Raw genomic sequence first — 195,343 nt, forward strand, 5'->3', positions numbered from 1 at the left:
GACATCGATATTTTGCTTGCGGATAAGGTACAGTAGCAAATCCAACGGCCCTTGGAAGCTGCTCAATACCACCTTCAACGCATCAGGCGGAATAAACAAATCCTGCGGCACATCGGTGACAGGCTGACCGAACACCCACGCAACGGTATGTTCAGACGGCGTTGCGGCAGTGGAAGAAATAAGGTGTTCTGAAGGCATGGTTAAAGGGTCTTTTTCTTTTTAAGTTTAGTAAGAAGTTTCATCAACAAAAGGCCGTCTGAAACGAGAACGACCCGTTTTTAATATAAAAATCAACGTTTTTTACGATTGATTTGCAAAGAAACAATAGCGACGGCAAAGGTCTGGGCCAAGGCCATCCCCAACAGTGGCAGGCTGGCAAAAACTGAACCCGTCAGTACCGAACCGATATCTCGGGACAACACAAAACCATCCCTCGCAAGCATCGCCACCATCAAAGCCAACAACAGCAAACTTTCGCAACCGACCAAAAACCAAATCATTTTGACCGAACGGCGTTTGCGCCATTTCATGATACCGGCGTGTAAAAGGCTGAATATCACGACAGACAGAAACGGATAAAGAAAAGTGGTGAATGGGCGGTTATAACCGCTTTGCACACACAAATAATCGCCCGGCAGCGTATTGCATTCCATCACATCGAGAAACATCGGATCGACAGCATACATCAATACGCCGAACCACACCGCATAAATCAGGCTGGCGATAAAGTAGGCTTTAAAAAATCGGCTTTTAACCATCTTCCCCTACCCCTCACTTCCGCCCCGCAATATGCTCCAGCGCAGCCTGTGCACAATACAATCCAAACGAAGCCGTTACCAGCATACTCGCGCCGTAGCCCGCGCAGGACAAACCTTGCGGCGCAGCATCGGTCGAACACGCTTCGCCGGATTGCGGCGGCGTAATATTCTCGGTTGAATAAACGCAAGGCACGCGCATTTTTTCTTTGATATTGCGGCTGAAGCCGTAGCGTTTGCGCAAGGTATAGCGCAAATTGGAAAGCAACGGGTCGTGGGTAACACGGCTCAAATCAGCGGTTTGAATCAACGCCGGATTTTTCTGTCCGCCCGCGCCGCCGCTGATAATAAACGGTTGTTTATGTTGCACGAAATACGCCGCCATCGCCGCTTTGACACGGATTTGGTCGATGGCGTCGATGACAAAGTCAAAAGGCCGTCTGAAAAGCTCGTCCAGATTGTCTTCGGTAACAAAATCTTCAATTTCCGTCACTTCGCATTGCGGATTGATTTGGGCAATGCGTTCGCGCAAAGCGGTAACTTTTGCCTTACCGAAATCATCGGTCAAAGCGTGCAACTGGCGGTTGACATTGGACTCGGCGACGTTGTCCAAATCAATCAGCGTTAAACGACCGATACCGCTCCTCGCCAAAGCCTCCACCGCCCACGAGCCGACGCCGCCGACACCGACCACGCACACATGCGCACGCGAAAAGCGCGCCAGTGCTTCGTCTCCGTAAAGTCTGGCAATGCCGCCAAAGCGGCGCGAAGAAAGAAAAGCGGCGTCCTGCATAAGTAACCTTGTGATATATCAATAAATTAATGAAAAACGCGACAGGCGATTCGGACAGACATTATACTTGAAAGCAGATGGGCTGTTGTACCTGCCCGAAAGAGTTTATAATCGTTTCACATTCAGACAAGTTCTGATTTCATATTAAACGAAAGTGCCGCTACTCGGCGCAAAAGGAGAATAAATATGTACAAACATCTGGTTGTAGCCGTTGACGGTAGCGAGACTTCCCTCAATGCATTGAAACACGCTGCCGAACTGGCAAGCCTCAACAAAGCCCAACTGACTTTGGTTCACGTTGCCAACCCTGCCGAATACATGGCTTTGGCTCCTGAATTCCTGCAACACGAAAGCTACGAAGCCGCCGCAGTGGCTCAAGGTAACGAAGTTTTGGATTTCGCAGAAAAAACAGCGCGTGAAAGCGGCGTTGAAAACATCGTGAAACACCTGTTGGTTGCCAACAAAGGCGCGCGCGAAATGGCGCAAGACTTGGTTGACTACGCCGACAACAACGGCGCAGACCTGCTGGTACTCGGCACACACGGCCGCACCGGCCTGATGCACCTGCTGATGGGCAGCTTCGCCGAGACCGTAATGCGTCAAAGCCACCTGCCTCTGCTGATTATCCGCAGCAAAGCTGAAGAAGCATAATCAAACATTTATTTAAAATAGCGAAAGGCCGTCTGAATATTTTTCAGACGGCCTTTTTTCACATGACAGCTTAAGCTTTTATTTTGCCATTTCTTTGAACACTTCGTGTGCCACAGCAATGGTTTCGTCAATCAGCTCAGGCGTATGCGCGGCGGAAACAAAACCGGCTTCGTAAGCTGACGGGCCGAATGCGACATTGCGGTCGAGCATACCGTGGAAAAAATGTTTGAAACCGTCGATATTGGAACGCGCCATGTCGGCGTAGTTTTGCGGCGTATGGCTGGCAAAATACAAACCAAACATACCGCCCACGCTGTCCGCCGTAAATTTAACGCCATGTGCTTTAGCCGCATCGGCAATACCGTTGGCAAGGCGTTGGGTCAGGGCAGTCAGGTTTTCATAGAATCCTTCGCGCTGAATGATTTCCAGCGTTTTCAAACCGGCGGCAACCGCAATCGGATTGCCGGACAATGTACCTGCCTGATACACGCCGCCCAACGGGGAAATACATTCCATAATGTCTTTACGGCCGCCGAACGCCGCCAAAGGCATACCGCCGCCGATCACTTTGCCTATGGTGGTCAAATCAGGCTTGATGCCGTGCAAAGATTGCGCTCCGCCCAACGCCACGCGGAAACCGGTCATCACTTCGTCGTAAATCAACACGGCACCGTGTTTTTCAGTCAATTCGCGCAAGGCTTTGACAAAGGCTTCAGACGGCCTAACCAGATTCATATTGCCGACAAAAGGCTCCAAAATCACACAGGCAATGTCATTGCCGCTTTGGGCAAAGGCTTCTTCCAGTTGGGCGATATTGTTGTACTCGAGTACCAAAGTATGTTTGGTAAAGTCGGCAGGCACACCGGCGGAAGAAGGATTGCCAAACGTCAGCAGACCGCTGCCTGCTTTAACCAACAGGCTGTCGGAATGGCCGTGGTAGCAGCCTTCAAACTTGATGATTTTGTCGCGTCCGGTAAAACCGCGTGCCAGACGGATGGCGGTCATCGTTGCTTCCGTGCCGGAGCTGACAAGGCGCAGCTGCTCGACGGACGGCATGATTTTAGCGATTTCTTCGGCAATGACAATTTCGCCTTCAGTCGGCGCACCAAACGACAAACCGCCCAATGCTGCTTCGCGCACGGCTTCAATGACTTCGGGATGGGCATGGCCGACAATCGCAGGGCCCCAAGAGCCGACATAGTCGGTATAACGCGTGCCGTTTTCGTCCCAAACATACGCGCCTTCTGCCTTTTTGATAAAGCGCGGTACGCCGCCAACGCTGCCGAATGCGCGCACAGGAGAGTTTACGCCGCCGGGAATAATGGCTTTGGCGCGGTTGAACAAGCTTTCATTACGGTTCATGGTCAATTCTTTCGTAAGAGGTCGTCTGAAAATCAAATCGGTGCCATTTTAACACCAAATCCTTTTCAGACGGCCCAAGCTTCAAAATAAGAATCGGGCGCAAAATCAAAATTATTCTTTAAAAACAAACACTCTATCCACATTTTTCCTGCTTGTGCTATAATCCGCGACCTATTGAAACAATAAAAGAAAAGCATCATGTTACGCGGATTCATACTCAGCCTCGCCCTTTTGGCGTCCTCCCTCGTCCATGCACAACGCAGCCTGCCTGACGATATGGACGTGGCCGTCTTAAAGACTGTCGATTTGCCTTATCTGAAAGTCAGCAAAGGCGGTTTTTCTTGGACGCGCCTGCTGACCTTGGGCATTGTGGACGGCAACGCGGCCAAACTGCAAATCACGCGCTTTACCAAAATCCACGATGAAAACGACCGTTTCATCCCTATGGGTCGCCTACTGAATCAAACCGGCAAAGCCGTTGCGTTCAAATACAACGAAGAGAGCCGCCTCGTCCGCGAAATCTGGATTTTGACCGACGCCGAAGCCGACAGGTTCATCGAACACGCCAAAAAGCAGAAAAAGGCGGAAGAATAATTTTTCAGACGGCCCGAGTATTTCACAGGCCGTCTGAACCCTTTTACAACAAGCAAATCAATCAAAACAAACCATGAAAAAAGTATTTATCCGCACCTTCGGGTGCCAAATGAACGAGTACGACAGCGAAAAAATGCTGTCTGTCCTCGCCGAAGAACACGGCGGCATCGAACAGGTTACCCAACCTGACGACGCCGACATCATCTTGTTCAACACCTGCTCCGTGCGTGAAAAAGCGCAAGAGAAAGTCTTCTCCGACTTAGGCCGCGTACGCCCGCTCAAAGAAAAAAATCCCGACCTCATCATCGGCGTTGCCGGCTGCGTTGCCTCTCAAGAAGGCGAAAACATCGTCAAACGCGCTCCGTATGTGGACGTGGTTTTCGGCCCGCAAACGCTGCACCGCCTGCCCAAACTCATCGTCGACAAAGAAACCACCGGCCTGTCTCAAATCGACATTTCCTTCCCCGAAATCGAAAAATTCGACCACCTGCCGCCTGCGCGCGTAGAAGGCGGTTCGGCGTTCATTTCCATCATGGAAGGCTGTTCCAAATACTGCTCTTATTGCGTCGTCCCTTATACCCGCGGCGAAGAATTCTCCCGACCGCTCAACGACGTATTGACCGAGATTGCCGGTTTGGCACAACAAGGCGTTAAAGAAATCAACCTCTTAGGCCAAAACGTCAATGCCTATCGCGGCGAAATGGAAAACGGCGAAATCTGCGACTTTGCCACTTTGTTGCGCATCGTCCACGAAATCCCCGGCATCGAACGCCTGCGCTTTACCACCAGCCATCCGCGCGAATTTACCGACGCGATTATCGAGTGCTACCGCGACCTGCCCAAGCTGGTTTCCCACCTGCACCTGCCGATTCAAAGCGGTTCCGACCGCGTATTGAGCGCGATGAAACGCGGCTACACCGCCTTGGAATACAAATCCATCATCCGCAAGCTGCGTGCCATCCGTCCTGATTTGTGCCTCAGCTCTGACTTTATCGTCGGCTTCCCGGGCGAGACCGAGCGCGAGTTCGAGCAAACCTTGAAACTGGTCAAAGACATCGCCTTCGACTTGAGCTTCGTCTTTATTTACAGTCCGCGCCCCGGCACGCCTGCCGCCAACCTGCACGACGACACGCCGCACGAAGAAAAAGTGCGCCGCCTCGAAGCTTTGAACGAAGTCATCGAAGCCGAAACCGCGCGCATCAACCAAACCATGGTCGGCACGGTTCAACGCTGCTTGGTTGAAGGTATCTCCAAAAAAGACCCTGACCAACTGCAAGCCCGTACCGCCAACAACCGCGTGGTCAACTTTACCGGCACACCCGATATGATCAACCAAATGATCGATTTGGAAATCACCGAAGCCTACACTTTCTCCCTGAAAGGCAAACCGGTATAAGCACACACAAACAAAGGCCGTCTGAAACTGTTCAGACGGCCTTTATCTTGGCTTGGCCCGGCATTATCTGATTCATGTATTTTTATTACCCGAACAAAAGGCTTTTCAGTATAATACCGCCCGAAAATTCCCTTATCTGTTGAGAAGTTAAGGCAAAAATCCGAGCTTCCGGCAGTTAAATCCGCTGATTCCGTCCTTGAACGGCTTTCCCAAAGGAATATCTCGAATGAGTTCTTCAAATCAAAGCGTTTTGGAAAGATTATTCAACCTCAACGCCAATCAGACCAACGTCCGCACGGAAATTATGGCCGGTGTGACAACCTTCCTCGCCATGTGCTATATCATTATCGTCAACCCTCTGATTTTGGGCGAAACCGGCATGGATATGGGCGCAGTATTTGTGGCCACCTGTATCGCCTCCGCCATCGGCTGTTTCGTGATGGGCTTTGTCGGCAACTACCCGATTGCCCTCGCTCCGGGCATGGGTTTGAACGCCTACTTCACCTTTGCCGTCGTCAAAGGCATGGGCGTGGACTGGCGTGTGGCTTTGGGTGCCGTTTTCATTTCAGGCATTATTTTCATCCTGTTCAGCTTCTTTAAAGTGCGTGAAATGCTGGTCAACGCCCTGCCTATGGGCTTGAAAATGTCGATTGCCGCAGGCATCGGCCTCTTCTTGGCATTGATTGCACTCAAAGGCGCAGGCGTGATTGTGGCCAATCCTGCAACATTGGTCGGCTTGGGCGACATCCACCAGCCTACCGCCCTACTGGCGATGGCAGGCTTTGTCATGGTGGTTGCACTTGGCCATTTTCGCGTTAAAGGCTCCATCATCATTACCATTTTGACGCTGACTGCCGTCTCCACCATCTTGGGCTTGAGCGAGTTCAAAGGCGTGGTCGGCGAAGTTCCGAGCATTGCGCCAACCTTTATGCAGATGGACTTCAAAGGCTTGTTCACCGTCAGCATGGTCAGCGTGATTTTTGTATTCTTCCTGGTTGACCTGTTTGACTCTACCGGTACATTGGTCGGCGTTTCCCACCGCGCAGGCCTGTTGCAAGACGGCAAACTGCCGCGTTTGAAACGCGCCCTACTTGCCGACTCAACCGCCATCGTTGCAGGCGCCGCCCTGGGTACTTCTTCCACTACCCCTTACGTTGAAAGCGCAGCAGGCGTTTCTGCCGGTGGCCGTACCGGCCTGACTGCCGTTACCGTCGGTGTACTGATGCTGGCCTGTCTGATTTTCTCACCGCTGGTTCAAAGCATTCCAGCATTCGCTACCGCTCCCGCCTTGCTCTATGTTGGCGCGCAAATGTTGCGCAGCGCGCGCGAAATCGATTGGGACGACATGACCGAAGCCGCACCAGCATTCCTAACCATCGTCTTCATGCCGTTTACCTACTCGATTGCCGACGGTATTGCGTTTGGCTTTATCAGCTACGCACTCATCAAACTCTTATGCAACCGCACCCAAGACGTACCGCCTATGGTATGGATTGTCGCCGTGTTGTGGGCATTGAAATTCTGGTTCTTGGGTTAAATCACTCAAAAGAACAGGCCGTCTAAAAAGTTTTCAGACGGCCTGTTTTATTTTACCCAGCGTTTAAAGCTGTTGGTAAAAGATTATTTTTTCGCTTTTTTAGCAGCAGGTTTAGCGACAGCTTTCGCGCCTTTGTCCAATGCGCAGAAGCGGGTAACGATTTGATCAACCACTTCTTGTTTGCCGTTTACTTCGGTAGTACCGCGGATAGTCAGCATGTTGCCGTCAACTTTGTCTACGTTGGCTGCAGTAGCTGCTTCAGCAACCCAAGCGACATTGCCGCCCCAGAATGCGTTTACATCTTTGCTGCTGTCAGTGATACGGAACAAGTTTTCAGTTACTTGGCCTTTGTATTTTACTTGTGCAGCAACAACTTCGTTGCCTTTGAAGCCGTACATTACGCTCAGAGGCTCTTTGCCGTCTTTACCGCATTTGTAGTGAACTTCTTTAGTACCGTCGATAGAGTCTACTTTCAAAGTATTAGGCACTGGAGCTTGAGCTTGTTGAGCCTGAGCTTGAGTTTGTTGTTGCGCAGTAGGCGCAGCTTTAGCTTCAGGTTTGGCTTTAGAACCGCTGCTACATGCAGTCAGGGCAACAGCCGCCAAAACGGCAGGAACGATTAATTTAACATTCATATTCATAATTGACTCCCAAATGGTTTCAATAAAAAACCGGCAAACGCCGGCTGACATTTACACATTAACAGAGATATTCCGTCTTGTCTTTATCTCAGACGGCATTTTTTAAGAAAAGTTCAAATAAATATTTTTATTTTCTAAAATCAATAAATTATAAATATGAAATCATGTAAATTCAGGTTTGGGAATTTTTAAGATGAATACTGTTGTCAATAAATTAGGTTTTGACAATGGTAAAATGAGATTGAAAAGCGCATATAGACAAAAAGCCTGAGCAATTTATTTTACACACTTCTGCCTCTGGATTTGCTGAGCGTTTCAGACGGCCTTAGAACACAAACAGTAAATGCAATAAAAAAACGCAATCTAAAATAGATTGCGTTTTTTTGAAAACTGGCACGCCCACGGGGAATCGAACCCCGGTTACCGCCGTGAAAGGGCGATGTCCTAACCGCTAGACGATGGGCGCAGATAAATCTTGTGGCGCACCCGGAGCGATTCGAACGCCCGACCCTCTGGTTCGTAGCCAGATACTCTATCCAACTGAGCTACGGGTGCATCCTCATCACTTCGCCAGTGCGTTGTGAATCAAGAAGACCGAATAATATAGGCTTTACTGAAACCTGTCTACTCTTTTCGCAGATATTTTTTATATTTTTAATTAACTAATTGAAATAAAATAATATAAAATTAACGCAAAATCCCTACTCCTGACAAATCCTGCGCCATTTTAGCGGCGGAGTTATCGGTCATGCCGCCGACAAAATCCAAAATTTTCATATAGGCCTGATACAGACTGTCTTCAGGAAGAATCGGATTGTGCTTTTTCAATAATTCCAACGCCAAAGACTGACGCGTTGCCAACTGTTTTTCAGCAATCAGGGCATAAGCGGCAGGGACGAGTAAATCCAAGATGGAGCCTAAACATGGGAACGTGGCGATCTCGGTCAAGAGCTTGGTGTGATGGCGGAAAATCCGTGTTTGCGCCAATTCTTTTGCTTTTGCTAAAGTGTTTTGCACTTGCGGGCTACACAGAGCAAGCAGGTCTTTGCCTTTGAATGTTCCGTCCAACAAGTCAGACTGATGCAGCATAAAGGTTTGCGCGACATCATCAATCGCCTTGCCGATCGCAATGCCGCGCAACATGGCGCAACGCTGACGGCTGGAGCTGGCGTGCCATGCGCTTTCAGCAAAGGTCAGCTCGGACAAGATACTCTCCACTTCCGTATCCGTGAGCAAATCCAATTCGACGGCATCTTCCAAGTCCAGCAAGGCATAGCAAATATCGTCGGCGGCCTCCATCAAATAAGACAAAGGATGGCGCGCCCAGCTGTCTGCTCCTGCGGAAACCAGCCCCAATTCATCGGCAACTTGACGGATAAACGGCAACTCGGTTTGATAAATATTGAATTTCTTTCTGCCGTTTGGATGTTGCGTTGTCCACGGATACTTCAGCAATGCGCCAATGGCTGCCGCAGTCAGGCGCATTCCGCCCGCCTCCGGATACATTTCAAGGCTGGCGACGATACGCAGGCTATGCGCATTGCCTTCATAGGTTTGAATATCGTTGCGTTCCGCTTCGTTCAATGTATTCAGATAAATTTGATGTTCAGGCCGTCTGAACCAATCGCGCAAAGCATCTTCGCCGGTATGACCAAATGGCGGATTGCCCAAATCATGCGCCAAACAGGCAACCTGCACCACGGCACCAATATCGCTGGGTGTATTGCCCTGCGGCAGAAAACCGCCGTTGTGCAACATCACGCCCACGCGGTTGCCCAAACTCCTGCCCACGCTGGCAACTTCAACGCTGTGCGTCAGGCGGTTGTGCGTCAAATCGTGTTGCGCCAGCGGATGCACCTGCGTTTTACGGCCAAGGCGGCGGAAGGCTCCGGAAAAAACGACTCGGTCGTAGTCGATGTGAAAATCCGTACGCAAGGCATCGGCGCCTTCCTGAGTCGAAGGGGTAACGGTCGGCACAATTTCGCCGTTTTTGGTACTGAAGCGTTGGGTGGACAATAAGTTTTGCCAATTCATTCGGATGGTCATAAAGATTCCTCAAGCAAAGTAAAGGCCGTCTGAAACATGTCCAGACGGCCTTATGCTTATTTACCGCGCATCAATTCAAAGAAATCGTCATTGTTTTTGGAGTCTTTGAGTTTGCCTACCAAAAACTCGGTCGCTTCGATTTCGTCCATAGGATGCAGGAATTTGCGCAAGAGCCACATGCGTTGCAACTGATCGTTCGGCACCAGCAATTCTTCGCGGCGCGTACCGGATTTATTGATGCTGATGGCCGGGAACAGGCGTTTTTCTGCCATGCGGCGGTCAAGGTGCAATTCCATATTGCCCGTACCTTTGAACTCTTCGTAAATCACGTCGTCCATGCGGCTGCCGGTTTCAACAAGTGCTGTCGCAATAATGGTAAGCGAACCGCCCTCTTCCACATTACGCGCTGCACCGAAGAAGCGTTTCGGACGGTGCAAAGCGTTGGCATCAACACCACCGGTCAGAATTTTGCCCGAAGTCGGCACGACGGTATTGTAGGCGCGCGCCAAACGGGTAATCGAATCCAGCAGGATGACCACGTCTTTTTTGTGTTCAACCATGCGTTTGGCTTTTTCAATCACCATCTCGGCCACTTGTACATGGCGTTGCGCAGGCTCGTCAAACGTAGAGGAAACCACTTCGCCGCGTACAGAACGGCTCATTTCGGTCACTTCTTCCGGACGCTCATCAATCAACAGGACAATCAGCTCGACATCGGGATAATTGGCGGTAATGGCGTGGGCAATGTTTTGCAACATCACGGTTTTACCGGTTTTAGGCGGCGCCACCAACAATGCACGTTGGCCTTTACCGATTGGGGAAACCAAGTCGATGGCGCGGCCGGTCAGATTCTCTTCAGCTTTGATGTCGCGCTCGAGTTTGAATTGTTCGGTTGGGAATAAAGGCGTGAGGTTTTCAAAGAGGATTTTGTGTTTGCAGACTTCGGGCTGATCGCCGTTGATGGTATCGAGACGGACAAGCGCAAAATAACGCTCGTTGTCTTTAGGTACGCGCACGCTGCCTTCGATGGTGTCGCCGGTGTGCAGATTGAAGCGGCGGATTTGTGTGGGCGAAACATAAATATCGTCAGGGCCGGCAAGGTAAGAAGTATCTGCGCTGCGCAGGAAACCGAAGCCGTCGGGCAGGATTTCGAGTGTACCGGAACAGGTAAAGCTGACATTTTGCTTCATCATCTGGCGGACGATGGCAAAAACGAGGTCTTGTTTGCGGAAACGGTTGGCGTTTTCAATGCCATGTTCTTCTGCCATTTCCAAGAGTTTGGAAATGTGGAGGGTTTGGAGTTCTGAAACGTGCATAGTATTGATATATTTTGAATGGTATCAGAGAGATGGCACAAAGGCCGTCTGAAAGGATGAAATCGTGCCGCAGGATACGGTAGATTTTTGAGAAAGTTGAATTTTAGGCAGTTGGAGGCAGGGTGTCAAATTTTTAAATCGAACACTAAAGCCGTGACTTGATTTTATCCTGCAATAAGATTATGGCCGGCAACAGCTTGGCAATCGCAACCCTATCGACCAAAATCCGAGTATTTACCCAACTTCAGACAGCCTTTTGCCCGTACCGCATCAGCGTCATGCCGCCGACCGCCGCCGCACAACCCGCAACCAGCGAAATATGCAACGGTTCGCCCAAAAACCACGCCGAAGACAGCACGCCAAAAATCGGCACGAGCGTAATATACGCCGCCGCGCTGCCTGCGCCCAAAGTCTTTACGCCTTCGAAATACCACGCATAGGCCAATACCGTCGCACCGATGACCAGCCACGCCAAGGCTGTCCAACCGCGTCCATCCATTGCCGCTATTGCCTCAAACGGCATTCCGTCCATCCACAACGCCACCACCGACAACATCAACGCACCAATGAACGACGTTGCCGTCGTTACCGTCAGCGCGTCTATCCCACGCAAAACCGCGCGACCAATTAAAGTATAAGCCGCCCAACAAACCACGCAGCCGAAAATCAGCCACTCTCCTGCCTTGATGCCGCCCGATAACACTGTCAACGGTTGCCCTTGCGTTACCACCATAATGGCACCGCCGACCGCCAGCAGCATGCCCGCCAAAATCTTCACATTTAAACGCTCGCCGAAAAACCAAGTTGCCAACAGCAGTGTCAATACCGGATTCACCGCCACGACCACCGCTGCCTTGCCTGCCGGCATAGTCTGCAAACCCAACATAAAAAACACCGCATAGCCGCACACGCCGACGGAAGCGGCTGCAGTCAAGCCCAGCCATTGCCGTGCCGACAAAGCCGCCAAAGTTACAAACCTGCTGCGCGCAAACAACCAGCCCAACAACAAAACCGAAGCCAGTACAAACCGAACCGCCCCGCCCGTCAGCGGCGGCAGCGACTGCCCGAGCATACGCCCCATCGGCCAGGATGCGCCCCACAACACTGCCATTCCCAGCAGTTTCAAATGTACAGAATAACGTTCCATCTCATCCCTTTATCGACAAAGGCCGTCTGAAAACCGGATTTCACGTTTTCAGACGGCCTTCAATATAGCGACTGCAAACAGATTACTTAGGCTGCCAAGAATCTTTCAGCGTTACCGTGCGGTTAAACACCGGCGTGTCTTTGCTGTGGTCTTTGCGGTCGGTGACGAAGTAGCCGATGCGTTCAAACTGCCAACGGCTCTCCGCCGGCAAATCTTTTGCGACAGGCTCGGCGTAGGCGGTGATTTCCTTGATGGATTCTGGATTGAGGAAATCGGTAAACGGTAGGTAGTTGCCGTCTTCGCCGCGCACGGCATCGGGACGCTCGACGGTAAAGAGGCGGTCGTAGAGGCGGACTTTGATTTCGGCGGCGTGTTCGGCAGACACCCAGTGAATCACGCCTTTGACTTTACGGCCTTCGGGATTTTTGCCCAAGGTATCGTGGTCGATGCTGCATTTGAGTTCAACCACATTGCCTGCCTCGTCTTTTACTACTTCATCGCACTTAATCACATAGCCGTGACGCAAGCGTACTTCGCCGCCGGGAATCAGGCGTTTAAAGCCTTTGGGCGGATTTTCGGCAAAGTCGTCGGCTTCGATGTAGATGGTTTGTGAAATAGGCACTTTACGATCGCCCATTTCTTCGTGGTTCGGATGGAACGCGGCACGTCGGCTTTGGGTTTTACCCGCTTCAAAGTTGGTCAGGGTCACCTTGAGCGGATTCAAAACCGCCATCAGGCGCGGAGCGGAGTTTTCCAACTCTTCGCGAATGGCACCTTCCAACACGCTCATATCGACGATGTTTTCAGATTTGGAAATACCGGCGCGTTTGGCAAACAGGCGCAGGCCTTCAGGCGTGTAGCCGCGGCGGCGCATACCGGAAATGGTCGGCATACGCGGATCATCCCAGCCGGCAACGTGGCCGTCTGAAACCAGTTGGTTCAGCTTGCGTTTGGACGTGATGGAATATAAAAGCTCCAAACGGGAAAACTCGTATTGGCGCGGACGCGTGGCGTGCGGCGCGGGGATGTTGTCCAACACCCAGTCGTACAGCGGGCGGTGTGCTTCAAATTCGAGTGTACACAAGGAATGCGTGATGCCTTCGATGGCATCGGAAATGCAATGCGTATAGTCGTACATCGGGTAGATGCACCATTTGTCGCCGGTGTTGTGGTGATGGGCGCGGCGGATGCGGTAGATGACGGGGTCGCGCATATTGATGTTGCCTGAAGCCATGTCGATTTTCAGACGCAGGGTTTTGCTGCCGTCTGGAAACTCGCCGTTCTTCATGCGTGTGAACAGGTCGAGGTTTTCTTCGATACTGCGGTCGCGGTAAGGGCTGTTTTTGCCTGCTTCGGTCAGCGTACCGCGGTATTCGCGCATTTCTTCGGGCGTCAAATCATCGACATACGCTTTGCCGTCTTTGATTAAACCGACGGCGTAGTCGTAAAGCTGGTCGAAATAGTTGGAGGCAAAACGCGGCTCGCCCGCCCAATGAAAGCCCAACCACTCAACGTCTTCTTTGATGGCGTTGACGTATTCGTCGTTTTCTTTTTCAGGATTGGTATCGTCAAAACGCAGGTTGCACAAGCCGTCATAAATATAAGCCAAACCGAAGTTCAAGCAGATAGATTTAGCGTGGCCGATGTGCAAATAGCCGTTCGGCTCGGGCGGGAAACGGGTTTGGATGGCTGTATGTTTACCGCTTTTGAGGTCTTCATCGATAATGGTGCGGATAAAGTGGTTGTCCGCGAATTGGTCTTTATTCAACATAGTATTTCTTTGATGGGAAAATGATTTTCTGTTTTCAGACGGCCTGAGCATTCAATCAGGCCGTCTGAAAGGAATGGAATGATGGCTCAATTGTACCCGACTTGGCTACTTTGATACAGGGTCGGCAACCTGCCACGCCACGCCGCGCTCGTTTAGGGTTTTCTGCATGGCGGCAGATGGTGTGCGATCGGTAAACAGCTTATCAAATGCGCCGATATCGCCCAATCTGACTAAGGCATTGCTGTTGAACTTGCTGTGGTCGACACCGAGATAGCGCACGCGGGCATTGTTCACCATCGCCTGCATGACGCTGACTTCCTTGTAATCGTCATCCAAAAGCGAGCCGTCGTTTTCTATGCCGTGGGTACTCATGATGGCATAGTCGACTTTGAATTGGTTGATGAAATCGACAGTCGCCACGCCGGTAATACCGCCGTCCAATGGGCGGACCACGCCGGAAGCGATGATGACCGTGTAGTCGGTACGCGCCGCAGTGATGGAGGCGGCGTAGATATTGTTGGTGATAATCCGCAGGTTTTTACGCTGTCTGACCAACTCGGCGGCGACGGCTTCCATGGTGGTGCCGATGCTGATAAATAGCGAGGCATTGTCGGGAATGGTGGAAGCAATCAGACGGGCAATGGCGTTTTTTTCCTGCTGCTGATGGTTGCGCCGCTCCTGCCCTGCCGTTACGACTGAAACGTCGCCCAAAGATGCGCCGCCGTGATAGCGTTTGAGCTGTCCGGTCTCGCTCAACTCCTGCACATCGCGGCGTATGGTTTGCGGCGTAACATCCAAATTCGCCGCCAATTCTTCTACCGTCATAAAGTTATGTTCGCGGACAAGGCTGAGGATATGTTCGTGTCTTTGGATTTTGGGTTTCATGGCGTTTCGTTTTGTAGGGATAAACCAATGGCCGTCTGAATATTTCAGACGGCCTTTTTATTGTCAAACCGATTACATCTCAAGTTTCTGTTCCAAGCGTTCCATGCACGCGCCCAAGTGGCGGCGCATGACTTTGGTCACACGGTTGCGCTTGCCTGCCAGCAACAAATCGAGGATTTCTCGGTGTTCATGGTGCGAATTAGAATCGATGTTGCGCTTTTCTTTGCGAAGCGGATCGGAAACGGCCACAATCAATGAAGAGCGCGCGCACAAGGTATTCATGATTTCAAACAGGACATCGTTGTCCAACAGCCGCGCCAATTCGACATGGAAAGCATTGGACAGGCGGTTCCAACCCACTCGGTCGCCGCTTTCAGAGGCTGCGCCCTCTTGCTCAATCATGGCATAAAGCGGTTGCAGACGCGTTTCCAAATCAGGCATATCGATAAGGACGCTCAAAATCATGCTTTCCATTTCGATACGCGTGTTGAACACGTCTTTCATTTCTTTCAAGTCCGGCACATGGACAAATGCGCCGCGGTTGGGCTGCAAATCGACGATTTTATCGTGCGCCAAAAGCGATAATGCGCCACGCACGGTATTGCGCGAACAAACCATTTGCCGGCACAGCTCGGACTCGGTCAGTTTTTTGCCCGGCAGCAGCAGATGGTCGGTAATCCCGTCCAAAATCAATGCGTACACGCGGAAAAGTTCGGAATCGTGACGCTCTTCCAAAATAAGCGATGAAGTTGCAGGCGCAACGTTGGTATTATTTTCGTAATCCATAATGTTTCCCCAGTATTTGTGTTGAGGCGCAATGGCTTGCAGACCTGCATATTTCAGGGTTGGTTAAAATATAATTAAAAATTGTTGACAATGTTAAACGAAACTTGCACAATGAGATCAACAAGCCAAGTTATAAAGGCTGATAGAGAGAGAGAAAAAGGAATAAAAAGCAAGCAGATATATTCATGTTAATGCGTGAATATATCTGCTTTTTTTGTGGGTAGCCGGTTCACGCTCCGGCTTTTTCCTTGAAAACCGCCCTATTCTGTTTCGACGATCTCGAAGCTGTGGCTCATTTTTGCCGCTTTGCCCAACATAATTGATGCGGAGCAATATTTTTCGGCAGACATCTGTACGGCGCGTTCGATCGCGCTTTCTTGCAAATCCCGACCATACACTTTGAAGTGGATATGGATTTCGGTAAACACGCGCGGCGCGGTGTCGGCGCGTTTGGCAGTCACTTCGGCACGGCAGTCGGTGATTTTTTGGCGTTGTTTCTCGGCAATCATCACGACATCGATGCTGGAACAGCCTGCTACACCCAACAACAGCATTTCCATCGGGCTGGGGCCGCGTTTGACTTCGCCTTCAGCCGCCGCGCCTTCCATCACAACGCTGTGTCCGTTTGCCGTTGTACCGACGAAGCACATTCCGTCTATCCATTTTGAGGTAACTTGCATGGTGTCTTTTTTATCCGTAAAAGCATTAATCCGATATTGTAAACAATTTCAAGTGATAAACCTAGTCAGGCCGTCTGAAAAATACAATCAATTACAATCGATCTGAACGCATTATTCGTCCCGATACGCCCAGTGGTTGACCGGCCCGTGCCCTGCCCCGATGCCCAAAGGATGGGAAATGGCGGCGGCAATATAGTTTTTTGCCGTTTGAACCGCCTCGGGCACGCTAAACCCTTTTGCCAACTCGGCAGTAATGCAGGCAGAAAACGTGCAGCCCGTGCCATGCGTATGCGGCGTTGGGAAACGTTTGCTGTTTAGCTCAATGGTTTCGTATGGCGTAAACAGCCAGTCGGTGCAATATTCGCTTTGGCTGTCGGCAAGATGGCCACCCTTAATTACCACATTTTTCACACCCCAATCCTGAAGAATTTTGGCGGCGCGTTCCGCATCTTGGCGGTTTTCAATATTGATACCCGTCAATGCCTGCGCTTCGGGCAGATTGGGGGTCAATACGTCCGTATGCGGCAACAGCAGGCGTTTCATGGCTTCAACGGCTGAATTTTCCAACAACGGCGCTCCGCCTTTGGCAATCATGACCGGATCCAACACGCGTTTGCCGAAGTCGCATTCGGCGGTTTGTTCCGCCACGCATTCGATGATTTCCGCCGTACCCAACATGCCGATTTTATAGGCACGGATTTGGAAATCCTCCTGAATCGCGGCAATTTGCGCAGCAATCATGTCGGTCGGTATCGGATGCACTGCCGATACGCCCAAAGTATTTTGTGCGGTAACCGCGGTCAGTACGCTGGTACCGAACACGCCGCGCATCTGAAATGTCTTCAAATCTGCCTGTATGCCCGCGCCGCCGCCGGAATCTGAGCCGGCAATCGTCAGCGTTTGAATAAAAAGTTCGTCCATCATATCCTCCTGTTTTTCAGACGGCCTTGTGTTTATCGTTGTTGAGAGCAGTTTGGTTTTATCCGCAAACAAAGGCATTCGCCGTCTATCTTTCCGAATGCCTTATTTGTTGTTTTACCAAAAACAAATGTACGTTCTCGGGCGGAATATCTTAACAAACAAAAGGCCATCTGAAAACTATTTTCATTTTCAGACGGCCTGTTCAATTTTAAACCTATTCAGGCTTAATCTTCGTATGCGTCAATCGGCAAGCAGGAGCAAACCAGATTGCGGTCGCCATACACTTCATCTACCCGTTTAACACTCGGCCAGAATTTGTGTTCGCGGACGAACGGCAATGGGAAGACGGCTTCTTCGCGGGAGTACGGATGCGCCCATTCGCCGGTTACATCTGCGGCGGTATGCGGAGCGTTGACCAGCGGATTGTCCTCTTTCGGCCATTCGCCGCGCTCGACTTTCAGTACTTCCTGTTTAATTTGTTTCAGGGCGGCGATGAAGCGGTCGAGTTCAGCTTTGCTTTCGCTCTCGGTCGGTTCGATCATCAGCGTGCCGGCAACAGGGAAGGAAACCGTCGGCGCGTGGAAGCCATAGTCCATCAGGCGTTTGGCGATGTCGGTTTCTGTGATGCCGCTTTCGGCTTTGAGCGGACGCAAATCGACGATACATTCGTGCGCGACGCGGCCGTTTTTGCCTGTATACAGAATCGGATATTCTTCACTCAGGCGTTTGGCAACGTAGTTGGCGTTGAGCAATGCCCAGCGTGTCGCCTGTTCCATGCCTTGTTTGCCCATCATGGTCAGGTACATCCAAGTAATCGGCAGGATGGACGCAGAACCGAAGGCCGCAGCAGCAACGGCGGTTTGATCGGCACTGGCGCTGTGGGTGTCGGTCAAAGCGTGTCCCGGTGCAAACGGGGCAAGGTGGGCTTTCAAACCGATAGGGCCGACGCCTGGACCGCCGCCGCCGTGAGGGATACAGAAGGTTTTGTGCAGGTTCATGTGCAATACGTCCGCACCGACTTCGGCAGGCTGCATGATGCCGATTTGGGCGTTGAGGTTGGCGCCGTCCATGTAAACCTGTCCGCCGTTTTCATGGATGATGCGGCAGATGTCGCGGATGCCTTCTTCGTACACGCCGTGGGTGGACGGGTAAGTAATCATGATGGCGGACAAAGCGTCGCGGTATTGCTCGGCTTTGGCTTTCAAATCGTCGATGTTGACGTTGCCGTGTTCGTCGGTATCGACAACGACGACTTTCAAACCCAGCATAGCGGCAGTCGCAGGGTTGGTGCCGTGGGCGGATTTGGGAATCAGGCAGATGTTGCGGTGTCCCTCGCCGTTGGCTTCTTGATAGCGGCGGATGGAGAGCATGCCGCTGTATTCGCCCTGCGCGCCGGAATTGGGCTGGAAGGAAATCGCGTCAAAGCCGGTGATGGCTTTCAGGCTGTTTTCCATATCAGCAAGCAATTCGCGGTAGCCGGCGGTTTGCGCTTCAGGAGCGTAAGGGTGGATGTCGGTGAACTCTGCCCAAGTAATCGGCAACATTTCCGCAGTCGCATTGAGCTTCATGGTACAGCTGCCCAATGAAATCATGCTGCGGTTCATCGCCAAGTCGCGGTCTTCGAGTTTTTTCAGGTAGCGCAACATTTCGTGTTCGGTGTGGTAACTGTTGAACACAGGATGTTGCAGAATGTCGTCTTGACGCAGCAATTCTGCATTCAGACGGCCTTTGACGTCATCGGCAAATGCGAACGTATCCTTGCCGGTAAACGCGCGGTACAAATCAACCAAATCTTCGTATGCCGATGTTTCATGGAATGCAGCCGCAACTTGAGTATCGTTGACGCGGCGCAGGTTGTAACCCGACGCCAAAGCAGCGGCAAACACTTGGTCTGCTTTCTCTTTGCTGCCGAAATCGACGGTAACGGTATCGAAGAAGACTTTGTGAACCACATTCAGGCCGTCTGAAACCAGCGCATCGGCAAAGGCAGAAGCCAACGCATGGATACGGTTGGCAATGCGTTTCACGCCTTCAGGACCGTGGTAAACGGCATACATACCGGCCAAGTTCGCCAGCAATGCCTGTGCGGTACAAATATTGGATGTCGCTTTTTCGCGGCGGATGTGTTGCTCGCGTGTGGACAAGGCCATGCGCAAGGCAGGTTTGCCCGATGCGTCTTTGGATACGCCGATGATACGCCCCGGGGCAGAACGTTTGAACTCATCTTTAAACGCGAAATAAGCAGCGTGCGGACCACCGAAGCCCATCGGCACACCGAAGCGTTGGGTATTGCCCAAGGCAATATCTGCACCCAATTCAGCCGGAGACTTCAGCAAAACCAAGCTCATGATGTCGGCGGCAACGGCCACAATTGTGCCTTTGGCTTTCAGACGGCCGATAACGTCCTGCAAGTCTTGCACGTCGCCGTCTTTACCAACGTATTGAAACAGCGCGCCGAAGTATTCGCCGTCATCAGCTTGGGCAAAATCGCCGACCACCAGTTCAAAACCGAAATATTTGGCGCGGGTTTTCATCACGTCCAAAGTTTGCGGATACACGCGCGCATCCACAAAGAAACGCTCAGATTTCACTTTGCCCACGCGGTGCGCCATTGCCATCGCTTCAGCGGCGGCAGTCGCCTCGTCCAACAAAGATGCGCCTGCCACAGGAAAACCGGTCAAATCGATACACACTTGTTGGAAGTTCAACAAAGCTTCCAAACGACCTTGGGCAATTTCCGCCTGATATGGGGTGTAGGCGGTATACCAACCCGGATTTTCCAATACGTTGCGCAAAATCACGTTCGGAACGCGGGTCGGATAATAACCCAAACCGATATAGGATTTGTTGATCACGTTTTTCGACGCAATGCCTTTCAATTTCGCCAACGCGTCCGCCTCGGTCAAAGCCTCAGGCAAATCGAGTTCGGACGGCATACGGATGCTTTGCGGCACGGTATTGCCGACAAAATCGTCCATGCTCTTCTCGCCGAGCGCTTCCAAAAGCGCAGCCTCGTCGCCAAAGCTCAAATGGCGCGCGGCAAATTCGTTCGGGTTGAACAATTCAGATAGTTTCATTTCTACTCCTTCGGTGTTATCGATATCAACACTGTTTTTTCTTGCAGATGTTGTTTCAGACGGCCTCCGCCCACTTTGGACGACATGCCAATATTTCCCTATAAACCGGACAGGTTTCCACATGCGCGCCGGGCAGGTAGCCGGTACTCATCAGAAATTCGCCGACTATTTCGCCGCCGACAAATTTGAAATGTTTTTTAAACAACTTCACCCATTCAGCCTTGTCGAGCGGATGGTGTGTATCCAACCAGTTTTTGAATGAGCCGTACTCTTGCTGTATTTGTTTGATTTGTCGCGCGTTATAAATGGCTGCGTTGATTTTCAGGCGGTTGCGGACGATGCCTGCATCGGCAAGCAGCCGCTCAATATCGGCTTCATCAAATGCGGCGACCGTATCGATGTCAAAACCTTTAAATGCCGTCTGAAATGCCTGCTGCTTCTTCAGCATCAGCGTCCAGCTCAATCCTGCCTGATTGATTTCCAACACCAGCCGCTCAAACAATTCATTGTCGTCCTCAATCGGAAAACCGTATTGCGTGTCGTGATAATGTTTGTTGGGGTTGTCCGTATCTTCAGGAAGCGTGTCGACAAATTCGCAGTAATTCATAATTATTGAGGGGAAATTGAAACAAAGGCCGTCTGAAAGCATTTTTCAGACGACCTAAGACCTGCAATATCAAACAGGCGCAAAACCTGTTTGGATGTTTGCAAAAATCAAGCTACTTCGCCTGCGTATTGTTCGGCAGTCAGCAGACCGTCGTAATCGGCAGGGTTGGCAGGTTTGATTTTGAAGAACCAGCCTGCGCCGTAAGGATCGCTGTTGGCAGTTTCCGGAGCGCTTGGCAAATCTTCGTTAACGGCAACGATTTCGCCTGCAATCGGAGCGTATACGTCAGATGCGGCTTTTACAGACTCAACCACACCGGCTTGCTCTTCGGCAGCCAGGTTTGCGCCGACTTCTGGCAGCTCGACAAACACGATGTCGCCCAACAGCTCTTGCGCGTGGTGGGTAATGCCGACGGTGATGGTACCGTCTTCTTCAAGGCGCAGCCATTCGTGGCTGGCAACGTATTTCAGTTCTGCTGGGATGTTGCTCATGGTTTGATACTCCATTGATAGGGGGTTATTTTCAGACGGCATCTGCTCAGCTTAGCGTGCGCAGATACCTCGTGCGATTAATTCTTCCAAGCGTCCGTAATGGACGGCAATCATATTGTTTTTATCTTGTTCCAATTTTTGCTTTTGGGCGGAAGGAAGTTTAGGGGATGCAGAATAATCCAAATATACTTCGTTTATCTTGCGCTTGTTACTTGCCATTACGCCGCTTGCGCGGAATACAACGATTCCTTGTTTGGAACTCATATTGTCTGCAACGGCAATCTTCAGGCCTTTGCTGCGGTAATCTGCACAAATGCCTGTAACTGCCGATACTTTATCCACTTCAACTGTGCCCGCATAACGGCTGAACGCAAACAGAGTAAATGATTTCGTTTGCGACAATGATTTCAGGTCGGAAGCACGGCTTCTACCCTTATTATCTTGCACGGCAATACTCAAATCATTATTCATGCGGATAATATCAAGAGCATATTCCCCGTCTATCATCACCTCGCCGGCAATTTTTCCATTGCCGCCAACGGTTTTCATAAATGTTGCAGTACGGGATTTTCCTTCTGTATCGAAAAACATCAATCCGCGCTCGCCGGCAGACGAAGCGCAAGCCGATAACATCAATAACAACAATAAACTGCCAAAGGTTGCTTTCATAGGAAATAACAATTCCTTAAAACCTGCTTTCAGACGGCCCTTAACAAATAAAGGCCGTCTGAACCGATATTAATCAAACTGTTTTTGACCGTTGCGGACAAACGGCAGCTTCAGTACGCGTACGTCTACTTCTTTGCCGCGAATCAGGACTTTGGCGGTATCGCCGTCAAAGTCTTTCGGTACGCGTGCGATGGCGATGGATTGTTTCAGACTTGGAGAGAATACGCCGCTGGTGGTTTCGCCTTGGCCTTTATCGGTCAACACTTCCATATGCGCGCGCAGGATGCCGCCTTTTTCGAGTAACAAGCCAACCTGTTTGACGGCAACGCCTTTTTCTTTCAATGCCAGCAATGCGGCTTTGCCGACGAAATCGCGGCTTTCGTCTTTCAAGTCAACGGTCCAACCCATGCCTGCTTCAAGCGGGCTGGTGTTGTCGTCCATATCGTTGCCGTAGAGGTTCATACCGGCTTCCATGCGCAAGGTATCGCGTGCGCCGAGGCCGCAAGGCTGTACGCCTGCTGCTTGCAGGGCTTTGAAGAATGCGACGGCTTCAGTGCCCGGCAGAATCACTTCAACGCCGTCTTCGCCGGTATAGCCGGTGCGTGCGACAAACCAGTCGTTGCCCAAATCCGCGCCTTGGAACGGTTTGAGGTTATGGACGACATCCGCCCATTCAGGTTTGACGGTCAGGAGTTTTTCGATGGCTTTCGGGCCTTGTACGGCAAGCATGCCGAGGTCGTAGCGCGGATTGAAGGCAACGCCGAACTCTTGTCCGACTTTGTGAAATTGCGCCGTGTCTTTTTCTCGGGTCGCGCCGTTGGACACGATGCGGTATTGGGTTTCGGCCTCGTTGGTGCGGTAAACGATTAAGTCGTCAATCACGCCGCCGTTGTCGTTGAGCAAAGCGGAATAAAGGGCTTTGCCGACAAAAGCGAGTTTGGCGACATCGTTGGCGATCAATTTGCGGAAAAAGGCTTTGGCATTTGCGCCTGCTACGTCGGTAACGAGCATATGGGATACGTCAAACATACCGGCGTCGGTGCGCACGGCTTCGTGTTCGGCGATTTGTGAACCATAATGGATGGGCAGCTCCCAGCCGGCAAAATCTACCAGCTTCGCGCCTGCATCTTGATGGGCTTGATGAAATGGGGTGGTTTTCAGAGCAGTCATTCTCAAGTTTCTCCGGATTTTTTGTTCAGATGCCGCCCGCGCACCTATGCGCGGATGACCCTATCTGTCCTTGAACCTGAGATTTTCGGCCGTATCCGCATGATGGCAAACCAGTCTGCTCACTGCTTTGCGCGGTTGTCTGAATGGTGGTTCAGACGGCCTTCTCCCCTTCGGTGGACGTTATTCCAACGCCGCTCTCCAGATTGTTTGTTTCAATGTGCAGTCCCTGATACCTGAGCGATTTAAGGGTGTCTGCGCCTTCGGTGGTTACATTGTAGTTGGGTGTAACACTCTCCTGCACATTTCCCGATTATGTCTTGAATCGGCGGTTTGGGCAAGTAGCCGACGAATATTTATGATGTGAATATTCATCTTTATTATTGGGGCGGCAAAATCTGAGCCTTTATAAAATTGTTAGCAATGCGGCAAATGTTTTTGCAAAAGTCTCAGGCCGTCTGAAGCCCTTACCCGTTTTTCCTATATAATTCTGTTTTTTCGATTTATCTGCGTCCATCATGAACCGCCTCAAACGCATTAAAACCATCCTCTGCACGCTCTACCGCTACCGCCTTGCCGAGCTGATTGCCTCGCTGGTCCGTCCGGGTTGGGCGCGGACTTTCCTCAATATGCTGCCGCAGTCGTCCAAGTTCAAACACGAGATGCCTGCCGTGCGCCTGCGTTTGGCTTTGGAAAGCCTGGGGCCGATTTTCATCAAATTCGGACAGGTATTGTCCACGCGCCCAGATTTGATTCCGCATGATTACGCGGTCGAACTGGCAAGGCTGCAAGACAAAGTGCCGCCGTTTGACGCGCAGCTTTCGCGTTCGCAAATCGAAAAATCACTGGGACAATCCATCGACACTTTATACGCGGAATTTGAAACAGAGCCTGTCGCCAGCGCATCCATCGCCCAGGTACACAAAGCCCGCCTGCATTCGGGCGAACAAGTCGCCGTGAAAGTCTTGCGCCCCAACCTTTTGCCCGTTATCGAACAGGATTTGTCGCTGATGCGCTTTGGTGCAGGCTGGGTGGAACGTTTGTTTTCAGACGGCAAGCGTTTGAAACCGCGCGAAGTGGTGGCCGAATTTGACAAATACCTGCACGACGAATTGGATTTGATGCGCGAAGCCGCCAATGCCAGCCAGCTCGGACGCAATTTCCAAAACAGCAATATGCTGATTGTGCCGAAGGTGTTTTACGACTACTGCACCAGCGACGTACTGACCATCGAATGGATGGACGGCACGCCGGTATCCGATATCGCCAAACTCAAAGCCGACGGCATTGATTTGCACAAACTTGCCGATTACGGCGTGGAAATCTTCTTCACGCAAGTCTTCCGCGACGGCTTTTTCCATGCGGATATGCACCCCGGCAATATCTTGGTCGCCGCCGACAACCGCTACATCGCCCTCGATTTCGGCATCGTCGGCACGTTGACCGACTACGACAAACGCTATCTCGCCATCAACTTCCTCGCCTTCTTCAACCGCGATTACCACCGCGTCGCTACCGCCCACATCGAATCGGGTTGGGTGCCTGCCGATACGCGTGCGGAAGAATTGGAAGCCGCCGTCCGCGCCGTGTGCGAGCCTGTGTTCAACAAACCGATTTCGCAGATTTCCTTCGGCTTGGTGCTGATGCGCCTGTTTGAAGTCAGCCGCCGCTTCAATGTCGAAATCCAACCGCAGTTGGTATTGCTGCAAAAAACGCTGCTCAACATCGAAGGCTTGGGCCGCCAGCTTGATCCCGATTTGGATTTGTGGAAAACCGCCAAACCGTTTTTGGTGCGTTGGATGAACGAACAGGTCGGCCCCAAAGCCCTTTGGCGCAACCTCAAAAACGAAGCCCCCGACTGGGCGCAAATCATTCCTTCCCTGCCGCGTAAAATCAGTGCGCTGGTTGACGAAAACCGTCAGCAGGAAATGCGCGATGCCTATGTACATTTGGTCAAAGTACAGCAACGCCAAAGCCTGTGGCTGGGTGTCATTGCGGTTGTTTTGTTGCTGATTTTGCTGTTTAAGTAAACCGTAACACAGCTTTAAACGACATAACAAAGGCCATCTGAAATTTAGTTTTCAGACGGCCTTTTATATGCCAATCTATTCTTTTTTCTCGTGCTGAACATATCCGCTTTCGGCTTCAATATGCCGTCTGAAGCGCAAACCTGCGGCATGGTAAAACGGATGCGGCGAGAATTGGCGCGAGACTTGCGAAGCGAAGATGCAAGTCAGCAGCATCCAAAACAATAAATTCTGTCCGCCCGTCATTTCCATTACCACCACGGCGGCGGTCAACGGCGATTGGGTCGCGGCGGCAAGAAATGCGGCCATGCAGAGCAAAACCGCGACATTGGACGCGTCGCCCAGTTGCGCGAAAGAAGCCATGTGTTCGCCTATCATCGCGCCGATGGTTAACGATGGCGTAAAGATACCGCCGGGAATGCCTGCCCAATAGCTGAACACAGTTGCCGCCCATTTTGCTGCGGCCAAGCCGAACGGCGCTTCATACGCGCCTTTAAGAGCGGCTGCGGCTTCGTGATAGCCCGTGCCATAGGTTTTGCCTTGATAAAACGTACCGAGCAGCGCCAGCAAAATACCCATTGCAAAGGCGACCACCAACAAATGACGGCGGATGAAACTGCGCCAGCGTACCGGCGCGAATGCCGCCGCACCGCGATACAAAAAGCTGCCGAACAATCCGCCTGCCACGCCGCAGACGATGCCCGACACCGCAGCCCACATCAGCATGTTCGGCAACTCGTGTCCTTGAAACCCTGAAAAATATGGGTTGTTGCCCTGTATCGCCACTTGAATGAAGCCGGCCGCCAACACGCCCATCAGGATTTGGCGTTCCCAACGCAAAATCACGCCGCGCCCCAATTCTTCGATGGCAAAGACCACGCCTGCCAAAGGCGCATTAAACGCCGCCGCCAAACCGCCGGCCGCGCCTGCGGCAATCAAATCGTTTTCCTGCATGCCCCTAAACGCCAGCCCGTGCTTTTTACACCACGCGCCCCAAGCGTTCATGACCGCCGCACCCACTTGTACAGACGGCCCTTCCCTGCCAATCGACGCCCCCAAAATCATGCCCAAAAACGTCAGCGGAATCTTAAAAAAGGTTTCACCCAGACGAATCAAACGGGTTTTCTGCGCACCATAAGGCAAAGACAAAGAAGCGATGACCTGCGGAATACCGCTGCCGGAAGTGTACGGCGCAAATTTACGCGTAAACCATGCCAAAATCGGCAAACCCAGCGGCAAAGCCACCCACGCAAACCACGGATATTTCCCCACCAGCAAAGCGTTCCATTCCAAAGCCAAATCTGCCAAGTACGCAAACAGCAAAGCCGTCAGGGCAACCAACGCCGAGCCTGCCAGCAAAAACAGAAAAGCCATGCTTTTTTTCGACAGGCGTTTGGTTTGGCGGATTTTGTGGGCGAGGCGCGCCGCCCAAGTCTGTGGAAATTTCATAATAGGCACGCAGTCAATGTGTTCAGACGGCCTTGATACTTTTCTCAAAGGCCGTCTGAAAACAAGGATAAAGGTTTTTAAGAACGGTAATCCGCGTTAATCGACACATACTCGTGCGACAAATCGCAGGTATAGACGGCTGCCGTCGTATCGCCGCGTTGCAAATCAATGCGGACGGTGATTTCCGGACGGTTCATCACAGCCTGTCCTGCTTCTTCGGTATAGCTTTCCGCGCGGCCGCCGTTTTCGGCCACCAACACGTCATCCAGCCACATTTTTAAAGCATCGACGTCCAAGTCTTCAATACCGGCGTAGCCGACGGCTGCCAACAGACGGCCCAAGTTCGGGTCGGAGGCAAAGAAAGCGGTTTTCACCAAAGGCGAATGGGCGACGGCATAAGCCACTTTGCGCGCCTCTTCGCGGGTTTTCGCGTTTTGCACTTCAACCGTGATGAACTTGGTCGCACCCTCGCCATCACGGACAATCGCCTGCGCCAGCTCCAAAGCCAGCGAACCGAGCAAGGCTTTGAGCTGCGCATAGCGCGGATCGGCGGTATTGTCGATTTCGCTCTGACCGCAACGGCCTGTCGCCATAATGACGAAGCTGTCGTTGGTACTGGTATCGCCGTCCACGGTAATCGTATTGAAGCTCTCATCTGCGATTTCTTGCGTCATCAGCTGCAAAATCGGTTGGGACACTTTGGCATCAGTGGCGATAAACGACAACATGGTCGCCATATTCGGATGAATCATGCCCGAACCTTTGGCGATGCCGGTAGCGCGGACTGTGTGTTTTTCGCCGACCAAGCCTGTGCGTGAAGCGGCTTTCGGTACAGTATCCGTCGTCATGATGGCACGAGCCGCATCCGACCAGAATGCAGGGCGCACTTGCGGCAAAGCGGCCACGATTTTATCCACAGGCAGCGGCTCCAAAATCACGCCGGTCGAAAACGGCATAATCTGATTGGATTGGCAGCCGACCTGTTCCGCCGCCGCCGCGCACACTTTAATCGCGTCCAGACGGCCTTGTGCGCCGGTACCCGCATTGGCATTGCCCGTATTGATAACTAAGGCACACACGCCGTCTTGGTCAAACAGATGCGACTTGGCGATATGCACCGGCGCGGCGCAGAAACGGTTTTGCGTAAACGCCGCGCCCACCGTATGTCCGCCGCCCAACACCATCAGCGTCAAATCGTCGCGGTCTTGTTGCTTGATGCCGGCACGACCTGTAAACAGACGGATGCCGTCGATTTCCAACAATTCGTCTGCACGTTTTTCAGTCAAATTTACAGCCATATCATTTTCTCCTGTTTACACTATTTTCAGACGGCCTAAACGCTATACGCCCAATAAGGGAATCAAGATAGGCACCAATACCGCCGTCAATACGCCGTTGAGCGTCAAGCCCAAGCCGGCATATGCGGCCATACGGCGGCCGTATTCCAAAGACGCCGCAATACCCATCGCATGTGAGGCCGTACCCAAAGACATTCCCACTGAAGAAGGCATATACAACGTCCCTTTCAACACTTTATATCCGGCCATCTGTCCAAAAAGTCCGGCAATAATCACCGTTGCCGCCGTAATCGCCGGAATACCGCCGATAGACGCCGTGATTTCGATCGCAATCGGGTTGGTCACAGATTTGGAAGCCAGCGACAAAATCACTTCGCGCGAAGCGCCCAGCCATTTGGCAAAATACACGCCCGTAACAATGCCTATCACGCTACCCGCCAACTGCGACAGCACCACCGGCAACCACTGGCTGCGGATACGGTCCCAATTTCGATAAAGCGGCACCGCCAGCAACACGACTGCCGGTTTCAACCAAAAATCAATAAAGTGCGAAGCAGAATGGTACAGCTCGTAATCGATGGCAAATACTTTCAAATAACCCATCAACACCAGCGTACTGATCAATACCGGATTACACAGCACATTCCCCGTGCGCGCCCGAATCTGCACCGCCAAAGCATATACGGCCAAAGTCAGGAACAGCATGACCGAGGGCATGCGCAACAGCCCGTCTATGTTCATCACATCCACCTCCTGACCCACTCATGCACTTTGCCGGTCACCAACAATACGCAGATCGTACTGCCGATTGTGGCCGTCAGAATCGAAAACCAGTCGTTTGCAATCACGTCCAAATAGCTGATGACGGCCACGCAAGGCGGCACCAAAAACAAAGTCAGGTTTGCCATCAAAATATCTGCCAGTTCTCCCACCCAAGACAATTTGACCCAGCCGGCCTGAAGCGCAGCAAACAGCAAAGCCATACCGACAATACTGCCCGGCAGTTTCAACCCCAAAATCCAAACGGCCGCCTCGCCCAAAGCCAGGCAACCCAATACCACCAATAAGGCACGAATAATATTCATTAAGCCGGTTTCTCCTTATCCTTTTTCAGACGGCCTCAAAAAATTTATTAATCATTGAATCATATCGTGCCACAGGCCGTCTGAAAAGGGAAGAAACGCCTTCCTTCAAGTTTAATGAAAGATAAGTATGATTACTCTAGTGGGTTGCTTAGGCAATGTCGAAACCCCTACCCTGCTTTTTGTCTTTAACGGCCGCCGCAAACCGAGCATTCGGGATTGTGTCTCACCCCGTATTGCTGCCATTTTCCGCTCAACGCGTTATAGGTAGAAAGTTTGCCGTGCGACGGCGCACCGATACCGATCAGTACTTTGAGCGCTTCGGCGGCTTGGGTCGTTCCGATAACGCCGACCAATGGCGAAAAAACGCCGAACAATGCACAAGCGCCGTCGCTGGCTTGTTCGCCGTCAAACAGGCAGGCATAGCAGGGCGTATCGGGAAGATCGGGACGGTACACGGCAATTTGTCCATCAAAGCCGACGGCTGCGGCGGAAACCAAAGGCGTGTGCGTGGCAACGGCGGCGCGGTTGACCGCCTGGCGTGTGGGATAATTGTCGGAACAATCGAGGATGATGTCGGCGGCGTTTGCCAATTCGACAAGCTTGGCCTCATCGAGAAATTCGGCAATGGCCGTAATGTGTGTTTGGCTGTTGATTTGTTTCAGACGGCCTTGCATGACCAAAGCTTTGTTTTTGCCGATGTCGGCTTCGGTAAACGTGATTTGGCGTTGAAGGTTGGTCTCGTCGATGGTATCGGCATCGGCAATCGTCAGGCGGCCGATACCGGCGGCGACAAGATACGGCAAGGCCGCCGCACCCAGCCCGCCGCAACCGACAACGAGCACATGGGCGGCCAAGAGTTTTTCTTGGCCTTCGATACCGATTTCATCAAGCAGGATATGGCGGCTGAACCGCAAGAGTTGTTGATCGTTCATCATAACAATAAGGCCGTCTGAAACCCAACGTTCAGACGGCCTGAGTGATTTAGAAATTAATATTTTCGTATGCGTTGTCAAACAGGAAAGGACGGCCTTCGCTGCTGGTTTCGGATTCGAGGCGGATGCCGCTGAGCATCATATTGCGGTCAACGTCTTTCATCATGTCGTAAACGCTCAAGAGCGCCAAATTGAGGCCGGTCAGGGCTTCGGTGGCAATGCTGCCATTGCTGTGCGCTTGGACGGTCAATGTGGCCTTCAGGCAGGCCAGCTCAACGTTAATATCGAAATCAACCTGCACGCCGATGATGCGGCCGGGCAGGTGCAGCGGAATCAGGTTGCCGCTTTGTTTGATATTTTGAATGGCGGCAACGCGGGCGATGGTCAGGATACTTGCCTTTTCGGTGGCATTCTCTATCAACACCCGTATCGCCTGCTGGCTCATGTTGATGGTGCCGACGGCGACGGCGGTGTGTTGCTCAGGAAAATCGGGCTGGTTGGGAAATTCGATCATGGGTTTCTCGCCTCTGTTTTGATGGGCAATATTTTACGGCATTTTACAGACACCGGCCACGCGGCAGATACGGACGGCTGTTTTCCGGTTTGAAATGTATCGGACGGCAGCATTGGCAGTTTACAAAAATTTGCTATACAATGGATTCGGGACAAACCCAAATTAACATTTAAATAAGAGAAAAATCATGCAACTGCATATCTTAAACAATCCCAAAGATGCCGCTTTGGCAGCGGATGCGGAATTTTTAAAACAGTCTCTTTTCAATCTGCTGCATGAGGAAGCGTCGCCCTTGGTGGTCGAAACCGTTAAGTTATTATCGACTTCAGACGACAGCGCTGCCTTGATTGAAAAGGTGTTGCCGCAATTAGATGAACAACAAACTCACGATTTAACCTTGGCCTGCGGCCTGTTCGCACAGATTTTGAACATCGCCGAAGACGTGCACCACGAACGCCGCCGCCAAATCCACGAAGAGGCCGGACACAACAGTGCCGAAGGCAGCCTGACGGAAACCGTGCGTAAACTCAAAGCCGGAAAAGTCAACGGCAAAGCAGTGCAACAACAACTGGACAATACAGTCGTTACCGCCGTTTTGACCGCGCACCCGACTGAAGTGCAACGCCAAACCGTCTTGAGCTTCAACCGCCGCATCCGCGCGCTGCTGCCGCAACGCGAACGCTGCACTAATCCTGATGCGCTGGCTCAGTTGCGCCGCGAAATCGACACAGTCCTTTTGGGCTTGTGGCAGACCAGCGAAACGCGCCGCCACAAACTCAGCGTCAACGACGAGATCAACAACGGCGTATCCATCTTCCCAATGAGCTTCTTTGAAGCCCTGCCCAAACTCTACCGCACAATGGAACGTGATTTTCAGACGGCCTATCCCGGCGTCCGCGTTCCAAATATCCTTAAAATCGGCGGCTGGATCGGCGGCGACCGCGACGGCAACCCGTTCGTTTCTGCCGAAACCTTGCGTTTTGCGTTCAGACGGCATGCCGACGCAGTGTTCCGTTTCTATCGCGGCGAACTCGACAAACTCTACCGCGAACTGCCGCTCTCCATCCGCCGCGTCAAAGTCAACGATGACGTGATGGCATTGGCCGCCCTCTCGCCTGACGAAGAAATCGCCCGTACCGAAGAACCCTACCGCCGCGCCATCGCCTACATCATGGCACGCGCCATGGGCAAGGCACGCTCACTCGGTTTGGGCATGGGCTGCAAATTCGGCTTCCTCGAGCCTTATGCCACGGTTGAAGAGTTCCTCAACGACCTGAAAAAACTGCAACGCTCGCTCCAGGAAAACGGCAGCCAACTGCTGGCAGAAGGCCGTCTGGCCAATATTATCCGCAGCGTGTCCGTGTTCGGCTTCCACATGATGCCACTCGACCTGCGCCAACACGCAGGCAAACACGCCGATGTGGTTGCCGAGCTTTTCCAACACGCAGGCTTGGAAGACTACAACAGCCTGAACGAAGAACAAAAACAAGCCGCCCTGTTGCGAGAATTGAGCCATCAACGTCCGCTGTACAGCCCGTTCATCACATACAGCGACCATACCCGCCACGAATTGGCAATTTTCAACGAAGCGCGCAAAATCAAAGACGAATTTGGCGAAGATGCCGTTACACAAAGCATTATTTCCAACTGCGAACAACCCAGCGACCTGCTCGCCTTGGCATTGCTGCTGAAAGAAAGCGGCCTGTTGGTGGTGGAAAACGGCAAACCGCACAGCCGCATCAACATCGTGCCTCTGTTTGAAACCATCGAAGCACTCGAAAACGCCTGTCCGGTCATGGAAACCATGTTCCGCCTCGACTGGTATGATGCCCTGCTCGAAAGCCGCGGCAACATCCAAGAAATCATGCTCGGCTACTCCGACTCCAACAAAGACGGCGGCTACGTTACCAGCTCATGGTGTCTGTATCAGGCAGAGTTGGGCTTGGTCGAACTCTTCAAAAAATACGATGTCCGTATGCGCTTGTTCCACGGCCGCGGCGGCAGCGTAGGTCGCGGCGGCGGCCCATCTTACCAAGCCATTTTGGCGCAACCTGCGGGCAGTGTTGCCGGACAAATCCGCATTACCGAGCAAGGCGAAGTCATTACCGCCAAATACGCCGACCCGGGCAATGCCCAACGCAACTTGGAAACCTTGGTTGCCGCGACTTTGGAAGCCAGCATCCTGCCGGATAAAAAAGACCCTGATGCCAAACTGATGCAGGATTTGTCGGACGTATCGTTCAAATACTACCGCGAACTGATTACCCACCCCGACTTCATCGACTACTTCCTGCAAACCAGCCCGATTCAGGAAATCGCCACCCTCAACCTCGGCAGCCGTCCCGCCAGCCGCAAAACCTTGGCGCGGATTCAGGACTTGCGTGCAATTCCGTGGGTATTCTCATGGATGCAAAACCGCCTCATGCTACCGGCTTGGTACGGTTTCGGCAGCGCAGTGGAAACCTTGTGCGAAGGCAAACCCGAAACGCTCGCCGCCCTGCGCGAACACGCCCAAAGCAACCCATTCTTCCAAGCCATGCTCTCCAATATGGAACAAGTGATGGCAAAAACCGACATCACCTTGGCGGAAAACTATGCCGGCTTGAGCGAATCGCCCGATAAAGCAAAAGTGATCTTCGGCATGATCAAAGAAGAATACCAACGCAGCCGCAAAGCACTGCTCGACCTGCTGCAAACCGAAGAGCTCCTGCGCGACAACCGCAGCCTCGCCCGTTCGCTTGCCTTGAGGATTCCATACCTGAACGCCCTCAACGGCCTGCAAGTCGCCATGCTCAAACGCCTGCGCAAAGAGCCCGACAATCCGCACGCCCTGCTGATGGTTCACCTGACCATCAACGGCGTGGCGCAAGGTTTGCGTAATACCGGTTAAGTCAGTACGGAAAAAAGGCCGTCTGAAACAGTTTTTCAGACGGCCTTTAAACTAACTGCGAACCGCGGCAAAGTATTTACCCAAAAACTCCATACTGTTTCTCAACCTGCTTGCCACTCTGACCCTATTCATTTAACTTACCCTGTATTTCAGACTATTTGGAGAAATAGCAGATAACCCTCTGCTAAATCAATATGTTCACTTAAGTATGGCAACTGCTTCAGCATGGTGGATGGTCGACCTACTGACACGCGGCACTACCCCATATCGCCGCACAATAAGCTTTCAGACAACCCTAAGGCCGTCTGAAAAACAAAAACATCTCACACCAAGGCAACTATCAATATGTTTGACATCGTATTTATCTTGTTATTCGGCAGGCTTCAGCCCCACAAAACACCCGACTCATCCGACACACCCGTCCCTTTTGGGAGCTCGGCGGCAGGCTCGGCTTTAATTTATTTATGCATACGCATAGGGACAATCATCCTTTATGGTTCGATTTTCAGAGCCATTGACAGTCTCCCCCTCATTCTGTTTCAAACAATCTGTATGTTTGGCTGTCTGGTTTTGTATTTCAAAATGTTACGTACCGCATCCAACCCGAAATACCGTCAGATGATTTATTGGGTACTGGGCATTCTTTTGGGTTTGATCTTAAGCCTCCTATCCGAAAAATTGTTTTATTTAATGGCTTTATTCATTTTCTCATTCTTCGGAAGCACAATAAGCTGAATGCCTACCCCTTCTTTTTTCAGACGGCCTTTTATTATAAGAACACACCAGCATTGCGGCTGTTTTGAGTACCTTCACAATATGCTATAATCCGCCGTTAAACTTTTATCTTTTCAGGAAAAACCATGAGCTTGAAATGCGGTATCGTCGGTTTGCCCAACGTCGGCAAATCCACCCTCTTTAACGCGCTGACCCAATCGGGTATCGAAGCGGCAAACTATCCTTTCTGTACCATCGAACCCAACGTCGGCATCGTTGAAGTCCCCGATCCGCGTATGGCCGAATTGGCAAAAATCGTCAATCCGCAAAAAATGCAGCCTGCCATCGTCGAATTTGTCGATATCGCCGGTTTGGTTGCAGGCGCGAGCAAAGGCGAAGGCTTAGGCAACCAGTTCCTCGCCAACATCCGCGAGACTGACGCGATTGTTAACGTTGTACGATGTTTTGACGACGACAACATCGTCCACGTTGCAGGCAAAGTCGATCCGATTGCCGACATCGAAACCATCGGCACCGAGTTGGCACTGGCTGACTTGGCCAGCGTCGAAAAAGCCATTGTCCGCGAAGAAAAACGCGCCCGCTCAGGCGACAAAGACGCGCAAAAACTGGTCGATCTGTGTAAAAAACTGCTGCCGCATTTGGACGAAGGCAAGCCTGTACGCTCCTTCGGTTTGGACTCAGAAGAACTCGCCATGCTCAAGCCGCTGTTCTTGCTGACTGCCAAACCCGCCATGTACGTCGGCAACGTTTCCGAAGACGGTTTTGAAAACAATCCGCACCTCGACCGCCTGAAAGAATTGGCTGCAAAAGAAAACGCGCCGGTTGTGGCAGTATGCGCTGCGATGGAAAGCGAAATCGCCGAATTGGAAGACGACGAAAAAGCCGAATTCCTCGCTGAAATGGGCTTGGAAGAACCGGGCCTGAACCGCCTGATTCGTGCCGGCTACGACCTCTTGGGCCTGCAAACCTACTTCACCGCCGGTGTCAAAGAAGTCCGCGCTTGGACCATCCACAAAGGCGACACTGCGCCACAAGCCGCCGGCGTGATTCACACCGACTTTGAACGCGGCTTCATCCGTGCCCAAGTTATCTCCTACGAAGACTTCATCGCTTTAGGCGGCGAAGCAAAAGCCAAAGAAGCCGGCAAAATGCGTGTGGAAGGCAAAGAATACGTTGTACAAGACGGCGATGTGATGCACTTCCTCTTTAACGTATAAACCCAGCGTAACGCTTTTTTCAGACGGCCTTTTCTAAGACTAAGGCCGTCTGAATTTATTTTCAGACGGTCTCATGTCTTGAAATATAGTGGATTAAATTTAAACCAGTACAGCGTTGCCTCGCCTTGCCGTACTATCTGTACTGTCTGCGGCTTCGTCGCCTTGTCCTGATTTAAATTTAATCCACTATATCAACAAAACAAGACATTATCTCCATAATAAATGCGGGCATGTCCCGTAATTTTTCTTTCTTAAAATCTCTCGCTCCTTACCGACGCCTTACCTAAAAATAGAGCAAGGTTACATCATCAATAACAATACCACTGATATGACAATAAATAATTAAACAATACCGCATCGTATTGATTCATTATAAAAACAACATATTAAATATTATGTTGAAACTATCAACTGTATTCCTACTCTAATCTAATCCTATTCAAACGCATATCATCAGCAATCATTCTAAGAAGGCAAACAAACTGCCCAGTACTGACAAACGATGGCTGACCTCCGAAATGCTGCCATTCTCGGCAGGAATCACTTTTCAGACGACGCCATTAAAATAAACTAATTAAAATCAAAATATTATGAGCAAAGTTTTATCTTACCGCCCAGATATTGATACATTGCGTGCCGTTGCTGTTCTATCCGTTGTCGTTTTCCATATTGAAAAAAACTGGCTGCCTGGCGGCTTTCTTGGTGTTGATATCTTTTTTGTCATTTCCGGCTTTCTGATCACGATGATTATCCATCGTGAAATGAGTAGCGGGATTTTCTCGTTCAAAAAATTTTACATCCGCCGTATCAAGCGGATACTGCCCGCATTTTTTACCGTATTGACGGTAACGCTGATATGCGGCTTTCTTTTATTCACCAAAGATGATTTCTTTCTTTTATGGAGGACAGCCCTGTCCACCTTGGGGTTCATCTCCAATATCTTTTTTGCAAAGGGTCAGGGCTATTTCGATCCCATACAAGAAGAAAAACCTTTGCTTCACATTTGGTCTTTATCGGTCGAAGAGCAATATTATTTCGTCTTCCCGATATTGCTGTTACTGGTTGTCCGCAAAAGCTGGCGCACCCAGTTTGCCTTCCTCATCACGCTATGCGTATTCAGCATTTTGGCTTCTTTTATGCCGACTGCACTGGATAAATATTATCTTCCCCATCTGCGTGCCTGCGAAATGCTGATCGGCTCGTTGACGGCAGTATGGATGCAATACCGGCAACAGCAAGCGCTGGATACCGGCAAACAATATGCGGCGGCAGGTGCATTACTTTCCATATGCGTACTGTTTGCCTGCCTGTTTACCTATACGGAAAAAACTGCCTATTTCCCGGGGCCTGCCGCCATGATTCCTTGTTTGGCCGCCGCCGCATTCATTTACTTCAATCAATTTGAACATCAGCTGAAAAAATTTTTCCAATGGAAGATTACTGTCGGCATAGGCTTGATTTCCTATTCACTGTATCTTTGGCATTGGCCTGTATTGGCTTTTATGAGATACATCGGTTCAAGCAATCTGCCTTCGTATTCGACTGCGGCTGCGATTGTCTTAATGTTCGCACTCTCTCTGCTTTCTTATTATTTTGTCGAGAAGCCGTTTAAAAACTGGAAAGGCTCTTTTGCCCAATCTGTGGCATGGGTTTATGCCGTCCCCATGCTTGTTTTGGCCATTACGCCTTTTCTTGCCATGAAGCTCCCGTTTATGGAGCAATACGACCGTATGGGATTGGCGCGTTCCTACACTTCTTGTCACAACAATACCGACAAACAGTGCATTTGGGGCGATACCGACAAACAGCCGGAATTACTGATTCTAGGCGATTCGCATGCCGACCAATATAAAACGTTTTTTGATACCGTCGGCAAAAAAGAAAACTGGTCGGCAGCGATGGTTTCTGCGGACAGTTGTGCCTATGTAGAAGATTATGCCGCGCCCGTATTCAAGCGAAATGCTTCCTGCCGTGCTATTTATGAGTACGCCAAAGAGCATCTGCCCCAATACTCAAAAGTACTTTTGGCCATGCGCTGGGGCAGCCAAATGCCTGAAAACAGCCATTCCCTTGCTTACGATGCCGATTTTTTCAAAAAATTCGACCTCATGTTGCAAAAACTTTCTTCGGAAAAACAAGCGATTTACCTGATGATAGACAACCCTAATCTGTCATACAACGGCTTGCGTGCCTATATTCTGTCTTACCGCATACCGGGATTTAGTCAAAATCTTGCCATTGATGAAACAGTCACTTCAAAAGGAAATGAACGCATCAAAGAATTGGCAGAAAAATATGCCAATGTACACATTATCGATGCCACTGCCTATATTCCGGAGAACTTCAAAATCAACGGATTGCCGGTTTATTCCGATAGAGACCACATCAACCCTTACGGCGGCAGAGAACTGGCCAAGCGTTTTTCTGAAAAACATACGCTTCTTCAGTAAGCCATAGCCATTCATCCGATGAAATTTGTTACAATTGGCAGTTTGTAAAACTGCTAATTTTTTTGGAAGATATCAATGAGCGTCATCAAAGACCTACAATCGCGTGGCTTAATCGCCCAAACTACCGACATCGAAGCCTTAGACGCTTTGCTAAACGAACAAAAAATTTCCCTCTATTGCGGTTTTGACCCGACAGCAGACAGCCTGCACATCGGCCATTTGCTGCCTGTATTGGCATTGCGCCGTTTCCAACAAGCCGGCCATACGCCGATTGCTTTGGTGGGCGGTGCGACCGGCATGATTGGGGACCCAAGCTTTAAAGCCACCGAACGCAGCTTGAATTCTGCCGAAACCGTTGCCGGCTGGGTAGAAAGCATCCGCAACCAATTGACCCCTTTCTTGAGCTTTGAAGGCGACAACGCAGCTATTATGGCCAACAATGCCGACTGGTTCGGAAGCATGAACTGCCTCGACTTCCTGCGCGACATCGGCAAGCATTTCTCCGTCAACTCCATGCTGAACAAAGAATCCGTCAAACAACGTATCGAGCGCGACGATGTGGGCATTTCCTTTACCGAATTCGCCTACTCCCTGCTGCAAGGCTACGACTTTGCCGAATTGAACAAACGCCATGGCGCAGTTTTGGAAATCGGCGGTTCCGACCAATGGGGCAACATCACTGCCGGTATCGACTTGACCCGCCGTCTGCACCAAAAACAAGTATTCGGCCTGACCCTGCCTTTGGTAACCAAATCCGACGGCACCAAATTCGGTAAAACCGAAGGCGGCGCGGTATGGTTGAACGCAAAGAAAACCTCTCCGTATCAGTTCTACCAATTCTGGCTGAAAGTGGCCGATGCCGATGTGTATAACTTCCTGAAATACTTTACCTTCCTGTCCATCGAAGAAATCGATGCCATCGAAGCGAAAGACAAAGCCAGCGGCACCAAGCCAGAAGCGCAACGCATTCTCGCCGAAGAAATGACCCGTCTGATTCACGGCGAAGAAGCCCTTGCAGCCGCCCAACGCATTTCTGAAAGCCTGTTTGCCGAAGACCAAAGCCATCTCACCGAAAACGACTTCGAGCAGCTGGCACTCGACGGCCTGCCGGCTTTTGAAGTTTCCGAGAGCCTCAACGTGGTGGAGACTTTGGTGAAAACCGGTTTGGCGTCTTCCAACAAAGAAGCACGCGGTTTTGTCAACAGCAAAGCAGTTTTGCTTAACGGCAAACCTGCCGAAGCCAACAATCCGAACCATACCGCTGAAAAGCCTGACGATGCCTACATGCTGACCGACGAGCACAAACGTTTCGGCAAATACACCATCGTCCGCCGCGGCAAACGCAACCACGCTTTGTTGGTTTGGAAATAATCTTTAAACATTAAACGCATCGTTTAAAACAATCATGCCGTCTGAAATCAGCCACGCTTTTTTTCAGACGGCATTTTCTATTGATGGTATTCAATTTCCCAAAAAGAAAGGACAGGTTTTACACCTGCCCTTCTACAAGGTATCCAATTTCTTTAAGAACCTTTTATCTTGTAATTACTGCAAACGCTCATTTTCTTGACGGACGGCATTCACCACATCCGCGCCAAACAAAGCGTTGACATCGGTTTCATCAAACACATACTTGCTATGGCAGAAATCGCAATCGATTTGAATGCTGCCTTGTTCTGCCACCACACCGCCGACTTCCTGACCGCCAAGCATCAACAGCATATCGCTGACTTTGCCGCGGGAGCAGGTGCAGGCAAATTCAATAGCCTCCGGTTCAAAAACGCGGGGCGGGGTTTCATGATAAAGACGGTAAAGGGCGTGATGAGCGTCCAAACCGGTCAATTCTTGCGGAGTAAGCGTTTGCGCAAGTGTAGTCACATGCTCCCACGCGGCATCATCCAATTCTTCTTCCGGCAGACGTTGTAGCAATAATGCGCCTGCGGCTTGGTCGTCGGCGGCAAGCGTAATATAGGTATCGAGCTGCTCGGAACGTTTCATATAGTTGACCAGCATTTGCGCAATGCTGTCGCCTTCCAGCGGTACAACACCTTGCCACGGGTCGGCATCTTTGGGCTGATGGGTCAAAACGAACACGCTGTTTTCTCCCAACAGCGCAGTCAGGCTTTCGTCATCACGGATTTCAGCAGTTTCGTCCCAACGCGCGGTAGCGCGGACAGTATTTTCAGAAGTCGCTTCCACCACCAACATTTTCAGACGGCCCTGACCTTGAACCTGAACAATCAGCGCGCCTTCATTTTTAAGGTTGGCAGACAATAAAGCACCGGCGGCCAACAATTCGCCCAATGCGCGACGGATGGCGGCAGGATAATGTTTTTGGTTGACGATGTGGTGCCAAACCTTTTCGAGGCGGATGTGCATGCCGCGGATAGGCATATCATCGAAGATAAAGCGTGTACGGATATCGCTGTGATTTTGTGTCATGTCAATCTCTGAAAATAAATCAATGAATGCCGCTTATATGGTTGCAGCGGCGGATAAATCAAGCGAAACCGCATTTAATGTTTTTCTAGTTTGTTTGGAAACAAGGGTTTAACGCAAAATAACAGCAGTTTTTTTGCCAAAAAGACGGTTTTTGAATACAATCAAGCAGATAACAAGAGAATGATACGGGATAACATCTCAGAAACCGGCAATGTGCCTGCAATCGGCAGGGAATGCCTTCTGAAACGGAAGTTTTTACAATGAATTTTTTACTCCGGCTCGCAGCAGTTTGGACTTCGGTCGCCATGCTCGCGAGCGTCAATTTTTCTTACGCCGATGATTTGGAAAACCTGATTACCACCCGTCAGCATGTTTTAAACCAATTCAACGACAACGCCAACGTTTACGGCAATACGCGTCAGGCAACCCCTGTCCACCCCGTCAATACACGTCCAGCCCCAAGCAACAATACGCGCGCACCTTCAGGTAATTCAGACGAATTGATCGGCAGCGCCATGGGCTTGCTCGGCGTGGCCTACCGCTACGGCGGCACATCGGCTTCTACCGGCTTTGACTGCAGCGGCTTCATGCAACACATCTTTAAACGCGCCATGGGCGTAAACCTGCCGCGCACCTCTGCCGAACAAGCACAAATGGGCGTTGCCGTGAGTCGTTCCGAATTGCAGCCGGGCGACATGGTCTTTTTCCGCACCATGGGTCGCGGCCGTATTTCCCACGTCGGCCTTTACATCGGCAACAACAATTTCATTCACGCGCCGAGAACGGGCAAACGTATCGAAATTACCAGCCTCGGCCACAAATATTGGAACGGAAAATACGCCTTTGCCCGCCGCGTGAAGAAAAACGACCCATCCCGTTTCTTGAATTGAGGTGCACGATGGCGATGCCGCAAATGCCCAAATGGTATGACGACGACGGTCAGATTGTTTCCTGCACCGAAAAAGTCAAAGTCATGACCGAAAACTTGAACGAACTCTACCAAATGGCTCAGGACGCATTTGAAGACGCGCTGCTGATGGGTTGCTCCGAAAAACAGTTGCGCGAATACTTCCGCGACTTAATGGCCGGGCTGGAAAACCCTTATCAAAAAAACGGTTAGTTATTCGATCCATACAAAAAAAGGCAGTCTGAAAGTTTTTCAGACGGCCTTTTTTATCGGGCAGATCCCCTACCCTATTGCTAACATTCCACCACGCGCACGGATACAGGTATGGCTTTTTTCTGCAAAGTAATGGCCAAGCCTGCGAGTGAGGTTTCTTTGTAGGTTGCCTTCATATCACGGCCGGTTTGCAACATGGTTTGAATCACTTCATCAAGCGAGACTTTTTTGTCTGTGCCGTCTTCCAAAAGCGCGAGGGTGGCGAGCTTGAGGGCTTTTTCGGCGGCGATGCCGTTGCGCTCGATGCAGGGGATTTGCACCAAGCCGCCGACAGGGTCACAGGTCAGGCCCAAGTGGTGTTCCATGGCCATTTCGGCGGCGTTTTCCACTTGTTTCGGTGTACCGCCGATAACTTCGGCGTATGCACCCGCCGCCATGGAACATGCTACGCCGACCTCTCCTTGGCAGCCGACGTCCGCGCCGGAAATCGATGCGTTGGTTTTGTACAAAATACCGATGGCGCCGGCAGTCAGCAGGAAGTCCTCAACACGCGATTGGTTGGCGTGCGGATTAAATTTGCGGAAATAGTGCAAGACGGCAGGAATAATGCCTGCCGCGCCGTTGGTTGGTGCGGTTACGACGCGGCCGCCGGCGGCATTTTCTTCATTGACCGCCATGGCGTACACCATCGGCCAAAGTTGGGTATTGACGATTTCGCTCTCGCGCAGGACTTTGAGTTTGGCTGCCAACTGCGGTGCGCGGCGGCGGACGTTCAAGCCGCCCGGCAATTGCCCTTCCGCACCCAAGCCTCGCTTGATGCAGTTTTCCATCACATCGGCCACGGCAGCCACACGGCGGCGCACTTCCGCCTCATCGCAACCTGCCAACGCCGCTTCATTGGCCAACACAACTTCGGAAATATTCAACTGGTTTTGACGGCATTGTGCCAGCAGCTCGTTACAGTTGTTGTAAGGATATGGCACGTCCGAATTTTCCTGCGCTTCTTGTGCAAACCCTTCATCTGTTACGATAAAACCGCCGCCAACCGAATAATAAATCTGCTCTTTCAGCTTCAGTCCGTCTGAATTGTAGGCGATAAAGTTCAAACCGTTCGGATGTTTGGGCAACACTTTGTCGCCGCGGATATCCAAATCTTTTTCAGGATTGAAGGTCATTTCGCGGCCGTTGAGTTTTAAAACGTGCTGCGTGCGGATGCGTTCCAAGCGTTGGGGGATGTCTGCAAGCGGAATATCGTGCGGCAGGCTGCCTTCCAAACCGAGCAATAATGCGTCGAATGTGCCGTGTCCGATTCCGGTCAAAGCAAGCGAGCCATACACTTCAATAACAATGCGCGCCACTTGTGTGTCCAAGTTCTCGGCATTCAGCAAATCGGCAAAAGCGGCCGCGGCCTTCATCGGGCCGACGGTGTGCGAGCTGGACGGGCCGATGCCGATTTTGAAAATATCAAAGATGCTGATCATAATTTTCCTATTATTGTGTGTGCAGGCTGTGTTTTTCAGACGGCGTTAAGGCCTAAAGAGGAATCTTGTGCGGCGCTTGCCAATGCAAGTACCAGATGTCCGACAGTCATCAAAGGATCGCCTGCTTCCGGCGAGGTGTATTTCAGCATCAGCGGTTTTTTACGCAAGGGTTCGTAACGACTGACTCTACAATGCATGTCTTCCAAACTTGTGGAACCGGCGCGGTATCTGTATGCCAACAGCCGTAAATCGTTCAAATCCATCTTCATGCCATTGTCCAACAATTCGCGCAACTGGTTTTCCCAGGCAATATCGTTGCTTCCGTCTTTAATGGCAATCAAGATGGACTTTTCGAGGATTTTTTTGATGTGCTGGTTCAAGGAGCGGATTGGGAAATGCCCCAGCCACAACAAATCGGTCTCTGCAAATTGTGCGGAAAACTGCTCGATAAACCAGGAATGTAAACCTCGATAATCCGGCGAATGAAACAGGGTTGATTTAACCTTGTTGCCATCTTTATCCAACATGTAATGGCAGCCGATAATCACGCTGCAAGATTCGGCAGCCCATCTGGGGATAATGACTTTGGGGGTAAAGAGCGTTTCGAGGCGTTGCTCGGTAAATTGTGTGGTGAAATCGGGGTTGTATTGCAACGATGTCGGCAAATAGCCGCGCCAAAGGTACATGCCGATCCTGTTTTCGCCGATGACATCCAAGAGTTGTTCCAGCATGGTACGGCTAGGACATGAAATAAATTCGTCCGCATCCAGCGGAAAAACGAAATCTATCGCTTCATCTTTTGCTACAAGCTGCTTCATCAACTGGTTGACCAATTGCTCATGATTGAATTTGAGCGCTTGATATTGATAGATAAATATCGGCAAACCTTCTTCTTTCAATTGAATCAGGATTTCCCTTGTGCCATCGCTGCTGCCATGATCGATAATGTGCATTTCATCCATCAGCTCGAGATTATGACGGACAAACGATTCGATCACGTCGTTTTCGTTGCGCACCATACTGATGCTGATTAGTTTTTTTCCCATAAATTATGCAATGTATTGAAATGTTTTAATATTTTTCAGACGACCTCTATCCAACCGGCAATGCGTTTTTCAACGGCTTCGGCATTCAATCCCAAATCGGCTAAGAGTTTTTTCGGGTCGCCGTGTTCGGTAACTTTGTCTTCTACACCCAGCAGCAATACCGGTTTGCAGATGCCGTGTTTCGCCAACACTTCCAACACCGAGCTGCCTGCGCCGCCTTGTTCTGCATTCTCTTCAGCGGTAACGATGTAGTCATGGCTTCGGGCAAGACGGACGATCAGCTCTTCATCTATCGGTTTGACAAAGCGCATATCGGCAACGGTCGCGTTCAGATTCTCAGCCGCGGTCAATGATGGGGCAACCATGCTGCCAAAGGCGATAACGGCAATTTTCTCGCCTTTGCGACGGATGATGCCTTTGCCGATTTCAACGGTTTCCAGGCCGTCTGAAATGGTTGCACCCGTGCCTGTACCGCGCGGATAACGGACGGCGGACGGAGAGTCTGCCTGATAGCAGGTTGAGAGCAGCAGGCGGCATTCGTTTTCGTCGCTGGGTGCGGCAATAATCATGTTCGGCACGCAACGCAAAAAGCTCAAGTCATATAAACCGGCATGGGTCGGGCCGTCTGCACCGACAATACCGGCGCGGTCGATAGCGAACAAAACAGGCAGGTTTTGCAAGGCAACGTCGTGTACCAACTGGTCGTAAGCGCGTTGCAGGAAAGTGGAGTAAATCGCCACGATAGGCTTAATGCCTTCGCATGCCAAACCGCCTGCAAAGGTAACGGCATGTTGCTCGGCGATTCCAACGTCGAAATAGCGGTCGGGGAATTGCTGTTCAAACTCAACCAAGCCGCTGCCCTCGCGCATGGCAGGTGTGATGGCAACCAAACGCTCGTCAGCCGCTGCTTGGTCACACAGCCATTGGCCGAACACTTGCGTATAAGTCGGTTTGGCCGCGGCAGGTTTGACTTCCGGTGCAGGCACTTCGCTCGGCAGCTTGGCAACAGCGTGATATTTGACAGGATCGTTTTCGGCGAATTTGTAGCCGTTGCCTTTTTTGGTGATGACGTGCAACAACTGAGGGCCTTTTCGGCCACGCAAGTCTTTTAATACGTCCACCAGATTTTCAACGTTGTGGCCATCCACCGGGCCGGTGTAACGGAAACCGAAGTTTTCAAACAAAGACAGCGACTGTTTGGCATGTTCCGCTTCGCCTGCCAAGGTTTTGATTTTGTTTTCGACTTTTTGGGCAAGCTCCATCGCTCCGGGCAATTTATCTAATACTTTGCTCGATTGGGCTTTGATGGTGCTCAATAGGCCGTGCATATCGCGCACGACGTTGCTGGCAAGATATTTCGGCAGCGCGCCGACATTGGGGGAAATCGACATTTCGTTGTCGTTGAGGATAACCAGCAAATCGACATCCATATCGCCTGCGCAGTTCAGGGCTTCAAACGCCTGACCCGCCGTCATGGCGCCGTCGCCGATGATGGCGACGCTGCGGCGGTTATTGCCCAACTGTTTGTCCGCAACGGCCATGCCCAAGGCCGCGCCGATGGATGTGGAAGAATGCCCTACGCCGAACGCGTCGTATTCCGACTCGCTGCGTTTCGGAAAACCCGCCAAACCGCCATATTGGCGCATGGTGTGCATTTGATTTTTACGGCCGGTGAGGATTTTGTGCGGATAGCTTTGATGGCCGACATCCCAGACCAAATGGTCTTCGGGCGTGTCGTACACATAATGCAGTGCCACCGTCAGCTCGACCGCGCCCAAGTTACTGGCGAAATGGCCGCCCGTCTTACCGACGGAATCCAACAGAAATTCGCGCAATTCGGCGGCGACTTGCGGCAGCTGTTTTTTCTCCAGACGGCGCAAATCCTGAGGCGTATCGATAATATCGAGCAAAGGGCTTGGGTTCATGATTTTTGGCGGTGATTTTTTGTGTAACGGACGATTATATCAAGAGATTGCACAACTTGTTACAAATGCTTTCAGACGGCCCGAACCTTTATCCTTTATAATACTGCCAACTGAAAACACAAGGCCGTCTGAAATGACCCAAAACGCAAACAATCTCTGCTGGCTCGATATGGAAATGACCGGCCTCAACCCGGAACACGACCGCATTATCGAAGTCGCCATGATCATTACCGATTCCGATTTGAACGTACTGGCACAATCGGACGTTTACGTCATCCATCAAAGCGACGAGTTGCTCGACGGCATGGACGAGTGGAACACCGCCACCCACGGCCGCACCGGCCTGACCCAACGCGTGCGCGAATCCAAACTGACCGAAGCCGAAGTCGAGCAAAACCTGTTGGACTTCATGTCCGCATGGATACCCGAGAAATCGACGCCCATGTGCGGCAACTCCATCCATCAAGACCGCCGCTTCATGGTCAAATACATGCCGCGTTTGGAAACTTATTTCCACTACCGCAACCTAGACGTATCCACGCTGAAAGAATTGGCCAAACGCTGGAATCCGGCCGTTGCCAAAAGCGTGGTCAAACGCGGTTCGCACAAGGCATTGGACGATATCCTCGAAAGCATCGAAGAAATGCGCCATTATCGCGAGCATTTCCTCAAACTCCCTTCCGAACAATAATCCCAAGGTCGTCTGAAACAGGTTTTACACCGTTCAGACGGCCTCATCGGCTTCCCTCATCTCATGAAAATCACCAAAATCTTTACCTTCGATTCCTCTCACATGCTCGACGGGCATGACGGCAAGTGCCAAAACCTGCACGGCCACACCTACAAACTCGAAATCACCGTCTCCGCACCCGTTATCCAAGGCGGCGCAAAAGACGGCATGGTGATGGACTTTACCGACCTGAAAGCCATCGTCAAACAACACATTACCGACCCGTTCGACCATGCCTTCATCTATCACGGCAACAACGAACGTGAAAGCCAAATCGCCGCACTTTTGGAAGGCTGGAACATGAAAACCCTGCGCCTGCCGTGCCGCACCACCGCCGAAAACATGAGCGTAGAAATGTACGGCCGTCTGAAAAACGCCGGTGTCAAAGTGTGCAGCGTGAAATTATGGGAAACGCCGACTTCGTGTGCGGAATATGAAGGGGAATAAACCGGCATTTTGTATTTTTCAGACGGCCTGCTCCCCAAACACACCCATCCGCTAAACATCAAAAGGAATCTTCATGAAAATCATCTCCACCCTCCTCGTCCTCTTCGTCGCTGTCGAACATTTCTACATCGCCTGGCTCGAAATGACGCAAATCCCAAGCGAAAAAGCGTCAGAGCTGTTCAACATGCCTTACGAATTCATGGAACAAAAACGCGTACAAACCCTGTTTTCCAACCAAGGCCTGTACAACGGCTTCCTCGCCATCGGCTTGGTATGGGCGCGCTTTGCCGCACCCGACAACGCGGTTTACGGCGCGACCATCCTGTTCCTCGGCTTCGTCCTCATCGCCGCCGCATGGGGCGCGTTTTCATCCGGCAACAAAAGCATTTTGCTCAAACAAGGCTTGCCGGCATTTTTAGCCGCCGCAGCCGTCATTGCCGCTTAAGTACACACCAGCCATTCTTTCCCATTGAACTGACAGAAAGAATGGCTGCCTCACATCACTTCTTCAAACGCTTCACGACAACAATTCAATCCCACACACCTAATATTCATGACCATTCACATCACGCCGAACAATCCCCAATACCGCATTGTCGAAATCTTTGAAAGCCTGCAAGGCGAAGGCTGGAACACAGGCATGCCCGCCGTTTTCATCCGCCTGGGCAAATGCAATCTCGCATGCAGCTGGTGCGATACCGACTACCTCAAATTCGGCATGATGAGCCTGTCCGATATTTTAGGCCGTCTGAAAACTTACACGGCGCGCAACATCATCATTACCGGCGGCGAACCCACCATCCAACCGCATTTAGACGCTCTGCTTAATGCACTCAAAGCCGAAGGCTATTTTCTGTGTATCGAAACCAACGGCCTCAACCCCGCTCCGCCGCAAATCGACTACGTTGCCACCAGCCCCAAAGCCTGTTACGCCGCCAAATATGAAAAAAGCTGCATCGAAAAAGCAGACGAAGTGCGCATTGTCGCCGACGGCGAAGTCATTGCGTTTTGTCAGGAAATGGAACGCAAAATCCGCGCCCGACATTACTATCTCTCGCCTTGCGAACAAGACGGCGCGATGAATATCTACGACACCATCCGCCAAATCGGCGTGTTAAACAGCCGAGCCGACGCCCCCGTCCATTGGCAACTGAGCGTACAGACGCATAAGTGGGCAGGAATAGAATAATTCGTTTGAAATCAATCAAAAATTAAACCTTTACAAAATATTGAATGTAAATACCATTCGATATTCGACCAAATGCACTACTGGCAAAGCGCTCAGGCCGTCTGAAACCCTATTTCAGACGGCCTTTTTTGTTATAAAACTCTTGACCGATTACATAAGATTACGTAAAGTGTGCAACAGTTTTCATAAATTGGTAAAACCAATTTACCTGATAACTGACCGCATCTAAGGATGCAAATATCTATTCGAAAAACATTTATTGCTCAACACATCGTATCAAACCGCCATTGCATTGACGGTTATGGTGCTTGTTGCCCCGAGGATATTCCTATGGCTCTCTTTCTCAGCATTTTCCCCATCATCCTGCTGATTTGGCTGATGGTTAAGAAAAACAGTATGCCGTCTTACATTGCGTTGCCGATTACCGCCGCGCTGATTTACGTCATCAAACTGTTTTATTTCGGCGACAACGCCATGTTGCTCAACGCAACGGCAGCGTCAGGCCTCGTTTCTACCCTGACCCCGATTACCGTGATTTTCGGTGCCATTATGTTCAACCGCATGATGGAAACCACCGGCTGTATCGACGTCATCCGCAAATGGCTGGCCACCATCAGCCCGAACCCGATTGCCCAATTGATGATCATCGGCTGGTCTTTCGCCTTTATGATTGAAGGCGCGTCCGGTTTCGGTACGCCTGCCGCCATTGCCGCGCCGATTCTGATGAGCTTGGGCTTTAATCCGCTGAAAGTAGCCATCTTTACTTTGGTGATGAACTCCGTACCCGTTTCCTTCGGCGCGGTAGGCACACCGACTTGGTTCGGCTTCGCACCTTTGGGCCTGGATCAAAAAAGCATTATGGAAATCGGTATGCAAACCGGCGTAATGCACTTCTTCGCAGGTTTCATCATCCCTGTTATCGGCTTGAGCTTCATCGTACCTTGGGCTGAAATCCGCAAAAACTTGGGCTTCATCGGTATCGCCGTATTCTCCTGTACCCTTCCTTACGTTGCATTGGCAATGGTCAATGAAGAATTCCCATCTCTGGTTGCTGGCGCAATCGGCCTGATGGTGTCCGTATTCGCGGCAAACCGCGGCTGGGGCTTGAGCAAAGATTACGCCAAAGACCCGAACGCAGAAAAAGTACCTTTCGCACAAGTTGCCAAAGCACTGGCTCCTTTGGGTATGCTGATCGGTATGCTGGTGGTTACCCGCATCAAACAGCTGGGCATCAAAGGTTTGCTGACCAGCAAAGAAGAATGGTTCAGCTTCCAACTGCCGTTTGATTTATCCAAAATCACCGTCAGCGACTCCCTGACCATCACCTTCGGCAACATCTTCGGTCAAGGCGTAAACGCTTCCTATCAAACCCTCTACGTTCCGGCTTGGATTCCGTTTGTCTTCACCGTTTGGATTTGCATCCTGCTGTACAAAACCAAATTCAAAGATGCCTGGTCTTTCTACGCTGCAACCTTCAACCAAACCAAAAAACCTCTGCTTGCCCTGATGGGTGCGTTGATTATGGTTCAACTGATGATGGTTGGCGGCGATGACTCCATGGTGAAAATCATCGGTAAAGAGTTTGCCTCGATGGCAGGCGAACACTGGGTTTACTTCTCCCCATACCTTGGCGCAATCGGTGCATTCTTCTCAGGCTCCAACACTGTATCCAACCTGACCTTCGGTCCGATTCAACAACAAATCGCGCTTGATACCGGCCTGTCCGTTACCCTCATCCTCGCCCTGCAATCCGTCGGCGGCGCAATGGGCAACATGGTCTGCATCAACAACATCATCGCCGTGTGCAGCGTGTTGAACGTAAACAACGCCGAAGGCGCGATCATCAAGAAAACTGTCATCCCGATGAGCATCTATGGCGTCATCGCCGTGACTATCGCTTCAATTTTCTTCTTGTAAACCGCTTCATATCAAAGGCCGTCTGAATATTCAGACGGCCTTTTTTGTATTCTTTCGCTATATTTCTTAAAGAATCATTAATGTATATATTCCGCAACAACCTGCATAACCACTTTGCAACACCAAATTACAAACAACTTTCTATTAATAAACAATCGGGTAATCATAAGTAAACACTGTTTTGCAATTTACCTAATTGCCACTACCGACAAAACGCCTAAAATACGCTTCATCTGCAAACGGAAACCCTTTCTCATTTTGCAAGATAACACACAACCCTCATATGGAGCTTAGATCATGAAATTACTTTCTGTTATCACTGCAGCCGCATTGGCTACTGTTTCCTTCTCTGCTGCCGCTGCACCTGCCGGCTTCGTTTCTTACCGTTGTGACGGTGGCAAATCACTGAACGTGATGTACGGCTTTGACCGTAGCGGCCGTGCAGTTACTGCTGACGTAAACGCCGGTGGCAAAAAAGCCTCTTTGGTTGTCGACAAAAAACGTTCTGACAGCACTGGCACTACTTTCACCAACCGTAAAGGCTATGTAATGTCTGCCGGTTTCATCGACAAAAACACCCATACTACTTCTGAAGTGGTTGGCGTGAACGCCCCTAACGGCTCATTCCTGGTGAAAAACTGCGAACCACGTCCACGTTAATCCCAGTTTTCCTATTTAACCGAATCATCCCGGTTTAATCAAAAGGCCGTCTGAAAAACAATTTTCAGACGGCCTTTTGATTCGAGCCTATAAAAAAGAGCGTGTACCGTACACGCTCTTTTTGTTTGTTTTCCAAATCAAATACGCATCGGCATTACGATGTATTTGAAGTTCGGATTGTTCGGCATAGTAAACAGCGTTGAGCGGTTGGCATCGCCGAAGGCAAGCTGCATATCGTCAGAGTGGATGTTACGCAACACATCCATCAGATAGCCGATGTTGAAACCGACTTCGAGTTCTCCGCCTTGATAAGCGATTTCCAACTCTTCGCGCGCTTCTTCCTGCTCGTTGTTGCTACATACGACACTCAGCAAACCAGGCTGCAGGAACAGTCGTGCACCGCGGAATTTTTCATTGGCAAGAATGGCGGCACGTTCAAGCGCACCCAAAAGCTGGGTACGGGATACGAGGAAAATCTTGTCGTTATCCAAAGGAATCACGCGGTTAAAGTCAGGGAATTTGCCGTCGATGACTTTGCTGACAATGGTCGTGCCATTGCATTGGAAGCGTACTTGATTGTCCAAAAGCTCAACGGTGATGGACTCGGACGGATTGTTCAACAGCTTGAAGAGTTCCAATACCGTTTTGCGCGGCAGGATTACTTCCGTTTTCGGCAGTTCTGCTTCAATTTGGCTGGCCGCATAAGCAAGGCGGTGACCGTCGGTTGCAACAAGGCGCAGCTGGTTTCCTTCAACCTGCATCAGCAAGCCGTTGAGATAATAGCGGATATCTTGAACTGCCATGCTGTATTGCACTTGCGAAAGCATGGTTTTGAAGGTTTCTTGAGTCAGCGAGAAAGTCGCGCTGACGTCGCTGCCGACGTTCATCAACGGAAAGTCTTCAGCAGGCAGGGTTTGCAGGGCAAAACGGGATTTGCCCGCGCGCAAAGTCAGACGGTTGTCCGCCCAATCCAGTGACACCAGCGCACTGTCAGGCAGGGCGCGCAGAATGTCTTGGAATTTTTTAGCGTTGGTCGTAATGCGGAAATCGCCTGCCTGACTTTCAGGACCGGCGGTATTGATTTGGATTTCCAAGTCGGTTGCCAAAAGTTTGGTTTGTCCATCTTTGCTTTCCAGCAACACATTGGACAAAATCGGCAGAGTATGGCGACGTTCGACAATACCGGTAACGGCTTGCAACGGCTTGAGCAGACTGTCGCGATCGGCTTGTAAAATCAGCATGTTCCATTCCTTTGAATTTGAAATCGGTTGATTTGGGTATTTTAAAATATTTTTTGCATTCAGACGGCCTCATATTGACATCAGGCCGTCTGAAATTGCATTGGGTCAGTTCTGAATCAAAATCAGCAATTTTTCGTAGTCTTGCGCCAATTCGGAATCTTCTTCACGCAGTTTTGCCACCGCTTTGACACCGTGCATCACGGTCGTGTGGTCGCGACCGCCAAAGGCATCGCCGATAGAAGGCAGGCTGAGCGTAGTCAGCTCTTTGGTCAGGCTCATGGCGACTTGGCGCGGACGGGCGATGTTGCGCGTACGTTTTTTGCCTAATATATCGCTGATTTTAATACGGTAGTATTTGGCTGTCGCATCGATGATGATGTCGGCGGTAATGACTTTGTGTTTTTCGGCAATAATATCCTGTAAAGCCGTACGCGCCAAATCCATGTCGATGACAGGACGGTTCATAAAACGGCTGCTGGCGCTGACACGGTTGAACGCACCTTCCAGCTCACGAACATTGGAGCGGATCAGATTGGCAATAAACAGAGCAGCTTCGTCTTCGATACTGATACCGGCTGCTTCTGCCTTTTTCTGCAAAATCGCCACGCGCATTTCCAATTCGGGCGGTTCGAGTTCCAAAGTCAAACCCCATGAGAAACGGGATTTGAGACGGTCGTCCATACCCTCGATTTTGGCAGGCAATACGTCGCACGTCAGGATCAGTTGTTTTTTCTCATTGTGGAAATGGTTGTACAGATAGAAGAATTCTTCCATCGTACGGTCTTTACCTTTGATGAACTGAATATCGTCGATAATCAGCAGGTCATATTGTTTGTATTGCTGCTTGAACACATCATAAGTGTTGTTGCGCACAGCCTTCATAAAGCTGCGGATATAGTCGTCCGAGTGCATATAGCGTACTTTGGCATCAGGACGGTTTTTCAGCAATTCGTTGCCGATGGCTTGCACCAAGTGGGTTTTACCCAAACCGGTACTGCCGTATAAGAAAAACGGGTTGTAGCCCTGCCCCGGATTTTCAGCAATCGCTTGGGCGGCTGCGGCGGCAAGGCGGTTGCCCTTACCTTCCACCAAAGTTTCAAATGTATAGTCGCGCGACAGATTGGTCTGTTCGTAGCGCGCTTCTTCCGCATCGTGTTGCGCGTCGGTTTTGGCTTTGGCAACTGCTTTAGACTCAGCCGGAGCGGCAGTTTGCACTTGAGGCTCATGCGGCAGGTTTTTCATGCGTTGCGCCAAAATCTCGGCAGCCGTCATGGCAGCGGCAGGCTTGGAATCTGTTTTAGATGACCTATCTTCTTCCGCTGCCGCAGCAGTTTGCAAAGACATTTGAACAGGCTCTACAAATTCTTCAACTTCAATGACTTCTTGCACTTGTACCGGCGCAACAGCCTGAGCCGCCATTTCATAATGCGTACCTACGCCCGGCTTAAACGCAAAAGCAGCCTGCTGAGGCACCAATTCGGCACGCACGGCGTCAATTTTGGCGGCAAACTGGCTTTTGAGCATATTGCAGGCAAATTGGTTTTTACCATACACCACCCATACGCCGTTTTCTTCGCCCACGGTCAAAGGCGCAATCCATTGCGCAAACTGCCCGGCAGGCAACATTTCGTGAAGGCGGCAAAGGCACAGCGGCCAAAATTCAGCTAACGTCATGAGATTAAGCTCGGAAAATGGAAGATTTGGGAAATACAAGAAGGCAGAGCAAACAGGAAATTCGATAAAAATCAAATTTTTACGATACTCCCGCTGCTTTCAGACGGCCTTGCGCACAGAGAAAAGCAAGATTGGGCGATTATACCCATTCCGCTCTTTTTTATCCACAACCGCCGCAAAATTTTATCCACAAATTCTATTAATGCATAAAACCCGTTGTCACACTTTGGCCAACGAAAAGTTTTTATATTGATTGACAAAAGCGGCAAATTGGAGTGTAATTCACGGTTTAATTATCTACCAATTTTTAGGAAACATCATGAAACGCACTTATCAACCTTCCGTTACCAAACGCAAACGCACCCACGGCTTCTTGGTTCGCTCCAAAACCCGCGGTGGTCGCGCAGTATTGGCTGCCCGTCGCGCCAAAGGCCGCAAACGCCTGGCTGTATAATTTTGAATTACGGCTTCTCGAAGCAGTATCGCTTATTAAAAACGGATGATTTTTCATCCGTTTTTGCGTTGAAAAACCGACGCAGCCGCGATTTGCTGCAAGTCTCCCAGTCCGCAGACAACACGCTCGGCCATCCGCGCCTTGGTTTGGTCGTCAGCAAAAAGACCGCCAAACGCGCCCATGACCGCAATTACATGAAGCGCGTCATCCGCGACTGGTTCAGGCTGAATCAACACCAACTGCCGCCGCATGATTTTGTTGTGCGCGTGCGTCAGGCGTTTAATCGGGAAACCGCCCCTGAAGCCCGAGACCAACTTGCCCAGCTGATGAAAAAACGCCGATGAATACCCTGCTTTCCAAGCTCTTCCTTGCACTCATCCGCTTTTACCAATACTGCATCAGCCCCCTCATTCCGCCGCGCTGCCGCTATACCCCGACCTGTTCACAATACGCAGTCGAAGCCGTCAAAAAATACGGCGCATTCAAAGGCGGATGGCTGGCAATCAAACGCATCGCACGATGCCATCCTTTCGGCGGACACGGCCATGACCCTGTTCCATAATGCTGCTGTCAACCATTTAAAGAACACGATTTCCTTTAATTTCCCGTCGGTTTCTATATAATGCCGTCTGAAGCAGTTTTCATCTCGATTACCTATCCGTCAATTCCAGGAATCTCTTATGGATTTTAAAAGACTAATGGCGTTTTTTGCCATTTCAGTGGCAATTTTTGCCGGCTGGGAACATTTTTTCCCCAGCCCCAAACCTAATCCGGCGCAACAAGCCACGCAACAGCAAACGGCCACGGCTCCGGCAAAAGCCGCTGCCGAAGCCGCGCTTGCCCCGGCTTCTCCCATTACCGTTACCACGGACACAGTTAAAGCCGTCATTGACGAAAAAAGCGGCGACCTGCGCCAGCTGACCCTCTTGCAATACAAAGCAACCGGTGACGAACACAAACCTTTCGTCCTGTTTAACGACGGCAAAGAATACACCTACGTTGCCCAATCCGAGCTTTTGGACGCACAAGGCAACAACGTTCTGAAAGGCATCAGCTTTACCGCTCCGCAAAAACAATACAGTTTGGAAGGCGACAAAGTTGAAGTCCGCCTGAGCGCACCTGAAACCAACGGCCTGAAAATCGACAAAGTTTATACTTTTACCAAAGGCAGCTACTTGGTTAACGTCCGCTTTGACATTACCAACAGCAACGGCCAACCTGTCAACCTGAGCGCAGACTACCGCATCGTTCGCGACCACAGCGAACCTGAAGGCCAAGGCTACTTCACCCGTTCTTACGTCGGCCCGGTGGTTTACACCCCTGAAGGCGGCTTCCAAAAAGTCAGCTTCTCTGATTTGGACGACGATGCCAAATCCGGCAAATCCGAAGCCGAATACATCCGCAAAACCCCGACCGGCTGGCTCGGCATGATTGAACACCATTTCATGTCCACGTGGATTTTGCAGCCTAAAGACGGCCAAAGCGTATGCACTGCAGGCGAGTGCAACATCGACATCAAACGTCGCAACGACAACCTGTACAGCGCAAGTGTCAGCGTGCCTTTGGCCGCCATCCAAGCCGGTGCAAAAGCAGAAACCGCCATCAACCTGTATGCCGGCCCGCAAACCACTTCCGTTATCGCTAACATCGCCGACAAACTGCAACTGGCCAAAGACTATGGCAAAGTACACTGGTTCGCCTCCCCGCTCTTCTGGCTCTTGAACCAACTACACAACATCATCGGCAACTGGGGTTGGGCAATCATCGTTTTGACCATCATCGTCAAAGCCGTCCTGTACCCATTGACCAACGCCTCTTACCGCTCTATGGCAAAAATGCGTGCCGCCGCACCTAAATTGCAAGCCATCAAAGAGAAATACGGCGATGACCGCATGGCGCAACAACAAGCCATGATGCAGCTTTACAAAGACGAGAAAATCAATCCGCTGGGCGGCTGTCTGCCTATGCTGTTGCAAATCCCCGTCTTCATCGGTCTGTACTGGGCATTGTTCGCCTCCGTAGAATTGCGCCAAGCGCCTTGGTTGGGTTGGATTACCGACTTGAGCCGTCCGGATCCTTTCTACATCCTGCCTTTTATTATGGCGGCAACCATGTTTGCACAAACTTATCTGAATCCGCCGTCAACCGACCCTATGCAGGCGAAAATGATGAAAATCATGCCTTTGGTTTTCTCCATCATGTTCTTCTTCTTCCCTGCCGGTTTGGTTCTGTACTGGGTAGTCAACAACCTCTTGACCATCGCCCAACAATGGCACATCAACCGCAGCATCGAAAAACAACGCGCCCAAGGCGAAGTCGTTTCTTGATAAAAGTTTAGGCAACACAAAGACCGTCTGTTGTTCAGACGGCCTTTTTTATTTCCTCAAACAAATACAGTTTCAGATTGAACCCAATCCAGTTTTAAGCAGCATGAAGCACAAAAATCGTCGGGCGTTTTTTCAAATTTGGCATTTCTTTTCTTTTTCTCCACTGCGCAATCGTCTGGCTGATGATTTCCTGTGTCGGCAAGGTCAAATCCGTAGCCACGCACAAGCGCGTTTCAGGATGCAGGTTTTCCACCGCATCAGCCAACAACGCATCGTTACGATACGGCGTTTCGATAAACAGCTGCGTTTCATTCTGCTGGCGCGAACGTTGCTCCAAAGCCTTCAAACTCTGAATGCGCTCATTTTTTTCAGACGGCAGATAACCCTTAAACGCAAAGTTCTGCCCATTCGCACCCGAAGCCATCAGTGCCAGCAACAAACTGGAAGGGCCGACCAAAGGCCGTACTTCAAAACCGTGTTTATGCGCCAATGCCACCAAATTCGCGCCCGGATCGGCAACAGCCGGGCAACCTGCCTCGCTGACAATGCCCATACTGCGCCCTTCTTGCAAAGGTTTCAGCAATTCCGGTAAAGTCTTCAAATCCGTGTGTTCATTCAGCGTTTGCAAATTCAGCTCGCGGATAGGCGTAGTCACGCCCAAATGTTTCAAATGCGCACGCGCTGTTTTTTCCGCTTCCACGACAAAATCCGTCAGCCCGACAATCGCCTGTTGTTCATGCGGCAACAGGCATGGCGTATCAGGCGCACCCAAAGGGGTAGGAATCAAATACAAAATCGGTTTCATTCTTCCAGCTCCAAAAAATCTCAGGCCGTCTGAACACATTCAGACGGCCTCAAACTATAAAACTTCCACACCTTCGTTTTTCAAAAAATCAATCAGACGGAAAATCGGAAGGCCGATTAAAGCATTCGGATCCGTACTTTCAATCCGCTCCAACAAAGCGGCGCCCAAACCCTCGCTCTTCGCCGCACCGGCACAATAAACCGCATCCGGCTCGCGTTCCAAATATCGGCTGATTTGTCCCTGCGTCAACTGTCGCATGGCAACCACCGTATGATCGATATGATGCTGAACCTTGCCCGTAGCAGTATTCAAAAGCACGATTGCGCTGTAAAATTCAACCCGTTTTCCACTCAAGTCCGCCAGCATCTGTTGTGCATTTGCGACGTTCATCGGCTTGCCCAACTGCCGTCCTTCGCACCATGCGACTTGGTCTGCGCCGATAATCAGCGTGGCAGGAAAAGTTGCTGCCAATGAACGGGCTTTGCCTTCAGCCAAACGCAACGCCGTCTCGCCTGCATGCTCGCCCGCAATAGGCGTTTCGTCAAAATCAGGCGATGCCGTCTGAAAATCGATACCCAAACGGCGAAGCTGTCCGCAGCGGAAAACCGAACTCGACCCTAAAACCAAAGGCAGTTTTACTTCCATATTTTTACTTAAAAACATTGACGTTAGACTGCCGAAATTATATCATACTCCGTTTATGTCATACCCTAATTTGATTGACCCAGAAGTTTTCGCCGCCGAAGGGCAGAATCTGCAAGGCAGCTTCCTGCTCGAAGAATTGGATGAACGAGTCAGTTCGCACGATTATCCGGCCGACAAACAGACACGCGTGTCGTTTACGCTGCAAGGCGGTCGCGACCGGCTGCAACGTCTGTTTCTCGATTTAAACGTCAAAGCCGACATGCCCCTGATTTGCCAGCGTTGCATTACGCCCATGCCGTTTCTGCTCGATGAAACCAGCCGTATCGTCCTGTTTGCCGATGAAGAGAGTTTGGACGAAGCCATGCTTGCCGATGAAGAATTGGAAGGCATGCTGCTCGAAAAAGAGCTTGACGTGCGGACTCTGGTTGAAGACCAAATCCTGATGTCGCTCCCTTTCTCCCCTCGACACGAAGACTGCGGCAACAATGGAACACTGGAAGAAGTCAATCGGGACAAACCAAACCCCTTCGCTGTTTTAGCAGGTTTGAAAAGCAGTTAATTAGGACACAGTTTATTTATCTAGGAGCTTGAAATGGCCGTTCAACAAAACAAAAAATCCCCTTCTAAACGCGGTATGCACCGTTCACACGACGCTCTGACTGCGCCTTCTCTGTCTGTTGACAGCGCAACCGGCGAAGTACATCGTCCACACCACATTTCTCCAAACGGTATGTACCGTGGCCGTAAAGTGGTAAAAGCTAAAGGCGAATAATCTGTTCGTCTGACTGAAAAAGCCAGAATATTGCCATGCAATGACTGGCTTTTTTGCATTGCACCCTGTATTTTCCTCTTCGGAAGCACACCATGAAACGTAAAATCTGGTACACCTACGACGACATCCACCGCGTAATCAAAGGATTGGCGGAAAAAATCCAAAACTCCGGTACAAAATACGATGCCATGATTGCCATTGGCGGCGGCGGTTTTATCCCTGCCCGCATGTTGCGCTGCTTCTTGGAAATCCCGATTTACGCCGTGACCACAGCCTACTACGACAACGATCACGAAGGTCAAGTGACCGAGGAAGTGAAAAAAGTCCAATGGCTTGATCCCGTTCCCGATGTACTGAAAGGCAAAAACGTACTGGTTGTTGACGAAGTGGACGACAGCCGCGTTACCATGGAATTCTACCTGAACGAATTGTTGAAAGAAGATTTCGGCACCATCGGCGTGGCAGTATTGCATGAAAAAATCAAAGCCAAAGTCGGCAAGATTCCCGAAGGCATCCCTTATTTCAGCGGCATTACCGTGGAAGACTGGTGGATCAACTATCCTTGGGACGCGCTGGACATCGACGAACACAACAAATTGGCCGCGCAAAACCAATAAATTTGGTACGACTATCGCAACAAGCCTTTTCATCTGATTTTCAATTCAATCTCCTGAAAATCAGATGAGCGTGCTTGTCCGATTGTCTGAGGCCGTCTGAAACACACAAACCGGAGAACAACATGATTACACTGGCCGTAGATGCCATGGGCGGAGATGCAGGCCTTGCGATTACCGTCCCCGGTACAGTGGATTTCCTGAAACAGCAATCCGACGTACATCTGATTATGGTCGGCGATGAAGCAGCAGTCCGCCAAGCATTAAGCTCGGCAGGCGCGCCTATGGACCGCATTACCGTCTGCCATGCAGCACAAGTTGTTGAAATGGATGAAGCGCCGCAATCCGCGCTGAAAAACAAAAAAGAATCATCCATGCGCATCGCCATCAACCAAGTCAAAGAAGGCAATGCGCAAGCCGCCGTATCGGCAGGCAATACCGGCGCACTGATGGCGACCGCCCGATTCGTTCTCAAAACCATTCCCGGCATTGAGCGCCCTGCCATCGCCAAATTCCTGCCTTCCGACAGCGAACACGTTACTTTAGCTTTGGATTTGGGTGCCAACGTCGACTGTACGCCCGAACAACTGGTTCAATTTGCCATCATCGGCAGCGAGCTGGTACACGCGCTACACCCAGAAAAAGGCAGCCCGCGCGTCGCCCTTTTGAACGTCGGTACAGAAGACATCAAGGGTACGGATGCCGTCAAACAAACCTTTAAATTGTTGAGCAGCAGCAAACTCAACTTCATCGGCAATATCGAAAGCAACAGCGTTTTATATGGCGAAGCCGATGTCGTTGTCGCAGACGGATTTGTCGGTAATGTCATGCTCAAAACCATCGAAGGTGCGGTTAAATTCATGAGCGGCGCCATCCGCCGTGAATTCCAAAGCACCCTGTTCAACAAACTCGCCGCTATTGCCGCCCTGCCCGCACTCAAAGGTTTGAAAGGCAAATTGGATCCGCGCAAATTTAACGGCGCAATCCTGCTTGGTTTACGCGGTATTGTGATTAAGAGCCACGGCGGAACCGACAAAGTCGGCTTCCGTTATGCTTTGGAAGAAGCCTACCACGAAGCCAAATCCGCTGGCCTCGCTCAAATCGAACAAGGCGTAGCCACCCAGTTGGCTGCTTTGGAAGCCGCCAAAGCAGCAGCCGAACTGGAAGAAAGCGCTGCTCTAACAACGGAAGCTTAAGGCTGATATACACAGGCCGTCTGAAACTTCAAAATGTTCAGACGGCCTGTTTTTATCTTTAATCACCGACTTCATTCTTAATATTGGGAATTTCCCCATTTTCGCTTACAATACCCGACTATCTGAATTAACTCTCTAAAAAGGCCGTTCTCATGCAATATGCCAAAATTTCCGGTACAGGCAGCTACCTTCCTGCCAACCGCGTCAGCAATGACGACCTTGCAAAAAAAGTGGACACTTCCGACGAGTGGATTACCACGCGTACAGGTATCAAATTTCGCCATATTGCAGACGACAGCGAAAAAACCAGCGACTTGGCCGCCGAGTCAGCGCGCCGCGCCTTGGCAGATGCCGGTTTGCAGGCTGACGATATCGACCTGATTATCGTCGCCACAGCCACTCCCGATATGCAGTTCCCTTCCACTGCGACCATCGTGCAGCAAAAATTGGGTATTGCCAATGGCTGCCCTGCCTTTGACGTACAAGCCGTGTGCGCCGGTTTTATGTATGCCCTGACCACTGCCAATGCCTACATCAAAAGCGGCATGGCAAAAAACGCTTTGGTGATCGGCGCGGAAACCTTCAGCCGTATCGTCGATTGGAACGACCGCACCACCTGCGTCCTCTTTGGTGACGGCGCAGGCGCGGTGGTCTTAAGCGCATCTGACGAACCGGGCATCATCCACGGCAAACTCAAAGCCGACGGCAACTACCTCAACCTTTTGAACGTCCCCGGACAAATCGCCAACGGCCAGATTTGCGGTTCGCCCTACATCAGCATGGACGGCCCCGGTGTATTCAAGTTTGCCGTCAAAATGCTGGCAAAAATCGCAGATGACGTTATCGAAGAAGCCGGTTACACCACCGATCAAATCGATTGGCTTGTGCCGCACCAAGCCAATAAGCGCATTATCGACTCTACCGCCAAACACTTAGGCTTGAGCATGGACAAAGTGATCTTGACCGTCCAAGACCACGGCAACACTTCCGCCGCCTCCATTCCGCTGGCACTGGATGTCGGTATTAAAAACGGCCAAATCAAACGCGGACAAAACCTCTTGCTTGAAGGTATCGGCGGCGGTTTTGCCTGGGGTGCGGTTTTGGTGAAATACTAACGGTTAGGCCGTCTGAACATCCTTTTCAGACGGCCTATTCTGCTCAAACCCATGGAATCTCTAACGTTTGCACTCTATATCAGTAGCCTGTTTTTAAGCATAACAGCTGTAATATTGCCCAAACTGGCAATCGCCTATCTTGCACTGAGCGCATACGTTTTCCTGCTTTACTACCTAGACAAACAGCGCGCATGCAACCACGGCAGACGCATACCCGAAGCAAAATTGCATCTGCTCAATCTGCTTGGCGGCTGGCCGGGCGGTTATTGCGGCAGCCTCGCATTCCGGCATAAAACCAGCAAACCTGAATTTGTCCGCACCTTCCGGCTGACCACCGCAACCAATACTGTCGCCACCCTTCTTCTGCTGGCGGACACCCTCAAACATTCAAACCAATAAGGAATTACCATGTCTTTCGCATTCTTTTTCCCCGGACAAGGCTCACAAAGCCTAGGCATGATGAACGGCTTTGCCGAGCAAGCCATCGTTAAAGCCACATTTGACGAAGCTTCCGCCGTATTGGGTCAAGACCTGTGGGCAATGATTAACGGCGAAGATGCCGAATTAATCGGACAAACCGTCAACACCCAGCCCATTATGCTGGCTGCCGGCATTGCCACCTACCGCGCCTATTTGGAAGCCGGCGGTAAAATCCCTTCAGTCGTTGCAGGCCACAGCCTCGGCGAATACACCGCCCTCGTCGCCGCCGGCGCATTGGATTTTGCAGACGCAGTCAAACTCGTCCGCCTGCGCGCCGAGCTCATGCAATCCGCCGTACCGCAAGGCGTAGGCGCAATGGCCGCTATTTTGGGTTTGGAAGACGAACAAGTCAAAGCCATTTGTGCCGAAGCCGCACAAGGCGAAGTCGTTGAAGCCGTCAATTTCAACTCCCCAGGCCAAGTCGTGATTGCCGGCAATACCGCAGCAGTCGAACGCGCCATGACTGCTGCCAAAGAAGCCGGAGCCAAACGCGCCCTGCCGCTGCCTGTTTCTGTTCCCTCACATTGCAGCCTCATGAAACCCGCAGCGGAAAAACTTGCCGAAGCATTGAAAGACATCACCATCAAACAACCGCAAATCCGTGTCATCCATAACGCCGATGTTGCCTCTTACGATGATGCCGACAAAATCAAAGATGCCTTGGTACGCCAACTGTATAGCCCGGTACGCTGGACAGAAACCGTCAACGCACTTGTCTCCGAAGGCATCACTGAATCCGCCGAATGCGGCCCCGGCAAAGTCCTCGCAGGCCTCGCCAAACGCATCAATAAAGAAGCCGCGTGCAGCGCATTGATCAATGCCGATCAAGTGACTGTATTTATCGAAGCCCACTAAAAATGTTTTCAGACGGCCTTATCCTGTCAGGCAAGGCCGTCTGAAAAATCAGCCCACTCCAATCCGAATACATTATGAAAAAAACCATTATTCTTGCCGTTCCCTACATGTACGGACTGGATCAATGTATCGAAAAAAATCTGCGTTTTCTTGGTTTTGATGTCATTAATCTGTGCTATGACGACCGAGATTCCTATTATCCGAACTTGGGCAGCAGACTCAAAAACTTCTACCACAAACACATCACCAAAGACGGCAACTATAAAAAATACCTCAAATACAGCCGCCACCTCGACGACATTCAGCAAAAATTGGCCTTGCTAAACGGCAAAAAAGCCGATTATGCGCTCTGTATCCGCGCCAATATTTACCCCAAAGAGATTATCGCCACCATCCGCGAACACAGCAATGTTTGCGTGAATTATCAATGGGATGGCGTAGGCCGCTTCCCAGACATCATTGAATATTTGGATTATTTTGACCAATGCTGGGTTTTCGACCCCGACGATATTCAAAAATATCCGCAATGCCGTTTCAAAGCCACCACCAATTTTTACTTTGACTTTCCCGTAGCGGAATATGCGCCCACCAACAAACTCTACTTTTTAGGTGGCTACGAACTCCGACGCGAAGAGCAAACCAAACGCTTTATCCAAGAAACCGAACGCCTCAACCTACCCTTGGATTTTCATATCTACTGCAAAGACGACAGGGCTGAAAAAGCCTTCGGACACAACGGCATCCGCTATCTCGACCGCAGCAGCATCCTCAGCTTTGAAGAAAACCTCAGCCAAGTGCAAAGTTGCGGCGCAGTCGTAGATTTTGCACAATTCGAACATTACGGCTTATCATTCCGTATCTTTGATGCGTTGCGTTTCGATAAAAAACTGATTACCACCAACAAACATATCTTGGAGATCGACCTATACCACCCAGACCGTGTGTTCGTATGGGACGGCGGTGATTTAGACGCATTGCCTGAATTTTTGGCACGCCCGTATCAGCAACCTGACCCTGAAATCAAAGCCTATTATTCGTTTACACAATGGCTAAACCGCCTGCTCGGCATTGATTAACCCTATTGCCTATGGCAAATATAACCTGCCTGACAAAATATTATATTGAATACATTATGAGTAAGAAAAAAGTCATTCTCGCCATGCCGGAACTCTTCAAAATCCACGAACTCATTATTGAGAACTTGGAAAAATGCGGATTTGAAGTGCTGTCTCTAACCTATGAAGAAAAAGAGTTCAAATACAAAAATGTATTTCAACGGCTGAAAAAAATCTGGTATCGAAATATTCTTGGACAAAAAGACTTCAAAAAACGGATCATGTTCCGCGCCGTAGAAGAACGCCTCAATACCCTGTTAAGCGAACATCCCGAACAAGCGGATTATTGCTTCATGATTTGGCTGGGGGCCTATCCGAAAGACTTCATCGCCAAGCTCAGAGCGCATTCAAAATTAATGGTGTATTACAACTGGGAAGCCCTGACCTTCTTAAAAGAAGACTTCGACAACATCGAATTTTTCGACAAATTTTACTTTTTCGATCCGTTTGACCAAGGCAAACATCCCGAATACACCGAAAAACTCTTTCCAACCACCAGCTTCTACTTTGACAGCTTCAGGCCGTCTGAAAACCCGCAAAACAAAATCTTGTTTATCGGCTCGTACGCTGCCGACCGCAACAATGACATCCGTGCATTTTGCGAAGCTGCGCGTTCAATCGGTTTAGAAATAGATTTCCGCTTAGCCAGCAAGAAAATTGAAGAAGAACAAGCGGCTTTAGGCATTCCTGAAGTCGAGTTCTTCTCATTTGAAAACGCCCTCTCCTATCGTCAAAACTTAGAAGAAGCGGCCAAATCCTCCGTATTGGTAGATTTCCTCAACCGCAAGCACTACGGCCTCTCTTTGCGGATTTTCGAAGCGATCGGTTTGGAAAAAAAACTGATTACGACCAATCCGACCATCGTACATTACGATTTTTATCACCCGAACAATATGTTCTACTGGAATGGAAGCAACCTTGACGAACTCAAAGCCTTCCTGACCTTGCCGTATGTACCGCTTGCCCCCGGCCTGAAACACAAATACAGCTTCAGCAACTGGATCAGCTGCGCATTTGATATTGAACCGAATATCCCTATCGGATTACCTGAAATCGATAGAGAAGTTGTGGAGAATTTAAATGTTTAATCGAGAAAAATTAGTATTAGAAACTGTTCATATCCGCAAACGAGAATTCATTGAACAGCCGAAACATATTGTTTATGCAGCCGATCAAAACTATATCAAACACATCGGCACTGCGTTACTTTCTGTATTGCAAAACAATACCAGCCCAATACATTTTCATTTGTTAGTTAGTGGTTCAGAAGGTTATGATTTTAATATTTTTAATCAAATTGAAACATCAAATCAAAACTACTCAATAAGCGTTTACCATTTAAATACAGAATACTTTTCTACCCTGCAAACTACCCATTATTTTACTATCGCTATGTATTACCGTATGAGTATCCCTTGCTTATTAAAAGGTATTGCTCATACTGCACTTTATCTAGATACTGATGTACTGTGCTTGGGTAACATTGATGATTTATTTGAAATCGACATTTCAAATTCTTTGATTGCCGCCGTACCTGATGCAATCTTATACAGAGCATATATAAAACAACTCAATCAATTTGGTTTTACAGATACTGAGCCTTATTTCAACTCCGGGGTCATTCTATTCAATATTGACAAATGGAATGATATGGCAATAGATAAAATTTTGTCTGAAAAAATGCAAGCCGTAGAAAAACAGAATTTTAAACTCTCCTGTCCAGACCAAGATATTTTGAATTTAGCCTGTATAGGTCATGTACACTGGCTTTCAGAAAACTTTAACTGGATACATTGGCATCAAAAATACAGTGAATTAATCGACAATCCCAACAATATCCGCTTAGTCCATTTTGTTGGTCATATCAAACCGTGGCATCAATTAGGCTTCCACCCTGCATATGATCAATATTTTAAGAATTCCCCATGGAATAACGGATATCTAGAACAACCTCTATCAACTTGGTTGCCCTTTCCAAATCCTAAAAGGAAATTTAGACAAGCAGCCAAACGGCTTTGGAAACAAGGACAAAAAAAGCAAGCATGGGCATACTACAAAGAATATTTATTACGAAGAATCAACAAACGACGGTATCAAGCACCCTCACTAGGTAAATAAGGCCGTCTGAAACCATTTTTCCCAATCGCAATTAAGGAATAAAACATGAGTACACAAGATTTAAGCGGCAAAATCGCTTTGGTAACCGGCGCATCGCGCGGTATTGGTGCGGCGATTGCAGATACGTTGGCTGCGGCCGGTGCAAAAGTTATCGGTACAGCCACCAGTGAGAGCGGTGCGGCTGCAATCGGAGAACGCTTGGCACAATGGGGCGGCGAAGGCCGTGCATTGAATTCTGCCGAACCTGAAACCATCGAAAATCTGATTGCCGACATCGAAAAAGAATTCGGCAAACTGGATATTCTGGTCAACAACGCCGGTATTACCCGTGACAACCTCCTGATGCGCATGAAAGAGGAAGAGTGGGATGACATCATGCAGGTTAACCTCAAATCCGTGTTCCGCGCCTCCAAAGCCGTATTGCGCGGCATGATGAAACTGCGTGCCGGCCGCATCATCAACATCACATCCGTTGTCGGCGTGATGGGCAATGCCGGCCAAACCAACTATGCGGCTGCAAAAGCAGGCTTAATCGGCTTCTCCAAATCTATGGCGCGTGAAGTCGGCAGTCGCGGCATTACCGTCAACTGCGTCGCCCCCGGCTTTATCGACACCGATATGACCCGCGCCCTGCCGGAAGAAACCCGCAAGACCTTTGAAGCGCAAACTTCTTTGGGCAAATTCGGTGAAGCGCAAGATATTGCCGATGCAGTCTTGTTCTTGGCTTCTGATCAGGCAAAATACATTACCGGTCAGACACTTCATGTCAACGGCGGCATGTTGATGCCTTAAACCGTTTGTTTATTTAAAGGCCGTCTGAATATTTCAGACGGCCCTTTTTGTCAATCAAAACACTACTTTACATTCTATCTTGATATAATCTTAATAATCCGTTAGATAACGCTCGAAACAGTAAGTCCAAATAAGCATGATACGGGAAATCAAATTGCAGAAATGAAGTTCATTCTGTGCGTTTTTATTTGGGTTTGCTGTCAGTTTTCGACGTGTTTCAGACGGCCTATATAACAATAGCTACTTTTAACGAAAGGCCGCCCACTCTATGCACGAATTCTCCCTCGGTCCCATTGTCATTGTCCTGTTGGTTTCCGTCATTACGGTTATCTGCTGTCGCAAGTTCAACATTCCTTCCATGCTCGGTTATCTTTTGGTCGGTTTTATTGCTGGTCCGGGTATGTTCAAACTGATTCCGCAAAGCCACGCCACCGACTATTTGGGCGAAATCGGCATTGTGTTCTTAATGTTCAGCATCGGTCTCGAATTCTCCCTGCCCAAACTCAAAGCCATGCGCCGCCTCGTATTCGGCTTGGGCGGTTTGCAAGTCATCATTACCATGCTCTCAATTATGGGCATTTTGATGGCAATGGGCACGCCGTTTAACTGGGCGTTTGCCACTGCGGGCGCACTGACCATGTCATCCACCGCCATTGTCAGCCGCATTCTGTCGGAGAAAACTGAGCTGGGTCAGCCGCATGGTCAAATGGCCATGGGTGTTTTGCTGATGCAAGATATTGCCGTTGTACCGCTGATGATTCTGATTCCGGCACTTGCCGGCGGTAGCGAAGGCAACTTGTGGGTAGAGCTGGGCTTGGCCGGTTTGAAAATGTTGCTGACCTTGGGCATTTTGTTCGTTGTCGGCAGCCGAGTGATGTCGCGCTGGTTCAGACTGGTTGCCAAACGTAAATCGTCCGAACTCTTCATGATCAACGTTTTGCTGGTTACTTTGGGCGTAGCCTATCTGACAGAGCTTGAAGGCCTGTCTATGGCATTGGGCGCATTCGTCGCCGGTATGCTGCTTTCCGAAACCGAATACCGTATTCAGGTAGAAGACGACATCCGTCCATTCCGCGATATCCTGCTGGGCTTCTTCTTCATTACCGTCGGTATGAAGCTGGATATTCAGGCGCTAATCGGCAACTGGCAGCAAATCCTGATTTTGTTGGCAATCCTGTTGGTCTTGAAAGCACTGGTCGTCTTCATCATCGCTTTGCGCATGAAAAACCCTACGAGCGACAGCCTCAAAAGTGCGCTTTATTTGGCACAAGGCGGCGAGTTCGGCTTCGTAATGCTGGCTATTTCCAGCAAAATCAATATGGTTTCGCCCGAATTGGAACAAGCAGCCACTGCTGCCGTCTTGCTCTCCATGATTGCCGCACCATTTATCTTGGGCAGCAGCGATGCCATCGTCAGCCGCTTCGTCAAATCCGACTGGGACATGAAAGCCTTGGACTTGCACTCCATGCTGGTGGAAACCATGAGCAAATCCGAACACGTCCTGATTATCGGTTTCGGACGCGGCGGTCAATCGGTTGCCCGTGTATTGGCGCAAGAAGGCATCCCCTACTTTGCCCTTGACTTGGATATTGCCCGCGTACAAGTGGCACGCAACGCAGGCGAACCGGTTTCCTTTGGCGATGCCAAACGCCGCGAAGTCTTGGAAGCCGCCGGCTTGGGACGTGCCAAAATGGTGGTCATCACGCTGAACAATATGCACGAGACCCAACATGTTCTCGGCAACATCATGTCCATGCATCCGAGTATGCCGGTTTATGTTCGCGCCACCAATGACGATTACGTCAAAACCTTTACCGAAATGGGCGCGGAAGAAGCCGTTTCCGACACCAAAGAAACCAGCCTGGTGCTGGCAAGCTATGCCATGTTAGGTCACTGCCTCTCTTACAACCACGTTTATCAAACCATAACCCATATCCGTCACAGCCGCTATGCATCGTTGCAAGACTTGTTTATCGGCAGCGATGATGACAGCTTCTCAGACGAAGACAGCAAAGCCATCTCCCGTCACGCCTTCCCGTTGCACGGCGAGGCACATGCCATCGGCAAAACTATCCGCGAATTGCCCTTGACCGCCCATCATCTGAAGCTATTATTTATCCGCCGCAAAACCGGAAAAATCCAAGACCTTGACCCTGATTTCGTTCTGGAAACCGGCGATATTTTGGTTGTCGCAGGCAAGCAGGAAGAAATTATTTCCTTTGAAAACTGGTGCTTGCAGGGAGACATCTAATTATCGGCAAATAAATCTTGCGTGCATCAGGATTTTTTGGTTTAATAGCGTCTTCGCAAATTTGCGCATGGGTGATTAGCTCAGTTGGTAGAGCGTCTGCCTTACAAGCAGAATGTCGGCGGTTCGACTCCGTCATCACCCACCAAGTTTCTTTTTCATTGTCTTTGACAGTGAATGCGCGGTGGTAGCTCAGTTGGTTAGAGTACCGGCCTGTCACGCCGGGGGTCGCGGGTTCGAGCCCCGTCCGCCGCGCCATTATTTAAAAATACTGATTCCTCAGTATCTCCTTTTTTCGGGTGATTAGCTCAGTTGGTAGAGCGTCTGCCTTACAAGCAGAATGTCGGCGGTTCGACTCCGTCATCACCCACCACTTTCCTTTTCATTGTCTCTGACAATGGATGCGCGGTGGTAGCTCAGTTGGTTAGAGTACCGGCCTGTCACGCCGGGGGTCGCGGGTTCGAGCCCCGTCCGCCGCGCCATCAAGTTAAAAATAAGAAATACCGGTTTTTACCGGTATTTTTTTCGTCTGTATCCTATGTCTTTTTATAAAAAATCCAGCTATTTAAAATAGTATAAACAGGACAACACAATAAAGCAGACATATGGTTTAAATCCTGAAAGACCATCCATCTCAAGCGGATTCACACCAAACGCTTATTTATCAAATCCTTAAATCATCTTCCAAAATAGACATAAATACTTGCCTCCTCTTCTTACACAAAGGCCGTCTGAAAACGTCAATACATTTTCAGATGGCCTTATTTGGCTTATCAAGCCTGATACCTAATCATGCAGGAAGCCTTAGCATCAATCCAATGTTCGCCACCGGGCTGAACAATTTTAGACACCAGCTTATCCAAGTCGCGTAAATAATCGGTTGATTTCTGGCTGTTGATAATAACGACAACCAGCAACGGCTTTTCGCCCAACCAATATCCTGCCAATGCGCGGACATCTTTGAGCGTACCGGTTTTGAGGCGCAGGTTTTCACCGGGCTGTTTCAAGCGTGTTTTAAGCGTACCGTCTTTACCGGCAATCGGCAGCGTACTGATAAACTCGTTTTTAAACGGGCTGAAGTAGGCTTTTTCCAACATTTGCGCCATCATTCGCGCATTGAGCCGTTCTACGCGAGACAAGCCTGAGCCGTTTTCCAACACTAGCCCTTCCGTATTGATACCGGCAACCTCCAGCTCACTTTTTACGATAGACGCGGCCTTAGTCTGCGCCAGCTTGTAATCAGACATATTTCCGGCAAATTTAAGGAAAACTGAACGGGCAATCAGATTATTGGAATGCTTGTTCATATCGGTGAGGATATCGGCAAGCGGTTTGGATTGATGACTCGCCAACACATGCGCGTCATGAGGCGCGACACCTGTCGTCAGGCCGTCTGAAACTGTGCCGTCTTGTTGGCGCCATTGGTTGACAAAACTTTTGCCGACAAATTCTTTCATGCTATACATATTCAGATACAGCTCTTTGCCCAAGCAGCTTTCCGGCAGCTTGCCCGATACGGTCAGTGTATTGTTTTTATAGGAAGTTTTCATGTGGTTCTTTAAAACGCTGCACTTCCCTTCCTTATCTTCAAGCGTCAATTTGTTTTGAATGTTCAAATTCGGCAGCGGCGGATTGGTACGGATGACCAAGCTTCCGTCTTCTTCTTTTTCAGCACGGAGTTCAACGGTTTTATACGCCAACATATTAGGATCGGGCGGCGTCATAAAGCTTTCGGCAGAATCGGAAGCAAAATCATCCGGATTCTTCACATCGCCCCAGAGACTGCGGTCAAGTATCAGATGTCCGTCAATATGGCGTATGCCCTTATCACGCATCTGTTGTTGCATTTGCACCAGATCATGCTGGTCAAACACAGGATCGCCGCTCCCCACCCAATACACATTGCCTTTCAGTGTATCGCCTTTGATTGGGCCGTTGGTTTTAAACTCGGTCTTCCAACGATAATCGCCGCCCAGCATACGAAACGCGGTAAATGCCGTTACCAGCTTCATGGTCGAAGCAGGATTGCGCAATTCATCGGCACGGTGTTCGGCAATCACTTTGCCGCTGTCCAATTCCTGCACATAAACGGAAATTTCATTTTCAGGAATACGCCCGAAATCCAAAGCCCATGACGGACAAACCGCCATCATCAGGCCGATTGATAAAATACTTTTCAATTTCATTGTGTTACAAAAATCTTATAATTCTTACGAGGTACTTAGGCCGTCTGAACGTTTCAGACGGCCTTTTATTTATTTCTGATGCGCTTTCAAACGCAAAGCAAACATGACAACCACAACACCGACAACCAAAGCGCAACCCATCGCCAAATGGATACCGTCCAGCATTGCCTGTTGCGGCATATCTGCGCTGGAAAGTTTCTCGCCGATATTGGTCGCACCAACAAAAAACGCCGCGCCGATGGCACCGGCAATCGGGTTGATGGTAGTCAGAATCGCCGCACCATGCGGATTGAGCGTTTTCGGCAACGCGTTCAGACCATGAGTTTCACCGGTTACACAAGCAGACACGGAAAGCGCCAATAGCGTAAACATCGCCGTCAACATCACCACTTGCGTATCAATCCGCAAAAACAGCCACAATACCGCCAACGACACCACCAGCATCACTGTTGCCGGCAAAACGACAAAGCGTCCGCCCTTTTTGTCCAACAATTTACCGAACAAAGGCGCGGCAACCGCTTGGACAATACTGGCAGGCATCAGAATCAGGCCGGTTGCCGTACCGGTCAGCATCAACACTTGCTGCGTGTACATCGGCACCATCAGCTCCAAGCCCAAGAACAGGAATACCGCACCGGCCAAAATCACAACGCAATATCTGAACTGTTTGTATTCAAACGCACGAAGGTTCAACAACGGCGTAGCCAAACGGAACTGCCGGTGCGCAAACCAACCCACCAGTACAACGGAAGCGGCAAAGAGCAGGATAAATTCCAGCAGCGGCATATGGGCAAAATTACTGCTCGCATAAACTAGCCCGCCGAAGCCCGCAATCGACAGCACAGCTGACAACATATCGATTTTTGGACGGCTGATGTTGCTTAAATTGACCGTCAAATATTTGCCCACCAGCACCATCGCCGCCAACATAAACGGCGCGGTAAAACCGAACAGCATGCGCCAATGCGTATGGTCGATGATGATGCCCGACAGCGTCGGCCCCATTGCAGGCGCAGCGGTAAACATCATGGTAATCACGCCCATCGCCGTTCCGCGCTTGTTGGGCGGGAAAATCGACAACACTCCGTTAAACAGAAGCGGGACAAAAAACGCGGCAGACACTGCCTGTACCATACGCCCGACCACCAATACGCCAAACGTCGGTGCAAACGCGCAAATCAGCGATCCTGCTAAAAACGTTGCCTGCGTAAACAGCACCATTTTGCGCGTTTCAAACCATTGAATCACGCCTGCCGTAATCGGCGTAAATGCCCCCATGACCAGCAAAAAGCCCGTTGTCAGCCATTGAACCGTGGTCTTATCGACACCAAAATCTTTCATAATCGGCGTAAGCGCGACATTCAGCAGCGTGTCGTTGAGATAGCCGAAAAATGCGCCGATGAATAAGGTGGCGACAATGGTTTTAGCTGGAAAGTCGGGATTGTCGGCATAGTATTCGTGTGCCGTTGCGTCCTCTTGCGAATCAGAAGCGTGCATAATAATTTGAAATATCAGCGAAACCGTTATTTTAGCATAAACCATTTTGACAGGCCGTCTGAAACCTTGACCGCTTCCCCAGATAACACTAAAATTTAGAATTGTTTTCATTTTTATTATTAAACAGGAGAAAAACATGTCAAAGAAAGTCAGCATCTTGGTCGGCAGCCTGCGTAAAGGCTCGTTCGCACGAAAAGTCGCACAAAACGTCATTCCCATGTTCCCCGAAGGCTACGAAGCGCAAATCGTCGAAATCGGCCATTTACCTTTATACAACTTCGACTACGACGATCCTGCCGTTACCGACTTCCCCACTCCATCCAGCTATACCGAGTTCCGTGAAACCATCAAAGCCTCTGCCGGCGTATTGTTCGTGACTTCCGAAAACAACCGTACCGTCCCCGCCTGCCTGAAAAACGCCATCGACATCGGCTCTAAACCCAATGCCGATGTTGCCTGGAAAAAAACACCTGCCGGCATCATCAGTCATTCTGTCGGCAAAATGGGCGGTTATAGCGCGCAAAAAAATCTGCGCCTTGCCCTTTCGTATTTCGATATGCCGCTGACCGGCCAGCCGGAAGTGTTCCTCGGCAACTCGCCTACCCTGTTTGACGACAACGGCCAGCTCATCGAATCCGCGCGCGGCTTTGTTCAAGGCTATATCGACCAATTAGTTGCCTTGATAGAGAAAAACCCTAAATAATCGGGATTGAAGCATACAGGCCGTCTGAAAAACGAAATTTCAGACGGCCTCATCTTTTGCAAAAAATCAGTTTTTCGACAGTTCCTAAATTTTTACTAATTGAGTGCGGCTATAATCACTGTCCACCCATCCTCCGGAGAACTTCCATGCGCGTATTATTGGTTGAAGACGATGCCATGATTGCCCAAGCCGTCAGTGCCAACCTGAAAGACACCGGCTACGCTGTCGATTGGGTCAGTCGCGGTTCGGAAGTTGCCGCAGCAGTGGCGGCGCAAGCATACGATTTGCTGCTCTTGGATTTGGGTTTGCCCGGCAAAGACGGTTTGGACGTATTGGCGCAAATCCGTAACGGCGGCTGTACCGTCCCCGTCTTAATCGTGACCGCGCGCGATGATTTGCACAGCCGACTCAACGGCCTAGACGGCGGCGCAGACGACTACATCGTCAAACCCTTCGACATGGCGGAACTGCAAGCCCGTATGCGTGCCGTATTGCGCCGACACGGCGGACAGGCGCAAACGCTGCTGAGCAACGGCATCATCACGCTCAACCCTTCCACCCATCAGGCGGAAGTAGTCGGGCAGGAACAGGCCATCATGCTCAGCAACAAAGAATTTGCCGTCCTCCAAGCCCTGCTGCTGCGTCCGGGCATGATTCTGTCGCGCAGCGATTTGGAAGATAAAATCTACGGCTGGGGCGAAGAAGTCGAAAGCAACGCCGTTGACTTCCTGATTCACGCCTTACGCAAAAAACTCGGCAAAGAAGCGATTCAAAATGTCCGCGGGGTCGGCTGGCTGGTTGCTCAAAACAACCAGGCCGTCTGAAAAACCACAACAATATCAACACATAAACCATGCAACGCCTTATCCACACCATCAAACAATCTCTGCAAGTCAAGATCAGCCTCGCCCTGATCTGTATGCTCCTGCCCCTCTCCATTCTTGCAGGCATATTTTCATATTACGATACTTATCACGAGACCCAAGAGGTTCAAGACGACCTGTTGCGCCAAGTCGCGAACTATCTCGACCCGAGCGATGCCGATGACGAGAATCACTCGCTCGACAACGACAACAAGATTTCCGTTCAATTTCCCAATACGCCCAACCCCATTGTCAGCCTGCCTGAGAAGATTTCAGACGGCCTGCACACCATTCAGGCCGATGACGACGACGATTACTACCGCGTTTATACCCGCACCACCAAGCAAGGCCGCATCGCCGTCATGCAGGAAAGCGACTACCGAGAAGAGCTGGCCGAAATGGCCGCCGTACAGAGCATCCTCCCCATGCTCCTCGCCCTGCCCCTGATTATCCTGCTTACCGTCTGGATTACCCACCGCGCCATGCGTTCCGTCAAAACCCTGTCCAACGATTTGGAACAGCGCAAAATCAATGACCTCTCGCCGATGGACACCCAAAACATTCCCAGCGAAATCCAAGGCTTTGTCGTCGCCATCAACAACCTGTTGCAACGTACCGACGAAAACGTCCGCCAACAGCAACGCTTTATCGCCGATGCCGCACACGAATTGCGCAGCCCCATGACCGCCCTTTCCCTTCAGGCAGAGCGGCTCAACAATATGCAGCTGTCCGCTGAAGCGCGCGAGCAGTCCGCCCTGTTGCAACAAAGCATACAGCGCAACCGCCACCTGCTCGAGCAACTCCTTTCCCTCGCACGCGCCCAAGCACCCGAAACCCAACGCCCCAAAACCTTGATCAGCCTGCAAAACCAGTTCCGCCGCGTCTTGCAGGAACTCATGCCGCTGGCGCTGGCCAAAGGTCAAGACATCGGCGTTGCCGTTGAAAACGACTGCCAAATCCACGCCGACGACACTGAAATCTACACCCTTATCAAAACCTTTACCGACAACGCCATCCGCTATACCCCAAAAGGCGGCCGCATCGATTTAGGCTTTGATGAAACCGCCGAATACCTCAACATCTGGGTGGAAGACGACGGCCCCGGCATTCCTCCAAGTGAACGCCAACGCGTTATCGACCCCTTCTACCGCATTCTCGGCACCGAGCAACAAGGCACCGGCCTGGGGCTGTCCATTGCAGACACCATTGTCAAACGCCATCAAGGCCGTCTGAAACTGGCCGGCAGCCGACGCTTTGACAGCGGCTTGCTGATTATTGCCGAGTTGGATAAAAAGACACTTTAAATAATTGACCCGCTCAAATTGGTTTATCTAGCTTTAAGCCGATGAATCAAAACGCTTTAAAACCAAAGGCCGTCTGAAAATGACTTTCAGACGGCCTTTTTACATTTTAAAGCAAACCTCATCCATTCCTCACAAATACGGCTGCAAGGTTTGGCGGAGGATTTCCATATCGGTAATTTCGGTGATATTAGCTTTGCCCAAGTATTCCAAGCCGACAAAACGCATGATGCCGCTGCTGACTTTTTTGTCGTGGCTCATGTGTTCAATCCATTTTTCAAAGGAGAAAACAGGCGGTGCAGACGGGAGGGAGGCGGCTTCCATTAAAGCGGCAATGCGGTCGGTATCGGCTTGTTGGGTTTTGCCCAAAATTTGCGACAAACGAGAAGCGAGGACGCAACCGGCGGCAACGGCTTCGCCGTGCAACCATACGCCGTAGCCCATTTCGGCTTCGATGGCATGGCCGAAAGTGTGGCCGAGATTAAGCCATGCGCGGATGCCCTGCTCGGTTTCGTCTTGGGCAACAATATCGGCCTTCATTTTGCAGCAATGGTAAACGGCTTCTGCCATTTTTTCTTGGTGTTGCACCATCAGGTCGGCCATATTTTCTTCCAACCAAGCAAAAAATTCGGCATCGCCCAATGCGCCGTATTTGATGACTTCGGCCATGCCTGCGGAAAGTTCGCGTTGCGGCAGCGTTTGCAGGGCGGCCAAGTCGGCCAGAACGGCTTGCGGCTGGTAGAACGCGCCAATCATGTTTTTACCGAGCGGATGGTTGATGGCGGTTTTACCGCCGACCGAGGAATCAACCTGACTGAGCAATGTGGTCGGCACTTGGATAAAAGGTGCGCCACGCTGATAAGTCGCCGCGGCAAAGCCGACCATATCGCCTATCACGCCGCCGCCCAAAGCGATTAAAGTGGTTTTGCGTTCGGCACGGTTTTGCATCAGGCCATCGTAAATCAGGTTAAGCGTCTGCCAGTTTTTATATTCTTCGCCGTCGGGAAGGATGATACTGAAATGCGGCACGCCCAATCTGTCTAAGGCCGTCTGAAGCTGTTTGAGATAAAGCGGTGCAACGGTTTCGTTGGTAATGATGGCTGCTTTTTTACCTAAATAGGGCTGAAGCAGCGTATCTACCTGCTCAATCAGTTTATGCCCGATAAAGATAGGGTATTGATGGGACGGGGTTTGGACAGTCAGTGTGCGCATAGTATTCCTTTGCAAAGCGTATTTATTCGTCTAAAGCCTGTATCAGGCGTTTGAGCGTTTTGTGACAACTGTCGGATTCGATGACGAGATGGGCGGTTTGACGGTACAGCGTATCGCGTTGGTCATACAGCTCTTGCAGTTTGGCCAAAGGGTTGGCAACTTGCAACAGCGGCCGGTTGCTGTCGTAACGGGTACGCTCCAGCAAGGTTTCGGGGCTGGCATGCAGATAAACAACCGTGCCGTTTTGGCGCAAAATCTGTCTGTTTTCACTGCGCAATACGGAGCCGCCACCGGTCGATAAAACGATGTTGCGCCGGGAAGCGAGCTTCTTCAGCATATTGGTTTCACGGTTGCGGAAGCCTTCCTCCCCTTCCATCTCAAAAATGGTCGGAATGGATACACCCGAAGAAGTGCAGATTTCGTAGTCGCTGTCGTAAAACGGGCATTCAAACATTTGGGCAAGCTGCTTGCCCAAAGTGGTTTTGCCCGCGCCCATCAGCCCGATTAAAATTAAATTGCCGTTGATTTTTTCCATGAGGGTCATTTTATACGATATGGTGGTTTCGTGGAAAAGTTCGTCGTTTTTCAGACGGCCTTTTCATCTCAGGCCGTCTGAAAACCAAAACAGGCATACCTTTGCAGATATGCCTGTTTGTCATTTTAAAAATCAGTAGCGCAGATTGTTACCCACATTATCCATAATGCGCGGTGTGATGAAGATCAACAGCTCACGACGGTTTTCACGTTTGCCGCGTGATTTGAACAGATTGCCGACAACAGGAATATCGCCCAAAACAGGTACTTTGTTCACTGCATTGGTGCTTTCTTCTTCGTAAATACCGCCGACAATCAGCGTGCCGCCATCTTCAACCATGGCTTGGGTATTCAAGTGTTTGGTGTTGATACACTTGGTTGTCAGAGAATCCACGGTACAGTCGATCGGGGTATCGCGATTAATCTTCACAGTCATGATGATTTGACCGTCAGGCGTAATGTTCGGCGTTACGGTCAAGCCCAAAACGGCTTTCTTAAAGGTAATCGAAGTCGCACCGCTGGAAGAAGCCTCTTGGTAAGGAATTTCCGTACCGGATTCAATTTTGGCTTCTTTGCGGTCTTGTGTCAGCACGCGCGGATTGGAAATAGTTTTACTCTTACCTTGTTCTTCAGACGCGCTGATTTCCAAACCCAATGCGCCGGACGAGAACGCACGCACCAGCGCAATACTGTTGACTGCGGCTGCGGTCGGCAGGCTGACGTTTGGATCCAAAGTCCATGTGCGGTAGCCTACGTCACCACGGTTAAACGAAGCATTGGTATTGTAGTTGGTTTGTGCATTGCTCCAGTTGCTGCCCCATGCGTTACGGCCACTTGCACCACCGGAACCGAATTTAACGCCCAAATTACGGAAGAAGGTATCTTCTGCTTCCACAATACGCGCTTCCACCATTACTTGACGGGTCGGAACATCCAATTCATCAATCAGTTTGCGGAATTTCTCAATCACGCCGCGGTTATCGGTCACGATCAGCGTATTGGTGGCCGGATCAATTAAGGCGCTGCCTCGGTTGCTCAACAGAGTATTGCGGGTATTGGAATTATTGCTGTCGTATTCTTCCAGACGCAGAATTTTGCGGAATTCTTCCACGTTTTTGTATTTCAACTGGAAGGTTTGAGAATACAGCGGGCTCAATTCGGCAATCTCTTTTTCCGCCTGTAAGAAGGCTTTGTCTTTTGCCAACAATTCATCGCGAGGTGCGATATTGATGATGTTGCCTTGACGGCGCATATCCAAATTGCGCGCCTGCATAACCAAATCCAGAGCCTGATCCCAAGGTACATCTTTCAAGGACAGGGTCATGGTGCCTTTGACGGTATCGCTGGCAACAATATTCACACCGGATTCTTTTGCCAAAATCTGCAAGATGGTACGAACTTCTACATCTTGGAAATCCAAAGAAATTTTACGGCCTTTGAACGATTTGTTTGCATTTTGGTTCAAACCGCCGGATTCGGTATTGGCGGCTTTAGGCGATACTTCAAATACAAAGCGTCCGGAAGAAGCTTTGGTATTGATGTCCCAATTCGCATTATTGTTGCGGATAATGAGCTGGGTAGAATTGCCGATACGTTTGAGCGTAACGTTTTGTACAGGCGTATTGAAGTCAGCCACATCCAAACTGCGTTGCGCTTGTGTCGGCAGCGTATGGTTTTTCAAGGTTACAACCACGCGATCGCGCTGCTGTTTAATGTCCGGCTGTCCGCTGAAACCTGGGGCAGACAATTCAATAATGCCGGAATTGCGTGCGCCTTTGCGGAAATCGATATTGGCTGCTGAAACGGCTTGATAAGTCTGAGCAGCGCGCGCGGTAGACGGCGTAGCCGCACGTTCATTGGCAACGGCAGCATTGGTTTGATCAGTAGATTCATTTACAAACACCCAAACTTCGTTGCCGCGAATCTCAGTATTGTATTGGCTGATTTTGTTCAAACCCAAAACCACGCGTGCGCGGTCATTGTTTTGCGCCGCAGTAATTTGATGCAGCAATGGGTCGGCATATTCCAAAACAGGCTGAGGCAAACGGATATTGGTGTTGGCAAAATCCAATGCAATACGTGCCGGAGTAGATGTTACAAAACCATGAGGTGTAGTGACGTCTTTGTCGAAACGGATTTTGATAATTTTTTGGTTGTCAGGCAAAGTGGAAACGTTGATATCGGTAATATTGCCTGCAAAGGCCGTCTGAACAGCGAGGGCAACGCTGAAGCCGGCAAATAATTTTGTCATGTGCTTGGTTTTCATAATTGAGTGAGACCCCTAAATTAATTTGAATTCGAACTATCTGAGCTATTGGAAGAATCCGCCTCTTTACTGCTCAATGGCAATTCGGCCTTCCGGTATACCCAGTTGCCGTAGCTGTCTTCGACTTGCTCGGTCAAGATAATTTTATCTTCGGTAATACTTTGAATTCTGCCATAATTCTGACCGATGTAGTTTCCGGGATAAACGGTATAAACATGGTCGTTGACCTTGATAAATCCGGAAACTTTGCCGCCGCTTTGCAGCGTTCCGACAAAGGCCATATTTTCCAAACTGAAGGCTTCCAATGTTTCTTTCGGACGGTTCACATCCGGCGCATTGCCACCTTTAGGGGCAGTGTCCAAACGGCGTGAATCAAACGCATTCATGCCTTTAAAGTTCGGCGGGCTATACGGCTTAGGCAATGTAACCGTCGGTTCTTCAAACGGAATAATCTTGGATTTCGCTTCCTGACGGGTTTGCGTCATCCATTGAGTCAAATCTTCATAGCTTTGCGTACAGGCTGCCAAGGGAAGAAGACTTAAGAGTAAGATGATTTTTTTCATGATTTCCCTATTCTTTTATTTTTGTTCATTCTCGGCAGGTTTGCCTTCTTCTTGTGCCTGTTGCGCAGCCAATTCGGCAGCAATCTCTTCGGCCGGACGTGCTTTGTAAGTCGTCGCAATCGCGCTCAATGTCAATTCGTTTTTATTGCCTTTGCCTTCTTTATCCTCGCCTGCGTTCACGAGTTTCAAAGAATCTAAAGTAATAATGCGCGACAAATCGCCTACATCACGGGTAAATTGGCTGATCTGTGAGTATTTGCCTGTAATGGAAATCTGATACGGCAGTTTTTGAATCGGACCATCGTTTTCAGGTTGGAGCGGTGCAACGCTGTCCAAACGCAATCCGTTGGTTGAACCTGCCTGATGCAATTCTTGAATCAGGTTCGGAATTTCTGCGTCGGTCGGCAATTGTTTCAACAAAACGTCGAATGCAGAACGGATCGAAGCCAATTCGGCCTTCAGATTATTCAAGCTTGCTGCCTGAATGCTTTTACGCGTAAAGGTTTCCTTCAGCTCTTCTTCTTTGGCTTCCTGCGTATTCAAGGTTTCAATCTGATCTTTAAATACGCCGACATAGCCCAAAGCCAACATACCGACAATCAATAAACCTGCCAGCAAAAGTTTTGAAGGCATATTAAGCAGGTACAGGTTTTGTACGTCCAATTGTTTCAGGTTTTTAGATGCCATTATTGAGCCTCCGGAGCAGGTTCTGCCACAGGTTCGGCCATTTCACCGCTGCTTTGGGCAGTCGGTGCAGGAGCCGGCGTATTCACTTGGTTGATTGAAGATTTCAAAGTAAATTCTTGGTAGTTATCTACTTTTTTAATGCTCAACAATTCAGGCTGCAAGAAAATACCTGTACTTGGCAGGGAGCGCATCATAACGGCGATTTTATTGTCGCTGATGGCATGACCGCTGATTTTATAGCTGGTCGGGCTTTCTGCTTCCAACGCAGTCAAATAAGTATTATCGGGCGTAAGCGCATTCAAAGAATCAAGGATATAGGCCGCTTGATAGCGTTTTTCCTGCAACTCTTCAACTTTCAGCTTTTTGGCCAAGAAGGCTTCTTTTTCTTGCTGAAGTTTATCGATTTCGCCCAATTCTCTATCAAGTCTGTCGATTTCGGTTTGCAGGAAGTTGTTGCGGCCTTCTTGATTGCGGATGGCGCTGTCAATACCGAGATAGGTAGCGGCTGCCAAGCCCAAACCCACTGCAAAAGCGCCAAGCATCAATATTTTGAATTGCTGCTGCTTGCGCTGTTTAATTTCTTCCCGATAAGGAAGAAGGTTGATTCTGGTTAATTCGATCATGTTCTCAAAGTCCCCTTAATGCCAATCCGAACGCCAAAGTCAGTGACGGCGCATCAATTTGAAACTGCGGCAATTCTACTTTTGCACTGCGTTCCACATATGAAATCGGATGCAGATATTCTGTTGCCGTATTGGTTTGCGAGAAAATACTTTCTGCCAAACCTGCCTGCTGTGCGGTAAAGCCGGTCAGCAGGATGTGTTTGATATTGGCGAAAGAATCAGTGGCCTGCGTGGTATAGTAAAATTGCAAAACACGCTGAACTTCTTGAGCAACCTGTACATTAAAACGGTCGGCAATCTGAGACTGGTAGTCGGAAGGCTTGTTTTGGGAAGCCATCATTTGTGCAGCTTTTTCTTCCGTTACCTGATAAGTACGCTGAATCAGCTGATTGAGCTGCTCAGTGCTGACTGGAGTTTCTTGTTTGTAGAGAATACGGCCGTTTTGCAGAATCAATGCATACATTTGCGTCGCATGAATGCCGAACACGGCAACTTTTTCCTCTGCCATTTCGGGAGCGTGCGTATTCATCCAATAGACAAAGGCATTGCGTTGCGCCAGCAAGTCCAAATCCAAAGCGGACAAAGGCAGGCCCGCATTCTCAAACATTTCAATGCGCGGCTCGACATCGTCTTTTTTGGCAGCAACAGCTAAAACATGCTGGCCTGAACCGACTTCTTCAGCTTGAAAGTCGTAGTTCATTTCTTCAATAGGTGCAAATTGACCGACTTCCGCCTCGACAAACTCTTCTAAGTCCAGATCGGTATCACGCGGGTTGTAAATAATTTGCTCGACTGTCGCCAAATTTTGTGGCACAGCCGCAACAATATTTTTGCAAGAACTGCGTAATTGTGTGTAAGTATGTTGGATGTAAGTAGCAAGCTGATCGTAGTCTTGAATTTTATTGCCTTTGACAATATTTTTAGGCAATTTGGTAATAACGTATTTTTCCAGCTGAATTTGGTTTAAACTACGGCCTGTCAGTTGTACCATCTTAATGGCATGTTGGCTGATGTCGGCGCCGATGGCAGAGCGGTTGTTCAATCCGCTAGAAGCCTTGCCTGTTTTGGTATCTTTCGTGCTTTTAAATAAGCGCATGATTTGACTTCCCTGTATCATTTAGGAGTGAGTAACTGTTTCGTTATCCGTAAAGGACTTCTTATTCTTTGCACAGTATTGACTGTGGCTGATAGAAATCGTTTCCCATTTTACTTTATTTATCGCCATTAATGGCAAATTATTACTTAGTCATGATTAAAAAGATTATAACGACCTGCCTGGGTCTCTTATTGGGACTGGCTCTTTTCGGCGCGGGGCTGATTGCAATTGCAATTTTGGTCACCTATCCGAAGCTGCCGTCTTTGGACACTTTACAACACTACAAACCCAAAATGCCGCTGACGATTTATTCTTCAGACGGCCAAGTGATTGGCGTTTACGGCGAGCAACGGCGTGAATTCACCAAAATCGGTGACTTTCCCAAAGTTTTGAAAAATGCCGTGATTGCCGCCGAAGACAAACGCTTCTACGACCACTGGGGCGTGGACGTTTGGGGTGTGGCGCGCGCCGCGATCGGCAACGTCATGGCTGGCGGCGTCCAATCCGGTGCCAGTACGATTACGCAACAGGTTGCTAAAAACTTCTACCTGAGCAGCGAGCGTTCGTTCACCCGTAAATTCAACGAAGCCCTGTTGGCCTACAAAATCGAGCAGTCTTTGAGCAAAGACAAGATTTTGGAGCTGTACTTCAACCAAATCTATTTGGGTCAACGCGCTTATGGTTTTGCATCTGCAGCCCAAATTTATTTCAATAAAAACGTTAATGAATTAACATTGGCCGAAGCCGCCATGCTGGCCGGCTTGCCCAAAGCCCCTTCCGCCTACAATCCGATTGTGAACCCTGAGCGTGCCAAACTGCGTCAGGCTTATATTCTGAACAATATGCTGGAAGAAGGCATGATTACCCTGCAGCAACGCGATCAGGCTTTGAAAGAAGAGTTGCATTACGAGCGTTTTGTACAAAACATCGATCAAAGCGCCCTGTACGTTGCCGAAATGGTGCGTCAAGAGCTGTTTGAGAAATACGGCGAAGATGCCTACACTCAAGGCTTCAAGGTATATACCACCGTCGACACCGCACACCAGCGCGTGGCCACCGAAGCCCTGCGTAAAGTCCTGCGCAATTTCGACCGCGGCAGCAGCTACCGCGGTGCGGAAAACTACATCGACCTGAGCAAAAGCGACAACGTAGAAGAAACTGTCAGCCAATATCTTTCTACACTTTACACCGTCGATAAAATGATTCCGGCGGTTGTATTGGAAGCCTCTCGCAAAGGTGTACAGATTCAGTTGCCGAGCGGCCGTAAAGTCACGCTGAACAGCCACGCTTTAGGCTTTGCCGCCCGTGCCGTCAACAACGAAAAAATGGGCGAAGACCGCATCCGTCGCGGTTCCGTCATTCGCGTTAAAGGCAGCGGCGATACCTTTACCGTCGTTCAAGAGCCTTTGCTGCAAGGCGCATTGGTGTCTTTAGATGCGAAAACCGGCGCAGTCCGCGCATTGGTCGGTGGCTACGACTACCACAGCAAAACCTTCAACCGCGCAACTCAAGCCATGCGCCAACCCGGCTCGACGTTCAAACCGTTCGTTTATTCCGCCGCTTTGGCAAAAGGCATGACTGCCTCCACCATGATTAACGATGCGCCGATCTCCCTGCCGGGCAAAGGTGCAAACGGTAAAGCGTGGAACCCGAAAAATTCAGACGGACGCTATTCCGGTTACATCACGCTGCGTCAGGCTTTGACCGCGTCGAAAAACATGGTGTCCATCCGCATCCTGATGTCTATCGGCATCGGCTACACGCAACAATACATCCAACGCTTCGGCTTCAAGCCGTCTGAAATCCCTGCCAGCCTGTCTATGGCTTTGGGTACAGGCGAAACCACTCCGTTGCGTATTGCAGAAGGTTACAGCGTCTTTGCTAACGGCGGTTACAAAGTATCTGCCCACGTCATCGACAAAATCTACGACAGCCAAGGCCGTCTGAGAGCGCAAATGCAGCCTTTGGTAGCCGGTGAGAACGCGCCTCAGGCCATTGACCCGCGCAACGCCTACATCATGTACAAAATCATGCAAGACGTTGTCCGTGTCGGTACCGCACGCGGTGCAGCCGCACTCGGCCGCGCCGACATCGCCGGTAAAACCGGTACTACCAACGACAACAAAGACGCATGGTTTGTCGGCTTCAACCCTAGCGTTGTGACTGCCGTCTATATCGGCTTTGACAAACCGCGCAGCATGGGTCGTGCAGGTTACGGTGGTACAATCGCCGTACCGGTATGGGTAGAATACATGCGCTTTGCCCTGAAAGGCACCAGCGTCAAACCGATGAAAGCCCCTGAGGGCGTGGTTTCGAACGGTGGCGAAGTGTATATGCGCGAACGCATGACCACCAGCTCCGACCTGGCCTTGGACAACAGCGGCGTTGCACCGCGCCCCGCTCAACCTGCCCGTCGCGCGGTTCCGAATGAAAACCGCCGCCGCACCGAGAGCGGCAATGCGCCAGCCCGTGAAGAATTAGACGAAACCCCAGTTCTGCCAAGCAATACCGGCAACAATAACAGACAACAACTGGACTCTCTGTTCTAATGTTCTAAAGCAAGGCCGTCTGAAACGTTCAGACGGCCTTTTTTGAGAAAATTCAAAGCAAAACCATGATTGATTTACACTGCCATTCAACCGTTTCAGACGGCATGCTGTCCCCAACCGAAGTTGTCCGACTCGCCCGTCAAAACGGTTGCACCCTGCTCGCCCTGACCGACCACGACCACACCGGCGGACTTGCTGAAGCACGTGCAGAAGCCGATACCCTCGGCCTCCCCTTCGTCAACGGCGTGGAAATATCCGTTACTTGGCGCGGCCGCACCATCCACGTTGTCGGGTTGGACTTTGACGAACACAACGAAACCCTGCAAAACCTGCTTGCCGAAGTCCGCAAAGGCCGTCTGAAACGATTGGAAGCCATCGCGGCCAAACTGGAGAAAAAAGGCATCACAGGCGCGTATGAAGGCGCGCTGGCATTGGCCGCCAACAAAGAAATGGCCAGCCGCACCCACATTGCCGAATTCCTCATCCGCGAAGGCCATGTCAAAAACAAACAGCAGGCATTTACCAAATACCTGGGCGACGGCAAATCCTGTTCCGTCAGACACGAATGGGCCACACTGGAAGACTGCGTAGCCGCGATTACAGGCGCGGGCGGCATAGCCATTATCGCCCACCCGATGCGCTATGAATTATCCGCCACCGCCAAACGAAACCTGTTTCAAGAATTTAAAAACCTCGGCGGCGCAGGGATTGAAGTACACAGCGGCAACTGCTGTAAAAACGACCGCCTCAACTATGCCCTGCTTGCCGACCGTTTCGACTTTCTCGCCAGCGCAGGCAGCGACTTCCACCGCCCCAACGACTTCAGCGGCGGCATACTCGGCGCCTGTCCCGACTTACCCGAACAATGCCGCCCTGTATGGAAACACTTTAAGGCCGTCTGAATTTTTGACAGCAATTTTTCAGACGGCCCGCCAAGTATGAGATAGTTATAAACATATCACACTCTACATATTGAAACTGCCTGCACGATACACCATAATAACCCTATAAATACCCCAAAAATAAAGGTTAACACCATGTGCCAACTGCTCGGCATGAATTGCAACACGCCCACAGACATCATGTTTTCTTTTGAAGGCTTCCGCCGTCGCGGCGGCATTACCGACCACCACGCCGACGGCTTCGGTATCGGCTTTTTTGAAGGCAAAGGCGTGCGCTTGTTTCACGACGACAAACCCAGCGCTAACTCACCCGTTGCCGACTTGGTGCGCGCCTACCAAATCAAATCTGAAAACGTTATCGCCCATATCCGCAAGGCCTCACAAGGCCAGACCTCATTGGCGAACACTCATCCATTCATGCGCGAGATGTGGGGCGAATATTGGCTGTTTGCCCACAACGGCCATTTGATTGATTTTTTTCCCGAGCAGGGCGAGTACTACCATGCCGTCGGTTCAACCGATTCCGAACGCGCGTTCTGCTTTATCCTCAACCGCCTGCGCAGCCGCTTTGCCACCAAGCCCGAACCTGAAGTTTTGTTTGATGCCATCGCCGGCCTGACCCATGAAATCCGCCGCTATGGCTTGTTTAATTTCGTGATGTCCAACGGCGACTGCCTGTTTGCCCACGCCAGTACCTTACTGCACTACATCGTGCGCAAAGCCCCGTTTGGCAAAGCGCGTTTGCTGGACGATGATGTCATGGTCGATTTTTCAGAAGTGACCACCCCGAACGATAAAGTTTCCGTCATCGCCACCCTGCCCCTGACGCGAGATGAAACCTGGTCGCAATTGGCAGTCAATGAATTGGTGATGTTTCAAGACGGCGACATTGTCCTCAGCGACCGCCCCGAAAATCCGGTTTATATGAGTGCGGAAGAAGGTTTGGAAATCGCCCGTGCCGTCGGTGTATCGGTTTGACGTTTGATTGACTGAAAACTCAAGGCCGTCTGAAAAGCCCAACTTCGCCAAAGTTGCCCTTTCAGACGGCCTTTTTATACTTAGTCCATAGACAAAGCCTTTACTATACGAAAATAACGCAATCCGCTACAATAATAGTTCACAAACAATAAATTCAATTGCTTAGCGACCTTGCCGAGCGTATGACAAGGAAACCCGATGAAGTGCCCGTTTTGCCAACACCCCAACACACAAGTAACCGACTCGCGATGGCTGGAAGACACCAACAGCATCCGTCGCCGTCGCAGATGCTTGGAATGCGGACAACGCTTCAGCACTTTTGAAACCGTTGAAATGCGGATGCCGCAAGTCATCAAATCCAACGGCACACGGGTTCCCTTCAATGCGCATAAACTGCAGACCAGCCTTGAGTGCGCGCTGCACAAACGTTCTGTCACACAAGAACAAATCGATGAAACCGTTGCCCTTATCGAGCAGCGCCTCTACCGTTTGGGCAAAAAAGAAGTCGCTTCGCACATCGTCGGCGAAATGGCGATGGAGGAACTGGCAAAAATCGACCAAGTTGCTTATGTCCGCTTCGCGTCCGTCTATAAAAGCTTTAAAGACGTTTCCGAATTCACCCAAGTCATCGCCGAATGCAAAGCCAAATAAGGCCGTCTGAAACCATGTTTTCCGCACTTGATACCCAAATGATGCAAACCGCCCTCGAGCTGGCCAAGCTTGGGCGGTTTTCTACTTCCCCCAATCCCCGCGTCGGTTGCGTAATTGCACACGGTGCCCAAATCGTCGGACAAGGTTTCCACGTCAAAGCAGGCGAGCCGCACGCCGAAGTTCACGCATTGAGGCAGGCCCAAGCGGCGGCAAAAGGCGCAACAGCCTATGTCACGCTGGAACCTTGCAGCCATTACGGCCGCACGCCGCCATGCGCCGAAGCGCTCGTTCATTCCGGCGTAACACGCGTGGTCGCCGCCATGACCGACCCCAACCCGTTGGTCGCAGGCAAAGGTTTGTCCATGCTGGAAGCCGCCGGAATCCGTACCGAAAGCGGTTTACTGGAAGCGCAGGCACGCAAGCTCAACCGTGGTTTCCTGTCGCGTATCGAACGCGGCAGACCGTTTGTCCGCCTCAAATGCGCCGCCAGTTTGGACGGCAAAACCGCCCTTTCAGACGGCCGCAGCTTTTGGATTACCGGCGAAGCAGCGCGCGAAGACGTACAAATTCTCCGTGCCGAAAGTTGCGCCGTTTTGACCGGTATCGGTACCGTGCTTGCCGACAACCCGAAACTCAACGTCCGCAGCTTTCCCACCCTACGCCAACCTGCGCGTATCGTCTTGGACAGCCGGCTGCAAATCCCTTTGGACTGCCACCTCGTGACCGATACCGAAAGCCCGACCGTTATCGTTACCCTTTCCTCAGACGAACAACGTTTGCAGGCTCTAAGTACATTTGAACATATCCGCATCATCAGGCCGTCTGAACACATCAACGGCCGCATCAATCTTCTTTCCCTCATGCCGCAACTGGCAGAGCTTGGCTTTGGCGAAGTTCTGGTAGAAGCAGGCTCAACACTTGCTTCAGCCTTTCTGAAGGATGACTTGGTGGATGAAATCGTCCTCTACCAAGCACCGAAACTGTTAGGCGCAGGCAAACCTCTTTTCTCCCTCCCTGAAAATCCGGCCACCCTACTTTCAGACGGCCCTTGGCAAAGTCAATCAGTAGAAATCATCGGACAGGACATTAAATGGGTTCTCCGAAAAAAATCCGTCTAATTGCCTCAATTTAATAATTAAACCATTGCAAATAGAATATATCTATCATTTACATAGCAATAAATGTAATTTTTTCGTCAATATATTATAATGACTTTAGCGTATTCCAATTTAAAACTTTGACTTAAGTTAACTATCCTCAAGCGGATTGTCGACAAATTTTCCTTTTTTTCATCACGAAATAATGGATTATTAAGATAAGTTAAGCCACGAAAATTTATTAAAAGTTTTTATTCTAGAAGGGTTTTAAACGGCATAAACGGTAGTTTCATTTCATGAACCATGCATTTGACAAAACAATATCTAAATTCAAAACATGAAGTTGAACGTAACTTCTGAAAATTCAATATTCAAAAATACCGTTTTCATACCTTATAGGCAGCCTGAACGACCGTTAAACTTTTTTGATTGAGACGAATCAGATAAGTGCTTATGATTTTGTCTAATGTAATTATAAGTATGGTTTTAAGGCTTCACACGATACGGCAGCCGGCTATGGCTATGCGGTTGCAGCAAACAACTCAGGCATCGGGCGAACTCTCCCGATTTACTCATTCATTAAACGAAAGACATCATGAAAAACATTACGATACAAAAATTTGCCGATAAGACCGCAAAAATCGGCATCGTTGGCTTAGGCTACGTCGGTTTACCACTGATGTTGCGCTATGTGGATATCGGTTACCAAGTTTTGGGTTTCGACATTGACACCAACAAAGTCGACAAGCTCAACAAAGGCGAAAGCTACATTGAGCATATCCCTTCCGACAAAATTGCCGCTGCTTCCAACAGTCTGTTTGAAGCAACGACCGACTTCTCCCGCATCGGCGAAGTAGAAGCCGTCATTTTGTGCGTACCGACTCCGCTGAACAAATACCGCGAGCCGGACATGAGCTTTGTGATTGACACTACCGATGCGGTAAAACCTTACCTGCGCGCCGGTCAAGTGCTGTCTTTAGAATCCACCACCTACCCCGGCACTACCGAAGAAGAATTGCTGCCACGCATGGAAGAAGGCGGCTTGAAAGTCGGTCAAGACGTATTCTTGGTTTACTCTCCTGAGCGTGAAGACCCAGGTAACCCTAACTTTGAAACCCGTACCATTCCAAAAGTCATCGGCGGCCATACCCCTGCCTGTTTGGAAGTCGGCCTGGCGCTGTACCAACCTGCCATCGATAAAGTTGTTCCAGTAAGCTCCACCAAAGCTGCCGAGCTGACCAAACTTCTGGAAAACATCCACCGCGCCGTAAACATCGGCTTGGTGAACGAGATGAAAATCGTTGCCGACAAAATGGGCATCGACATTCACGAAGTTATCAATGCCGCTGCAACCAAACCGTTCGGCTTCGTTGCTTATTACCCAGGTCCAGGCTTGGGCGGCCACTGTATCCCTATCGACCCGTTCTACCTGACTTGGAAAGCACGCGAATACGGTGTAAACACACGTTTCATCGAGCTGGCCGGTGAAGTAAACTCCCATATGCCCGACTACGTTATCGAAAAAGTCGGCCTGGCTTTGAATGACCACAACCGTTCTATCAAAGACAGCAAAATCTTGGTATTGGGTATCGCCTACAAGAAAAACGTCGATGATATGCGTGAAAGCCCGTCTGTGGAAGTGATGGACCGCCTGCACAAACTGGGCGCAATGATTTCCTACTCTGACCCACACGTTCCAGAGTTCCCACATATCCCCGGCCACCACTACTTCGACCTGAAGAGCGAAGCGCTGACCCCTGAAACTGTCACCCAATACGATTGCGTGGTTCTGACCACCGATCACGACAAATTCGACTATGACATGATTACCGAACATGCCAAGCTGATTGTCGATACTCGCGGCAAATTCCCAGTAAAAAATCCTAAAGTCATCAAAGCATAATCTTGCTTCAGACGCACCCGGCTGCCTCCGGTTTCCCCGACCGGGACGGCGGCCGGTTTCCCAAGGCCATTTGTTTTTTCAGACGGCCTTGGCAAACCGGCAACGGTAACAACACATACCTTACGAAAAACGCTCAGCTCGAACTTCTGGCCGTCTGAAAACAAATAATATGAACGCGAAAAAAATCCTCGGCTACGCATTGGGCCCGGTAGGAAGCGCCGCCTTCGGCCTGCTTTCCCTGCCACTCATCTCATGGTACTTCCCTGCGGAAGACATCGGTCGTATCGTACTCTTGCAGACCATTGCCGGACTGAGCATTCTGCTCTTGGGCTTGGGGCTGGACCAATCCTATATTCGCGACTATTACGCCGTTAAAGATAAGGCCGCGCTGTTCAAATCCGTTTTTTTATCGCCATTGATTCTGACGGTGGCGGTTGTGGTTTTAGTGTTACTGATAAACGCATCATGGCCGTCTGAAATCATTTTTGACATCCCCAGTGCAAATTTGGGGATTCTCTTTCTGATTTTCTTGGCCACCACGTTGATTACCCGTTTTTTAGCCTTGATTTTGCGGATGAAAGAGCAGGCATTGGCTTTTTCCGTCAGCCAGCTTACGCCGAAATTCTTGATTTTGGTGTTGGCTTTTGCCGTGATTGCATCCGGCTTGCCTGCCAATACTACTTCGCTGGTCTTTGCCTACACTGCCGCCCAAGTGCTGACCGTTGTACTGTTGATATATCAGCTGCGCCAAGACCTGCAAGCCGTTTCCCATGCGAAATGGTCGTCCGAGCTGCATCGAGACGGCCTGCGCTACGGCCTGCCGCTGGCATTCGGCAACTTGGCCTATTGGGGCCTGACTTCGATTGACCGCTTTGTCCTAAAGAATATCTCGGGCTTGGACGAGTTGGGCATTTATTCGATGGCAGTCAGCTTTGGCGCTGTCGCCTTGATTTTCCAAAGCGTGTTTTCCACCATTTGGGCGCCTTTGGTGTTCAAATGGGTGGAAGAAAAAACCAATCTGGACAAAATCGGCGACATCACGCTTTCCATGACCGTCCTCATCAGCGCAATGATTTGCCTTATCGGGATTTTCTCGCCGATGGCGACCTGGATACTGCCGGAAAAATACACGCAGGTTCAATTTATCCTGCTCTCGTGTATGCTCTTTCCCCTGTTTTACACGCTGACCGAAGTCAGCGGCATCGGTTTGAACGTCGTCCGCTCGACTTGGCTGATTACCGTCATCAACATCGTTGCCTTTATCGCCAATACCGCCCTGCTCTATCTGCTGGTACCGAAATTCGGTGCAAAAGGTGCGGCTATGGCCAGCGCAACGGCTTTTTGGCTGTTTTTCATCTTTAAAACCGAATTCTCTTCACGCCTGTGGCAGCCTTTGCCGCGCCTGAAGATTTATACCAACTCAACGCTCTGCCTGATAATCTGCCTTGCCTACACTTGGCTGGGTACGCGCGACAACTACATCTGGTTTGCGCTGGCATGGGCAGTCGGACTGGGTTTCCTGTTCCTAAAATACAAACACGCACTATTTGCCGCGACCGAAAAAATCAAAGCTAAATTAAACCGTTCGGCAAAATAGCCAACCTGAGATTCATGTCTCTACGATAACAACAGAACGACTATGAAAATAAAACGTCTAAATTTATACACTTACATCCTATACATCATGCTCGCAGCCTATATGCTGGGGCCTGCGCTGTCCTTTAAGGTCGGCGTGCCGCGTATCGACAACCCGCTGACCCTGATATTTGTACTGCTTGGTTTTGTCGTATTTTTTCTGGAAAGCAAGCATATTCCGCGCAAGATTTTTGCCATGCTCTGCGCCCTGACTGCCATGTGCATCTGGCCTGCCATCCACATGGGCATTACGTCGCTGACACCGACGCAGTACATGGATATTTTGTTTTTTATGGCGGTTCCGGCTTTCTTCTACTTGTTTTACCAAGTATTGAAGCGCGCTGACGACCCTTTGGGGACAATTCAGAAGTTCCTCATCGTATTTACGCTGTTTATCGCCGTACCGCCGTTTGCAGAGCTGGCTACCGGTATTCAGTTTGTGAGTGCCAGCGATGAGTTGGCTATTGATGAAGGCTCGCTCAAAGGCTTGTTCTTTAACCCGAACAACCTTGCCGCCACTGCAGTCTGCCTTGCGCCTGCCATTTTGTTTTTCTTCCAACTCCAAGGACGGAAACACAAAGAAAAACTGCTGGGCTGGGGCTTGTTCCTGCTGTTGGGCATGGCCATTTTCGCCAGCGTATCGCGTACCGCCATCGGCTGTTACCTGTTGATTTTGTTGGTTTATACAGCCTATCGCAAAAACGGTTTTATTACGGTCGGTGTAGCAGGTTTGCTGGCATTAGTGTTGTCGATGATTCCATCACGCGCGATTGCAGAATTTTTGCTGTCGCTCAACGGCAACCAGTTTTTGGAACGTTTTTCCAGCCGCGTGTACCTCTTCCTGTACGACTTGGGCAGCGACAACTCCGTGTCCTACCGTCAGGAGATTTACAACTACTTCTGGAACAATCCGCCCCTGCTGCTAACCGGCTATGGTCCTAAAAACTTCCGCGAATATTTCGGTGGCCATTTGAGCGGCAGCTTGGGCTTTGAAAACCCGCACAGCTTCATCATCGAGCTGTATCTGGGTTTCGGCATGATTTCCTTACTCGGCTTTATTGCCTTTGTGGCGTGTTATTTCCTCTACATCGCCTCAAACCGCGCAGTAACCGGCAAATCACGCGTTTTGGCTTGGGTTGCCTTGGGCATTTTCCTGTTGGCCGGTTTTATTCCGTCCACCATTTTGCGTATGCCGTTTATCTGGCTGCCCTGCCTGCTGATTTTTATTTACAGCGTATTTGTTGCGCCCAAGCTGAAAGATATGGCCGCTTACGCATACAACGAAACACTATACGATACGAAGAAACCATCATGAAAATCATCTTGACTACCTCCATGTCCGGCCTTGGTGGCACTGAAAACGCCACTTTCCGCCTCGGCCGCCTGCTCAAACAACGCGGACACGATATCGTATTGGCCTCTTCAGACGGCCCTTTGATTCAGGAAGCGCAAGCATTGGGCATCCGTTGGCAGCCGATTGATTTTTACCAAGGCGGTCTTTTGGGTTACGTCAAAGGCATGTTTGCCTATATGAAACTGCTGAAAAAAGAGAAGCCCGATGTGATTCACTGCCAAATGGCGCGTATCGTTCCGGCCTGCGCCATTGCGGCCAAGTTCGCTTCTCCGAAAACCAAAGTGTTCTACCACGCGCGCGGCCTTGATCCGGAAACTTATCCGAAAATTGCCAAGCTTTTCGACAAGCTGGGCGTGTACATCATTGGCAACTGCAAACACGAACGCGAAAAACTCATCCGTTACGGTTTCCCTGCCAACCGCATCACCTACACTTACAACGCCCTGCACAAAGCGGATTACGTTCCTGAAAAAACAGTCAAAGACTATGTCCAACTGGGCACACTTTCCCGTTTGGACACCGTCCGCGCCGTGCACCTGATGTTGGATATTTTGAAGAAAATGGTTGACCGCGGTATGCCTGTACGCCTCAACGTTGCAGGCATCGGCGAAGAAATGGACAACCTCAAAGCCCAAGCCAAACGTTTGGGCATCGAAGACAAAGTTACCTTCCTCGGCGGCGTCCGCGACTTGACCGGCTACTTCAAAGAAGTCGATATTTTGGTGAACACGCCGCATTGCGTGGGCGACCACGGCGCAGGCGTCGGCAACAATATTTTGGAAGCCGGCCTTTACGACACGCCTGTCGTGACCTACAACATGGCCGGCATTTCTGAAATGGTCATCACCGGCCAAACCGGCTACTGCATTCCTTTCGGCGATGACGAAGCGTTTATCGAAGCCGTCGATACACTCATCAAGCATCCTGAGTTGCGCAGTCAAATGGGCAAAGCCCTGCACAAACACGTTGAGACCTTATGCTCCGACGACGAAATCTACCGCACCACCATGGCTGCGTACGAAATGTAAGGCCGTCTGAAACATGAACATTACCATCGTCGCCCCTTATTGCTCGCTGCCGTCCGAGCCGCATTTCAACCGCTTCTGGTATCTTGCCGAGCTGTTGTCGCAGTCGCATGACGTGTTGCTGATTACCAGCAACTTCAAGCACTACAACAAATCTTTCAGACGACCCGAAGATGCCGAGGCCGCCTCACAAGGCCGTCTGAAAGTCATGCTGTTGGAAGAAAGCGGATACAGCAAAAACGTGTCTTGGGGACGCGTGACCAGCCATCACCGCTTCGTCAAACATTTTGAAAAATGGTTGGAAAACTGCCGTCCGGGCGAACAAGACGTCGTCTTTTCCGCCTATCCGCTGATTGCCACCAACCTGCTGTTGGGCAAACACAAAGCACGTTTGGGCTACAAACTGATTGTCGATGTGCAGGACGTATGGCCGGAGTCTTTCTCCTCGGTCGTACCGTTTTTGAAAAAAGTACCGCACAACCTGCTACCCTTTGCTTCACGCGCCAACCAAGCCTACCGCTATGCCGACGCGCTGGTTGCCGTATCGCAGACTTATCTCGACCGTGCCAAAGAAGCCAATCCGAACGTACCCGGCGAAGTCGTCTATATCGGCGCCGACTTTCCCAAACTCGATGCCGCGCCTGCCAAAGATTTTGGCGACGACAAAACCCGCTTTTTCTACTTGGGCACGCTCAGTTACAGCTATGACGTGGAAACCGTGTGCAAAGGCGTTCGCAAGCTGTTGGACGCCGGCGAAAACGTCGAGTTGCACATCATGGGCGGCGGCCCCGATTTGGACAGGCTCAAACAATATGCCTGCGACGACATCAAGTTTTACGGCTACATTCCCTATGCCGAAATGATGTCGGTCGCCAAGGGCTGCGACATCTCCGTCAACGCCATCCACTCTTACGCCATGCAGTCGATTACCAACAAACTTTCCGACTATATGGCTTTGCAAAAACCGATTCTGAATAGCCAGGTCAACGACGAAGTTGCCGAAGTCCTTACCCTGCTGCCGCATGCGGACTACCGTTCCGGCGATGTAGAAAGCTTCGCTCAAGCCGCCAAAGATATTTTGAAGCGCAAAGACGATCCTGTTCAGTCCGAAGAAATCATCCGCCGCTTCAAGCGCGACGTTGCCTATCAAAAAATCGTCAACCTGATTGAAAGATTAGCTCATGAATAAATTTTTCAAACGCCTGTTTGACATTGTTGCCTCCGCTTCAGGGCTGATTATCCTGTCGCCTGTGTTTTTGATTTTGGTGTACCTCATCCGCAAAAACTTAGGCTCGCCTGTGTTCTTCATCCAAGAGCGGCCGGGCAAGGATGGCAAGCCGTTTAAAATGATTAAATTCCGCTCCATGCGCGATGCAATCGATAAAGACGGCAACCCGCTACCGGACAGCGAACGCCTGACCGATTTCGGCAAAAAATTACGTGCCACCAGTTTGGACGAACTTCCTGAATTATGGAATGTCTTAAAAGGCGAGATGAGTCTAGTTGGCCCTCGTCCGCTGCTGATGCACTACCTGCCGTTGTACAACGACTTCCAAAACCGCCGCCACGAAATGAAACCGGGCGTGACCGGTTGGGCGCAAGTCAATGGCCGCAACGCCATTTCATGGGACGAAAAGTTCGCCCACGATGTTTGGTACATCGACAACTTCAGCTTTTGGCTGGATATCAAAATTTTGTTCCTGACGGTTAAAAAAGTCTTCGTCAAAGAAGGCATCTCAGCCGAAGGAGAAGCCACCATGCCTTATTTCACGGGTAATAAAACTGATGAAAAAAAATAACATACTGATTCTGTCGGCAGGTCGCCGTGTCGAATTGGTGCAGGACTTCCAAACCGAAGCCGCACGTTTTTCAGACGGCATCGGCGTATTTGCCACTGACCTCAATCCCCACATGTCTTCAGCCTGCCATGTTGCCGACCGCGCTTTCAGCGTGCCGCGCATCGATGCTGCCGAATACATTGACAGCATTTTCGAGTTGGCCAAACAACACGACATCGGTCTGATTGTGCCAACCATCGATACCGAGCTGCTCAAACTGGCTGAAGCACGTGACCGTTTTGAAGCAGAAGGAATACACATTGTCATTTCGGATGCAAAACTGATTACCCTGTGCCGCGACAAGCGCCTGACCGCAGGCCTGTTTGCACAATACGGCATCCGTTCGCCTGAAATTTACGAACGTGACCGCCTGGTTTTCCCATGTTTTGCCAAGCCTTATGACGGCAGCCGCGCCATCGGTACGAAAAAAATCAACACACCGGCTGATTTGACTGTCGACATTACCGAAGACCCGAAAATGATGTTCGCCCAATACATCGATATCGAGAATACTTTCTCCGAGTTTACCGTCGATATGTATTACGACCGTCAAGGCCGTCTGAAATGCGCCATTCCTCGCGAACGTTTGGAAGTACGCACCGGCGAAGTCAGCAAAGGCGCGACCCGGCGCAATGCCCTGTATAACGAGCTGGTTGAAAAAATGGCCGTATTGGAAGGCGCACGCGGCTGCATTACCGCGCAATTCTTCGTCAGCAAAACCGACAGCACAACCTACGGCGTAGAAATCAACCCGCGTTTCGGCGGCGGTTTCCCGCTGACTTACGCCGCAGGCGGCAACTATCCGGGCTGGCTGATTCAAGAATACATCGGCGGCCAAGACGTCCCTTTCTCCGACGACTGGGAAAACAATTTAATCATGCTTCGTTACGATGCTAAAGTTTTGGTAAAAGAACATGATTAAGCCGGAAGAATCCGTCATCGTCTTTGATCTTGACGATACGCTTTACTCTGAGTACGACTACAAATGCTCCGGAATACAGGCAGTTGTAGGGATCATTACGTCGCTTTACCCGCAATACGATGCCGATGTACTAAATGAAATTGCAGACAATAAAAGTAAAGACTGGCTCGACAATTTGTGTCATCATTGCAAATTAAACGAACTAGAGAAACAATCACTTTTGTGGCAATATCGACTACATAGGCCTGTTATCCGACCCTATGTCGAACCGTCTTTTTTACGGAAGCTGATGCGCCCTTTTGCCGCACGCGCCCTAATTACAGACGGCCGCAGTCTGACACAGCGTTTGAAAATACAGGCCTTGGGTTTGACCGATTTGTTTGACGACATTTTGATTTCGGAAGCCATGCAATCGGAAAAACCCGACGATAAGCGTTTTGTCTTCCTGCAAAACAAATATCCGGCTGCAAAACGTTTCATCTACATCGGCGACAACATCAAAAAAGATTTTGTCGCACCAAACAAACTGGGTTGGCTCTCCATAGGCATCATGCCTAAGCCGCACAATATTCATCAAGCCGAGCCCGAGCAATACGGTCGTGAATACCAGCCCACCCTTTGGATAAACACCCTGGAAGAATTGACTACACTGACAACTTCCGCCACCGAAAAAGCAAATGCATAAGGGACATTTCTCCATGAAAATCTTATTTATGGGTCGTAAACAGGTTTCCGCCAACCTGCTTCGTTTTTTGACCAAACAAGACCATATCGAAATCGTCGGTGTCTTGACCGACAGCCATCTGCAAGGCTCGCCGACCACGGCCGCCGCACAGGAATTGGGCTTGCCCCTGTACACCTTCGATACGGCTTTGGAAGCAATGCGAGAAGGCCGTCTGAAATACGATTTGGGCTTGTCCGTCCTTTACTGGCGCAAGCTGCGTGATGAATACCTGAGCATTCCGACTTTAGGCACGATCAACTTCCACCCTGCGCTGTTGCCCGAATACAAAGGCACAGGCGGCTACAACCTGGCCATCATGGACGAGCTGAACGAATGGGGCAATACCGCCCACTACGTCGATGCTTCCATCGATACCGGCGAAATCATCGAAGTGGACCGTTTCCCTATTGACGCTGAAACAGAAACCGCCCAATCGCTCGAACGCAAAACCATGCAGGCATTGGAAGATTTCGCACGACGCATCATCACCCGCGCCATCGAGTCGAAAACCAAATTGCCGACCACGCCAAACATCGGTGGCCGCTACGTCAGCCGTGACGAGATGGAAGCCATGAAGCAAATCCGCGACGGCGACAATATCGAGAAAAAAATCCGCGCCTTCTGGTTCCCACCTTACGACGGCGCATACGTCGAAATCAACGGTCAGAAATACACCCTGATCAACCGCCAATTGCTGGAAGAAATCGCCCCCAAAGGCTCAACCAGTCTTTTCGCAGGAAAAACAAATGCTTAATACATCACTCTCCCCATGGCCAAGCTTTACTCAAGAAGAAGCCGATGCCGTTTCCAAAGTCCTGCTGTCCAACAAAGTCAACTACTGGACAGGTACGGAATGTCGCGAATTTGAAAAAGAATTTGCTGCTTTTGTCGGCACGCAATACGCCGTCGCCCTTTCCAACGGTACGTTGGCTTTGGACGTAGCACTCAAAGCAGTGGGTATCGGCCAAGGCGACGATGTGATTGTCACTTCGCGCACTTTCTTGGCTTCCGCATCCTGCATCGTGACCGCCGGTGCCAATCCTGTGTTCGCTGATGTCGATTTGAACAGCCAAAACATCAGCGCCGAAACCATCAAAGCCGCTTTGACTCCAAACACCAAAGCCATCATCGTGGTTCACCTTGCCGGTATGCCTGCAGAAATGGACGACATCATGGCTTTGGCAAAAGAACATAACTTGTGGGTTATCGAAGACTGCGCCCAAGCGCACGGTGCGAAATACAAAGGCAAATCCGTCGGCTCTATCGGCCACGTCGGTGCTTGGTCGTTCTGCCAAGACAAAATCATGACTACCGGCGGCGAAGGCGGTATGGTAACCACCAACGACAAAGAGCTGTGGAGCAAAATGTGGTCGTACAAAGACCACGGCAAAAGCTACGATGCCGTGTACCACCGCGAACACGCGCCCGGTTTCCGCTGGCTGCACGAAAGCTTCGGTACCAACTGGCGCATGTTGGAAATGCAGGCGGTCATCGGCCGCATCCAGCTCAAACGCATGCCCGAATGGACGGCGCGCCGCCAAGAAAACGCCGCCAAACTGGCAGAAAGTTTGGGCAAATTCGCCAGCATCCGTTTGGTTGAAGTGGCCGACTACATCGAACACGCGCAATACAAGTTCTACGTTTTCGTCAAACCCGAACACCTGAAAGACGGCTGGACACGTGACCGTATCGTCAACGAACTGAACGCGCGCAAAGTCCCATGCTATCAAGGCAGCTGCTCCGAAGTGTATTTGGAAAAAGCCTTCGACGACACGCCTTGGCGTCCGAAAGAGCGTTTGAAAAACGCTGTCGAGTTGGGCGACACCAGCCTGATGTTCTTGGTGCACCCAACCCTGACCGATGAAGAAATTGCGTTCTGCAAAGAAAACATCGAAGCCGTATTGACTGAAGCCACGGCATAATCATTTTCAGACGGCCTGCAACTTCAGGCCGTCTGAAAAAATAAAACAGCCTGCTTCAAACAATCCGTACCAAGCCACATTACAACACTCAGACACAAGAAATATAAAATGAACTTGGAAACCCTGCTGGCTCTGCCGCGCAACCTTAAAAAAACCTTCTTCGTCATCCACGATATCTTGATGATATTCGTGGCGTTTTGGTTTGCCCAAAGCCTCAAAGTGCAATATTCCGACGAATGGTTGAGTATCGCCAACTGGCTGGCTTTCGGCAGCACTGCCGTGCTGACCATCATCCTTTTCATCCGTATCGGCCTCTATCGCGCCGTCACACGCTTTGTCAGCATCCGCGTCCTGACCGCCGCCGCATTCGGCAGCATCATTTCGGCGGTCTTGTTCTGTTTGACCACCCTGATTTTTGAGCAAAAACTGCACCTTGCCCTGCCCATCGTCTATTTCTTGGTCTTGGTGGTCGGCGTGACCAGCTCGCGCATGATCCTGCGCGCGATTCTGACCGACCATCACCGCAAACAGATGACCCCCGTCATCATCTACGGTGCAGGCCAATCTGGCCGCCAATTACTGGAAGCCATCAAGCAGGTTAACGAATATTCGGCCATCGCCTTTGTCGATGACAACCCGAAAATCCAACGCACCGTCATCTATGACCTTGCCGTCTACAACCCCAACGAAATCCCGATGCTGATCAGCCGCTACGGCGTCCGCAAAATTCTGCTAGCGATTCCAAGTTCTACGCCTGAAGAACGCAAAGACATTATTCGCCGCCTCGAAGCATACAAATGCGAAGTCCTGACCATTCCGGGCATGAAGGATTTGGTGGACGGCAAAATCAACGTCAGCTCATTGAAAAAAATCTCTGTGGTCGATTTGCTCGGCCGCGCCCCTGTGGCACCGCACCCTGAATTGATGAGTGCCGACATCAGCGACAAAGTCGTGATGGTGACCGGCGCAGGTGGTTCTATCGGCTCCGAACTTTGCCGTCAGATTCTCAACTGCCGTCCGACCAAACTGCTGTTGTTTGAATTGTCCGAATTTGCCCTATACAGCATAGACAAAGAATTGCGCGAAACCCAAGCCGCGCAAGGCAGCCAAGTCGAAGTCGTACCGCTTTTGGGTTCGGTTCAAAACAAAGAACGCCTTAGCAGCATCATGAAGGCCTACCAAGTCGACACCGTTTATCATGCCGCAGCCTATAAACACGTCCCTATGGTCGAGTTCAACACCATCGAAGGCATTCAAAACAACGTGTTCGGCACACTCTGTTGCGCGCAGGCTGCCGTAGATGCGGGCGTTTCCACCTTTGTTTTGATTTCCACCGACAAAGCTGTCCGTCCGACCAACACCATGGGCGCCAGCAAACGCATGGCCGAACTCTGCCTGCAGGCCCTTGCCGCCGAGCCGGAACAAAAAACACGCTTTTGCATGGTACGTTTCGGCAATGTATTGGGTTCGTCCGGCTCCGTTGTCCCAGTATTTGAAAAACAAATTGCCGAAGGCGGTCCGATTACCCTGACCCACCAAGACATTACCCGCTACTTCATGACCATTCCCGAAGCGGCGCAACTGGTTATCCAAGCTGGTGCAATGGGTAAAGGTGGTGACGTATTCGTCCTCGACATGGGCGAATCCGTCAAAATCATCGACCTTGCCCGTCAAATGATTGTCCTCAGCGGCCTCAAGGTCAAAGACGAGCAACACCCACACGGCGACATCGAAATCAAGATTACCGGCCTGCGCCCGGGCGAGAAACTTTATGAAGAACTGCTCATCGGCGACGAGGTGCAAAAAACCACTCATCCCCGTATTATGACCGCCAGTGAAGTAATGCTTCCATGGACGCAATTATCTGACATACTGTCGGAACTCGAAACCGCTTGTCTCCAAAGCGACCAAAACAGCCTGCGCCAGCTTCTGTTGCGCGCACCGACAGGCTTCGTACCCAAAGACGGTATCTGCGACTTGGTTTGGCAACAAAACAATAAGGCCGTCTGAACATTTTCAGACGGCCCGGACACCATCCCGCAAGGACTACTACATGAAAAAAACGCTCTCCCTGCTTACTCTATTCGCACTGACTGCCTGCAACAGCACGACTGTCATTCCCGGTTCAACCATCAAAACCAGAACCAAAACCATTGTTTACACCGATACCGACACCGCCGCCGATACCAACCTCGACAGCCGTGTTGCCGTTTACCCCATCACGCCCAACCTGATTGAAAAAATGCGCACGCCACCCGTACTTTCCCAAGCCAACCAAGGCTTGGAGCAAAGCAAAAGCGCTTACCGCTACCGCATCGGCAGTGGCGACGTCCTCAATATCATGGTTTGGGCGCACTCCGACCTTAATTCTCCCATCCAGCAAAGCAACCCGCAAACTAACCAAGTCAGCCGCGGTGCCTGGGTAGATGAGGGCGGTTATATCACTTACCCGTTGGCAGGCAAAATTCAAGCCAAAGGCAAAACTTTGGACGAATTGCAAAACATCTTAACCAACCTCCTAAGGCGCTACATCAAAAACCCTCAAGTCGCCATCAACGTTACCGAATTCCGTTCGCAACGCATTTCAGTATCCGGTGCCATCAGCCAAGCAGGTCAGCTGCCGATTACCAATATCCCGATGACCATTTTGGATGCCATCAACCAAGCAGGCGGCGTCACCCAAAGTGCCGACACCCAACACATCAAATGGACGCACAACGGCGTCGACCGCACCATTTCCCTACAAGACATGCTGCAATACGGCGATATGTCACAAAACCATCTCCTCAGCCATGGCGACATCGTTTACGTTCCTAACAGCAGCAACAACAAAATCTACATCATGGGCGAAGTCGGCAAACAAGCCACCCTGCCGATCGGCAATCACGGCCTCAACCTGACCCAAGCGCTCGGCGAAGTGGGCGGCATGAACCAAGCCTATGCTGATGCAACCGGCGTATTCGTAATCCGCCGCGTACCTGAAGATGCGGCCAAACCTATCCACATCTACCAGCTCAACCTGAAAGATGCGACCTCTTACGCACTGGGCAGTGAATTCAAACTGCGCTCCGAAGACACCGTTTACGTTACCGCCGCCCCAGTTACCCGTTGGAACCGCGTAATGTCACAAATTACCAACTCCATCAGCAACGTCAACACCCTCGACAATACGTTTAAATAAGCAGTGGTTCCTGCTGTCAGACCCTTGTTTGACAGCAGGATACAAAATCACGCACAATCCGACCAAATTACATAAACGGCATATAAAAGCCGTACACACCGCACAAACGGAAAAGCAGTATCTTATAGTCTGACTCACGCTTTTTTTCAGACCATAAACCGAAAACAATATCATGTACCACAACATACTCATCGTCTGCCTAGGCAACATCTGCCGCTCCCCCACCGCAGAGCGGATTATGCAGAAAAAACTACCCGGCCACCGCATCAGCAGCGCCGGCATAAAAGCACTGGCAGGTAAGGATGCCGATTTCCAAGCCATCAAAACCGCACTCAAACATGGCGTTATCGTTGCAGGCCATACGGCACGCCAACTGACTGCCCAAATGTGCGAACAGGCCGATTTGATTCTCGTCATGGAGCCCTGTCAAATCGACATGGTGGCCGACATCCATCCGCCGGCACGCAGCAAAACCATGCTGTTTGCCCAATGGTTGCCTAAAAAAACCGTACCTGACCCATACAAACAAAGCAGCGAAATGTTTGAAGCCGTTTTCGAACAGCTCAATGCTGCCGCAGACACTTGGAAAACCAAACTAAACGGAAAAACTCAACCGGTATAAAACCGGCATGAACAAGAAAGCAAGCAATGAAAAAAACGACCTACACACCTTATAGCGCAGACAACGACGAAATCGACTTCGGCCAACAGCTCCGCGTCATTTGGATGCACAAATACAAAATCCTCGCCGCCCTGCTTGCAGGCGGCATACTCGGTGCGGCCTTCAGCCTGGCGTCCACCCCGCAATACCGCGCCGACGCCATGCTGGAAATCGAAACGCGGCAAAACCAAATCCTGACCGAAATCAACAGCATCTTCAACAACCAAACCACGCCGTCTGAAGCAGAAGTAGAGCTGGTTCAATCACGCTTGGTGCTGGGTAAAACCGTTGACGACCTTCAGCTTGACCAAGAAGTCAAAGCCAAATACACACCTGTTATCGGCAGCCTGATGCACAACATCAGCGGCGACCCCGATCCCAAACTGACCGTCGGCAGCTTTACCGTACAAGACGAATGGTTCAACAAAACCTTCACGCTGACTGCCAAGAGCAACAAAGCCTATACCCTTACCCTGCCTGACAAACGCGTCGTCGAAGGCAAGGTCGGCGTGCCTCTGAAAATCAACAATCAAACCACCCTCAAAATCGATCAAATCCTGGCCAACCCGGGTCAAGAATTTGCGTTAACCAAGTTCTCCCGCATCAGCGCCATCGAAAACATCCAAAACAAACTGGCTGTTATCAGCAAAGGTAAAACCAGCCCCATCATCAACCTTACCTTTACCAGTACTGATCCTAAACGTACCAGCGTCATCCTCAACAGCATTGCCGACAACTATGTTGCGCAAAACCGCGAACGCGACGTTCAAGTTGCATCCAGCGGTCTGGCCTTCATCAGCGAAGAATTGCCACGTTTGAAAGAAACCTTGCAAGATGCGGAAAACAAACTCAATGCCTACCGCCAACAATCAGGCTCCCTTGACATTCCGCTCGAGTCTAAAGGCGCATTGGAAAGTCTGACCGGCATCGAAACCCAAATTACCCTACTCAAAACCGAAGAAGCAGGTTTGGCCGAGCTGTACACGCCGGAACACCCTTCCTATAAAGCCGTATTGGACAAACTTGCTGTCCTCGAGCGAGCTAAAAACAAAATCAACCAACAAATCGCCGAGTTGCCGAATACCCAACAAGAAGTCATCCGCCTGACCCGCGACGTAGAAACCAACCAAGCAACCTACGTCCAACTGTTGAGCAAACAACAAGAACTCAACATCATGAAAGCCAGTGCACAAGGTAATGTCCGCATCGTCGATTATGCCTATGTCCCTGAAAACCCCGTTGCACCGCGCAAAGCCGTCATCACGCTCCTGAGCGCACTTGCCGCAGGCTCATTGACCGCTTTGTGGCTGATAATTCGTAACCGCATGAAAAACGGCATTACTTCATCCGAAGAAATCGAAAACCTCAATTTGGAAATCGTCGCACTTGTTCCGCACTCCAAAACCCAGCAAAAACGCGACTTCTTCAAAAGCAAATTCAAGAAAACCGGCGGCCGTTCCAACTATCTGCTGGCCAGCGAAGACCGCGCCGACACTGCCGTCGAAGCCATCCGCGCCCTGCGCACCAATATCTACTTTTCCATGCTGGACGCGCCTAACAACGTCCTCATGATTACCGGTGCCGCGCCTGAGGCAGGCAAGTCCTTTATCTCCGCCAACCTCGCCGCCGTAATGGCGCAATCGGGCAAACGCGTCCTGCTTATCGATACCGATATGCGCAAAGGCTACCTCGACCGACTCTTCGGCCTTACCCCCGAGTTCGGCTTGTCTGACATCCTAAGCGGCAAAGCGGCTCCGGCCAAAGCCGTACAAGAGACCGGCATTGAAAACCTCCACCTCATCAGCAGCGGCAGCTATCCTAGCAATCCGTCCGAGCTTTTGATGGACAACCGTTTCAACGAATTGCTCGCCCACGCGCGCCAACGCTACGATTACGTCATCTTGGACACGCCGCCCGTATTGGCCGTGACCGACGCCGTCATCATCGGCCAACATGCAGGCACCGTCCTGATGATCAGCCGTTATGCGCACACGCGTGCACGAGAGCTTGAGGCCAGCGTCGAACGCCTCAAACAAAACCACATCAACATCAAAGGTGTCGTCCTCAACGGCATGAAGCGCGAAGCCAACAACAGCTACGACTACTACGCCTACGATGCCTACCATTCCGGTAACAATAAATCATAAACCGAAGCAGGCCGTCTGAACTTTCAGACGGCCTAAGGCTTTTTAAACAGCACAAAATATTTTTCACAAACGCCGCCCTTGCACCCCAAAGCCGTTTGTTTTAAAGTAAGCCCCGTTCCCATATGGAAGAGAAACATGAAAATTACCGTCATCGGCGCAGGTTCGTGGGGTACAGCTCTCGCGTTGCACTTTGCGCACCACAACAATGAAGTTGCCCTTTGGACACGCAATCCCGACCAAATCCGCACCCTGCAAGCAGATCGCGAAAACAAACGCGGCCTGCCCGGCTTCCCTTTCCCTGAGTCCCTGACCGTTCACGCCGATTTGGGTGAAGCGCTGAAAGACAGCCAACTTGCCCTGATCGTTACCTCCGTAGCCGGCCTCAGAAGCAGCGCCGAGCTGCTCAAACAGCATAACGCCACCGATATTCCCGTTCTCGCCGCCTGCAAAGGTTTTGAACAAGATACCGGTCTCTTGACTTTCCAAGTACTGAAAGAAGTCCTGCCTAACAATAAAAAAATCGGCGTTCTCTCAGGCCCGAGCTTTGCCCAAGAACTTGCAGCCCAACTGCCTTGCGCCGTCGTGCTTGCCTCCGAAAACAAAGACTGGGTGGAGGAAACCACTACCCAACTGAACACCAACGTAATGCGCCTGTACGGCAGCACCGACGTCATCGGTGTCGCAGTGGGCGGTGCCGTTAAAAACGTCATGGCGATTGCCACCGGCCTTTCAGACGGCCTCGAATACGGTCTCAATGCACGCGCAGCCTTAGTAACACGCGGCCTTGCCGAAATCACCCGCCTTGCCATCGCCATGGGCGCGCAACCCAAAACCATGATGGGTTTGGCAGGCATCGGTGACCTTATCCTGACCTGTACCGGCGCACTCTCGCGCAACCGCCGCGTCGGCCTCGGCCTCGCAGAGGGTAAAGAGTTGCATCAAGTGCTTGTCGAAATCGGCCACGTTTCCGAAGGTGTCAGCACCATTGAAGAAGTCTTCAACACCGCCGCCAAATACCAAATCGATATGCCCATCACTCAAACCCTGCTGCAACTCATCCGCAAAGAAATGACACCGCAGCAAGTCGTTGAACGCCTGATGGAACGAAGCGCACGCTTCGAATAAACGGTCGCGCCGTCTGCCATTCAGACGTCCTGACGCACAATATGACGACCATAAGGCCGTCTGAAGGGAAACACATGAACCAATCACTGAACAATCTGGAAATCAACGTTTACCAACTTGTCCAAAAATTTGAAACGCTGGTTTCAGAAAACCGCCGTCTCAACGAAGAAATCGACAGACTCAAACTTGAGCAAGAGCAACAAAAACGCCAACACGACGCAGCCATTGACGAACTCAGCGAAGCCTTGCTGGTTCAAGTCGGCAAACTCAAAGAAGACCTGCAAAGCAAAATTGACAACCTGACTGCCGAAAAAGAAAACTACCGCAACGCGCTGGCCCAAGGTGCAGACCAAATCCGCAGCCTCATTGCCCGATTGCCCCAAGAAACACAACAATAAAAGGACGCCCCGTGAGTATCGAACAAGTCAATCTCGACATCATGAATGTCAACTTCACCATCAACACGCCGAGTGAAGAAAAAGCCACCCTCCTGCAAGCCGTTGAAATGCTCAACAAAAAAAGCGACGCAATTAAAGAAAGCGGCCGCATCGTCGGCACGGACAAAATCGTCGTCATGGCAGCCCTCAACGTCGTACACGACCTCTTGAAAACCACCCTCAACGATGATTTGGCAATCGGTGAATTTGAGCGTAAAATAACCGACATGAACAACGCGTGCCAAAAAGCACTGGCGCGCTTAGAGCAAAACTGATTTCCCCCTTTTCCCTGCGGTGTTCGCGAAGGCATATATTCCTTTGAACCAATACGTTCGCTTTAGGTTGCCGGGAGCTGTAGTGGGCGCGAGTGTCCGTTTATCGGACGCACCCGAAACTACCCAAGGTGACCGCCTTGTCAGCAAGGTTCAAGCGGATTCAGCCTAAACGGCACTCGTGGGGATTCCCTAAAAAAAGCCATGCCGACAGGTGTGGCTTTTCCCTTTCTAAGTAAAGACTTTCGTAAAGATTTCCGGCCGTCTGAAAAAACCGCATATTCATGCATCAAACACACTCAATTAAGATTGACAAAAACCAATCTCCTCTTTAAAATCCATAACTTTCTATATATATCTGGATTCCAACCATGAAAACCTTCTCTGCAAAACCCCACGAGGTGAAGCGCGAATGGTTCGTCATTGACGCAGAAGACAAAGTTCTGGGTCGTGTCGCAGCCGAAGTCGCACACCGTCTGCGCGGCAAACATAAACCCGAATACACCCCTCACGTTGATACCGGCGACTACATCATCGTCATCAACGCAGACAAACTGCGCGTGACTGGTGCTAAATTCGAAGACAAAAAATACTTCCGTCACTCTGGTTTCCCAGGCGGCATCTACGAGCGTACTTTCCGCGAAATGCAAGAGCAATTCCCAGGCCGCGCTTTGGAACAAGCCGTAAAAGGCATGTTGCCTAAAGGTCCTCTGGGCTACGCCATGATCAAAAAACTGAAAGTGTACGCCGGCGCCGAACACGGCCACGCTGCACAACAACCTAAAGTTTTGGAACTGAAATAATAAGGACACGACATGAACGGTAAATACTACTACGGCACAGGCCGCCGCAAAAGTTCAGTGGCTCGTGTATTCTTGACTAAAGGTACCGGCCAAATCATCGTAAACGGCCGCCCCGTTGACGAATTCTTCGCACGTGAAACCAGCCGCATGGTTGTACGTCAACCTCTGGTTCTGACTGAAAATGCCGAATCTTTCGACATCAAAGTTAACGTAACCGGTGGTGGCGAAACCGGTCAATCCGGTGCCATCCGTCACGGTATCACCCGCGCCTTGATCGACTTCGACGCAGCCCTGAAACCAGCCCTGTCTCAAGCAGGCTTCGTTACTCGCGATGCTCGTGAAGTTGAACGTAAAAAACCAGGTTTGCGCAAAGCACGTCGCGCAAAACAATTCTCCAAACGTTAATACGTTTTCAGAATCGAATCAAAAAGCCTTGCTCTGCAAGGCTTTTTTCATTTATAAAACAATAATCCAATATCCCCGCAATATATGATGAAAACCCTACTCCACTACGCCAAATCATTGCTTCAGGCTGTGATTATCTTCATCTTCTTATCCCTGATTGTCGACTGGGTGCGCAAGCCTGACCAACCCTTGCAGTCGGCAACACAAATCCTGACTTTAACTAATGGGCAAACCACTTCCCTCCAATCCTTCAGCCAAAATCGGGTTGCCGTCGTTTATTTTTGGGGCAGCTGGTGTCGTATTTGTTCATACACATCATCAACCATAGAAAAACTGCACCAAGACAATATCCCAACACTGGGCGTAGCCTTGCGCTCAGGAAGCGATGCGGACATTGCCCACCATATGCAACAAAACAATCTATCCTTTCCAAACTTCAACGATTCAGACGGCCTGATGGCTCAAAAATGGAACATAGCCGTCACACCAACCATTATCATATTAAAAGATGGCAAAATGATTCATCACACATCCGGACTTTCCAGTTATATGGGCTTAAAAATCAGAATTTACTTGGCAAATATCTTCAGCTAAATTCATTGAAAATCCACTAAAAATAGAAAATCTAAAGAATAATTTCACCTGAATATATTCAACCAATTCGATTTCATAAATAAATAAACTATCTCTTTCCCAATAACATATGATTTTGTTGAGATTATAAAGAAAATAGACTAAGATATAACCATAAGAACAATTGGAAACATTATTATCAAAACAAACTGTTAGAGATCTTCATCTAATATTGTGGCAGTGATGCTTTTGTTCCCATAACCCGGCTGCCGACAGCAGCCTTAAAACAGCAATATTCGCCTTTATCAATCTACCTCACGCTTCAACGGTTTGATTTTTGATAACACCGGAGACTTAGTAATGCCCAACCAATCTAAACATGCATCTATCAATATCGGTCTGATTCAGGCACGGGAAGCATTGATGACCCAATTCCGCCCTATTCTGAACCAAGCCAATATTACTGACCAGCAATGGCGTATCATCCGGCTCTTAGCGGAAAACGGCACACTCGACTTTCAAGATTTGGCCAATCAGGCCTGCATCCTTCGCCCCAGCCTGACCGGCATTCTGACCCGCTTGGAAAAAGCAGGTTTGGCCGTGCGCCTGAAGCCTTCCAACGACCAACGCCGCGTTTATCTGAAACTGACGCCCGAAGGCGAGAAACTCTATGAGTCCACCGGCGCATTGGTTGACGAGCGCTATGACGCAATTGAAAAAGTCCTCACCAAAGAAAAAATGGCACAACTCAAAGAACTCTTGGCAGAGCTGGCAAAAATCGAACAGGCATTAAAATAAAGCGAGCCGGATGACAGATTCAACACACATACTCAAGAGATCCTTCCGAGATGCCATGGCCTCCTGTGCCGCCGGCGTGCACGTTATCACGACAGACGGCGAAGCGGGACGCTATGGCATTACTATGACTGCCGTCACTGCCGTTACCGACGAGCCGCCGACAGTCATGCTATGCATCAACCGCCAATCCGCCATCATTCCCATTCTGCAAGGCAACCGTGATTTGTGCATCAACACACTCAACGACAGCCAGCAGGATGTTGCCGAACACTTTGCCGGATTGACCGACCTCTCGCCCGAAGAACGCTTCGAATACCATATTTGGCATAGGGGACAAACCGGACAGCTCGAAGTCGAAGGCGCGCTGGCACACCTGCACGGCAGCATTGTCGATCAACGCGAAATCGGCACGCATTACGTCTTTTTCGTTCAGATCAACGAAATCCGCAATACCGACACACAAGCACCAGCATTGCTGTATTTTCGTAGGCAATTCAAATATTTGGCATAAATAAAGGTCTCAGGCCGTCTGAAACATCAGTTTCATTTTTCAGACGGCCTGAGACCTTTTCTGTTTCACACATTATAGGCACACCCATGAAAGCAATGATACTGGCCGCCGGTCGTGGCGAACGCATGCGCCCTCTGACCGACCACACGCCCAAACCCTTACTCGAAGTAGCAGGCACGCCACTTATCGGTTGGCACTTGCGCCGCCTGCAGCAGGCTGGCTTCACTGAAATCGTCATCAACCATGCCTGGCTTGGACAACAAATCGAAGATACCTTGAAAGATGGTTCGGACTACGGCGTGCGCATTGCCTACTCTCCAGAGCGCGCCGGAGGCCTGGAAACAGCCGGCGGCATTGCCACTGCCCTGCCTCTTTTGGGCGACGAGCCGTTTTTGGTCGTCAATGGCGACGTATTGACCGACATTGATTTCCAAGCTGCACGACTGGCTGCCCAGCGTATGCAGGAACACAACCTTCTCGCCCATTTGTGGCTGGTGGACAATCCGCCCCATCACCCCGAAGGCGACTTCGGCCTGCTTTCAGACGGCCTGGTATCCGCCTCATCCTCAGACGGCCAAGCCCTGACTTTCAGCGGCGTAGGCATTTATCATCCCGCGCTTTTCAAAGATACCCCGGCACACCAGGCTGCCAAACTTGCCCCTCTGTTACGTCAGGCCATGAGCCAAAGCCAAATCAGCGGCGAACACCACAACGGCCTTTGGTTGGACGTCGGCACAGTCGAACGCCTGCAAGAAGCCGACCGTATTGCCCAAAGCTGGTAAAACAAAAGGGGCGTATCCGATACGTCCCTTTCAATATCAAAGGCCGTCTGAAAATATTGGTCAACCCATTTTTCAGACGGCCTTAATCTATCATCAAGCTTTAGCCAATTTCTTTGCTCTCTTCATTCCCAACAAGCCATTGACAATCATCACGCACAACCCCGACCAAATCAGGCCATAGCCGATCAATGCGCCTTTTTGCACCGGCTCGCCCAGCCATACAATCGACACAATAAAAAGCAATATAGGCTCCAAATAGCTCAACATACCGAACACCGCCACCGGCAGCAACTGATTTGCCTTCAAATTCAAATGCATGGATATTGCACTATTAAAACCCAGCAACACAATAAAAAAGATTAAAACCGGTTTGGCCGCAATCATCGCCGGCGTATCCGTTGCAAATATAATATACGCCAATGCAAACGGCGTAATCATCATTAAATCAAAGGTCAGACCGATTAAAGAAGGCACGCCCAGTTTTCGGCGCAGCAGATAATAAAACGGATAGGTACCGAACACCCATACAGTCGTCCACGAAAACGCGCCCGACCGCACCAATTCACATGCCACGCCTGCACACGCCAAGATTACCGCCACCCTCTGCAACCGGTTCAAACGCTCTTTAAACCAAATCCGTCCACCCAGCATCATTGCCAAAGGAAATAGGAAATAACCCATGGCAATGTTTACCCCTTCCCCATTGACCAGCCCCCAGACAAACAGCCACAACTGGCTGGCAAATATCGGCGTCGGCAATACAATAAGCAGCCATCGTTTCCAATCCCGGCCGACGCCATAAGCAAAACGCGTTGCCGCCTGCCAACCGTTGACCATCGTCATCAGCACGCACAAAGCCGACAGCATGGCGACCATGCGCCAGGCAAACACCTCCGTCCCCGTCATCGGCCGCATCCACATACCGTACAGAAACAGCATGGAAAACAACAAATTGGACGCTATCGCAGCCAGCAAACCTTTGGATAAATTCGTCATTTCAGACGGCCTTTTGCAATCAAAGTTGATATTGTAGAAAAAACGGATGGAAAAATTACTCATCTTTTTTGAATGAAGTTTTACCGCAAACATCCGTTTCATTAAAGGCCGTCTGAAAACCATATTTTCAGGTTTTCAGACGGCCTTTCATTGCATCGAAGCGGTCTAATACATCAGCCCTGCTTCACAATATCCGACAACGGCCAACGCGGTTTAACATTGAATGCGCCGACAGCCTGACGCTCGGCAAGACGCATCGCACCGGCAAAGGCAATCATTGCGCCGTTGTCGGTACAGTATGCCATCGGCGGAAAATAAACATTGATTTTTTCTTCCTGAGGTTTGGGTTTGCCTTTTTCAGACGGCATTTTGACGGTTAAGCGCGAAAATTCATCACGCAGTTTCCAGTTTGCACCTACACCGCCGGCAACCACCAAAGTTCTGAAGCCGGTATCCAACAACGCTTTTTTGGCTTTGGCCGCCAATACGTCAACCACCGCATCTTGGAAAGCGCGGCAAATATCGTTACGCGTCTGTTCGGGAATTTCATCGCTGCCGGTTTCGGCGCGGACTTTTTCGACAGCGGTCAAAACGGCTGTTTTCAAACCGGAAAAGCTCATCTGCAAATCGTGCGAATGGAGCATAGGACGTGGGAATGTGAAGGCATCAGGCATGCCGAGTTTGGCCAGCTCGGATAATTTGGCACCTCCGGGATAAGGCAAACCCAAAAGCTTAGCCGTTTTATCAAACGCTTCGCCTGCCGCATCGTCCACGCTTTCACCCAGCAAGGTGTAATCGCCGATACCGCGTACAGCCATAAATTGCGTATGTCCGCCCGACACCAGCAAAGCGACAAATGGAAATTCAGGCTTATCGTCTGCCAACAAGGGCGAGAGCAAATGGCCTTCAAGATGATGAACGGGGATAACGGGCTTGCCGATGGCAAATGCCAAGGCGTTGGCAAAGCCCGAACCAGCCAGCAATGCGCCGCCCAAACCCGGGCCTTGCGTAAAGGCAACCGCGTCAATATCGGCATAGCCTACGCCTGCCTCCTTCAAGCAACCTTGCGTCAACGGCACCACACGGCGGATATGGTCGCGGCTGGCCAATTCGGGGACAACGCCGCCGTATTCGGCATGCATCGCCATTTGTGTGTGCAAATGATGCGCCAACAGGCCGCGCTCGGTATCGTAGAGCGCAACGCCGGTTTCGTCGCAAGATGATTCAATTCCTAATACCAACATGGTTTGAGGCCGTCTGAAAAAATGATTAAAAACGATTCAGACGGCGTTTTCTCCGAAAACGGAAAAAGGCCGTCTGAAATAAAGTGCGGAATAAGCGGTTTACAAAGTGCCGTAAGAATGCAGGCCGCTCAAGAACATATTCACGCCGATAAAGGCAAAGGCGGTAATGACCAGGCCGATAACCGCCCACCAAGCCAACACTTTGCCGCGCCAGCCTGCCACCAGCCGCAAATGCAACCAAATAGCGTAATTCAGCCAAACGATGAATGCCCAAGTTTCTTTCGGGTCCCAGCTCCAATAGCGGCCCCACGCATCGGCCGCCCACAATGCGCCGAGGATGGTGGCAATGGTGAAGAACAGGAAACCGACGGCAATCGCTTTGTACATGACTTCTTCAATGACTTGCGAGTGCGGCAACCATGATTTTTTGCCTGCATCTTCTTTTCGGAGTGCCAGCAGTTCAGCAATACCCAGCATGGCGGCAATACAGAATGCGCCGTAGCCGATAAAGTTGGCTGGAACGTGGATTTTCATCCACCAAGACTGCAAAGCCGGAATCAGCGGCTGAATGGCATGAGCCTCGCGTGAAACGCTGTACCATAAGACAAATCCGACCACAATTGCCATAAAGCTGAAGACAAAGCCACCCAGTTTTTGTACGGCAAAACGGCCTTCGTAATAGAGATACATCAGCGCCGTAATGACCAAGAACAAGATGAATACTTCGTAAAGGTTGGAAACCGGAATATGGCCGGCATCGGGACGCAGCAGATAGCTTTCATGCCAGCGTACCAGCAAACCGACAAAGCCCGCCATCGCGGAGACCCATGCAAACACGGTACCCATGCCCAAAAGCGTATTGGTCGGCACATTCTTGCGCACCGCCGCCATCGCGCCGACGATATAGGCAAACAAGGCAAAGAACACAAACGCGCATTGCCACATAATCGCCGACTGGCTACTTAACAGGTATTTGAGCAGGAAACCGTCTGCATGTTTGATGTCTCCGCCATATAAATCAACCGCCAAATACGCCAAGCACACGCCCAAAGGGATAAACCAGCGCATCGGTTTGAAAAACCAACCCAGAAAAACGGCAATACCAGCACTCGCCCACAAAATTACCATTTCGTAGATGTCTATATGCAGACCGGCTTGGGTTTGGGCAATAAACGCACCGATGGCAATCAGCAGTGCGAATGCCCAGTCGAAGAGGTTGAGATTTCGGATAAATGATTTGTGTGTCAGAAGCTCATGCTCGGGCAAGGCCTGATGTTTGTTATTCATGGTTCAAATCCTTGGCAAGCTGCTGCAATTGCCGTGTGTGTTGCGGAAATTCTTTCTGCAAGTCGCGTTCGTTGCGGCTGGAAGACATGGCAAAACGGATACGGTCGTCTGAAAACAGCAGCCAAGCACGTTTTTCACGGATATAGAACATAAACACCGTGCCCAACACCAGCAATACCGAACCCAAATACACCAAGAATGCGCCCGGCGAACGGGTCATCTGCAGGCCGGAAGAGCGCACTTCGGCAAAACTTTCCAGTTGCAGCAGCATCGGCGCAGGATACTCGGTCAAACCGGTGTACGCGTCCATTGCGTGCAGCAGGAATCGGTTGCGTTTTTCATCTTGCGGCCAAGCCGGCAGATTGTATGTGCTGATCGTATCTTCCAAAGCGGCATTCATCACGCCATAGAGCATCTCGTAGAAATAGCCCTGCATTTTTTCCTGCTGATCTTTCGGAATGTTGGTGGTAACAAATTCGTCCAAAGCCAAATAGCCGCCTTTGGCAAAAATCGACAAAGTATTTTCCGCCGCCGCCATGAATTGTTCACGGATTTCGGCAGGCGCGCCTTTAACGGCGTTGGCAACAGTTTTACGGCGTGCCGCATCGTCTTTCAAATATTGGCGCAAAGCCATAAAGGTATCGATTTTACCGTTTTTATCCATCGGAATGCGCAACCAGCGGTATTGCTGCGCCAAGCCGCTGCGTGTGCCGGTAATGAAGAAATAGTCTTCATCTTGTTTTACCGGCAACATATAGTTTTTATATTCGACCGCCTGCCCTGCTTTGTCGCGGATGCGGTAAACGATAGACGGGCCGATGTTGGTGTATTTTTTGCCTTCTTGACGGACTGAGCGAACATCATTGATGGCTGATTTTAAGTTTTGCTCTTTTTCAGACGGCTCGCTCATGTCTTCGACGTTCATCGAAGTAAACTGGTCGAATTCCAGTTTATAAGAGGTATTGCCCAAATCCAGCGGAAACTCGCGCATGGAAGTCGCTTTGAGTTTGACCGGCGTACGGTCGGCATCAGCCAGATTCCACGCTTTAAACGTCAAGTCCGAGCCGCCGTCGGCGAAACTTGCCTGATAAACCGTAATACCGTGCAGCGTCAAAGGATGGTTGACGCGGATGGTGTGTTCGCTGACTTTGCCGGTTGCCTTGTCCGTGACTTCCAAGTCGCTGGCGAAATCGCGCGGCATACCGGTATCGTAAAAATCAATATGGAATTTCTTCAATTTGACGGAAAACGGCAAGTCTTGCACGAGCATGCCGTTATCCGCATTCAGAAATACCACGTCCGCGCTCTGCCCTTCCGAAATATTGACATTGCCCCTAAACGACAAATTGAACGTACCCAACACGCTTTCGGGCTTAAAGTCTTTGGCGTAAACTGCCGTATTGTCCGGCACGACCCGGCCGGTAAGCATACCGATTTTCAGCAGGATGTTGCTGTCTATCAAACCGCCCAAACAAATCACAATCAGCGCAGCATGGGCAAAGATATAGCCCCATTTGTTCATCGCGCCTTTTTTCGCCGCCACCAAAACCGAGCCGTCTTCACGCGTAACGGTTTTGCAGCCGTAGCCCTGCACTTCCAAATAACGTTGTGCAACTTCGGGCGTCACCTGTCCGTCTAAAACGATGGAATGGCGCATTGCCGCCAGCGATTTTTCCTTGGCATTTTCACGGAAGGAACGAATCTCGCGCAAAAACGGCGGAACATTGCGAATCAAGCACAATCCGGTGGAAATCACCAAAAACATCATGATGACAACGAACCACGCCGAGGCATACACGTCGTACAGGCCCAAAAAGCCGAAAATCTGCGACCAAAACGGGCCGAATTTCACCAAATAATCGACTTGTGGCTGATTTTGTTGCAAGACCGTACCGATAATCGAAGCCACGCCCAACAGGCTGAGCAGAGCGACGGCAAAACGCATGGAGCTGAAAAAGGCAAACCATGGTCTACGGATAAGTGGGACGGATGATGAAGATTTACTCATGTTTCAACTGTCGGCTTTGAACAACCCAATCAATCGGGCTGCGATGGACGTTATGATGCGAAAGGAAGAATACTGTATATTGTAGTCAAAATCTTGCTGTCGCTATTTGAAAAAACTAATCAGGCTTATCGGCATATATTGGCTAAGGCCGTCTGAAGGGTTTTCAGACGGCCTGTATCAATAAGCTCGTTTCAAAACGAAATTAGTGCAAACCTTGGATGAAGTTGGCTACTGCGTTCAACTCTTCTTCGCTCAGGCGGTTGGCAATATCGGCCATGATGGCGTTTTTGCGTTGGCCGGATTGGTAAGCTTTCATTTGCTCGACAACGTAAGCTTTGTGTTGGCCGCCCAGACGAGGATAGGCTTGGATTTCAGTACCGCCGCCAGGGATACCTGCGCCGCTAGGACCGTGGCAAGACATACATGCCGGCAGTTTTTTAGCGCTCAGACCACCGCGATAGATTTTCGCACCCAGCTCTGGGTTTTCTTTAGGATTGGCTTCGCCCGGTTTGCCTTGTTGTTTGGCGTAGTAGGCGGCAGCGTCGCGGATGTCTTGCTCGGACAAGTTCATCACCATCGGTTTCATCACGCCGGCAGCACCGTGGGTACGGGTACCGTCTTTGATGGCCATGGTTTGACCGTAGGTGTAGGCCGCAGCCTGACCTGCCAGTTTAGGATAAGTTGCGATACCGCTGTTACCATCGGCTGCGTGACACGCCGCACAGATAGTAGTCGCTACCTGTTTGCCTTTTTCAGCATCTGCTTTAGGGGCAGCGGAAACCGCACCGGCAGCCAATACCAAGGCCAATAAAGTCAATCGTTTCATGGAGTGCTCCTGATTACAGCATTGCGTACCGCGTCAATGCCTTTTTTATACTCAAATACCGGGGAATTTTCCCGATTAAAACCGATAATTCTATAAACGTGCTATTCTATACCAAGTTTACATTAAATTACTACTCAAATTACCAAACTGCTGCAACATAAATGCCCGATACAAATTATGATGTTGCAGTTTTGTTTCCATGCAAGGAAATACTGATGAACCTTTTTCAAAACGCCAAATTCTTTACAACGGTCAACCATCTGAAAGACCTGCCCGACACGCCGGCCGAGATTGCCTTTGTCGGCCGAAGCAATGCAGGTAAATCCAGCGCCATCAATACTTTAACCAATCATGTGCGCCTTGCCTATGTTTCCAAAACACCGGGCCGCACCCAACACATCAATTTCTTTGAACTGGAAAACGGCAATTTCATGGTCGACTTGCCCGGCTACGGCTACGCGCAAGTACCGGAGGCCATCCGTGCGCACTGGGTCAAACTCTTGGGCGACTACCTGCAACAACGCCGCCAGCTGATCGGCCTGATTTTGATTATGGACTCGCGCCATCCTCTCAAGGCTTTGGACATTCAGATGCTGGACTTCTTCCACATCACCGGCCGCCCTGTGCATATCCTGCTGTCAAAAGCAGACAAGCTGTCTAAAAATGACCAGATTAAAACTTTGGCGGCGGTAAAAAAATCACTCAAGCCCTACACCGAGCGTCAAAAAATCAGCGTTCAACTGTTCTCCAGCCTGAAAAAGCAAGGTATGGACGAAGTCAATCAAGTGGTCGGCTCATGGTTTGACGCGTATCGCGAAGAAATCGAGAATCTTGCAGGCGAAACATCGCCTGAATGATTGTAAAACAAGGCGGAATGAGATAAGTTGACCAACCGCAAATCTTATTCCGTCATTTGTTTTCCACAATGCCGTTTTTTTATCTCTCTTCCAAAGGGTATGTATGCACATGCCTTTTTTATTGCGCCTTTTATTTTCTTATCGCAAACTAAAAACAACGACGTATCAGTGAAAATTCTTAAAAAGCATGGTTTTATTCAACTAAACCTTTTTCAGACGGCCTTTGCCTCATCTTCGCCATCCGTCCAACCAGCTTCTTTCAATTTCCGCCGTTGCGCGTCATATCGGGCTTTTTCCGCCCAATACATTGTCTGAATACAAGCATCGCCGCACTCGCTGCCGCAACATTCCCACGACTCGGGGCGGACAGGTTCGTCTAACAACGGCTCGCCCAAGATGGCTTCGGCTTTATTCTTCAGGGTCGTATCCATCGGCGATTTCCAAGCGCGCACCGTCAAACTCAATCACTTCGCCGCCGCGTATTTTGGCAGTTTTACGCATTTCGGTTTCGCCGTTGCGCAACACCAGCCCTTCGGCGATAAACGCTTTTGCCTGTCCGCCGCTTTCGGCAAGACCGGCCAATTTCAACAGGTCGCATAAAGCGATGTATTCGTTGTCTTCAAGATAGACAGTTGCTTCCATCATTTAATCCTTTTCAATAATGGCGATATTTTAACATGGCCGTCTGAAAGAAAATCCTCCTCCTATTTTATTCATTCTGATAAACCCAAGAGCTTTGCAAAATTCTCACGCTTGGCTATCTCTCGAATTCCTTTTTCAAAATTCCTTCAAGTATTTCAAAGACTTTTAAGACCCTTGGTGGTGTAACAGTTTCGTATGGGCGGTATAAAAATAGTTGCCATTTTTGAATCTCCACTTCAGGAAATAAACGAACAAGCTGTCCTGATTTTAGATAAGGCTCACACAAGAAATCACTCAACATTCCTGCTGATTTTCCTTGCAATACAGCCTGCAAATAGCTGTATAAATCTGTACTTAAAAAATTAATACGGCGGGGGTTCAAGACTTGCTCACTGTTAATCGGGAAATGCCATGCTCGCCCTGTGTTAAGGTTAATTTGTCCGGCAAAAGGATAGTGTTCTGCCAAATCATCTAATGAAGTAGGTTTGCCTAGTTGTGCTATGAGCTCCGGTGAGGCAACTAATATATCGCCAATGTCCGTAATTTTTTTAACAATAAAATTTTCATCTGGTTTTAAACCAATGCGCAGCCCGATATCAACACGGTGCGTTATGGCATCAAGTTTGCTCATATCGTCACGCCAATCAATAATCAGATCAGGATAAGGTACAAGTGCGGTCAGTAATTGCGACAGAACACTATCATTAATTCGCCAGCTCGGCACGGTAATGCGTACCAAACCTGTCATGTCATTTTCTTGACGTTGTTTTCTGGATATAAATAAGCGTTCGCTTTGTGCCAATAAAGCTTGCGCCTCAGGTAAAAATTGCTCACCAAAATCGGTCAGCCTAACCTGTCTAGTATTACGTTGAAAAAGCGGCTCACCTAAATAATCTTCCAATTCAGCAATGATTCGTGTAATAACGGGTGGCGAAACAGCTAAGCGATTAGCGGTTTCTTTAAATTGTAAGGTTTCCGCCAGTGAACAGAAAATTTTTAGGCTTTCAAAGCGATTTTTCATACAGTTCATTATTCCATTTTTAGAAATTATAAATTTGCATTTTATAAATTTACTGAAAATAATTCAATTCCTATAATGCCCACATCAACGAAACAATCACTCTCAAATTAAAGGATAACGCATGAGTAAAAAAACATTTTTCAAAACAACCGCACTTGTAGCAGTTTTAGGTTCAACATTATTAGGAGGAAACGCCATGGGCGCATTACCACAAAACGCCACAGCCGTTGAAGTACCGGCTCAAACGATTCAATTAACACAAGAATGGGACAAAATTTTCCCACAATCCGATAAAGTAGATCATCGCAAAGTGATCTTTAAAAACCGCTACGGTTTAACTTTGGTTGGTGATTTATATGTACCGAAAAACGCCAAAGGTAAATTACCCGCGATTGCAGTAAGCGGTCCATTTGGTGCGGTAAAAGAGCAAACATCTGGTCTTTATGCCCAAACGTTAGCTGAACGTGGTTTCGTTACTATTGCCTTTGATGGCTCATACACTGGCGAAAGTTCAGGCACACCACGTAATGTACCATCACCAGAAATCAACACCGAAGACTTCTCAGCAGCAGTAGATTTTTTAGGTTCTTTAGATAATGTTAATCGTGATGAAATCGGAATTTTAGGCGTATGCGGCTGGGGCGGATTTGCTTTGAACGCAGCGGTATCAGACCCTCGCATCAAAGCTGTAGCAGTCAGCACGATGTACGATATGACCCGTGTTACAGCAAACGACTATGAAATCAAAATGCAAGCGAATGCTGATGGTTCATACGATCGCGCACCTGCACAAAGTGCTGATGCACGTTATAAAATGAAATTGGATATGAGCAACGCACGTTGGGAAACATCAAAAAACGGTTATACTGACTTATTACCGGCCAACAACCTTGATCCGAAAAAAGATTTCACAGCGGAAACCCCTAAATTCGTTAAAGAATACGCCAACTTCTACCGTACCGAACGCGGCTACCACCCTCGTAGCGTAAACTCAAACCCTGATGCGTCTTGGACTGTAACGGGTATGTTACCGCTGATTAATATGCCAATTTTGAAATATGCGGCAGAATTGAAATCGCCAGCTTTAGTGGTTCACGGTGAAATTGCTCACAGCCGTTACTTCGGTGAAGATGCTTATAAAGCATTAGGTAGCAAAGATAAAGAGCTATACATCGCACTAGGTGCAACACACACGGATTTATACGACAACAGCACGGGTAAAATTCCGTTTGATAAATTCGAGCAGTTCTTCAAAGCGAAATTGAAATAATGTGAATAAATAAAAGGCCGTCTGAAATGAGTGTTTCAGACGGCCTTTGTCAACCCTGCTACAATACAGTTTTTCTTTTTTCGCCGATTTTGCCATGACCGAGCCGACCTATATCCCCCTGCGCCTGCATACCGAATTCTCGATTACCGACGGTATGGTGCGGATTAAAAAACTGATTGCCAAAGCGCAGGAATACGGTTTGCCTGCTTTGGGCATCAGCGATTTGATGAACGAATTCGGTTTGGTGAAATTCTATAAAGCCTGCCGCGGCGCAGGGATTAAGCCCATCGGCGCGGCGGATGTGTGGATAGGTAATCCGAATGCGCCTGACAAGCTGTTTCGCGCCATGCTGATTATCCGCAACGATGCGGGCTATCTGCGTTTGAGCGAGCTTTTGACGGAGGCCTATGTCGGCAAAGACCGCAATATCCATCATGCGGAACTCAATCCCGAATGGCTGGAAAACGGCGACAACAGCGGCTTGATTTGTTTGAGCGGCGCGCATTACGGCGAAGTGGGCGTGAATCTCTTAAACGGCAATGAAGACGCGGCGCGTGCGGCGGCGTTGAAATACGCGGCGTGGTTTCCCGATGCGTTTTATTTAGAGCTGCAACGCCTGCCCGAACGCCCCGAATGGGAAGCTTGTGTTTCCGGCAGCGTGAAACTGGCAGAGGAATTGGGTTTACCGGTGGTAGCGACGCATCCGACACAGTTTATGAACCGCGACGATTTCAACGCACACGAGGCGCGGGTGTGCATCGCGGGCGGCTGGGTATTGACGGACAAAAAACGTCCGCGCGATTTCACGCCGAGCCAGTTTTTCATTCCGCCGGAAACCATGGCCGAACGTTTCGCCGATTTGCCCGAAGCCCTCGAAAACACGGTGGAAATTGCCAAACGCTGCAACCTGCACATCACATTGGGCAAAAACTTCCTGCCGCTCTTCCCTACTCCGGACGGCTTGTCGCTGGACGATTATTTGGTGAAGCTATCCAACGAGGGCTTACAGGAACGCATGGTTCAGCTTTATCCCGACGAGGCGGAACGGGCGGCGAAAATGCCGGAATATCAGGAGCGGCTGGATTTTGAGTTGAACATCATTATCCAGATGAAATTCCCCGGCTATTTCCTTATCGTACAAGACTTTATCAACTGGGCAAAAACGCACGGCTGTCCGGTAGGGCCGGGCCGTGGTTCGGGTGCAGGTTCGCTGGTGGCGTATTCATTGAAGATTACCGACCTTGATCCGCTCAAATACGCGCTGCTGTTCGAACGTTTCTTAAACCCTGAACGCGTCTCCATGCCCGACTTTGACGTGGACTTCTGTCAGGCAAACCGCGGCCGCGTGATTGAATACGTGCGCGAAAAATACGGCGCGGAGGCGGTTAGCCAGATTGTTACCTTCGGCACGATGTCATCCAAAGCGGTCATCCGCGACGTCGGACGCGTGCTGGAACTGCCGTTTATGCTGTGCGACAAACTGTCCAAGCTGATTCCATTAGAAGCCAACAAACCCCTGAGTTTGGAAAAAGCCATGGAGGCCGAGCCGCAGATTCAGGAATTAATCGAAGCGGAAGAAGCGGACGAACTGATTACGCTAGCGAAAAAGCTGGAAGACCTGACGCGCGGTTTGGGTATGCACGCAGGCGGCGTGTTGATTGCGCCGGGCAAGATTTCCGATTACAGCCCCGTGTATCAGGCGGACGAATCCGCCTCGCCCGTATCCATGTACGACAAGGGCGACGTGGAAGACGTGGGGTTGGTGAAGTTCGACTTTTTGGGTCTGCGCAACTTGACCATTATCGAAATGGCGCAGAACAACATCAAAAACACCACCGGCGACATCGTCGATGTCGGCAAGATTCCGCTTGATGACCAGGTTGCCTACCAAATCTTCCGCGATGCGAACACCACCGCCGTCTTCCAGTTCGAGTCGACCGGCATGAAAAAAATGCTGAAAACGGCGCATACGACCAAGTTTGAAGAACTCATCGCCTTCGTATCGCTCTACCGACCCGGCCCGATGGACAACATCCCCGACTTCGTTGCGCGCATGAAGGGTCAGGAATTCCAATACATCCACCCGCTGCTCGAGGGCATCCTCGCACCAACCTACGGCATTATGGTGTATCAAGAACAAGTGATGCAGGCAGCGCAAATTATCGGCGGCTACTCGCTCGGCGGCGCAGACTTGTTGCGCCGCGCCATGGGTAAGAAAAAGCCCGAAGAAATGGTGAAACACCGCGAAATCTTCGCCGAAGGCGCGGCGAAACAAGGCATTTCGCGCGAAAAATCCGACGAAATCTTCAACTATATGGAAAAATTCGCCGGCTACGGTTTCAACAAATCCCACGCCGCCGCCTACGCCCTGATTTCCTACCAGACCGCATGGCTCAAAGCCCATTACCCCGCCGAATTTATGGCGGCAACTATGTCGTCTGAATTGGACAACACCGACCAGCTCAAACATTTCTACGACGACTGCCGCGCCAACGGCATCGAGTTCCTGCCGCCCGACATCAACGAATCCGACTACCGCTTCACACCGTATCCGAACATGAAAATCCGCTACGCACTCGGCGCGATTAAAGGCACGGGTGAAGCCGCCGTCGAATCCATCATCGCCGCGCGGCAAAGCGGCGGCAAGTTTACCGGCCTGTTGGATTTCTGCGAACGCGTCGGCAAAGAACACATGAACCGCCGCACCCTCGAAGCCCTGATACGCGGCGGTGCGTTCGACAGCATCGAACCCAACCGCGCCATGCTCTTGGCGAACATCGACCTCGCTATGAACAACGCCGACCAAAAAGCCGCCAACGCCAATCAGGGCGGGCTGTTTGACATGATGGAAGACGCCATCGAACCGGTGCAGCTCATCGACGCGCCCATGTGGAGCGAATCGGAAAAACTCGCCGAAGAAAAAACCGTCATCGGCTTCTACCTGTCCGGCCATCCGTTCGGCCCGTATGCCCAAGAAGTCCGCCAAATCGCCCCGACCAAATTGGGCCGTCTGAAACCGCAAGACAGCGTGCGCCTCGCCGGATTCGTCACCGCCGTGCGCACCATGATGGGCAAGCGCGGCAAAATCGCCTTCGTCAGCCTCGAAGATTTGAGCGGACAGATTGAAATCATGGTCAGCGGCCAGACGCTGGAAAACTGCGCCGACTACCTCAAATCTGACCAAGTGCTGATTATCGAATCCAAAATCAGCCGTGACGATTACGGCGGCGGCGATGGGCTGCGCATCATGGCCAACCAAGTCATGACCCTGCAAATGGCGCGCGAACGCTACGCCCGCAGCCTCAGCCTCGCCCTCGCCCCCGGACACGACATCACGCGCCTCGCCGCCATCCTCACCGCCCACCGCCTGCCCGACACGTCGCACATCCCGTTGCAGCTGTCGTACAGCAACAGCAAAGCGTCGGGCAGGTTTCAAGTGCCACCGAAATGGATGGTTACGCCGAGCTCCGCGTTATTTGACGAACTGGAAACATTGCTCGGCAGCAGGGCTGTCCGCGTGAATTGGTAAAACTAAAGGCCGTCTGAAACTATAATACGTTCAGACTGCCTTTAATTTTAAAAGTGCTTTAAAAAATAAATCGGATAAAGATTTAGGCTTTTAGACGGCCTTATTGAGTAGAGTGATTATCTGAAAAGTTTATTACACGAAGCCTTTGATTAATAAGGAAAGATAACCCACAACAAAGGGGAACGACAATGCCGAAACAATACCAAGTACCCAGTAAATACATTGGTTCAGTACAGTTTTTGAGGCGGTAAGCCGCAACAGTTTGAAATACAGAGAGAACCAGGTGGATGACAAGGCAATAATCAGCAAAAAACTGACTAGGGAGAAGGAACCGGAGAAAGCATATCCCAGCATTGTCCCTATCGCGGCATAAAGCATGCTTGCGCCTAGCACCCATTTCCAGATGGGATAAAGCCTATCGGGGTAATTCAGTGTTCCGGAGGCTTGGAGCCTGCCGAATACCAATACAAATATGATGTCAAACATAATAATGGCTGTTTTAGTGTAGGGTACGACAATATATATGAAAAGGGGGTGAAAATACACCCCCTTTTCCTACAGATGCCCCATATCAAAGGCCGTCTGAAAAACAGTTTTATTTAACGATTTCAACCGGGCCGTGGTCGTCGCAGTGATCGCCGTGTTGGTGATGCAGACGGCCGTTGACGATGTAGTCGACGTGATCGCCGTGCGGTACGGCTTCGTGGCCGCAACCTTCGCCGTGAACGTGGCCGTGGCAGGTGTCAACCGGATGACAGCCGTCAGGGTTGGTTTCATTGACGCTCAGGGCGTGTTCGTCATAGTGGCCGTTGTGCTCATGGTGCAGATGGCCGTCGTGCAGATAATCGACGTGGCCTTCGTGTTTGATGGCAGTGTGGCCGCAGTTTTCGCCGTGGACATGGTCATGATGTTCGTGGGTTTTACAGGTCATTTTTCTCTCCTAATGTTCAGTGAATAGCAATCTTTCGCGATTGATTTTTTATCTTATCTTTTTTTGATGCAAACGTAAAAAATTTTACAGTTATTAATATATTGTTACGATATATCATCTGTTGATATATCAGCCTATTTTATTTTTCAGACGGCCTTTCATCTATAATTCATTTATTTTCAGCGAGAATTCAAACCCTTCCGGCAATGTAAAATATCGAATTTTTCAGCCGTAACAGGTAACATGAAACAAAGGGATGGGTTCTTCAAACAAATAGGTACTGCAATGGGAAAACAAGCCAGACTTTATATGGTTCGCAGCACGCAAGGTGCGCTTTATGATGTATTTTTTGAACGCGGTGTGGCGGCGTTGGCCTGGCCTATGCTGGCCGAAGCGGCGGCTAAGGGTTTTGGCCGTGAGGAACTGACGGATATTTACCGTTCGGCCGTGCCGGATGTGAAATTGAGAACGGCGCAATCGGGTGCGGCTCAGATGTGGCGGTTTGTCAACGAGTTGGCCGATGGAGATGCCGTACTGACCTACTCGCCTGCTTTGCGCCGTTATCGGGTTGGCAGGATTACGGGCGGCGCGGTACATTGTCCGCAATGGGACGATGAAAAAATGTCGCTGGTGCGGCCGGTTGAGTGGCTGGGCGAAGTGTGCCGTGATGATTTGAGTGCGGCTACGCAACGGGCTTTGGGCAGCGTAGCAACTTTGTTTGCGGTATCGGAAGCGTGTGCGGCAGAAATTTTTGAACGCGTGGGTTTTCAGACGGCCTAAGAAGGGAAAGGAAACAGGATTATGTGGAACACCATGCATGAATGGCTGAACGCTTTGCCTGTCAGTGAAGAAATTATTAAATCGGCGTTGATGTCGATGTTGATGATTGTGGCCGTCATTGCCGGGCGCAGCATTTTGCTCTCGGCGCATTTTCGCAGCCATCCGGATTTGAGCATTGAAAACAAACGCCGCTCGCTGGTGTTCAGCCGCAACGTGACCATGTTGCTGATCCTGCTCGGGCTGGCGATGATTTGGGCGGCGCAGATTCAAACTTTGGCCTTGTCGATGTTTGCAGTGGCCGCGGCGATTGTGGTGGCAACCAAAGAGCTGATTATGTGTTTGTCCGGCAGCATCCTGCGCTCGGTAACCAAACAATATTCCATCGGCGACTATATCGAAATCAACGGCCTGCGCGGACGGGTGGTCGATATCAATATGCTGAACACGCTGATGATGCAAATCGGCCCTAATCCGTTGATCGGCCAACTTTCCGGCAAAACGCTCTCGTTTCCCAACAGCCTGCTTTTGAGCCATACCGTGCGCCGCGACAATATTTTGGGCAATTATGTGATTCATACAGTGGAAATCCCCGTGCCGATTCATTTGGATTCGGACGAAATCATAGGCCGTCTGAAAGCCGTTCTTGAGCCCTTGTGCGCAGCCTATGTTCCCGTTATCCAACAATATTTGGAAAACGTTCAAGCGCAAAAACTCTTTATTACCCCCGCCGCCCAGCCGCGCGTGTCCCGCGTGCCGCATGATGACAAGGTGTACCACATCATCGTACGCTTCGCCTCCCCCGTTTCCAAACGGCTGGAAATACAACAGGCCGTCTTAGACGAATTTTTGCGCACGCAATACCGACTGATCAACCAAACAAAATAGTACGGTTTGTTTATTGATACAATTAAATCCCTTACAATAATGAAGTTCACAATCAACAATAAGGAAAAGTCATGTTGCCCGAATCAGCCCTTGCCGAAATGTATCCCGTCATTATGACCCCCAGCCATGACGGCAAATATTTCCACAACTACACCCTCTCGCTTCTGAACATCGTCCACACCAACGCCTCCCTCGGCCTGCCGCTGCAAGTAATGATGCAGCGCGGCGAAAGCCTGATTACGCGCGCGCGCAACAACTGCGTGGCCAAATTTTTGGAAAACAAAGAATGGACGCATTTATTCTGGATTGACTCCGACATCGGCTTCTCTCCCGACTCATTCTACCGCCTGCTCTTGGCCGATAAAGACGTTGTAGCCGGCGTTTATCCGCTCAAACGCGAAAACTGGCCGAAAGCAGGCCTTCCGGCCGGCATGACCCAAGCCGATTTTGAGCGCATGTACACTTCTTACACCGTCAACACCAACGACAAAGATGAAAACGGTGAAATCGTATTGAAAGTCGATGAAGACGGTTTTATGAAAGTCCATGACGCGCCAACCGGCTTCATGGTTATCAAACGCAGCGTATTTGAAAAAATGATAGAGGCCTACCCCGAGTTGAACTACGTCTCCGACAGCGACTACAGCCCGGAAAACAAAGGCCTGCACTACCGCTTCTTCGACTGCATGGTCGATCCCGAAAGCAAACGCTACCTGTCTGAAGACTACACCTTCTGCTACCTCTGGCGTCAAATCGGCGGAGAAGTGTACGTCGACGTGCAATCCAACCTGACCCACCAAGGCGCAAAAGTGTATCGCGGCTCGTTTGCCGAATCCCTGCAAACCAATCTTGCTAATGCAGTTTACGCCCCCGAAGGCACCACCATGCGCCTCGAGCTGGCTGCGCCATTGCACGCCAATCCGCGCGGCGCAGAATAAGATTGGCCGACAGGCAGGCGAGACACTTTAATTCTGCCTGTCTGCCACCATATAACGCCTATCGTTTTCTTTTCAGACGGCCACAAGGCCGTCTGAATCCATCTTATTCAGGAGAAACCATATGAGCGACAACGTCCTGCTCCACTTGGGCGAAGAACCCCGTTTCGACCAAATCAAAACCGAAGACATCAAACCCGCCCTGCAAACCGCCATTGCCGAAGCGCGCGAACAAATCGCCGCCATCAAAGCGCAAACGCACACCGACTGGGCAAACACTGTCGAAAAACTGACCGACATTACCGAACGCATCGGCCGCATTTGGAGCGTGGTTTCCCATCTCAACTCCGTGGTCGACACGCCCGAATTGCGTGCCGTATACAACGAATTGATGCCAGAAATCACCATCTTCTTCACCGAAATCGGTCAAGACATCGAGTTGTACAACCGCTTCAAAATCATCAAAAATTCTGCCGAATTCGACACCCTTTCCCCGGCGCAGCAAACCAAGCTCAACCACGACTTGCGCGATTTCGTCCTCAGCGGTGCCGAATTGCCGCCCGAACAGCAGGCAGAACTGGCGCAACTGCAAACCGAAGGCGCGCAACTGGGTGCCAAATTCGCACAAAACATCCAAGACGCAACCGACGCTTTCGGCATTTACTTTGACGATGCAGCACCGCTTGCCGGCATTCCCGAAGACTCCATCGCCATGTTTGCCGCCGCCGCGCAAAGCGAAGGCAAAACAGGCTACAAAATCGGCCTGCAAATTCCGCACTACCTCGCCGTCATCCAATACGCCGACAACCGCGAACTGCGCGAACAAATCTACCGCGCCTACGTTACCCGCGCCAGCGAATTGTCCGACGACGGCAAATTCGACAATACGGCCAACATCGACCGCACCCTCGAAAACGCATTGAAAACCGCCAAACTGCTCGGCTTCAAAAACTACGCCGAGCTGTCGCTGGCAACCAAAATGGCGGATACGCCCGAACAGGTTTTAAACTTCCTGCACGACCTTGCCCGCCGCGCCAAACCGTTTGCCGAAAAAGACTTTGCCGAGATCAAGGCCTTTGCGCGCGAAAACCTGAATATCGAAGACCCTCAATCGTGGGATTTGAGCTACGCCGCCGAAAAACTGCGCCAAGCCAAATACGCCTTCAGCGAAGCCGAAGTGAAAAAATACTTCCCTATCAGCAAAGTCTTGGCAGGCCTGTTTGCCCAAATCAAAAAACTGTACGGCATCGAGCTGGCTGAAAAAACCGTCCCCGTTTGGCACAAAGACGTGCGCTATTTCGAGCTGAAACAAGACGGCCAAACCATCGGCAGCGTTTACATGGACTTGTACGCACGCGAAGGCAAACGCGGCGGCGCATGGATGGACGGCTACAAAAGCCGCCGCCGTTTCGCCGATGGGACGCTGCAACTGCCGACCGCCTACCTCGTCTGCAACTTCACCCCGCCTGTAGGCGACAAAGAAGCGCGTTTGAGCCACGACGAAATCATCACCCTCTTCCACGAAACCGGCCACGGCCTGCACCACTTGTTGACCCAAGTTGACGAAGTGGGCGTATCCGGCATCAACGGCGTCGAATGGGACGCGGTCGAGCTGCCCAGCCAATTCATGGAAAACTTCGTCTGGGAATACGACGTATTGGCGCAAATGTCCTCGCACGAAGAAACCGGCGCGGTATTGCCGAAAGAGCTGTTCGACAAAATGCACGCGGCTAAAAACTTCCAACGCGGTATGTTCCTCGTCCGCCAAATGGAATTTGCCATCTTCGACATGGAAATCTACCATCAGGAAGATGAAGGCCGTCTGAAAGAATGGCCGCAAATCTTGGACAAAGTGCGTCAAGAAGTCGCCGTAACCCAACCGCCGGCATACAACCGTTTTGCCTTGAGCTTCAGCCACATCTTCGCCGGCGGCTACTCCGCAGGCTATTACAGCTACGCATGGGCGGAAGTTTTGAGTGCAGACGCTTACGCCGCTTTTGAAGAAAGCGACGACGTTGCCGAAACCGGCCGCCGCTTCTGGAAAGAAATACTGGCCGTCGGCGGTTCGCGCAGTGCAGCCGAATCCTTCAAAGCCTTCCGCGACCGCGAACCAAGCCTGGATGCCCTGCTCCGCCACAGCGGTTTCGACAACGCAGCTTGATTTGAAAACCCGCCGTTTTAATTGCTGATTCAACGCTAAAGGCCGTCTGAAATGTTTCAGACGGCCTTTTTATAATCCATTCAATATGTTCAGCAAAACAAATATAAAAATATTCAGCCGATAAAACCACCCTGTGCGGAACGCCGCAACGGTTGCCAAGCTCAATATTTTCCCAATGCGGACAAGCCGCCCATAAAAACAGGGCATGTTCCCATGCCCTATCATTTGAATTTCAGACGGCCTTTCGGTTGTCAAAACTTATTAGGAACAATAAGTGCGTCCTATCCCTAACAAGATTTTCGAGAAAAATAGAAGTCCGCATTTCCAACCCCTATCTCCCCCAGCTCAACGCTAAAATTAGTTTTTGCCCTTTTTATCGTCGGCATCCAAGCGCATATTGATAAACTCCATCATCAAATCTTTTTTCGTCCAGAAAAAGGTTTTCATTTTTTCCAAAGAATAGATTTTCCGAATCATCGCCGGCAATCCTGCATGAACGATGGCGGCGACTTCTCCATTGGTTGTTTCGTTGTCCATGGCGGCTTTGAGGTTTAGATTGCGCGTATTCAGGTAGTTGCTAAGCTCTTTCCTGACGCTGTTGCTGATTTCGAATTGTTTCATGTTTTCCGTCCATAATGTTTTTATAATTAAATAGCATAGGATTCTAACAAGTTTTTTGCATCGTGCATATCTTAACTTGCATATTGTTGCGAAATTTACAATTTGGCTTTTGGGTAAATTTGTGCCTGCAACACATTGTTGCGGCGCACTAAATCGGATTGTTTTGACTATTTTGTTTTAGCTTAAGCAGTATTGCGGATAAAATAATGGTTTTAGGTTTTGAGGCCGTCTGAAATGTATTTGTGGTTTAAGCTACTGCATGTGTTTTTTGTAATTTCTTGGTTTGCGGGACTGTTTTATCTGCCGCGGATTTATGTGAATCTGGCACAATTGGAACCCGGCAGCGTGGAATATGTACGGCTGACGGATATGTCGCGCAGGCTGTACCGCTTTATGTCGCCTTTGGGCTGGGGAACGCTAATATTTGGCGCGGCCATCGGGTTTGTTAACAATTGGTGGAGCAACGGCTGGCTGGCGGTTAAATTATTGTGCGGCCTGCTGCTCTTGGCTTATCAGCTTTATTGCGGCCTGCTGCTGCGCCGTTTTCAAAACGGCAGCAATATGTATTCGCACCGCTGGTATCGGGTATTCAACGAACTCCCCGTATTGATGATGGTGGCCGCGCTTTATATGGTGGTTTTCAAGCCGTTTTAATCTTCAGACGGCCTGTTTGGTAAGTAAGGAAAGAATTCATGACGGTCGAAATCGAACGCCGCTTTTTGCTGGCGGATGACAGTTGGCGCGAAGCGGCAAGCGAGCCGCTGGTGTTGCAACAGGGCTATTTGAGCGTGGAAAAAGAGCGCACCATCCGCGTGCGGATTATCGGTTCGCAAGCCTGGCTGACCCTGAAAGGCTATATTTCCGACATGACGCGCAGCGAGTTTGAATACGAAATTCCGCTGGCTCACGCGCAAGCGATGATGGCGGACATGTGCCCGTTTAAAATGGAAAAATACCGCTACCGGGCCGAATTTGAAGGCTTTGTGTATGAAATCGACGAATATTTTGGCGACAATGCACCATTGATTGTGGCGGAAATCGAATTGCCGTCTGAAGATACTGAATTTCCCAAACCGTCTTGGCTGGGCAAGGAAATCACAGCAGACGGTAAATTCACCAATGCGTATCTGAGCAAACATCCGTATTCGTCTTGGACGGAATAAGGGCGACAACTGCACTGCACATACAAAAAAGGCATGTATCGCACATGCCTTTTTTCTTTTCAGACGGCCTGATTTGCCTTACCGATATTTGAATCGAGCTGCTTTCGGCATACCGTTTCAAATATTGGGCAAGCCCGTGTGCTTTATCCGTGTAACCTTACGCCGGACGGCAGGCAACCATATAGTTGACTTCGGTTGAGTCGCACAAGGAATAACGGCCGCTCAACAAATTGTAGGTCATGCCCTTGCTGCCGACGGTATCCAATCCGGCTTGGCGACACATGCGCGCGAGTTCTGCCGGCGTGATGAATTTTTTCCAGTCGTGCGTGCCTTTGGGGACGAATTTCAACAGATATTCTGCACCGACAATCAGATGCAGATAAGATTTGGGATTGCGGTTGATGGTGGAGAAAAACACCATGCCGTCTGGTTTGACCAGTTTCGCACAGGCTTGAACGATGGCGGCCGGATCGGGAACGTGTTCCATCATTTCCATACACGTTACCACGTCAAAGCTGTGCGGCTGCTCGGCGGCGAGGTCTTCGACGCGGATGCAGCGGTAATCGATATTGGCAACGTGTTGATCGGCCGCATGGGCAGCGGCAGTTTGCAGGGATTTTTCCGCCATATCGATGCCGGTCACGTGTTCTGCGCCACGTTTGGCCATACTTTCCGACAAAATACCGCCGCCACAGCCTACATCCAGCACGTGTTTGCCTGCCAATCCGGCATAGCCGTCGATATAGTCGAGGCGTAAGGGATTGATGTCATGCAGGGGCTTGAATTCGCCGTTTTTATCCCACCATTTGTCGGCGATTTGGCTGAACTTGGCGATTTCGCCGGCATCTACGTTGTCGTGTTGATTGCTCATGGTTTGCTCCTGCATAAAATAATTCGCCTGATTTTAGCCGATTGCGCTTCAAAATAAAATGTTTCAGGCGACCTTTGCCTGTTTATCGACCCTATTTCAACTTTCACCCGCCTATCCATAAAAAACGCACCTTGTGACAAGGTGCGTTTCAATCGGTGCGATTTAGAATTTAGCGCCGGATTCGTTGGCCATGTAGTCAACTGCGGCTTTCACTTCGTCGTCGCTTAAGCTGCCGTTGCCGCCTTTGGCAGGCATGGAATTAAAGCCTTCGAGGGCGTGTTTGTGCAAGGTGTCTTTGCCTTGTTTAATGCGAGGCGCCCAGTCTTCTTTTTTGCCTACGGCCGGAGCGCCGGGAATCAAGCCGCTGTGGCATGCTTTACAGTTCGCTTCAAAAACAGCTTTGCCGTCCACTTTGGCGGATTCGGCAGGCTTGGCTTCAGCGGCAGGCGCTTCGGCTTTCTCTTCGGGCTTGGCGGCCTCTTCAGGTTTGGCGGCTTCCTCTGCTTTGCTGGCAGCGGCTTCAACCTTATCAGCTGCTTCTTGAGCGGCGGATGCAGTCGCATCGGCAGCAGAAGCGGCTTCGGTTTTAACTTCAGATGCAACGGCTTGAGCAGCCTCTTGAGTCTCCTGTTTAGCCTCTTGGGAACAAGCTGTCAAACCAGCCATCATCATTACGGCAATCAGTAATTTGTTCATGTTCTGTCTTTCGTTAGTTTTAGTTTAAATCACTGTTTTATATAAACAGCTCAAAAATTCTAACACAGAAACTAATACTTTCGACCTACACTATAATAAATATTGGTATAAATCAGATTTTGTCACAAAAACTGAAAAACATATTGACACCACCTCTCTACTCGGATAGAAATTCACCCCATTTGTCATGAAGCGCAATAACTTTCATTTTATTGTTCAAACAGTTACTCATTTTATTTTCAAAGTTTCTTTTAGAATTCAACTTTTTACCGACTTCTCCATGAGTAGCATCAACCTGAAAGCCATCCCCGTCCCAACCAGGCCGTCTGAATCCCAATCAGGTTTCAGACGGCCTTTTTGAATCATGTTAATAAACATTTGCCGCTTGGCCATGCAAAAGACACCAGCAGGCTTACCTATTTGTGCAGTTATTCATATCCCGACTACAATTTAATCCATTGCCGCCATTAACCTTTTGCCATTGTTTCAGCTTCAGCCCACAATCCTCGCTTCTGCTCTGCCGTCAATTTCTTAATGCCGATTTCCCGTTTCAGCGCTTCACTTTTGCTCAGGCCGTCTGAAACGATGCGCATCTCGACAGGCTTGTTCAACCGCGTGTATTTCGCGCCTTTTCCTGACAAGTGCGCCGCAAATCGCTCTTGAGGACGGTTGCTGATGCCGCAATAAAACGCGCCGTTTTCGCACAAAATCAGATAAACGCTCCAATTTTCCGCGTTCATAAATCCCCTTCCTTAGCAAAACTCTCGGTAAAAATGCGCACGGCAACCTCGGTTTTGGCAGACTGCACACGATAAGGCGTTACCAAATAAAGGCTGACCGGCGGCAATGTCCATTCAGGCAAAACCGCTTTCAGACGGCCTTGTGCAATTTTCTCCCTCACTTCGCCGCCCACTTGTAAAGACAAACCAAATCCGCTTTCGGTCAGACTACACACAGCGGCAAGATGCGTACAGGCAATGCTGTCGGCGATGTCGAGGAAATAGCTTTCTTCACCGTTTTGCAAGGTCGTGCGGACAGGTAAAAAATGCAGCCAGCGGTGCGCATGAAGCTGAGGGGGATGGGTAATGGGCGGATGCCGGTCGAGATAATCGGGCGCGGCGCAAATGGTGTACGGCCAAGTCACAAGATGGCGCGCAACCAAGTTGGGATCGTCCAAAGCCCGGTCGCCGCCGCGTATGGCGATGTCAGTCTGATTGTGTTGCAGGTCGTCCAAAGTATCGCTGAAATTGAGGACGGGGCGGATTTTAGGGAACTCGGTTTGCAATCGCGAAAAGGCCATCTGAAAAGCGCGGGATTCGATGACCGTAGACGTCAGGGAAATGCGCAATTCGCCGACGGGCTCGGTCTTCAGATTGTCGATAACGGTACGCGTATCGGCAAGGGTGGCGGCGAGACGGCGGCAGTATTCGCCCAAGGCTCGGCCGGCATCGGTAGGCGCAAGGCTGCGCGTACTGCGGTTTAACAGCTTGATGCCGTGCAGGGTTTCGAGGCGATTGATGTGCTGGCTGACAGCAGACGGGGTCATGCCCAGCGCGGCAGCGGCGGCATTCATGCTGCCATGTTCGAGGACGGCAGCGAAAACAAGCAGGGGTTTGATGTCTTGCATTTAGAAATAATTGTTTAGTTTAACTTCACAATAATAACAGTAAATCAGGGATTATCAAGCATTTCAGACGGCCTTACAATGCACTCATCTAATCAATCACATCCCCACAAGGAGTTAAATATGAAAATCGCAGTTATCGGTGCAACAGGTTATGTCGGCAACGCAGTCGTTCAAGAATTGGCAGGCCGCGGTCATGAAGTGACTGCTTTCGCCCGCAACACAGACAAAGTGTTCCAAGCGCAAAATGTTGCCGCCGTCTCCGCAGATGTCAACGCAGCAGATTTTGCCGACAAACTGGCCGGTTTTGATGCCGTAGTCAGCGCGTTCAACCCGGGCTGGACCAATCCCAACATCGGCGCGGATTTCACACGCGGCGCAAACAGCATCGTCGAAGCGGCAAAAGCAGCGCAAGTGCCTTATTTATTGGTCGTTGGCGGCGCAGGCAGCCTGTATGTGGCACCCGGTTTGCAAGTTATCGATACGCCCGACTTCCCGAAAGAAATTTTCGACGGCGCCAATGCCGCACGCCATCTCTTGGCAGAACTCCTGCCGCGCCGCGACGTAAACTGGTCTTTCGTTTCCCCTCCGGCACGACTGGGTGCAGACGGCGGTTTCAGCGAAGACAAAACCGGCAAATACCGCTTGGGCAAAGACGATTTGCTGATGGACGGTGAAATTCCGGCAGGCATCAGCGTGGCCGATTTGGCAGTCGCCATCGCCGACGATGTGGAAAACAAAGCGCATTTGTTTGAACGTTTTACCGTCGCCGCTGTTTAATCATCTTAATTTAAAGGCCGTCTGAAACCCAAAGTTTCAGACGGCCTTTTCATATTCGGATCGATAGAAATAAATATTTAATTACAATTTTGCTATAGCAAACATAACTAACTTCCGATATTTCAAGGCTTCCAACCTCGTCAGTCCCACCTGCGCGGAAATGACGGCAATAGGTATTGCGTATCGAAAATAAAGTAATTGGGCTATATAAAACAAAAACCACCGTTTCCACCCACCTCAAACGGCAGGCGGTTTTAATTCAATTTGATTTTTCGAGCCCCCACCAATTTCGTTATCTATAAAATCATTGAATTGTTGACGGAACTCCATTGGTCGAGCGATATAAGGAATCGGAGCATGACTGCCGCCCGTCCCTCTGACCACTACGGAGCCATAATTGAAAATCCTGCCCCAAAAACCTTGATTTACCGAAATACTTTCGATACGGTTGATATTTATCTCAATTGTTTGCCGGCGGATAAAGCCAAACTTAGCGATAACCCTTTTGTTAGTTAAAGCAAGCTCGGTTGTCATTACATTCAATACCGCGAACACTATAAATACGATACCGATTACCCACATCAACAGCAGGATACCGAAAAAAATCCTCCAGAATTGGGAAAACCACGATACTTGCGCTTTATAAACAATACGTTCACCTCGCCCTAAAGAGCTTTCAATATAACTTGCCATTTAACGTTCTCCACATTTAGATATTTTCCAAAAATACGGATTATAATCCGTGGATAAATAAGCGTCAAAATTGGATATTTTGAGATTTGTGAAGACAAATCTCATGAGTAAAATCAGTGTTTTGATAGGTATAAAAATCCGAGAAATCCGCAAACAGTCTAATATCAACCAAGAAAGCTTAGCCTTACTTGCCGATATAGACAGAAGCTATATGGGTAGAATAGAAAGGGGGGAGGTCAACATAACGGTTGATAAACTATATCAACTGTCTTCTGCTTTAAACTGCTCCGTACACGACTTACTGCCGGATGATTTGGAAATTAAAAATACTTGAACCGTTCAAGTAGTACGCCCACATTGCCAATCTGCTAAAAAGGTCGTCTGAAACCCCAAAACCCAAAGTTTCAGACGGCCTTTTGCTATAATACGCACATTAAATTTACCTATACGCGAGTTCTCATGTCCGCAACCCAACCCACCATCGCCGCCATCGCCACCGCTCCCGGACGCGGCGGCGTCGGTGTGATCCGTCTTTCCGGCAAAAACCTGCTGCCTTTGGCGCAAACCCTCAGCGGCGGCAAAACGCCCAAACCGCGCACCGCGCTTTACACCGACTTTCTCGGCGGCGACGGACAGCCGATAGACAACGGCATCCTGCTCTACTTCGCCGCGCCAGCCAGCTTTACCGGTGAAGATGTGATTGAGTTGCAGGGACACGGTGGCCCCGTCGTAATGGACATGTTGCTCTCGCGCTGCCTCGAACTGGGTGCGCGCATGGCGGAGCCGGGCGAATTTACCAAACGCGCCTTCCTCAACAACAAGCTCGACCTTGCCCAAGCCGAAAGTGTCGCCGACCTCATCGACGCCTCCAGCAAGTCCGCCGCACGTATGGCGTTGCGTTCGCTCAAAGGCGCGTTTTCCCAACACATACACGAGCTTGTGGACGACCTTATTACCTTGCGGATGTTGGTCGAAGCTACGCTGGACTTCCCTGAAGAAGACATCGACTTTCTCGAAGCCGCCGACGCGCGCGGCAAGCTCCAAGCCCTGCAAGGCCGTCTGAAAACCGTGCTTGCCAGTGCGGAACAAGGCGCGATTTTGCGCGAAGGCATGAACGTCGTCCTCGTCGGTGCGCCCAACGTCGGCAAATCCAGTCTGCTCAACGCCTTGGCTGGCGACGACATCGCCATCGTAACCGACATCGCCGGCACCACCCGCGACACCGTGCGCGAACAAATCACCCTCGACGGCGTACCCGTTCACATCATCGACACTGCCGGCCTGCGTGAAACCGACGACGTGGTCGAACAAATCGGTATCGAGCGCAGCCGCAAAGCCGTCTCCGAAGCCGATATCGCCCTGATTCTGATTGACCCGCGCGAAGGCGTGAACGCCAAAACCCAAGCCATTTTGAACAGCCTGCCCGAAGGTTTGAAAAAAATCGAAATCCACAACAAAGCCGACCTGACCGGCGAACCTGTCGCCGTCCGTTCAGACGGCCTCACGCAAACCGGCGCGGAAAGTGTCATCAGCCTATCTGCCAAAACCGGCGCGGGTCTCGACTTGCTCAAACACGCGCTGTTGCAGGAAGTCGGCTGGCAGGGCGAAAGCGAAAGCCTGTTCCTCGCCCGTAGCCGCCACCTCAACGCCCTGCACGAAGCCGAAGCCGAGCTGGAAAACGCCGCACTCTGCAACAACAACCAAATCGAGCTTTTCGCCGAACACCTGCGCCTCGCCCAAAACGCGTGCAGCGAAATCACCGGTGAATTTACCGCCGACGATTTGCTGGGCGTGATTTTCTCGCGCTTCTGTATCGGCAAATAAAACGGTTTACCATCAAATAAAAAGGCCGTCTGAATGTTCAGACGGCCTTTTTTATCACCAAAACAAGCTTAATTTCACTTGCGTTTATTTATTGGCAGCTTCTGCCATATTTTTTGCGATATTGGTCGCACCCACTGTCAAACCGGACATGCCGATCAGAGAAGCCGCGGCCAATTTGATTAATGTTTTCATTCTGACTCTTTTCTGTGTATTAATTTGAGGAAGCGTTGTGTGTTTTTATTTGTCGGCATCAGCCATATTGTGGGCAATATTGGTTGCACCGACGGTCAGGCCGGACATGCCGATTAAAGAGGCTGCAGCCAGTTTGATTAAAGTTTTCATTGTTTGTCTCACTTTCTTGTCTGTCGGCCGAAAAACGGCCTAAGTTGCGTTTTCTAAGGTATTGTAATTGATTCGTTTATAATTGAATTATTTGTGTATGGCCGTTTCGATATTATGGGAGATGCCGATGGCAGAAGCCGATATTCCGGACATACCGATTAAAGAAGCGGCAGCAAGCGTTATTAAATTTCCCATTTTAAGTAGTCCTTTTTCATAGAAACAAAATGTTATTTAACAACATACACATTTTTTCATCGGCATCTGCGCTACCGACAGGGCGAATCATACCGTTTTAAATGTAAACTAATACAGTTTAATCGTAAATATATAGCTCAAAAATCAAACATACTAATATTTTTTGTTAATTTTCATTATTTTTTGAAAATGACACCGATGTCTTACCAAATGACACCGATGTCTTGATTACATACGCACTACAAACGTGTTTCATTCCCCCCATAAAATCCCACTTTTTTGTTGCAAAATTGCACTCTAAATAAAATACATTTTAGAATTCAATATCTTATAAATTTATATTTTTTACAACAAAAATATTCAATTAGTCAAAACCAATACCCTTGATAGCTTCTTTTAAAAGAAAACCCACGTTACCCGCACACATCCGACCATAAAATGCGCTGCAAATATATGATATAGTGAAACATTCCGCGTATTGACTATTTCCAGCATGAACACCACCCTAATCCTGACCGGCGCGGCCGCATTTTTTATCGGCGCGCTGTTTGCTTGGCTGATAACACGCTACCAAGCCCAAAGCCGACACTTTACCGTTTTACAAGAATTGGCCGAAGCCCGCCGCCTGCATGAGTTTGCCGAGCAGGTGCAGGCTCAGACTGCGGCAGACTTGGCGCAAAGCCGCCATACCGTGCAGGAATTGCAAGACGAATTGCAGGAGACGGGCAACCGCTTTGCCGCAGCCGAAAAACAAATTGCCTATCTGCAAGATTGCGAGGCCGAAGCCGAAGCTTTAAAACACGAATGTGCAAAATGGCAGCAAAGCGCGCAAAACCTGCAAATCAACAACGAACGCCTAAACACGCAGCTGGTTCAAGAGCAGGCCTTGAGCGCGGATAAAAATACGCTTTTGCAACAACAGGAAGCGGAAAAAGGCCGTCTGAAACAAGAATACGACACACTTTTGGAGCAAAACCACGCGCTGCAAGTCCAAAACGAACGCCTCTCCACACAACTGGCGCAAGAAAAAGCCAATATCGACGACAAAAACAGCCTTTTACAGCAACAGGAAGCCGAAAAAGGCCGTCTGAAACAAGAATACGCCGCCCTTTTGGAGCAAAACCACGCGCTGCAAGTCCAAAACGAGCGCCTCAACACCCAATCGGAAAAAGACCGTCAGGCTGCCGAAGAAAAATTGGCTCTATTGGCAGATGCGCGTAAAAACCTGAGCGACCAGTTTCAAAACCTCGCCAACACTATTCTGGAAGAGAAAAGCCGCCGCTTTACCGAGCAAAACCACGACCATCTCCAGCAACTGCTCAATCCGCTCAACGAACGCATACACGGCTTCAGCGAGCTGGTTCAGCAAACTTATGAAAAAGAAGCCAAAGAACGCCTGACCATCGAAAACGAGCTCAAACGCCTGCAAACCCTCAACACCCAGCTCCACCACGATGCCAAAGCGCTGACCACCGCGCTGATCGGCACGCAAAACAAAATCCAAGGCAACTGGGGCGAGATGATTTTGGAAAGCGTATTGGAAAATTCCGGCCTGCAAAAAGGTCGCGAATACATCGTCCAAGCTTCCAGCGTCCGCCACGAAACAGACGGCACCCAGCGCCGCCTCCAGCCCGACGTCCTCATCAATCTGCCCGACAACAAACAAATCGTCATCGACTCCAAAGTATCGCTGACTGCCTACGTCCGCTATACGCAAAGCACCGGCGCAGAAGCAGAGCGCGAGCTTGCCAACCACGTCGCCAGTATCCGCGCCCACATCAAAAGCTTGGCAGCAAAAGATTACACCGACCTTGAAGGCGTCAAAACGTTGGACTTCGTCTTTATGTTCGTCCCTGTCGAACCGGCCTACCTCCTCGCCCTGCAACATGATCCAAACCTCTTCCAAGAGTGTTTCGACAAACGCATCATGCTGACCGGCCCCAGCACCCTGCTTGCCACCCTGCGCACCGTTGCCAACATCTGGCGCAACGAGCAGCAAAACCAAAACGCGCTGGCGATTGCCGAAGCAGGCAGCAAACTTTATGACAAATTTGTCGGCTTTGTCGAAAGCATGGACGGCATCAATAAAGCGCTCGGTCAGGCTCAATCCCAGTTTCAGACGGCCTACAGCCGCTTGGTTTCCGGCAGGGGCAACCTCATCAGCAGCACTGAAAAACTGCGCAAATTGGGCATCAAAGCCGGCAAACAGCTGCAACGCGATTTATTAAAAAAAGCCATGTTGGAAAACGAAGACCACGCCGCCTTACCGACCGCACAAGCCCAAGAAAATGACTGATAAAATTTAAGGCATTGCAAATAAAGGAATTTAACCAATGAGCAACATCACCATCGTCCTTGCCGCCGATACCGGCTATGCCGAGCAGGTTCATACACTGATGAAGTCCGTCTGTACCCACAACAAAAATGTCAATTTCTACCTTATGCACAATACCTTCAGGCGGGAATGGATCAACTATACCAACCAAAAGCTCGCAGCCAGCGGCAGCCGTCTGAATGATGTCAAAATCGAGATGGACTTCAGCCAATATCGCCGCCTACCCCATATTTCGGATGCCGCATTTTTTCGTCTGATGATGCAGCACCTGCCTGTCGACCGCGCCCTGTATCTCGACAGCGATATGGTGGTTACCCAATCCCTGCACGATTTATTCAACCTCGATATGCGCGGCTATCCCGTCGCCGCCGTACAAGATTCCTATCTCGCCCGTACCGATTGGAACCATCCGACCGGACTGCACACCACACCCTATTTCAATTCTGGTATGTTGTTGGTCGACCTGGCGCAATGGCGGGAACAGAATATCGCGGCGCAACTGCTGCAAACTGCTACCACCATTGACAAATCCGTTCCCTACGGCGACCAATGCTTTCTAAACACCGTATTTCAAAAAAATTGGCTGCAATTGGAAGAATCTTGGAATTTCCAAACCGGCGCAGTCCAATATTTCCAAAAACGAAATCTCAGCGAAGTATTCCCCAAACCTGACACCGTCCCGCCCGTTATCCACTACACCACACGCGCCAAACCGTGGTTGTGCGATTACGGCAAGATTCCTTTTGAAGAAATCTATTGGCAATACTATTGCGCCGACTGGCCGGAAGCGTAGTCCCAGACAGGGAATACCCTTCCCTTGCCTCAATTGACCTTAAAACAACCCATCATCAAAAACAAAAGGCCGTCTGAAATCGTTTCAGACGGCCTTTAAGCCATAAAAAAACAGGCAGAACATTCTGCCTGTTTTTTTGTTCAAAACTAACCATAGAGTGAGCATACCACCTTCAATCAGCGTTATCGTTATCCGATTAGATACCGCGCAACAATTCATTCACGCTGGTTTTCGCACGGGTTTGCGCATCCACGCGTTTGACGATAACTGCGCAGTAGAGGCTGTGGCTGCCGTCTTTGGAAGGCATGCTGCCGGATACGACAACAGAGCCAGCCGGTACGCGGCCTTGATAGATTTCGCCGGTAGTACGGTCAAAGATTTTGGTGGATTGACCGATGAACACGCCCATAGAAATCACGCTGCCTTCTTCGACAATCACGCCCTCAACGATTTCAGAACGCGCACCGATGAAGCAGTTGTCTTCAATAATGGTCGGGCTGGCTTGCAGAGGCTCGAGTACGCCGCCGATGCCGACGCCGCCGCTCAAGTGCACGTTTTTACCGATTTGCGCGCAAGAGCCGACAGTCGCCCAAGTATCGACCATCGCACCTTCGTCAACGTATGCGCCGATATTGACATAAGAAGGCATCAACACGACATTTTTCGCCACAAAGCTGCCGCGGCGGGCAACCGCACCCGGAACTGCGCGGAAACCTGCGCTGCGGAATTCGTCTTCAGACCAATCGGCAAATTTAGTCGGCACTTTGTCGAAGTATTTGTTCACACCGTCGTTGAGGATTTCATTGTCCTGAATGCGGAAAGACAGCAATACGGCTTTTTTCGCCCATTCGTTGACTTTCCATTCGCCCACGCCCAAACGTTCGGCAACGCGCAGCTTGCCAGAGTCGAGTTGATGAATGGTTTCCAAAACCGCTTCACGCACTTCCGGAGTAACGGTATTCGGATTGATTTCGGCACGGTTTTCAAAAGCCGTTTCAATGATGTTTTGCAAAGACATGTTGATTCCTTCAAGAGATCAGGGCCGTCTGAAACCTATTCAGGCCGCCCTATTACAAATATTTAACTTATTATTTTGCCATGTAAAAGCGATTTCGTCAGCTATTAACATGATGAGCGCCGCGCGTTACACGGCCGGATTTCGGCTAAGCCAAGATTTTCAGACGGCCTGTTCGAGTGAATGGAATGGCATTTATTTTCCAATCGGTTTCTCAGTCGCAATATGCAAACTGTCGATTCTGCCGACACGCCGTGCCGATAAATCAATCTTTGCCGCCAATCTTTTGCAGCAGATTTTCAGCCACCACGCCGCATTCGATATTCCGCTTTAACGGTTTCGCATTCAAATCCTTCAAGGCCGTCTGAAAGTCGGCGAAATCTATCAACTGCGAACCGAAACGGCGCATATGTTCGGTATCCTGCTGACAGTCTATCAGCGCAACGCCCAAATCCGCCAAAAACGGTACGGCGCGGGCAAACGCAATCTTGGACGCATCGGGACGCAAGGCAAACATCGACTCGCCATAAAACACGCAGCCGATTTGCACGCCGTAAAACCCGCCTACCAACTGCATTTCGCCTTGCTCATCCGGCAGCCAGCATTCAAACGAATGCGCATGCCCCTGATGGTGCAGCTTCAAATAGGCCGTCTGAAACGCAGGTTCTATCCACGTTCCGTCCTGTTCCGGACGCGGCACATTGGCGCAATGGGCAATCACTTTTTCAAAACAGCGGTTGACCGTTACCCGATACGGCTTGTGACGCAAAGTTTTGGCGAGCGAACGGCCTATATGCAGGCTTTCCGGCACAATCACGGCTCGCGGCGCAACCGCATACCAGAAAAACCAACCGTCGCGGCTAAACCACGGAAAAATCCCCTGCCCATACGCCGACAACAGCCGCCCCGTATCCAAATCGCCGCTGACGCCGACCAAGCCGTCGCATTCGGCCAAAGCGTAAGACGGGTCGGGGAAACGATAATCCCGTGGTGCAAGAAAAGGAATCTTCATCGCAAAGCCCATAAAGTTTCAGACGGCCTCAGGCTGAAAATGCCCAAGGCCGTCTGAAAAATCAACATACAAACTGCTTAACGTTTGGTTTTGGTTTGGCATTCGCCGCATACGCCGTACATATACAGCGCGTGATCGACGATGCGGTAGCCGTTTTCTTCGGCAATTTTGTCTTGCAGCGCTTCGATTTCCGGATTGTGGAATTCGGTTACTTCGCCGCATTTCACGCAAACGATGTGGTCGTGGTGATCGCCTTTGTCCAATTCGTAAACCGCTTTGCCGGTTTCAAAGTGGTGGCGTTGCAAAATGCCGGCCTGTTCAAACTGGGTCAACACACGGTAAATCGTAGCCACGCCGATTTCCACGCCCTCTTCCAACAGGATACGGTACACATCTTCCGCACTCAAATGCTCCTCGGCATGAGTCTCGAACAAGTCCAAAATTTTCAAACGTGGACCCGTAACTTTCAAACCGCTGTCTTTCAATTGCGCAATGTTGCTGAATTTTTCCATAATATTCAATATCCCTGTAAGGTAATAACCGTTATAATACGCACTTTCCGCCCGTTTGCCCACTATTGGGCCGTTAAAGGGCGGCAATCTGCCGCCGGTCTTGCAATTGGAAATCGGCGAAAAGAAAAATTAAGAAGATGATTATCGTTTGCTTTTTAAAAATATTCAAGCGATGATAAACATCTTTCCCGAAATGACACAGAAAGGTAAGCCCGTGAATAAAGCCTTATGCCTTGCCATCGCCGCTATTTTAGGTCTGGCCTCATGCAGTGCCGAGCGCGTATCCAACTTTCCATCCTACAAACTCAAAATCATTCAAGGTAACGAGCTCAATCCCCGCGCCGTGGTTTCCCTGCGCCAAGGTATGACCCGCGACCAAGTCCAACTGCTGCTCGGTACGCCGCTCCTGCGCGACGCCTTCCACGCCGACCGCTGGGATTACACTTTCAACACCAGCCGCAATGGCATCATCAAAGAACAAAGCAACCTGACCCTGTACTTTGAAAACGACGTCCTCGCACGCGCTGAAGGCGATGCCATTCAAAAATCCATCGAAGCGGTTCAAGCCGGACAAAACGTCGTTTCGACTACCGAAACCAAGCCGCAATAAGGAAACCCCATGAGCGCATTGAAAATCGCCATTGCCGGCGTCAACGGCCGCATGGGTCGCGTTTTGATTGAAGCAGTCAACAACCATCCCGATGCCGTCCTCTCCGGCGCACTCGAGCATTCCGGTTCGGAAGTATTGGGTTTGGATGCAGGCTTTGCCTCCGGCCTCAAAACCGGCGTTACTATTTCAGACGACGTGGATGCCGTACTGGCTCAAAGCGATGTCCTCATCGACTTTACCCGTCCCGAGCCAACCCTGAAACACCTGCAAAAATGCGTGGAAAAAGGCGTCAACATCATCATCGGCACGACCGGTTTTGATGATGCAGGCAAAGCCGCCATCCAAGCCGCAGGCGAAAAAATAGGCGTTGTCTTCGCCGCCAACTTCAGCGTCGGTGTCAACCTGACCTTCCATATCCTCGACACCGTCGCCCGCGTGTTAAACGAAGGCTACGACATCGAAATCATCGAAGGCCACCACCGCCACAAAGTCGATGCCCCAAGCGGCACCGCGTTGCGCATGGGTGAAGTCATTGCCGACGCACTCGGCCGCGACCTCAAAGAATGCGCCGTTTACGGCCGCGAAGGCCACACCGGCCCGCGCGATCCATCCACCATCGGTTTTGCCACCGTCCGCGCAGGCGACATCGTCGGCGACCACACCGCCCTCTTCGCCACCGACGGCGAGCGCGTGGAAATCACCCACAAGGCCAGCAGCCGCATGACCTTTGCCGCCGGTGCCGTACGCGCCGCAGTTTGGGCAAACGGCAAAAAAGGCCTGTACGATATGCAAGACGTACTGGGTTTGAAAAACCGATAAACCCGCATCATCAGGTTTCATACCTTACAAGGCCGTCTGAAAGCACAACGTCGATTTTCAGACGGCCTTATTAAAAAGAAAGCCCCACCATGTCCTATCAACAAATCACCATCAACGTCAACGATGCCGTCGCCGAACGCCTTGCCGACGCGCTGATGGAACACGGCGCATTGTCCGCCGCCATTGAAGATGCCTACGCCGGTACAGAAAACGAGCAGGCCATTTTCGGCGAACCGGGCATGCCGACCGAGCAGATCTGGCAACAAAGCAAAGTCATCGCCCTTTTCGGCGAAAGCGACGACGCCGCTTCCATTATCGAAGCCGCCGCGCAGGAATGCGGTTTGAACGATTTGAAATACACCGGCGAAATCCTTGAAGATCAAGACTGGGTACGCCTGACCCAAGCGCAATTCGACCCGATTCAAATTTCCGACCGCCTGTGGATTACCCCGTCTTGGCACGAAGCACCCAACGGCGACGCCGTCAACCTGCAACTCGACCCTGGCCTTGCCTTCGGCACAGGCAGCCATCCAACCACCCGCCTCTGCCTCAAATGGCTCGACACGCAGCTTAAAGGCGGCGAAAGCGTGTTGGACTACGGCTGCGGCTCAGGCATTTTGGCCATTGCCGCCCTCAAACTCGGCGCAGGCTCCGCCATCGGTGTAGATATTGATGAACAAGCCATCCGCGCCAGCAAAGACAATGCCGCGCAAAACAACGTCGACGCGCAGTTCTACCTGCCGGACGGCCTGCCGCAAGGCCAATTTGATGTCGTTGTCGCCAACATTCTGGCCAACCCGCTGCGTATGCTCGGCGAAATGCTTGCCGCACGCACCAAACAAGGCGGCCGCATTGTCTTGTCCGGTCTTTTGGACGAACAAGTCGAAGAACTCAGCGGCATTTACAACCAATGGTTCGACATCGAGCCTGCCGAAATCGAAGAAGGCTGGGCGCGATTGAGCGGCGTCAAACGCTAAACCTGTTTTCCGATACAAAGGCCGTCTGAAATTTAATCTTTCAGACGGCCTTTTTGCACTTAAAACGCTGAATATTCCAGCAAAATCAGGTATAATTACCTATTATTTTGACCTTTCGGAACACATCCGCCGCGCCCGTTTGACATTTCATTGCGCGCACGGAAAAATTCCTTGAAATTCAGCAAGAAAAGACCATGACTGACCAAAAACATGAAGAATACGGCGCCGACAGCATACAAGTGCTGGAAGGCTTGGAAGCGGTACGCAAACGCCCCGGTATGTATATCGGCGACACGCAGGACGGCAGCGGCCTGCACCACATGGTGTTCGAGGTGCTCGACAACGCCATTGACGAAGCGCTCGCCGGACATTGCGACAAAATCACCGTAACCATCCATGCCGACAATTCCGTCAGCGTGGCCGACAACGGCCGCGGCATGCCGACCGGCATCCACCCTAAAGAAGGCCGCTCCGCCGCCGAAGTCATCATGACCGTCTTGCACGCAGGCGGCAAATTCGACAACAACAGCTACAAAATCTCCGGCGGCCTGCACGGCGTGGGCGTGTCCGTCGTCAACGCGCTGTCCGACTGGGTAACGCTGACCATCTACCGCGACGGCAAAGAACACTTTGTCCGCTTCGTGCGCGGCGAAACCGAAGAGCCGTTGCGAGTAGTCGGTGATTCCGACAAAAAAGGCACGACCGTGCGCTTCCTCGCCAGCGCGGAAACCTTCGGCAACGTCGAATACAGCTTCGACATCCTCGCCAAACGCATCCGCGAACTTTCCTTCCTGAACAACGGCGTGGACATCGAATTGATTGACGAGCGCGACGGCAAACACGAAAGCTTCGCCCTTTCCGGTGGCGTGGCTGGCTTCGTGCAATACATGAACCGAAAAAAAACGCCGTTGCACGAAAAAATCTTCTACGCGTTCGGCGAAAAAGACGGCATGAGCGTCGAATGCGCGATGCAATGGAACGACAGCTACCAAGAAAGCGTGCAATGTTTCACCAACAACATTCCGCAACGCGACGGCGGCACCCATCTGACCGCGCTGCGCCAAGTGATGACCCGCACCATCAACAACTATATCGAAGCCAACGAAGTGGCTAAAAAAGCCAAAGTGGAAACCGCCGGCGACGATATGCGTGAAGGCCTGACCTGCGTTTTGTCCGTCAAACTGCCCGACCCGAAATTCTCATCGCAAACCAAAGACAAACTGGTTTCCAGCGAAATCGGCCCCGTTGTCAACGAAGTCATCAACCAAGCCTTGACCGACTTCCTTGAAGAAAACCCGACCGAAGCCAAAATCATCACCAGCAAAATCGTCGATGCCGCGCGCGCTCGCGAAGCCGCCCGCAAAGCACGCGAAATTACCCGCCGCAAAGGCGTGATGGACGGTTTGGGCCTACCGGGCAAACTGGCCGACTGCCAAGAAAAAGACCCTGCCCTGTCCGAACTCTACCTCGTCGAGGGTGACTCCGCGGGCGGTTCCGCCATGCAGGGCCGCGACCGCAAATTCCAAGCGATTTTGCCGCTCAAAGGTAAGATTTTGAACGTCGAAAAAGCACGTTTTGAAAAAATGCTGGCCAGCCAAGAAGTCGCCACGCTGATTACCGCTCTAGGCGCAGGCATCGGCAAAGAAGAATTCAATGCCGAAAAACTGCGCTACCATCGCATCATCATCATGACCGATGCCGACGTGGACGGCGCGCACATCCGCACCCTGCTCCTGACCTTCTTCTACCGCCAAATGCCCGAGCTGGTCGAACGCGGCTACATCTACATCGCCCAGCCGCCTTTGTACAAAGCCAAATACGGCAAACAAGAGCGCTATCTCAAAGACGAATTGGAAAAAGACCAATGGCTGCTCGGTTTGGCCTTGGAAAAAGCCAAAATTGTTTCAGACGGCCGCACCATCGAAGGCGAAGAGCTTGCCAATACCGCCAAACAATTCCTGTTGGCCAAAACGGTTATCGAGCAAGAAAGCCGCATCATTGACGAACTCGTTCTGCACGCCATGCTGCACGCTTCGCCGGTCGATCTTAGCACGGCAGAAAGCGCAGACCGCGCCGTTGCCGAATTGAGTGGCCTCTTGGACGAAAAAGAAGTCGCGCTCGAACGTATCGAAGGCCACGAAGGACACCAGTTCATCAAAATCACACGCAAGCTGCACGGCAATGTGATGGTGAGCTACCTCGAGCCTAAGTTCCTCAACAGCAAAGCCTACCAAACCCTTACCCAAACCGCCGCCGCACTCAAAGGCATGGTCGGCAAAGGGGCGAAGCTCTACAAAGGAGACAACGAATACGACATCGACAGCTTTGAAGCCGCTTTGGACATCTTGATGAGCGTTGCCCAAAAAGGCATGTCCATCCAACGATACAAAGGCTTGGGCGAGATGAACCCGGAACAACTTTGGGAAACCACGATGGATCCTACCGTCCGCCGCCTCCTGAAAGTCCGCATCGAAGACGCCATCGCCGCCGACGAAGTGTTCGTTACTCTGATGGGCGACGAAGTCGAACCGCGCCGTGCCTTCATCGAAAACAACGCCCTGCTGGCACAAAACATCGACGCCTAAGCATGGAAAGATAAAAGGCCGTCTGAAAAAACGATTTTCAGACGGCCTTTTTGTTTTTTGTTTTATTTCTTATAACTCAAATTCCAACCACTTCGCGCGTTTACTTTAATAATTTATTTTAATTCGAGTATTTTGGAGCGTTCCAACTGATTCAGATTCGGGACAATCCCAAATAACCAGTTTGAAACGCTCCAATCCGCTTCCGATTTATTCCGCTTTCCCCAAAATCATCGCATCGCCATAGCTGAAAAAGCGGTATTCCTGTTCCACCGCATGGCGGTAAACACTGCGGATATGCTCCATGCCCGAAAACGCGCTGACAAGCATCAGCAAGGTTGATTTGGGCAGGTGGAAATTGGTAATCAATCGGTCGGCAACATTGAAGCGGTAGCCCGGCGTAATGAAAATATCGGTATCGCCGCGACCGGCTTTCAGACGGCCTGTCTCGCGTGCAGCGGATTCCAAGGCGCGCATGGAGGTTGTACCCACTGCCCACACCTTATTGCCGCGCGCTTTGGCGGCTTCAACAGCGGCAACGGTTTCTGCAGGTACATCAAACCACTCACTGTGCATTTTGTGTTCTTCAATTTTATCGACGCGCACCGGTTGGAATGTGCCGGCACCGACGTGCAGGGTCACTTCCGCGGTTTCTACGCCTTTGGCTTTCAGACGGCCCAACAACTCATCGGTAAAGTGCAAACCCGCTGTCGGCGCGGCCACTGCGCCTTGATATTTGGCGTACACGGTCTGATAGCGGCTGTCGTCTTCATCATCGGCCGCGCGTTCGATATAAGGCGGCAAGGGCAGATGGCCGTTTTGCTCTAAAAGTTCGTAAACGGTTTGCCCGCCTTCAAATTTCAGGCAAAACAATTCTTCCGCACGCTCTATCATGACGGCACGGATATCGCCTTCAAAAATCAATTCTGTACCCGGTTTCGGCGATTTGGACGAGCGGATATGCGCCAATGCGGTATGCGCGTCCAATACCCGCTCAATCAAGGCTTCGATTTTGCCGCCGCTGGCTTTTTGGCCGAACAGGCGCGCCTTCATCACTTTGGTATTGTTAAACACCAGCACATCGCCCGGTGCGACATAATCGGGTAAATCGCCGAAATGTTTGTCTTCAATCGGCAATGTAGGCAAGGCAACCAGAAGCCTGCTGCTGCCGCGCACTTCCGGAGGATGCTGGGCAATCAGTTTTTCGGGCAATTCAAAATCAAAATCGGAAATATCCATTGTCGTGCATACTTTAAAAAAACAGGCGCCATTATACGCGCAAAGTTGGTTTTCAGACGGCATGTTTTGTCGAAAAACCAATAAATTAGAATAAACGCTCTTGGGGAAATCACTTTTTAACGAAAATCAGCGTTCCTTTCTTTTTTCGCCGAAAAACGCCTTTTTTCTATCTTTTACTGGACATTTACCGACAAGTTCGGGAAAATAACTAGATTCATTTCTCAGGCTCCGCCCTGTTCCGACATTATTTAAACGCCGGATGGCAAACCTGCCTTCCGACGTCTCAGGAAATCATCTAAAACCACAGCGGCGCATACCCAATATGCACTTTATGCCGCGCTAAAAAGGAAAAGCAATGGATTTGCGTAAATTGAAAAAACTGATTGATTTGGTCGAAGAATCAGGCATTGCAGAAATTGAAGTTACCGAAGGCGAAGAAAAAGTCCGCATTACGCGTACCACTGCCGCCGCAGCTCCTATTTATGCTGCTCCGGCACCTGCCGCAGCCGCTCCGGTTGCCGCCCCTGCCGCTGCTCCGGCCGCAGCCGCTCCGGCCGCCGCCGCTGCCGCTCGCGATTTGACCAACGCGCAAAAATCACCTATGGTCGGTACTTTCTATCGCGCTCCCGGCCCGAACGCCGCTGCTTTCGTTGAAGTAGGTAAACAAGTAAAAGCCGGCGATACTTTGTGCATCATCGAAGCCATGAAGCTGATGAACGAAATCGAAGCCGAGAAATCCGGTGTCGTTAAAGAAATTCTGGTTGAAAACGGTACTCCGGTCGAATACGGCGAGCCGCTCTTCATCATTGAATAATCCGTTTTTTCAGACGGCCTTTATCTTTAAGGCCGTCTGAAATTCCTTTTTCTGTTCATTAAGGACAAACCATGCGTCTGATTTTGGCTATTTTCTTGCCATGGCTGCAGTTTTTCACCATCGGCCGTCCGTTTGCAGGCATCATCTGTCTGATTCTGCAATGTACACTGGTTGGCTGGATACCGGCAGCCATGTGGTCGGTCTACGCCTTGAGCCAATACAAAACCGACCAAAAAATCCGCAACGCATTAGGCGGCCGACAATAGGCCGTCTGAACCATCCGGAAAGATTATCATGCTGAAAAAAGTATTGATCGCCAACCGGGGCGAAATCGCCCTGCGCGTCCTGCGTGCCTGCCGTGAAATGGGCATCGCCACCGTCGCCGTCCATTCCGAAGCCGACAAAGACAGCCTGCACGTCAAACTCGCCGACGAATCCGTGTGCATTGGCCCTGCCGCATCCGCACAAAGCTACCTCAACATTCCCGCCCTCATCGCAGCTGCCGAAGTAACCGAAGCCGACGGCATCCACCCGGGCTACGGCTTCCTCGCCGAAAACGCCAATTTTGCCGAACAAGTCGAACAATCCGGCTTTGTCTTCATCGGCCCTAAAGCCGACACCATCCGTCTGATGGGCGACAAAGTATCCGCCAAACACGCCATGATCGAAGCCGGCGTGCCTTGCGTTCCCGGCTCTGACGGCGCATTGCCGGACGACGGCGAAGAAATCCTCAAAATCGCCGATAAAGTCGGTTATCCCGTCATTATCAAAGCCTCCGGCGGCGGCGGCGGCCGCGGTATGCGCGTCGTCGAGAAAAAAGAAGACCTCCTCCAGTCTGTCGAAATGACCAAAGCCGAAGCAGGCGCGGCATTCGGCAACCCGATGGTTTACATGGAACGCTACCTGCAACGTCCGCGCCACGTCGAAATCCAAGTGATTGCCGACGAACACGGCAACGCCATCTACCTCGCCGAGCGCGACTGCTCCATGCAGCGCCGCCACCAAAAAGTCATCGAGGAAGCACCGGCTCCATTCATCACTGAAGAAGAACGTGCCAAAATCGGCAAAGCCTGTGCCGACGCTTGCAAACGCATCGGTTATCGCGGCGCAGGTACGTTTGAATTCCTGTACGAAGACGGCGAATTCTTCTTTATCGAGATGAACACACGCGTTCAGGTTGAGCATCCGGTTACCGAGCTCATCACCGGCGTGGACATCGTCCAAGAGCAATTGCGCATCGCATCCGGCCTGCCTTTGCAATACAAACAGGAAGACATCCAAGTTGAAGGCCATGCGTTTGAGTGCCGTATCAACGCCGAAGACCCGTACAACTTCATTCCAAGCCCGGGCCTGATTGAAAGCTGCCACCTGCCCGGCGGCTTCGGCGTCCGCATTGACAGCCATATTTATCAAGGCTACCGCATCCCTCCTTACTACGACAGTCTGATCGGCAAAATCTGTGTCGTCGGTAAAGACCGCGACCAAGCCATGGCCAAAATGCGCGTTGCCCTCGATGAGCTGGCAATTACCGGCATCAAAACCAATACGCCGCTGCACCGTGACTTATTCAGCGATCCGGGTTTCCAAAAAGGTGGTGTCAGCATCCACTACTTGGAACACTGGCTGGAAGAACGCAAAGCCAAACAGGCTAAATAATCCCTTGTTTTGACTAAAAATCAGGCCGTCTGAAACGCAAAATAAAGTTTCAGACGGCCTTTTTTATAACACTATCATTTATAAAAACAAACAATATTAGATTATTAATTAATAATATTTATTCTAAATCGGTTTCATAGTTCCAATAGTTAAAACCTTTCTGTATAGTTTGATTCATAGCTTAACGCAAACTATATTTAAATATCGATATTGAAAATTTATTATATTTTATATAGAAGCATTCCATCCTGGAAACCGTTTCATCAACCTATAACAACTTCACAAAGGAAATCACTATGTCTATCTCTAAATGCCCAGTCACCCATCTGACCATGAACAACGGCGCGCCCGTTGCTGACAATCAAAACAGCCTGACCGCCGGTCCGCGCGGCCCTCTACTGGCACAGGATTTGTGGCTGAATGAAAAACTCGCCGACTTCGTGCGCGAAGTCATCCCCGAACGCCGTATGCACGCCAAAGGTTCGGGCGCGTTCGGTACGTTTACCGTGACGCACGACATCACCAAATACACCCACGCCAAAATCTTCAGCGAAGTCGGCAAGAAAACCGAAATGTTCGCCCGTTTCACCACCGTGGCAGGCGAGCGCGGCGCAGCCGATGCGGAACGCGACATCCGTGGCTTTGCGCTGAAGTTCTATACCGAAGAAGGCAACTGGGATATGGTCGGCAACAACACGCCCGTGTTCTTCCTGCGCGACCCGCGTAAATTCCCCGACCTGAACAAAGCCGTCAAACGCGACCCGCGCACCAATATGCGCTCCGCCACAAACAACTGGGACTTCTGGACGCTGCTGCCCGAAGCTCTGCACCAAGTCACCATCGTCATGAGCGACCGCGGCATCCCCGCCAGCTACCGCCATATGCACGGCTTCGGTTCGCATACTTACAGCTTCTGGAACGAAGCGGGCGAGCGTTTTTGGGTGAAATTCCATTTCCGCAGCCAGCAAGGCATTAAAAACCTAACCAACGAAGAAGCCGCAAAAATCATCGCCGATGACCGCGAAAGCCACCAGCGCGACCTGTACGAAGCCATCGAGCGCGGTGAGTTTCCAAAATGGACGATGTACATCCAAGTCATGCCTGAAGCCGATGCGGAAAAAGTGCCTTATCATCCGTTTGATTTGACCAAAGTTTGGCCGAAAAAAGACTATCCGCTGATTGAAGTGGGCGAATTCGAGTTAAACCGCAATCCCGAAAACTTCTTCGCCGATGTGGAACAATCCGCCTTCGCACCGAGCAACCTCGTTCCCGGTATCGGCGCCAGCCCCGACAAAATGCTGCAAGCGCGTTTGTTCAATTACGCCGATGCGCAGCGCTACCGTTTGGGCGTAAACTTCCGCCAAATCCCTGTCAACCGCCCACGTTGCCCTGTTCACAGCAACCAACGTGACGGACAAGGCCGTGCCGACGGCAACTACGGCAGCCTGCCACACTACGAACCCAACAGCTTCGGCCAATGGCAGCAACAACCCGACTTCGCCGAACCGCCTTTGAAAATCAACGGCGATGCGGCGCACTGGGACTACCGACAAGATGATGACGACTATTTCAGCCAACCGCGCGCCTTGTTTAACCTGATGAGCGACGCACAGAAACAGGCTTTGTTCGACAACACCGCCGCAGCCATGGGCGATGCACCAGACTTCATCAAATACCGCCATATACGCAACTGCTACCGTTGCGATCCGGCATACGGCGAAGGCGTAGCCAAAGCCCTTGGACTGACTGTCGAAGATGCCCAAGCAGCACGAGCTAACGACCCGGCTTTAGGTCAACCTGGTTTACTGTAAGGAGGCATTATGTGGATAGAAATTGAAGAAATCTTGTCTCAAGCTGTCCGATACAGCCGTTCGAGCAAAAAGTAACGGTTTAGATCATTAAGAAGGCCGTCTGAAACACAAAATCAAGTTTCAGACGGCTTTTTTTGATGATGAAGTTTATTTGATTGCTTCTGATTCAATGGAACTGGCTGCCCTTATTTCTCCGTAAATCATGGCATGCCCCTCACCATCTCATGCTTCTACTGACAAATAAAAAACCGCACGGCTGCTTGCCGTGCGGTTTTGCTTTTTATCTGAAGGGTTCAGACGGCCTTACATCATGCCGCCCATACCACCCATGCCGCCCATATCAGGCATAGCAGGTTTTTCTTCAGGGATTTCAGCGATCATGCAGTCTGTGGTCAGCATCAGGCCGGCGATAGATGCGGCGTGTTGCAGCGCAGAACGGGTTACTTTGGCGGGGTCGAGTACGCCCATTTCGATCATGTCGCCGTATTCGCCGGAGCCTGCGTTGTAACCGTAGTTGCCTTTGCCTTCCAACACTTTGTTGACGACTACGCTAGGCTCACCGCCTGCGTTGGCAACGATTTGGCGCAGCGGAGACTCAACGGCGCGCAATACGATTTGTACGCCTGCGTCTTGGTCGGCATTGCCGGTGTGCAGGTTTTCCAAAGCAGCACGGGCACGCAACAGGGCTACGCCGCCGCCTGCAACCACGCCTTCTTCAACGGCTGCGCGGGTAGCGTGCAGCGCGTCTTCCACGCGGTCTTTTTTCTCTTTCATTTCCACTTCGGTAGCGGCACCGACTTTGATCACTGCCACACCGCCGGCCAATTTAGCCACGCGCTCTTGCAGTTTTTCTTTGTCGTATTCGCTGGTTGCGGTTTCGATTTGTTGGCGGATTTCGGCAACACGCGCTTCGATTTTGGCTGCGTCGCCGAAACCGTCGATGATGGTGGTGTTTTCTTTACCGATTTCGATGCGCTTGGCTTGACCCAAGTCGTCCAAAGTCGCTTTTTCCAAAGACAGGCCGACTTCTTCGGAAATCACTACGCCGCCGGTCAGGATGGCGATGTCTTGCAACATGGCTTTGCGGCGGTCGCCGAAGCCAGGGGCTTTCACGGCAACGGTTTTCAGGATGCCGCGGATGTTGTTCACCACCAAAGTCGCCAAGGCTTCGCCTTCTACGTCTTCAGCGATAATCAACAGCGGACGGCTGGCTTTGGCCACTTGTTCCAAAACAGGCAGCAGGTCGCGGATGTTGCTGATTTTTTTGTCGAACAACAATACAAACGGATTGTCCAAAGCAGCGATTTGTTTTTCAGCGTCATTGATGAAGTAAGGAGACAGGTAGCCGCGATCGAACTGCATACCTTCAACTACGTCCAGCTCGTTTTCCAAAGATTTGCCGTCTTCAACGGTAATCACGCCTTCTTTGCCGACTTTTTCCATCGCTTCGGCGATAATCGCGCCGACTTGTTCGTCAGAGTTGGCGGAAATAGAGCCGACTTGGGCGATTTCTTTAGAAGTATCGCAAGGTTTGGCGATGTTTTTCAGCTCTTCAACCAAAGCGGCAACGGCTTTGTCGATGCCGCGTTTCAGGTCGGTCGGGTTCATGCCGGCGGTCACATATTTCATGCCTTCGGCAACGATGGATTGTGCCAATACGGTTGCAGTAGTGGTACCGTCGCCGGCTACGTCGTTGGTTTTGGACGCAACTTCTTTCACCATTTGCGCGCCCATGTTTTCGAATTTGTCTTTCAATTCGATTTCTTTTGCAACAGACACACCGTCTTTAGTGATGTGCGGGCCGCCGAAAGCGCGGTCGAGTACCACGTTGCGGCCTTTAGGGCCCAAAGTTACGCGTACGGCGTTTGCCAATACATTGACGCCGTTTACCATTTTTTGGCGAACTTCATTGCCAAATTGTACGTCTTTTGCTGCCATTTAAATTCTCCAAATCAATATTAAAAATCTGTTCGAGGCCGTCTGAAAACTTCATGTTTGATTCAGACGGCCTTTGGTTCTGAAACTTAATTCAACAATTATTCAACGATACCGAAGATGTCTTCTTCACGCATTACCAACAACTCTTCGCCGTCGGCTTTTACAGTTTGACCGCTGTATTTGCCGAAGATCACTTTGTCGCCGACTTTGACATCCAGCGGACGGCGCTCGCCGTCTTTACCGATTTTGCCCGCACCCACGGCGATTACTTCGCCCATGTCGGGTTTTTCAGCAGCCGCACCCGGCAAAACGATGCCGGAGGCGGTTTTTTCTTCAGCTTCTAAGCGTTTGACGACTACGCGGTCGTGTAAAGGGCGGATGGTCATGTCTTAATGCTCCGATAAATAAATAGATTGAAAACAATTGTCTGTCGGACATGACAGACACGGTTTGCTTGAAAATAGCGGCACACTTAGTAGAAAGCCTGCCGTAATGGCGGGTAGATTTGGGTTGTTTGCGACAAATTCAAGGGAAAAAGTAAAAAATTCTATGCAGTCTTTCCAAATATTTTCATACGCAAAAATGCCCGATCACTTATTTTTCAGACGGCCTGACATACAAACTGCAAAATTCGTTTAAAAACAACACAATTTCTTTACAAATGCAACACAACTCTTTACAACTATTTCTTTTTAATGCATTATTATAAATGATGATTATTCTTAATTGCATATTTTAAAGATAATTTCTCTTTATTTGCTTTTATTTTTTATTACTGTCATTTTATTAAGGACATTTCTCAATGAATACGCCCCTATTCCGACTGAGCCTGCTGTCACTGACACTGGCGGCCGGTTTTGCACACGCAGAAAATGAAGCCAAAGACAATGTTGTGCTTGATACCGTTACCGTTAAAGGTGACCGCCAAGGCAGCAAAATCAAAACCAATATCGTCACCCTTCGTCAAAAAGACGAAAGCACATCAACCGATTTGCGCGAATTGTTAAAAGAAGAACCTGCCATCGATTTCGGCGGCGGTAACGGCACATCCCAACACATGACCTTGCGCGGCATGGGTCAGAACTCTGTCGACATCAAGGTGGACAACGCCTATTCCGACAGCCAAATACTGTATCACCAAGGCCGTTTCATCATCGACCCTGCGCTGGTCAAAATCGTCTCCGTACAGAAAGGCGCAGGCTCGGCATCTGCCGGTATTGGCGCGACCAACGGCGCGATTATTACTAAAACAGTTGATGCCGAAGACTTGCTAAAAGGTTTGGACAAAAACTGGGGCGTGCGCCTCAGCAGCGGCTATGCCAGCAATGACGGCGTAAACTACGGCGCCAGCGTGTTCGGAAAAGCCGGCAACTTCGACGGCTTATTCTCTTACAACCGCAACGATGAAAAAGATTACGAAGCAGGTAAAGGCTACAAAAGTCCCAACGGCGGCAAAACCGTACCTTACAGCGCACTGGACAAACGCAGCTACCTGGCCAAAATCGGAACAACCTTCGGCGACGGCGACCACCGCATCGTGTTGAGCCACATGAAAGACCAGCACCGGGGCATCCGTACTGTGCGTGAAGAGTTTACAATCTTCGAGTCCGACCCTGCAAAAGACAGGCAGAAACCCTCATACCGTGAAACTACCCAATCCAACACCAACTTGGAGTACACGGGTAAAAACTTGGGCTTTGTCGAAAAACTGAACGCCAACGCCTATGTGTTGGAAAACGAACGCTATTCCGCCGATGACAGCGGCAGCGGTTACGCAGGCAATGTGGCAGGTCCGACCACAACCAAAATCACCACCAAAGGTGCAAATATCAACTTCGACAGCCGCCTTGCCGAAAAAACCCTGTTGAAATACGGTGTCAACTACCGCCATCAGGAAATCAAACCTCATACCTTCCTGAATTCGCAATACACCAGCACCAATGCCGCCCTGCGAAGTCTGGTACGCGGATACAGCCTGACCAACCCGACCAAAACCGATTACGGCGTGTATGTCGAAGCCATCCAAGATATCGGCGATGTTACCCTGACCGGCGGTCTGCGTTACGACCATTTCGATATCAAAACCCATGACGGCAAATCGGTTTCAGACGGCAAAGTCAACCCGAGTCTGGGCGTAATTTACCAACCTGTCGAAAACTTGAGCTTCAGCATAAGCCACAACTACGCCAGCCGCAGCCCGCGCCTGTATGACGCGCTGCAAACCCACGGCAAACGCGGCATCATCTCGATTGCCGACGGCACTAAAGCTGAACGCGCGCGCAATACCGAAATCGGCTTCAACTACAACGACGGCACGTTTGCCGCAAACGGCAGCTACTTCTGGCAGACCATCAAAGACGCGCTTGCCAATCCGCAAAACCGCCACGACTCTGTCGCCATCCGTGAAGCCGTCAACGCCGGCTACGTCAAAAACCACGGTTACGAATTAGGCGCGTCCTACCGTACAGGCGGCCTGACTGCCAAAGTCGGCGTAAGCCACAGCAAACCGCGTTTTTACGATACGCACAAAGATAAATTGTTAAGCGCGAACCCCGAGTTTGGCGCACAAACCGGCCGCACTTGGACGGCCTCCCTTGCCTACCGCTTCCAAAATCCGAATCTGGAAATCGGCTGGCGCGGACGCTATGTTCAAAAAGCCGTGGGTTCGATATTGGTGGCGGGTCAAAAAGGTCGCGACGGCAAACTGGAAAACGTTGTACGCCAAGGTTTCGGTGTGAACGATGTCTTCGCCAACTGGAAACCGCTGGGCAAAGACACGCTCAATGTCAATCTTTCAGTCAACAACGTGTTTAACAAGTTCTACTATCCGCACAGCCAACGCTGGACCAATACCCTACCAGGTACCGGACGTGATGTACGCTTGGGCGTGAACTACCGCTTCTAAGCAATCAGCTTGAAAAAGCCGTCTGAAAACAAAAGTTTTCAGACGGCATCTAGCTTTATAATCCGATACAAGTTATCATTTCGATTTACTTTATTTCCGACTACGGAGAAACTCTATGTTACGTTTGACCGCTTTAGCCGTATGCTGCACCCTCGCTTTGGGTGCGTGTTCACCAAAAGATTCTGCTTCCAATCAGGCGCAAACTGCTTCCGCTTCTGCCGCCCAAACCGAAGGCGCAAGCCTGACGGTGAAAACCACGCGCGGTGAGGCAACAGTGCCGCAAAATCCGGAGCGTATCGCCGTTTACGATTTGGGCATGCTCGACACTTTAAACAAACTGGGCGTGAAAACCGGTTTGTCCGTCGATAAAAACCAGCTGCCTTATTTAGACGAATATTTCAAATCCACGAAACCTGCCGGCACGCTGTTTGAGCCTGACTACGAAGCACTCAACGCTTACAAACCGCAGCTCATCATCATCGGCAGCCGTGCGGCCAAAGCATTTGACAAGTTGAACGAGATCGCACCGACCATCGAGATGACTGCCGAAACCGCCAATCTGAAAGAAAGCTCAAAAGAGCGCATCGACGCACTGGGTCAAATCTTCGGCAAACAGGCCGAAGCGGACAAGCTGAAAGCGGAAATCGATGCTTCGTTTGAAGCGGCGAAAACTGCTGCGCAAGGCAAAGGCAAGGGTTTGGTGATTTTGGTCAACGGCGGTAAGATGTCGGCTTTCGGCCCTTCCTCACGTTTGGGCGGTTGGTTGCATAAAGACATCGGCGTTCCCGCTGTTGATGAATCAATTAAAGAAGGCAGCCACGGCCAGCCTATCAGCTTTGAATACCTGAAAGAGAAAAACCCTGATTGGCTGTTTGTTTTGGACCGCGGCGCGGCCATCGGTGAAGAAGGTCAGGCTGCGAAAGATGTGTTGGACAATCCGCTGGTTGCCGAAACAACCGCTTGGAAAAAAGGCCAAGTCGTGTACCTCGTGCCGGAAACCTATCTGGCGGCCGGCGGCGCACAAGAATTGCTGAATGCTTCCAAACAGGTCAGCGATGCGTTTAATGCGGCCAAGTAATTCGGCGCGGGCATAGCCGCCCGCTTCTTTCAGATGGCCTGAAGGGTTTGATGATGCACAGGATCAAGTTGCTTGATCTGAAGTCATTGGATTTAGGCCGTCTGAAAATACATGGTGCAAATGGACAATTTTTGCCTGTTTGCATCTGTTTTTATGATGGGCAAACCTGCTTTTTTTCCAAATACCTTAACCCTTCTTTCAGACGGCCTTATTTTTTCCGAACCATTTTATGTTTCACAAACCTTCATTTTTAAATGCGGTCAACGGTGTGGCGCTGCTGATGTTGTTTGCCGTCAGCCTATCGGTCGGCGTGGCCGAATTCAAATGGTCCGCCCTGTTTTCGCTATCCGACAGCCAGCAGGTCATGTTTATCAGCCGCCTGCCGCGCACGTTTGCGATTGTGCTGACGGGTGCGTCGATGGCGGTGGCCGGTATGATTATGCAGATTTTGATGCGCAACCGTTTTGTCGAACCGTCGATGGTGGGCGCAAGCCAAAGCGCGGCTTTGGGCTTGCTGTTGATGACCCTGCTGCTTCCGGCCGCGCCGCTGCTGGCAAAAATGTCGGTTGCCGCCGTTGCCGCGCTGATCGGGATGTTGGTCTTTATGCTGCTGATCCGCCGCCTGCCGCCGACCGCGCAACTGATGGTGCCTTTGGTCGGGATTATTTTCGGCGGTGTGATTGAGGCGGTGGCTACCTTTATCGCGTATGAAAACGAAATGTTGCAAATGCTCGGTGTGTGGCAACAGGGCGATTTTTCCGGCGTGTTGCTCGGGCGGTATGAATTGTTGTGGGCAACGGGGATTTTGGCTTTGTTTGCCTATTTGATTGCCGACCAGCTGACGATTTTGGGTTTGGGCGAAACGGTAAGCGTGAATTTGGGGCTGAACCGGACGGCGATTCTGTGGTCGGGGCTGATTATTGTGGCACTGATTACGTCTTTAGTGGTCGTGACTGTCGGCAATATTCCGTTTATCGGCTTGGTCGTGCCGAACATCATCAGCCGCCTGATGGGCGACAAGCTGCGCCAAAGCTTGCCCGCGGTGGCCTTGCTGGGCGCGTCTTTGGTATTGCTGTGCGATATTGTCGGACGCGTGATTGTGTTTCCGTTTGAAATTCCGGTCTCTACGGTTTTTGGCGTAATGGGGACGGCTTTGTTTTTATGGCTTTTATTAAGGAAACCTGCTCATGCCGTCTGAAAAAAATATCGGTTTTATGGCAGGAAGCAGCCGTCCGTTGTGGGTGGCCTTTGCGCTGTTGCTGGTTTCCTGCGTCCTGTTTATGACGCTCAACGTCAAAGGCGATTGGGACTTTGTCTTGCACCTGCGTCTGACCAAACTTGCCGCGCTGCTGATGGTCGCCTATGCGGTCGGCGTGTCCACGCAACTCTTCCAAACGCTGACCAACAATCCGATTCTGACCCCTTCGATTTTGGGTTTCGATTCGCTGTATGTGTTTTTGCAGACCTTGCTGGTGTTTACGCTCGGCGGCGTGGGCTATGCTTCCCTGCCGTTGACGGGAAAATTCGGCTTTGAACTGGTCGTCATGATGGGCGGCTCGCTGCTGCTGTTCTACACACTCATCAAACAGGGCGGACGCGATTTGTCGCGCATGATTTTAATCGGCGTGATTTTCGGGATTTTGTTCCGCAGCCTGTCGTCGCTGCTTTCGCGCATGATTGACCCCGAAGAATTTACCGCCGCACAGGCGAATATGTTTGCCACCTTCAATACCGTCCACTCGGAATTGTTGGGTATCGGCGCAATCGTGTTGCTCATCAGCGCCGCCATAATCTGGCGCGAACGCCACCGCCTCGATGTTTACCTGCTCGGTCGCAATCAGGCCATCAATTTGGGCATCAACTACACGCGCAATACCTTATGGCTGCTGTTGTGGATCGCTGCATTGGTTGCGACCGCGACCGCCGTTGTCGGCCCGGTAAGCTTTTTCGGCCTGCTGGTTGCCGCGCTGGCCAACCATTTTTCCCCGTCGGTCAAACATTCCGTCCGCCTGCCCATGACTTTTTGTGTCGGCGGCATCCTATTGGTCGGCGGGCAAACCATCTTCGAACACTTCCTCGGCATGCAGGCCGTATTGAGCGTGGTCGTCGAATTTGCAGGCGGATTGGTATTTTTATATTTAGTGTTGAAAAAGAAATAAATTAAACGTGCCCAAACGTTCGCAAAAATAAATTCAGGCCGTCTGAAATCCATGTTTTCAAAATATTTAATCCTTGAAATGAAACTAAATTTCTGACATGTACTCATAGTAAACATTACTGGATTTACTAGAATTACAAAAAATGAGCACGACATTAAAATACCGTCCCGACTTGGACGGCATCCGGGCTTTGGCAGTCTTGGCTGTCATTATTTTCCACATTGATGCCGCTTGGCTGCCCGGTGGTTTTCTCGGTGTGGATATGTTTTTCGTTTTGTCCGGCTATCTGATCACCACCATCATCAGCCGCGAAATGCAAAACGGCAGTTTTTCGTTTTTAGAATTCTACAAACGCCGCGCGAAGCGCATTTTGCCTGTTTTTTCCTGCGTATTGCTGTGTACGAGCTTGGCCGCCGCAATCTTTTTCTTGTCGTTTGACCTGCGCCAATACGTCAAATCCGCAGTGTTTGCGTTGCTGTTTTCGGCCAACCTGTTTTTTGCACGGCGCGGCGGTTATTTCGATGCCGATGCGGCGGAAAAACCTTTGCAGCACATTTGGTCTTTATCGCTGGAAGAGCAGTTTTACTTTGTTTTTCCAGTTTTGCTGACTGCTTTTTTCCGATTCAGCAAAGGGCGCAACATCCGCCAATTCATCCTTTTGCTGATTGTATTGAGCCTGTTGTCCGTCTTTTTGCCCACCTTCGGCATGGATCCTTATTTCCTGCCTTATGTGCGCGCATATGAGCTGCTGATCGGCGCACTTTTTGCCTTTATTCCGCCCTCCCAAACCAACGACCGTTTCAGCACGCCTCTGGTCGGCTGGGCGATGATGGCGGTTATTGCCGCCATGCTGCTGCTTCCTTACGGCGTGTTGCCCGGCGAAGGCAATATCGAACGGCTGCTGTGCTGTACGGCGGTTGGAGGCTTGATTTACTCGGGCAAAACCCTGCAAACGCAAAACGGCTTCAATACCGCCAAACTGTTGAGCCTCAAGCCCGTTGTGTTTATCGGTTTGATTTCCTATTCGCTGTATCTCTGGCATTGGGTGGTCTTGGCCGTCATGCGCTATGTTTACATGGACAACGCTTTGCCGATGTCCGCGATTGTATTGGCAGTGGTGCTGATGTCCGGCTTGTCCGTTTTGTCCTATTACTTCGTCGAAACACCGGCGCGACGGATAAAGAATTTCACCACCAAGAAATTCATCGGGGTAATCGCCGCTTATTTCGCCCTGCTGATTCCTGCCGCCGGCTACCTGCTGACTGCCAAACCGGCCGCATACGAGGCAAACCTATATACGGTTGACGAAAGTAAAATCTGCGCGGATACCTTGACCAAAACCGACTGCGCTGTCGGCGCGGAAAACCAAAGCAGCAAAGTCCTGCTGATGGGCGACTCCCACGCCGCCCACCTGACGCCCTTTATCGATATAGTGGGCAAACAGGAAGGCTTTGCCGCCGACATTATCTCGTCCAACAGCTGCGGCGTTGCCTTCGGCTTCCTCCTGCCGCAAAGCGACCGCCGTGCCAACCGCTGCAACCCTTACAACCGCTTTATCGCACAAAAGGTCAAAAACTATCCGGTGGTCTTTATCTCGCAACGTTGGTTCCTGCATACCGACAAGCCCGGTTTTACGGAGCATTTCGGCAAAATGCTCGACACCCTGATCCAACAGGGCAAGCAGGTTTACGTCTTTGCCGACACACCGATGAACGCGCAACTGCCCCTGCGCCATTACTACCTGAAACAGCGTCTCGGCATCGACATGCAATACGTTTCCGAGCATAAAAAAGCGGAAATTGCCCGCTCCGCCGAAGCGGACAAAACCATAGAAAACATCGTCAAACAGCGGCCTGCCGTGCATTGGGTCAACATCATGGAGCCTATTCCGGCAGACAAAACCATAGACGGCCTGCCGATATATTTTGACACCAACCACCTCAATACCCACGGTGTGACAAAACTGGCGGAAAAATTTATACAGGACAAAAAAATACTCCTAAAATAACACCGCAGTTTCAGTCCGAAACCTTTGCCGCAATACTGAATGCAAATGCCGCTCAAAGCGCAGCAAACAGTATGCCGCAAAGGTTTCAGGCCGTCTGAAACCTTCAGACGGCCTAAGCAAACCCATAAAGGACAACCCTCATGACACAAGAACGCCTCCCTTCATTCTTCGATGACGCCCCGACCATTACCGTCCAAGACGCATTGGCCGACTTCCTCGGCGCGGCCGAAAACGGCATCCTCACTTACCACTACGCCGATGCCGTGCGCCTGTGCGGCCATTCCTGCCCGACCGTCGCCGGCGCCTACCTGATGGTGGTCAAAGGCCTGAAAGCCCTTTACGGCGAAGAGCTGCCGCAGCGCGGCGACATCGAAGCCTTTATGCAGGGCGAGCGTGACGAAGGCACGACCGGTGTTACCGCTTCCGTCGTCCAACTCCTTACCGGCGCGGCACCCGAAACCGGCTTTGGCGGCGTAGGCCCGGCCGGACGCTTTGCCCGCCGCCATTTATTGTCCTTTGGTGCAGGCGAAATCAACGGCACACTCGCGCTCCGCCGCCGCGATACCGGCAAAACTGTTGCCGTCAGCCTCAACGCCGCGCTCCAACCCTTTGCACCGCAAATGCGCGACATCATGCCCAAAGCCGTTAGCGGCAGTGCAAGTGCCAACGAACTCAAACAATTCGGCGAGCTTTGGCAAGAACGCGTCCGCGCCTTCCTAATTGACCAAGCCGACAATCCCGAATTTGTCACTGTCAGCGAAATCTAACCATACCATACAGGAATAAAATTCAGACGGCCTCATGCTGAAAGGCCGTCTGAAACCCCAACTTCCCATTTTCGGATCCGCCTATGATTACCATCCGCAACGTCAGCCACACCATCGGCAGCAACCCCATCCTCAACGACGTCAGCCTCGACATCCCCGAAGGCGGCATTACCGCGCTGATCGGCCCGAACGGCGCAGGCAAGTCCACCCTCCTCTCCTTTATGGCGCGCCTGCAGCCCTTGGTACACGGCGACATCAGCTACGCAGGCAAAGACATCAAAACCACCCCCACCGCCGAACTCGCCCGCACGCTTTCCATCCTCACCCAAGAAAACAGCATCATGAGCCGCATTACCGTGCGCGACCTGCTCATGTTCGGCCGCTATCCCTACCACCAAGGCAGGCCGTCTGAAAACGACAAAACCATCGTCGAAGAAGCGCTTGCCGAGTTCCACCTGCAAGACTTTGCCGACCGTTACCTGACCGAGCTTTCCGGCGGCCAACGCCAACGCGCCATGATTGCCATGGTGTTCTGCCAGCGCACCGACTACGTTTTGCTGGACGAACCGCTGAACAACCTCGATATGTATCATGCCCGCTCCCTCATGCAAATCCTGCGCCGGCTGACCGACGAACACAAACGCACCACCGTCGTCGTCCTGCACGACATCAACCAGGCCGCCGCCTACGCCGATTACGTCGTCGCCATGAAAAACGGCCAAGTCGCCATGCAGGGCAAGCCCAACGATATTTTCACCACCGAAAACATCAAAACCCTATTCGATATGGACGTCAACGTCCTCGATTACGAAGGCAAAAAACTGGTTATCCACCATATCTAAATCCGACAAAAAGGCCGTCTGAAACCCGATTGTTCAGGTTTCAGACGGCCTTTGTCTATTCAAAGCGTTTATTTTTTATCGTACAAACCGCGCACCACGCGACCGATCGCGGCAATGCCTTTTTCCAGCGTTTCCGCGTCCTGCGCAATGCTCATGCGGATGCACTCGTGCGCGTGCGGATAGTCTTGCCTATCAATACCGACAAAAAAATGCTCGCCCGGAATAATCAGTGTGCCTTCGGCCTTGAGCATTTCGTACAAGGTTTGCGACGAAACAGGCAGGTTTTCAAACCAAAGCCACAAGAAAATCGCACCTTCAGGTTTGTGGATTTTCAACGGATACGCGCCCAATTCGCGTTTCAGCAGGGCAACTGCCGTTTGCGCCTGCTGACGGTAAAACGGCTGAATCACTTGGTCGGCCAGCTGTTTCAGACGGCCGTCGTTTAACAGCGGAGCCGCAATCGCCGCACCGAAACGGGTTGGCGACAGGTTCACAATCGCATTCAAACTGCTGACGGCTTTGACCACTTCCGGTGCGGCGACAATAATGCCGGTACGCACGCCGGGCAGGCCGATTTTAGAAAGGCTGAAGCAGAGGATGATGTTTTCGTGCCAATTCAGTGTCACGTCGCTGTAAATGATGTTGGGGAACGGCATTCCGTAGGCGTTGTCGATAATCAGCGGAATCCCGTGTTCTTGCGCCAAAGCGTCCAAACGCGCCATCTCACCGTCGGTCAACACATTGCCGGTCGGGTTGGTCGGACGCGAACAGCAAATCGCACCGATTTTGCCCTCTTTCAATTCAGGCAGGCTCTCCAGCGCGTCAAAGTCCACGCGGTATTTGAAAAAGCCCACTTCGCCTTCGTGTTCGACATTTTCGATTTTCGGCTTCACCGAAATAAAATGCTGCCCTTCGACATGCACGTCCGCATAACCGATATATTCAGGCGCAAGCGGCAACAAAATGGCTTTCTCAGCCGTTTGGCCGTCTGAAAGATTGAATTTGCCACCGAACAAGTTAAACAAATAGAAAAACGCGTTTTGCGAACCATTGGTCAACGCGATATTGTCCGCCGTCAGATTCCAACCGTATTCACGGTTGAGAAACTCAGTCAAAGCCGCAATCAGCGCCGCGTCGCCCTGCGGATTGGAATAATTGCCGATATTCTCAACAGCGTGTTCCGCTGCCAACTTGGAAAACACATCGGCGAACACCGCATTGACTTCGGCGATCCGCGCCGGATTGCCGCCGCCAAGCATATTGACGGGCTTGTCACTTTTGAGCGCATCGCCCAAATCGTCCATCAACTGCAAAATACCGCTGTGTTGTGTGAATTTTTCGCCGAATGCTGAAAACTGCATGGAAACTCCGTTGCTGAGTGTGTAAAAAAATAAACCGCTATTATAAGAACAAAGGCCGTCTGAAAACCAGTTATCCTGATTTTTCAGACGGCCTATTTGACGGAATGGTGGCTTGATACAACCTTATTGGTCTACAGGTATTATTTCTTCCTGCCAAAAATCAGTGATATCACCGACAAGATCAAGAAACCGGCAAATAAAATTTTGGCTATGCCTGCCGCACTACCTGCAATACCACCGAAACCTAATACAGCTGCAATAATAGCGATGATAAAGAAAACGATCGAATAATGAAGCATCATTTTTTCCTTTCGGTTTAATATAAAAACGGTCGAGGGAGAGACGACCGTTTATGGTGAAATTCAACGGTCTTAGCTGTTCAACCAATCATCAATTTCTTTTTCAGCTTCATCTTTAGTACGACCGTAACGCTCTTGGAGCTTACCGACCAACTGATCGCGCTTGCCTTCGATAATGTCCAAATCGTCGTTTGTCAGCTCGCCCCATTTTTCTTTGGCTTTACCTTTAAGTTGCTCCCATTTTCCTTTGATAATATCTTCATTCATGGTTATACCATCCTATCTTATTGATTAGTATTTAACTCACGTATAAAACCGCTTGCATTTAACCTTACTTGATAATTTATTAATTTTCAAGCAAAGACAATGCTGATTTTTTAATCAATCAACCAATATCTTATTAATCTCCCACTTAATCAATAAGTTATACAAAACCGTTAAATTTTGAAAATATTAAGATATTATTGATTACCTCCTTTTAAGTGTATTCTTTAAATTAATCGACCTCACTATAAAAACACAGGCCGTCTGAAAATCTTTCAGACGGCCTGTTACTATCCAATATTTTCCTTTAACGGCCAAAATTATCTCGACGTTCGCGCCAATCTTGGCGGATGGAGCCGCTTTTACCGACCGGAGTATCTTGTTCGACTTCCCAAATAAAATTCGTTCCGCCACCAATCGGATGCGAACCGCGCAAGCCGATGTGGCTGCCTTGATCGGCAACGGCGGTGCTGCTGTGTGTTTGGCCGCCGAAACGGGTTTGCGAGGTTTCGATGCCGCTTTTGATGCTACCGTAAAGCTGTACGTCAGCATGTGCGGCAAGTGCGGCGGTGGAAAGTGCGGCAGTGAGGAGAAGTTTCAAGTTCATGGTTTATCCTTTTTTGGAGAGGAATTGTGTGACGATTGTATCGGCCTTATGCGTAAACAAGTTACAATTCTTGCAAAATCTGACAGGAGTTTTGATGATGCGCTCTTTACGCGCCGCCGCTGTGCAAATGGTGTCGTCCACCGACCCCGAAACCAATATTTCCACCATGAAGCGCCTTGTCTGCGAGGCTGCCGAACAAGGGGCGGATTGGGTGTTGCTGCCCGAATATTGGCCGCTGATGGGCAAAAACGATACGGACAAGCTGGCATTTGCCGAGCCTTTGGACGATGGACGAGTTGGCGAAACCTGCCACACCCGTTTTCAGACGGCCTTAAGCGAAACAGCAAGGGAATACGGCGTAGTGTTGTTTGGCGGTACGGTTCCGCTGCAAAGCCCAAACGCTGGCAAGGTGATGAACACGATGCTGGTGTATGACCGCGACGGCAACCGAATCGGGCTTTACCACAAAATGCACCTTTTCGGCTTTTCCGGCTTGGGCGAACGCTACGCCGAAGCCGATACGATACTGGCGGGCAGCGATGTGCCGAAGCTGAGCGTGGACGATGTTCCGCTGGCGGCCGGCGTCTGCTACGATTTGCGCTTTCCTGAGTTTTTCCGCGCCCAGCAGCCGTTTGATATTTTGCTGTTGCCTGCCGCGTTTACCTACACGACCGGCAAGGCGCATTGGGAATTGCTGCTGCGCGCCCGTGCGGTGGAAAACCAATGCTACGTCATCGCGTCGGCACAAGGCGGACTGCATGAAAGCGGCCGCCGCACATTCGGCCACAGTATGATTATCGACCCTTGGGGCGATGTGTTGGCGACGCTGCCGGAAGGCGAAGGCGTGATTTGTGCCGATTTGGATACCGCGCGCCTGCAAAGCGTGCGCACGCGCCTGCCTGCCCTGAAACACCGATTACTTTAAACACGCACTATGTCCCAGTTCCAATCCACACGAATTCTCGGCATCGACCCCGGCAGCCGCATGACCGGCTTCGGCGTGATTGATGTCCACGGCCGCAAGCATCATTATGTCGCTTCCGGCTGTATCAAAACGCCGACCGGCGCGTCGCTTTCCGAACGCATCGCCGTGATTGTCCGCCATATCGACGAAATCATCCGCCACTATCAACCCCATCAGGCGGCCATCGAGCAAGTCTTCGTCAACGTCAATCCGGCCGCGACGTTAATGCTCGGTCAGGCGCGCGGTGCGGCGATTGCCGCTTTGGTCATGCACGATTTGCCCGTATTTGAATACACCGCGCTTCAGGTCAAGCAGGCAGTAGTTGGCAAGGGCAAGGCCGCCAAAGAGCAGGTGCAGCATATGGTGGTCCAAATGCTTGCGCTTTCCGGCACGCCGCAAGCCGATGCCGCCGACGGACTCGCCGTCGCCCTTACCCACGCCCTGCGCAATCACGGATTGGCTTCGCAACTCAATCCCGACGGCCTGCAAGTCAAACGCGGCCGTTTCCAATGGTAAGCCGACATTCAGGCCGTCTGAAATAGTGTTCCAGCCCGTTTTCAGACGGCCTTTCGGTTATAATAACCCTTTGCCCACATACAGCGAGCCTGCATGAAAGCCGCCTTCCTTTTTCTCTACCTCATCCGCCTGCTGCCTTTTTGCGTGTTGCACAAGATTGCCGACGCGATCGGCATTCTCGCCTATTACGCAGTCAAACCGCGCCGCAAAGTCGGCGAGGTAAACCTCAAAAAATGCTTTCCCGAGCTAAACGACAGCCAGCGCACCGCCCTGCTCAAACGCCATTTCCAACACATGGCCAAGCTGATGCTCGAATACGGCCTCTACTGGTACGCGCCTGCGGACAAACTGCGCTCGTTGGTGCGTTATCAAGACAAACACCATCTTGACCAAGCCCTCGCCGCCAGAGAAAAAGTCATCATCCTCTATCCGCACTTTACTGCATTTGAAATGGCGGTTTACACGCTTAATCAGGATGTGCCGCTGACCAGCATGTATTCGCACCAAAAAAACAAAGCCCTGGACGAGCAAATCCTGAAAGGCCGCCACCGCTACAACAATGTTTTCCTGATCGGCCGCACGGAAGGCCTGCGCGCCATTATCAAACACCTGCGCAAAAGCGATGCGCCCTTTCTTTATCTGCCCGACCAAGACTTCGGCCGCAACGATTCCATTTTCGTCAATTTCTTCGGCATTCAGACGGCCACGATTACCGGCCTCAGCCGTATCGCCGGCATGACCAAAGCCAAAATCATTCCCGCCATTCCCACACGAGAAGCCGACAATACCGTAACCCTGCGCTTCTATCCGGCTTGGGACAATTTCCCGACCGAAAATGTCGAAGCCGATACCCAGCGCATGAACGACTTCATCGAAGAGCGGGTACGCGAGCATCCCGAACAATATTTCTGGCTGCACAAACGCTTCAAAACCCGTCCCGAAGGCGAAAACAGCTTTTATTGACTACACCGAATTACAATTTAAATTTGCAAAAAGCGGCGAAATCCTTCTTTCGCCGCTTTTTCATTTTAATTGAATCAAACCAAAATTCATGTTCGATTCCAAACAATCAAATAACATCCCGCTTTAAATGCTTTAAAAACAGCTTTTTTATCGCGATTGAAACTTTCAAACAACCCTATATTTTTCTCAAATGAAAAACATCAGGCCCAGTACACTTTTTTCATTTACATATTAAATTTAATTTCTTTTAAAAACAATATATTGCAAAACAGTTCATCCAAAAAAACACAATTTAATCATTAAAAATATGCAATAAAAGTAAATTTAAAATGAAAAATACAAAATAAATATCTAAATTTAAAATAATCATGAAATTTAATTGCAAAAATATGACAAAAATTGCAATTTATACTGAACCAGACCTTCAGAAAAAAATACTTGGCAAACTGTAAAAATTCGCGTAAATTTCACTACATCAAATTACAAAACGTTCAGACGGCCTTCGCCGGTTTTAGATCTTTTGTGAGCAGTTTTCTGATATTGCAAGAAATTGCGGTATTTTAGAGGATTTCGGTGCAATGCCCGAAATGAAAGTTTACTGATGCAGAGTTGAGCTGCATCTGTAAAGCCGCAGGTGAAAGCCTGTATTGTTTGTGAAGCGTAAATCTCTGATTTGAGGTATTGGGGCAATCCTGTGGGGGATTGCCTCTTTTTTTATCTGCGCCGTCATGCCACAATGACATCATCCCTTATCCAACCCGATCACGCCATGACTCCGATACTCGCCTTCGACATCGAAACCATTCCCGACGTAAACGGCATCCGCCAGCTTTACGATTTGCCTGCCGATTTGCCCGACAACGAAGTCGTCCTGTTTGCCCAACAGCAACGCCGCGCCAAAACCGGCAGCGACTTTATGCAACACCATCTGCACCAAGTCGTCGCCATCTCCTGCTGTATGCGCTGGGGTCAGGACAAAATCCGCGTCAGCACCATCGGCGATCCCGAAGACAGCGAAGAAGTCATGATTGCCAAGTTCTTCGAGGTCATCGAAAACTATACGCCGCAACTCGTCAGCTGGAACGGCGGCGGTTTCGACCTGCCCGTCCTCCACTACCGCGCCCTGATACACGGCATCAGCGCCGCCCGTTATTGGGACATGGGCGACGGCGACTTTGGCGACAGTCGCGACTTTAAGTGGAACAACTACATCAGCCGCTACCACACCCGCCATTGCGACCTGATGGATTTGCTCGCCCTCTACCAACCGCGTGCCAGCGTGCCTTTGGACGATATGGCCAAACTCTGCGGCTTCCCAGGCAAATTGGGCATGGACGGCAGCAAGGTTTGGGACGCTTATCATGCAGGCCGTCTGAAAGACATCCGCGACTATTGCGAAACCGATGCCGCCAATACCTACCTGATGTACATGCGCTTTCGCATGATGAGCGGCGCGCTCGATGCCGACGAATACGAAGTCGAAATCAAACGCATCAAACACTATCTGGCCGCACAAGCCGAAGAAAAACAACACTGGGCGGAGTTTGTTGCTGCTTGGCGTTAAACCAGGCCGTCTGAACAGCTAAACCAAAAAACCAAAAGGGCGTGATCGACACGCCCTTTTTTATATATTCGACAAACCATGCCCACTAAGCAGGCAAACACCCCAGCGTGATCCTGTCCAATCCTGCCAAATCCTGTTCGGTTGCCACTTCGGCAAAACCGTTCTCCAGCATAATATTCCGCACTGCTTCACCTTGGTCATAGCCATGTTCAAACAGCAGCCAGCCGTTGGCTTTCAGGTATTTTGGGGCTTCTTGGGTAATGTGGCGGATATGGCTGAGGCCGTCTGAAAAGTCGGTCAGCGCGTTTTGCGGTTCAAACCTCAAATCGCCTTGAGACAAATGTTCATCGCCATCCTCGATATACGGCGGATTGGAAACAATCACATCGTATCGGCCTTCAGACGGCCTGTCGGTATCAAACCACGAACCCTGCGCAAACTCGACTTTTGCACCCAATTCGGCCGCATTTTGACGGGCGGTATCCAAAGCACCGACGCTGATATCGGATGCACGAACATCGGCATCAACGCGTTCAAGCGCGACGGTCACGGCAATGGCGCCGCTGCCCGTCCCTAAGTCCCACACACAGCCTTGCGGCGGCAAGCGTTTGAGCACGGCTTCCACCAAATGCTCGGTTTCAGGGCGTGGAATCAGCACATGGGGATTGACGGTAAAGCGTCGTCCGTAGAACTCGCGCTCGCCCAACAGATAGGCCATCGGCTCGCCTTTCAGACGGCGTTGAGCCAAAGCCTTCAAGGCTTGCAGGGCAGAGTCTGCCAAATCGTCCGTACCGCGTGTCACCAGCTGCGCACGCGTGTAACCCAGCGCATATTGCAACAACATCCGCGCTTCGTTTTTGGGCAGTGCCGATTGGCGCAACCATTCATCAAGCGTCATTTTTCGTCCCATCTACCAGCGTTGTGGCTTTTCTCTCCTTATTCTTTCCGGCAAACGTACCGATGGTGGCAACCGCAAATGCGGTATACCACAAATAAAATCCTGCACCGTAGCGCACAATATCCGATGTATTCCCTGCTTCATCGACGTGTACGGCTTTCACACTGAAAGCCACCAGCGCCAAGCCCCAAAGTGCCGCATGGACAGGCACGACCTTCTTCCGCAACGCCAGCAACACAATGGCTGCCAACCAAACATAATTCGCATAGGCCGCACAATACCTGATATCCAAAGAGGCAAATATCGACCCCAAAATCAAAACGGTCAAACCCTTCATGCTTTCATGATTGCCCAAATAAAATGCAACATTGGACAAAGACGCTATCCACAGGGCAACCGACACCAGCAACATCACTATGGGAAAACTTGATTTCCGATTCTGTTCCTGCATGGTTTTATCCTAATGTAAAAGGCCGTCTGAAAACCTTTCAGACGGCCTGCCGTTTAAATTTCGCTACCGCCGACGGTCAGTCCGGCATCAATCCTCAGGGTCGGTTGTCCGACGCCGACAGGCACGCTCTGCCCTTCTTTGCCGCAGACGCCGATACCGCTGTCGAGCGCGGAGTCATTACCTATCATGGAAACGTGTTTCAGCACTTCGGGGCCGTTGCCGATGATGGTCGCGCCTTTGACAGGATATTGCAGCTTGCCGCCTTCCACCCACCACGCTTCGGATGCGCTGAACACGAACTTGCCGCTGGTAATGTCCACTTGTCCGCCGCCGAAATTGACGGCGTAAATACCCTTGTCGATGGACGCGATGATTTCTTCCGGCTCATAGCCGCCGTTTTCCATAAAGGTATTGGTCATGCGCGGCATAGGGGCGGAAGCGTAACTTTCGCGGCGGCCGTTGCCGGTCGATTGCGTGCCCATCAGACGGGCGTTGGTTTCGTCCTGCATATAGCCGACCAAAATACCGTCTTCAATCAATACCGTGCGGCGGGTCTCATTGCCTTCGTCGTCGATATTGAGCGAACCGCGTCTGTCGGCAATATCGCCTTGATCCACAACGGTCACGCCTTTGGCGGCCACGCGCTCGCCGATTCGGCCGGAGAAAACGCTGGTTTCTTTGCGGTTGAAATCGCCTTCCAAACCATGTCCGACCGCTTCGTGCAACAACACGCCCGGCCAGCCGTTGCCCAAAACGACAGTCATCTCGCTGGCAGGCGCAGGACGGGATTCGAGATTGGTCAGCGCTTGTTTGACAGCGGAATCGACAAACCGACAAACCAAGTTTTCATCGAAATACGCCAAATCATAACGTCCGCCGCCGCCCGCACTGCCCTGCTCGCGACGCTCGCCCTGCTTGGCAATGACGGTAACGTTCATGCGCACCATCGGGCGGATATCAGCAGCGTGTTTACCATCCAGACGGGCGATGTACACCATGTCGTATTCGCAGGTCAAACCAGCCATCACTTGCACAATACGCGGATCGGCGGCTTTGGCCAGCGTTTCAACTTTGTTCAACAGCGCGACTTTGGCAGCAGAATCAAGACTGGCAATAGGGTCAATCGCCATGTGGACAGGCTTGCCGTAGGCAGGTGTCGGCACTTTGACATTGGCCTCGCCGCCGGCCGCACCAATCACGCGCACGGCTTTGGCAGAGCGGTTGATTGAATCGATACACAGGCTGTCGGCGTAGGCAAAAGCAGTTTTATCGCCCGAAACGGCACGCACGCCCACACCCTGATCGATTTGAAAGCTGCCCGATTTGACGATGCCTTCTTCCAGATGCCAGCTTTCATAGGCAGTGCGCTGACAATAGATGTCGGCATAATCGACATGGTTGGCGCCGATAATGCTCAGGCTTTGGGCGAGCAAATCGGGGGAAAGGTGGTTGGCTTCGAGCAAATCTCGCTGTACGGCGGCGTAGGTTTGTTGCATAATTTTTCAGACGGCCCGACAAGCAGGCAAAGTTAATTTGGCCTTGATTATACGGTATTTTATATGGCTTTGGATATGTTGATTGCTTGGGTTTATGAGTGATTGAAACAAATCAAAAGGCCGTCTGAAATATAGGGTTGAAATGTTTGCCTTACCCTATTTCAACCAGCCTGTTTGTTTGACGTTCAGACGGCCTTTTCAATCATGGCAAAGACGATACTGAAATTTAATTCTCATACAAAACAATCTATTACAGAAAAATCCCTTATTTTTTTATTTTTGCTATTGATAATAGTTATTATTAGCGTATAATCAAAACCACTCGGAAGACGTCCTAATCCGAGCCATTAAACGACAGATTTTATCCCCCTCTTTCCCATTATCTCTTGATACTCGGAGTGCGCATATACGAAACATACCTGTTCCCCTTTATATCAGATACTCAAAACCGAAAAACATGAAACCCACTGCCGATACAGTGGGTTTCATGTTATGTAGTGTTCAGTTTACCAGACTTGGCCGGCTGCTTATCAGGCCGTCTGAAGCCGAATAGACCTGATTATCGGCAGGTTTTCATGTTCAACTTGCCATAACGGCCGACAATGTTTCTGATGTCTTGAGCATCGCGCTCGTCGACCGCCATGAAGACCACGGTCATGCGCGCCACGCTCAAACCGGTATCGGGTGCGCTTCTGTCTTCCTGTTCGACAATACGCGCACCGCCGAAACCTGCGCTGGACAAGCGTGAAATCAAAACTTGGGCGGAAGAGCGGCTGCGTGTTACGTCAATGCTGATTTCGCCGTTGTGAATGCTGCCGCTAAAGCCGCGGCTGCCCAAGGCATCCAGCTGTGCGGAAGTGTCGCCGTCGGCAGGCAAGACCACGCGGAAAGTTTTGGAAGAAGTCTCGCCACCGGATGCGCCGTTGCGTTTTTCGATACTGCGGCTGGCCGCATGAGGCCATTTGCCCAACAGACCTTTGATGCGGTGGTAATCGTCTTCATCCATCACTACGGTGGCGCTGCTGGTACACAAGCGTTCCACGCCGGCCGCGCCCATCTCTTCTTCGGCGGCACGGCGCTCTTGCGCTTCTTTCTCGCGGCGCATTTTTTCTTTTTTCTCTTTCAACTGCTGCGCTTCTTGCTTTTTACGCAAGGCTTCCGCTTCTTCGGATTCAGGTTCGGCCATAATCAGGCCGTCTGATTCGACCACCACCCAATCGGGTTGCGATGCCTGCTGAGGCTCGGCTTTAGGCGCGTCCAAAGAAGATGGGCGCAATAATTCGTGCGTACCGCCTTCCAAAGCAGATTCGGGTTTGGCGGTTTTATGTTGTGTCTGATAGGCAACCATGCTGCCAAAAACAATGATGTTGAGTGTGACCAAGACCGCAAACAGCCATTTCATGATGCGTTTTCCTTTTTATTGTCCGTTGCGATGGGCAATCCAATGCAAGAGCCCGTGAATCACGAGATTATCGACGATTTTCACTTGATTGTCATGAACGAATGACTCCGGCAGCGCCTGCACGACTCTGGCCGCGCCGCCGCCGGTGATAATGATATCGACTGGTTTGCCCTCGCCCGTTTTGTCTTTCAGACGGCCATGCATCATCATCAACGCGCCGCAAACGGCATCCATCATGCCGCTGGCAATGGCGTTCGGCGTTGTGGTTGGGAACGGATATACCTTGCCGATGGGGCGGTTGAGGTTGGCGGTCTTGAGCGCCATTGCCTCTTTCATCAAGTGGAAACCGGGCATGATGGTGCCGCCGAGATAATGATTGTCTTCCGTCAGCGCGTCGGTAGTTACGGCGGTGCCGCAGCTGACGACGACGCAGGCGTTTTGCGTGAAGCGGCGGCTGCCCAGCGCATTAAACCAGCGGTCGGAACCATGTTCTTCAGGGCGGCGGTAATGGTTGCGGATGCCCAAAGCCTGCGGCATGGAAGACAGCCATTCGACCGGACGGGTCAATTGTTCTTCCACCATCGCTTTTTTGACCGAACCGCACACGGAGCAACCGACAATCTTCACATCGTCATCGGCGAATTGCAGCCATTCTTCACCCAGCTGGGTTAAATCACGATACGGCGCACGGCCGACTTCGGTAAATGTGCCGTTCTCTACCCACGCCCATTTCAACTGACTGTTGCCGCCGTCCAGCAGCAAAAAGCGTTCCGGTTTCGCCGCAGCAGGTTGTGCCGGCCGATTATCCGGACGCAAGCTGATCTCTCCGCTGACGATGGTTTTTTCGCCCTTGTCCGTCAGCAAACGCAACGCACCTTGCGCATCCACGCCTTTAACTACGCCTTCGTGTACAACGCGCCCCTCCTGAAGCAGCAACACTGGCCTGTCCGTGTCACGATTGGCGGCATCGTATTCGCCGACACATGACGCGAATCCGTTTTGCGCGTATTCGCTCAACAGCGCATCAAGTTGCGCCAATACCGCATTCAACAAGGTTTTGACGCTTACACCCTGCTTAGAGGCCGTCTGAAACAAGGCCTGCACGGAAGTGGCGTTTTCCACTTCTTTCGGCAATACAAAATTAATGCCGATGCCGATGACGGCAACAGTCTTATTCTCTACCCGCGCCGTTTCAATCAAAATACCGGCCAATTTATCGTTGGCCACGACCAAATCGTTCGGCCACTTGATATTTACGTCCAAACCGATATCGGCAAGCGCACGGCGGCAAGCCAATGCCACCACCAACGCTAGCGAACCCAGCTCATACTGCGGCTTATCAAACGCCCAGCCCAGGCTGAACATCAGACATTCGCCCTGTCGGTTGACCCAGCTTCGCCCTTGCCGTCCGCGTCCTTTGGTTTGGAAATGCGCCACGCACAAGGCCTTATGCGCCAAATCTGCCGACTGACGCGCCAATACCATAATTTCGTCGTTACTGGACGAACATTCGTGTTTCAACTGCGCACGAAAACCCTGTTTTCCGGCCATTTGTTGTAGAGATTCTTCGGCAAACACAGCCAAAGGGCGCACCAAGCGCCATTGCCCGTCGTGCTGGCGCAGCAAACCGCGGATATGGCCCGGCATCTGCTGCCAGAATCCGTTTAATTGTTGCGGCTTCATCCCGACCACTCGCGCCAACTGAGAAACGTGTTGCGGCAGGCCGTCTGAAAGCGCGGCGAGCAAGGCCCAATGGCGGCTGTTCAAATCCGTCATTCGCCTCCTCCAGCTTCGCGGATTTTCGCCAAAGTTTTGGTGGTCGAAGTCTGGTGTAAAAACGGAATCGAAAATACTTTACCGCCACGCGCAAACGTCTCGGCCGCACCGACAATCTTATCCACAGGCCAGTCGCCGCCTTTAATCAATACATCGGGTTTGACCATTTCAATCAGCGCGGCCGGCGTATCGTCATCAAACCAAGTGACCAAATCCACGCTGGCCAATGCCGCTGCCACTGCCGCGCGGCTTTCCAAAGGATTAATCGGACGGTCGTCCCCTTTGCCCTGACGACGCACCGAAGCATCGGTATTCAACGCCAATACCAAAGCCGCACCGGCCGATCGCGCCTGCGCCAGATACGTTACATGACCCCGGTGGAGAATATCGAAACAGCCGTTGGTAAACACCAGCGGACGGGGCAATGCCGCCAAACGCTCCGCCAGCTTTTCGGGCGGACAGATTTTGGATTCAAATTCTGGAGCTGACCATTCGGACATGATGCGGTTCCTTTGGGAATAAAACAGAAAATAATCGGGGTATTATAAAGGATAACGGCGAAACGCCATAAAAAGATACCGAACGGTATAATATTTAGGCTTGATTGAGTATTCATTGATATTTGATAACACCGCAAACGCCATTTTGCCGATGCCATGATGAAACGGTTTGATAAATACTTTTTTGAAACCCAATTAAATCTGAAGTAAAATTCGGATATAAACGGAAAAAAGCCTGCATACAATATGCAGGCTTTTATCTGGGGTGGCTGATGGGGCTCGAACCCACGACAACTGGAATCACAATCCAGGGCTCTACCAACTGAGCTACAGCCACCGTAAAAATTGGCACGCCCGACAGGAATCGAACCTGTAACCCCCGACTTAGAAGGTCGGTGCTCTATCCGGTTGAGCTACGGGCGCTCATGCCGATTCGTGCGAAGAATTTTGTGGTCGGGGCGGTGGGATTCGAACTCACGACCCTCTGCTCCCAAAGCAGATGCGCTAACCGGGCTGCGCTACGCCCCGACTGAAGACCTGAACTATACAGACCCTTTTTAATCCGGTCAACACCTACTTTGCTTTATTTTTTCATTTTTTGATTATCTTATTATTTTTAATCGTTATTTATTTTTATGCTTCACAATCAGGGCTACTCTTTTGTGTCAGGCCGTCTGAAAAATGCGATAATTTAAACGCAATATTTATCCCTATTGAGGAGGAAAAATCATGGCTGCACAACTTATAGACGGAAAAAAAATCTCCCAGCAACGCATCGAGGCGGTCGCGCAGGCGGTAAAAGCGCGTCAGGAAAAAGGTTTGCACACGCCTTGCTTGGCGGTGGTATTGGTTGGCGACGACCCTGCCAGCGCGGTTTATGTACGCAATAAAAAACTGGCCTGCCAAAAAAGCGGCATCGAATCGCGCTCTTATGAGCTGCCGTCTGAAACCACGCAAGACGATTTGCTGAAACTGGTGGACGAATTGAACGGCGACCCTGCCGTCGACGGTATTTTGGTGCAACTGCCGCTGCCGGCACACATTGACAGCCAAGCGGTTTTGGAGCGTATCGAACCGCATAAAGATGTGGACGGCTTCCACCCTTACAACGTCGGCCGCCTGGTCGTCAAAATGCCGCTGATGCGCCCTTGCACGCCCAAAGGCGTGATGACTTTGTTGGAAGCCTACGGCATCGACCCGAAAGGCAAAAAAGCCGTCGTCGTCGGCGCGTCTAATATTGTCGGCCGCCCGCAGGCGTTGGAATTGCTACTGTCCCGCGCGACGGTAACCATCTGCCACAGCGCCACGCAAAACCTTGCCGATGAAGTTGCGGCCGCAGATATTTTGGTGGTCGGCGTAGGCATTCCGAATTTCGTTAAAGGCGAATGGGTCAAACCCGGCGCCGTCGTTATCGATGTGGGTATCAACCGCTTGGACGACGGCAGCCTGTGCGGCGACGTGGAGTTTGATGTTGCCAAAGAACGCGCATCCATGATTACGCCCGTTCCCGGCGGCGTCGGCCCGATGACGATTGCCACTTTATTGGAAAACACGGTACACGCGGCTTCATTGCACGATTAATCGCTGTCATTAAGTTAGGCCGTCTGAACATGGTTTTTCAGACGGCCTGACCTGTTTTTTTGCTTTTTACCTTATTGGTTTCACATGTCCTTACTCTCTTCCCACACCGACAACCCGACTTTCCGCAACGCTTCCTATATCCTGATGGGTTTGGCTTTGCTGATTGTCTTGCACTACCATTTTCTGCCGCTGCTGCTGTCGGTTATCCTGACCTATATCTTTATTACGCGCACCAACGGAGTCATCCTCAAGCTCCGCCGCCGTGTTTTACCGCGCAACACGCGGCTGCATAAATCGCTCAATGCGCACAATATCAACCTGATTTCCACCACGCTGACTCTGGCCATCGTGTTCAGCATCATCACGATGATGTCTTTGGGTATTTACCACCTGATACACGGCGGCCATGTCGGCTTCATGCTGGCCAAGCTGGCGGCAATTTTGGAAGACACCAAAAACAGCCAAGACCTGCCTGCGGCCATTCTCAATATGCTGCCCAACAATATGGCCGAAATCAAAGCCTCGGCAATCAAGCTGATTGAAGAATACCGCGCCGCGCTGACCCGTATCAGTAAAAACAGCATCACGTCATTCGTGTACATCCTCATCGGCATCATCATCGGCGCCATGCTCAGTTTCCACCGCCTGAAAATGCGTAAAAACCGCCGCAAAATGCCGCTGTTTAAAGCCGAATTGATGCGGCGCATCGTCAATTTTGAAACCAGCTTTGAACGCGTGTTCCTCGCCCAAGTCAAAATCTCGCTGATCGACACCTTCCTGACCGGCCTGTACCTCTACTTGGTTTTACCGCTGTTCGGCGTTGACCTGCCGTTTAAAATGACCGTCCTGATCGTCGCCTTTATCGTCGGCCTGATTCCGGTGGCGGGCAACCTGATTTCCAACACCATCATCATTATTTTGAGCCTCGGTGCATCGCTTTACGTCGCACTTGCCTCGTTGGTTTTCCTTGTTGTCATCCATAAGCTCGAATACTTCCTCAACGCCAAAATCATCGGCTCGGAAATCGAATCCAGCGCATGGGAATTGCTGGTGGCGATGGTCGTTTTTGAACGCATTTTCGGCATCGGCGGCATCATCGTCGCGCCGGTTTATTACGCCTATCTGAAAAACGAATTGAAACTGCGGAAATTGATTTAATCAGTTGCGTTTATACACATCAAAGGCCGTCTGAAAACGACAATCGGGTTTTCAGACGGCCTTTGCTTTACCTTTTCTTACACTTTACGGCATAATGGCAGCCACGCATTTCTAGAAGAAAGATAAAAAATGTCAACCAAAACCCCTTCCCTATTCGGCGGCGCGATGATTATCGCCGGTACGGTTATCGGCGCAGGCATGCTTGCCAACCCGACCGCCACCTCCGGCGTATGGTTTACCGGCTCGCTGGCCGTGTTGCTGTACACCTGGTTTTCCATGCTCTCCAGCGGCCTGATGATTTTGGAAGTCAACACCCATTATCCGCACGGCGCCAGCTTCGACACCATGGTTAAAGACCTGCTCGGCCCGACTTGGAACGTCATCAACGGCGTTGCCGTCGCTTTTGTTTTATACCTGCTCACTTACGCCTACATCTTCGTCGGCGGCGACCTGACCGCCAAAGGCATCGGCAGCGCGGTAGGCAGCGAAATTTCGCTCACCGTCGGCCAACTTGTCTTCTTCGGCATTCTCGCCTTTTGCGTTTGGGCATCCGCACGCTTGGTTGACCGCTTTACCAGCATCCTCATCGGCGGCATGGTATTGACCTTTATTTGGGCAACCGGCGGCCTGATTGCCGATGCCAAAATGCCTATCTTGTTCGACACCCAAGCCCCTGCCGGCACCAGCTACTGGATTTATGTCGCCACCGCCCTGCCCGTCTGCCTTGCCTCATTCGGCTTCCACGGCAACGTTTCCAGCCTGCTCAAATACTTTAAAGGCGACGCGCCCAAAGTGGCCAAATCCCTGTGGTCGGGTACGCTGATTGCCTTGGTGATTTACGTCCTCTGGCAAATCGCCATCCAAGGCAACCTGCCGCGCAACGAGTTCGCACCGGTTATCGCCGCAGAAGGACAAGTTTCCGTCCTGATCGAAACGCTGTCCAAGTTCGCCCAAACCGGCAATATGGACAAAGTGTTGACCCTGTTCTCCTACATGGCGATCGCAACCTCCTTCCTCGGCGTAACGCTCGGCCTGTTCGACTACATTGCCGACATCTTCAAGTGGAACGACAGCATCTCAGGCCGTACCAAAACCGCCGCGCTGACCTTCCTGCCACCTTTGATTTCCTGCCTGCTCTTCCCCACCGGCTTCGTTACCGCCATCGGCTACGTCGGTCTGGCCGCCACCATCTGGACCGGCATCATCCCCGCCATGCTGCTCTACCGCTCGCGTCATAAATTCGGCGCCGGCAAAAACTACAAAGTTTACGGCGGATTCTGGCTGATGGTTTGGGTCTTCCTCTTCGGCATCATCAACATTGCCGCCCAAATACTGAGCCAAATGGAACTCGTTCCCGTATTTAAAGGTTAAATTCCCTTAAGGTCGTCTGAAACACCCTCTTTCAGACGGCCTAATTCATTATTTTCCGCTACAATACCCCCTTTCCCCCAACGAACACCGTCCATGTACGACAATATCCGTTTCCATCTCGACGAAGACTATCCCGACCAGCTCCCGCCCGAAAACGCCGCCACCCACATCGGCATGTACTGGCAGTGGGCGGCGCAGGCAGGCCTCGTCAACCCCGTCTGGCAAACCGCCCCCGAAACCGCAGCCGACTTCGCCGCCATGACCTCGGGCAAAATCAGCGGACGGCACTTCCTGCTCAAACACATGGACGGCGCATTGACGGCTGACGACTTTACCGAACTCGGCCAACGGTTTACCGAGTTCTACTACACCGACGAAGAAGACGGCTACGGCGCATTTATGGAAGACTACGTCCTCGCCCTCGACACGCCCTCGCTCGGCGGCTTCTACCACGTCAAAAACACCCCGGAAACCTTCGCCAAACTGACACCCGTTTTTCAGACGGCCTTTGAAAAATGGAAAAGCAGTTTGAAAGTAGAAAAATAAGAGCCCAAACCATGAAACTCATCATCCTCGACCGCGACGGCGTCATCAACCAAGACCGCGACGATTTCGTCAAATCCGTTGACGAATGGATTCCCATCGAAGGCAGCATGGATGCCATCGCCTTTTTAACGCAGGCAGGCTACACCATCGCCGTGGCCACCAACCAATCCGGTATCGGCCGCAAATACTTTACCGTGCAAGACCTGACCGAAATGCACGCGAAAATGCACCGCCTTGCCGTTCAAGCAGGCGGTACCATCGACGGCATTTGGTTTTGCCCGCACACCGCCGCCGACAACTGCGAATGCCGCAAACCCAAGCCGGGCATGATTATCGACATCATCGAACGCTTCAAGGCCAATGCCGCTGAAACCTGGCTGGTCGGCGACAGCCTGCGCGACCTTCAAGCCATTGATGCCGCAGGCGGCAAATCCGCGCTCGTCCTGACCGGCAAAGGCAAAAAAACGCTGGCCAAACACGAGCAAGACCTCCCCGAACACACCCAAGTCTTCGACAACCTGCTCGCTTTCTCGCAATACATCATGCGTGAAAACACACAAATCGAAGAAGCCGCGCAAGCCATCCTATAAACGACAAGGCCGTCTGAAACCAGCCGACAACGGCGTTCAGACGGCCTTCAAACGACTGACTTTTCCCCGATATGCTGATTATCCGCAACCTGATTTACTGGTTCATCCTTTCCTCTAGCATTATTTTGCTGTTCCCCTTTATACTGCTTGCCCTGCCCTTTCAAGGCGGCGCACACAAAATGGCGCAAATTTGGGTACGCATCCTCAACTGGTCGCTCAAGCACGTCATCGGTTTGAACTACACCTTAAACGGTACGGAAAACATTCCCGACCGCCCTGCCATCATTTGCGCCAAACACCAAAGCGGCTGGGAAACCCTCGCCCTGCAAGAGATTTTTCCGCCGCAAGTCTATGTTGCAAAACGCGAACTTTTCAAAATCCCTTTCTTCGGCTGGGGCTTGAAGCTGGTTAAAACCATCGGCATCGACCGCAGCAACAGCCGCGAAGCCAACAAACAACTCTTAGAACAAGGCCTTGCGCGTAAAAACGAAGGCTATTGGATTACCATTTTCCCCGAAGGCACACGCCTGTCGCCCGGTGAAAAAGGCCGCTACAAACTCGGCGGCGCGCGCATGGCAAAAATGTTCGAGATGGACATCGTCCCCGTCGCGCTCAACAGCGGCGAGTTTTGGCCGCGCAACTCCTTCCTCAAATACCCCGGCACGGTCAGCGTCATCATCGGCAAACCCATTGCCCACAACAACGGCAATGAAGCCGAACTCATGGCCCAATGCGAGCAATGGATCGAAAGCCAACAGCCCCTGATTACCGGACAAGGCCCGTTCGCGCCCAAAACCAAATAAATCATTCCATCGGGTGGGCCACTATGCCCGCCCTTTTCATGCCGTCCAATATTTTTCTCAACATCATGCCCCACCTCCATACCCACACCCTTTCAGACGGCCTCACCATTCATATCCAGCTCAAACGCAGCGCCAAGAAAAACCTCATCTTGCGCCCCATTTCCGCCGATACCGTCAGCATCAATATCCCTCCGTTTGTTACCCAGCACACCTTTACCCAATGGCTGAACGACAACGAAGCCATCCTGCGCCGTACCCTAAACAAGACACCGGCCCGACAAACACCTACCGACTCGCTTCCCGAATGGATTTGGTATCAAGGCGTTCAGACGGCCTTGTCCGTCCACACAGCAAACCACATCCAACTCAGGCCGTCTGAAATCCTGTTGCCCGAAAAAGAAACCGCCGCCCAACTCACCCATTTGCGCCGCTTCCTGCACGAGCGTGCGCGTGAGTATCTGCTGCCGCGCCTCGAAGACCATATCCGAACCACCCGCCTAACCCCGAGCGCCATTTCCCTTTCCAACGCCAAAACCTTCTGGGGCGTTTGCCGCCACACTACCGGCATCCGCCTCAACTGGCGTCTCATCGGCGCGCCCGAATATGTCGCCGACTACGTCTGCCTGCACGAACTCGCCCACCTGCGCCATCCCAACCACAGCCCTGCGTTTTGGGCTCTGAATCACTCGCTCACGCCACATGTCGACCAAGCCAAACAATGGCTGAAGGCGCACGGCGGCGAATTGTTCCACCTCGGCTAAGTCTTTCCAGCAGCATTTTTCTGCAAGCAAACACCAGCCCAAAGCAAAGAATCAACGCCCTCCAAACAAATCATGTAGCCGCGCGTAAAATCAAGTTTATCCGCTTGCCGCCCCTCATACCTGCCGATAAGATGATGTCGTTCTCAAAACCCTTTTCAGAAAGGAAAACCGATGACCAAAGCAAAATCGTTACTGGCCACCGGCATTTTGGCTCTTTTCTCCACCACGGCATTCGCCTCCCCGCTGCCTTCCGAAATCTACCGTCCGGATGGCGCGCATACCATCAAAGCCGATCATCAAGGCGACGGCGAATTTGAATACGAAGCCGAACTTTCCGGCCAACGCAATTCCATTCCTTCCTTGGCCAAAAAAGTGATCGCCCACGCACGCAGCAAAGGTTTCCATGTGGTTGAGTCTGAAATCAAACACGACGATGCCGATCTGAAATTCAAACGCGGCAAACAAGAGCTGGACGTTTCCATCGAAGACAAAGGCCAAGGCCGTATCGAATACAAAGCCGATTTGGACTTGGACAAAAACTAAACTAAATCCGACTCGCAAACAAAGGCCGTCTGAAATCCCATCGGGTTTCAGACGGCCTTTTGTCGTCTTTATCAGATAAAATGGCACTCGATTTGCAAAACTTCCGACTCAAAACATTGTACAATCTGCCCACTTATACCGATAACATTCCAAACATTGCCATGAAAAAACGTCTGCTCCTCCTCGCCATCCTTCCCCTTTCCCTTCACGCCGCCGATGTGCCGCCTGACGTAAAACCCGAGCTTCAAGTCAACACAGCCGAACCCCAGCAACCCGAAGCGCACAACATCCCTGCCGAGCAGACAAACAGGCCGTCTGAAAAAATCATCAACGTCGATGCCGATACCCTGCTTGCCAATACCGAATTACTGGCACGCGCCATGTATTCCGCCGTCGTCGCCCACAACATTCCCGGCATCAAAGCCGTTTTGCCCATTTACGAACAATGGCCCGAACACGACCGTGCCATGGCACGCTATGCCAAAGGCTTGCTTGCCCAATCCGAAGGGCGCGCCGCTGAAGCCGTCGGCCATTACCGTCGCTTTATCGCCGAGCAGCCCGATGCCTCCGCCGTCCGCTGGCAACTTGCGACCGCCTTGTTTGAAGACAAACAAAACGAAGCCGCGGCCGACCAGTTCGACAAACTGCAAACTGAATCCCTCCCTCCTGCCTTGCAAGAACGCCTCGAAACCTACCGCAAAGCCCTGCGCGAACGCGACTCATGGCAATTCAACGCCGGCCTGAACATCACGCGCGAACAAAACATCAACCAAGCTCCCGGCCAACGCCGTCTGGGCAACCACCTGAGCGATGAACAATGCCGCGCCGTGCGCCTTGCCTATCCCGACGACGACTGCTTCCGAGGCTGGACATTCCCCGAACCCATCGATGCCACCGCAGTCCATTACCAAATCGATGCAGAAAAAAAATGGTCGCTGCCACGCGGCTTCTATGCCACGGCAGGCGCAGACCATTACGGCAAAATCTATCCCAAACACACCAACTACAACGACCTCACCACACGCTTCTCGGCAGGCATCGGCTATGCCGACCAGCGCAACGACGTCGGCATTACCCCGTTCCACGAACGCCGCTTCTACGGCAACGACCCCTACACCTACACCAACGGCGCACGCCTCCACTACAACCATTGGTGGCAACCCAAGCTGCAAACCCTCAGCGCATTTGAAGCAGGCCGTCTGAAAAACAGCCGCCGCGAGCATTCCAACAATACCAGCCAACTGCTCAGCAACTCCATCATGTACTACCGCAACGCGCGCCAATACTGGGTGGCCGGTATCGACCTCTACCGCGAACGCAACCGCGACGACAAAAGCGACAGCTTCAACCGCTACGCCCTGCGCACCACATGGGGACAAGAATGGCCCAAAGGTCTCTCCACCATCCTACGCCTCAGCGCCGCCCAACGCCGTTACCAAGCCCCCGGCTTCTTCAGCAACGAACAAAACCGCCGCGACAAAGAAGCCTCCGCCTCCCTGACCGTATGGCACCGCGCCCTCCATTTCAAAGGCATCACCCCGCGCCTGACCATTGCCCACAACAAAACATGGAGCAACGACAAGTTCTACGAATACGGCAAATCCAGAATGTTTGTCGAATTGAGCAAAACATTCTGACAAGTACGTTGAATCCGCGAATCAAGCATAAATACCGCCACACCTGCTTATTTTCAAACCGTTACGCATACTAAACGAGTATCTTGTCGAGTGCGTTTCAATATATAGAAAATATGTTTATCGAATAGATATATTAACAATCTGAGAAATATTACATCATCGAGCGTTATGTATTCAAAAGCATCGTCTCAATAGTAACAGGAAGTGGCCTCTGCCTAATGATATTTAATCAATAACATCATTATTATATTCTAAACGGCATATTTGTTTTTCTTTATCTCCATCAAACCAAAAACGAAAATAATAGGGAGAATAATCTAGAGCATTACTTAATTCATATTCTGGATTAGGGCTTTCAAAAAGGTAATTTGGAATATTTTTAAATACCTCAATATGGGCAGAAGAACCATCTAATAATTTAATCTCAAACAATTTATTATCAGAAGAAACATAAACTGCACCAACTTTTTTCATTGAGATAGGATTCTTACTTTTACTACTTAATGAATATGCATTTAATACTAGATATTCTGATTTCAAATCTTGAATATTCATATTTTTTGACTTAATGAGCTGCTGAATTTCTTTGTATGTGTCTTTCCAATACTCCAGTTCGTGTATATATCCATCAGATATACTTCTGAATTGAATAGACATTCTATCTGAAGGATACAGAAAATTTTTAACTCTTTTACCTTTTTCATCTTTACATTCAATCCATTCTGAATCCGTAGCATTGAGTAAGTCTAAAATACGATCCTGAGCGAAATCCGAAAGAATATTTTCACTTTTTGTTACTTTATTGATTGGAATTAATAGCTTAGTATCAGGCTTCTGTTGTCTGTTTTCTAAAACGGTATCAGTACGTCTCTCCTGTGCCTGGTTCTTTTGCCCATCATGTTCGGCCTGAGTGCAAGCAATACAAAATAAAAAACAACAAGATAATGTAGTTTGTTTAATTCTCATAATTTACCCCTTTGAAATATTATCGACCCATTACAGACCAATGAGGATCATCCTCTCCTGGTTTACTTGCTTTGGTATCAAAATGAAAAACTTTGTAGGTTTTACCTACTTCGATCATGTCTCTTTTTGATTTAATTACTACTGGTTGACCTGAAGAAACCTTTGCAAAATATCCCTCTTCATCTTTACCCAAACAGCCAAAACCCAAACACAGGATTTCGGCTGTTTTCATGCCAGATACCCCATAAGCGGGTATCCAAGAGGGATTAAGGGGGTATTTGAGTAGAATCAGTGGATATTTGAAACAAAAACAGCCGAAAATCTTTGTTTAGGTTTCGGCTGTCGAGGGGAAGGAATTTTGTAAAGGGCTAAGGCCGTCTGAAAGGAATTTTATTCATACAGCATTGCTATAAAACTACTTATAGATTATAAAGATAATTAATTGTTACAATTTTTAATAATAATTGATTTAGGTATCTTCTTAATTAAATTAGTAAAATCATTTCTAACCTCAGTATGATTAATATTTAATTCTTTCTTATTAATTAGTATATATATATTTCTTTTATCTTTAGAAATATAACCATCCTTAAACTTAAACTCTTTATACGTACCTGAACTTAACTTATTTCCCTTTTTAAAATTATATACATACAAAGACTTACCTGTCTCCCCATAGTAAATTGAAGTAATAAAACAATGATTTAATCTATCTTTAAATAGTTTTAGTTCCCCTCCCTCTAAACTTGACTCTTCATCATCAAGTTCAGAAGTAAAAATTAAATTTACTCCGTATGCATTTTGACATAATAAGACAAAGAATGTAAATATTGCTAGCATTATATTTAATGATTTCATAACAACTCCATCTAAATATCATATTTAACAGCCAAAGGATCGCCACCAGCAGCTTTTACAGCTGCTCTTAGTTGAGCCATATTTTTACCAACCTTCAATTCGAAATGAGGATAATCCTTAAATTTTCTCCAATTTCCTCCCCATGCTAACCCCTCTTCAATTCCTACATGTGCGATCAATTTCAGTAATCTAATATTCTCTGCATCATCTTCCATGTGGATCCTACCATCTTGCCAGATTGGAAACACATCTATTGCGAGTCCAAAATTATGATTACTTTGCCCTCCTTTTGCATTTGTTACTTTTGATCCAGGCATTGTTCTTCCTTTGGCATACAGCTCATCCTGTTCTCTATATGTCCTATATCCCTGTACAATTCTTAATTTAATTTGATGTTGTTCATACACTTTTTTAATAAACCTTCTCACTTTATCTTGAAATTGAGGATGAAGTTTATTAATTTTTGTTTCATTTTGATCATGTATTTCTCTATTCTTCTTAACCACCGTAACAGGCTTCCCATCCACGGAATTTACTTGCTTTACCTCCTTTTTCTGTCTTGGTTGGGGAGGAGTTTGTTTTTCTCCGTTATCGTCCTTTGGTCGACTAGCTGTTCCTGTAGCAGAGGAAGGACTCATCTGCACTTTTCTTGCAGATGGTTGGTTACCTGTTTCTTGTGCCTTAGGTTTTTCTATTTTTACCTCCCTATTTCCTGTTTGAGTATTTGCTTCCGTATTAACGGTAGATTTTGTTTGTACTTTCTCGGCAGGTGGCTGCGTGTTTGTTTCCCGTGCCTTAGGCCGATCTATTTTCACTTCCCCGTTTTCTTTTCTCGCAACAGGTCTACCTGTTTTTGCAGGAAGCCGGATTTTTTGTCCGATATAGATTTTATTGGGATCTGTAATTTTTGGGTTTGCATGAAGCAATGCTTCTACGGTTGTTCCTAACTTTTGGGCAATCTTTGTCAAAGTCTCCCCTTTTTTGACCTTGTGATACATTCCTGCATAGTTTCCGGGTTTTCCATCCGGTTTCAATATAACTCTTTGCTTGAGATACGGGCTGATAAGTTTCGTAATAATCTCCGTTACCAAAAGCATACCTTGTATATTTGCCTTAGGCATACGCTTGCCTGCGCTTTGGTTAATTTTAATCGTTACGTCTTTGCCTGCATGTTGGTATGGAATTTCTTTGGTTTTACCTTCTTGATCGGTTTTCCCTTGGACAATAACTTTTTCCTGACCTTGTTTGTTATGCGTAATTTCATATGGAACATCCGGGATAGCCTGTCCGTCAAGATTAACTATTTGCAATCTTTTTGATTTGTTCGCATTTTTATATCTATACCATTTGAAATCATCATTTTCAGTACCTGAAATTTTGACTTCTTCTAAAAGATTAAAGTCCCATAACGACGGTACTCGCTTATATTTATGAGGCATTCTTTGACTCAAGTAAAGCTGAGCCTTAGGACTGTAATATAATACGACTTTTCCTGTAGGGTCTTTGATAATCCCATCATATATAGGCTTGACCGCAGCAATAATTTGCAAAGCCAATGAGGATGGATTTCCCGTCGATAGGGAGTTATATACATTTAAAAAAGGTTGGTTTTTTTCTTTTGCTGCATCAAAGCCTGTTTTCAATATTATATCTGTAATTGTTTGGTAGTCTCTCCATTCTTTATACTTAAATCGGTTCATTATTACATGGGCAATCGCCTTCCAGGAAGCACGACTGCTATTGGCAGCTTCGCCAGCAATCGTAGAAACAAAAAGGATAAATTCCTTAGAATATTGTGACATTACCAATCTCCGAATTATTTCACACAAGGATTATCAATGACCATATCGACTGATTCATAAACATGATTTAAATAACTCATAGCTACTTTTTTTTGTTTAAACTTTCCTTGAACTATTGATTGCAAAGATACAACATCCTTTGCAAAATTAAATTGCTTACTATGTTTTAAAATAATCTTTAGTGGTTTTGGCTGGAAAAATTTATAAAAATAAATACCTGATTTATCCGCAGTCATGATACATTTTGTATGCGCGTCTATAGTAATAACTCCTGATACTGTTTGAGGCTTATGGACTCCATCAACCAAAACTAAATATGAATTATACGAGCCTAGATTAATATTCAATGCAAAAATATCCTCAATCCATTTGTATGTCGCTTTGTCTTTTGGGATGTCTCCAATAATTGCCTTCTCATTAAGATAGAAAGCGCATTCATTTGTTTTTTCATTACACTCCCTAGTTATTTTTAATGTATTATTTGGAGAAACAAAGGTTTTCTGGCTGGCAAGACTTACTGCATTCGCAGTTAGTAATATGTAAATTAAGAATAATTTTTTAAGTTTAAGCTGTAGCATTTTGCCATTTATTCCTTATCTAAATTATCAAAATCATCACTGCATAAGTAATCATCTTGTTCTATGTAAGTTTCATCCTCAGACAAAACCCAATCTCCTCCTCCTACAAAAAAATTGGCATATTCTTCTGTGGCTGAAGTGATTCGTCCGGTTCTTCCATATTCATCAAGGTTTCCTTCAAATTCCTCCCCGCTTTCAGTAAGTACAAAATATTTTAGAGATGTTAAATCCCCAAATCCTTCAAAACTTTCAGCAAAATCCAATCTATTGCTGTAACGCTTAATTGCGCCAACTTGAGTGAATTTGAAGTTAGTGCTATTCGCCCCATTCACCACCAACGGCGCCCTCACCCGCACCACCTTCGGACTTCCGATTTCAACTTCCCCGTTGCTCAGTTTGATATACGCCCCCTTGCAGGTAATCAGTATCTCTTCTTTCGCCGCTATGGTGACTTTCCCTGCACTGCTGGTTAACGTTGCATCCTTTAAGGCATTCAGCTGCAATTCGTCATTCTGTGCCTGTACTTCTACTTTGCCCTGATTGGCCTGCATCTTGATGCCGCTGCTTTGCGCAAACAGGTTGAGGCTCTCTGCCGCATGGGCGGTCAGGCTTTGTCCTACGGTAATGTCGGTATTTGCCCCGCTGACCAGGTGGATGTTTTCATTGGCGGTGTGCAGTTGGCTTTGCTCTGTTGCGGTGGCGATGCCGGCGGGGGCGGTTTGGATCAAGCCGGCCTCTTTCAGGTCTTTAAGGGCGTCTTTCAGACGGCCCCTTTGGGTTTCTTCATCGGTGTTATGGTTGTTGGCGGTTTGGGCGGCTTTGTTCAGGCTTTTGGCCAGGGAGAGTGCTTGTTCGAGTTGGGCGACGGCATCGTCCATATCCAGTACTTTGCCGCCGGCGTCTTGGTTTTGTGCGCTGACGAGTATGCCCTTGCCTGCCCGTACCGCACCCCAACCGTCGGTTCTCAATTCGAAGCCTTCGCCGTTCTCTCCGCGTTTCTCACGATTTGAGT

General features: G+C 50.4%; 185 protein-coding genes, 9 tRNA genes, 1 other RNA gene, 1 pseudogene and 1 riboswitch (1 of these 197 cut by a window edge). Of the genes and pseudogenes, 111 read left to right on the top strand and 85 right to left on the bottom strand.

All coding sequences use genetic code 11. The features are described 5' to 3' along the window. The 3 genes from DBY97_RS02675 to DBY97_RS02685 form a co-directional block, all read right to left on the bottom strand. Positions 1–198, bottom strand: partial view of a segregation and condensation protein A gene (locus tag DBY97_RS02675; protein WP_107857336.1) — the beginning only. Its footprint begins 699 nt before the window's first position; the window shows 198 of its 897 coding nt (coding positions 1–198); the start codon lies at positions 196–198; its stop codon lies beyond the left edge, outside the window. A 92-nt stretch (positions 199–290) separates the two neighbouring features. After that, positions 291–758 (bottom strand): hypothetical protein, encoded by a 468-nt coding sequence (locus DBY97_RS02680; RefSeq protein ID WP_107857337.1) that lies wholly within the window; start codon positions 756–758, stop codon positions 291–293. 13 nt (positions 759–771) lie between these two features. After that, complete coding sequence (locus DBY97_RS02685; protein ID WP_107857338.1) at positions 772–1,548, bottom strand: tRNA threonylcarbamoyladenosine dehydratase; 777 nt, start codon at positions 1,546–1,548, stop codon at positions 772–774. Between the two features lie 186 nt (positions 1,549–1,734). On the opposite strand from DBY97_RS02685, the gene DBY97_RS02690 reads away from it, so the two are divergent. Continuing rightward, complete coding sequence (locus DBY97_RS02690) at positions 1,735–2,199, top strand: universal stress protein (RefSeq protein ID WP_003680896.1); 465 nt, start codon at positions 1,735–1,737, stop codon at positions 2,197–2,199. A gap of 78 nt (positions 2,200–2,277) precedes the next feature. On the opposite strand, the gene hemL is transcribed toward DBY97_RS02690, so the two are convergent. Then, positions 2,278–3,561: a glutamate-1-semialdehyde 2,1-aminomutase gene (hemL, locus tag DBY97_RS02695; protein WP_107857339.1), complete on the bottom strand. Its 1,284-nt coding sequence runs from the start codon at positions 3,559–3,561 to the stop codon at positions 2,278–2,280. 198 nt (positions 3,562–3,759) lie between these two features. Between hemL and DBY97_RS02700 the strand changes: the two genes are divergently transcribed. The 3 genes from DBY97_RS02700 (at position 3,760) to DBY97_RS02710 (ending at position 7,088) form a co-directional block, all read left to right on the top strand. Further along, positions 3,760–4,155 (top strand): hypothetical protein, encoded by a 396-nt coding sequence (locus DBY97_RS02700; protein ID WP_049333912.1) that lies wholly within the window; start codon positions 3,760–3,762, stop codon positions 4,153–4,155. A 73-nt stretch (positions 4,156–4,228) separates the two neighbouring features. Further along, positions 4,229–5,551, top strand: a complete 1,323-nt coding sequence (gene miaB, locus DBY97_RS02705; protein WP_036492978.1) for a tRNA (N6-isopentenyl adenosine(37)-C2)-methylthiotransferase MiaB — start codon at positions 4,229–4,231, stop codon at positions 5,549–5,551. A gap of 226 nt (positions 5,552–5,777) precedes the next feature. Next, positions 5,778–7,088, top strand: a complete 1,311-nt coding sequence (locus DBY97_RS02710; RefSeq protein WP_004519556.1) for an NCS2 family permease — start codon at positions 5,778–5,780, stop codon at positions 7,086–7,088. Positions 7,089–7,171: 83 nt separating this feature from the next. Here the strand turns inward: DBY97_RS02710 and DBY97_RS02715 are convergent, their stop codons facing one another. The 16 genes from DBY97_RS02715 to gcvT form a co-directional block, all read right to left on the bottom strand. Beyond that, on the bottom strand, positions 7,172–7,729 hold the full coding sequence (locus DBY97_RS02715) for a hypothetical protein (protein ID WP_107857464.1): 558 nt from the start codon (positions 7,727–7,729) through the stop codon (positions 7,172–7,174). 391 nt (positions 7,730–8,120) lie between these two features. Further along, a tRNA-Glu gene (locus tag DBY97_RS02720) sits at positions 8,121–8,195 on the bottom strand. A gap of 12 nt (positions 8,196–8,207) precedes the next feature. Then, positions 8,208–8,284 (bottom strand) — tRNA-Arg (locus tag DBY97_RS02725). A 132-nt stretch (positions 8,285–8,416) separates the two neighbouring features. Continuing rightward, positions 8,417–9,775: a deoxyguanosinetriphosphate triphosphohydrolase gene (locus DBY97_RS02730; RefSeq protein ID WP_107857340.1), complete on the bottom strand. Its 1,359-nt coding sequence runs from the start codon at positions 9,773–9,775 to the stop codon at positions 8,417–8,419. Between the two features lie 56 nt (positions 9,776–9,831). Continuing rightward, a complete protein-coding gene (gene rho / locus DBY97_RS02735) occupies positions 9,832–11,091 on the bottom strand; it encodes a transcription termination factor Rho (RefSeq protein ID WP_003680905.1) in 1,260 nt (419 codons plus the stop codon). Between the two features lie 244 nt (positions 11,092–11,335). Further along, complete coding sequence (locus tag DBY97_RS02740) at positions 11,336–12,238, bottom strand: DMT family transporter (RefSeq protein ID WP_107857341.1); 903 nt, start codon at positions 12,236–12,238, stop codon at positions 11,336–11,338. Between the two features lie 82 nt (positions 12,239–12,320). After that, positions 12,321–14,009, bottom strand: coding sequence for a glutamine--tRNA ligase/YqeY domain fusion protein (locus DBY97_RS02745; protein ID WP_107857342.1), 1,689 nt, complete (start codon positions 14,007–14,009; stop codon positions 12,321–12,323). A 105-nt stretch (positions 14,010–14,114) separates the two neighbouring features. Then, positions 14,115–14,894, bottom strand: coding sequence for a DeoR/GlpR family DNA-binding transcription regulator (locus DBY97_RS02750; protein ID WP_049332174.1), 780 nt, complete (start codon positions 14,892–14,894; stop codon positions 14,115–14,117). A 72-nt stretch (positions 14,895–14,966) separates the two neighbouring features. Then, a complete protein-coding gene (locus tag DBY97_RS02755) occupies positions 14,967–15,680 on the bottom strand; it encodes a GntR family transcriptional regulator (protein WP_004519550.1) in 714 nt (237 codons plus the stop codon). Between the two features lie 260 nt (positions 15,681–15,940). Then, positions 15,941–16,360 (bottom strand): OsmC family protein, encoded by a 420-nt coding sequence (locus tag DBY97_RS02760; protein WP_003679886.1) that lies wholly within the window; start codon positions 16,358–16,360, stop codon positions 15,941–15,943. A gap of 111 nt (positions 16,361–16,471) precedes the next feature. Then, positions 16,472–17,281: a bifunctional hydroxymethylpyrimidine kinase/phosphomethylpyrimidine kinase gene (gene thiD / locus DBY97_RS02765; protein WP_049332169.1), complete on the bottom strand. Its 810-nt coding sequence runs from the start codon at positions 17,279–17,281 to the stop codon at positions 16,472–16,474. A 224-nt stretch (positions 17,282–17,505) separates the two neighbouring features. Further along, positions 17,506–20,358: an aminomethyl-transferring glycine dehydrogenase gene (gene gcvP, locus DBY97_RS02770; protein WP_107857343.1), complete on the bottom strand. Its 2,853-nt coding sequence runs from the start codon at positions 20,356–20,358 to the stop codon at positions 17,506–17,508. A gap of 55 nt (positions 20,359–20,413) precedes the next feature. Then, positions 20,414–20,965: a DNA-3-methyladenine glycosylase I gene (locus DBY97_RS02775; RefSeq protein ID WP_107857344.1), complete on the bottom strand. Its 552-nt coding sequence runs from the start codon at positions 20,963–20,965 to the stop codon at positions 20,414–20,416. A 107-nt stretch (positions 20,966–21,072) separates the two neighbouring features. Continuing rightward, the gene (gene gcvH, locus DBY97_RS02780; protein ID WP_063068454.1) at positions 21,073–21,471 is read right to left on the bottom strand and encodes a glycine cleavage system protein GcvH; all 399 of its coding nucleotides are present in this window, start codon (positions 21,469–21,471) and stop codon (positions 21,073–21,075) included. Positions 21,472–21,507: 36 nt separating this feature from the next. After that, positions 21,508–22,047: a hypothetical protein gene (locus tag DBY97_RS02785; protein ID WP_107857465.1), complete on the bottom strand. Its 540-nt coding sequence runs from the start codon at positions 22,045–22,047 to the stop codon at positions 21,508–21,510. Positions 22,048–22,194: 147 nt separating this feature from the next. Then, entirely contained in the window at positions 22,195–23,295 is a 1,101-nt protein-coding gene (gene gcvT / locus DBY97_RS02795; protein ID WP_107857345.1) for a glycine cleavage system aminomethyltransferase GcvT, read from the bottom strand. 210 nt (positions 23,296–23,505) lie between these two features. Beyond that, positions 23,506–23,603, bottom strand: a riboswitch (glycine riboswitch). A gap of 207 nt (positions 23,604–23,810) precedes the next feature. On the opposite strand from gcvT, the gene ubiB reads away from it, so the two are divergent. After that, positions 23,811–25,322 (top strand): ubiquinone biosynthesis regulatory protein kinase UbiB, encoded by a 1,512-nt coding sequence (ubiB, locus tag DBY97_RS02805; protein WP_107857346.1) that lies wholly within the window; start codon positions 23,811–23,813, stop codon positions 25,320–25,322. Positions 25,323–25,397: 75 nt separating this feature from the next. On the opposite strand, the gene DBY97_RS02810 is transcribed toward ubiB, so the two are convergent. The 6 genes from DBY97_RS02810 to DBY97_RS02835 form a co-directional block, all read right to left on the bottom strand. Further along, positions 25,398–26,768 carry a chloride channel protein gene (locus tag DBY97_RS02810; protein WP_107857347.1) on the bottom strand — a complete coding sequence of 457 codons (1,371 nt, stop codon included), beginning with the start codon at positions 26,766–26,768 and terminating at the stop codon, positions 25,398–25,400. Positions 26,769–26,845: 77 nt separating this feature from the next. Next, a complete protein-coding gene (gene argJ / locus DBY97_RS02815) occupies positions 26,846–28,066 on the bottom strand; it encodes a bifunctional glutamate N-acetyltransferase/amino-acid acetyltransferase ArgJ (RefSeq protein WP_107857348.1) in 1,221 nt (406 codons plus the stop codon). Between the two features lie 42 nt (positions 28,067–28,108). Beyond that, positions 28,109–28,807, bottom strand: a complete 699-nt coding sequence (locus tag DBY97_RS02820; RefSeq protein WP_432760703.1) for an LrgB family protein — start codon at positions 28,805–28,807, stop codon at positions 28,109–28,111. Further along, positions 28,807–29,151: a CidA/LrgA family protein gene (locus DBY97_RS02825; RefSeq protein WP_004519538.1), complete on the bottom strand. Its 345-nt coding sequence runs from the start codon at positions 29,149–29,151 to the stop codon at positions 28,807–28,809. Before DBY97_RS02825 ends, DBY97_RS02820 begins: the two co-directional genes overlap by 1 nt. A gap of 185 nt (positions 29,152–29,336) precedes the next feature. Next, positions 29,337–30,083, bottom strand: coding sequence for a HesA/MoeB/ThiF family protein (locus DBY97_RS02830; RefSeq protein ID WP_199900733.1), 747 nt, complete (start codon positions 30,081–30,083; stop codon positions 29,337–29,339). 49 nt (positions 30,084–30,132) lie between these two features. After that, entirely contained in the window at positions 30,133–30,597 is a 465-nt protein-coding gene (locus DBY97_RS02835) for a cyclic pyranopterin monophosphate synthase MoaC (protein WP_107857350.1), read from the bottom strand. Positions 30,598–30,784: 187 nt separating this feature from the next. Between DBY97_RS02835 and ppc the strand changes: the two genes are divergently transcribed. Together ppc and ychF are read left to right on the top strand one after the other, a co-directional pair. Further along, entirely contained in the window at positions 30,785–33,487 is a 2,703-nt protein-coding gene (gene ppc, locus DBY97_RS02840; RefSeq protein ID WP_107857351.1) for a phosphoenolpyruvate carboxylase, read from the top strand. An 860-nt stretch (positions 33,488–34,347) separates the two neighbouring features. After that, positions 34,348–35,439, top strand: coding sequence for a redox-regulated ATPase YchF (gene ychF, locus DBY97_RS02850; protein WP_107857353.1), 1,092 nt, complete (start codon positions 34,348–34,350; stop codon positions 35,437–35,439). Between the two features lie 83 nt (positions 35,440–35,522). Here ychF and DBY97_RS11365 read toward each other — a convergent pair. Beyond that, positions 35,523–35,630, bottom strand: a pseudogene (locus tag DBY97_RS11365) (IS5/IS1182 family transposase); the annotation flags it as partial. A gap of 399 nt (positions 35,631–36,029) precedes the next feature. Here DBY97_RS11365 and DBY97_RS02855 point away from each other — a divergent pair. Both DBY97_RS02855 and tyrS read left to right on the top strand, forming a co-directional pair. Further along, complete coding sequence (locus tag DBY97_RS02855) at positions 36,030–37,889, top strand: acyltransferase family protein (RefSeq protein ID WP_107857354.1); 1,860 nt, start codon at positions 36,030–36,032, stop codon at positions 37,887–37,889. Positions 37,890–37,964: 75 nt separating this feature from the next. After that, a complete protein-coding gene (gene tyrS / locus DBY97_RS02860; RefSeq protein ID WP_107857355.1) occupies positions 37,965–39,260 on the top strand; it encodes a tyrosine--tRNA ligase in 1,296 nt (431 codons plus the stop codon). A gap of 174 nt (positions 39,261–39,434) precedes the next feature. Here the strand turns inward: tyrS and hslO are convergent, their stop codons facing one another. Continuing rightward, positions 39,435–40,331 carry an Hsp33 family molecular chaperone HslO gene (gene hslO / locus DBY97_RS02865; protein ID WP_107857356.1) on the bottom strand — a complete coding sequence of 299 codons (897 nt, stop codon included), beginning with the start codon at positions 40,329–40,331 and terminating at the stop codon, positions 39,435–39,437. A gap of 260 nt (positions 40,332–40,591) precedes the next feature. Between hslO and DBY97_RS02870 the strand changes: the two genes are divergently transcribed. Together DBY97_RS02870 and DBY97_RS02875 are read left to right on the top strand one after the other, a co-directional pair. Further along, entirely contained in the window at positions 40,592–41,221 is a 630-nt protein-coding gene (locus DBY97_RS02870; protein ID WP_107857357.1) for a C40 family peptidase, read from the top strand. A gap of 8 nt (positions 41,222–41,229) precedes the next feature. After that, entirely contained in the window at positions 41,230–41,451 is a 222-nt protein-coding gene (locus DBY97_RS02875; RefSeq protein WP_036492912.1) for a hypothetical protein, read from the top strand. An 80-nt stretch (positions 41,452–41,531) separates the two neighbouring features. On the opposite strand, the gene DBY97_RS02880 is transcribed toward DBY97_RS02875, so the two are convergent. From DBY97_RS02880 to dxs, 3 genes are read right to left on the bottom strand one after another with little or no spacing between them, the layout of a single operon-like run. Further along, the gene (locus DBY97_RS02880; RefSeq protein ID WP_107857358.1) at positions 41,532–42,932 is read right to left on the bottom strand and encodes an L-serine ammonia-lyase; all 1,401 of its coding nucleotides are present in this window, start codon (positions 42,930–42,932) and stop codon (positions 41,532–41,534) included. A 35-nt stretch (positions 42,933–42,967) separates the two neighbouring features. After that, on the bottom strand, positions 42,968–43,978 hold the full coding sequence (locus tag DBY97_RS02885; protein ID WP_107857359.1) for a glycosyltransferase family 2 protein: 1,011 nt from the start codon (positions 43,976–43,978) through the stop codon (positions 42,968–42,970). Positions 43,979–44,013: 35 nt separating this feature from the next. Then, on the bottom strand, positions 44,014–45,903 hold the full coding sequence (gene dxs, locus DBY97_RS02890; RefSeq protein WP_107857360.1) for a 1-deoxy-D-xylulose-5-phosphate synthase: 1,890 nt from the start codon (positions 45,901–45,903) through the stop codon (positions 44,014–44,016). Between the two features lie 133 nt (positions 45,904–46,036). On the opposite strand from dxs, the gene orn reads away from it, so the two are divergent. The 6 genes from orn (at position 46,037) to DBY97_RS02920 (ending at position 50,846) form a co-directional block, all read left to right on the top strand. Further along, positions 46,037–46,594 carry an oligoribonuclease gene (gene orn / locus DBY97_RS02895; RefSeq protein ID WP_070873651.1) on the top strand — a complete coding sequence of 186 codons (558 nt, stop codon included), beginning with the start codon at positions 46,037–46,039 and terminating at the stop codon, positions 46,592–46,594. 63 nt (positions 46,595–46,657) lie between these two features. Next, entirely contained in the window at positions 46,658–47,080 is a 423-nt protein-coding gene (queD, locus tag DBY97_RS02900) for a 6-carboxytetrahydropterin synthase QueD (RefSeq protein ID WP_003748900.1), read from the top strand. Positions 47,081–47,153: 73 nt separating this feature from the next. Next, positions 47,154–47,525 carry a DUF1304 domain-containing protein gene (locus tag DBY97_RS02905; RefSeq protein WP_004520404.1) on the top strand — a complete coding sequence of 124 codons (372 nt, stop codon included), beginning with the start codon at positions 47,154–47,156 and terminating at the stop codon, positions 47,523–47,525. A 108-nt stretch (positions 47,526–47,633) separates the two neighbouring features. Continuing rightward, the gene (locus DBY97_RS02910; RefSeq protein ID WP_107857361.1) at positions 47,634–48,269 is read left to right on the top strand and encodes a 7-carboxy-7-deazaguanine synthase QueE; all 636 of its coding nucleotides are present in this window, start codon (positions 47,634–47,636) and stop codon (positions 48,267–48,269) included. A 330-nt stretch (positions 48,270–48,599) separates the two neighbouring features. Then, positions 48,600–50,186 (top strand): L-lactate permease, encoded by a 1,587-nt coding sequence (locus DBY97_RS02915; RefSeq protein ID WP_107857362.1) that lies wholly within the window; start codon positions 48,600–48,602, stop codon positions 50,184–50,186. Between the two features lie 297 nt (positions 50,187–50,483). Further along, complete coding sequence (locus DBY97_RS02920) at positions 50,484–50,846, top strand: DUF7606 domain-containing protein (protein ID WP_004520408.1); 363 nt, start codon at positions 50,484–50,486, stop codon at positions 50,844–50,846. 137 nt (positions 50,847–50,983) lie between these two features. Here the strand turns inward: DBY97_RS02920 and dnaN are convergent, their stop codons facing one another. Next, positions 50,984–52,087 carry a DNA polymerase III subunit beta gene (gene dnaN, locus DBY97_RS02925; RefSeq protein ID WP_003682174.1) on the bottom strand — a complete coding sequence of 368 codons (1,104 nt, stop codon included), beginning with the start codon at positions 52,085–52,087 and terminating at the stop codon, positions 50,984–50,986. Positions 52,088–52,192: 105 nt separating this feature from the next. Then, the gene (gene dnaA, locus DBY97_RS02930) at positions 52,193–53,761 is read right to left on the bottom strand and encodes a chromosomal replication initiator protein DnaA (protein WP_107857363.1); all 1,569 of its coding nucleotides are present in this window, start codon (positions 53,759–53,761) and stop codon (positions 52,193–52,195) included. 319 nt (positions 53,762–54,080) lie between these two features. Between dnaA and rpmH the strand changes: the two genes are divergently transcribed. The 4 genes from rpmH (at position 54,081) to yidC (ending at position 56,542) form a co-directional block, all read left to right on the top strand. After that, positions 54,081–54,215 carry a 50S ribosomal protein L34 gene (gene rpmH / locus DBY97_RS02935; RefSeq protein ID WP_002214728.1) on the top strand — a complete coding sequence of 45 codons (135 nt, stop codon included), beginning with the start codon at positions 54,081–54,083 and terminating at the stop codon, positions 54,213–54,215. A 2-nt stretch (positions 54,216–54,217) separates the two neighbouring features. Next, positions 54,218–54,559 carry a ribonuclease P protein component gene (gene rnpA, locus DBY97_RS02940; protein ID WP_070713604.1) on the top strand — a complete coding sequence of 114 codons (342 nt, stop codon included), beginning with the start codon at positions 54,218–54,220 and terminating at the stop codon, positions 54,557–54,559. Then, a complete protein-coding gene (gene yidD, locus DBY97_RS02945; protein WP_003684591.1) occupies positions 54,556–54,777 on the top strand; it encodes a membrane protein insertion efficiency factor YidD in 222 nt (73 codons plus the stop codon). Before rnpA ends, yidD begins: the two co-directional genes overlap by 4 nt. A 118-nt stretch (positions 54,778–54,895) precedes the next feature. Further along, complete coding sequence (gene yidC / locus DBY97_RS02950) at positions 54,896–56,542, top strand: membrane protein insertase YidC (RefSeq protein WP_107857364.1); 1,647 nt, start codon at positions 54,896–54,898, stop codon at positions 56,540–56,542. Between the two features lie 94 nt (positions 56,543–56,636). Here the strand turns inward: yidC and DBY97_RS02955 are convergent, their stop codons facing one another. Together DBY97_RS02955 and DBY97_RS02960 are read right to left on the bottom strand one after the other, a co-directional pair. Then, entirely contained in the window at positions 56,637–57,347 is a 711-nt protein-coding gene (locus tag DBY97_RS02955; RefSeq protein WP_049328886.1) for an SAM-dependent methyltransferase, read from the bottom strand. 54 nt (positions 57,348–57,401) lie between these two features. Beyond that, entirely contained in the window at positions 57,402–57,992 is a 591-nt protein-coding gene (locus tag DBY97_RS02960; RefSeq protein WP_199900728.1) for a Maf family protein, read from the bottom strand. Between the two features lie 55 nt (positions 57,993–58,047). On the opposite strand from DBY97_RS02960, the gene DBY97_RS02965 reads away from it, so the two are divergent. The 16 genes from DBY97_RS02965 (at position 58,048) to DBY97_RS03040 (ending at position 69,779) form a co-directional block, all read left to right on the top strand. Further along, positions 58,048–58,551 carry a YceD family protein gene (locus tag DBY97_RS02965; protein WP_070836800.1) on the top strand — a complete coding sequence of 168 codons (504 nt, stop codon included), beginning with the start codon at positions 58,048–58,050 and terminating at the stop codon, positions 58,549–58,551. 33 nt (positions 58,552–58,584) lie between these two features. Continuing rightward, a complete protein-coding gene (rpmF, locus tag DBY97_RS02970; RefSeq protein ID WP_002240035.1) occupies positions 58,585–58,764 on the top strand; it encodes a 50S ribosomal protein L32 in 180 nt (59 codons plus the stop codon). A 92-nt stretch (positions 58,765–58,856) separates the two neighbouring features. Beyond that, positions 58,857–59,381 (top strand): phosphoribosyltransferase, encoded by a 525-nt coding sequence (locus DBY97_RS02975; RefSeq protein ID WP_107857366.1) that lies wholly within the window; start codon positions 58,857–58,859, stop codon positions 59,379–59,381. Between the two features lie 122 nt (positions 59,382–59,503). Beyond that, on the top strand, positions 59,504–60,574 hold the full coding sequence (gene plsX, locus DBY97_RS02980) for a phosphate acyltransferase PlsX (protein ID WP_107857367.1): 1,071 nt from the start codon (positions 59,504–59,506) through the stop codon (positions 60,572–60,574). Positions 60,575–60,726: 152 nt separating this feature from the next. After that, positions 60,727–61,689 carry a beta-ketoacyl-ACP synthase III gene (locus tag DBY97_RS02985; protein ID WP_107857368.1) on the top strand — a complete coding sequence of 321 codons (963 nt, stop codon included), beginning with the start codon at positions 60,727–60,729 and terminating at the stop codon, positions 61,687–61,689. A 51-nt stretch (positions 61,690–61,740) separates the two neighbouring features. Then, positions 61,741–62,088, top strand: coding sequence for a DUF1294 domain-containing protein (locus DBY97_RS02990; RefSeq protein ID WP_107857369.1), 348 nt, complete (start codon positions 61,741–61,743; stop codon positions 62,086–62,088). Between the two features lie 9 nt (positions 62,089–62,097). Beyond that, the gene (gene fabD / locus DBY97_RS02995; RefSeq protein WP_107857370.1) at positions 62,098–63,024 is read left to right on the top strand and encodes an ACP S-malonyltransferase; all 927 of its coding nucleotides are present in this window, start codon (positions 62,098–62,100) and stop codon (positions 63,022–63,024) included. A gap of 74 nt (positions 63,025–63,098) precedes the next feature. After that, positions 63,099–64,100, top strand: coding sequence for a hypothetical protein (locus DBY97_RS03000; protein WP_107857371.1), 1,002 nt, complete (start codon positions 63,099–63,101; stop codon positions 64,098–64,100). A gap of 56 nt (positions 64,101–64,156) precedes the next feature. Beyond that, positions 64,157–65,227: a hypothetical protein gene (locus tag DBY97_RS03005; RefSeq protein WP_107857467.1), complete on the top strand. Its 1,071-nt coding sequence runs from the start codon at positions 64,157–64,159 to the stop codon at positions 65,225–65,227. Beyond that, positions 65,220–66,257 carry a glycosyltransferase family 8 protein gene (locus tag DBY97_RS03010; RefSeq protein WP_070584735.1) on the top strand — a complete coding sequence of 346 codons (1,038 nt, stop codon included), beginning with the start codon at positions 65,220–65,222 and terminating at the stop codon, positions 66,255–66,257. The genes DBY97_RS03005 and DBY97_RS03010 overlap by 8 nt, the downstream gene beginning before the upstream one ends. Positions 66,258–66,302: 45 nt before the next feature. Further along, positions 66,303–67,049 carry a 3-oxoacyl-ACP reductase FabG gene (fabG, locus tag DBY97_RS03015; protein WP_107857372.1) on the top strand — a complete coding sequence of 249 codons (747 nt, stop codon included), beginning with the start codon at positions 66,303–66,305 and terminating at the stop codon, positions 67,047–67,049. A gap of 268 nt (positions 67,050–67,317) precedes the next feature. Beyond that, on the top strand, positions 67,318–69,300 hold the full coding sequence (locus DBY97_RS03020; protein WP_107857373.1) for a monovalent cation:proton antiporter family protein: 1,983 nt from the start codon (positions 67,318–67,320) through the stop codon (positions 69,298–69,300). 69 nt (positions 69,301–69,369) lie between these two features. Further along, a tRNA-Val gene (locus tag DBY97_RS03025) sits at positions 69,370–69,445 on the top strand. Between the two features lie 33 nt (positions 69,446–69,478). Further along, positions 69,479–69,555 (top strand) — tRNA-Asp (locus DBY97_RS03030). A gap of 39 nt (positions 69,556–69,594) precedes the next feature. Beyond that, positions 69,595–69,670: transfer RNA gene (locus DBY97_RS03035), tRNA-Val, on the top strand. Positions 69,671–69,702: 32 nt separating this feature from the next. Continuing rightward, positions 69,703–69,779: transfer RNA gene (locus DBY97_RS03040), tRNA-Asp, on the top strand. A gap of 291 nt (positions 69,780–70,070) precedes the next feature. Here the strand turns inward: DBY97_RS03040 and dacB are convergent. After that, complete coding sequence (dacB, locus tag DBY97_RS03045) at positions 70,071–71,483, bottom strand: D-alanyl-D-alanine carboxypeptidase/D-alanyl-D-alanine endopeptidase (RefSeq protein WP_107857374.1); 1,413 nt, start codon at positions 71,481–71,483, stop codon at positions 70,071–70,073. A 69-nt stretch (positions 71,484–71,552) separates the two neighbouring features. Next, a complete protein-coding gene (locus DBY97_RS03050; RefSeq protein WP_107857468.1) occupies positions 71,553–72,980 on the bottom strand; it encodes an MFS transporter in 1,428 nt (475 codons plus the stop codon). Positions 72,981–73,116: 136 nt separating this feature from the next. Between DBY97_RS03050 and DBY97_RS03055 the strand changes: the two genes are divergently transcribed. From DBY97_RS03055 to DBY97_RS03065, 3 genes are all read left to right on the top strand, one after another. Beyond that, positions 73,117–73,683, top strand: a complete 567-nt coding sequence (locus DBY97_RS03055; protein WP_070587528.1) for an NADPH-dependent FMN reductase — start codon at positions 73,117–73,119, stop codon at positions 73,681–73,683. A gap of 146 nt (positions 73,684–73,829) precedes the next feature. After that, on the top strand, positions 73,830–74,507 hold the full coding sequence (locus DBY97_RS03060) for a response regulator (RefSeq protein ID WP_070460434.1): 678 nt from the start codon (positions 73,830–73,832) through the stop codon (positions 74,505–74,507). Between the two features lie 29 nt (positions 74,508–74,536). Continuing rightward, positions 74,537–75,850, top strand: coding sequence for a sensor histidine kinase (locus tag DBY97_RS03065; protein WP_107857375.1), 1,314 nt, complete (start codon positions 74,537–74,539; stop codon positions 75,848–75,850). A gap of 129 nt (positions 75,851–75,979) precedes the next feature. Here DBY97_RS03065 and aroB read toward each other — a convergent pair whose 3' ends face one another. The 7 genes from aroB to pilM all read right to left on the bottom strand — a co-directional run bounded on the left by aroB (position 75,980) and on the right by pilM (position 82,828). Further along, positions 75,980–77,059 carry a 3-dehydroquinate synthase gene (aroB, locus tag DBY97_RS03070; protein ID WP_107857376.1) on the bottom strand — a complete coding sequence of 360 codons (1,080 nt, stop codon included), beginning with the start codon at positions 77,057–77,059 and terminating at the stop codon, positions 75,980–75,982. A 22-nt stretch (positions 77,060–77,081) separates the two neighbouring features. Further along, the gene (locus DBY97_RS03075) at positions 77,082–77,603 is read right to left on the bottom strand and encodes a shikimate kinase (protein ID WP_107792212.1); all 522 of its coding nucleotides are present in this window, start codon (positions 77,601–77,603) and stop codon (positions 77,082–77,084) included. A 123-nt stretch (positions 77,604–77,726) separates the two neighbouring features. Next, positions 77,727–79,859 carry a type IV pilus secretin PilQ gene (pilQ, locus tag DBY97_RS03080; protein WP_107857377.1) on the bottom strand — a complete coding sequence of 711 codons (2,133 nt, stop codon included), beginning with the start codon at positions 79,857–79,859 and terminating at the stop codon, positions 77,727–77,729. A gap of 20 nt (positions 79,860–79,879) precedes the next feature. Next, a complete protein-coding gene (locus tag DBY97_RS03085; RefSeq protein ID WP_003684527.1) occupies positions 79,880–80,422 on the bottom strand; it encodes a pilus assembly protein PilP in 543 nt (180 codons plus the stop codon). A gap of 15 nt (positions 80,423–80,437) precedes the next feature. Further along, positions 80,438–81,109, bottom strand: coding sequence for a type 4a pilus biogenesis protein PilO (locus DBY97_RS03090; RefSeq protein ID WP_107857378.1), 672 nt, complete (start codon positions 81,107–81,109; stop codon positions 80,438–80,440). Next, positions 81,109–81,732 carry a PilN domain-containing protein gene (locus DBY97_RS03095; RefSeq protein WP_107724035.1) on the bottom strand — a complete coding sequence of 208 codons (624 nt, stop codon included), beginning with the start codon at positions 81,730–81,732 and terminating at the stop codon, positions 81,109–81,111. The genes DBY97_RS03090 and DBY97_RS03095 overlap by 1 nt, the downstream gene beginning before the upstream one ends. Before the next feature lie 4 nt (positions 81,733–81,736). Continuing rightward, on the bottom strand, positions 81,737–82,828 hold the full coding sequence (pilM, locus tag DBY97_RS03100; RefSeq protein ID WP_199900729.1) for a type IV pilus assembly protein PilM: 1,092 nt from the start codon (positions 82,826–82,828) through the stop codon (positions 81,737–81,739). Positions 82,829–82,980: 152 nt separating this feature from the next. On the opposite strand from pilM, the gene DBY97_RS03105 reads away from it, so the two are divergent. The 29 genes from DBY97_RS03105 to murU all read left to right on the top strand — a co-directional run bounded on the left by DBY97_RS03105 (position 82,981) and on the right by murU (position 112,023). After that, positions 82,981–85,377 carry a penicillin-binding protein 1A gene (locus DBY97_RS03105; RefSeq protein ID WP_107857380.1) on the top strand — a complete coding sequence of 799 codons (2,397 nt, stop codon included), beginning with the start codon at positions 82,981–82,983 and terminating at the stop codon, positions 85,375–85,377. 65 nt (positions 85,378–85,442) lie between these two features. Then, entirely contained in the window at positions 85,443–86,279 is an 837-nt protein-coding gene (locus DBY97_RS03110) for a PHP domain-containing protein (RefSeq protein ID WP_107857381.1), read from the top strand. Positions 86,280–86,414: 135 nt separating this feature from the next. Then, entirely contained in the window at positions 86,415–87,257 is an 843-nt protein-coding gene (locus DBY97_RS03115) for a class II glutamine amidotransferase (protein ID WP_107857382.1), read from the top strand. A gap of 198 nt (positions 87,258–87,455) precedes the next feature. Next, positions 87,456–87,908: a transcriptional regulator NrdR gene (nrdR, locus tag DBY97_RS03120; protein WP_107857383.1), complete on the top strand. Its 453-nt coding sequence runs from the start codon at positions 87,456–87,458 to the stop codon at positions 87,906–87,908. 14 nt (positions 87,909–87,922) lie between these two features. Further along, positions 87,923–89,026, top strand: a complete 1,104-nt coding sequence (gene ribD, locus DBY97_RS03125) for a bifunctional diaminohydroxyphosphoribosylaminopyrimidine deaminase/5-amino-6-(5-phosphoribosylamino)uracil reductase RibD (RefSeq protein ID WP_107857384.1) — start codon at positions 87,923–87,925, stop codon at positions 89,024–89,026. Between the two features lie 574 nt (positions 89,027–89,600). Continuing rightward, positions 89,601–90,908, top strand: coding sequence for a nucleotide sugar dehydrogenase (locus tag DBY97_RS03130; protein ID WP_107857385.1), 1,308 nt, complete (start codon positions 89,601–89,603; stop codon positions 90,906–90,908). 169 nt (positions 90,909–91,077) lie between these two features. Further along, complete coding sequence (locus DBY97_RS03135) at positions 91,078–92,505, top strand: oligosaccharide flippase family protein (protein WP_107857386.1); 1,428 nt, start codon at positions 91,078–91,080, stop codon at positions 92,503–92,505. 42 nt (positions 92,506–92,547) lie between these two features. After that, positions 92,548–93,858 (top strand): O-antigen ligase family protein, encoded by a 1,311-nt coding sequence (locus DBY97_RS03140; RefSeq protein ID WP_107857387.1) that lies wholly within the window; start codon positions 92,548–92,550, stop codon positions 93,856–93,858. Further along, complete coding sequence (locus DBY97_RS03145) at positions 93,855–94,925, top strand: glycosyltransferase family 4 protein (RefSeq protein ID WP_107857388.1); 1,071 nt, start codon at positions 93,855–93,857, stop codon at positions 94,923–94,925. Before DBY97_RS03140 ends, DBY97_RS03145 begins: the two co-directional genes overlap by 4 nt. Positions 94,926–94,938: 13 nt before the next feature. Continuing rightward, the gene (locus DBY97_RS03150; protein ID WP_107857389.1) at positions 94,939–96,111 is read left to right on the top strand and encodes a glycosyltransferase; all 1,173 of its coding nucleotides are present in this window, start codon (positions 94,939–94,941) and stop codon (positions 96,109–96,111) included. Next, complete coding sequence (locus DBY97_RS03155) at positions 96,104–96,721, top strand: sugar transferase (RefSeq protein ID WP_049333552.1); 618 nt, start codon at positions 96,104–96,106, stop codon at positions 96,719–96,721. Before DBY97_RS03150 ends, DBY97_RS03155 begins: the two co-directional genes overlap by 8 nt. Beyond that, positions 96,708–97,682 carry an ATP-grasp domain-containing protein gene (locus DBY97_RS03160; RefSeq protein ID WP_107857390.1) on the top strand — a complete coding sequence of 325 codons (975 nt, stop codon included), beginning with the start codon at positions 96,708–96,710 and terminating at the stop codon, positions 97,680–97,682. Before DBY97_RS03155 ends, DBY97_RS03160 begins: the two co-directional genes overlap by 14 nt. Further along, positions 97,675–98,367 (top strand): HAD family hydrolase, encoded by a 693-nt coding sequence (locus DBY97_RS03165; protein WP_049336949.1) that lies wholly within the window; start codon positions 97,675–97,677, stop codon positions 98,365–98,367. The genes DBY97_RS03160 and DBY97_RS03165 overlap by 8 nt, the downstream gene beginning before the upstream one ends. 13 nt (positions 98,368–98,380) lie before the next feature. Further along, the gene (locus tag DBY97_RS03170; RefSeq protein ID WP_107857391.1) at positions 98,381–99,160 is read left to right on the top strand and encodes a methionyl-tRNA formyltransferase; all 780 of its coding nucleotides are present in this window, start codon (positions 98,381–98,383) and stop codon (positions 99,158–99,160) included. Then, positions 99,153–100,328 (top strand): DegT/DnrJ/EryC1/StrS family aminotransferase, encoded by a 1,176-nt coding sequence (locus tag DBY97_RS03175; protein ID WP_107857392.1) that lies wholly within the window; start codon positions 99,153–99,155, stop codon positions 100,326–100,328. Before DBY97_RS03170 ends, DBY97_RS03175 begins: the two co-directional genes overlap by 8 nt. Positions 100,329–100,436: 108 nt before the next feature. Beyond that, the gene (locus tag DBY97_RS03180; RefSeq protein ID WP_107857393.1) at positions 100,437–102,338 is read left to right on the top strand and encodes a polysaccharide biosynthesis protein; all 1,902 of its coding nucleotides are present in this window, start codon (positions 100,437–100,439) and stop codon (positions 102,336–102,338) included. Between the two features lie 43 nt (positions 102,339–102,381). Then, on the top strand, positions 102,382–103,509 hold the full coding sequence (locus DBY97_RS03185; protein ID WP_107857394.1) for a polysaccharide export protein: 1,128 nt from the start codon (positions 102,382–102,384) through the stop codon (positions 103,507–103,509). Between the two features lie 172 nt (positions 103,510–103,681). Then, positions 103,682–104,131, top strand: coding sequence for a low molecular weight protein-tyrosine-phosphatase (locus DBY97_RS03190; RefSeq protein WP_004520878.1), 450 nt, complete (start codon positions 103,682–103,684; stop codon positions 104,129–104,131). A 26-nt stretch (positions 104,132–104,157) separates the two neighbouring features. Then, complete coding sequence (locus DBY97_RS03195; protein ID WP_107857395.1) at positions 104,158–106,317, top strand: polysaccharide biosynthesis tyrosine autokinase; 2,160 nt, start codon at positions 104,158–104,160, stop codon at positions 106,315–106,317. Between the two features lie 135 nt (positions 106,318–106,452). After that, positions 106,453–107,442: an NAD(P)H-dependent glycerol-3-phosphate dehydrogenase gene (locus DBY97_RS03200; RefSeq protein WP_107857396.1), complete on the top strand. Its 990-nt coding sequence runs from the start codon at positions 106,453–106,455 to the stop codon at positions 107,440–107,442. 74 nt (positions 107,443–107,516) lie between these two features. After that, the gene (locus tag DBY97_RS03205; RefSeq protein WP_199900730.1) at positions 107,517–107,840 is read left to right on the top strand and encodes a hypothetical protein; all 324 of its coding nucleotides are present in this window, start codon (positions 107,517–107,519) and stop codon (positions 107,838–107,840) included. Positions 107,841–107,851: 11 nt separating this feature from the next. Next, positions 107,852–108,154 (top strand): cell division protein ZapA, encoded by a 303-nt coding sequence (locus tag DBY97_RS03210; RefSeq protein WP_003681511.1) that lies wholly within the window; start codon positions 107,852–107,854, stop codon positions 108,152–108,154. 8 nt (positions 108,155–108,162) lie between these two features. Beyond that, a non-coding RNA gene (gene ssrS, locus DBY97_RS03215) (6S RNA) lies at positions 108,163–108,343 on the top strand. Between the two features lie 179 nt (positions 108,344–108,522). Next, a complete protein-coding gene (rplM, locus tag DBY97_RS03220; RefSeq protein WP_003684605.1) occupies positions 108,523–108,954 on the top strand; it encodes a 50S ribosomal protein L13 in 432 nt (143 codons plus the stop codon). A gap of 12 nt (positions 108,955–108,966) precedes the next feature. Next, complete coding sequence (gene rpsI, locus DBY97_RS03225; protein ID WP_003681515.1) at positions 108,967–109,359, top strand: 30S ribosomal protein S9; 393 nt, start codon at positions 108,967–108,969, stop codon at positions 109,357–109,359. Between the two features lie 87 nt (positions 109,360–109,446). Further along, positions 109,447–109,953 (top strand): protein disulfide oxidoreductase, encoded by a 507-nt coding sequence (locus DBY97_RS03230; protein ID WP_107857469.1) that lies wholly within the window; start codon positions 109,447–109,449, stop codon positions 109,951–109,953. Between the two features lie 339 nt (positions 109,954–110,292). Next, positions 110,293–110,730, top strand: coding sequence for a homoprotocatechuate degradation operon regulator HpaR (gene hpaR / locus DBY97_RS03235; RefSeq protein ID WP_004520883.1), 438 nt, complete (start codon positions 110,293–110,295; stop codon positions 110,728–110,730). A gap of 10 nt (positions 110,731–110,740) precedes the next feature. Further along, positions 110,741–111,241, top strand: coding sequence for a 4-hydroxyphenylacetate 3-monooxygenase, reductase component (gene hpaC, locus DBY97_RS03240; protein WP_107857398.1), 501 nt, complete (start codon positions 110,741–110,743; stop codon positions 111,239–111,241). Between the two features lie 86 nt (positions 111,242–111,327). Continuing rightward, complete coding sequence (murU, locus tag DBY97_RS03245) at positions 111,328–112,023, top strand: N-acetylmuramate alpha-1-phosphate uridylyltransferase MurU (protein WP_107857399.1); 696 nt, start codon at positions 111,328–111,330, stop codon at positions 112,021–112,023. A 93-nt stretch (positions 112,024–112,116) separates the two neighbouring features. Here murU and rarD read toward each other — a convergent pair whose 3' ends face one another. From rarD to DBY97_RS03270, 5 genes are all read right to left on the bottom strand, one after another. After that, positions 112,117–113,019, bottom strand: a complete 903-nt coding sequence (rarD, locus tag DBY97_RS03250; RefSeq protein ID WP_107857470.1) for an EamA family transporter RarD — start codon at positions 113,017–113,019, stop codon at positions 112,117–112,119. 173 nt (positions 113,020–113,192) lie between these two features. Further along, complete coding sequence (gene tsaD / locus DBY97_RS03255; RefSeq protein ID WP_107857400.1) at positions 113,193–114,263, bottom strand: tRNA (adenosine(37)-N6)-threonylcarbamoyltransferase complex transferase subunit TsaD; 1,071 nt, start codon at positions 114,261–114,263, stop codon at positions 113,193–113,195. Positions 114,264–114,362: 99 nt separating this feature from the next. Next, complete coding sequence (gene ccsB / locus DBY97_RS03260; protein WP_107857401.1) at positions 114,363–115,550, bottom strand: c-type cytochrome biogenesis protein CcsB; 1,188 nt, start codon at positions 115,548–115,550, stop codon at positions 114,363–114,365. After that, complete coding sequence (locus DBY97_RS03265; protein WP_199900734.1) at positions 115,543–117,495, bottom strand: cytochrome c biogenesis protein ResB; 1,953 nt, start codon at positions 117,493–117,495, stop codon at positions 115,543–115,545. The genes ccsB and DBY97_RS03265 overlap by 8 nt, the downstream gene beginning before the upstream one ends. A gap of 265 nt (positions 117,496–117,760) precedes the next feature. Next, complete coding sequence (locus DBY97_RS03270; RefSeq protein ID WP_003684518.1) at positions 117,761–118,384, bottom strand: c-type cytochrome; 624 nt, start codon at positions 118,382–118,384, stop codon at positions 117,761–117,763. A gap of 215 nt (positions 118,385–118,599) precedes the next feature. Between DBY97_RS03270 and yihA the strand changes: the two genes are divergently transcribed. Further along, positions 118,600–119,241 (top strand): ribosome biogenesis GTP-binding protein YihA/YsxC, encoded by a 642-nt coding sequence (gene yihA, locus DBY97_RS03275; protein ID WP_107857403.1) that lies wholly within the window; start codon positions 118,600–118,602, stop codon positions 119,239–119,241. A 212-nt stretch (positions 119,242–119,453) separates the two neighbouring features. On the opposite strand, the gene DBY97_RS03280 is transcribed toward yihA, so the two are convergent. The 3 genes from DBY97_RS03280 to DBY97_RS03290 all read right to left on the bottom strand — a co-directional run bounded on the left by DBY97_RS03280 (position 119,454) and on the right by DBY97_RS03290 (position 120,904). Beyond that, positions 119,454–119,672, bottom strand: a complete 219-nt coding sequence (locus DBY97_RS03280; protein ID WP_049350781.1) for a hypothetical protein — start codon at positions 119,670–119,672, stop codon at positions 119,454–119,456. Beyond that, positions 119,650–119,883, bottom strand: a complete 234-nt coding sequence (locus DBY97_RS03285) for an RNA-binding S4 domain-containing protein (RefSeq protein WP_107857404.1) — start codon at positions 119,881–119,883, stop codon at positions 119,650–119,652. The genes DBY97_RS03280 and DBY97_RS03285 overlap by 23 nt, the downstream gene beginning before the upstream one ends. A 115-nt stretch (positions 119,884–119,998) precedes the next feature. Then, positions 119,999–120,904, bottom strand: a complete 906-nt coding sequence (locus DBY97_RS03290; protein WP_107857405.1) for a LysR family transcriptional regulator — start codon at positions 120,902–120,904, stop codon at positions 119,999–120,001. Positions 120,905–121,025: 121 nt separating this feature from the next. Here DBY97_RS03290 and DBY97_RS03295 point away from each other — a divergent pair, with 121 nt between their 5' ends. Together DBY97_RS03295 and dnaE are read left to right on the top strand one after the other, a co-directional pair. Further along, positions 121,026–122,174 (top strand): alpha/beta hydrolase, encoded by a 1,149-nt coding sequence (locus DBY97_RS03295; protein WP_107857406.1) that lies wholly within the window; start codon positions 121,026–121,028, stop codon positions 122,172–122,174. 94 nt (positions 122,175–122,268) lie between these two features. After that, a complete protein-coding gene (dnaE, locus tag DBY97_RS03300; RefSeq protein WP_107857471.1) occupies positions 122,269–125,703 on the top strand; it encodes a DNA polymerase III subunit alpha in 3,435 nt (1,144 codons plus the stop codon). A gap of 132 nt (positions 125,704–125,835) precedes the next feature. Here dnaE and DBY97_RS03305 read toward each other — a convergent pair whose 3' ends face one another. Both DBY97_RS03305 and DBY97_RS03310 read right to left on the bottom strand, forming a co-directional pair. Then, a complete protein-coding gene (locus DBY97_RS03305; protein ID WP_107857407.1) occupies positions 125,836–126,189 on the bottom strand; it encodes a hypothetical protein in 354 nt (117 codons plus the stop codon). Between the two features lie 109 nt (positions 126,190–126,298). Further along, positions 126,299–126,634 carry a hypothetical protein gene (locus DBY97_RS03310; protein WP_107857408.1) on the bottom strand — a complete coding sequence of 112 codons (336 nt, stop codon included), beginning with the start codon at positions 126,632–126,634 and terminating at the stop codon, positions 126,299–126,301. A gap of 285 nt (positions 126,635–126,919) precedes the next feature. Here DBY97_RS03310 and DBY97_RS03315 point away from each other — a divergent pair, with 285 nt between their 5' ends. The 4 genes from DBY97_RS03315 to DBY97_RS03330 all read left to right on the top strand — a co-directional run bounded on the left by DBY97_RS03315 (position 126,920) and on the right by DBY97_RS03330 (position 131,395). Further along, complete coding sequence (locus DBY97_RS03315; protein WP_107857409.1) at positions 126,920–127,414, top strand: restriction endonuclease; 495 nt, start codon at positions 126,920–126,922, stop codon at positions 127,412–127,414. 21 nt (positions 127,415–127,435) lie between these two features. Further along, positions 127,436–128,299, top strand: coding sequence for a mechanosensitive ion channel family protein (locus DBY97_RS03320; protein WP_107857410.1), 864 nt, complete (start codon positions 127,436–127,438; stop codon positions 128,297–128,299). 71 nt (positions 128,300–128,370) lie between these two features. Then, entirely contained in the window at positions 128,371–129,237 is an 867-nt protein-coding gene (locus DBY97_RS03325; protein ID WP_070825842.1) for a hypothetical protein, read from the top strand. 121 nt (positions 129,238–129,358) lie between these two features. After that, positions 129,359–131,395: a M3 family metallopeptidase gene (locus DBY97_RS03330; RefSeq protein WP_107857411.1), complete on the top strand. Its 2,037-nt coding sequence runs from the start codon at positions 129,359–129,361 to the stop codon at positions 131,393–131,395. Positions 131,396–131,752: 357 nt separating this feature from the next. On the opposite strand, the gene DBY97_RS03335 is transcribed toward DBY97_RS03330, so the two are convergent. After that, positions 131,753–132,016 carry a hypothetical protein gene (locus tag DBY97_RS03335; protein WP_107857412.1) on the bottom strand — a complete coding sequence of 88 codons (264 nt, stop codon included), beginning with the start codon at positions 132,014–132,016 and terminating at the stop codon, positions 131,753–131,755. 234 nt (positions 132,017–132,250) lie between these two features. On the opposite strand from DBY97_RS03335, the gene DBY97_RS03340 reads away from it, so the two are divergent. Both DBY97_RS03340 and DBY97_RS03345 read left to right on the top strand, forming a co-directional pair. Next, positions 132,251–132,670: a CopD family protein gene (locus DBY97_RS03340; protein ID WP_107857413.1), complete on the top strand. Its 420-nt coding sequence runs from the start codon at positions 132,251–132,253 to the stop codon at positions 132,668–132,670. 38 nt (positions 132,671–132,708) lie between these two features. Further along, positions 132,709–133,179 (top strand): CYTH domain-containing protein, encoded by a 471-nt coding sequence (locus DBY97_RS03345; RefSeq protein WP_107857414.1) that lies wholly within the window; start codon positions 132,709–132,711, stop codon positions 133,177–133,179. A 157-nt stretch (positions 133,180–133,336) separates the two neighbouring features. Here DBY97_RS03345 and ubiG read toward each other — a convergent pair whose 3' ends face one another. The 4 genes from ubiG to DBY97_RS03365 form a co-directional block, all read right to left on the bottom strand. Beyond that, positions 133,337–134,050: a bifunctional 2-polyprenyl-6-hydroxyphenol methylase/3-demethylubiquinol 3-O-methyltransferase UbiG gene (gene ubiG, locus DBY97_RS03350; RefSeq protein WP_199900731.1), complete on the bottom strand. Its 714-nt coding sequence runs from the start codon at positions 134,048–134,050 to the stop codon at positions 133,337–133,339. 162 nt (positions 134,051–134,212) lie between these two features. Continuing rightward, entirely contained in the window at positions 134,213–134,746 is a 534-nt protein-coding gene (locus tag DBY97_RS03355) for a c-type cytochrome (RefSeq protein WP_070649437.1), read from the bottom strand. A gap of 467 nt (positions 134,747–135,213) precedes the next feature. Continuing rightward, complete coding sequence (locus tag DBY97_RS03360) at positions 135,214–135,486, bottom strand: GIY-YIG nuclease family protein (protein WP_107857416.1); 273 nt, start codon at positions 135,484–135,486, stop codon at positions 135,214–135,216. Then, positions 135,483–136,373, bottom strand: coding sequence for a LysR family transcriptional regulator (locus DBY97_RS03365; RefSeq protein ID WP_107857417.1), 891 nt, complete (start codon positions 136,371–136,373; stop codon positions 135,483–135,485). The genes DBY97_RS03360 and DBY97_RS03365 overlap by 4 nt, the downstream gene beginning before the upstream one ends. 120 nt (positions 136,374–136,493) lie before the next feature. Between DBY97_RS03365 and DBY97_RS03370 the strand changes: the two genes are divergently transcribed. Continuing rightward, positions 136,494–137,150, top strand: coding sequence for an NAD(P)-dependent oxidoreductase (locus DBY97_RS03370; RefSeq protein ID WP_107857418.1), 657 nt, complete (start codon positions 136,494–136,496; stop codon positions 137,148–137,150). Between the two features lie 237 nt (positions 137,151–137,387). Here DBY97_RS03370 and DBY97_RS03375 read toward each other — a convergent pair whose 3' ends face one another. Beyond that, entirely contained in the window at positions 137,388–137,843 is a 456-nt protein-coding gene (locus DBY97_RS03375) for a PH domain-containing protein (RefSeq protein WP_049344311.1), read from the bottom strand. Positions 137,844–137,946: 103 nt separating this feature from the next. On the opposite strand from DBY97_RS03375, the gene DBY97_RS03380 reads away from it, so the two are divergent. The 4 genes from DBY97_RS03380 (at position 137,947) to DBY97_RS03395 (ending at position 143,332) form a co-directional block, all read left to right on the top strand. Further along, positions 137,947–138,177, top strand: coding sequence for a helix-turn-helix domain-containing protein (locus DBY97_RS03380; RefSeq protein ID WP_049344313.1), 231 nt, complete (start codon positions 137,947–137,949; stop codon positions 138,175–138,177). Positions 138,178–138,302: 125 nt separating this feature from the next. After that, positions 138,303–139,667: a tRNA uridine-5-carboxymethylaminomethyl(34) synthesis GTPase MnmE gene (gene mnmE, locus DBY97_RS03385; protein WP_107857419.1), complete on the top strand. Its 1,365-nt coding sequence runs from the start codon at positions 138,303–138,305 to the stop codon at positions 139,665–139,667. 1,030 nt (positions 139,668–140,697) lie between these two features. Further along, positions 140,698–142,500 carry a DNA recombination protein RmuC gene (gene rmuC / locus DBY97_RS03390; protein ID WP_107857420.1) on the top strand — a complete coding sequence of 601 codons (1,803 nt, stop codon included), beginning with the start codon at positions 140,698–140,700 and terminating at the stop codon, positions 142,498–142,500. Positions 142,501–142,537: 37 nt separating this feature from the next. Then, on the top strand, positions 142,538–143,332 hold the full coding sequence (locus DBY97_RS03395) for a glycosyltransferase family 8 protein (RefSeq protein WP_107857421.1): 795 nt from the start codon (positions 142,538–142,540) through the stop codon (positions 143,330–143,332). 196 nt (positions 143,333–143,528) lie between these two features. Here the strand turns inward: DBY97_RS03395 and dapD are convergent, their stop codons facing one another. The 3 genes from dapD to fur form a co-directional block, all read right to left on the bottom strand. Then, a complete protein-coding gene (gene dapD / locus DBY97_RS03400; protein WP_004520923.1) occupies positions 143,529–144,350 on the bottom strand; it encodes a 2,3,4,5-tetrahydropyridine-2,6-dicarboxylate N-succinyltransferase in 822 nt (273 codons plus the stop codon). 262 nt (positions 144,351–144,612) lie between these two features. Further along, positions 144,613–145,359: a leucyl/phenylalanyl-tRNA--protein transferase gene (gene aat / locus DBY97_RS03405; RefSeq protein ID WP_107857472.1), complete on the bottom strand. Its 747-nt coding sequence runs from the start codon at positions 145,357–145,359 to the stop codon at positions 144,613–144,615. 77 nt (positions 145,360–145,436) lie between these two features. Continuing rightward, positions 145,437–145,934: a ferric iron uptake transcriptional regulator gene (gene fur / locus DBY97_RS03410; protein WP_003682812.1), complete on the bottom strand. Its 498-nt coding sequence runs from the start codon at positions 145,932–145,934 to the stop codon at positions 145,437–145,439. A 151-nt stretch (positions 145,935–146,085) separates the two neighbouring features. On the opposite strand from fur, the gene DBY97_RS03415 reads away from it, so the two are divergent. The 4 genes from DBY97_RS03415 to gyrB all read left to right on the top strand — a co-directional run bounded on the left by DBY97_RS03415 (position 146,086) and on the right by gyrB (position 150,862). After that, entirely contained in the window at positions 146,086–146,481 is a 396-nt protein-coding gene (locus DBY97_RS03415) for an outer membrane protein assembly factor BamE (RefSeq protein WP_107857473.1), read from the top strand. A 9-nt stretch (positions 146,482–146,490) separates the two neighbouring features. Next, entirely contained in the window at positions 146,491–147,300 is an 810-nt protein-coding gene (gene dapB / locus DBY97_RS03420) for a 4-hydroxy-tetrahydrodipicolinate reductase (protein ID WP_107857422.1), read from the top strand. Positions 147,301–147,389: 89 nt separating this feature from the next. Beyond that, positions 147,390–148,277 (top strand): 50S ribosomal protein L11 methyltransferase, encoded by an 888-nt coding sequence (gene prmA, locus DBY97_RS03425; protein WP_049328929.1) that lies wholly within the window; start codon positions 147,390–147,392, stop codon positions 148,275–148,277. 194 nt (positions 148,278–148,471) lie between these two features. After that, positions 148,472–150,862 (top strand): DNA topoisomerase (ATP-hydrolyzing) subunit B, encoded by a 2,391-nt coding sequence (gyrB, locus tag DBY97_RS03430; protein ID WP_101756186.1) that lies wholly within the window; start codon positions 148,472–148,474, stop codon positions 150,860–150,862. A 207-nt stretch (positions 150,863–151,069) separates the two neighbouring features. Here the strand turns inward: gyrB and queA are convergent, their stop codons facing one another. Beyond that, the gene (gene queA, locus DBY97_RS03435; RefSeq protein ID WP_107857423.1) at positions 151,070–152,098 is read right to left on the bottom strand and encodes a tRNA preQ1(34) S-adenosylmethionine ribosyltransferase-isomerase QueA; all 1,029 of its coding nucleotides are present in this window, start codon (positions 152,096–152,098) and stop codon (positions 151,070–151,072) included. 355 nt (positions 152,099–152,453) lie between these two features. Between queA and accB the strand changes: the two genes are divergently transcribed. The 4 genes from accB (at position 152,454) to katA (ending at position 156,379) form a co-directional block, all read left to right on the top strand. Further along, positions 152,454–152,912, top strand: a complete 459-nt coding sequence (accB, locus tag DBY97_RS03440) for an acetyl-CoA carboxylase biotin carboxyl carrier protein (protein ID WP_107857424.1) — start codon at positions 152,454–152,456, stop codon at positions 152,910–152,912. Between the two features lie 71 nt (positions 152,913–152,983). After that, the gene (locus DBY97_RS03445) at positions 152,984–153,178 is read left to right on the top strand and encodes a YqaE/Pmp3 family membrane protein (RefSeq protein WP_039862547.1); all 195 of its coding nucleotides are present in this window, start codon (positions 152,984–152,986) and stop codon (positions 153,176–153,178) included. Positions 153,179–153,206: 28 nt separating this feature from the next. Continuing rightward, on the top strand, positions 153,207–154,568 hold the full coding sequence (accC, locus tag DBY97_RS03450; protein WP_107857425.1) for an acetyl-CoA carboxylase biotin carboxylase subunit: 1,362 nt from the start codon (positions 153,207–153,209) through the stop codon (positions 154,566–154,568). A 296-nt stretch (positions 154,569–154,864) separates the two neighbouring features. After that, complete coding sequence (gene katA, locus DBY97_RS03455) at positions 154,865–156,379, top strand: catalase KatA (RefSeq protein ID WP_107857426.1); 1,515 nt, start codon at positions 154,865–154,867, stop codon at positions 156,377–156,379. A gap of 303 nt (positions 156,380–156,682) precedes the next feature. Here the strand turns inward: katA and groL are convergent, their stop codons facing one another. Both groL and groES read right to left on the bottom strand, forming a co-directional pair. Beyond that, a complete protein-coding gene (gene groL, locus DBY97_RS03460; protein WP_107857427.1) occupies positions 156,683–158,317 on the bottom strand; it encodes a chaperonin GroEL in 1,635 nt (544 codons plus the stop codon). A gap of 98 nt (positions 158,318–158,415) precedes the next feature. Beyond that, complete coding sequence (gene groES / locus DBY97_RS03465) at positions 158,416–158,703, bottom strand: co-chaperone GroES (protein ID WP_003684150.1); 288 nt, start codon at positions 158,701–158,703, stop codon at positions 158,416–158,418. A 416-nt stretch (positions 158,704–159,119) separates the two neighbouring features. Here groES and DBY97_RS03470 point away from each other — a divergent pair, with 416 nt between their 5' ends. The 7 genes from DBY97_RS03470 (at position 159,120) to DBY97_RS03500 (ending at position 168,076) form a co-directional block, all read left to right on the top strand. After that, the gene (locus DBY97_RS03470; RefSeq protein WP_107857428.1) at positions 159,120–161,222 is read left to right on the top strand and encodes a TonB-dependent siderophore receptor; all 2,103 of its coding nucleotides are present in this window, start codon (positions 159,120–159,122) and stop codon (positions 161,220–161,222) included. Between the two features lie 115 nt (positions 161,223–161,337). After that, on the top strand, positions 161,338–162,300 hold the full coding sequence (locus tag DBY97_RS03475) for a siderophore ABC transporter substrate-binding protein (RefSeq protein ID WP_107857429.1): 963 nt from the start codon (positions 161,338–161,340) through the stop codon (positions 162,298–162,300). A 229-nt stretch (positions 162,301–162,529) separates the two neighbouring features. After that, the gene (locus tag DBY97_RS03480) at positions 162,530–163,498 is read left to right on the top strand and encodes an ABC transporter permease (RefSeq protein ID WP_107857430.1); all 969 of its coding nucleotides are present in this window, start codon (positions 162,530–162,532) and stop codon (positions 163,496–163,498) included. Next, entirely contained in the window at positions 163,488–164,459 is a 972-nt protein-coding gene (locus tag DBY97_RS03485) for an iron chelate uptake ABC transporter family permease subunit (protein ID WP_107857431.1), read from the top strand. The genes DBY97_RS03480 and DBY97_RS03485 overlap by 11 nt, the downstream gene beginning before the upstream one ends. A gap of 142 nt (positions 164,460–164,601) precedes the next feature. After that, the gene (locus tag DBY97_RS03490; RefSeq protein ID WP_107857432.1) at positions 164,602–166,467 is read left to right on the top strand and encodes an acyltransferase family protein; all 1,866 of its coding nucleotides are present in this window, start codon (positions 164,602–164,604) and stop codon (positions 166,465–166,467) included. A gap of 140 nt (positions 166,468–166,607) precedes the next feature. Continuing rightward, a complete protein-coding gene (locus tag DBY97_RS03495) occupies positions 166,608–167,234 on the top strand; it encodes an FmdE family protein (RefSeq protein ID WP_107857433.1) in 627 nt (208 codons plus the stop codon). A gap of 83 nt (positions 167,235–167,317) precedes the next feature. Next, entirely contained in the window at positions 167,318–168,076 is a 759-nt protein-coding gene (locus DBY97_RS03500; protein ID WP_107857434.1) for an iron ABC transporter ATP-binding protein, read from the top strand. Between the two features lie 68 nt (positions 168,077–168,144). Here the strand turns inward: DBY97_RS03500 and DBY97_RS03505 are convergent, their stop codons facing one another. From DBY97_RS03505 to DBY97_RS03520, 4 genes are all read right to left on the bottom strand, one after another. Further along, positions 168,145–169,437 carry a valine--pyruvate transaminase gene (locus DBY97_RS03505; protein WP_107857435.1) on the bottom strand — a complete coding sequence of 431 codons (1,293 nt, stop codon included), beginning with the start codon at positions 169,435–169,437 and terminating at the stop codon, positions 168,145–168,147. Between the two features lie 140 nt (positions 169,438–169,577). Beyond that, positions 169,578–169,736: a DUF1328 domain-containing protein gene (locus DBY97_RS03510; RefSeq protein WP_039862543.1), complete on the bottom strand. Its 159-nt coding sequence runs from the start codon at positions 169,734–169,736 to the stop codon at positions 169,578–169,580. A 72-nt stretch (positions 169,737–169,808) separates the two neighbouring features. Next, positions 169,809–170,003 (bottom strand): CsbD family protein, encoded by a 195-nt coding sequence (locus DBY97_RS03515; protein WP_107857436.1) that lies wholly within the window; start codon positions 170,001–170,003, stop codon positions 169,809–169,811. Between the two features lie 304 nt (positions 170,004–170,307). Then, the gene (locus DBY97_RS03520; RefSeq protein ID WP_036492622.1) at positions 170,308–170,607 is read right to left on the bottom strand and encodes a porin; all 300 of its coding nucleotides are present in this window, start codon (positions 170,605–170,607) and stop codon (positions 170,308–170,310) included. 94 nt (positions 170,608–170,701) lie between these two features. Here DBY97_RS03520 and DBY97_RS03525 point away from each other — a divergent pair, with 94 nt between their 5' ends. The 4 genes from DBY97_RS03525 (at position 170,702) to DBY97_RS03545 (ending at position 174,614) form a co-directional block, all read left to right on the top strand. Then, a complete protein-coding gene (locus tag DBY97_RS03525; RefSeq protein ID WP_107857437.1) occupies positions 170,702–171,532 on the top strand; it encodes a carbon-nitrogen hydrolase family protein in 831 nt (276 codons plus the stop codon). Between the two features lie 9 nt (positions 171,533–171,541). Continuing rightward, positions 171,542–172,087 (top strand): crossover junction endodeoxyribonuclease RuvC, encoded by a 546-nt coding sequence (gene ruvC / locus DBY97_RS03530; RefSeq protein WP_107857438.1) that lies wholly within the window; start codon positions 171,542–171,544, stop codon positions 172,085–172,087. Positions 172,088–172,165: 78 nt separating this feature from the next. After that, positions 172,166–173,050, top strand: coding sequence for a lipid A biosynthesis lauroyl acyltransferase (locus DBY97_RS03535; protein WP_283120752.1), 885 nt, complete (start codon positions 172,166–172,168; stop codon positions 173,048–173,050). Positions 173,051–173,819: 769 nt separating this feature from the next. Beyond that, complete coding sequence (locus DBY97_RS03545; RefSeq protein WP_039863832.1) at positions 173,820–174,614, top strand: 3'-5' exonuclease; 795 nt, start codon at positions 173,820–173,822, stop codon at positions 174,612–174,614. 85 nt (positions 174,615–174,699) lie between these two features. On the opposite strand, the gene prmC is transcribed toward DBY97_RS03545, so the two are convergent. From prmC to DBY97_RS03595, 9 genes are all read right to left on the bottom strand, one after another. Further along, the gene (gene prmC, locus DBY97_RS03550) at positions 174,700–175,512 is read right to left on the bottom strand and encodes a peptide chain release factor N(5)-glutamine methyltransferase (protein WP_107857441.1); all 813 of its coding nucleotides are present in this window, start codon (positions 175,510–175,512) and stop codon (positions 174,700–174,702) included. Then, positions 175,502–175,963, bottom strand: a complete 462-nt coding sequence (locus DBY97_RS03555) for a hypothetical protein (protein ID WP_107857442.1) — start codon at positions 175,961–175,963, stop codon at positions 175,502–175,504. Before DBY97_RS03555 ends, prmC begins: the two co-directional genes overlap by 11 nt. A gap of 53 nt (positions 175,964–176,016) precedes the next feature. Next, on the bottom strand, positions 176,017–177,459 hold the full coding sequence (gene tldD, locus DBY97_RS03560) for a metalloprotease TldD (protein WP_107857443.1): 1,443 nt from the start codon (positions 177,457–177,459) through the stop codon (positions 176,017–176,019). 559 nt (positions 177,460–178,018) lie between these two features. Continuing rightward, positions 178,019–178,861: a cell division protein gene (locus DBY97_RS03565; protein ID WP_107857444.1), complete on the bottom strand. Its 843-nt coding sequence runs from the start codon at positions 178,859–178,861 to the stop codon at positions 178,019–178,021. Between the two features lie 15 nt (positions 178,862–178,876). After that, positions 178,877–180,637 (bottom strand): bifunctional biotin--[acetyl-CoA-carboxylase] ligase/type III pantothenate kinase, encoded by a 1,761-nt coding sequence (locus DBY97_RS03570; RefSeq protein WP_107857445.1) that lies wholly within the window; start codon positions 180,635–180,637, stop codon positions 178,877–178,879. Next, positions 180,634–181,140 (bottom strand): adenylyltransferase/cytidyltransferase family protein, encoded by a 507-nt coding sequence (locus DBY97_RS03575; RefSeq protein ID WP_107857446.1) that lies wholly within the window; start codon positions 181,138–181,140, stop codon positions 180,634–180,636. Before DBY97_RS03575 ends, DBY97_RS03570 begins: the two co-directional genes overlap by 4 nt. A 258-nt stretch (positions 181,141–181,398) precedes the next feature. Next, a tRNA-His gene (locus tag DBY97_RS03585) sits at positions 181,399–181,474 on the bottom strand. A gap of 9 nt (positions 181,475–181,483) precedes the next feature. Then, a tRNA-Arg gene (locus DBY97_RS03590) sits at positions 181,484–181,560 on the bottom strand. 27 nt (positions 181,561–181,587) lie between these two features. Further along, a tRNA-Pro gene (locus tag DBY97_RS03595) sits at positions 181,588–181,665 on the bottom strand. A 201-nt stretch (positions 181,666–181,866) separates the two neighbouring features. Here DBY97_RS03595 and folD point away from each other — a divergent pair. The 9 genes from folD (at position 181,867) to DBY97_RS03640 (ending at position 190,127) form a co-directional block, all read left to right on the top strand. After that, positions 181,867–182,718, top strand: coding sequence for a bifunctional methylenetetrahydrofolate dehydrogenase/methenyltetrahydrofolate cyclohydrolase FolD (gene folD / locus DBY97_RS03600; protein ID WP_049336906.1), 852 nt, complete (start codon positions 181,867–181,869; stop codon positions 182,716–182,718). 84 nt (positions 182,719–182,802) lie between these two features. Continuing rightward, positions 182,803–183,876, top strand: coding sequence for an AI-2E family transporter (locus DBY97_RS03605; protein ID WP_107857447.1), 1,074 nt, complete (start codon positions 182,803–182,805; stop codon positions 183,874–183,876). Positions 183,877–184,005: 129 nt separating this feature from the next. After that, positions 184,006–185,247 carry an aromatic amino acid transporter gene (locus DBY97_RS03610; RefSeq protein WP_107857448.1) on the top strand — a complete coding sequence of 414 codons (1,242 nt, stop codon included), beginning with the start codon at positions 184,006–184,008 and terminating at the stop codon, positions 185,245–185,247. 93 nt (positions 185,248–185,340) lie between these two features. Further along, on the top strand, positions 185,341–185,793 hold the full coding sequence (locus DBY97_RS03615; RefSeq protein ID WP_107857449.1) for a cell surface protein: 453 nt from the start codon (positions 185,341–185,343) through the stop codon (positions 185,791–185,793). Positions 185,794–185,804: 11 nt separating this feature from the next. Next, positions 185,805–186,383, top strand: a complete 579-nt coding sequence (gmhB, locus tag DBY97_RS03620; RefSeq protein WP_039862535.1) for a D-glycero-beta-D-manno-heptose 1,7-bisphosphate 7-phosphatase — start codon at positions 185,805–185,807, stop codon at positions 186,381–186,383. A 71-nt stretch (positions 186,384–186,454) separates the two neighbouring features. Beyond that, complete coding sequence (locus DBY97_RS03625; protein WP_107857450.1) at positions 186,455–187,186, top strand: lysophospholipid acyltransferase family protein; 732 nt, start codon at positions 186,455–186,457, stop codon at positions 187,184–187,186. Positions 187,187–187,209: 23 nt separating this feature from the next. Beyond that, entirely contained in the window at positions 187,210–187,947 is a 738-nt protein-coding gene (locus DBY97_RS03630) for a M48 family metallopeptidase (RefSeq protein WP_432760701.1), read from the top strand. A gap of 171 nt (positions 187,948–188,118) precedes the next feature. Continuing rightward, positions 188,119–188,490: a hypothetical protein gene (locus tag DBY97_RS03635; protein ID WP_107857451.1), complete on the top strand. Its 372-nt coding sequence runs from the start codon at positions 188,119–188,121 to the stop codon at positions 188,488–188,490. A 161-nt stretch (positions 188,491–188,651) separates the two neighbouring features. Beyond that, on the top strand, positions 188,652–190,127 hold the full coding sequence (locus DBY97_RS03640; protein ID WP_234394516.1) for a surface lipoprotein assembly modifier: 1,476 nt from the start codon (positions 188,652–188,654) through the stop codon (positions 190,125–190,127). A gap of 225 nt (positions 190,128–190,352) precedes the next feature. Here DBY97_RS03640 and DBY97_RS03645 read toward each other — a convergent pair whose 3' ends face one another. From DBY97_RS03645 to DBY97_RS03670, 6 genes are all read right to left on the bottom strand, one after another. After that, a complete protein-coding gene (locus tag DBY97_RS03645; protein WP_107857453.1) occupies positions 190,353–191,093 on the bottom strand; it encodes a hypothetical protein in 741 nt (246 codons plus the stop codon). Positions 191,094–191,112: 19 nt separating this feature from the next. After that, positions 191,113–191,325, bottom strand: coding sequence for a hypothetical protein (locus tag DBY97_RS03650; protein ID WP_107857454.1), 213 nt, complete (start codon positions 191,323–191,325; stop codon positions 191,113–191,115). A 206-nt stretch (positions 191,326–191,531) separates the two neighbouring features. Beyond that, positions 191,532–191,951 carry a hypothetical protein gene (locus DBY97_RS03655; RefSeq protein ID WP_107857455.1) on the bottom strand — a complete coding sequence of 140 codons (420 nt, stop codon included), beginning with the start codon at positions 191,949–191,951 and terminating at the stop codon, positions 191,532–191,534. Between the two features lie 11 nt (positions 191,952–191,962). Next, complete coding sequence (locus DBY97_RS03660) at positions 191,963–193,753, bottom strand: M15 family metallopeptidase (RefSeq protein ID WP_107857456.1); 1,791 nt, start codon at positions 193,751–193,753, stop codon at positions 191,963–191,965. 14 nt (positions 193,754–193,767) lie between these two features. Further along, positions 193,768–194,331, bottom strand: coding sequence for a hypothetical protein (locus DBY97_RS03665; protein WP_107857457.1), 564 nt, complete (start codon positions 194,329–194,331; stop codon positions 193,768–193,770). An 8-nt stretch (positions 194,332–194,339) separates the two neighbouring features. Beyond that, positions 194,340–195,343: DUF2345 domain-containing protein (locus DBY97_RS03670; RefSeq protein WP_107857475.1), on the bottom strand; the 1,004-nt coding region annotated here is incomplete at its 5' end.

Origin of the sequence: Neisseria subflava (genome assembly GCF_003044645.1) — a bacterium.
Classification (GTDB): Bacteria; Pseudomonadota; Gammaproteobacteria; order Burkholderiales; family Neisseriaceae; genus Neisseria; species Neisseria subflava_B.

Bases quoted from the DNA above. Each gene is read 5' to 3' on its own strand.
- DBY97_RS02680 (WP_107857337.1), bottom strand. From the start codon at position 758: ATGGTTAAAAGCCGATTTTTTAAAGCCTACTTTATCGCCAGCCTGATT.
- DBY97_RS02685 (WP_107857338.1), bottom strand. From the start codon at position 1,548: ATGCAGGACGCCGCTTTTCTTTCTTCGCGCCGCTTTGGCGGCATTGCC.
- DBY97_RS02690 (WP_003680896.1), top strand. From the start codon at position 1,735: ATGTACAAACATCTGGTTGTAGCCGTTGACGGTAGCGAGACTTCCCTC.
- hemL (WP_107857339.1), bottom strand. From the start codon at position 3,561: ATGAACCGTAATGAAAGCTTGTTCAACCGCGCCAAAGCCATTATTCCC.
- DBY97_RS02700 (WP_049333912.1), top strand. From the start codon at position 3,760: ATGTTACGCGGATTCATACTCAGCCTCGCCCTTTTGGCGTCCTCCCTC.
- miaB (WP_036492978.1), top strand. From the start codon at position 4,229: ATGAAAAAAGTATTTATCCGCACCTTCGGGTGCCAAATGAACGAGTAC.
- DBY97_RS02710 (WP_004519556.1), top strand. From the start codon at position 5,778: ATGAGTTCTTCAAATCAAAGCGTTTTGGAAAGATTATTCAACCTCAAC.
- DBY97_RS02715 (WP_107857464.1), bottom strand. From the start codon at position 7,729: ATGAATATGAATGTTAAATTAATCGTTCCTGCCGTTTTGGCGGCTGTT.
- DBY97_RS02730 (WP_107857340.1), bottom strand. From the start codon at position 9,775: ATGACCATCCGAATGAATTGGCAAAACTTATTGTCCACCCAACGCTTC.
- rho (WP_003680905.1), bottom strand. From the start codon at position 11,091: ATGCACGTTTCAGAACTCCAAACCCTCCACATTTCCAAACTCTTGGAA.
- DBY97_RS02740 (WP_107857341.1), bottom strand. From the start codon at position 12,238: ATGGAACGTTATTCTGTACATTTGAAACTGCTGGGAATGGCAGTGTTG.
- DBY97_RS02745 (WP_107857342.1), bottom strand. From the start codon at position 14,009: ATGTTGAATAAAGACCAATTCGCGGACAACCACTTTATCCGCACCATT.
- DBY97_RS02750 (WP_049332174.1), bottom strand. From the start codon at position 14,894: ATGAAACCCAAAATCCAAAGACACGAACATATCCTCAGCCTTGTCCGC.
- DBY97_RS02755 (WP_004519550.1), bottom strand. From the start codon at position 15,680: ATGGATTACGAAAATAATACCAACGTTGCGCCTGCAACTTCATCGCTT.
- DBY97_RS02760 (WP_003679886.1), bottom strand. From the start codon at position 16,360: ATGCAAGTTACCTCAAAATGGATAGACGGAATGTGCTTCGTCGGTACA.
- thiD (WP_049332169.1), bottom strand. From the start codon at position 17,281: ATGGACGAACTTTTTATTCAAACGCTGACGATTGCCGGCTCAGATTCC.
- gcvP (WP_107857343.1), bottom strand. From the start codon at position 20,358: ATGAAACTATCTGAATTGTTCAACCCGAACGAATTTGCCGCGCGCCAT.
- DBY97_RS02775 (WP_107857344.1), bottom strand. From the start codon at position 20,965: ATGAATTACTGCGAATTTGTCGACACGCTTCCTGAAGATACGGACAAC.
- gcvH (WP_063068454.1), bottom strand. From the start codon at position 21,471: ATGGAGTATCAAACCATGAGCAACATCCCAGCAGAACTGAAATACGTT.
- DBY97_RS02785 (WP_107857465.1), bottom strand. From the start codon at position 22,047: ATGTTTTTCGATACAGAAGGAAAATCCCGTACTGCAACATTTATGAAA.
- gcvT (WP_107857345.1), bottom strand. From the start codon at position 23,295: ATGACTGCTCTGAAAACCACCCCATTTCATCAAGCCCATCAAGATGCA.
- ubiB (WP_107857346.1), top strand. From the start codon at position 23,811: ATGAACCGCCTCAAACGCATTAAAACCATCCTCTGCACGCTCTACCGC.
- DBY97_RS02810 (WP_107857347.1), bottom strand. From the start codon at position 26,768: ATGAAATTTCCACAGACTTGGGCGGCGCGCCTCGCCCACAAAATCCGC.
- argJ (WP_107857348.1), bottom strand. From the start codon at position 28,066: ATGGCTGTAAATTTGACTGAAAAACGTGCAGACGAATTGTTGGAAATC.
- DBY97_RS02820 (WP_432760703.1), bottom strand. From the start codon at position 28,807: ATGAACATAGACGGGCTGTTGCGCATGCCCTCGGTCATGCTGTTCCTG.
- DBY97_RS02825 (WP_004519538.1), bottom strand. From the start codon at position 29,151: ATGAATATTATTCGTGCCTTATTGGTGGTATTGGGTTGCCTGGCTTTG.
- DBY97_RS02830 (WP_199900733.1), bottom strand. From the start codon at position 30,083: ATGAACGATCAACAACTCTTGCGGTTCAGCCGCCATATCCTGCTTGAT.
- DBY97_RS02835 (WP_107857350.1), bottom strand. From the start codon at position 30,597: ATGATCGAATTTCCCAACCAGCCCGATTTTCCTGAGCAACACACCGCC.
- ppc (WP_107857351.1), top strand. From the start codon at position 30,785: ATGCAACTGCATATCTTAAACAATCCCAAAGATGCCGCTTTGGCAGCG.
- ychF (WP_107857353.1), top strand. From the start codon at position 34,348: ATGAGCTTGAAATGCGGTATCGTCGGTTTGCCCAACGTCGGCAAATCC.
- DBY97_RS02855 (WP_107857354.1), top strand. From the start codon at position 36,030: ATGAGCAAAGTTTTATCTTACCGCCCAGATATTGATACATTGCGTGCC.
- tyrS (WP_107857355.1), top strand. From the start codon at position 37,965: ATGAGCGTCATCAAAGACCTACAATCGCGTGGCTTAATCGCCCAAACT.
- hslO (WP_107857356.1), bottom strand. From the start codon at position 40,331: ATGACACAAAATCACAGCGATATCCGTACACGCTTTATCTTCGATGAT.
- DBY97_RS02870 (WP_107857357.1), top strand. From the start codon at position 40,592: ATGAATTTTTTACTCCGGCTCGCAGCAGTTTGGACTTCGGTCGCCATG.
- DBY97_RS02875 (WP_036492912.1), top strand. From the start codon at position 41,230: ATGGCGATGCCGCAAATGCCCAAATGGTATGACGACGACGGTCAGATT.
- DBY97_RS02880 (WP_107857358.1), bottom strand. From the start codon at position 42,932: ATGATCAGCATCTTTGATATTTTCAAAATCGGCATCGGCCCGTCCAGC.
- DBY97_RS02885 (WP_107857359.1), bottom strand. From the start codon at position 43,978: ATGGGAAAAAAACTAATCAGCATCAGTATGGTGCGCAACGAAAACGAC.
- dxs (WP_107857360.1), bottom strand. From the start codon at position 45,903: ATGAACCCAAGCCCTTTGCTCGATATTATCGATACGCCTCAGGATTTG.
- orn (WP_070873651.1), top strand. From the start codon at position 46,037: ATGACCCAAAACGCAAACAATCTCTGCTGGCTCGATATGGAAATGACC.
- queD (WP_003748900.1), top strand. From the start codon at position 46,658: ATGAAAATCACCAAAATCTTTACCTTCGATTCCTCTCACATGCTCGAC.
- DBY97_RS02905 (WP_004520404.1), top strand. From the start codon at position 47,154: ATGAAAATCATCTCCACCCTCCTCGTCCTCTTCGTCGCTGTCGAACAT.
- DBY97_RS02910 (WP_107857361.1), top strand. From the start codon at position 47,634: ATGACCATTCACATCACGCCGAACAATCCCCAATACCGCATTGTCGAA.
- DBY97_RS02915 (WP_107857362.1), top strand. From the start codon at position 48,600: ATGGCTCTCTTTCTCAGCATTTTCCCCATCATCCTGCTGATTTGGCTG.
- DBY97_RS02920 (WP_004520408.1), top strand. From the start codon at position 50,484: ATGAAATTACTTTCTGTTATCACTGCAGCCGCATTGGCTACTGTTTCC.
- dnaN (WP_003682174.1), bottom strand. From the start codon at position 52,087: ATGCTGATTTTACAAGCCGATCGCGACAGTCTGCTCAAGCCGTTGCAA.
- dnaA (WP_107857363.1), bottom strand. From the start codon at position 53,761: ATGACGTTAGCTGAATTTTGGCCGCTGTGCCTTTGCCGCCTTCACGAA.
- rpmH (WP_002214728.1), top strand. From the start codon at position 54,081: ATGAAACGCACTTATCAACCTTCCGTTACCAAACGCAAACGCACCCAC.
- yidD (WP_003684591.1), top strand. From the start codon at position 54,556: ATGAATACCCTGCTTTCCAAGCTCTTCCTTGCACTCATCCGCTTTTAC.
- yidC (WP_107857364.1), top strand. From the start codon at position 54,896: ATGGATTTTAAAAGACTAATGGCGTTTTTTGCCATTTCAGTGGCAATT.
- DBY97_RS02955 (WP_049328886.1), bottom strand. From the start codon at position 57,347: ATGAAACCGATTTTGTATTTGATTCCTACCCCTTTGGGTGCGCCTGAT.
- DBY97_RS02960 (WP_199900728.1), bottom strand. From the start codon at position 57,992: ATGGAAGTAAAACTGCCTTTGGTTTTAGGGTCGAGTTCGGTTTTCCGC.
- DBY97_RS02965 (WP_070836800.1), top strand. From the start codon at position 58,048: ATGTCATACCCTAATTTGATTGACCCAGAAGTTTTCGCCGCCGAAGGG.
- rpmF (WP_002240035.1), top strand. From the start codon at position 58,585: ATGGCCGTTCAACAAAACAAAAAATCCCCTTCTAAACGCGGTATGCAC.
- DBY97_RS02975 (WP_107857366.1), top strand. From the start codon at position 58,857: ATGAAACGTAAAATCTGGTACACCTACGACGACATCCACCGCGTAATC.
- plsX (WP_107857367.1), top strand. From the start codon at position 59,504: ATGATTACACTGGCCGTAGATGCCATGGGCGGAGATGCAGGCCTTGCG.
- DBY97_RS02985 (WP_107857368.1), top strand. From the start codon at position 60,727: ATGCAATATGCCAAAATTTCCGGTACAGGCAGCTACCTTCCTGCCAAC.
- DBY97_RS02990 (WP_107857369.1), top strand. From the start codon at position 61,741: ATGGAATCTCTAACGTTTGCACTCTATATCAGTAGCCTGTTTTTAAGC.
- fabD (WP_107857370.1), top strand. From the start codon at position 62,098: ATGTCTTTCGCATTCTTTTTCCCCGGACAAGGCTCACAAAGCCTAGGC.
- DBY97_RS03000 (WP_107857371.1), top strand. From the start codon at position 63,099: ATGAAAAAAACCATTATTCTTGCCGTTCCCTACATGTACGGACTGGAT.
- DBY97_RS03005 (WP_107857467.1), top strand. From the start codon at position 64,157: ATGAGTAAGAAAAAAGTCATTCTCGCCATGCCGGAACTCTTCAAAATC.
- DBY97_RS03010 (WP_070584735.1), top strand. From the start codon at position 65,220: ATGTTTAATCGAGAAAAATTAGTATTAGAAACTGTTCATATCCGCAAA.
- fabG (WP_107857372.1), top strand. From the start codon at position 66,303: ATGAGTACACAAGATTTAAGCGGCAAAATCGCTTTGGTAACCGGCGCA.
- DBY97_RS03020 (WP_107857373.1), top strand. From the start codon at position 67,318: ATGCACGAATTCTCCCTCGGTCCCATTGTCATTGTCCTGTTGGTTTCC.
- dacB (WP_107857374.1), bottom strand. From the start codon at position 71,483: ATGAAATTGAAAAGTATTTTATCAATCGGCCTGATGATGGCGGTTTGT.
- DBY97_RS03050 (WP_107857468.1), bottom strand. From the start codon at position 72,980: ATGCACGCTTCTGATTCGCAAGAGGACGCAACGGCACACGAATACTAT.
- DBY97_RS03055 (WP_070587528.1), top strand. From the start codon at position 73,117: ATGTCAAAGAAAGTCAGCATCTTGGTCGGCAGCCTGCGTAAAGGCTCG.
- DBY97_RS03060 (WP_070460434.1), top strand. From the start codon at position 73,830: ATGCGCGTATTATTGGTTGAAGACGATGCCATGATTGCCCAAGCCGTC.
- DBY97_RS03065 (WP_107857375.1), top strand. From the start codon at position 74,537: ATGCAACGCCTTATCCACACCATCAAACAATCTCTGCAAGTCAAGATC.
- aroB (WP_107857376.1), bottom strand. From the start codon at position 77,059: ATGCGCACACTGACTGTCCAAACCCCGTCCCATCAATACCCTATCTTT.
- DBY97_RS03075 (WP_107792212.1), bottom strand. From the start codon at position 77,603: ATGACCCTCATGGAAAAAATCAACGGCAATTTAATTTTAATCGGGCTG.
- pilQ (WP_107857377.1), bottom strand. From the start codon at position 79,859: ATGAAAACCAAGCACATGACAAAATTATTTGCCGGCTTCAGCGTTGCC.
- DBY97_RS03085 (WP_003684527.1), bottom strand. From the start codon at position 80,422: ATGAAAAAAATCATCTTACTCTTAAGTCTTCTTCCCTTGGCAGCCTGT.
- DBY97_RS03090 (WP_107857378.1), bottom strand. From the start codon at position 81,109: ATGGCATCTAAAAACCTGAAACAATTGGACGTACAAAACCTGTACCTG.
- DBY97_RS03095 (WP_107724035.1), bottom strand. From the start codon at position 81,732: ATGATCGAATTAACCAGAATCAACCTTCTTCCTTATCGGGAAGAAATT.
- pilM (WP_199900729.1), bottom strand. From the start codon at position 82,828: ATGCGCTTATTTAAAAGCACGAAAGATACCAAAACAGGCAAGGCTTCT.
- DBY97_RS03105 (WP_107857380.1), top strand. From the start codon at position 82,981: ATGATTAAAAAGATTATAACGACCTGCCTGGGTCTCTTATTGGGACTG.
- DBY97_RS03110 (WP_107857381.1), top strand. From the start codon at position 85,443: ATGATTGATTTACACTGCCATTCAACCGTTTCAGACGGCATGCTGTCC.
- DBY97_RS03115 (WP_107857382.1), top strand. From the start codon at position 86,415: ATGTGCCAACTGCTCGGCATGAATTGCAACACGCCCACAGACATCATG.
- nrdR (WP_107857383.1), top strand. From the start codon at position 87,456: ATGAAGTGCCCGTTTTGCCAACACCCCAACACACAAGTAACCGACTCG.
- ribD (WP_107857384.1), top strand. From the start codon at position 87,923: ATGTTTTCCGCACTTGATACCCAAATGATGCAAACCGCCCTCGAGCTG.
- DBY97_RS03130 (WP_107857385.1), top strand. From the start codon at position 89,601: ATGAAAAACATTACGATACAAAAATTTGCCGATAAGACCGCAAAAATC.
- DBY97_RS03135 (WP_107857386.1), top strand. From the start codon at position 91,078: ATGAACGCGAAAAAAATCCTCGGCTACGCATTGGGCCCGGTAGGAAGC.
- DBY97_RS03140 (WP_107857387.1), top strand. From the start codon at position 92,548: ATGAAAATAAAACGTCTAAATTTATACACTTACATCCTATACATCATG.
- DBY97_RS03145 (WP_107857388.1), top strand. From the start codon at position 93,855: ATGAAAATCATCTTGACTACCTCCATGTCCGGCCTTGGTGGCACTGAA.
- DBY97_RS03150 (WP_107857389.1), top strand. From the start codon at position 94,939: ATGAACATTACCATCGTCGCCCCTTATTGCTCGCTGCCGTCCGAGCCG.
- DBY97_RS03155 (WP_049333552.1), top strand. From the start codon at position 96,104: ATGAATAAATTTTTCAAACGCCTGTTTGACATTGTTGCCTCCGCTTCA.
- DBY97_RS03160 (WP_107857390.1), top strand. From the start codon at position 96,708: ATGAAAAAAAATAACATACTGATTCTGTCGGCAGGTCGCCGTGTCGAA.
- DBY97_RS03165 (WP_049336949.1), top strand. From the start codon at position 97,675: ATGATTAAGCCGGAAGAATCCGTCATCGTCTTTGATCTTGACGATACG.
- DBY97_RS03170 (WP_107857391.1), top strand. From the start codon at position 98,381: ATGAAAATCTTATTTATGGGTCGTAAACAGGTTTCCGCCAACCTGCTT.
- DBY97_RS03175 (WP_107857392.1), top strand. From the start codon at position 99,153: ATGCTTAATACATCACTCTCCCCATGGCCAAGCTTTACTCAAGAAGAA.
- DBY97_RS03180 (WP_107857393.1), top strand. From the start codon at position 100,437: ATGAACTTGGAAACCCTGCTGGCTCTGCCGCGCAACCTTAAAAAAACC.
- DBY97_RS03185 (WP_107857394.1), top strand. From the start codon at position 102,382: ATGAAAAAAACGCTCTCCCTGCTTACTCTATTCGCACTGACTGCCTGC.
- DBY97_RS03190 (WP_004520878.1), top strand. From the start codon at position 103,682: ATGTACCACAACATACTCATCGTCTGCCTAGGCAACATCTGCCGCTCC.
- DBY97_RS03195 (WP_107857395.1), top strand. From the start codon at position 104,158: ATGAAAAAAACGACCTACACACCTTATAGCGCAGACAACGACGAAATC.
- DBY97_RS03200 (WP_107857396.1), top strand. From the start codon at position 106,453: ATGAAAATTACCGTCATCGGCGCAGGTTCGTGGGGTACAGCTCTCGCG.
- DBY97_RS03205 (WP_199900730.1), top strand. From the start codon at position 107,517: ATGAACCAATCACTGAACAATCTGGAAATCAACGTTTACCAACTTGTC.
- rplM (WP_003684605.1), top strand. From the start codon at position 108,523: ATGAAAACCTTCTCTGCAAAACCCCACGAGGTGAAGCGCGAATGGTTC.
- rpsI (WP_003681515.1), top strand. From the start codon at position 108,967: ATGAACGGTAAATACTACTACGGCACAGGCCGCCGCAAAAGTTCAGTG.
- DBY97_RS03230 (WP_107857469.1), top strand. From the start codon at position 109,447: ATGAAAACCCTACTCCACTACGCCAAATCATTGCTTCAGGCTGTGATT.
- hpaR (WP_004520883.1), top strand. From the start codon at position 110,293: ATGCCCAACCAATCTAAACATGCATCTATCAATATCGGTCTGATTCAG.
- hpaC (WP_107857398.1), top strand. From the start codon at position 110,741: ATGACAGATTCAACACACATACTCAAGAGATCCTTCCGAGATGCCATG.
- murU (WP_107857399.1), top strand. From the start codon at position 111,328: ATGAAAGCAATGATACTGGCCGCCGGTCGTGGCGAACGCATGCGCCCT.
- rarD (WP_107857470.1), bottom strand. From the start codon at position 113,019: ATGACGAATTTATCCAAAGGTTTGCTGGCTGCGATAGCGTCCAATTTG.
- tsaD (WP_107857400.1), bottom strand. From the start codon at position 114,263: ATGTTGGTATTAGGAATTGAATCATCTTGCGACGAAACCGGCGTTGCG.
- ccsB (WP_107857401.1), bottom strand. From the start codon at position 115,550: ATGAATAACAAACATCAGGCCTTGCCCGAGCATGAGCTTCTGACACAC.
- DBY97_RS03265 (WP_199900734.1), bottom strand. From the start codon at position 117,495: ATGCGTTTTGCCGTCGCTCTGCTCAGCCTGTTGGGCGTGGCTTCGATT.
- DBY97_RS03270 (WP_003684518.1), bottom strand. From the start codon at position 118,384: ATGAAACGATTGACTTTATTGGCCTTGGTATTGGCTGCCGGTGCGGTT.
- yihA (WP_107857403.1), top strand. From the start codon at position 118,600: ATGAACCTTTTTCAAAACGCCAAATTCTTTACAACGGTCAACCATCTG.
- DBY97_RS03280 (WP_049350781.1), bottom strand. From the start codon at position 119,672: ATGGATACGACCCTGAAGAATAAAGCCGAAGCCATCTTGGGCGAGCCG.
- DBY97_RS03285 (WP_107857404.1), bottom strand. From the start codon at position 119,883: ATGGAAGCAACTGTCTATCTTGAAGACAACGAATACATCGCTTTATGC.
- DBY97_RS03290 (WP_107857405.1), bottom strand. From the start codon at position 120,904: ATGAAAAATCGCTTTGAAAGCCTAAAAATTTTCTGTTCACTGGCGGAA.
- DBY97_RS03295 (WP_107857406.1), top strand. From the start codon at position 121,026: ATGAGTAAAAAAACATTTTTCAAAACAACCGCACTTGTAGCAGTTTTA.
- dnaE (WP_107857471.1), top strand. From the start codon at position 122,269: ATGACCGAGCCGACCTATATCCCCCTGCGCCTGCATACCGAATTCTCG.
- DBY97_RS03305 (WP_107857407.1), bottom strand. From the start codon at position 126,189: ATGTTTGACATCATATTTGTATTGGTATTCGGCAGGCTCCAAGCCTCC.
- DBY97_RS03310 (WP_107857408.1), bottom strand. From the start codon at position 126,634: ATGACCTGTAAAACCCACGAACATCATGACCATGTCCACGGCGAAAAC.
- DBY97_RS03315 (WP_107857409.1), top strand. From the start codon at position 126,920: ATGGGAAAACAAGCCAGACTTTATATGGTTCGCAGCACGCAAGGTGCG.
- DBY97_RS03320 (WP_107857410.1), top strand. From the start codon at position 127,436: ATGTGGAACACCATGCATGAATGGCTGAACGCTTTGCCTGTCAGTGAA.
- DBY97_RS03325 (WP_070825842.1), top strand. From the start codon at position 128,371: ATGTTGCCCGAATCAGCCCTTGCCGAAATGTATCCCGTCATTATGACC.
- DBY97_RS03330 (WP_107857411.1), top strand. From the start codon at position 129,359: ATGAGCGACAACGTCCTGCTCCACTTGGGCGAAGAACCCCGTTTCGAC.
- DBY97_RS03335 (WP_107857412.1), bottom strand. From the start codon at position 132,016: ATGAAACAATTCGAAATCAGCAACAGCGTCAGGAAAGAGCTTAGCAAC.
- DBY97_RS03340 (WP_107857413.1), top strand. From the start codon at position 132,251: ATGTATTTGTGGTTTAAGCTACTGCATGTGTTTTTTGTAATTTCTTGG.
- DBY97_RS03345 (WP_107857414.1), top strand. From the start codon at position 132,709: ATGACGGTCGAAATCGAACGCCGCTTTTTGCTGGCGGATGACAGTTGG.
- ubiG (WP_199900731.1), bottom strand. From the start codon at position 134,050: ATGAGCAATCAACACGACAACGTAGATGCCGGCGAAATCGCCAAGTTC.
- DBY97_RS03355 (WP_070649437.1), bottom strand. From the start codon at position 134,746: ATGAACAAATTACTGATTGCCGTAATGATGATGGCTGGTTTGACAGCT.
- DBY97_RS03360 (WP_107857416.1), bottom strand. From the start codon at position 135,486: ATGAACGCGGAAAATTGGAGCGTTTATCTGATTTTGTGCGAAAACGGC.
- DBY97_RS03365 (WP_107857417.1), bottom strand. From the start codon at position 136,373: ATGCAAGACATCAAACCCCTGCTTGTTTTCGCTGCCGTCCTCGAACAT.
- DBY97_RS03370 (WP_107857418.1), top strand. From the start codon at position 136,494: ATGAAAATCGCAGTTATCGGTGCAACAGGTTATGTCGGCAACGCAGTC.
- DBY97_RS03375 (WP_049344311.1), bottom strand. From the start codon at position 137,843: ATGGCAAGTTATATTGAAAGCTCTTTAGGGCGAGGTGAACGTATTGTT.
- DBY97_RS03380 (WP_049344313.1), top strand. From the start codon at position 137,947: ATGAGTAAAATCAGTGTTTTGATAGGTATAAAAATCCGAGAAATCCGC.
- mnmE (WP_107857419.1), top strand. From the start codon at position 138,303: ATGTCCGCAACCCAACCCACCATCGCCGCCATCGCCACCGCTCCCGGA.
- rmuC (WP_107857420.1), top strand. From the start codon at position 140,698: ATGAACACCACCCTAATCCTGACCGGCGCGGCCGCATTTTTTATCGGC.
- DBY97_RS03395 (WP_107857421.1), top strand. From the start codon at position 142,538: ATGAGCAACATCACCATCGTCCTTGCCGCCGATACCGGCTATGCCGAG.
- dapD (WP_004520923.1), bottom strand. From the start codon at position 144,350: ATGTCTTTGCAAAACATCATTGAAACGGCTTTTGAAAACCGTGCCGAA.
- aat (WP_107857472.1), bottom strand. From the start codon at position 145,359: ATGAAGATTCCTTTTCTTGCACCACGGGATTATCGTTTCCCCGACCCG.
- dapB (WP_107857422.1), top strand. From the start codon at position 146,491: ATGAGCGCATTGAAAATCGCCATTGCCGGCGTCAACGGCCGCATGGGT.
- prmA (WP_049328929.1), top strand. From the start codon at position 147,390: ATGTCCTATCAACAAATCACCATCAACGTCAACGATGCCGTCGCCGAA.
- gyrB (WP_101756186.1), top strand. From the start codon at position 148,472: ATGACTGACCAAAAACATGAAGAATACGGCGCCGACAGCATACAAGTG.
- queA (WP_107857423.1), bottom strand. From the start codon at position 152,098: ATGGATATTTCCGATTTTGATTTTGAATTGCCCGAAAAACTGATTGCC.
- accB (WP_107857424.1), top strand. From the start codon at position 152,454: ATGGATTTGCGTAAATTGAAAAAACTGATTGATTTGGTCGAAGAATCA.
- DBY97_RS03445 (WP_039862547.1), top strand. From the start codon at position 152,984: ATGCGTCTGATTTTGGCTATTTTCTTGCCATGGCTGCAGTTTTTCACC.
- accC (WP_107857425.1), top strand. From the start codon at position 153,207: ATGCTGAAAAAAGTATTGATCGCCAACCGGGGCGAAATCGCCCTGCGC.
- katA (WP_107857426.1), top strand. From the start codon at position 154,865: ATGTCTATCTCTAAATGCCCAGTCACCCATCTGACCATGAACAACGGC.
- groL (WP_107857427.1), bottom strand. From the start codon at position 158,317: ATGGCAGCAAAAGACGTACAATTTGGCAATGAAGTTCGCCAAAAAATG.
- groES (WP_003684150.1), bottom strand. From the start codon at position 158,703: ATGACCATCCGCCCTTTACACGACCGCGTAGTCGTCAAACGCTTAGAA.
- DBY97_RS03470 (WP_107857428.1), top strand. From the start codon at position 159,120: ATGAATACGCCCCTATTCCGACTGAGCCTGCTGTCACTGACACTGGCG.
- DBY97_RS03475 (WP_107857429.1), top strand. From the start codon at position 161,338: ATGTTACGTTTGACCGCTTTAGCCGTATGCTGCACCCTCGCTTTGGGT.
- DBY97_RS03480 (WP_107857430.1), top strand. From the start codon at position 162,530: ATGTTTCACAAACCTTCATTTTTAAATGCGGTCAACGGTGTGGCGCTG.
- DBY97_RS03485 (WP_107857431.1), top strand. From the start codon at position 163,488: ATGCCGTCTGAAAAAAATATCGGTTTTATGGCAGGAAGCAGCCGTCCG.
- DBY97_RS03490 (WP_107857432.1), top strand. From the start codon at position 164,602: ATGAGCACGACATTAAAATACCGTCCCGACTTGGACGGCATCCGGGCT.
- DBY97_RS03495 (WP_107857433.1), top strand. From the start codon at position 166,608: ATGACACAAGAACGCCTCCCTTCATTCTTCGATGACGCCCCGACCATT.
- DBY97_RS03500 (WP_107857434.1), top strand. From the start codon at position 167,318: ATGATTACCATCCGCAACGTCAGCCACACCATCGGCAGCAACCCCATC.
- DBY97_RS03505 (WP_107857435.1), bottom strand. From the start codon at position 169,437: ATGCAGTTTTCAGCATTCGGCGAAAAATTCACACAACACAGCGGTATT.
- DBY97_RS03510 (WP_039862543.1), bottom strand. From the start codon at position 169,736: ATGCTTCATTATTCGATCGTTTTCTTTATCATCGCTATTATTGCAGCT.
- DBY97_RS03515 (WP_107857436.1), bottom strand. From the start codon at position 170,003: ATGAATGAAGATATTATCAAAGGAAAATGGGAGCAACTTAAAGGTAAA.
- DBY97_RS03520 (WP_036492622.1), bottom strand. From the start codon at position 170,607: ATGAACTTGAAACTTCTCCTCACTGCCGCACTTTCCACCGCCGCACTT.
- DBY97_RS03525 (WP_107857437.1), top strand. From the start codon at position 170,702: ATGATGCGCTCTTTACGCGCCGCCGCTGTGCAAATGGTGTCGTCCACC.
- ruvC (WP_107857438.1), top strand. From the start codon at position 171,542: ATGTCCCAGTTCCAATCCACACGAATTCTCGGCATCGACCCCGGCAGC.
- DBY97_RS03545 (WP_039863832.1), top strand. From the start codon at position 173,820: ATGACTCCGATACTCGCCTTCGACATCGAAACCATTCCCGACGTAAAC.
- prmC (WP_107857441.1), bottom strand. From the start codon at position 175,512: ATGACGCTTGATGAATGGTTGCGCCAATCGGCACTGCCCAAAAACGAA.
- DBY97_RS03555 (WP_107857442.1), bottom strand. From the start codon at position 175,963: ATGCAGGAACAGAATCGGAAATCAAGTTTTCCCATAGTGATGTTGCTG.
- tldD (WP_107857443.1), bottom strand. From the start codon at position 177,459: ATGCAACAAACCTACGCCGCCGTACAGCGAGATTTGCTCGAAGCCAAC.
- DBY97_RS03565 (WP_107857444.1), bottom strand. From the start codon at position 178,861: ATGAAATGGCTGTTTGCGGTCTTGGTCACACTCAACATCATTGTTTTT.
- DBY97_RS03570 (WP_107857445.1), bottom strand. From the start codon at position 180,637: ATGACGGATTTGAACAGCCGCCATTGGGCCTTGCTCGCCGCGCTTTCA.
- folD (WP_049336906.1), top strand. From the start codon at position 181,867: ATGGCTGCACAACTTATAGACGGAAAAAAAATCTCCCAGCAACGCATC.
- DBY97_RS03605 (WP_107857447.1), top strand. From the start codon at position 182,803: ATGTCCTTACTCTCTTCCCACACCGACAACCCGACTTTCCGCAACGCT.
- DBY97_RS03610 (WP_107857448.1), top strand. From the start codon at position 184,006: ATGTCAACCAAAACCCCTTCCCTATTCGGCGGCGCGATGATTATCGCC.
- DBY97_RS03615 (WP_107857449.1), top strand. From the start codon at position 185,341: ATGTACGACAATATCCGTTTCCATCTCGACGAAGACTATCCCGACCAG.
- gmhB (WP_039862535.1), top strand. From the start codon at position 185,805: ATGAAACTCATCATCCTCGACCGCGACGGCGTCATCAACCAAGACCGC.
- DBY97_RS03625 (WP_107857450.1), top strand. From the start codon at position 186,455: ATGCTGATTATCCGCAACCTGATTTACTGGTTCATCCTTTCCTCTAGC.
- DBY97_RS03630 (WP_432760701.1), top strand. From the start codon at position 187,210: ATGCCCGCCCTTTTCATGCCGTCCAATATTTTTCTCAACATCATGCCC.
- DBY97_RS03635 (WP_107857451.1), top strand. From the start codon at position 188,119: ATGACCAAAGCAAAATCGTTACTGGCCACCGGCATTTTGGCTCTTTTC.
- DBY97_RS03640 (WP_234394516.1), top strand. From the start codon at position 188,652: ATGAAAAAACGTCTGCTCCTCCTCGCCATCCTTCCCCTTTCCCTTCAC.
- DBY97_RS03645 (WP_107857453.1), bottom strand. From the start codon at position 191,093: ATGAGAATTAAACAAACTACATTATCTTGTTGTTTTTTATTTTGTATT.
- DBY97_RS03650 (WP_107857454.1), bottom strand. From the start codon at position 191,325: ATGAAAACAGCCGAAATCCTGTGTTTGGGTTTTGGCTGTTTGGGTAAA.
- DBY97_RS03655 (WP_107857455.1), bottom strand. From the start codon at position 191,951: ATGAAATCATTAAATATAATGCTAGCAATATTTACATTCTTTGTCTTA.
- DBY97_RS03660 (WP_107857456.1), bottom strand. From the start codon at position 193,753: ATGTCACAATATTCTAAGGAATTTATCCTTTTTGTTTCTACGATTGCT.
- DBY97_RS03665 (WP_107857457.1), bottom strand. From the start codon at position 194,331: ATGCTACAGCTTAAACTTAAAAAATTATTCTTAATTTACATATTACTA.